Annotated in this window: 200 protein-coding genes, 5 tRNA genes, 3 rRNA genes, 1 other RNA gene and 5 pseudogenes (1 of these 214 cut by a window edge); 89 read left to right on the forward strand and 125 right to left on the reverse strand. The window is 71.0% G+C overall.

Annotation, left to right across the window (positions count from 1 at the left end; genetic code table 11):
• Positions 1-234, forward strand: partial view of an AIM24 family protein gene (locus GA0070608_RS10195; RefSeq protein WP_091625717.1) — the final stretch only. It extends 489 nt beyond the left edge of the window; 234 of the gene's 723 nt are visible here — the last part of the coding sequence; the start codon falls outside the window, past its left edge; its stop codon occupies positions 232-234.
• A gap of 221 nt (positions 235-455) precedes the next feature.
• Here the strand turns inward: GA0070608_RS10195 and pheA are convergent, their stop codons facing one another.
• The 5 genes from pheA to GA0070608_RS10220 all read right to left on the reverse strand — a co-directional run bounded on the left by pheA (position 456) and on the right by GA0070608_RS10220 (position 4011).
• On the reverse strand, positions 456-1409 hold the full coding sequence (gene pheA / locus GA0070608_RS10200; RefSeq protein ID WP_091625720.1) for a prephenate dehydratase: 954 nt from the start codon (positions 1407-1409) through the stop codon (positions 456-458).
• A 9-nt stretch (positions 1410-1418) separates the two neighbouring features.
• Positions 1419-2105, reverse strand: a complete 687-nt coding sequence (locus GA0070608_RS10205) for a hypothetical protein (RefSeq protein ID WP_411970788.1) — start codon at positions 2103-2105, stop codon at positions 1419-1421.
• Positions 2106-2170: 65 nt separating this feature from the next.
• Positions 2171-2560, reverse strand: a complete 390-nt coding sequence (locus tag GA0070608_RS10210) for an ACT domain-containing protein (RefSeq protein WP_091625723.1) — start codon at positions 2558-2560, stop codon at positions 2171-2173.
• A 75-nt stretch (positions 2561-2635) separates the two neighbouring features.
• Positions 2636-3094 (reverse strand): hypothetical protein, encoded by a 459-nt coding sequence (locus GA0070608_RS10215; protein WP_091625726.1) that lies wholly within the window; start codon positions 3092-3094, stop codon positions 2636-2638.
• A gap of 176 nt (positions 3095-3270) precedes the next feature.
• On the reverse strand, positions 3271-4011 hold the full coding sequence (locus GA0070608_RS10220) for a hypothetical protein (protein WP_091625730.1): 741 nt from the start codon (positions 4009-4011) through the stop codon (positions 3271-3273).
• Positions 4012-4174: 163 nt separating this feature from the next.
• On the opposite strand from GA0070608_RS10220, the gene GA0070608_RS10225 reads away from it, so the two are divergent.
• Complete coding sequence (locus GA0070608_RS10225) at positions 4175-5404, forward strand: arginine deiminase (RefSeq protein ID WP_091625733.1); 1230 nt, start codon at positions 4175-4177, stop codon at positions 5402-5404.
• Positions 5405-5556: 152 nt separating this feature from the next.
• Here GA0070608_RS10225 and GA0070608_RS10230 read toward each other — a convergent pair whose 3' ends face one another.
• The 12 genes and pseudogenes from GA0070608_RS10230 to GA0070608_RS10285 all read right to left on the reverse strand — a co-directional run bounded on the left by GA0070608_RS10230 (position 5557) and on the right by GA0070608_RS10285 (position 17755).
• On the reverse strand, positions 5557-6441 hold the full coding sequence (locus tag GA0070608_RS10230; protein WP_091625738.1) for a DUF5926 family protein: 885 nt from the start codon (positions 6439-6441) through the stop codon (positions 5557-5559).
• 105 nt (positions 6442-6546) lie between these two features.
• Positions 6547-7035, reverse strand: a complete 489-nt coding sequence (locus tag GA0070608_RS10235; protein WP_091634798.1) for an ATP-binding protein — start codon at positions 7033-7035, stop codon at positions 6547-6549.
• A pseudogene (locus GA0070608_RS10240) lies at positions 7036-8490 on the reverse strand (sensor histidine kinase); the annotation flags it as partial. It abuts the gene before it with no gap.
• A 151-nt stretch (positions 8491-8641) separates the two neighbouring features.
• Positions 8642-9433, reverse strand: coding sequence for a glycerophosphodiester phosphodiesterase (locus GA0070608_RS10245; protein WP_091625741.1), 792 nt, complete (start codon positions 9431-9433; stop codon positions 8642-8644).
• A gap of 10 nt (positions 9434-9443) precedes the next feature.
• Positions 9444-9779 (reverse strand): rhodanese-like domain-containing protein, encoded by a 336-nt coding sequence (locus GA0070608_RS10250; protein WP_091625744.1) that lies wholly within the window; start codon positions 9777-9779, stop codon positions 9444-9446.
• 53 nt (positions 9780-9832) lie between these two features.
• Positions 9833-10870, reverse strand: coding sequence for an LCP family protein (locus tag GA0070608_RS10255; protein ID WP_091625747.1), 1038 nt, complete (start codon positions 10868-10870; stop codon positions 9833-9835).
• A gap of 155 nt (positions 10871-11025) precedes the next feature.
• Positions 11026-12237, reverse strand: coding sequence for an LCP family protein (locus tag GA0070608_RS10260; RefSeq protein ID WP_091625751.1), 1212 nt, complete (start codon positions 12235-12237; stop codon positions 11026-11028).
• A 232-nt stretch (positions 12238-12469) separates the two neighbouring features.
• Positions 12470-13705 carry an LCP family protein gene (locus GA0070608_RS10265; protein WP_091625755.1) on the reverse strand — a complete coding sequence of 412 codons (1236 nt, stop codon included), beginning with the start codon at positions 13703-13705 and terminating at the stop codon, positions 12470-12472.
• 77 nt (positions 13706-13782) lie between these two features.
• Positions 13783-14760: a UDP-glucuronic acid decarboxylase family protein gene (locus tag GA0070608_RS10270; protein ID WP_091625760.1), complete on the reverse strand. Its 978-nt coding sequence runs from the start codon at positions 14758-14760 to the stop codon at positions 13783-13785.
• A 103-nt stretch (positions 14761-14863) separates the two neighbouring features.
• Complete coding sequence (locus GA0070608_RS10275) at positions 14864-16537, reverse strand: solute symporter family protein (protein WP_091625764.1); 1674 nt, start codon at positions 16535-16537, stop codon at positions 14864-14866.
• Positions 16515-16886, reverse strand: coding sequence for a DUF485 domain-containing protein (locus GA0070608_RS10280; protein ID WP_091625769.1), 372 nt, complete (start codon positions 16884-16886; stop codon positions 16515-16517). The genes GA0070608_RS10275 and GA0070608_RS10280 overlap by 23 nt, the downstream gene beginning before the upstream one ends.
• Positions 16887-17047: 161 nt before the next feature.
• Positions 17048-17755, reverse strand: a complete 708-nt coding sequence (locus GA0070608_RS10285) for a flavin reductase family protein (protein WP_141719618.1) — start codon at positions 17753-17755, stop codon at positions 17048-17050.
• Between the two features lie 470 nt (positions 17756-18225).
• Between GA0070608_RS10285 and GA0070608_RS10290 the strand changes: the two genes are divergently transcribed.
• Together GA0070608_RS10290 and GA0070608_RS10295 are read left to right on the forward strand one after the other, a co-directional pair.
• Positions 18226-19011 (forward strand): helix-turn-helix domain-containing protein, encoded by a 786-nt coding sequence (locus GA0070608_RS10290; protein ID WP_091625779.1) that lies wholly within the window; start codon positions 18226-18228, stop codon positions 19009-19011.
• Entirely contained in the window at positions 19008-19205 is a 198-nt protein-coding gene (locus GA0070608_RS10295) for a DUF397 domain-containing protein (RefSeq protein ID WP_091625783.1), read from the forward strand. Before GA0070608_RS10290 ends, GA0070608_RS10295 begins: the two co-directional genes overlap by 4 nt.
• Positions 19206-19263: 58 nt before the next feature.
• Here GA0070608_RS10295 and GA0070608_RS10300 read toward each other — a convergent pair whose 3' ends face one another.
• The 10 genes from GA0070608_RS10300 to GA0070608_RS10345 form a co-directional block, all read right to left on the reverse strand.
• A complete protein-coding gene (locus GA0070608_RS10300; protein ID WP_091625786.1) occupies positions 19264-19758 on the reverse strand; it encodes an SRPBCC family protein in 495 nt (164 codons plus the stop codon).
• A 53-nt stretch (positions 19759-19811) separates the two neighbouring features.
• Positions 19812-21512 (reverse strand): ABC transporter permease, encoded by a 1701-nt coding sequence (locus GA0070608_RS10305; RefSeq protein ID WP_091625789.1) that lies wholly within the window; start codon positions 21510-21512, stop codon positions 19812-19814.
• Positions 21497-22261 (reverse strand): ABC transporter ATP-binding protein, encoded by a 765-nt coding sequence (locus GA0070608_RS10310; protein ID WP_091625793.1) that lies wholly within the window; start codon positions 22259-22261, stop codon positions 21497-21499. Before GA0070608_RS10310 ends, GA0070608_RS10305 begins: the two co-directional genes overlap by 16 nt.
• Before the next feature lie 102 nt (positions 22262-22363).
• Positions 22364-24004: a sodium/solute symporter gene (locus GA0070608_RS10315; RefSeq protein ID WP_091625797.1), complete on the reverse strand. Its 1641-nt coding sequence runs from the start codon at positions 24002-24004 to the stop codon at positions 22364-22366.
• A gap of 1 nt (position 24005) precedes the next feature.
• On the reverse strand, positions 24006-24455 hold the full coding sequence (locus GA0070608_RS10320; RefSeq protein ID WP_245715756.1) for a DUF485 domain-containing protein: 450 nt from the start codon (positions 24453-24455) through the stop codon (positions 24006-24008).
• Positions 24456-24628: 173 nt separating this feature from the next.
• Positions 24629-25279 carry a DUF5701 family protein gene (locus GA0070608_RS10325; RefSeq protein ID WP_245715757.1) on the reverse strand — a complete coding sequence of 217 codons (651 nt, stop codon included), beginning with the start codon at positions 25277-25279 and terminating at the stop codon, positions 24629-24631.
• Positions 25280-25758: 479 nt separating this feature from the next.
• Positions 25759-26520 carry a LytR/AlgR family response regulator transcription factor gene (locus tag GA0070608_RS10330; protein WP_091634809.1) on the reverse strand — a complete coding sequence of 254 codons (762 nt, stop codon included), beginning with the start codon at positions 26518-26520 and terminating at the stop codon, positions 25759-25761.
• An 80-nt stretch (positions 26521-26600) separates the two neighbouring features.
• Positions 26601-27851 carry a sensor histidine kinase gene (locus tag GA0070608_RS10335; RefSeq protein WP_091625800.1) on the reverse strand — a complete coding sequence of 417 codons (1251 nt, stop codon included), beginning with the start codon at positions 27849-27851 and terminating at the stop codon, positions 26601-26603.
• Between the two features lie 38 nt (positions 27852-27889).
• Positions 27890-29458 (reverse strand): sugar transferase, encoded by a 1569-nt coding sequence (locus GA0070608_RS10340; RefSeq protein ID WP_176733950.1) that lies wholly within the window; start codon positions 29456-29458, stop codon positions 27890-27892.
• Positions 29459-29723: 265 nt separating this feature from the next.
• On the reverse strand, positions 29724-30584 hold the full coding sequence (locus GA0070608_RS10345) for an Fpg/Nei family DNA glycosylase (RefSeq protein WP_091625808.1): 861 nt from the start codon (positions 30582-30584) through the stop codon (positions 29724-29726).
• A gap of 24 nt (positions 30585-30608) precedes the next feature.
• On the opposite strand from GA0070608_RS10345, the gene GA0070608_RS10350 reads away from it, so the two are divergent.
• Positions 30609-31877 carry a glycosyltransferase gene (locus GA0070608_RS10350; RefSeq protein WP_091625811.1) on the forward strand — a complete coding sequence of 423 codons (1269 nt, stop codon included), beginning with the start codon at positions 30609-30611 and terminating at the stop codon, positions 31875-31877.
• 773 nt (positions 31878-32650) lie between these two features.
• Here GA0070608_RS10350 and GA0070608_RS10355 read toward each other — a convergent pair.
• The 8 genes from GA0070608_RS10355 to GA0070608_RS10395 all read right to left on the reverse strand — a co-directional run bounded on the left by GA0070608_RS10355 (position 32651) and on the right by GA0070608_RS10395 (position 43183).
• Positions 32651-36064 (reverse strand): DEAD/DEAH box helicase family protein, encoded by a 3414-nt coding sequence (locus GA0070608_RS10355; protein ID WP_091625814.1) that lies wholly within the window; start codon positions 36062-36064, stop codon positions 32651-32653.
• A 45-nt stretch (positions 36065-36109) separates the two neighbouring features.
• Positions 36110-37297, reverse strand: a complete 1188-nt coding sequence (locus GA0070608_RS10360; RefSeq protein WP_091625819.1) for a restriction endonuclease subunit S — start codon at positions 37295-37297, stop codon at positions 36110-36112.
• Entirely contained in the window at positions 37294-38814 is a 1521-nt protein-coding gene (locus tag GA0070608_RS10365; RefSeq protein WP_091625823.1) for a type I restriction-modification system subunit M, read from the reverse strand. The genes GA0070608_RS10360 and GA0070608_RS10365 overlap by 4 nt, the downstream gene beginning before the upstream one ends.
• Before the next feature lie 564 nt (positions 38815-39378).
• Positions 39379-40101, reverse strand: coding sequence for a CDP-alcohol phosphatidyltransferase family protein (locus GA0070608_RS10375; protein WP_091625831.1), 723 nt, complete (start codon positions 40099-40101; stop codon positions 39379-39381).
• Positions 40076-41143: an iron-containing alcohol dehydrogenase family protein gene (locus GA0070608_RS10380; protein ID WP_091625834.1), complete on the reverse strand. Its 1068-nt coding sequence runs from the start codon at positions 41141-41143 to the stop codon at positions 40076-40078. Before GA0070608_RS10380 ends, GA0070608_RS10375 begins: the two co-directional genes overlap by 26 nt.
• The gene (locus tag GA0070608_RS10385) at positions 41131-41862 is read right to left on the reverse strand and encodes a phosphocholine cytidylyltransferase family protein (protein ID WP_091625837.1); all 732 of its coding nucleotides are present in this window, start codon (positions 41860-41862) and stop codon (positions 41131-41133) included. The genes GA0070608_RS10380 and GA0070608_RS10385 overlap by 13 nt, the downstream gene beginning before the upstream one ends.
• 104 nt (positions 41863-41966) lie before the next feature.
• Positions 41967-42737, reverse strand: coding sequence for a hypothetical protein (locus tag GA0070608_RS10390; protein WP_091625839.1), 771 nt, complete (start codon positions 42735-42737; stop codon positions 41967-41969).
• Complete coding sequence (locus GA0070608_RS10395; protein ID WP_176733677.1) at positions 42734-43183, reverse strand: NUDIX domain-containing protein; 450 nt, start codon at positions 43181-43183, stop codon at positions 42734-42736. Before GA0070608_RS10395 ends, GA0070608_RS10390 begins: the two co-directional genes overlap by 4 nt.
• Before the next feature lie 115 nt (positions 43184-43298).
• Here GA0070608_RS10395 and GA0070608_RS10400 point away from each other — a divergent pair, with 115 nt between their 5' ends.
• The 4 genes from GA0070608_RS10400 (at position 43299) to corA (ending at position 46991) form a co-directional block, all read left to right on the forward strand.
• Positions 43299-43691, forward strand: coding sequence for a CBS domain-containing protein (locus GA0070608_RS10400; RefSeq protein ID WP_091625842.1), 393 nt, complete (start codon positions 43299-43301; stop codon positions 43689-43691).
• A 93-nt stretch (positions 43692-43784) separates the two neighbouring features.
• Positions 43785-44243, forward strand: coding sequence for an ester cyclase (locus GA0070608_RS10405; protein WP_091625844.1), 459 nt, complete (start codon positions 43785-43787; stop codon positions 44241-44243).
• Between the two features lie 106 nt (positions 44244-44349).
• Entirely contained in the window at positions 44350-45444 is a 1095-nt protein-coding gene (locus GA0070608_RS10410) for an aminotransferase-like domain-containing protein (protein WP_091625847.1), read from the forward strand.
• A gap of 398 nt (positions 45445-45842) precedes the next feature.
• Positions 45843-46991 carry a magnesium/cobalt transporter CorA gene (corA, locus tag GA0070608_RS10415; RefSeq protein WP_091625850.1) on the forward strand — a complete coding sequence of 383 codons (1149 nt, stop codon included), beginning with the start codon at positions 45843-45845 and terminating at the stop codon, positions 46989-46991.
• Positions 46992-47443: 452 nt separating this feature from the next.
• Here corA and GA0070608_RS10420 read toward each other — a convergent pair whose 3' ends face one another.
• The gene (locus GA0070608_RS10420) at positions 47444-48346 is read right to left on the reverse strand and encodes a hypothetical protein (RefSeq protein ID WP_091625853.1); all 903 of its coding nucleotides are present in this window, start codon (positions 48344-48346) and stop codon (positions 47444-47446) included.
• Between the two features lie 84 nt (positions 48347-48430).
• On the opposite strand from GA0070608_RS10420, the gene GA0070608_RS10425 reads away from it, so the two are divergent.
• Together GA0070608_RS10425 and GA0070608_RS10430 are read left to right on the forward strand one after the other, a co-directional pair.
• A complete protein-coding gene (locus GA0070608_RS10425; protein ID WP_091625856.1) occupies positions 48431-48961 on the forward strand; it encodes a peptidylprolyl isomerase in 531 nt (176 codons plus the stop codon).
• 94 nt (positions 48962-49055) lie between these two features.
• Complete coding sequence (locus GA0070608_RS10430; RefSeq protein WP_091634818.1) at positions 49056-49970, forward strand: rhomboid family intramembrane serine protease; 915 nt, start codon at positions 49056-49058, stop codon at positions 49968-49970.
• A 61-nt stretch (positions 49971-50031) separates the two neighbouring features.
• On the opposite strand, the gene GA0070608_RS10435 is transcribed toward GA0070608_RS10430, so the two are convergent.
• Positions 50032-50460, reverse strand: a complete 429-nt coding sequence (locus tag GA0070608_RS10435; protein WP_091625860.1) for a PH domain-containing protein — start codon at positions 50458-50460, stop codon at positions 50032-50034.
• Between the two features lie 88 nt (positions 50461-50548).
• Here GA0070608_RS10435 and GA0070608_RS10440 point away from each other — a divergent pair, with 88 nt between their 5' ends.
• The 3 genes from GA0070608_RS10440 to GA0070608_RS10450 all read left to right on the forward strand — a co-directional run bounded on the left by GA0070608_RS10440 (position 50549) and on the right by GA0070608_RS10450 (position 53417).
• Positions 50549-51721, forward strand: a complete 1173-nt coding sequence (locus tag GA0070608_RS10440; RefSeq protein WP_091625865.1) for a thiolase family protein — start codon at positions 50549-50551, stop codon at positions 51719-51721.
• A 54-nt stretch (positions 51722-51775) separates the two neighbouring features.
• Entirely contained in the window at positions 51776-52792 is a 1017-nt protein-coding gene (locus GA0070608_RS10445) for an aminoglycoside phosphotransferase family protein (RefSeq protein WP_091625870.1), read from the forward strand.
• 112 nt (positions 52793-52904) lie between these two features.
• Positions 52905-53417 carry a hypothetical protein gene (locus GA0070608_RS10450; protein WP_091625873.1) on the forward strand — a complete coding sequence of 171 codons (513 nt, stop codon included), beginning with the start codon at positions 52905-52907 and terminating at the stop codon, positions 53415-53417.
• A gap of 113 nt (positions 53418-53530) precedes the next feature.
• Here GA0070608_RS10450 and GA0070608_RS10455 read toward each other — a convergent pair whose 3' ends face one another.
• Together GA0070608_RS10455 and GA0070608_RS10460 are read right to left on the reverse strand one after the other, a co-directional pair.
• On the reverse strand, positions 53531-55129 hold the full coding sequence (locus GA0070608_RS10455) for a ricin-type beta-trefoil lectin domain protein (protein WP_091625876.1): 1599 nt from the start codon (positions 55127-55129) through the stop codon (positions 53531-53533).
• 180 nt (positions 55130-55309) lie between these two features.
• Positions 55310-57541 carry a hypothetical protein gene (locus GA0070608_RS10460; RefSeq protein WP_245715758.1) on the reverse strand — a complete coding sequence of 744 codons (2232 nt, stop codon included), beginning with the start codon at positions 57539-57541 and terminating at the stop codon, positions 55310-55312.
• A 103-nt stretch (positions 57542-57644) separates the two neighbouring features.
• Here GA0070608_RS10460 and GA0070608_RS10465 point away from each other — a divergent pair, with 103 nt between their 5' ends.
• Positions 57645-58352 carry a glycosyltransferase family 2 protein gene (locus tag GA0070608_RS10465; RefSeq protein WP_091625882.1) on the forward strand — a complete coding sequence of 236 codons (708 nt, stop codon included), beginning with the start codon at positions 57645-57647 and terminating at the stop codon, positions 58350-58352.
• Between the two features lie 76 nt (positions 58353-58428).
• Here the strand turns inward: GA0070608_RS10465 and GA0070608_RS10470 are convergent, their stop codons facing one another.
• Positions 58429-59331, reverse strand: a complete 903-nt coding sequence (locus GA0070608_RS10470) for a transketolase family protein (protein ID WP_091634821.1) — start codon at positions 59329-59331, stop codon at positions 58429-58431.
• Positions 59332-59333: 2 nt separating this feature from the next.
• Positions 59334-60101, reverse strand: coding sequence for a transketolase (locus tag GA0070608_RS10475; RefSeq protein WP_091625885.1), 768 nt, complete (start codon positions 60099-60101; stop codon positions 59334-59336).
• 46 nt (positions 60102-60147) lie between these two features.
• Here GA0070608_RS10475 and soxR point away from each other — a divergent pair, with 46 nt between their 5' ends.
• Positions 60148-60612: a redox-sensitive transcriptional activator SoxR gene (soxR, locus tag GA0070608_RS10480; protein WP_091625888.1), complete on the forward strand. Its 465-nt coding sequence runs from the start codon at positions 60148-60150 to the stop codon at positions 60610-60612.
• Positions 60613-60666: 54 nt separating this feature from the next.
• Here the strand turns inward: soxR and GA0070608_RS10485 are convergent, their stop codons facing one another.
• Both GA0070608_RS10485 and GA0070608_RS10490 read right to left on the reverse strand, forming a co-directional pair.
• The gene (locus tag GA0070608_RS10485; RefSeq protein WP_091625892.1) at positions 60667-61644 is read right to left on the reverse strand and encodes an NAD(P)H-quinone oxidoreductase; all 978 of its coding nucleotides are present in this window, start codon (positions 61642-61644) and stop codon (positions 60667-60669) included.
• A gap of 9 nt (positions 61645-61653) precedes the next feature.
• Positions 61654-62193, reverse strand: coding sequence for an AAA family ATPase (locus tag GA0070608_RS10490; RefSeq protein WP_245715759.1), 540 nt, complete (start codon positions 62191-62193; stop codon positions 61654-61656).
• A gap of 96 nt (positions 62194-62289) precedes the next feature.
• Between GA0070608_RS10490 and GA0070608_RS10495 the strand changes: the two genes are divergently transcribed.
• The 3 genes and pseudogenes from GA0070608_RS10495 to GA0070608_RS10505 all read left to right on the forward strand — a co-directional run.
• Positions 62290-62376, forward strand: a tRNA-Ser gene (locus GA0070608_RS10495).
• 197 nt (positions 62377-62573) lie between these two features.
• Positions 62574-63096: pseudogene (locus GA0070608_RS10500) on the forward strand (GntR family transcriptional regulator); the annotation flags it as partial.
• Positions 63093-63765 (forward strand): annotated as a pseudogene (locus GA0070608_RS10505) (HAD family hydrolase); the annotation flags it as partial. The pseudogenes GA0070608_RS10500 and GA0070608_RS10505, both read left to right, overlap by 4 nt.
• A gap of 124 nt (positions 63766-63889) precedes the next feature.
• On the opposite strand, the gene GA0070608_RS10510 reads toward GA0070608_RS10505, so the two are convergent.
• On the reverse strand, positions 63890-64879 hold the full coding sequence (locus GA0070608_RS10510) for a toll/interleukin-1 receptor domain-containing protein (protein ID WP_176733678.1): 990 nt from the start codon (positions 64877-64879) through the stop codon (positions 63890-63892).
• A 179-nt stretch (positions 64880-65058) separates the two neighbouring features.
• On the opposite strand from GA0070608_RS10510, the gene GA0070608_RS10515 reads away from it, so the two are divergent.
• Positions 65059-65631 carry a hypothetical protein gene (locus GA0070608_RS10515; RefSeq protein WP_218107508.1) on the forward strand — a complete coding sequence of 191 codons (573 nt, stop codon included), beginning with the start codon at positions 65059-65061 and terminating at the stop codon, positions 65629-65631.
• 649 nt (positions 65632-66280) lie between these two features.
• Here GA0070608_RS10515 and GA0070608_RS10520 read toward each other — a convergent pair.
• Both GA0070608_RS10520 and GA0070608_RS10525 read right to left on the reverse strand, forming a co-directional pair.
• On the reverse strand, positions 66281-66799 hold the full coding sequence (locus GA0070608_RS10520; RefSeq protein ID WP_141719435.1) for a hypothetical protein: 519 nt from the start codon (positions 66797-66799) through the stop codon (positions 66281-66283).
• A gap of 59 nt (positions 66800-66858) precedes the next feature.
• Positions 66859-67662 (reverse strand): cyclase family protein, encoded by an 804-nt coding sequence (locus GA0070608_RS10525; RefSeq protein ID WP_091625903.1) that lies wholly within the window; start codon positions 67660-67662, stop codon positions 66859-66861.
• A gap of 351 nt (positions 67663-68013) precedes the next feature.
• On the opposite strand from GA0070608_RS10525, the gene GA0070608_RS10530 reads away from it, so the two are divergent.
• Together GA0070608_RS10530 and GA0070608_RS10535 are read left to right on the forward strand one after the other, a co-directional pair.
• Positions 68014-69378: a circularly permuted type 2 ATP-grasp protein gene (locus GA0070608_RS10530; protein WP_141719436.1), complete on the forward strand. Its 1365-nt coding sequence runs from the start codon at positions 68014-68016 to the stop codon at positions 69376-69378.
• A 17-nt stretch (positions 69379-69395) separates the two neighbouring features.
• A complete protein-coding gene (locus GA0070608_RS10535) occupies positions 69396-70223 on the forward strand; it encodes a PhzF family phenazine biosynthesis protein (protein WP_091625910.1) in 828 nt (275 codons plus the stop codon).
• On the opposite strand, the gene GA0070608_RS10540 is transcribed toward GA0070608_RS10535, so the two are convergent.
• The 7 genes from GA0070608_RS10540 to GA0070608_RS10570 all read right to left on the reverse strand — a co-directional run bounded on the left by GA0070608_RS10540 (position 70213) and on the right by GA0070608_RS10570 (position 78845).
• The gene (locus GA0070608_RS10540; protein WP_245715760.1) at positions 70213-71442 is read right to left on the reverse strand and encodes an MFS transporter; all 1230 of its coding nucleotides are present in this window, start codon (positions 71440-71442) and stop codon (positions 70213-70215) included. The two genes, GA0070608_RS10535 and GA0070608_RS10540, sit on opposite strands and share 11 nt — an antisense overlap.
• A gap of 92 nt (positions 71443-71534) precedes the next feature.
• Positions 71535-72905: a hypothetical protein gene (locus tag GA0070608_RS10545; RefSeq protein WP_091625918.1), complete on the reverse strand. Its 1371-nt coding sequence runs from the start codon at positions 72903-72905 to the stop codon at positions 71535-71537.
• A gap of 75 nt (positions 72906-72980) precedes the next feature.
• Positions 72981-74246 carry a hypothetical protein gene (locus GA0070608_RS10550; RefSeq protein ID WP_091625921.1) on the reverse strand — a complete coding sequence of 422 codons (1266 nt, stop codon included), beginning with the start codon at positions 74244-74246 and terminating at the stop codon, positions 72981-72983.
• Between the two features lie 8 nt (positions 74247-74254).
• Entirely contained in the window at positions 74255-75100 is an 846-nt protein-coding gene (locus GA0070608_RS10555) for an aspartyl/asparaginyl beta-hydroxylase domain-containing protein (RefSeq protein ID WP_091625925.1), read from the reverse strand.
• Between the two features lie 68 nt (positions 75101-75168).
• The gene (locus tag GA0070608_RS10560; RefSeq protein ID WP_141719437.1) at positions 75169-76296 is read right to left on the reverse strand and encodes a DUF6421 family protein; all 1128 of its coding nucleotides are present in this window, start codon (positions 76294-76296) and stop codon (positions 75169-75171) included.
• 92 nt (positions 76297-76388) lie between these two features.
• Positions 76389-77189, reverse strand: a complete 801-nt coding sequence (locus GA0070608_RS10565) for a DUF6202 family protein (RefSeq protein ID WP_091625934.1) — start codon at positions 77187-77189, stop codon at positions 76389-76391.
• A gap of 225 nt (positions 77190-77414) precedes the next feature.
• Positions 77415-78845, reverse strand: coding sequence for an FAD-dependent oxidoreductase (locus tag GA0070608_RS10570; protein WP_091625939.1), 1431 nt, complete (start codon positions 78843-78845; stop codon positions 77415-77417).
• Between the two features lie 345 nt (positions 78846-79190).
• On the opposite strand from GA0070608_RS10570, the gene GA0070608_RS10575 reads away from it, so the two are divergent.
• The 3 genes from GA0070608_RS10575 (at position 79191) to GA0070608_RS10585 (ending at position 82579) form a co-directional block, all read left to right on the forward strand.
• The gene (locus GA0070608_RS10575) at positions 79191-80591 is read left to right on the forward strand and encodes an FAD-binding oxidoreductase (protein ID WP_091625941.1); all 1401 of its coding nucleotides are present in this window, start codon (positions 79191-79193) and stop codon (positions 80589-80591) included.
• 40 nt (positions 80592-80631) lie between these two features.
• Positions 80632-81873, forward strand: a complete 1242-nt coding sequence (locus GA0070608_RS10580; RefSeq protein WP_218107509.1) for an ATP-grasp domain-containing protein — start codon at positions 80632-80634, stop codon at positions 81871-81873.
• Positions 81874-82045: 172 nt separating this feature from the next.
• Entirely contained in the window at positions 82046-82579 is a 534-nt protein-coding gene (locus GA0070608_RS10585) for a YbhB/YbcL family Raf kinase inhibitor-like protein (protein ID WP_091625944.1), read from the forward strand.
• A 203-nt stretch (positions 82580-82782) separates the two neighbouring features.
• Here the strand turns inward: GA0070608_RS10585 and GA0070608_RS10590 are convergent, their stop codons facing one another.
• A complete protein-coding gene (locus GA0070608_RS10590) occupies positions 82783-83493 on the reverse strand; it encodes a class I SAM-dependent methyltransferase (RefSeq protein WP_091625948.1) in 711 nt (236 codons plus the stop codon).
• Positions 83494-83707: 214 nt separating this feature from the next.
• Here GA0070608_RS10590 and GA0070608_RS10595 point away from each other — a divergent pair, with 214 nt between their 5' ends.
• Entirely contained in the window at positions 83708-85528 is a 1821-nt protein-coding gene (locus GA0070608_RS10595; RefSeq protein WP_245715761.1) for a DUF6311 domain-containing protein, read from the forward strand.
• 23 nt (positions 85529-85551) lie between these two features.
• On the opposite strand, the gene GA0070608_RS10600 is transcribed toward GA0070608_RS10595, so the two are convergent.
• A complete protein-coding gene (locus GA0070608_RS10600; protein WP_091625958.1) occupies positions 85552-86334 on the reverse strand; it encodes an IucA/IucC family C-terminal-domain containing protein in 783 nt (260 codons plus the stop codon).
• Between the two features lie 300 nt (positions 86335-86634).
• Here GA0070608_RS10600 and GA0070608_RS10605 point away from each other — a divergent pair, with 300 nt between their 5' ends.
• Positions 86635-88152: a peptide deformylase gene (locus tag GA0070608_RS10605; protein ID WP_091625963.1), complete on the forward strand. Its 1518-nt coding sequence runs from the start codon at positions 86635-86637 to the stop codon at positions 88150-88152.
• A gap of 177 nt (positions 88153-88329) precedes the next feature.
• Here the strand turns inward: GA0070608_RS10605 and GA0070608_RS10610 are convergent, their stop codons facing one another.
• A complete protein-coding gene (locus GA0070608_RS10610) occupies positions 88330-89448 on the reverse strand; it encodes a globin domain-containing protein (protein WP_091625966.1) in 1119 nt (372 codons plus the stop codon).
• Between the two features lie 230 nt (positions 89449-89678).
• Here GA0070608_RS10610 and GA0070608_RS10615 point away from each other — a divergent pair, with 230 nt between their 5' ends.
• A complete protein-coding gene (locus GA0070608_RS10615; protein ID WP_091625971.1) occupies positions 89679-90449 on the forward strand; it encodes a CPBP family intramembrane glutamic endopeptidase in 771 nt (256 codons plus the stop codon).
• Between the two features lie 183 nt (positions 90450-90632).
• On the opposite strand, the gene GA0070608_RS10620 is transcribed toward GA0070608_RS10615, so the two are convergent.
• Positions 90633-91355, reverse strand: coding sequence for a hypothetical protein (locus GA0070608_RS10620; RefSeq protein WP_245715762.1), 723 nt, complete (start codon positions 91353-91355; stop codon positions 90633-90635).
• 852 nt (positions 91356-92207) lie between these two features.
• On the opposite strand from GA0070608_RS10620, the gene GA0070608_RS10625 reads away from it, so the two are divergent.
• From GA0070608_RS10625 to GA0070608_RS10635, 3 genes are all read left to right on the forward strand, one after another.
• Positions 92208-92298, forward strand: a tRNA-Ser gene (locus GA0070608_RS10625).
• Between the two features lie 36 nt (positions 92299-92334).
• Positions 92335-92407 (forward strand) — tRNA-Arg (locus GA0070608_RS10630).
• A gap of 116 nt (positions 92408-92523) precedes the next feature.
• A complete protein-coding gene (locus tag GA0070608_RS10635; RefSeq protein WP_091625978.1) occupies positions 92524-93339 on the forward strand; it encodes an aldo/keto reductase in 816 nt (271 codons plus the stop codon).
• Positions 93340-93672: 333 nt separating this feature from the next.
• On the opposite strand, the gene GA0070608_RS10640 is transcribed toward GA0070608_RS10635, so the two are convergent.
• On the reverse strand, positions 93673-94923 hold the full coding sequence (locus GA0070608_RS10640; protein ID WP_091625982.1) for a S8 family peptidase: 1251 nt from the start codon (positions 94921-94923) through the stop codon (positions 93673-93675).
• Between the two features lie 394 nt (positions 94924-95317).
• On the opposite strand from GA0070608_RS10640, the gene GA0070608_RS32565 reads away from it, so the two are divergent.
• From GA0070608_RS32565 to GA0070608_RS10675, 9 genes are all read left to right on the forward strand, one after another.
• Complete coding sequence (locus GA0070608_RS32565) at positions 95318-95899, forward strand: hypothetical protein (RefSeq protein WP_176733681.1); 582 nt, start codon at positions 95318-95320, stop codon at positions 95897-95899.
• A 1327-nt stretch (positions 95900-97226) separates the two neighbouring features.
• Positions 97227-100562: a non-ribosomal peptide synthetase gene (locus tag GA0070608_RS10645; protein ID WP_176733682.1), complete on the forward strand. Its 3336-nt coding sequence runs from the start codon at positions 97227-97229 to the stop codon at positions 100560-100562.
• A gap of 411 nt (positions 100563-100973) precedes the next feature.
• A complete protein-coding gene (locus GA0070608_RS10650; RefSeq protein WP_091625989.1) occupies positions 100974-101456 on the forward strand; it encodes a cobalamin-dependent protein in 483 nt (160 codons plus the stop codon).
• Entirely contained in the window at positions 101446-102858 is a 1413-nt protein-coding gene (locus GA0070608_RS10655) for a methylaspartate mutase (protein WP_091625994.1), read from the forward strand. The genes GA0070608_RS10650 and GA0070608_RS10655 overlap by 11 nt, the downstream gene beginning before the upstream one ends.
• A complete protein-coding gene (locus GA0070608_RS10660; RefSeq protein WP_091625998.1) occupies positions 102848-104371 on the forward strand; it encodes an AMP-binding protein in 1524 nt (507 codons plus the stop codon). The genes GA0070608_RS10655 and GA0070608_RS10660 overlap by 11 nt, the downstream gene beginning before the upstream one ends.
• A gap of 277 nt (positions 104372-104648) precedes the next feature.
• Positions 104649-104900 (forward strand): phosphopantetheine-binding protein, encoded by a 252-nt coding sequence (locus tag GA0070608_RS10665; RefSeq protein ID WP_176733683.1) that lies wholly within the window; start codon positions 104649-104651, stop codon positions 104898-104900.
• 115 nt (positions 104901-105015) lie between these two features.
• Positions 105016-105150, forward strand: coding sequence for a hypothetical protein (locus GA0070608_RS33960; protein WP_281186075.1), 135 nt, complete (start codon positions 105016-105018; stop codon positions 105148-105150).
• A gap of 256 nt (positions 105151-105406) precedes the next feature.
• Positions 105407-105628 (forward strand): hypothetical protein, encoded by a 222-nt coding sequence (locus GA0070608_RS10670; RefSeq protein WP_141719438.1) that lies wholly within the window; start codon positions 105407-105409, stop codon positions 105626-105628.
• A gap of 75 nt (positions 105629-105703) precedes the next feature.
• On the forward strand, positions 105704-107101 hold the full coding sequence (locus tag GA0070608_RS10675) for a hypothetical protein (RefSeq protein ID WP_141719439.1): 1398 nt from the start codon (positions 105704-105706) through the stop codon (positions 107099-107101).
• A 205-nt stretch (positions 107102-107306) separates the two neighbouring features.
• Here the strand turns inward: GA0070608_RS10675 and GA0070608_RS10680 are convergent, their stop codons facing one another.
• From GA0070608_RS10680 to GA0070608_RS10705, 6 genes are all read right to left on the reverse strand, one after another.
• Positions 107307-108065: a hypothetical protein gene (locus tag GA0070608_RS10680; RefSeq protein ID WP_091626010.1), complete on the reverse strand. Its 759-nt coding sequence runs from the start codon at positions 108063-108065 to the stop codon at positions 107307-107309.
• Positions 108066-108079: 14 nt separating this feature from the next.
• Positions 108080-109123 carry a hypothetical protein gene (locus GA0070608_RS10685; RefSeq protein WP_141719440.1) on the reverse strand — a complete coding sequence of 348 codons (1044 nt, stop codon included), beginning with the start codon at positions 109121-109123 and terminating at the stop codon, positions 108080-108082.
• Between the two features lie 261 nt (positions 109124-109384).
• A complete protein-coding gene (gene katG / locus GA0070608_RS10690) occupies positions 109385-111661 on the reverse strand; it encodes a catalase/peroxidase HPI (protein ID WP_091626018.1) in 2277 nt (758 codons plus the stop codon).
• Positions 111662-111684: 23 nt separating this feature from the next.
• Positions 111685-112113 (reverse strand): Fur family transcriptional regulator, encoded by a 429-nt coding sequence (locus GA0070608_RS10695; RefSeq protein ID WP_091626025.1) that lies wholly within the window; start codon positions 112111-112113, stop codon positions 111685-111687.
• Between the two features lie 181 nt (positions 112114-112294).
• The gene (locus GA0070608_RS10700) at positions 112295-113014 is read right to left on the reverse strand and encodes a SanA/YdcF family protein (RefSeq protein WP_091626032.1); all 720 of its coding nucleotides are present in this window, start codon (positions 113012-113014) and stop codon (positions 112295-112297) included.
• Between the two features lie 46 nt (positions 113015-113060).
• A complete protein-coding gene (locus tag GA0070608_RS10705) occupies positions 113061-115694 on the reverse strand; it encodes a CHAT domain-containing protein (protein ID WP_091626035.1) in 2634 nt (877 codons plus the stop codon).
• A gap of 193 nt (positions 115695-115887) precedes the next feature.
• On the opposite strand from GA0070608_RS10705, the gene GA0070608_RS10710 reads away from it, so the two are divergent.
• The 3 genes from GA0070608_RS10710 to GA0070608_RS10720 are packed head-to-tail and all read left to right on the forward strand — an operon-like array spanning position 115888 to position 118307.
• The gene (locus GA0070608_RS10710) at positions 115888-117198 is read left to right on the forward strand and encodes a S8 family peptidase (protein WP_245715763.1); all 1311 of its coding nucleotides are present in this window, start codon (positions 115888-115890) and stop codon (positions 117196-117198) included.
• 31 nt (positions 117199-117229) lie between these two features.
• On the forward strand, positions 117230-117868 hold the full coding sequence (locus GA0070608_RS10715) for an RNA polymerase sigma factor (RefSeq protein ID WP_091626038.1): 639 nt from the start codon (positions 117230-117232) through the stop codon (positions 117866-117868).
• Positions 117843-118307 (forward strand): hypothetical protein, encoded by a 465-nt coding sequence (locus GA0070608_RS10720; RefSeq protein WP_091634837.1) that lies wholly within the window; start codon positions 117843-117845, stop codon positions 118305-118307. Before GA0070608_RS10715 ends, GA0070608_RS10720 begins: the two co-directional genes overlap by 26 nt.
• A gap of 163 nt (positions 118308-118470) precedes the next feature.
• Here the strand turns inward: GA0070608_RS10720 and GA0070608_RS10725 are convergent, their stop codons facing one another.
• The 5 genes from GA0070608_RS10725 to GA0070608_RS10745 form a co-directional block, all read right to left on the reverse strand.
• Positions 118471-119523: a hypothetical protein gene (locus tag GA0070608_RS10725; RefSeq protein WP_141719441.1), complete on the reverse strand. Its 1053-nt coding sequence runs from the start codon at positions 119521-119523 to the stop codon at positions 118471-118473.
• 136 nt (positions 119524-119659) lie between these two features.
• Positions 119660-120280 carry a class I SAM-dependent methyltransferase gene (locus tag GA0070608_RS10730; RefSeq protein ID WP_091626047.1) on the reverse strand — a complete coding sequence of 207 codons (621 nt, stop codon included), beginning with the start codon at positions 120278-120280 and terminating at the stop codon, positions 119660-119662.
• A gap of 80 nt (positions 120281-120360) precedes the next feature.
• Positions 120361-121311 carry a M56 family metallopeptidase gene (locus tag GA0070608_RS10735; RefSeq protein WP_091626050.1) on the reverse strand — a complete coding sequence of 317 codons (951 nt, stop codon included), beginning with the start codon at positions 121309-121311 and terminating at the stop codon, positions 120361-120363.
• Complete coding sequence (locus GA0070608_RS10740; RefSeq protein WP_091626054.1) at positions 121308-121700, reverse strand: BlaI/MecI/CopY family transcriptional regulator; 393 nt, start codon at positions 121698-121700, stop codon at positions 121308-121310. Before GA0070608_RS10740 ends, GA0070608_RS10735 begins: the two co-directional genes overlap by 4 nt.
• Positions 121697-122161: a hypothetical protein gene (locus tag GA0070608_RS10745; RefSeq protein WP_176733684.1), complete on the reverse strand. Its 465-nt coding sequence runs from the start codon at positions 122159-122161 to the stop codon at positions 121697-121699. The genes GA0070608_RS10740 and GA0070608_RS10745 overlap by 4 nt, the downstream gene beginning before the upstream one ends.
• Positions 122162-122248: 87 nt before the next feature.
• Here GA0070608_RS10745 and GA0070608_RS10750 point away from each other — a divergent pair, with 87 nt between their 5' ends.
• A complete protein-coding gene (locus GA0070608_RS10750) occupies positions 122249-123010 on the forward strand; it encodes a DsbA family protein (protein WP_091626063.1) in 762 nt (253 codons plus the stop codon).
• Positions 123007-123873, forward strand: a complete 867-nt coding sequence (locus GA0070608_RS10755) for a cytochrome c biogenesis CcdA family protein (RefSeq protein ID WP_091626067.1) — start codon at positions 123007-123009, stop codon at positions 123871-123873. Before GA0070608_RS10750 ends, GA0070608_RS10755 begins: the two co-directional genes overlap by 4 nt.
• A 45-nt stretch (positions 123874-123918) precedes the next feature.
• On the opposite strand, the gene GA0070608_RS10760 is transcribed toward GA0070608_RS10755, so the two are convergent.
• The 7 genes from GA0070608_RS10760 to GA0070608_RS10790 form a co-directional block, all read right to left on the reverse strand.
• Positions 123919-124809, reverse strand: a complete 891-nt coding sequence (locus GA0070608_RS10760; protein WP_091626071.1) for a sulfite exporter TauE/SafE family protein — start codon at positions 124807-124809, stop codon at positions 123919-123921.
• On the reverse strand, positions 124806-125408 hold the full coding sequence (locus tag GA0070608_RS10765; protein WP_091626076.1) for a rhodanese-like domain-containing protein: 603 nt from the start codon (positions 125406-125408) through the stop codon (positions 124806-124808). The genes GA0070608_RS10760 and GA0070608_RS10765 overlap by 4 nt, the downstream gene beginning before the upstream one ends.
• A gap of 119 nt (positions 125409-125527) precedes the next feature.
• Positions 125528-126928 (reverse strand): MBL fold metallo-hydrolase, encoded by a 1401-nt coding sequence (locus tag GA0070608_RS10770; RefSeq protein WP_091626079.1) that lies wholly within the window; start codon positions 126926-126928, stop codon positions 125528-125530.
• 140 nt (positions 126929-127068) lie between these two features.
• Positions 127069-127338, reverse strand: coding sequence for a metal-sensitive transcriptional regulator (locus GA0070608_RS10775; RefSeq protein ID WP_091626082.1), 270 nt, complete (start codon positions 127336-127338; stop codon positions 127069-127071).
• 162 nt (positions 127339-127500) lie between these two features.
• A complete protein-coding gene (locus GA0070608_RS10780) occupies positions 127501-128421 on the reverse strand; it encodes a M56 family metallopeptidase (protein ID WP_091626085.1) in 921 nt (306 codons plus the stop codon).
• Entirely contained in the window at positions 128418-128777 is a 360-nt protein-coding gene (locus tag GA0070608_RS10785) for a BlaI/MecI/CopY family transcriptional regulator (protein WP_091626090.1), read from the reverse strand. Before GA0070608_RS10785 ends, GA0070608_RS10780 begins: the two co-directional genes overlap by 4 nt.
• A 156-nt stretch (positions 128778-128933) precedes the next feature.
• Positions 128934-129866 carry a F510_1955 family glycosylhydrolase gene (locus GA0070608_RS10790; RefSeq protein ID WP_342672653.1) on the reverse strand — a complete coding sequence of 311 codons (933 nt, stop codon included), beginning with the start codon at positions 129864-129866 and terminating at the stop codon, positions 128934-128936.
• A gap of 246 nt (positions 129867-130112) precedes the next feature.
• Here GA0070608_RS10790 and GA0070608_RS10795 point away from each other — a divergent pair, with 246 nt between their 5' ends.
• Together GA0070608_RS10795 and GA0070608_RS10800 are read left to right on the forward strand one after the other, a co-directional pair.
• Positions 130113-130709, forward strand: a complete 597-nt coding sequence (locus GA0070608_RS10795) for an RNA polymerase sigma factor (protein WP_091626100.1) — start codon at positions 130113-130115, stop codon at positions 130707-130709.
• Entirely contained in the window at positions 130706-131545 is an 840-nt protein-coding gene (locus GA0070608_RS10800; RefSeq protein WP_091626103.1) for a hypothetical protein, read from the forward strand. Before GA0070608_RS10795 ends, GA0070608_RS10800 begins: the two co-directional genes overlap by 4 nt.
• A 145-nt stretch (positions 131546-131690) precedes the next feature.
• Here GA0070608_RS10800 and GA0070608_RS10805 read toward each other — a convergent pair whose 3' ends face one another.
• The 4 genes from GA0070608_RS10805 to GA0070608_RS10820 all read right to left on the reverse strand — a co-directional run bounded on the left by GA0070608_RS10805 (position 131691) and on the right by GA0070608_RS10820 (position 135692).
• Complete coding sequence (locus tag GA0070608_RS10805) at positions 131691-131963, reverse strand: GlsB/YeaQ/YmgE family stress response membrane protein (RefSeq protein ID WP_091634840.1); 273 nt, start codon at positions 131961-131963, stop codon at positions 131691-131693.
• A 165-nt stretch (positions 131964-132128) separates the two neighbouring features.
• Entirely contained in the window at positions 132129-132353 is a 225-nt protein-coding gene (locus GA0070608_RS10810) for a hypothetical protein (protein ID WP_091626107.1), read from the reverse strand.
• A 101-nt stretch (positions 132354-132454) separates the two neighbouring features.
• Positions 132455-133474 (reverse strand): sporulation protein, encoded by a 1020-nt coding sequence (locus tag GA0070608_RS10815; RefSeq protein WP_091626112.1) that lies wholly within the window; start codon positions 133472-133474, stop codon positions 132455-132457.
• Between the two features lie 349 nt (positions 133475-133823).
• Complete coding sequence (locus GA0070608_RS10820; RefSeq protein WP_091626116.1) at positions 133824-135692, reverse strand: ABC transporter ATP-binding protein; 1869 nt, start codon at positions 135690-135692, stop codon at positions 133824-133826.
• A 199-nt stretch (positions 135693-135891) separates the two neighbouring features.
• On the opposite strand from GA0070608_RS10820, the gene GA0070608_RS10825 reads away from it, so the two are divergent.
• From GA0070608_RS10825 to GA0070608_RS10835, 3 genes are all read left to right on the forward strand, one after another.
• Positions 135892-136386: a pyridoxamine 5'-phosphate oxidase family protein gene (locus GA0070608_RS10825; protein ID WP_176733685.1), complete on the forward strand. Its 495-nt coding sequence runs from the start codon at positions 135892-135894 to the stop codon at positions 136384-136386.
• 151 nt (positions 136387-136537) lie between these two features.
• Positions 136538-137305: an RluA family pseudouridine synthase gene (locus GA0070608_RS10830; protein WP_176733686.1), complete on the forward strand. Its 768-nt coding sequence runs from the start codon at positions 136538-136540 to the stop codon at positions 137303-137305.
• Positions 137306-137589: 284 nt separating this feature from the next.
• The gene (locus GA0070608_RS10835) at positions 137590-138540 is read left to right on the forward strand and encodes an alpha/beta fold hydrolase (protein WP_091626127.1); all 951 of its coding nucleotides are present in this window, start codon (positions 137590-137592) and stop codon (positions 138538-138540) included.
• Here the strand turns inward: GA0070608_RS10835 and fxsT are convergent.
• The 11 genes from fxsT to GA0070608_RS10885 all read right to left on the reverse strand — a co-directional run bounded on the left by fxsT (position 138534) and on the right by GA0070608_RS10885 (position 150881).
• Positions 138534-142436: an FxSxx-COOH system tetratricopeptide repeat protein gene (gene fxsT / locus GA0070608_RS10840; RefSeq protein ID WP_091626131.1), complete on the reverse strand. Its 3903-nt coding sequence runs from the start codon at positions 142434-142436 to the stop codon at positions 138534-138536. The two genes, GA0070608_RS10835 and fxsT, sit on opposite strands and share 7 nt — an antisense overlap.
• Positions 142433-143644: a TIR-like protein FxsC gene (locus tag GA0070608_RS10845; RefSeq protein WP_176733687.1), complete on the reverse strand. Its 1212-nt coding sequence runs from the start codon at positions 143642-143644 to the stop codon at positions 142433-142435. The genes fxsT and GA0070608_RS10845 overlap by 4 nt, the downstream gene beginning before the upstream one ends.
• Complete coding sequence (locus GA0070608_RS10850) at positions 143631-144308, reverse strand: TIR-like protein FxsC (protein WP_091626135.1); 678 nt, start codon at positions 144306-144308, stop codon at positions 143631-143633. The genes GA0070608_RS10845 and GA0070608_RS10850 overlap by 14 nt, the downstream gene beginning before the upstream one ends.
• Before the next feature lie 77 nt (positions 144309-144385).
• Entirely contained in the window at positions 144386-145183 is a 798-nt protein-coding gene (locus GA0070608_RS10855) for an AAC(3) family N-acetyltransferase (protein ID WP_411970823.1), read from the reverse strand.
• A complete protein-coding gene (locus tag GA0070608_RS10860) occupies positions 145180-147525 on the reverse strand; it encodes an FxsB family cyclophane-forming radical SAM/SPASM peptide maturase (RefSeq protein ID WP_091626139.1) in 2346 nt (781 codons plus the stop codon). The genes GA0070608_RS10855 and GA0070608_RS10860 overlap by 4 nt, the downstream gene beginning before the upstream one ends.
• The gene (locus GA0070608_RS32570) at positions 147497-147670 is read right to left on the reverse strand and encodes a hypothetical protein (protein ID WP_176733688.1); all 174 of its coding nucleotides are present in this window, start codon (positions 147668-147670) and stop codon (positions 147497-147499) included. Before GA0070608_RS32570 ends, GA0070608_RS10860 begins: the two co-directional genes overlap by 29 nt.
• A 98-nt stretch (positions 147671-147768) precedes the next feature.
• Positions 147769-148671 (reverse strand): DUF4231 domain-containing protein, encoded by a 903-nt coding sequence (locus GA0070608_RS10865; protein WP_245715766.1) that lies wholly within the window; start codon positions 148669-148671, stop codon positions 147769-147771.
• Positions 148672-148740: 69 nt separating this feature from the next.
• Positions 148741-149190 carry a SitI3 family protein gene (locus GA0070608_RS10870; protein WP_091626142.1) on the reverse strand — a complete coding sequence of 150 codons (450 nt, stop codon included), beginning with the start codon at positions 149188-149190 and terminating at the stop codon, positions 148741-148743.
• A gap of 14 nt (positions 149191-149204) precedes the next feature.
• Positions 149205-149588: a CdiA C-terminal domain-containing protein gene (locus GA0070608_RS10875; RefSeq protein ID WP_176733951.1), complete on the reverse strand. Its 384-nt coding sequence runs from the start codon at positions 149586-149588 to the stop codon at positions 149205-149207.
• A gap of 215 nt (positions 149589-149803) precedes the next feature.
• On the reverse strand, positions 149804-150331 hold the full coding sequence (locus GA0070608_RS10880; RefSeq protein WP_091626146.1) for a DUF6244 family protein: 528 nt from the start codon (positions 150329-150331) through the stop codon (positions 149804-149806).
• Between the two features lie 100 nt (positions 150332-150431).
• Entirely contained in the window at positions 150432-150881 is a 450-nt protein-coding gene (locus GA0070608_RS10885) for a PRC-barrel domain-containing protein (RefSeq protein WP_091626149.1), read from the reverse strand.
• A gap of 324 nt (positions 150882-151205) precedes the next feature.
• On the opposite strand from GA0070608_RS10885, the gene GA0070608_RS10890 reads away from it, so the two are divergent.
• The 5 genes from GA0070608_RS10890 (at position 151206) to GA0070608_RS10910 (ending at position 158267) form a co-directional block, all read left to right on the forward strand.
• Positions 151206-151469 carry an SCO4848 family membrane protein gene (locus GA0070608_RS10890; protein ID WP_091626152.1) on the forward strand — a complete coding sequence of 88 codons (264 nt, stop codon included), beginning with the start codon at positions 151206-151208 and terminating at the stop codon, positions 151467-151469.
• Positions 151470-152221: 752 nt separating this feature from the next.
• A 16S ribosomal RNA gene (locus GA0070608_RS10895) occupies positions 152222-153737 on the forward strand.
• A 374-nt stretch (positions 153738-154111) separates the two neighbouring features.
• Positions 154112-157223, forward strand: a 23S ribosomal RNA gene (locus GA0070608_RS10900).
• An 89-nt stretch (positions 157224-157312) separates the two neighbouring features.
• A 5S ribosomal RNA gene (gene rrf, locus GA0070608_RS10905) occupies positions 157313-157429 on the forward strand.
• The 16S, 23S and 5S rRNA genes sit together here, the layout of an rRNA operon.
• A gap of 151 nt (positions 157430-157580) precedes the next feature.
• Positions 157581-158267: an N-acetyltransferase gene (locus GA0070608_RS10910; protein ID WP_091626155.1), complete on the forward strand. Its 687-nt coding sequence runs from the start codon at positions 157581-157583 to the stop codon at positions 158265-158267.
• 228 nt (positions 158268-158495) lie between these two features.
• On the opposite strand, the gene GA0070608_RS10915 is transcribed toward GA0070608_RS10910, so the two are convergent.
• Entirely contained in the window at positions 158496-160301 is a 1806-nt protein-coding gene (locus tag GA0070608_RS10915; RefSeq protein ID WP_091634855.1) for a VanW family protein, read from the reverse strand.
• A gap of 179 nt (positions 160302-160480) precedes the next feature.
• Between GA0070608_RS10915 and nudC the strand changes: the two genes are divergently transcribed.
• The gene (gene nudC / locus GA0070608_RS10920) at positions 160481-161401 is read left to right on the forward strand and encodes an NAD(+) diphosphatase (RefSeq protein ID WP_091626158.1); all 921 of its coding nucleotides are present in this window, start codon (positions 160481-160483) and stop codon (positions 161399-161401) included.
• A 103-nt stretch (positions 161402-161504) separates the two neighbouring features.
• Here nudC and GA0070608_RS10925 read toward each other — a convergent pair whose 3' ends face one another.
• Both GA0070608_RS10925 and GA0070608_RS10930 read right to left on the reverse strand, forming a co-directional pair.
• On the reverse strand, positions 161505-162791 hold the full coding sequence (locus GA0070608_RS10925; protein WP_091634858.1) for a polysaccharide biosynthesis protein: 1287 nt from the start codon (positions 162789-162791) through the stop codon (positions 161505-161507).
• 32 nt (positions 162792-162823) lie between these two features.
• Entirely contained in the window at positions 162824-164797 is a 1974-nt protein-coding gene (locus tag GA0070608_RS10930; RefSeq protein WP_245715767.1) for a hypothetical protein, read from the reverse strand.
• Between the two features lie 137 nt (positions 164798-164934).
• Here GA0070608_RS10930 and GA0070608_RS10935 point away from each other — a divergent pair, with 137 nt between their 5' ends.
• Positions 164935-166653 carry an MmpA family trehalose lipid delivery protein gene (locus GA0070608_RS10935; protein WP_141719442.1) on the forward strand — a complete coding sequence of 573 codons (1719 nt, stop codon included), beginning with the start codon at positions 164935-164937 and terminating at the stop codon, positions 166651-166653.
• Positions 166650-166814 (forward strand): hypothetical protein, encoded by a 165-nt coding sequence (locus GA0070608_RS32575; protein WP_157747273.1) that lies wholly within the window; start codon positions 166650-166652, stop codon positions 166812-166814. Before GA0070608_RS10935 ends, GA0070608_RS32575 begins: the two co-directional genes overlap by 4 nt.
• Before the next feature lie 54 nt (positions 166815-166868).
• Here GA0070608_RS32575 and GA0070608_RS10940 read toward each other — a convergent pair whose 3' ends face one another.
• Positions 166869-168026, reverse strand: coding sequence for a glycosyltransferase family 4 protein (locus tag GA0070608_RS10940; protein WP_091626166.1), 1158 nt, complete (start codon positions 168024-168026; stop codon positions 166869-166871).
• A 251-nt stretch (positions 168027-168277) separates the two neighbouring features.
• On the opposite strand from GA0070608_RS10940, the gene GA0070608_RS31965 reads away from it, so the two are divergent.
• The 4 genes from GA0070608_RS31965 to pgfA all read left to right on the forward strand — a co-directional run bounded on the left by GA0070608_RS31965 (position 168278) and on the right by pgfA (position 176196).
• Positions 168278-169939: a substrate-binding and VWA domain-containing protein gene (locus GA0070608_RS31965; protein ID WP_176733689.1), complete on the forward strand. Its 1662-nt coding sequence runs from the start codon at positions 168278-168280 to the stop codon at positions 169937-169939.
• Positions 169936-174228 carry an alpha-(1->3)-arabinofuranosyltransferase gene (locus tag GA0070608_RS10960; RefSeq protein WP_245715768.1) on the forward strand — a complete coding sequence of 1431 codons (4293 nt, stop codon included), beginning with the start codon at positions 169936-169938 and terminating at the stop codon, positions 174226-174228. The genes GA0070608_RS31965 and GA0070608_RS10960 overlap by 4 nt, the downstream gene beginning before the upstream one ends.
• Entirely contained in the window at positions 174228-175052 is an 825-nt protein-coding gene (locus GA0070608_RS10965; RefSeq protein WP_091626173.1) for a class I SAM-dependent methyltransferase, read from the forward strand. The genes GA0070608_RS10960 and GA0070608_RS10965 overlap by 1 nt, the downstream gene beginning before the upstream one ends.
• A gap of 67 nt (positions 175053-175119) precedes the next feature.
• Entirely contained in the window at positions 175120-176196 is a 1077-nt protein-coding gene (gene pgfA, locus GA0070608_RS10970; protein ID WP_091626177.1) for a cell envelope lipid trafficking protein PgfA, read from the forward strand.
• Between the two features lie 116 nt (positions 176197-176312).
• Here the strand turns inward: pgfA and GA0070608_RS10975 are convergent, their stop codons facing one another.
• Positions 176313-177983, reverse strand: a complete 1671-nt coding sequence (locus GA0070608_RS10975; RefSeq protein ID WP_091626181.1) for a DUF885 domain-containing protein — start codon at positions 177981-177983, stop codon at positions 176313-176315.
• 167 nt (positions 177984-178150) lie between these two features.
• Between GA0070608_RS10975 and GA0070608_RS10980 the strand changes: the two genes are divergently transcribed.
• The gene (locus GA0070608_RS10980) at positions 178151-179227 is read left to right on the forward strand and encodes a DMT family transporter (RefSeq protein ID WP_091626185.1); all 1077 of its coding nucleotides are present in this window, start codon (positions 178151-178153) and stop codon (positions 179225-179227) included.
• Positions 179228-179377: 150 nt separating this feature from the next.
• Here the strand turns inward: GA0070608_RS10980 and GA0070608_RS10985 are convergent, their stop codons facing one another.
• The 3 genes from GA0070608_RS10985 to GA0070608_RS10995 form a co-directional block, all read right to left on the reverse strand.
• A complete protein-coding gene (locus GA0070608_RS10985) occupies positions 179378-180454 on the reverse strand; it encodes a PHP domain-containing protein (protein WP_091626190.1) in 1077 nt (358 codons plus the stop codon).
• 64 nt (positions 180455-180518) lie between these two features.
• Positions 180519-183443 carry a glycosyl hydrolase gene (locus tag GA0070608_RS10990; protein ID WP_176733690.1) on the reverse strand — a complete coding sequence of 975 codons (2925 nt, stop codon included), beginning with the start codon at positions 183441-183443 and terminating at the stop codon, positions 180519-180521.
• Between the two features lie 172 nt (positions 183444-183615).
• Entirely contained in the window at positions 183616-184377 is a 762-nt protein-coding gene (locus tag GA0070608_RS10995) for a M23 family metallopeptidase (RefSeq protein ID WP_091626193.1), read from the reverse strand.
• 61 nt (positions 184378-184438) lie between these two features.
• Here GA0070608_RS10995 and GA0070608_RS11000 point away from each other — a divergent pair, with 61 nt between their 5' ends.
• From GA0070608_RS11000 to GA0070608_RS11010, 4 genes are all read left to right on the forward strand, one after another.
• Positions 184439-184831: a hypothetical protein gene (locus GA0070608_RS11000; protein WP_091626197.1), complete on the forward strand. Its 393-nt coding sequence runs from the start codon at positions 184439-184441 to the stop codon at positions 184829-184831.
• Between the two features lie 100 nt (positions 184832-184931).
• Positions 184932-185099 (forward strand): hypothetical protein, encoded by a 168-nt coding sequence (locus GA0070608_RS32580; protein ID WP_176733691.1) that lies wholly within the window; start codon positions 184932-184934, stop codon positions 185097-185099.
• A gap of 122 nt (positions 185100-185221) precedes the next feature.
• Positions 185222-185749 (forward strand): tRNA adenosine deaminase-associated protein, encoded by a 528-nt coding sequence (locus tag GA0070608_RS11005; protein ID WP_091626199.1) that lies wholly within the window; start codon positions 185222-185224, stop codon positions 185747-185749.
• A 184-nt stretch (positions 185750-185933) separates the two neighbouring features.
• Positions 185934-186428, forward strand: coding sequence for a nucleoside deaminase (locus GA0070608_RS11010; RefSeq protein WP_176733952.1), 495 nt, complete (start codon positions 185934-185936; stop codon positions 186426-186428).
• A gap of 82 nt (positions 186429-186510) precedes the next feature.
• Here GA0070608_RS11010 and GA0070608_RS11015 read toward each other — a convergent pair whose 3' ends face one another.
• From GA0070608_RS11015 to deoD, 3 genes are all read right to left on the reverse strand, one after another.
• Positions 186511-186978 carry an acyl-CoA thioesterase gene (locus tag GA0070608_RS11015; RefSeq protein ID WP_091626205.1) on the reverse strand — a complete coding sequence of 156 codons (468 nt, stop codon included), beginning with the start codon at positions 186976-186978 and terminating at the stop codon, positions 186511-186513.
• Positions 186975-187613 carry a TetR/AcrR family transcriptional regulator gene (locus tag GA0070608_RS11020; protein WP_091626209.1) on the reverse strand — a complete coding sequence of 213 codons (639 nt, stop codon included), beginning with the start codon at positions 187611-187613 and terminating at the stop codon, positions 186975-186977. Before GA0070608_RS11020 ends, GA0070608_RS11015 begins: the two co-directional genes overlap by 4 nt.
• A gap of 119 nt (positions 187614-187732) precedes the next feature.
• Positions 187733-188440 carry a purine-nucleoside phosphorylase gene (gene deoD / locus GA0070608_RS11025; RefSeq protein WP_091626213.1) on the reverse strand — a complete coding sequence of 236 codons (708 nt, stop codon included), beginning with the start codon at positions 188438-188440 and terminating at the stop codon, positions 187733-187735.
• Between the two features lie 75 nt (positions 188441-188515).
• Between deoD and GA0070608_RS11030 the strand changes: the two genes are divergently transcribed.
• Positions 188516-188602, forward strand: a tRNA-Ser gene (locus GA0070608_RS11030).
• Positions 188603-188735: 133 nt separating this feature from the next.
• Here the strand turns inward: GA0070608_RS11030 and GA0070608_RS11035 are convergent.
• The 6 genes from GA0070608_RS11035 to GA0070608_RS11060 all read right to left on the reverse strand — a co-directional run bounded on the left by GA0070608_RS11035 (position 188736) and on the right by GA0070608_RS11060 (position 194510).
• Positions 188736-189287, reverse strand: a complete 552-nt coding sequence (locus GA0070608_RS11035) for a DUF5872 domain-containing protein (RefSeq protein WP_091626217.1) — start codon at positions 189285-189287, stop codon at positions 188736-188738.
• 158 nt (positions 189288-189445) lie between these two features.
• Complete coding sequence (locus tag GA0070608_RS11040) at positions 189446-191647, reverse strand: hypothetical protein (protein ID WP_141719444.1); 2202 nt, start codon at positions 191645-191647, stop codon at positions 189446-189448.
• Positions 191648-192119: 472 nt separating this feature from the next.
• Entirely contained in the window at positions 192120-192614 is a 495-nt protein-coding gene (locus GA0070608_RS11045; RefSeq protein ID WP_091626227.1) for a hypothetical protein, read from the reverse strand.
• Between the two features lie 32 nt (positions 192615-192646).
• On the reverse strand, positions 192647-193261 hold the full coding sequence (locus tag GA0070608_RS11050) for a hypothetical protein (protein ID WP_091626231.1): 615 nt from the start codon (positions 193259-193261) through the stop codon (positions 192647-192649).
• Positions 193262-193560: 299 nt separating this feature from the next.
• Positions 193561-193752, reverse strand: a complete 192-nt coding sequence (locus GA0070608_RS11055; RefSeq protein WP_091626234.1) for a DUF397 domain-containing protein — start codon at positions 193750-193752, stop codon at positions 193561-193563.
• Positions 193743-194510 carry a DUF5753 domain-containing protein gene (locus tag GA0070608_RS11060; RefSeq protein WP_091626239.1) on the reverse strand — a complete coding sequence of 256 codons (768 nt, stop codon included), beginning with the start codon at positions 194508-194510 and terminating at the stop codon, positions 193743-193745. Before GA0070608_RS11060 ends, GA0070608_RS11055 begins: the two co-directional genes overlap by 10 nt.
• A gap of 236 nt (positions 194511-194746) precedes the next feature.
• On the opposite strand from GA0070608_RS11060, the gene GA0070608_RS11070 reads away from it, so the two are divergent.
• A complete protein-coding gene (locus GA0070608_RS11070) occupies positions 194747-195232 on the forward strand; it encodes a hypothetical protein (RefSeq protein WP_141719445.1) in 486 nt (161 codons plus the stop codon).
• A complete protein-coding gene (locus GA0070608_RS11075; RefSeq protein ID WP_091626250.1) occupies positions 195229-195477 on the forward strand; it encodes a flavin reductase in 249 nt (82 codons plus the stop codon). Before GA0070608_RS11070 ends, GA0070608_RS11075 begins: the two co-directional genes overlap by 4 nt.
• A gap of 86 nt (positions 195478-195563) precedes the next feature.
• On the opposite strand, the gene GA0070608_RS11080 is transcribed toward GA0070608_RS11075, so the two are convergent.
• A complete protein-coding gene (locus GA0070608_RS11080) occupies positions 195564-196355 on the reverse strand; it encodes a sulfite exporter TauE/SafE family protein (protein ID WP_245715769.1) in 792 nt (263 codons plus the stop codon).
• Between the two features lie 183 nt (positions 196356-196538).
• The gene (locus GA0070608_RS11085) at positions 196539-196958 is read right to left on the reverse strand and encodes a hypothetical protein (protein ID WP_091626254.1); all 420 of its coding nucleotides are present in this window, start codon (positions 196956-196958) and stop codon (positions 196539-196541) included.
• Positions 196959-197362: 404 nt separating this feature from the next.
• Between GA0070608_RS11085 and GA0070608_RS11090 the strand changes: the two genes are divergently transcribed.
• A complete protein-coding gene (locus tag GA0070608_RS11090; protein ID WP_176733692.1) occupies positions 197363-198484 on the forward strand; it encodes a pentapeptide repeat-containing protein in 1122 nt (373 codons plus the stop codon).
• Between the two features lie 98 nt (positions 198485-198582).
• On the opposite strand, the gene GA0070608_RS11095 is transcribed toward GA0070608_RS11090, so the two are convergent.
• Positions 198583-198667, reverse strand: a tRNA-Ser gene (locus tag GA0070608_RS11095).
• A gap of 82 nt (positions 198668-198749) precedes the next feature.
• On the opposite strand from GA0070608_RS11095, the gene ffs reads away from it, so the two are divergent.
• The 9 genes from ffs (at position 198750) to GA0070608_RS11140 (ending at position 209233) form a co-directional block, all read left to right on the forward strand.
• Positions 198750-198839: signal recognition particle sRNA small type (gene ffs / locus GA0070608_RS11100), an RNA gene on the forward strand.
• A 107-nt stretch (positions 198840-198946) separates the two neighbouring features.
• Complete coding sequence (locus GA0070608_RS11105) at positions 198947-201640, forward strand: DNA polymerase III subunit gamma and tau (RefSeq protein WP_091626262.1); 2694 nt, start codon at positions 198947-198949, stop codon at positions 201638-201640.
• Between the two features lie 352 nt (positions 201641-201992).
• On the forward strand, positions 201993-202301 hold the full coding sequence (locus GA0070608_RS11110) for a YbaB/EbfC family nucleoid-associated protein (protein ID WP_218107639.1): 309 nt from the start codon (positions 201993-201995) through the stop codon (positions 202299-202301).
• A 7-nt stretch (positions 202302-202308) separates the two neighbouring features.
• A complete protein-coding gene (gene recR / locus GA0070608_RS11115) occupies positions 202309-202902 on the forward strand; it encodes a recombination mediator RecR (protein WP_091626270.1) in 594 nt (197 codons plus the stop codon).
• A 320-nt stretch (positions 202903-203222) separates the two neighbouring features.
• The gene (locus GA0070608_RS11120) at positions 203223-204887 is read left to right on the forward strand and encodes an ABC transporter substrate-binding protein (RefSeq protein ID WP_091626273.1); all 1665 of its coding nucleotides are present in this window, start codon (positions 203223-203225) and stop codon (positions 204885-204887) included.
• Between the two features lie 77 nt (positions 204888-204964).
• Positions 204965-205969 (forward strand): ABC transporter permease, encoded by a 1005-nt coding sequence (locus tag GA0070608_RS11125; protein ID WP_091626276.1) that lies wholly within the window; start codon positions 204965-204967, stop codon positions 205967-205969.
• Entirely contained in the window at positions 205966-206922 is a 957-nt protein-coding gene (locus tag GA0070608_RS11130; protein WP_091626279.1) for an ABC transporter permease, read from the forward strand. The genes GA0070608_RS11125 and GA0070608_RS11130 overlap by 4 nt, the downstream gene beginning before the upstream one ends.
• 65 nt (positions 206923-206987) lie before the next feature.
• The gene (locus GA0070608_RS11135; protein WP_091626283.1) at positions 206988-208133 is read left to right on the forward strand and encodes an ABC transporter ATP-binding protein; all 1146 of its coding nucleotides are present in this window, start codon (positions 206988-206990) and stop codon (positions 208131-208133) included.
• Positions 208130-209233, forward strand: coding sequence for an ABC transporter ATP-binding protein (locus GA0070608_RS11140; RefSeq protein ID WP_091626288.1), 1104 nt, complete (start codon positions 208130-208132; stop codon positions 209231-209233). Before GA0070608_RS11135 ends, GA0070608_RS11140 begins: the two co-directional genes overlap by 4 nt.
• Before the next feature lie 120 nt (positions 209234-209353).
• Here GA0070608_RS11140 and GA0070608_RS11145 read toward each other — a convergent pair whose 3' ends face one another.
• Positions 209354-209809, reverse strand: coding sequence for a hypothetical protein (locus GA0070608_RS11145; protein ID WP_091626293.1), 456 nt, complete (start codon positions 209807-209809; stop codon positions 209354-209356).
• Positions 209806-210423, reverse strand: a complete 618-nt coding sequence (locus tag GA0070608_RS11150; RefSeq protein WP_176733953.1) for an HNH endonuclease family protein — start codon at positions 210421-210423, stop codon at positions 209806-209808. Before GA0070608_RS11150 ends, GA0070608_RS11145 begins: the two co-directional genes overlap by 4 nt.
• A gap of 139 nt (positions 210424-210562) precedes the next feature.
• Between GA0070608_RS11150 and GA0070608_RS11155 the strand changes: the two genes are divergently transcribed.
• A complete protein-coding gene (locus tag GA0070608_RS11155; protein ID WP_091626300.1) occupies positions 210563-212017 on the forward strand; it encodes an MFS transporter in 1455 nt (484 codons plus the stop codon).
• Positions 212018-212040: 23 nt separating this feature from the next.
• Here GA0070608_RS11155 and leuA read toward each other — a convergent pair whose 3' ends face one another.
• From leuA to GA0070608_RS11170, 3 genes are all read right to left on the reverse strand, one after another.
• Positions 212041-213792, reverse strand: a complete 1752-nt coding sequence (gene leuA / locus GA0070608_RS11160; RefSeq protein WP_091626303.1) for a 2-isopropylmalate synthase — start codon at positions 213790-213792, stop codon at positions 212041-212043.
• 238 nt (positions 213793-214030) lie between these two features.
• Positions 214031-214582 carry a nitroreductase family protein gene (locus GA0070608_RS11165; RefSeq protein ID WP_091626306.1) on the reverse strand — a complete coding sequence of 184 codons (552 nt, stop codon included), beginning with the start codon at positions 214580-214582 and terminating at the stop codon, positions 214031-214033.
• An 85-nt stretch (positions 214583-214667) separates the two neighbouring features.
• The gene (locus tag GA0070608_RS11170; RefSeq protein WP_245715770.1) at positions 214668-215504 is read right to left on the reverse strand and encodes a hypothetical protein; all 837 of its coding nucleotides are present in this window, start codon (positions 215502-215504) and stop codon (positions 214668-214670) included.
• A 222-nt stretch (positions 215505-215726) separates the two neighbouring features.
• Between GA0070608_RS11170 and GA0070608_RS11175 the strand changes: the two genes are divergently transcribed.
• The gene (locus GA0070608_RS11175) at positions 215727-216992 is read left to right on the forward strand and encodes an aspartate kinase (RefSeq protein ID WP_091626316.1); all 1266 of its coding nucleotides are present in this window, start codon (positions 215727-215729) and stop codon (positions 216990-216992) included.
• 5 nt (positions 216993-216997) lie between these two features.
• Positions 216998-218059: an aspartate-semialdehyde dehydrogenase gene (locus GA0070608_RS11180; RefSeq protein WP_091626319.1), complete on the forward strand. Its 1062-nt coding sequence runs from the start codon at positions 216998-217000 to the stop codon at positions 218057-218059.
• Between the two features lie 467 nt (positions 218060-218526).
• Here the strand turns inward: GA0070608_RS11180 and GA0070608_RS11185 are convergent, their stop codons facing one another.
• Positions 218527-219948, reverse strand: a complete 1422-nt coding sequence (locus GA0070608_RS11185; protein WP_091626322.1) for a GGDEF domain-containing protein — start codon at positions 219946-219948, stop codon at positions 218527-218529.
• 215 nt (positions 219949-220163) lie between these two features.
• Here GA0070608_RS11185 and GA0070608_RS11190 point away from each other — a divergent pair, with 215 nt between their 5' ends.
• On the forward strand, positions 220164-220943 hold the full coding sequence (locus tag GA0070608_RS11190) for a phosphodiesterase (protein WP_091626326.1): 780 nt from the start codon (positions 220164-220166) through the stop codon (positions 220941-220943).
• Between the two features lie 23 nt (positions 220944-220966).
• Positions 220967-221599, forward strand: a complete 633-nt coding sequence (locus GA0070608_RS11195; RefSeq protein ID WP_245715771.1) for a histone deacetylase — start codon at positions 220967-220969, stop codon at positions 221597-221599.
• 37 nt (positions 221600-221636) lie between these two features.
• On the opposite strand, the gene GA0070608_RS11200 is transcribed toward GA0070608_RS11195, so the two are convergent.
• Together GA0070608_RS11200 and GA0070608_RS11205 are read right to left on the reverse strand one after the other, a co-directional pair.
• Positions 221637-222263: a hypothetical protein gene (locus GA0070608_RS11200; RefSeq protein ID WP_091626331.1), complete on the reverse strand. Its 627-nt coding sequence runs from the start codon at positions 222261-222263 to the stop codon at positions 221637-221639.
• Positions 222264-222371: 108 nt separating this feature from the next.
• The gene (locus GA0070608_RS11205; protein ID WP_091626335.1) at positions 222372-223655 is read right to left on the reverse strand and encodes an MFS transporter; all 1284 of its coding nucleotides are present in this window, start codon (positions 223653-223655) and stop codon (positions 222372-222374) included.
• 133 nt (positions 223656-223788) lie between these two features.
• Between GA0070608_RS11205 and GA0070608_RS11210 the strand changes: the two genes are divergently transcribed.
• Both GA0070608_RS11210 and GA0070608_RS11215 read left to right on the forward strand, forming a co-directional pair.
• Positions 223789-224262, forward strand: coding sequence for a hypothetical protein (locus GA0070608_RS11210; protein ID WP_091626339.1), 474 nt, complete (start codon positions 223789-223791; stop codon positions 224260-224262).
• A gap of 293 nt (positions 224263-224555) precedes the next feature.
• Positions 224556-225824, forward strand: a complete 1269-nt coding sequence (locus GA0070608_RS11215; protein ID WP_091626344.1) for a cytochrome P450 — start codon at positions 224556-224558, stop codon at positions 225822-225824.
• Between the two features lie 33 nt (positions 225825-225857).
• Here GA0070608_RS11215 and GA0070608_RS11220 read toward each other — a convergent pair whose 3' ends face one another.
• Complete coding sequence (locus GA0070608_RS11220) at positions 225858-226244, reverse strand: LysR family transcriptional regulator (protein ID WP_091626347.1); 387 nt, start codon at positions 226242-226244, stop codon at positions 225858-225860.
• 200 nt (positions 226245-226444) lie between these two features.
• Here GA0070608_RS11220 and GA0070608_RS11225 point away from each other — a divergent pair, with 200 nt between their 5' ends.
• Together GA0070608_RS11225 and GA0070608_RS11230 are read left to right on the forward strand one after the other, a co-directional pair.
• Positions 226445-226651 carry a hypothetical protein gene (locus GA0070608_RS11225; RefSeq protein WP_091626350.1) on the forward strand — a complete coding sequence of 69 codons (207 nt, stop codon included), beginning with the start codon at positions 226445-226447 and terminating at the stop codon, positions 226649-226651.
• Between the two features lie 205 nt (positions 226652-226856).
• The gene (locus GA0070608_RS11230; RefSeq protein ID WP_091626353.1) at positions 226857-227135 is read left to right on the forward strand and encodes a hypothetical protein; all 279 of its coding nucleotides are present in this window, start codon (positions 226857-226859) and stop codon (positions 227133-227135) included.
• Positions 227136-227178: 43 nt separating this feature from the next.
• Here the strand turns inward: GA0070608_RS11230 and GA0070608_RS11235 are convergent.
• From GA0070608_RS11235 to GA0070608_RS11250, 5 genes and pseudogenes are all read right to left on the reverse strand, one after another.
• Positions 227179-227328: pseudogene (locus GA0070608_RS11235) on the reverse strand (helix-turn-helix domain-containing protein); the annotation flags it as partial.
• Positions 227315-227479: a hypothetical protein gene (locus GA0070608_RS32585; RefSeq protein ID WP_176733693.1), complete on the reverse strand. Its 165-nt coding sequence runs from the start codon at positions 227477-227479 to the stop codon at positions 227315-227317. The gene GA0070608_RS32585 and the pseudogene GA0070608_RS11235, both read right to left, overlap by 14 nt.
• A 192-nt stretch (positions 227480-227671) precedes the next feature.
• Positions 227672-228838, reverse strand: a complete 1167-nt coding sequence (locus GA0070608_RS11240) for a helix-turn-helix domain-containing protein (protein WP_141719446.1) — start codon at positions 228836-228838, stop codon at positions 227672-227674.
• 274 nt (positions 228839-229112) lie between these two features.
• The gene (locus tag GA0070608_RS11245; RefSeq protein ID WP_141719447.1) at positions 229113-229361 is read right to left on the reverse strand and encodes a hypothetical protein; all 249 of its coding nucleotides are present in this window, start codon (positions 229359-229361) and stop codon (positions 229113-229115) included.
• An 18-nt stretch (positions 229362-229379) separates the two neighbouring features.
• A pseudogene (locus GA0070608_RS11250) lies at positions 229380-230031 on the reverse strand (transposase).
• Positions 230032-230686 lie beyond the last annotated feature (655 nt).

The following is a 230686-nucleotide window of genomic DNA, read 5'->3' on the forward strand; positions in this document are numbered from 1 at the left end:
ACCTATGTCGACCCGCAGGCGGCGGTCTGCTGGTCGGCCAGCCTCCAGACCGGCTACCACCGCGCCGAGCAGCTCGGCCTCGGCACGCTGCTCGGCCGCCGCACCGGCGAGTCGTTCACGATGAGCTTCGCCGGCCAGGGCTTCGTCGTCGTCCAGCCGTCCGAGGAGCCGCCCATCATGGGCAGCGGCACCCAGGAGCAGCAGGGCGGCCTCCTCGGCGGCCTGCTCAGCTGACCCGCGCTACCCGCACCACCGGCACTATCCGCACCGTCCGCATCGTCCGCGCCGCCCCGCCCCGCGCCGCCCGGCCCGCCGGATCCGGCTCCGGTCGGGGCGGTGTCGTTTCGGGCATGCCGGTTCGGGCCGTGCCGTTCCGAGGTGGCGCCGCTCCGAAGGGTGGTGTCGTTCCGGGGGCGGTGTCGTTCCGAAGGGTGGTGCCGTTCCGGGCGGTGCCGTCAGGTGAGGTCGCCGGTGCGGAGGCGGGCCAGCCAGGCGGCGGCGTCGGCGTAGTCGGCGTCCGAGAGCCCGGGCGGGGCCGGGATCGGGCGGTCGCCCATCCCCGGAAGCCGGTGCCGGGGGTACGAGCCCAGGAAACGCACGTCGGCGCAGACCCGGCGTAGACCCTGCAACGCCTCGCCGAGCCGTACGTCCGCCACGTGCCCGGCGCAGTCGAGGAAGAAGACGTACCGGCCGAGCGTCTCCCCGGTCGGGCGGGACTCGATCCGGCTCATGTTGACCCCACGCACCGCCAACTCCATCAGCACCGACAGCAGCGCGCCCACCCGGTCGTGCGCGATATAGATCGCCAGCGACGTCACGTCGTCGCCGGTCGGCGGCGGGGGCGGCCCGGGGCGGGACACCAGCGCGAAGCGGGTCACCGCGTCCGAGTGGTCGGCGATCTTGTCGGCGAGCACGTCGAGCCGGTGCCGGCCGGCACCGATCGGGGCGCAGATCGCCGCGTCGTACTCGCCGGTGGCAGCTCCGGCGGCAGCCGCGCCGTTGGAGAGCACGTCGACCACGACCGCGTCGGGCAGGTGCGCGCGCAACCAGCCCCGGCACTGGTTGGACGCCTGTGGGTGGGCGGCGACACCGCGTATCCGCGGGAGCGTCGTGCCGGGCCGCGCGGCCAGCACGAACTCGACCGGCAGGACCACCTCGCGGGTGATCACCAGGGGCTCGCCCTCGGCGAGTTCGTCCAGGGTCACCCCGATCGCGCCGCCGATCGAGTTTTCCAGCGGTACCAGGGCCGCGTCCGCCTCCCCGGCCCGTACGCTCTCCAGCGCCTCGGGCACGCTGCGGGCCGACGTGCGGCTGCCCCGCTCGGCGGCGGGGATGCTGTTCAACGCCTGCTCGGCGAAGGTGCCCTCCGGTCCGAGGAAGACGAAGCGCGTCGGCGGTGTTCCCGGCATGGCGACAGCCTACGCAACCGGTACGTCGAGGCCCCCGGTGTCGCAGACGCGCGTCCGGATGCCGGGCGGTCCGGCGGCGCGAACCTCGGCGGTGCAGACGTCGGTGCCGGCGGTGACCAGCCGAGGGGCTCCCGGCCGGCCCTCGGTGACCACCTGGAGGGTCTCGTGCCCGGTCACGTCGAGCACCGTGTAGTGCCAGTCGCCGGCGCAGAGCGGCCCGGTACGCACCCGGACCCGGACGCCGGTCGGGAGCACCCCGCCCCGGCCCCGCACCAGGTCGACGATCCGTGCCCCGGAGGGGCCGTCCGGGCAGGGGACCGCGACCAGGCCGGGGTCGACCGTGGGAGTGGGCAGGCCGGTGTCGGGCAGGCCGGTGTCGGGCGGGGGCGTCGGTGCGGCGCTGGGCGTGCCGGGGGCGGCGGTGCGGGTCGGGGCGGCGGTCGGGGCGGGACGTCGCAGCTCCGGTGGGGTGCCGCAGCCGGCCAGGGGCAGCGCGCCCAGCAGCACGACGACCGCGAGCCGTCGGGCGTACGACGGTGTGGCCGGCCGGGCCGGGCCGGTGATCGGCCGGTGCGGGCCCGGCGGCGGGTCGGTCCGGGCGCGCGACCGACCCACTCCGGGCTCGGCGGGGCCGGGCGGTCGGGCGGGGGCGTCGTGGCGCGAGGGGGTGGGCGGCACGGCCGATCCTCGGTACATCGGGAAGCGTCACTGCGGCCGGGAGGCCGAGCTAATCCTAGGAGCAACCAGCGGCCAGGTGAAGATCAGCCGACGACGCGATGGCCGGCGCGCTCCAGCGCGGCGGTCGCCTCGCGGAGCCGTACGGCGGGAACCAGCAGGTAGTCGGTGTCGTACGTGGAGAAGGCGACCACGCTGACCCGGGCCGCGGCGAGCGGGTCCACCAGCGCGGCGAGGGTGCCGCTGACCGCCAGGTCGAGCGGCCCGACGACCCGCAGACACCGCCAGGCGGTCTCGGCGACGGCCTGCTCGGGAGCCCGGTCGGCGGGGCAGATCAACGAGATCCCGTCGGCCGTCCAACTCACCGTGACCACGTCGCCGTCGCTCAGCCCACCCGACAAATCGGGCGGCAGGGCGGAGTCGGCGGCCAGGCGGCACACGGCGTACTCCCCCGGCAGCAGAGCGATATCGAGCATGAGGGCACCTTACGGCCTCGGTACGGGCCCGCCCCAGTTTCGCCGCGTGCGGCGAACGCCACATCCCGCCGCTGGTCAGACCGGGGAGAAGAACGTAAGCGAGCCGACGACCGTCGTGCCGGTGAACACCGGGGTGGAGATCGCGTCGACGGTCGAGTCCGGCGAGTCGGCCGACGCACCCTGGACCCGGAGCAGCCCGCGGGCGAGACGCCCGGAGGAGAGGGCCAGCAGCGGCGGGATCTTGTCGATCTCGGGATCGGTCAGCTCGCAGCGGTTGGCGGTGAAGTCGAGCAGCCGCAGCCCGCCGTCGAGCAGCGGCAATCCGACCAGGTCCTCCGGGTCGCCGAGGCAGAGCAGGTCGCAGCCGGTGGCGGAGACGGCGACCACCCTGGTCACGGCGTCGATCAGCAAACATGGCTCGTCGGCGTGGAAGACGGTCGACGACCACCGGGTGAGATTGTCGGACTCCTGCTCTGTCGATGTTCCCGCCACCGGCACGAACACGTCAGAGAGCGAGAGTTCGACGTGGGCCACCGCGCCTCCTATGTACACCTACGGTCCGTCCACGCTAGCCGGTCGTCGTGGGTGACGCCGACCGCGCGGCTCACCGGACCGCCGGCGGGTGAGGGAGCGCCCTGACCGGACGGGCCGGCGACGGCGCGACCGACGGGCGCCGAACGGCGCCCGGGTGCGTGGCGTCGCCGGTGACGTTACCGCCGGTTGGCCGGCTTGTCAGTGGCCGTTCGGCCGCCCTCGTACCACCGGTAGTCGGCGGCCGGACGGTACACGCCGTTCATCCAGGTCTCCGGGTGCTGAGCGACCCGGGAGAGTTTCTCGGCGGTGGCCGGACTGATCCGGCTGCCCCCGGCGACGAGAAGGCGGTCCAACTCGCGGTGGGTGGCCATCAGGCAGTCCTTCGGCAGGCCGTAGACGCTGATGACGCCGGAGCCGACGAAGGTCAGCACCGGCGTCACCGGGATCGGCAGCCCCACCGCGTCGGAGAGGGCCTTGCTGGCGCGCTTGGCGTCACGGCGGGCCTCGGCCACATAGGGCGGCCGCTTGCCGTTGATCTGGACCACGTCGCCGGCCACCAGCACCCGGGCCCGGCCGTGGTCGGCGATGGTGACCGCGAAGAGCCCGCTCGGCCCGATGGCGAGGAAGCCCGCACGGTCGTCCCGTTCGTGGTCGAGCAGGAGGTCGGAGGCGTCCGTGCGGGGCCACTCGACGACGTGCCACGCGGGCCCGAGATGGTCGAGTCGGCCGAGCGCCCGTGCACCGGCCGCCTCCAGCCGCCGCGCGCCCCGTTCGGCCCTGCGGCGTCGGGCCCACTCCAACGGGGACGGACGGACGGGTGTGAGCACCCCCGGCGGCTCCACGCGGGGGTGTGGCACCGCTGCGGGCGGCAGTGCCCGGGCGGACGGTACGGCTCGACGAGCGGGAAAGACAGTCATCGCGACCTCCGGCAAAAGGTCCCTCGAAGTTATGTCCTCACTACCCTACGTCGCCAGTCCCCCGTGTCGGCAAGTTGGAACGCCGGAGTGAGTGCGGATGAATGCCATATTCATCCACCCCTGTTTTATCGGATGCCGCCAAACCCTGCCCTACGCTGCGAGGGTGACCCACTACGTGGACAGCGAAGTCGGTCGGCTCGGAACGGTGCTGCTGCACCGCCCCGGCCCTGAGCTCGCTCGGCTCACCCCCCGCAACAACGACTCGCTCCTCTTCGACGCCATCCCCTGGGTCGGACGCGCCCAGGAGGAGCACGACGCCTTCGCCGCCGCCCTACGGGAGCGCGGGGTCGAGGTGCTGCACCTCGCCACCCTCCTCGCCGAGACGCTCGCCGCCGACGAGGCGCGGGCCGAGCTCACCGAGGAGGTGCTCCGCTCGCCCAGGCTCGGCGACTCGCTGCGCGCCCGGGTCGCCGACCACCTCGCGTACCTCGACCCCGTCGCGCTCGCCGACGTGCTCATCGCCGGGCTGGCCCACGAGGAGCTGAGGGTCAGCAGGGAGCGGCCGGGCGGCCTCGTCTACACCCTGATGGACCGGCACGACTTCGTCATCGACCCGTTGCCCAACCTGCTGTTCACCCGGGACTCCTCGTTCTGGGTCGGGGACCGGGTCGGGGTGACCAGCCTGGCGATGCCGGCGCGGCGGCGGGAGACCACGCTGACCGACGCCATCTACCGGCACCACCCACGCTTCGCCGGCACCGAGTTCGTCTACCATCCCGGCCTGGAGCACCTGGAGGGCGGCGACGTGCTGCTCCTCGCACCCGGGGTGCTGGCCGTCGGGGTGGGCGAGCGGACCACCCCGGCCGGCGCGGAACGCCTCGCCCGGCAGGTCTTCGCCGCCGGGCTCGCACACACCATCCTCGTCGTCCCGATCGCCCAGGAACGGGCGACCATGCACCTGGACACCGTCTGCACGATGGTGGACGTCGACGCCGTGCTGATGTACCCGAACATCGCAAACACGCTGTCGGCGTACACGGTCATCGCCGGGGCGGACGGTGCGGGCCCGCGCGTCGACGGCCCGGCGCCCTTCCTGCGGGCCGCCGCCGACGCGATGGACCTCGACCAGCTCCGGGTGATCGACACCGGCCTGGACCCGGTCACCGCCGAACGCGAGCAGTGGGACGACGGCAACAACACGCTGGCCCTCGCGCCCCGGCTCTGCGTGGGCTACGAGCGCAACACGGAGACCAACGCGCAGCTGGAGCGGGCCGGCATCGAGGTCATTCCGATCGCCGGCTCGGAGTTGGGCTCGGGCCGGGGCGGACCGCGCTGCATGTCCTGCCCCCTCGTCCGCCAGCCGCTGGGCGGGGAAGGAAGGGACCCTTCCTGACCCGATCGGTATAGGAAGGGCCCCTTCCCAACATCGCAGGCGCCACATGAGGCATCGCAGGCGCTGCGCGAGGCATCGCAGGCGCCACGTGAGACAGCGCAGGCGTCCGCGTGAGGCGGGCGAGGGGTGAAAGGGTGCGTGGGGGGTCCGGCTCAGCGCAGGGCGAGCTGGCGGCCGAGCAGGCCGTGGCGGGCCCGCCGGCCGGCGGCGTCCAGCGGGGCGGGCTCGGCGAGCGCCTCGGCGTACCGCTTGGCGAAGTCGGCGACCGGCTGCTCCCAGTCGGCGGCCGGGACGGCGTCCGGCAGGTCCCACACCGGCACCAGCCGGCCGTGCGCCCGGAACATGCCCGCGAACCGGGTGTTCTCGCCGAGGACCAGCGTGCCGGCCACGCTCAGCCGGGCCAGCGCGTCCAGCGCGGCGTCCTCGTCGTCGGGCAGCACCCAGCGCACGTGGGCCTTCTCCGGCACCTGGCACCAGTAGGCGGCCCGGGCGGCGGCGAGCCGTACGGTCGGGTAGATCGCGGCGTTCGCCCGTTCCAGGGACGCCTGCACGTTCGGGTCGTCGCCGGCCCCCGGGTCGAGCCAGAACTCGAAACCGTCGTGCATGCTGATCTCCAGCGGGCCGTCGGCCAGGACGTCCTGCAACCGGGGGCCGGGGCCGGGCAGCGGCGGCACGGGCACCGGGCGGCCCGGCTCGGCCCGCAGCGCGCAGAGCAGCGCCTCGGCCAGGTCCCGGGAGACGTCGCCCGACTGGAGGTGACGCTGGAGCCCGATGAGGACCCGCCCGTCCGGCTTGGTCATGGCCGGGGTGGCCATCGGCAGCACGGTGGCGAGGGTGACCTGCCGGTCGCCGAACTCCTCGGCCAGGGCGGGGGCGAGCCGCAGCGGCGCGGAGGCGGCCGGCACCAGTTCCCGCAGGGCGATCCATTCCGGTTCGTCGGCCAGCCCCTCGAACGGTCGGGGCACGAAGATGTCCCGCACCTTCTCCCGCTTGGGGGTGGCTTCGGCGGCCCGTTGGCTCTTTCGACGCTTGCTCACGGCGACACAGCCTAGAGGCCCCGGCCGCCCGGCGGGGGCAGGACCCGCCCTCGCGGTCGAGGCGGACCGGGAAGCCGGGCGGGTTGGCATCGGGGCGATGCGCGGTCAGCCGGCGACGGCCAGGTCCGGCCGGGTGACCTCCGCCGGGTCGAACTCGGCCCACACGCTCTGGCCCAGGCCGTCCCGCTCGACGCCCCACCGGTCGGCCAGCCCCGAGATGATGTGCAGCCCCCGGCCGTCGACGGCGTCGGTGTCGGCGACCCGGATCGCCGGGCCCGCGGCGGCGCCGCCGTCGGTCACCCGGAGCTGCACCTGCTGGCCGCCGGCCGAGTCGCGTAGCCGCCAGGCCACCCGGACCACTCCGCCGGGCAGCGGGTCGGCGTGCCGGACCGCGTTGCCGACCAGTTCGGCCAGGACCGCGACGAGATCGGCCAGGAGCGGCGGGGGTACGACGTCGGTCAGCTCGTCGGCGAGCCGTCGCCGCGCCAGCCGTGCTCCAGCGGCGTGGTGGGGAACCACCACACACCATGCCCGATCGGCAGCTCCCGTCGACACCTTCGCCCCTTCACGCCCCCATTGCCCGTCGCCGGTCATCCCGCGGGGCAGCCGCACCTCTGCGACCGTACCGCCACCGGCCCTCGGTCGTAGGGATACCCATCCTTTCTGCTGTTCAACGATCCGGCGGACGAGATAGAGGCCGAGTCCGGCGCCGGGATAGCGGCGACGGTCGCCCGACTCGCCCTGCCAGAACCGGTCGAAGGCCCGCTCCACGTGCTCCGGCCGGATGCCGATGCCCCGGTCGCCGACCTGGAAGGAGACCGTCGACCCGTTCGCCTCGGCGGTGATCTCGATGGGTGAGTCCGGCGCGGAGTACTTGCCGGCGTTCGTGCACAGCTCGGTGAGTATGGTGGCCAGGCTCAGCCGGTGGCCGAGCGCCTTGGGCAGGTCGGCGGGGATCCGGAGGACGAGCCGCTGCCGCAGCTCCGCCGGGAGGTCGGCCGCCGCCGTACGCAGTGCGTCGCCGAGGTCGTACGGGGCGGGGGGCTCGTCGCCCGGCCCCGCCTCGGTGGCGGAGGAGAGCAGCCGGTCCACCAGCCGGGCCAGCTCGTTGGCGCGCTGCCCGATCACCCGGGCGGCCTGCCGCCGATCGGTCTCGGTCAGCGACTCCCAGTGGTCGGTGAGGGTGTCCGCGTAGCCCTTGATCACGGTCACCGGCGTACGCAGTTCGTGGCTGGTCACCGCGACGAAGAGATCCCGGTCGTGGTCACGGCGCTGCTGGTCGGTGATGTCCCGGAAGGTGACCACCCGCAGGCCGCCCGGGCCGGGCAGCTCACCGGATGTGATCTTGAGCCAACGGCCGTCCGGCAACCGGTGGTCGTGCACCTGCCCGGGTGGGGGCAGCGGGAAGGGCAGCGGCCGGTTGAGCGCCTGGGCCGTCGAACGGCCGGTGACCTGGGCGGCGGCCGGGTTCCAGAGCCGGACGTGATCGTCCCGGTCGACCACGGCCAGGCCGTCCGCCAGCGCCGCCACCACCGGGCCGTCACCGTGCACGGGCAGCCCGGTCTGGTCGCCGTACATGTGGGCGATACAGGAGGCCACGTAGGCCACGACGGCGTGCTGCCCGACGTCCGGCGGGTCGTCGGAGTCGGGATAGAGCGCATGCATGCTGCCGACCGTCAGCCCACCGATCTCCGCGCGGGAGACCACCATCCGGAGCAGGCCCCGCTCGGCGAGCTCACCGGCGAGCCGGCCGGTGAGGCCGTCCGTTCTGACCTGGCGCACGCGGGCGCCGGAGAGCAGGCAGACGGTGGTGGGGTCGTCGGCCGGCACGGGGCGGCCGACAGCCCACTCGGCGGCGCCGGTCGCGGCGATCACCCGGCCGCCGGTCGGTGTGAACTCGACGAATGCCGTGCCCGCCGCGCCGAGCGCCGATCGGGCCACCCGGAGCAGGTGGGTGAGCACCGGAAGGCCGGTGTCGCCAGAGTTGATCATTTCGATCACCGTGGTGTGGCCGGCGATGAGAGCGGAGAGGTCGGTGCGCTCCGGCATGCTCCGAGTGTGCCCCGCCGGCCGGTTTCGGGACACCCCTGCCCGACCGGGTCCGGGTCGCAGGCTGGTGCCGTCTCCGCGACCGGGTCCGGGTCGCAGGCTGGTGCCGTCTCCGCGACCGGCCTCCGGGCGTCGGTCGACGTGACCCTGGTCACCGGCCCAGGCGGGCCAGCGCGTGCGCCGGCCGGTCGGTGATGATGCCGTCCACCCCGGCGGCCAGGACGAGGTCCAGGTCGGCCGGCTTGTTGACGGTCCACACGTAGACCTGGTTGCCCGCCGCCCGCAGCGCGGTCACCAGCTGCGGACGGTTCCGCACCAGGGCGACGCCGGGCCCGGCGATCGGGGTGCCGAACGGCAGCCGGCCCCGCGGCAGCCAGCGCGGCAGCACGTCCAGCAGCAGCACCGTGGGCAGCGCGGGGGCCAGCTCCCGGATCCGGCGTACGGCCAGCGGGGAGAACGACATGACGGTGACCCGTACCGGATCGTCCGGTTCCGGTTCGGCCAGGCCGTACCGGCGCAGCAGCGCGACCAGCCGGCGTTCGACGTTCCCGCCGTGGCGGGAGGGGTGCTTGGTCTCCACCAGCAGCCGCACCGGCCGGCCGGCGGCCAGCACCGCGTCCAGCAGCCGCTCCAGGGTGAGCAGCCGGGTGTGCGACTCGTCCAGGACCTCGGTCCCGTCGGCGGGTACGCAGCCGGGGTGCCAGGAGCCGAAGTCCAGCGCTTCCAGCTCCGCGAGAGTGCGCGTGCTGACCAGGCCGTTGCCGTTGCTGGTCCGGTCGAGCCGGCGGTCGTGCACGCAGACCAGGTGCCCGTCCCGGGTCAGCCGGACGTCGCACTCCAGCCCGTCCGCGCCCTCGTCGAGGGCCCGCAGGTAGGCCGCGAGGGTGTGTTCGGGCAGGTCGTGGGAGGAGCCTCGGTGCGCGAAGACCAGGGGGTCGCCCATCGCATCCGTCCTAGAGGACCCGGCCGGGCTGTCCGTCCTCGCCGACCACCGGTCGCCCGGTGGCGGCCCACTCGCCCATCCCGCCCTCGACGTTGCGCACCTGGTCCCAGCCGTTGCGCATCAGATAGGTGACGACCTGTGCGGAGCGCCCGCCGGAGCGGCAGATGACGGCGACGTCGCGGTCGGCCGGCACCTCGGCGATCCGGGCCGGCAGTTCCATCATCGGCAGGTGGTGCGCGCCGGGGGCGTGGCCGGCGTTCCACTCGTCGTCCTCTCGGACGTCGAGCAGGTACGCGTCGTCGGCGATCTCGGGCACGGTCACGGTGGGAACCTGGGATCCGAACACGGACCAAGCCTAGATGCTCGCCCGGGCGGCCGGTGGCGGGCCGGGCCCCGGCGTCACAGCCGGGTGACCCAGCGGGGGTTGGCCCGCGCCCAGTCCGGCAGGCGGGTGCCGCGTACCGCCTCGAACAGGCCGTTCCCGGCGTTGTCGAGGACCACGTACGACACCTGGTCGATGGTCTGGGGGTGGGAGGGCACCTGCACGCCGCGCAGCGCGTCGGCCGGCAGGTCGCGCAGCGCGAGGACCAGGTCCTCCAGCGGTACGCCGTTGGTGTCCACGGTCAGCGAGCCGCCGACGGCGCGGATCACCTGGTCCAGTTTGACCGGGTTGGTCCGCAGCGACGTCTCGCTGGTGCGTTCCAGCACGGCCCGGAGCAGTTGCTGCTGGTGGGTTTGCCGGTCGTAGTCGCCGCCCGGCAGGTCGTAGCGCTGGCGGACGTAGTCCAGCGCCTGGCCGCCGTCCATCTGCTGGCAGCCGACAGGGAAGACCCGGTCGGTGTGGATCGAGCGGACCTCGGTGTCGACGCACATGCGTACCCCGCCGAGCAGGTCGATGACCTTGCGGAAGCCGGAGAAGTCGATCAGGGCCGCGCCGTCGAAGCGGATGCCGGTCAACCGGGACAGGGTGGCCGAGAGCAGTCGGGTGCCCGGCTGGCCGCCGCCGCCGTGCTCGTACGCCGCGTTGATCTTGTCCTGGCCGCCGCCGTAGCCGTTGCCGGCGGGGATGGCGACGAGCAGGTCCCGGGGTACGGAGACCAGGTACGCCTCGCGCCCGCCGGCGGGGACGTGCACGATGAGGATGGTGTCCGACCGCCGGTCGGCCGCGCTGCCGCTCTGCCACCGGTCGGTCCCCACCAGCAGGTAGTTGAGCGGCCCGTCGGGGTCGGTGCGCTTCTGGCGGGCGGTGGGGTCGAGCAGTTGCTCGCGGACGACGGTGCGCTCGTACCGGTTGCTCAGCACCTCCAGGCCGACCACGGCGAGCCCGGCCAGCAGGACCAGGGTCAGGCCGAGGCCGAGCAGCAGCCGGGGCCAGCGGACGCGGCGTGGCCGGGCGGTCCGGGCGTCGGCCCCGGACCGGCCCCGACCGTCGTCCACCGATCTGGACGTGACGCCTCCCCACGACCCGTACGTGAATCCTTCTCACGTCAGGCTACGAGTTGGCCCAGCGACCGGGGCGGCTTCGCCGGAATCGCCCGGCCGCCGCGCCGACTCCGCCTCGCCAGGCCGAGCCGGCCCGGCGAGACCAAGTGTTACTCCCGGCTGGAAACCACCTCGGGGTTGGCGAAGACGAACTCGGCCAGCTTGTCCTGTTTCACCGCGCGGAACATGTCCAGGGTCTGCGAACTCAGCGTCTCCCGGGTGCCGTCGCTGTGGAAGGTGCCGCCATTCGTCTTCAGCATCACCAGGTCGTTGCCGGTCACCCCGCGCATGGTGAAGACGAAGTCGGCGACGGGCACGCCGCCGGTGTCCAGGGTGAACGCCTCGCCGGCCGCGTCCATCACCTTGTTCATCTTGAGCGGGTTGGTCAGCGTCCCGTCCTGGGTGGCCTTCTTCGCCATCGCCTTGATGAGCTGCTGCTGGTTCTGCTGCCGGTCGTAGTCGCCGTTCTTGAGGCTCTTGCGCTGCCGGGAGTAGTCCAGCGCCGCCCAGCCCTCCATCTCGCGGCAGCCCTTCTTGTGCACCACGGGCGTTCTCTGCTTGCCGGTCTTCTTCGCGTCCGCGTTCCACATCGGCTTGCCGTCGACGTACGACATGTGCATCGACTCGACGTCCTGCTTTACGCAGATGCGCACCGAGCCGAGGGTGTCGATGACTCTCTTGAAGCCACCGAAGTTGATGATCGCGGCGCCGTCGAAGCTGATCCCGGTCATCTTCTTGATCGTCTGGGCCATCGACTGGGCGCCGCCCTCCCAGCCGCCGCCGTTGCGGGCGCCGACCTGGAACGCTGCGTTGATCTTGTCGGTGCCGCCCTCCCAGCCGGTCTTCTTGAAGGCCGGGATGTGCGCCTCGGTGTCCCGGGGGATCGAGATCAGGTACGCCTGGTCATGCGTCGCCGGGATGTGCAGCACGATGATGCTGTCCGCGCGGATGTCGTCAGGCGAGGACTTCTCGCGGGCGTCCACACCGAGCAGCAGCATGTCGATCGGGCCGTCCAGGCTGTTGCCGCCCTCGGCGTCCGACTTGCCCGCGTCACCGAGCAGGTTGCGCTGGGCGATGTTGCCGGTGGCCTGGTCGATCAGCACCTTGCTGCCGACGACGGCGGCGCCACTGGTCACCATCAGCACGGCACCGAGGATCAGGGTGATCCGGGCCCAGAGGGGGTCCTTGCGCCGAGACCGCTTCTTCGCGGACTTACCGGACTTTCCGCCCTTCACCGGCTGCTTGGGGATGCTCGTGGAGGCCCGGACCGGGCCGCGGGGGGACTCGGCCGCCGGAGGGCGACGGCTGGTCTGGACCGGCATGCGTGCTCCAGCTCGCGTTTTCATGGGGGCGGGATCACTTTACGGACGCATTCCCGTCCTGGCGAGGTCGTCCGGCCGCCAAATGCGGTTCGTCCGGCCGTCACCCAGGGAAACTGACCGAACGGCCAAATCGATGCGGCCGGTCGGCGGTTGGCTCACAGGAAGCGGCCGGCCGACCCTCCGAACCGTGACGACGTCTGTCGATCACGAGAGGGCCGGCCGGCGGGGCGGGTCAGTTTCCGGTGCCGTCCTTCTTCTGGTTGGCCGCGACCCAGGCGGTCATGGTGTCGGCCGACATCGCCTTGTACATGGTCAGCGCCTTCTCCTTGTCCGACACCACCACCGACTCGCCGTTGATGGTCTGGCTGCCGACGTGCGGGCTGGTCACGAAGGTGAGGTTCTCGCCGCGCAGGTTGCGGAACTGGACCCCCATGTCGACCAGCGAGAAACTCTTGTCGACGGTGACCGCGGCGGTGACCGACTTGAGGAAGTCGTTCAACTTCTTCGGATTGGTCAGCGTGCCCGTGCTCGCTGCCTTGTCCATCAGGGCGCGGAGGAACTCCTGCTGGTGCCGCATCCGGGCGAAGTCACCGTCCGGGAACTGCTTGCGCTGCCGGATCCAGTCCAGCGCCTCGGCGCCGTCCATGTGGTTGGTGCCCTTGGTGAACGTGCGGTACGGCTTGTGGATCGAGGTGACGGTCCGCTCGACCTTCAGGTCGACGCCGCCGAGGGCGTCGGTGACCTGCTTGAAGCCGGCGAAGTCGATCGCCATCACGTGGTCGAGCCGTACGTCGGTGAAGCACTCCACCGTCCGGACGGCCAGCGGTAGCCCGCCGAAGGCGAAGGCCGCGTTGATTTTCCCCCGTTGCCCGGAGCCGCAGTCGGCGTTGGCGGCCTCCGGGATCGGCACGTAGAGGTCGCGGGGGATGGAGACCAGGTAGGCCCGCTGGTGGTCGGACGGAATGTGCATCACGATGATCGTGTCGGCCCGCCACTTGCTGGACTTGTCGACCGGGGCGTCCGGGTCCCGGGAGTCGCTGCCGACCAGCAGGATGTTCAGCGCGCCGTCCACCGCCTTGGCCGGGCGGCCCCCGGTGATCTCCGAGAACGGGTCGGTGCGGGCCAGGTCCTCGTTGAGGCCGCGGGCGTAGAACCAGGCGCCCGCCCCGCCGAGCAGTGCGAGCACCAGCACGGCTACACCGGCCACCAGGGCGATCCGGCCCCACCGGGGGCGTACGCCGCGCCTGCCCGGCCGGTCCGGTCCGCCCGGGCCTCCCGGCCCCCTGGGGCCGCCGGGCCCGGTGGGGCCACCCGGGCCGCCGGCCCGTGGCTCGTCCGGTGACGGGGACCAGTGGGCCTCGGCCGGCCGGGTACGGCCGGAGTCCCGGCCGGGGCCGGGCACCGAGGCACGCCCGGCGCTGCGGTGCAGGTGCGGGAGGGGAACTCCGGCGGGCATGGTCGCTGACATGTAACTCAGGGTACGTACGTGCGGCCACCACCGCCCTCAAGCGCCGCCGACGTCTGCGGCGGCGGACGGGGGGTGGGCTACACCATCCGCTCGCGGAAGTATTCGATCGTGCGTCGGAGACCATCCTCGGGCGTCACGGCCGGCTCGTATCCGAGCAGCTCGCGGGCGAGGGTGAGGTCCGGGCGGCGCATCTCCGGATCGTCGGCGCTGCGGGTGATGTACGTCACCTCGGAGCTGCTGCCGGTGAGTGACACGATCGTCTCGGCCAGTTGCCGCATGCTCATCTCGTGCTCGGTGCCACAGTTGATCGGCCCCGTCTCGCGGGAGTCGAGCAGCAGCAGGATGCCGTGCACCAGGTCGGACACGTAGCAGATCGAGCGGGTCTGGTTTCCGGTGCCGTGCACGGTGATCGGCTCGCCGCGTAGCGCCTGGGAGATGAAGGTCGGGATGGCCCGGCCGTCGTCCGGACGCATCCGCGGGCCGTACGTGTTGAAGATCCGGACGATGGCCGTGTCCAGCCCGTGGCTGCGGTGGTAGGCCATGGTGGCCGCCTCGGCGAACCGCTTCGCCTCGTCGTAGACGCTGCGGATGCCGATCGGGTTGACGTTGCCCCAGTACGACTCGCGCTGCGGGTGCTCCTTCGGATCCCCGTACGCCTCGGAGGTGGAGGCCATCAGGAACCGGGCGCTGTCCGCGACCGCGCGGTCCAGCAGGTGCAGGGTGGCCACCGAGCCGACCCGGAGGATCTCCACCGGCAGCTTCTCGAAGTCGGTCGGGCTCGCTGGCGAGGCCATGTGCAGGATGGCGTCGAACCGCTCGACCATCGCCGGGTGTTGGGTCGGCAGGCCGTCGGAGATGTCGGCCTCGACCAGGGTGAACCTCGGCTCGTCCAGCAAATGGGCGACGTTTTCCTTCGACCCGGTGATGAAGTTGTCGAGCGCGACCACCGTGCAGCCGCGGGCGATCAGGGCGTCCACCAGGTGTGACGGTACGAAGCCGGCGCCGCCCGTGACGAGGATGCGGTGACCGGGTCCGAAGCGGGCATCAGCGTTCATGCCGGTCAGCCTACCCACTGCCCCGAGGCGTCTTGTCGTAAGGAAGGACCCCTTGTCTCCGCCAGGCGATAAGACGGTTCCAAGGGGCCCTTCCTTACACCCGTCAGTGGGCGCCGGCGCCGGTGATGGCTCGCACCTCCAGCTCCGCGTACTTCTCCTCGTCGTGCTCCTTGGAGATCACGGTGCCGATCCAGCCGCACAGGAAACCGAACGGGATGGACAGGATGCCCGGATTGGACAGCGGGAACCACTGCCAGTCGTGGTCGGGGAACATCGAGGTGGCCGCCCCGGAGACCACCGGCGAGAAGAACACCAGCAGTACGGCGGAGATCAGGCCGCCATAGATGGCCCACACCGCGCCCGAGGTGTTGAACCGCCGCCAGAAGAGGCTGTAGAGGATCGCCGGCAGGTTGCCGGAGGCGGCGACCGCGAAGGCCAGCGCCACCAGGAAGGCCACGTTCAGGTTCTGCGCGTAGATCGACAGCACGATCGAGACCGCGCCGATCACCAGGGCGGAGACCCGGGCGACCCGCACCTCCTGCCGCTCGGACGCCGTCCCGTCCTTGATCACGTTGGCGTAGAAGTCGTGCGCCAGGCTGGACGAGGAGGCCAGGGTCAGGCCCGCCACCACGGCCAGGATCGTGGCGAAGGCGACCGCCGCGATGATCGCGAGCAGGGCGGCCCCGCCGAGATCGCCGCCGAGGAAGTCGATGCCGAGCGCCTCGGCGAGCTGCGGCGCGGCCGTGTTGCCCGCCTTGTCCTGCGCGGTGATCGCCTCGCTGCCGACCAGTGCCGCGGCGCCGAAACCGAGGGCCAGGGTGAGCAGGTAGAAGGTGCCGATGATGCCGATCGCCCAGAGCACGCTCTTGCGGGCCGTCTTCGCCGTCGGCACGGTGTAGAAGCGGATCAGGATGTGCGGCAGGCCGGCGGTGCCGAGCACCAGCGCGATGCCGAGCGAGAGCAGGTCCATCTTGTTGTAGAAGGTCTGTGTCGCGTTGCCCGCCACCTCGACGCCGTAGCGCAGCCCGGGTTCGAGGAAGGCGCTGCCCTTGCCGGAGGAGGATGCGGCGGCACCGAGCAGCTCCGACAGGTTGAAGTTGTACTTCGCCAGCACCAGCACCGTCATGATCGTCGCGCCGCCCATCAGCAGGAACGCCTTGACGATCTGCACGTAGGTGGTGCCCTTCATGCCGCCCACGGTGACGTAGATGATCATCAGGGCGCCGACCATGATGATGGTGGCCACCTTGGCGGTGTCGGCGTCCATGCCGAGGAACGTCGTGCCCGGCTTGATGCCGAGCAGCAGCGCGACCAGCGCGCCCGCGCCGACCATCTGCGCCAGCAGGTAGAAGATCGACACCGTGATGGTGGAGACGGCGGCGGCCGTCCGCACCGGGCGCTGGCGCATCCGGAAGGCCAGTACGTCGGCCATCGTGTACCGGCCGGAGTTGCGCAGCAGCTCCGCGACCAGCAGCAGCGCCACCAGCCAGGCGACCAGGAAGCCGATCGAGTAGAGGAAGCCGTCGTAGCCGTAGAGGGCGATCATGCCGGCGATGCCCAGGAACGAGGCGGCCGACATGTAGTCGCCGCCGATGGCCATGCCGTTCTGGAAGCCGGAGAAGGACCGGCCGCCGGCGTAGAAGTCGGTGGCGGTCTTGGTCTGCCGGCTGGCCCAGATGGTGATGGCCAGGGTCACCGCCACGAAGACCAGGAAGAGCGTGATGGTGAGGTTGCGGGCGGTGGTGTTGCCAGCCTCAGCCGCGAGGACCGTGTTCATGGCCCACCTCCCCGATTTCGGCGCGGATCCGGTCGGCGATCGGGTCGATCTTCCGGTCGGCGAACCGGGAGTAGAGCCAGGCGATGAGGAAGGTGGAGACGAACTGGAGCAGGCCGAAGACGAGGGCGACGTTGATGTTGCTGCCGAAGAGCTTCGTGCCCATGAAGTCCCGCGCGTACGCGGACAGGATCACGTAGAGCGCGTACCACAGGAAGAACGCGATGGTCATCGGGAAGATGAAGCCGCGCAGAGTGCGCCGTAACCCGGCGAACTCGTCCGAACGTTGTACGGCGACGTACCGGTCCGCCGCCGAGGCGGCGGGCGTGGACGCGGGTGTGTCCGTGGACATTTGTGGATCACCACCTTCACAGGCGTGGGGAGTTTCGCGCACGGTAGAAAGCGCGATCCCCGCCGGGGAAGGGCGAGATCGACGTCGGTCGGCGGCTGCGCCGAACGGCATGTTCACTGCGCCGAGTGACCCAGCTCACTCCGTTTAGCGGTAGCCGGTCGTCAGGTCAGCTCGCGGTACCGGCCCCGGTAGTGCAGCAGCGGGTCCGTCTCGCCGGCCAGCTCGACAGCCTCGATGGTGGCCTCGACCAGCAGGCCCCAGCCGTACTCGCGGGCGGTGTCGAGCCGGCACCCCGCCCAGCCGCCAGCGTCGGCCGGCACCGGGCCGTAGGGGGTGTCGGTCCATGCCCCAACCGCGAACAGGCCGCCCGGGGACGGGAAGAGCCCCGCGAACCGGTCGGCGAGCTGTCGGTGCGACGGGTTCAGCGGGGTCACCGCGAACCGGCCGGCGGAATCGACCGCCGCCCACAGGTCGGACTCCGGGTCGACCAGGCCGAGCAGCCGGTCCGGCTCGCCCTCCGCGACCAGCGTGGACGACACCGTCAGGCCAGCCGGCTCGGGCGCCGTCCAGAGCGTCACCGGCGACGCCAGCCGACCTCGCAGCCGGCGTACGGGCGAGCGCTGCCCGGCGGGCACGGCGAACGGGTCGGTGTGGTGGATCTCGGCGCCCGGCTCTTGATTCACGTGAAACATTCTGCCCCCCGCCCCACCTCGCCGGGCATGGACCGCATCGTGGCAGGCCAGGCTTCCGGCCCCACCCCGCTCGTCACCAGGCCCCCGGGCGCGGGCCCAGCCGAGGAAGCGGCCGTGCAGGCCGGCTGGCGGGGCGTGCCCGTTGAGCTGGGCGAGCTGGCCGGCCGCCTCGGCCATCAACGTGCCGAGGTAGATCAGCAGGGACGGGCGGTCCGTCCGGTACTCCGTCAGCAGCGCGAGGCGGGCCGGCTGGCACGGCCAGTGTGCGCCGCAGGCTCGGCACCGCCAGAGTGGCCGCATCGGCGCGTGCGGAACGAACCGGCTCACGGACGCGCCCCCGCACGCCGAGCGACACCGTCGCGCGGGATCTTGGACGATTTCGGCCCCTCCAGGGGCCGCTTCTTTCCAAGATCTTCCCAGTGGGTCGGGCCGGGATGGGGGCGGGACGGGTCGGGCATGGGGCCTCCTCGGTGGGGGCCGCCCCGGCCGGGGGATTGACCGGGCGGCCCGACGCAGGACCGGCCGCCGGGTCGTCGCCTCCACCGGCCGGGCCGCGTGCCTTCCACCCTGGACTTGCCGGCCCGGACACGGGAGGATGCCAGCGGTTACTACGGAGCGCGTTCGCGTACTTACCGGATGGGTGAGTGATGAACTTCGACATGTGGATCCGGGCGCTCAAGGCCGCCCGTGCCGGTGCCGACGTCTCCCAGGAGGGCCTGGCCACGCTGGTCAAGTGGAGCCCGTCGCTGATCGCCGCCATCGAGACCGGCCGACGCCGCCCGACGATGGAGTTCGCCGTCGCCGCCGACGAGGCGCTGCACACCGGCGGCCTCCTCGCCGAGCTGCTCAAGGAGGCCGACCGGGAACGCGGTCCCTCCTGGTTCGTCCCCTGGCGGGGCTACGAGCAGGAGGCGACCCGGCTCCGCGCCTTCGAGCCCTGTCTGGTGCCGGGCCTGCTCCAGACCGAGGAGTACGCGCGGGCCGTCATCTCCGCAGGTGGGTTGCATCCGTCGGCGACCGTGGACGAGTTGGTCGCGATCCGGCTGGAGCGCCAGGAACTGCTGCACCGGGCGGATCCACCGCAGATCGTCTTCCTGCTCGACGAGACGGCGGTGCGCCGCCCGGTCGGCGGCCCGGCCGTGCTCGACGCGCAGCTCGGGCGGCTCCTGGAGGTTGCCGAACTACCGCACGTCCGGCTGCACGTCGTCCCGCTCAGCGTCGGCCAGCACGTCGGCCTCGGTGGCGGCTTCGTGCTGGTCGAGCTGGCGGACGGCGAGCGGGCGGTCTACCTGGAGAACGCCGCCCGGGGACACGTGATGAACGACCCCGAGACGGTCGGCCTGATCGACCGAAAGTGGGATAACGTGCTCGGCGAAGCGCTGTCCACGAGCGCCTCGCTGGATCTGATCCGGAAGCTGAAGGTGACGCCATGACCGCTGCCGAGCCCCGTTGGCGCACGTCGACCCGATCGACCGACTCCGGCGGCAACTGCGTGGAGGTGGCCGACAACCTGCCCGGGGCCGTGCTGGTGCGCGACAGCAAGGACCGCTCCGGCCCGACCCTCACGTTCAGCCCCGACGGCTGGCGGTCGTTCGTCGGCGTGCTCCGGTCCACCCGAGCCGGCTGAGCGCCCTGCACCATCGCGCCCGCTGCCGGTCTGGCCGGGTGGGCGTACCCCCGGGTGGTCAGTCGTCGTCGGCGAGTGACCGGCGGGCGGCGGCCAGCACCTCCGGGTCCGTGCAACCAGCGGCGTACCCGGCGATCCGGCGGCGGATGTCGCGGCCGAGCAGCCAGGATCCGATCCGGTCCGCAACCGGGCGGAGGAACGCGGGCCGGCACCGGAAGCTGTACCGCCAGGTGGCGATCGCGTGGCCGGGCTCCGGTGCGGGCGCGAACCGCCAGCCGCCCGCGAACATCTCGAAGAACCACGGCCCGCGCACCATCTTCATCCCGACGTGGCTCGGCGGCGCCCAGGAGACATACTCGCTCACCATCGCCAGGCCGTGCCGGGACCGGGTGAAGGTCCGCACCCCCTTGCCGGGCCGGGTCGCCCCGTCGGTGAAGTGCTGTTCCCGGACGAACGGGTCCCACCGGTAGCGCACGGGTGCGGTGGTCTGGGAGACCGCGAAGGCCAGCTCGGGCGGGACCGGCACGGTGACCACCGCTTCGACGACGGGCATCGGGCCATTGTGCCGCCGACCGGCAACGACAGCCACCGGGCAGCGGCCCGCTGTCAGCGGCGCGGGGTGACCGTGGCGAGCAGCTCCGGCATCCGGCGGTCCAGCACGTCGCCGGCCAGGTACGCGCCCAGCAGGGCCGCCCCCAGCCCGTACGCCGCACCGACCGGCAGGGCCAGCCAGAGCCAGACCCCGCCGAGCAGCCCGGCGGCCAGCACCATCGGCACCGCCGCCACCATCGTGGCGAGCATCGCCAGCACGGTGAGGAAACTCTTCGCCACCCCGGCACCGCTGTTCAACGCGAACGGGTTGCTCGTCTCCGGCAGCGAGTACGCCCCGAGCACCGAGACGAAGCAGTTCACCGCCAGCCCCGCGCCGTAGGTGGCGAACAGGGTGCCCGCCATCAGCCCGATCCAACCGGGTTCGCCGAGGACCACCGCGGCGACCACGGAGATCACCGCCAGGATCGGCACGATGTAGATCGAGAACGCGGCCATCCGGGCGCGCAACTCCTGCTGGCCGGGCACGCCCGCGACCACGTTGGCCGCGTACGCACTGCCGTCGAAGCCGAACTGGTTGGCCAGGGTGACGGCGGCGAGCAGACCGACGAAGAGCATCGACAGGCTGGCCAGCAGCGGGGACGAGTCGGGACTGGCCGTGAACCCCTGCTCGCTGTCGATGGTGAAACCCGAGCCGCCCAGGTTGACCATGACCGGTACGAAGAGACCGACGACCGCCACGGTGATCAGGTTGGCCCGGCGTCGAGCGTCCCGCCACCAGTAGCGGGCCTCCCTGGCGACGAGGGCGCCGAACCGGTCCCGCCGGGCCCAGCCGACAGCCCTCGGGAAGAGTTGGGCGACCGCTCCGCCCGTCACACCCCGTTGGGCGCGGGCCGGACCGGAGCTGGCCGCGCCCACCATCGCGGATTCGAGCGAGCGGGACCACCAGGTCAGCAGCGCGACGATCGTCGCCGCCGTGATCAGCAGCTTCACCGGCGCGGCCCAGAGACGACCCTCGGCCACGTCGATCCCGGCCGTCCAGGGAGCGCCGAACGGGGTCCAGCCGACCACCTCGGCCACCCCGTCGAGCCGGTCCCAGTCGGCGTCGCCGAGGGCTGCGACGCCCAGCAGCTGCAACGGCCCGAGCAGCGCGGCGAGTACGGCGAGCAGCACGGCGGCCAGGTCGCGGACCCGACGGGACCGCAGCGCGGTGGCGAAGGCGCTGGTGACCGCCCGGGCCGCCGCGACGCAGAGCAGCAGCCCGGCGACCACCCCGACGGCGGCGACCACGGCGGCGAACCAGCCGCCCATCGCCCCGGCGGTGACCACCAGACCGGAGAGGGCCAGCAGCACCGCGATCGTGGGGACGCTGACGAGAGCGGCGGCGAAGAGCCCGGTGACGAGCGTGCGGCGGGGCAGCGGCAGCAGCGCGAACCGGGCCGGGTCCAGCGTCTCGTCCACCCCGAAGAAGACCAGCGGCAGCAGCAGCCAGCCGAGCACCGTCAGGCCACCACCGAAGGCGGCGACCATCAGCGCGTAGCGGCTCCCGTCGACCAGGCCGGGCGCGGCGAAGAGGAAGAAGCCGGTGCCGGCGAACCAGAGCCCGGCCACGGCACCGCCCACGAAGAGGGCGACCCGCCAGCCCTGGCCCCGGAAGTTGTTGCCCATCACCCGCAGCTTGAGGCGGACGAAGTGCCGGGCCGAGACCCGCCGGGCGGGCGGGGCGGAGACGGCCGGTCCGCTCACCGCGACAGCCACGCCAACTCCTCGCCGGTCGCCGTACGGCCGCCGACGACCTCGACGAAGACCTGCTCCAACGAGCGGCCACCGCGTACCTCGTCGATGGGGCCGACCCGCTTGATGGTGCCCGCCGCCAGGATCGCCACGTGTGAGCAGATCCGCTCGACGACCTCCATGACGTGGCTGGAGAAGACGACCGTCCCGCCGCCGGTCACGTACCGGTGCAGGATGTCCCGGATCAGCGCGGCCGAGACCGGGTCGACCGCCTCGAAGGGCTCGTCCAGCACGAGTAGCCGGGGGCCGTGCAGCAGTGCGCACGCCAGGCCGATCTTCTTCTTCATGCCCGCCGAGTAGTCCACCACCAGGGTCCGGCCGGCATCGCCGAGCGCGAGCACGTCCAGCAGCTCCGCAGCCCGCTGGTCGACCACCGTCGGGTCCATCCCCCGCAGCAGGCCGTGGTACCCGAGCAGCTCGGCGCCGGTGAGCCGGTCGAAGAGCCGTACGCCGTCAGGCATCACACCGAGCAGCTGCTTCGCCCGCACCGGGTCGGCCCAGACGTCGTGCCCGAGCACCGAGGCACTGCCTGCGTCCGGCCGGAGCAGCCCGACCGCCATCGACAGGGTGGTGGTCTTTCCCGCGCCGTTCGGGCCGAGCAGGCCGTAGAAGGAACCGGCCGGGACGTCGAGGTCGACACCGGCCACCGCGACCTTGCCGTCGAACTGTTTCGCCAGGCCACGCAGGGAGAGCGCCGGATGCTCAGCAGTCATGCGTCGACCGTATCCGGCCGGCGCCCGGCATCGCTCCGGCCGCAGGATGATCCCCGGTCATCCCCGAGGCGTACCCACCGGCGCCTGCTCAACGGCCCTTCCTTACAGCCGTAGGGCCTCCGGGGCGTGTAGGCGGAGCATGGTGGCACCGACGTCGGCCGGCGCCCGGCGGCGGGTCGCCACGGAGACCGCCACCATCACGGTGAAGGCGAGCGGCACCGTCCAGGCGGCCGGCTGCGCGGTGAGCGTGGCCGGCCAGCCGGACAGCGGCGGGCCGAGCACCGTGACCAGCACCGCCCCGACCGCGGCGCCGCCGCCGACCAGGATCCCGGCGGCGGCGCCAAGGTCGGTCAGGCCGCGCCACCAGATGCCGAGCACCAGCAGCGGGCAGAAGCTGGACGCGGCGACCGCGAAGGCCAGCCCGACGACCTGCGACACGTCCAGTCCGGCGAGGTTGAGCGCGAGGACCGTCGGCGCGGCCCCGGCGATCACCGTGGCGAGCCGGAAGCCGCGTACCGAGCCCCGCCCCAGCACGTCCGTCGAGATCACCCCCGCGACGCTGGTCAGCAGCCCGGACGAGGTGGAGAGGAAGGCCGCGAACGCGCCTGCCGCGACCAGTGCGGCGAGCAGCCGGCCGGTGGTGCCGTCGCCGAGGGCGGCGCCGGGCAGCAGCACCACCACCGCGTCGGTCTGCCCGGTGACCAGCAGTTGCGGGGTGTAGATCCGGCCGAGCACCCCGTAGATGGTGGGCAGCAGGTAGAACGCTCCGACCAGGGCGAGCACCACCAGCGTGGTGCGGCGGGCGGCGGCGCCGTCGGGGTTGGTGTAGAAGCGGACCAGCACGTGCGGCAATCCCATGGTGCCGAGAAACGTCGCCAGGATCAGCGAGTAGGTGGCGAACAGGCCCCGGTCGTCGTCCCCGGCGGTGCTGGGCAGCAGCCAGTCGGCCGCGTCGGTGGCGACCCCGGACACCTCCGGCACCGGTTCGCCGGCCGCGAAGGACAGCTCGTCGCCGGGGCGTACCTCCCGGATCTGGCCGTCGGGGAGGGTGAGGGTCGCGCGGTGCTCGACCACGACGGTGGTCGCGGTCCGGAACGTCGGCCCGTCGGGCGGGGTCACCGCCGGCCGGGCGTCGGCCTGCCACTGCAACGCCAGGAAGATCGCCGGTACGGCCAGCGCGGTCAGCTTCAGCCAGTACTGGAAGGCCTGCACGAAGGTGATCGCGCGCATGCCGCCGAGCGCGACGTTCGCGGTGACCACCACGGCCACCAACAGGGCCCCCAACGGGTACGGCGAGCCGGTCACCGTGGCCAGCGTCAGCCCCGCCCCCTGGAGTTGCGGCACCAGATAGAGCCAGCCGATGAAGATCACGAAGATGGTGGCCAGGGTGCGCAGCCGGCGTGACCCGAGCCGCAGCTCGCAGAAGTCCGGCAGGGTGAACGCGCCGGAGCGGCGCAGCGGCGCGGCCACGAACAGCAGCAGGGCGAGATAGCCGGCGGCGAAGCCGACGGGATACCAGAGCACGTCGACGCCGTACTTGAGGATCAGCCCGGCGACCCCGAGGAAGCTCGCCGCCGACAGGTACTCCCCGCCGATCGCGGCGGCGTTCCAGGTCGGGCTGATCGCCCGCGAGGCGACCAGGAAGTCGGAGGTGGTCCGCGCCAGCCGCAGCCCGTAGAAGCCGATGGCGACGGTGACCAGGGTGACCGCCACGATCGCCGGGACGACGAAGCCGTTGCCCATCTCAGCGCTCCGGCCGCTGGACCAGGTCGGTGAAGTCCTGCTCGTTGCGTTCGGCCAGCCGCACGTACGCCCAGCCGACCGCGATCAGGAACGGGAACGACGCCACCCCGAGCAGCAGCCAGGGCAGGTTGACGCCGAGCACGGTGACCCGGCCGACGGCGGGCGCGACGGCAAAGAGCCACGGTAGTCCGCCGAGCCCGATCGCCACCACCAGGGAGAGCCGCAGGGCCAGCGCGAACTGGGCGCGGACCAGCCCTCGGACGAGGGCGTCGCCGACCCGGGTCTGCTCGGCCAGCTCGGCGCGGGTGCGTTCCGCCCGGTCCGCCCGGTCCTCCCGGCGGGACACCTCGGCCAGCACGATCCGGGTCCTGGGCTGGGCGACCGGAGCCTGCCCCGGCACCCCGGGCCGGCTCGACCGGGGCGCCGGGACGGGATCGTCGGCAGCGGCCATTCCGGCAGTCTCGCCCGATCGCCGCGATTGTCAAGGGCAGCGGTCGGCGTCGCCCCCGTCGCGGGGCGGCTCGGGGAAAGCTGTCCACACCGGGCTGTGCACAACCTGTGGAAAACGCCCCGCCCCTGTGGATAACTCGGTGGAACCGCTGCGTGGCAACCCCGCCGTGCCGCTCACCCCAGGCCGATGCGCTCCGGGCGGGCGGAGGCGGAGCCGAGCCAGGTGTGCGGGTTGCCGTACCAGCACCAGCCGAGCTTCGGAGCGTTCTGGCTGATCCAGATCGCCGGCACCCGCTTGTCGCCGCAGCGGGAGCCGACCAGCGAGAAGCACTTGTTCTTCGCCAGCGCCTCCGGGTGCAGGGTGACGAAAGCGAGCCCCTCGTCGATGGTGAGCGGCAGCCGGCCCTGGCCGGTGATCACCTCCATCGCGGCGGCGGGGGCCAGGTTCACGGTCTCCTCGCCCCGGTCGACGTCGAAGAGCAGGTACGCCGGGCCGGCCGGCACCTCCAGCTCCTTGATCGGGTCGAACTTCGGCAGGTCGCCCTCGGCGTAGTGCCGGTCGACGATGCCCGGCTTCCGCTTGCCGGCCAGGGTGGTCAGGGCGACGCGCTCCTCCACCGGCACCAGGTCGCGGGTGATCACCAGCAGGAACGGCACCCGTCCCTCGGTCGGGGCGGGCAGGTCCGCCGACCCGGCGACGGCCGCCGCGCGCAGCGGGGCGACCAGGTCACGGAAGGCGTTCTCGGTCAGCTCGGCGAGGGCCGGGTAGCCCAGCTCCACCAGCCGGTCGAGCTGGCGGTCGAATTCGGTCGCGGCGTCGAACAAGGCGGCCTCCTCTTTGTCGTACGGAGTACCGTACAGCGTACGCCCCGACGGGCCTATTCCCGTCGAGGGATTGATTCTGGGACCTGATCGAACTGGACCTGATCGAACTGGACCGGAACGGAGCGGGACCGGAGCAGGTGCGCTGTCGAGCTGCCCCATCTATGGGACCGGGGAGACACCAGGGGTCGGTCTCACAGGCGGGGCAGCTCGACAGCGACCGGTGGTGAGCGCCGCCGGTTCCATGGGATGGGCCGGGCTCGACGCCGCGCCGCCGCTTCCCTGCTCTGTTCCGGACGAACGCAGAACAGCGACCGGTGGTGAGTATCCGCCGGTCCCATGGATGGGGCAGCTCGACAGTGGCCGGGTGACGATGTCCGGGGAGCGCGGTGGGGCCCCGCCGATGAGCCGCGTGAGCGGTGGGACGCCTGAGCCCCATGAGGGGTGTGAGCCGCAGTGGTGCCGCAGCGGCGTCGGGTCGGTCAGCGGCTCCAGTCCTGCTTCGCCGCGCGGACCAGCTTGTCCTTCAGCTCGCGGGTGTGCCGACGGCTCACCGGCAGCTCTGCCGAGTCGATCACCACGACGTAACCTGAGTTGACCAGCCGCAGCTCGGCGATCAGCTTGAGCTGTACCAGGTACGACCGGTGGATCCGGACGAACCCGGCGTCCGCCCAACGCTCCGCGAGGGTCGCCAGGGACACCCGGACCAGGTGCGAGCCGTCGGCGGTGTGCAGGCGGGCGTAGTCGCCCTGTGCCTCCACCCAACGTACCGCCGAGCGGGGCAGCATCCGGGTGGTGCCGGCCAGCTCGATCGGGATGGTCGGATCCTCCTCCGTCCAGGCCAGCGCTGCCGGGTGCGACGGCACCACCCGCGAGCCGATCACCCGGCGCAGCGACTCGGCGAGGCGCTCGGCGCGTACCGGCTTGCGGACGTAGTCGGTGGCGCCCAGGTCGAACGCGTCCACCGCCCCGTCGTCGTACGCGGTGACGAAGACGATCGCCGGTGGCCGGGCGAACCGGCGCAGCACCCGGGCCAGCTCCATGCCGTCCAGCCCGGGCATCCGGATGTCGAGGAAGACCACGTCCACGTCGCCGTCGCGGAGCACCCGCAGCGCCTCCGTCGCGTCGCCCGCCGTGTGCAGCCGGGCCACCCGGGGATCGGCCCGCAGGTGGTACGCCAGCTCGTCCAGTGCCGGCGGCTCGTCGTCGACCGCCAGCACCCGCAAAAACCCGGTCGCGCTCACCGCGCCGATCCGCTCGGCCCGGTCGCCGCGCTCGGCCCGGTCGGCCCGGTCGGCCCGGTCGGCCCGGTCGGCCCGGTCGGTCACGAGCCGGCCCGTACGCCGGGATGGAACTTCGGCACCCGCATGCTCACCTTCGTGCCCGAGCCGAGACCCGTCTCGACGACGAGGCCGAAGCCGTCCCCGAAGACCGACCGGAGCCGCTCGTCGACGTTGGAGAGCCCGACGTGCTGGCCCGGGTCGTCTCCGACGCCGGCCAGCGCAGCGTCGCCCGGGTCCCCGGCGGCGCCGGCCAGCTCGGCGATGCCGGCGGTCAGCGTGGTCGGATCCATCCCCACTCCGTCGTCCTCCACGGTGATGTGGCATTCGGTGCCCGCGTCCCGGGCCTCGATGCTCACCATGCCCGTGCCCGGCTTGCGGGACAACCCGTGCCGGACGGCGTTCTCCACCAGCGGTTGCAGGCAGAGGAAGGGCAGCGTCACGGGCAGCACCTCGGGGGCGATCTGGAGGCGTACCTGGAGCCGGTCGCCGAACCGGGCCCGCTCGATGGTCAGGTAGCGGTCGATCGAGCGCAGCTCCTCGGCCAACGTGGTGAACTCGCCGTGCGCCCGGAACGAGTACCGGGTGAACTCGGCGAACTCCAGGATCAGCTCCCGGGCCCGGTCCGGGTCGGTGCGGACGAACGAGCCGATCGCGGTCAGCGCGTTGTAGATGAAGTGTGGGCTGATCTGCGCACGCAGGGCGCGTACCTCGGCGCGGGCCAGCCGCTCCCGGGACGAGTCCAGCTCGGCCAGGGCGAGCTGGTTGCCGGCCCAGTGTGCCGTCTCCAGGGTGGCCTGCACCAGGCCGGGTGCCGGCTGGCCGTCGGCGACCGCGACCAGCGCGCCGACCCGGCGCCCGTCGGCACCGGTCAACGGGGCGACGACCGCGCCGCGCACCGGGCAGTCCACCCGGTCGCAGTGCAGCTCCGGGTCGCCGAGCACGGTCGACCGGCCCGCCGCCACGGCCCGCCGGGCCGCCGCGACCAGTTGCACGTGGTGGTGCCCGCCCCGCCCGTCCAGGGCGAGCAGCCCCTCCTCGTCCGTGAGAGCCAGCCCGGCCGCCCCCACCAGCGCCCGCAGATGACGTACGGCCTTCGCCGCGTTCGCGGCGTTCAGTCCCGCGCGCAGCGGCTCGGCGGCCAGCCCGGCGGTGTGCAGCACCTCGTACGTGGCCCGCTGGGTGGCCGTGGCGATGCCCCGCCGGGCGCGCAGCCGGAGCACCGCGAACAGGGCCGCGCCCAGCGCGGCGGCCAGCGAGACGACGCCGAAGACGCCCGAGAGGTTGCCACCCACGCAGCGATCCTGGCCCCTGTCGGCCCGCACGCCAAGGGTCAGTACGCGCCTTTGCGGGCGAGCACCACCCCGACGGTGCGCCACAGGATGCTCAGGTCGTACGCCAGCGACCAGTTGTCGACGTAGTAGAGGTCGAGCCGTACCGCCTCGTCCCAGGACAGGTCGGAGCGGCCGGAGACCTGCCACAGCCCGGTCATGCCCGGCCGGACCAGCAGCCGGCGGCGGACGTCGCCGAGGAAGTCGCCGTCGTCGGCGGGCAGCGGACGGGGCCCGACCAGCGACATCTCGCCCTTCAACACGTTGATCAACTGCGGCAACTCGTCGAGCGAGGAGGCCCGCAGAAAGCGGCCCACCGGGAAGACCCGGGGGTCCTCCTTCATCTTGAACAGCATGCCGTCGTTCTCGTTCCGGTCGACGAGGCTCGCCAGCCGGTCCTCCGCGTCCACGTACATGGTGCGGAACTTCCAGACCCGGAAGGTGCGGCCCTCGTGGCCCACCCGGGGCTGGCGGAAGAAGACCGGGCCGGGGTCGGAGACCCGGATCGCGATCGCGATGGCCAGGAAGACCGGGGCCAGCATCAGCAGGCCTAGGCCGGCGGCCACCCGGTCCATCAGGTTCTTGGCCAGCAGCGCCGGCCCGGAGAGGGTCGGTTCCTCGACGTGCAGCAGCGGCAGGCCCTCGATCGGCCGGATGTGCACCCGGGGCCCGGCGATGTCGGTCAGCTGCGGGGCGACGACCAGGTCGACGCCGGAGCCCTCCAACTGCCAGGCCAGCCGGCGCAGCTCGCCCGGTTCCGCGCTGGCCGAGCCGCAGACCGCGATCGTGTCGCCGCCCACCTCCCGGATCAGGGCGAGGATGTCGCGGCCCGCGTACACCGGGACCGGGGTCTCCATGCCCTTGGCGGCGGCGTAGCCGTCGGTGATGTGGATGGCGACCGGCACCAGCCCGGCGGACGGGTTGCGGGTGACCGCGGTGTAGACCTCCAGGCACTCCGGCAGGGTGCCGACCAGCACCATCCGGTGACTGGCCTGGCCGATGTTGCGCCGGACCACGTGCAGCACGAAGCGGCAGAGGATCCGGTTCAGCAGGATCAGCAGCAACGCCGCCAACAGGGCGGTGCCGACCGTGTAGCGGGACAGGTCGGTCTTGGTGGCGAAGGCGAGGAAGGAGACCGTCGCGGTGACGGCGACGGCGGCCCGGATCACCCGCTTGTACTCGTCGGGACCGAGGCCGAGGTAGCGTCGGTCGTACGAGCGGTTGGCCCAGAGACTGGCCACCCAGCCGAGTGGCAGCAGGGCGAACGCCACCGTGTGGAACCACGTCGGGTCCTGCTCGGCGTTGTAGAAGCCCGCCCGCGACTGGTCGAACGTCTCGATGGCGATCACGCTGGCGACCGCGGCGGCTGCGAAGTCGAGCAGCAGCAGAAGAGTGATGTAGGGGCGGTGCCAGCGCGACACGCGACGGCGGGCCCGCGCCCACGCGGACCGGGGTACGCCGTTGTGGGGCGACGCAGGCGGCTGGATCTCGAAGCTGTCGACGTGCCGCACGAGTTTGCTCCGGCCTGTGTTGGTTACCGGGCGCTGGAGGCCTGTCGTCACCTCATCCATGTCCTCCCGCATGACACGGGCCGCTCACTCGCCGTGAGGACCCGGGTCGCCCACCGTCCCAGTCTCCCACGCGGGCGCCGACCCGTGCGCTGACCCGAGGGACAACGCGCCGGTGTGCTGCCGCCGGGCGTCTGGCCGGCTCCGCTGCCTTTCAGAAGCCGGGGACCGAGCCACTATACCGATGGATGGCGGGCCCGGTGGAGCCGCAACTCAGACCTTCGGCGCGGGACGGCTGAATCCGTTCCGTAGCCGGCAGTACCGTTACTCACCGTACGAGTCGAGACAACCTTCGGTCAGCGAGCGGCTTCCCGCCGGTCTGACAGGTCGCGCAGTACTGGAGGCTGGAATCGGCGAACGAGACCTCGCGGACGGTGTCCCCACACACCGGGCAGGGCTGCCCCGTCCGGGCGTGCACCTTCAGCCCCGAGCGCTTCTCGCCCTTCAGCTCGGCCGCCTTCTGCCCCACCGACCGGGAGACGGCGTCGCCGAGCACCTGCCGGGTCGCCGTGTGCAGGGCCGCCAGTTGGTCGTCGGTCAGCCGGTCGGTGATCGCGAACGGCGACAGCTTCGCCGCGTGCAGGATCTCGTCGGAGTACGCGTTGCCGACGCCGGACAGCACCGTCTGGTCGGTGAGCACCCCCTTGACCTGGCCCCGGCGGCTGCGCATCCGCTCGGTGAAGGTGGCCAGGTCGGCGGCGAGCACGTCCGGGCCGAGCCGGGCCACCCCGGGCACCGCCTGCGGGTCGGTGACCAGGTATACGGCGAGGCTCTTCTGGGTGCCGGCCTCGGTCAGGTCGAAGCCGGAGCCGTCGTCGAGGCGTACCCGCAGCGCGACCGGACCCTTGCCGGGGCGCAGCGGGGCGGCGGACGAGAACGCCTCCCGGTAGTGCAGCCAGCCCGCCCGGGCCAGGTGGACCACCACGTGCAGGTCGCCGTCGAGCACCACGTCGAGGAACTTGCCGTGCCGGCGGGCATCCGTCACGGCCCGTCCGGCGGCGGCGGTCGGCGCCGGATCGTACGTCTTCAGGGCGCTGATCGCGGCGACCTCCAACCGGTCGACACGCCGGCCCACCGCGCGCTCACGCAGGTAACCCGCGAGCGCCTCAACCTCCGGTAGTTCGGGCACCAGCCAACGGTAGCCTTCTTTCCCGTGAGAATCGTGGTGGCGCACAACCGGTACCGGGAGGCTCAGCCCTCCGGCGAGAACACCATCGTCGACGTGGAGATGGCCCAGCTCACCGCGGCCGGCGTCGAGGTGCTGCCGTTCATCCGCAGCTCCGACGAGATCCCGACGATGCCGAAGTCGGCCAAGGCGCTGCTGCCGATCTCCCCGATCTGGGCGCCCCGCGCCCAGGAGGAGCTGAGCCGGCTGATCAGCGAGCACCGGCCGGACGTGCTGCACCTGCACAACCCGTACCCGCTGATCTCGCCGTGGATCGTGCGGACCGCGCACCGGCACGGCGTGCCGGTGGTGCAGACGGTGCACAACTACCGCCAGGTCTGTTCCTCCGGGCTCTACTTCCGGGACGGCATGATCTGCCAGGACTGCCGGGGCAGGGCCCTGGGGGTGCCGGCGATCGTGCACCGCTGCTACCGGGGCTCCCGGGCGCAGAGTGCCCTGATGGCGACCACGCTCGCCGTGCACCGGGGCACCTGGCGGTCGGTGGACCGGTTCATCGCGCTCACCTCGGCGGTCGCCGACCACCTGCGCGACTACGGCATCCCGGCGGAGCGGATCGTGGTCAAGCCCAACGGCATCCCCGATCCGGGGGCGCCCGCGCCGCTCGGCGACGGCTTCCTCTACATGGCCCGGCTCTCCCCGGAGAAGGGGCTGGCCCTGCTGCTGGACGCCTGGCGGCGACACCCGGACGGCGCGCTCGGCCCGCTGCGCATCGCCGGGGACGGCGAACTGCGCCCGCTGGCCGAGGCCGCCGCCGCCGAGCGCGCCGACGTGACCTACCTCGGCTCGCTGGACCGTGCCGGGGTACGCGCGGCGATCGAGGCCAGCACGGTGATCATCGCCGCCTCCACCTGGCACGACGTCCTGCCCACGGTGATCATCGAGGCGCTGTCCAGCGGCCGGCCGGTGCTCGGCACCGCCCTCGGCGGCATCCCGTACCTGCTCGGCGCGGACGCCCCGCGCGAACCCGCCGGCACCGGCCCGGCCGCCGTCGCCACTGCCGCGCCGGGGGAGGGCCGCGTCGCGCTGCCGCACGGTGTGCAGGAGGGCGAGGCGGGTTGGGTGGTGGCCCCGGAGCCGGCCGCCATGGCCGCCGCCCTGTCGGTGGCCCGGGCCGGCGCGGCGCGGCTGGCCCCGGCGGCGCGCGCCCGCTACGAGCGCACCTTCCACCCCGACGTGGTCACCCGCCAGTTGATCGACGTGTACGCGAGCGTCTCGGCCACCGCCCCGCCCCGCTAAGCCACCCCGCTTACGTGCTGTTCTGACCGTGCGTCGCGCTTTGGCCGCGTGCCGTGCCTTGATCGTGGGCCGTTCCTTGCTCGTTGTCCCGCCTTGCTCGTGGGTCGCCCTTGATCGTCTGCCGCTTACCCGGCGCGATCCGCGGGCGGGACCCGGGTGAGCGACAAAAGATCTTGGGGCGGTGATTACGGCCGGCCAATGCGGGCCGGGCCCAGGCCCAGTCGTCGCCGTTCGACAGCATGATCATGTGGTGGGCGTCGAACGCGTCTCCCAGCGCGGCGAACTTCGGTGACAGAGTGGACCGGCTCACCGCGGAATGGCTCCGCGCGGGGCAGTCGTTCACCGTGCCGGTGCTTGTCGAGGCGGGTATCCAACTCCTGACCGGAGCGGTACGTGGACTGCCCCTCATCGATTCCAGCATCCAGGGTCGACGAGGCAGTCCGCCTGCTCCTCAAGAAGCTGCCAGCCGATCAACACCGGTGACCGGCGAGCTGTGGTTCGCGCGCGAGGCCGACCGGGCCACGGCGACGTCCTCGCCCCGGGCCTCCTGCCCGCAGGCCGAGGCACCCGATGTTCGTTCATCTTCCGGGAACGCTGTTCCGCTCCACAGGATGGCGGGAGATCTTGGCAGGAAACGGCCCCTCCAGGGGCACTTTGCTACCAAGATCTCCCGCGCGGCCAGTCGAGGCGTCCCATCAACCATCCCAGGCCGGAGACCCCCACGACTTTGCCGGAACCTGCGTACCGGGAGTCCGGACCATCGCCCCGCCCCGCTAAGCCACCTCATTTGCAGGGGCGGCGGTGTCTCGGACGGAGTTGAGGATCGTGATCAGGCGGTCCAGATCGGCGGACGGGAAGATCGAGTCCGGGTCGGGCGCGATGTCGCTGAACGGGGATTCGTAGAGCCGTTCGGGTGCCATCACGCCGTTCCGGGTGAGGTGGGCGATGATCAGGTCGACGAAGCTGATCTGGTTCGCGGTGAGGGTGCGGCCGGCCAGGAATTCGCTGAACGCCGCGTTGGCCGCTTCCCGGTCGAGTCCGACCAGCGAGCGGATGAAGAGCCCGAGCCCGCCGGACGACTGGCGGGCCCGGTCGATGTCCTCGGTGCCGCCACCGCTGGCTGCGAGCATTCGTTCCAACTCGTCGAGGTCGGTGGGGGAAAGCTGCTTGTTGCGGCGTAGCTTCTGCAACGCCAGGTGGTCCTCGTGGGCATGCAGGTACACCCGGGCCTTGGCGCGGAACCGCTCGAAGTCCGTCCCGGTCCTGATGTCGTTCAGCCAGACGACCGAGATCTCACCCAACTCGTCGCTGATGTCGGTGTAGACGATGGCCCGCTTGGACCGCTCGATCAACCTGGCCAGCCCGCGCAGGCGGCGACGCATCAGTTCCAGCATCGGCAGGGTTACGTCCTGCCACCAGTCGTCGCCGGCAACGTCGTCGAGGAGTTGCTGCTGCTCGCGGACCGCCGGGATGCTGGTCTGTTCCAGCAGCGTCGAGGCGACCTCCTGCACCTGGCGGCGCAGCCGGTCGTAGGCGGGTACGACCTGGAACTGGCCGAGCTGTAGGCGCAGCACCATCAGGTCGAACCGCTTGGCCGCCTCGTCCTCGTCCTGCACTTTGGTGGGCAGGCCGGCGAGGTTGCCGCCGATCTCGGCCACCGCTTCGGGGGTGAGTCGGTGCCAGCGCGCGAAGTCGACGTAGTACTCCACCAACTTCCGCTTGGGGCGTACGACGAAGTTGTCGAGGTGGATGCTCTCGACCCGGCCGTGGAGGTTGCGGGCCAGGTCCCAGCGCAGGCCCGCCTCGCTCTGCGTCCCGTCGACCTCCGACTCGGGGCCGGCTCCGGTGGGGAGACGCTGGTCGAGGCGGCAGATCAGTTCGAGCTGGGCCTTGAACAGCCGCTCGGTCAGCGACTCTCCCAGCTTCCCCTCCGCCGGCTCGGGGTTCTCGTTGAAGTACTCGAAGTTCTGGCAGAAGTCGAAGACGTGGAAGTCCTTCTTGTGCTGCCCGGGGCCGTAGAGGTCCGGGCAGAGCCGGGTGCCCCGGCCGATCATCTGGAGGAACTTCGACTTGGACCGGACGACCTTGAAGAAGACCAGGTTGACGACCTCGGGCACGTCGATGCCGGTGTCGAGCATGTCCACCGAGATGGCGATGTGCGGGGCCTTCTCCTGCTGCGAGAACGCGTCGATGAGACTCTGTGCGTACTTCGTCCGGTGTGTGATCACCCGGGCGAGGTGGCCATGGTGCATCGGGTACGCGAGGTCGAACCGCTCCTGGATGAAGTTCGCGTGGGCCTCGTTCTTGGCGAAGATGATCGTCTTACCGATCCGGTCACCACCGGCCACGTGGTGGCCGAGGGTCATCAAGGTCTCCAGGACCTTGTCCACCGTGGGGCCGTTGAACAGTGACTTGTTGATCTCGGCCGCGTCGACGCTGTCCGGCGGCCCGTCGTCGCCCCAGTCGAGCGAGTCCCAGTGGTCCTTCTCCTCCTCGCTGAGGTCGTCGTAGCGGATACCGTCGCGCATGATCTTCAGCGGTACGGAGACCGCACGCGGCGGGACGAGGTATTTACCTTCGATCGCCTCGTCGAGGTCGAACTGGTCGGTGGGTACGCCGTCTTCGAGGTTGAACAGGCTGTAGGTGTTGCGGTCGATCTCGTTGCGCGGGGTCGCGGTGAGCCCGACCAGCAGACTGTCGAACCAGGAGAAGATCGCCCGGTACTTCTGGTACACCGACCGGTGCGCCTCGTCGATGATGACCAGGTCGAAGTAGCCGGGCCCGAAGCGCCGCCCGCCGCTCGTGGTCTCGTTGACCAGGCCCATCATGGTCGGGTACGTCGAGACGTACACCCGGCCCTCGGTGTCCTTCTCGGTGACCAGGTTGACCGTGGCCGCCTCGGGCAGGTGTGCCTTGAACGCGTTGACCGCCTGGTTGACCAGCGCGTTACGGTCGGCGAGGAAGAGCACCCGCTTGACCCAGTTGGCCCGCATCAGCAGGTCGACCAGGGCGATCACGGTACGGGTCTTGCCGGCGCCGGTGGCCATCACCACGAGCGCCTGCCGCTGCCGGTCCCGCTCGAACGCCTCGGCGATCTTCCGGATCGCCCGGGTCTGGTAGGGCCGCCCGACGATCTCCTGCTTGATCTGTACGCCTGCGAGCGACTCGCGGCTGACCCGCCGCTTGATCAGGAGCTGAAGCTCGTCCTTGGTGTAGAAGCCCTGCACCGGCCGGGGCGGGTAGGCGAGATCGTCCCAGAGCCAGGTGTCGTAGCCGTTGGTGTAGAAGATGACCGGCCGCTGGCCGTACCGCTGCTCCAGGCAGTCGGCGTAGAGCTTGGCCTGCTGCTTGCCGATGGTGGCGTCCCGCCGGGCGCGCTTGGCCTCGACCACCGCGAGCGGCTTGCCGTCGTCACCCCACAGGACGTAGTCGACGAACCCGGTGCCCGTGGTGTTGGGCATGCCGGTGACCTCGAACTCGCGGTCCTCCTTGCGGTCGAGCCGCCAGCCGGCCTCGGCCAGCATCAGGTCGATGTAGAGGTCGCGGGTCTGCGCCTCGTCGTAGTCGTGGTCGTCGGGGCGGGCCAGGTTGGCGGCCTTCGCGGCGGCGATCTCGGCGCGCAGCTTTGCCAACTCGGCGTCGAGGGTGGCGGACCGCTCTCGTTCGGCGGCCAGCGCCGCGTCCCGGGCGGCGAGCCTGTCGGCGAGCGCCTTCAGCTCGGCCTGGGTCTGCTGCCGCGCCTCGGAAGGGTCCGCCGGGGGAATCAGACCCGGGTCGAAGGCGAGGGCGCTCGCCGGAACCTGCGCCCTTTCGCGGGTGTAGTGCCGGGCGATCCAGTACGTGACGTGGAACAACTCACGGATGACCGGCACCGATTCCTTGTCCGTCACCAGCGTCCGCTCGTGCACGGCCCGGTTGCCCTGTTTGCGGATGACGTTCATCTTTGTCTGGAGGCCGGTGCCCACCAGGTTGCGCAGCGTCGGCTCGTGGATCTTCGCGGAGAGGTCATTCTTGTACGGCTTGGCGAGTGTCGCGTCGGCGTCGAAGAGCCAGCCGAGCGCGAGTTCCAGAGTGCGCCGAGCGTAGAAACAAGAGCCCCGCGGGTCGGCGACGGCAAGTCGCTCGGCCCGCCGGGCCTCGTCAAGCAGCTCGGGCCACTCAGCCCGCAGGAACGCGAAGTTGCTCATCGGAACGTCTACCCCCCACAGTGGACAGCCCTAGAGCATCTCACATCAGAGCAACCCCCGGAAGGCCCGATCCTGCAACGACGCAAAGAGTGCGTCCAGCTCCGCCAGGCCGGAAGAGTGGTTGGCACGAAGTGCGTCAACAGCCGCAATCCGGGCCGTGAACCGGTCTTGCAGTTCCAGCGGCGGCGAAAAGAACGAGATGCCTCCCAATCCCTGTTGGTTGACCTTGTAAGTGCCGTTGGTGGTACGCGCCGAGGATTCGATCTGCCGCCGGACGGCAGTCGACCGCCAGACGTGCTCCAAGAAGACGGGGCGCACCAGTTCGGTTCTGACCCGCGCGGCGATAATCGTGTCCGGGAAGGCGGTGTCCGGCATCGCTACCGAAGGAAAAAAGCCGCGACCGACAAGGCCGAGGTTGCCGTTGCCCCGGCACATCAGAAAATCGGACGTGTGCACGACCTGGGCAGTTGAATGCGGTGCGAGGAATGCTGCCGACTTCCTTGCCGTGGGGTCAAACCGTCGTCCCGTGATGCTGGACAGAGTGAGCACATGCCCTTCGACCTCGCCACGAGTGGCAGGGGAAATGCCGTTCCGAAGAGGCATGGCCAACACGTCCGTAAGACTGATCAACGGCCAGCCCTGCGGATTCGTATCCGGCGAACCGAACAGGTCAAGGAAGAATCCCAAGGCCAGGTCGTCGAGGTGGGCGAGGGCTTCGCGGCGCTTGGCGCGCAGCTCATCAGCCCGATCCAGCACCCCCGCAATCCTCCGCTGTTCCTCGATCGGAGGCAGCGGAATCCTCATTTCCTTTAGCTTCTCAACTGGAAAGTTGTCGGCCGTGGTGGCTCGGACCCAGCTCAGGATAAGGCTAGAGTGCGCCTTGATGGTTCGAGCCAGATAATCGGGGGCGACCTCGCTACCACAAAGCATGGCCTTCATGTCTTGATTGATGGCGACGGGAACGCGGCTCACACCTACAGGAAGGGTGTGCTTCAGCACGCCAGAGCGGACGACGACGAGCACGGATCCGGCCGGAACGAGGCGAGCAGCGCTTCCGGAAAGGCCGGCATCGGTGATGTTGACCTGCGCCCGTTCGATGCTCCAGGATTTCATGTCCTTCGGGGTAACCCAAGGAATGTCGCCACCGTAGTAGTCGGGGTTGTTCCGAGTGGGGGTTCCGCCACCGACGAACTTCACCAAGTCCGCCAGGCGAGCGGTTCTGATTTGGCTCATCCGAGCATCGTCTTAAGATCGGCGATGCCCTGCTGGATCTCGGATTCCAACCTCTCCAGTTCAGTCAAGACGTCGAGAGGCGAGCGATGCTCGATTTCCTCGCGGACGACTTCCTTGTAGCGGTTGAGGCTGAGGTCGTAGCCCTGCTCGACGATGTCGGCCTTGGGCACGCAGAAGCTCTGCTCGGTCCGCGACCGCTGCAACTCGTCGCCGTTCCGGCGGGACCACCGCGCCAGGGCGTCCGGCAGGTTGTTCTTCGCGTGCTCGTCCTCGGCCAGCGCTACGTCAGTGACCGGCCCGAGCTTCTCGGCAGGCAGCAGCGGCGTCCGCTTGTCGTCCAGGCTCCAACCGTCAGCAGCCACGTCGTAGAACCAGACGTTGTCGGTCCCGCCACTGTTGGTCTTGGTGAAGAACAGGACCGCTGTGGAGACGCCCGAGTAGGGCTTGAAGGTGCCGCTGGGCAGCTTCACCACCGCGTCGAGCTTTTGGTTCTCGACCAGCATCCGGCGCAGCTCCTTGTGCGCCTTGCTTGACCCGAAGAGCACGCCGTCCGGCACGATCACGGCCGCCCGTCCGCCGGGCTTGAGGAGCCGGAGGAAGAGGGCGAGGAACAGCAGCTCGGTCTTCTTGGTCTTGACGATCCGCTGGAGGTCCTTGGACGTGCTCTCGTAGTCGAGGCTGCCGGCGAACGGCGGGTTGGCGAGGATCAGGGAGTACTTCTCGGAATCCTCGCCGCTGACGTTCTCGGCCAGCGAGTCGCGGTACCGGATGTCCGGGCTCTCCACGCCGTGCAGCAGCATGTTCATGCTGCCGATCCGCAGCATGGTGCCGTCGAAGTCGAAGCCGTGGAACATGCTCTCGTGGAAGTGCTCCCGCTGCTTCGCGTCGAGCAGCGCGTCCGGATGGGTGCGCCGGACGTACTCTCCGGCCTCTACGAGGAAGCCCGCGGTGCCGCAGGCCGGGTCGCAGATCTCGTCGGTCGGCGTCGGGGCCGTCATCTTGACCATCAGTTGGATGATGTGCCGTGACGTTCGGAACTGCCCATTGTGGCCAGCGGTAGCGATCTTGCCGAGCATGTACTCGTAGAGATCGCCCTTGGTGTCCCGGTCCTCCATCGGGATCTTGTCGAGCATGTCGACCACGCGGCCGAGCAGCCCTGGGCTGGGGATGGTGAACCGGGCGTCCCTCATGTGGTGCGAGTACGTTGACCCGTCGCTACCGAGCGTCTGAAGGTACGGGAAGACCTGATGGGTGACGATCTTGAACATGGTCTCCGGGTCCCGGTCCTTGAACTGGGACCATCGGAGTTCTTGCTGGTCCGGCCGAAACCGTAGCGTGACCGGGGCGTTCGGGAAGCGCTCCGCCTTCTTCTGTTCCCGCGTCTCCATCTCGTCCAGCCGCTTGATGAAGAGCAGGTAGGTGATCTGCTCGATCACCTCCAGCGGGTTCGAGATGCCGCCCGACCAGAACGCATCCCAGACGCGGTCGATCTTGCTTTTCAGTTCACCGGTTATCACGTGCCTCGTCCCCATGGCGTTGCTTCAGGCTTGGCCCCACAGGCTAGCCCTTGTTGTGATGGATCAGCGCAGGCTTCCCCGGGGCACGTGAGACGCCTTGGCCGCCAGTTCGTCGGTACGTCGGCTGGTCGAGCACCCGGATGAGGCGGAACGTGATTGGCGTGACGAACTGGATGCTGGCGGCTCGGGTGAGGTGCAGGAGGTCGCCGGCCCGGAGCCCGGCTACCGCCCCCGGTACCGATGCCATGCCGTGATCCGGATTCGCGCGACGTGAACGTCCGGACACCAGCCGCTGGCTGTGCAGTGCGGGCAGCGGTGATGCCGGTGGTATTCCAGGACGTACCAGGCTTGCTGCCGAATCCTTCCATCTTCCGGGATGCAGTTCTGCCCTCGGGGATAGTCGTAGATCTTGGTACGAAGCAGCCCATATAGGGGCATTTTGGTACCAAGATCGCCCGCGCGGTCAGTCGTGGCCCGGTGTGCGGCGGACATGCCGATCAAGCGGTAGCACAGACGGGGCAGCTCGACAGGGGCCAAAGAGGTGCAGGCCGGCCCGGCTACACCTCAGCGCAGCGAGGCGCGGGCGGAGAAGGCGATGCTGGCGAGCAGGAAGCCGCCGTTGACGATCGTGAACGCCACGATCACCCAGAAGACGAGGGCGGGGGCGAAGGCCAGCACCAGACCGGCCACGAAGATCACCGCGCCGTAGTCGCGGACCAGCTTCGCCAGGCGTACGGGCAGCGAGGTCGAGGTGACCATGCTGGCCGCGTTCGGGCCGGCCTGCATCACCGACGTCACCAGGTTGACCATCCAGGTGCCGGCGAAGACCGCGACGAGCCAGGACGGCGTCTCCGGGCGCTGCGCCACGGCGGTGGCGGAGAGCGCGGCGACCAGGGCGATCTGGGCCGCCACGTCGCAGAGCACGTCGATCCGGGCACCGGCGGCGCTGCCCTGCCCGGTGACCCGGGCAAGCTGACCGTCGGCGCAGTCCAGGGCGTACGCCACCTGCCAGCCGACCAGCGCGAGCAGCCCGACCGCCCAGGCCGGCACGTCGCCGGCCGCGACCCGCCCGGCGAGTGCGACCACGGTGACCGAGGTGGCGAGGCCGAGCACCAGGTTGGCGAGGGTCAGCGCGGTCGGGCGCAGCCCGAGGCGCTGGGCGACGAGCGCGAAGACCGCGCCCAGCCACTGGCTGATCGATTCGCTGAACAGGCCGCCGCCCCGGTTCACCCGGTGGAAGTCGGCGACGGTGGGGCGGGGCTCAGCCAAGGTGGTCGCGGATTGCACCGGCGTAGTCTGCCAGCCGCTTGCGCGTCTCGGTAGGCGACAGCGCAAGGTGTTCGAGGATGGTGTAGCGGTCCGGTCGGGTCCGGGGTGCGAACTGCACGGCCTCGACGAACTGCTCGTCGGTCAGCCGCAGGTCGGCCGGCGTGGTGGCGAGACCGTGGCGGTGCAGGCAGCGGGCGAGTTGGCCGAACCGGTCGGAGTCGCCCCGCAGGAAGGTGCAGAAGAGGGCGCCGAGCCCGGCCTGTTCGCCGTGCGAGGTCAGCCCCGGGTGGAAGTGCTCGATGGCGTGCGAGATCTCGTGGTCCCCGCCGCTCGCCGGGCGGCTCGACCCGCAGATCGACATGGAGATGCCACCGAGGATCAGCGCCTCGGCCAACGTGGTGAGGAACGCGTCGTCGGTGATCTTGCCGGGGTGGTTGATCAGTGCCTCGGCGCCGGTGCGGGCCAGGGTCACCGCCAGCCCGTCGATCGGTTCGCCGCGTACCTCGTGGGCCAGCTCCCAGTCCGCGCAGGCGCTGAGGTTGCTGACGGCGTCGCCGATTCCTGCCTGGGTCTGCCGGTCCGGGCCGTTCTCCACGAAGTCCAGGTCCACCAGCACCGCGATCGGGATGTGCACCCCGTAGGAGCCCTTGCCCCCCTCGTGGATCAGCGAGGCCACCGGGGAGGCGATGCCGTCGTTGGCCAGGCTGGTCGCCACGGTCACCATCGGCAGGCCGTACCGGGTGGCAGCGTACTTGGCGGTGTCGATGGTCTTGCCGCCGCCGATCCCGACCACGGCGTCGTAGGAACGCGACCGCAGCCGGTCGCCGAGGTCGTTCGCCGCGTCGATGGTGCCGCCGACGACCGTGAAGACGTCGGCCGCGCCGAGCGACGGGCGGCACAGCTCGACGATCCGCTCGCCCTGCCCGGGGCCGACCACCACGGCCACGTCCCCGCCGGCCGAGATCCGCCGGTCGGCCAGCAGCGGCCCGAGGTCGGCCACCGCGCCCCGCCGGACCTCGATCACGAGCGGGGTGTTGACCGTACGGGCTAGTAGCGGCACGCGATCTCCCGCGCCCGGGCCAGGTCGGCGTGGTTGTCGACCTCGACCCAGAGCACGTCGCCGATCGGCGCCGCCCGAACCTCGCCACCCCGGTCGGAGAACTCCTGGTAGCCGTCCTCGTAGTAGAGGTTCGGGTCGCGCCGCCAGGTCGCCTCCAGGGCGTCGGCGAGGGCGTCGGCCACCTGCGGCTCGATCAGCGTCGCGCCGATGTACTCCCCGTAGGCGTCGCCCGGGTCCATGATCTTGGTGATCCGGGTGAGCTGGCCGGCGGCGTCGAAGGTGGTCTTCATCTCCTCCTCGGCCAGCGGCTTGATGGTGTCGACGGCGAGCAGGATGCCCGGGCCACGCTCGGCCAGCAGGGTCTTCTCCACGCTCACCGGGTGCACGGTGTCGCCGTTGACCAGCAGCACGCCCCGGGCGAAGTGTTCCCGGGCCAGCCAGAGGGAGTAGGCGTTGTTCCACTCCTCGGCCTTGTCGTTGTGCACCAGGGTGATCGTGACGCCGTACTTCTTCTCCAACTCCGCCTGGCGGGAGACGACCGCGTCGGCGGCGTAGCCGACCACGATCACGATGTCGGTGAGCCCCACCTCGGCCAGGTTGCGCAGCGAGATGTCCAGGATGGTGGTGTCACCGTCCACCGGCACCAGCGCCTTGGGCAGGGTGTCGGTGTACGGGCGCAGCCGACGCCCCGCTCCGGCTGCGAGCACCATCCCGATCATTGCGGCGTTCTCCCTCGTGCGACTCCCGGTCATCGCTGGAGGATAGCGCCGTGCGCCGGCACCGCTGTGGTCAACCATGCCAAGCGGGCCAGCGGGGGCACGGGTCAGCCGGGCAGCGCCGCCAGGTCCGCCAGCACCGTCAGCCGCTTCTCGGCGGTCAGCACGGCGTACGGGCCGGCGGCCCGCCGATCGGTCTCCAGGTCGATGGCGAGCTGTTCCGGGCCGGGCGGCAGGGCGGCGGCACTCGCGGCGCTGTGCCCGGCGGCACTCGACGCGGCGGCGTGCGCGTCGGCCCGGTGGTGGCGCATCGTGCCGAGCCGGTTCAGCAGCAGCACGCCGGGCGGGGTGCCGTCCGGCTCGTACGGCGGCGCCATCGCGGCGAACGCCGCACCGGCGTCGGCGCCCTCCTCGTCGGTGAGCACCAGCGCGTACGCGAGCACCCGGCCGAACGCCTCCACCAGCCGCAGCACCCGGTCGTCGTGCCCCGCCCAGAGTTCCTCGGTCACCTCCGCGTGCACCTGCCAGATTTCGGCGAGGAAGGCCAGCCCGCGCTCGGTGGCGGAGAGTTCGCCCTCGGGGCTGCGGTGGATCGTCCCGTACGCCACCTGCTTGTCCAGGGCCCGCCGCCGGTCGACCGGATCCCGGTAGCGGGTGACGGCCTCGAATCCGGCCTCGTCGACCGTCCCGCCCGGCGCAGCGAGGCGGGTGCGGAACTCCAGCAGGAAGCCGGTGGCGGCCGGCCCGCCGTACCGCTGGCTCAGCTCGGCGCCGCCGCCGTCGCGGCCGGCGAGCATGCCGGCGACGAACGCCCGGTCGACCGCCGGGGCGACCAGGCCGGCGAACCGGTGCGGCGCCAGCTCGACGGTGTCGTTCACAGCCCGATCGAGCGCAGGGCGGCGAATCCTTCGGCCGCGATCCGCCGGATGAGGCCGTCGTTGACGTCGCGGTGCTCGTCGAGCAGGTCGAGCCCGTCGGCGGCGAGCCACCGGAACTCGGTGTGCCTGCCCACCTCCAGCACCGGCCGGGCCAGGTCGCCGTCCACCCGGACCAGCCAGTCGCGCTCGATCCGGGCCAGGCCGTCGTCGGCGACGTAGCGGTAGTCCCCGACGTGGCCGAGTACGTGCGACACCGTCCAGCCGGTCTCCTCGGTCACCTCCCGGCGCAGGGCGTCCATCCAGTCCTCGCCCGGCTCCAGATGGCCGCCGACGATGTCCCAGCAGTTGGGAAAGATGCGCCGGTGGGCGGACCGTCGCTGGACGAAGATTCGACCGTCGTCATCGACGATCAGCGCGCCGGCGCAGCGCAGAGGCTCGGTGGACACGCCACGACAGTAGCGAGCGGTCAGCCGTTTCGGCGACGCCCGGTCTTGTCCGGGGCCCCGCGCGGGCGCACCATGTCCCCTACCGGGTGCCACCGTCCCACAGGGGTGATGCGTGATGCAGGTTCGGGAAGCGATGTCCAGCGAGGTTCTCGTGGTCGGTCCGGAGCACACGCTCCGTCAGGCGGCCCGGATGATGTCGGCCCGTGGTGTCGGGTCGGCGGTCGTGATCGACCCGGATTCCGAGGGGGTCGGCATCATGACCGAACGCGATGTGCTGAAGGCCATCGGGGCCGACCTGGACTGCGACGTCGAGCGGACGTCCGCCCACCTCACGTGGGACGTGGTCTACGCCGGGCCGGAGTGGACGGTGGAGGAGGCGGCCGTGGCCATGGCCCGGGGCGGCTTCCGGCACCTGGTGGTGCTCGACGGGCGCGAGGTGGCCGGGGTGATCTCCGTACGGGACATCATGCGGGTCTGGGCGGCCAGCCGGCTGGCCGAGGCGAGCTGAGCGGCGGCTCCGTCGCAGGTGTGGGTGGGCCGATCGACGGGTAGATGTCCCGGTGCGGGCGCGGACGGGCCGCGATCCGCGACGGAGGTCCTCATGCCTGGCGCGGATCGGCTGGTCGAGCAGCAGTACGCGATGCTCCTGCGGCGGGACGTGGCCCGGCTGCCGGACCTCTACGCGACCGACGCCTTCTACTCCATGCCGGGCGTCACGGTGCGCCCGATCGAGTTGCCCGCCCTGCTGCGTACCTGGACCGGGGCCTTCCCGGACCTGGTCGTCGACCCGATCGGGTCGGTGCAGACGGCCGGTGGCGCGGCCGTCGAGCAGCGGCTGACCGGCACCCACACCGGGGTGCTGCACACGCCGTTCGGCACCGTCGCGCCGACCGGCCGGGTGGTGAGCTGGGACGTGGTGGACGTCGTCCGGGTCCGTCGGGGCCGGATCGCGGCCTGGCGTTCCTACTTCGACTGGGGGCAGCTGATCGCGGCACTCGGCCTGCACGTGGACGGGCTTTCCCGGGAAGCGCAGCACGACCCGCTCGGCCTTCCGGTCTGATCTGCCGCCGACCGGCCGACGCGGGTCACCCGTCCCGGTGGCTCAGGATGCGGACATCGCCGTGCCGTCCGCGCGTACCCCGTCGCCTTCCGTACGCTGAACAGCCATGACCGCCGAGCAGTTGATCTCCTTCGCCCGTGGCGCTCCCTCGCTGGACATCGTCGATGTCGAGGGGCTCAAGGCCGCCGCCGTCCGCGCGTTCGACGCCGACCCCGCCGGGGTGACGGCGTACGGCACCTCCGTCGGCTACCTTCCGCTGCGGAAGTGGATCGCCGAGAAGCACGGGGTCGCCGCCGACCAGGTGCTTATCACCAACGGTTCGTTGCAGGCGGACGCGTTCCTCTTCGACCACCTGGTCCGCCCCGGCGACGCGGTGGTGGTGGAGCGCCCGACGTACGACCGGACGCTGCTCAACCTCCAGCGGATGGGCAGCGAGCTGCACGGCGTCACCATCCAGCCGGACGGGCTCGACACCGCCGAGCTGCGCAAGCTGCTGGAGTCGGGGGTGCGTCCCCGGCTGGCGCACGTCATTCCGAACTACCAGAACCCGGCCGGTGTGACCCTCAGCCTGGAGAAGCGCCGCGAGCTGCTCGACCTCGCCGCCGAGTACGAGTTCACGATCTTCGAGGACGACCCGTACGCCGACATCCGGTTCCGGGGCGAGGCGCTGCCGTCGATGCTCTCGATGGACACCCGCAATGTGGTGGTGCACGCCTCCAGCTTCACCAAGACGGTCTGCCCCGGCGTGCGGGTCGGCTACCTGGTGGGTCCGGCGGACCTGATCGGCGACATCGCGAAGAAGGCGACCAGCCTCTACATCTCGCCGGGCATGGTCTCCCAGGCGATCGTGCACCAGTTCTGCGTCTCCGGCGAGATCCAGCGCTCCATCGAGACCGTGTGCGCCGCGCTCGGCGAGCGGGCCGGGGTGCTGGCCGAGTCGCTGCGCCGGCACATCCCGGAGGCCCGTTTTGTGGAGCCGGACGGCGGCTACTTCCTCTGGGTCGAGCTGCCCGAGGACGTGGAGGCGGACAGGCTAGCCCCGGCCGCCGCCGAGCGCGGGGTCGCCGTGGTCAAGGGCAGCGACTTCGTCGTCGACGGTGGGCGGCACGCCCTGCGGCTGGCGTACTCGGCGGTGACCGCGGACCGGATCGACGAGGGCGTGCGGCGCCTGGCGGAGGCCATGGCGGCCGTACGAGGCTGATTTCTGTCAGATTCCTGACAGTTAGACGATGGTGGCCGCCCCGGGTCTCCCGCCGGGGCGGCCGGCGGCCCACAATGCTGCGAGCGTCACTCACCACGTGTAGCGGGATCACCGCCGGCCCTGACCCGGCCGCGTCCGTCGCCAGCCCTGGCCGTGTCCGTAGCCAGCCCCGGCCGGGCCCGGCGACGAGCCCGGGCTGGCCCGACCGGCGGCACGTCGAGCGGCGCCGCCAGCACAACCCCCGCCCCCAGAAGGGCGCCGGGTGGGCCGTGTCGTCCCCTCACCCCCCTGATGCGACCCGGCCCGCCCGGCGCCTCCCTCCCGGCAGATCGTCACCGGCGGTGATCATCTGCGGCGGCGTACCGTCTACCCTCGGCAGCGCGTGGGGAGGGGGCGTGATGACGGACCGGGGGCAGCAGGGGCAGGCGACCTCGCCGAACGGCGGACGGGTGCTCAGGCCCCGGGACTGGGTGGCGCCGGTGCGGGCGATGACCCGCCGGCTCAACTCCGACAGTCCGCAGCGGGTTCCCACGCCGACCGGCCCGCAGCGCAGCGCGGTGGTCGACTGCGCCCTCTACGTGGATGGCCGGCGACAGTCCGGCGACTGGCGGTACGCCGAGGCGCTCGCCGCAGCCCGCCGCGAGGAGCACGGCTTCGTCTGGCTCGGCCTGCACGAGCCGGAACTGGACGAGATGACCGCCATCGCCGCCACCTACGGGCTGCACGAACTGGCCGTCGAGGACGCGGTCAAGGCGCAGCAGCGGCCCAAGCTGGAGCAGTTCGGCGAGGTCAGCTTCCTGGTGCTGCGGACCGCCCGCTACTGCGAGCACGCCGAGCTGACCGAGAACTCCGAGGTCGTCGAGACCGGCCAGGTGATGCTCTTCATCGGCCCGAACTTCCTGATCAGCGTCCGGCACGGAGACGCCTGCCGGCTGGCCCCCGTCCGGGCCAACCTGGAGACGAAGCAGGACCTGCTGCTCCAGGGGCCCTGGGCGGTGGCGTACGCGGTCACCGACCGGGTGGTGGACATCTACCTGGAGGTCGCCGACCGGCTGGAGGACGACCTCGACACGCTGGAGGCCGACGTCTTCGACCGCCAGTCCAGCGGCCGGATCCAGCGGATCTACCAGATGAAGCGGGAGCTGGTGGAGTTCAAGCGGGCGGTGATGCCGCTGCAACGCCCGCTGATGACGCTCACCGCCGAGATGAACCGGGACGTGCCCAAGGAGATCCGCCGCTATTTCCGGGACGTGCAGGACCACCTCAGCCGCACCGTCGAGCAGGTCAACTCCTACGACGACCTGCTCAACTCCATCCTCCAGGCGCGGCTGGCCCAGGTCACCGTCGACCAGAACAACGACATGCGCAAGATCGCCGCATGGGCCGCCATCGCCGCCGTCTGGACCGCCATCGCCGGCATCTACGGAATGAACTTCGAGGTCATGCCGGAGCTGCGCATGACGTACGGCTATCCGGTCGTGCTTGCCCTGATGCTCGCGATCTCGCTGGCGCTGTACCGCTGGTTCCGCCGCAACGGCTGGCTCTGACCGCCCCACCCCCCGCCTGCCCCGCGCCGCGCCGCCCCCCTGCCCCGCCCCCTGCCCCGCCCCCTGCCCCGCCCCCCTGCCCCGCCCCGCGCCCCGCCCCGTCCCCCGCGCCCGCGCCGCCCCGCGCCCCGCCGCCCCGCGCCCGCGATCTTGCACTTTGAGCCCCGATATAGGGGACTTATAGGGCATTGCGGGGGCAGAAAGTGCAAGATCGCGAGGGCTGGCGGGCCGGCGGGGCTGGCGGGGTTGGCGGGCCGGCGGGGCTGGCGGGCCGGCGGGCCGGCGGGGGCGCGGGGACGGCGCGCGGGAGCCCGGCGCGGGGACGGCGCGCGGGGGCCGGGCGCGGGGACGGCGGGGGCGAGCGCGGGACGAGACGGAGTGGGTGGGCAGGCGGAAGCGCCGGCGGGGCGGCGGGTGCCGCTTCGCCGGCGCTTTCCGGGGCTGAACGGGGGTCAGCGGCGGCCGTTTGTCCTGGTGGTGCCCTTGGTGAGTGCCTCGGTCAGGTCGACCGCCGGGCGGCCCGAGGTGTCCTTGGCGCCCTCGGCCATCGACGGGACCTTGTCCGTCGCGTGCACCGTCGGCTGCTTGCCGGGGGTGGAGGCGCTGCCGCCACCGGCCACCGTCGAACTGCCGGCACCCGTCGGGCCGCCGGCCACCGCCGAACTGCGGGCACCGGTCGAGCTGCCGGCCACCGCCGAACTGCCGGCCGCACCCGAACTGCCGGCACCCGTCGGGCCGCCGGCCACCGCCGAACCGCTCGGCATCGTCGAGGCGTCGGTCACCGGGGTACGGATCTCGATGCTGTCGACCTCGTCACGCATCGGCTCCAGCTTGCCGCGGGTCGGGTCGTACTCGGTCCACTCCTGCTGTTCCCGACGACGCCGCATCGCCATCGCGGCGACCCCGGCCACCGCGCCGGCCGCGAGCAGGCCCGTCATCATGGACCCGCCCCGGCGGGAGTTCTTCTTCCGGGAAGCCTTCATGTTCTTCGCCTTGACCTTCCTGGTGGCCGCGGCCTGCTTGGCTGCGACGGCCTTCCTGCCGGTGACCGCCTTGCCCGCCGCCTCGGCCTGCGCCTTGCGGACGGCCAGGGCCAGCGGCGCGAGTGCGGCGACCGTGGACGCGAGACCGCTGGACGCGCGGTCGCGTACCAGGACGGCGGTCGGCGCGACCGCGCCCCGGGCCGCCTGGACCCGCGGACCCACGGTGGCGCCGGCACCCTTCGCGGCGTACGTCGCAGCCTGCCTCAGGTGACCGAGGCCCTGGTTCAGCTCCACCTTGGCCAGCTGCCCCTGGGTCTTTCGCCGCCCGATTCCAAACACGGTCCCACCTCCTGGGAGTTGTTCCTTCGTCATCCTCCACCTTCGGATGCCTCCGCACTGCCAGATCGGGCACATGGGAGGATCCGCATGGAACTGACCAACGAGTGAGGAGTACCCGTGGCCGAGGCTGTCTACGCCACCCTGCACACCAACGCCGGCCCGATCCGGCTGGAACTCTTCGGCAACCACGCCCCGAAGACCGTGAAGAACTTCGTCGACCTGGCCGAGGGCAACCGCGAATACACCGACCCGCGTACGAACCAGCCGGGCAACGGTCCGTACTACGACGGCACCATCTCGCACCGGGTGATCAGCGGCTTCATGGTCCAGATGGGCGACCCGACCGGCACCGGTCGTGGTGGCCCGGGCTACAAGTTCGGTGACGAGTTCCACCCGGAGCTGCGTTTCGACCAGCCGTACCTGCTGGCGATGGCGAACGCCGGGCCGGGCACCAACGGTTCGCAGTTCTTCATCACGGTCTCGCCGACGCCGCACCTGAACAACCGGCACACCATCTTCGGGAAGGTAGCCGACGAGCAGTCCGCGAAGATCGTCGACGCGATCGCCAACACCCCGACCGGCCCGAACGACCGTCCGTTGCAGGACGTCGTCATCGAGCGGGTCGAGATCGAGCGGTCCGCTGCCTGAGTGCTCCGCGAGGTACCTTTGCCGACATGACTGAGCGCTCCGAGGGTCGGGACCGGTTGGTGGGCCGCGTGGCCGGTGACGGCGGGCGGGTGTGGTGAGCGAGTCCCCACCCACCGCCCCGGTCTGCTTCCGGCATCCCGGCCGGGAGACGTACGTCCGATGCACCCGCTGCGACCGGCCGATCTGTCCGGACTGCATGCGGGAGGCCTCGGTCGGGTTCCAGTGCCCGGAATGCGTGGCGGAGGGACGTCGTAGCGTACGGCCGGCGCGCACCGCCTTCGGTGGCGGTGCCGCCGGCCGGCAGGGCTACGTCACCAAGGCGCTGCTCGCGCTCAACGTGCTGATGATGCTGCTCTCCATCGCCTCCGACCGGGGCGGGGACGCGGCGGTCGGCGGCTCCGGCTTCGGCGGTCTGATGGGCGGCAGCACCCCGCTGACCGACTGGGGTTCGGTGCTCGGCGGCGCGATCTTCCCGGACGGCACGGTCGGCGGCATCGCCGAGGGCGAGTGGTACCGCCTGGTCACCGCGATGTTCCTGCACTATGGCGTGGTCCACCTGCTGCTGAACATGTGGGCGCTGTGGGTGCTCGGCCGGTCGCTGGAGGCCAGCCTCGGGCCGCTGCGGTTCGGGGCGCTCTACCTGGTCGCCGGGCTGGGCGGGAACGTCGCCGCCTACCTGTTCAGCGCGCAGAACCAGCTCACCGCCGGCGCCTCCACGTCGATCTTCGGCCTGTTCGCCGCGCTCCTGATCATCGAACGCAAGATGGGGCGGGACATCTCCCAGGTGCTCCCCGTCCTGGTGATCAACCTGGTCTTCACGTTCACCGTGCCGGGTATCTCGATTCCCGGTCACCTGGGCGGCCTGGTGGTCGGCGGGCTGCTGGCGCTCGTGTTCGCGTACGCCCCGCGGTCGCGGCGGACGCTGGTGCAGTTCGCGGGCGGGGCGTTGATCGTGATGGCGCTGCTCGGCCTGGCCCTGGTCCGCACCGCGGCCATCGTCGGCGGCTGACCGCCGGCCCGTCCCGGCCGGCCCGGCCGGGGTCTGCTCCGGCGCGGGCGTGCGGTCCGGCTCAGTGTGGACGGGCCTCGTGCAGGGCCTCGGCCACCTCGGCGGGATCCGCGCCGAGGTCGTGGCGGCCGAAGAGGTGCAGCGACTCGCCCGCGTCGATCTCCAGCATCTCGCCGGTCAGGCCCCGCCGCGTGTGGCGGTCCACGGTCACCTTCTCCACGGCCGACCAGGGCAGCCGCCGGTGCCCGGCGAAACCCTGGATGACGGTGATCCCGTCCGGGTCGACCGCCATCCGCACCGGCGCGACCAGGTCGCGGGTCGCCCAGCCGGCGAGCGCGGCGGCCATGAGCACGGCCAGCGCCAACCGGACCAGGTCACCCCCGTCGAGGAGCAGGGCCAGCGCGAGCAGCGCGACCGAGCCGGTCAGCTTGAGCGCCGGCAGGGCGGGCGGCACCCGCCACTGCCGGGCCGGGGCCGGGTGTGGACGCATCCGTTCAGCATGCCAGGGCGCCGGGGGAGGACGCCCGACCCGCTGACGACGTAGGATCGGGGCCAGCCCAAGTTACCGGGGAGTAGTCATGAGTGACGCAGTCATCGTCGGCGCGGTACGCACCCCGGTTGGGCGGCGCAAGGGCAGCCTGACCACCGTGCACCCGGTCGACCTCTCGGCGCACGTGCTGCGCGCCCTCGCCGAGCGCACCGGCATCGACCCGGCGCAGGTCGACGACGTGGTCTGGGGCTGCGTCTCCCAGGTCGGTGACCAGTCGTGGAACGTCGCCCGCAACGGCGTGCTCGCCGCCGGCTGGCCCGAGTCGGTGCCCGGCACCACGCTCGACCGGCAGTGCGGCTCCAGCCAGCAGGCCCTGCACTTCGCCGCCGCCACCGTCCTCTCCGGCCAGGCCGATCTGGTCGTGGCCGGCGGCGTCGAGTCGATGACCCGGGTCGCGATGGGCTCCAGCGTGGCCGGCGGATCACCCTTCAGTGACCAGCTGCGCGACCGCTACCGGGGCGTCGAGGGCTTCGCCGACGACGCGCCGCTGCCGTTCAACCAGGGCGTCGGGGCGGAGCTGATCGCCGAGCGCTGGCGCTTCTCCCGCGCACAGCTCGACGAGTTCGCCCTCGCCAGCCACGATAAGGCCGCCGCCGCGCAGGACGCCGGCGCCTTCGAAGCCGAGATCGCCCCGGTCGCCCTGGCCGACGGCGGCAAGTTCACTGCCGACGAGGGCATCCGGCGGGACACCTCGCTGGCGAAGCTCGGTGAGCTGGCCACCCCGTTCCGCCCCGACGGAGTGGTCACCGCCGGCTCCGCGTCGCAGATCTCCGACGGCGCGGCGGCGCTCGCCGTGACCACCAGCGAGTGGGCCAGCCGGCACGGCCTGCGCCCGCTGGCCCGGGTGCACACCGCAGTCGTCGCCGCCGACGACCCCGTCACCATGCTCACCGCGCCCATCCCGGCCACCGCGAAGGCGCTGCGCCGCGCGGGGCTGGGCATCGAGGAGATTGGGGTGTACGAGGTGAACGAGGCGTTCGCGCCGGTGCCGCTGGCCTGGCTGGCGGAGACCGAGGCGGACCCGGCGCGGCTCAACCCGCGCGGTGGCGCGATCGCCCTCGGCCACCCGCTCGGCGGCTCCGGCGCCCGGATCATGACCACCATGCTTGCCCACATGCGGGACAACGACATCCGATACGGCCTCCAGACGATGTGCGAGGGCGGCGGCATGGCCAACGCCACCATTGTCGAGCTGCTGTAGCAGGCGGAGGAAAATCTCTGGCCCGGTGGCGGGGTGGCGGCTAGGTTCCCGAGCGTGACTGACGCCGCCACGCCGCGCACCGACTGGGCCGACCCGCACTGGTCCGACCCGCACTGGTCCGACGCGGCCCTGGACTGGATCGGCGACCGGCTCGGTCAGCACGGCCGGCGGGTCGTCGGCCCGGTCGAACCCCGGGTCCGGCCCTGGTCGCTGGTGTGGCGGGTGCCCACCGACACCGGGGACGTCTGGTTCAAGGCGACCAATCCCGGCACCCGGCACGAGGCCGCACTGCTGGCCGCGCTGGCCCGGCTCGCCCCCGGCCGGGTGCTCGACCCGCTCGCCGTGGACGCCGACCGCGGCTGGTCCCTGCTGCCCGACGGCAGCCGGACGCTGCGCGAGGTGCTGGGCGGTGACCGGAGCCAGCTGACCCGCTGGGAGCGGGTCCTGCCGGAGTACGCCGACCTCCAGCGCGCGGTCGCGCCCGCAGCCGGCGAACTGCTCGCCCTCGGCGTGCCCGACCACCGGCCGGAGTTGCTGCCGGAGCTGTTCGAGGCGCTGCTGGACGACGAGGAGTCGCTGCTGTTCGGGGCGGAGGACGGGCTCACCGTCGAGGCGTACGAGCGGCTGCGCGCCCACCGGGCCGGGTTCGCCGAGGACTGCCGGCGGTTGGCCGGCTCGGGCGTCGCGCCGACCATCCAGCACGACGACCTGCACGACGGCAACGTCTTCGCGGCCGACGACCAGTACCGCTTCTTCGACTGGGGTGACGCCTCGGTGGCACATCCGTTCGGCACCCTGCTGGTGACGCTGAACTCGGTCGCGGACGCGTTCGGGCTGCCCGACGGCGACCCGGCGCTGGCTCGGCTGCGCGACGCCTACCTGGAGCCGTGGTCGGACGGGCACGACCTGGGAACGCTGCGCGAGGCGGCCCGCCTGGCGGTCCGCGTCACCCGGGTCAGCCGGGCACTCTCCTGGCGCCGAGCCCTCCAGACCCCGGACCCGACCCGGGCGGAGTACGCGTCCGCGGTGCCCGGCTGGTTGCAGGAACTGTTCGCACCGGATCCGGTCTGATCCGGCCCAGGCCGGCGGCGAAGTCGGACAGGCGGTGCGACGCGCCCGCGTGGAAGTTCCAGAATTCCGGCGTGACCCATGTCACCCCAGGTCGCGACTCGTTGGGCAGAGCATGGACGTCTTCTCCCGAACGTTCCTCCCGGCCGCCTCCGAGGCCGGGCTGGCGGTGCAGACCGTCACCCGGCACATGCCGGTGTTCCGCCGCTGCGTCGGTTCCGGCGACGCCACCGTCCTCGTCACCCGGTGCGCCCGGCCGGAGCGCCCGATGGCCGGTGAGTATCTCCTCCTGCTGACCCACCGACGGCTGGTCGTCACCCAGCAGACCCGCGTGCTGCACCGGCTGCGCCTGCACCTCAACACGGAGTTGCGGGAGCTCAGCAACGTCACCTGGAGCCCCGACCCGCGCCTGCACTCGGTCGAGCTGGCCGCCACCGCGATCGACGGGATCCGTGAGCGGTTCCTCGTCCGGACCCGCCACCCGAAGCAGGTGTGGCAGCTCGACGCGCTGCTGAACCACGCCTTCCGGACCCGGCTGCGGACACCCCGGGAGCGGATCGTCGCCACCATCGGCGAGGCGCCGGCGGTGGCGCGACCCGACATCTTCCGTACCGCCGTGGTGCGTTGACCGCTGTCCTGCCGACCCGAACCCGAACATCCGCCGCACCGCAGCTGCGCCGTCGCGGCGGCGCGAGCGGTACCGCCCGGGAGGGCGGCACCGCTCGCGCGGGAGGAGCGATCTCAGTAGACGCGGGAGCCGATGAAGTCGTCGTGCCCGTAGCCCACCGGGTTGGCGAAGTTGCGGGACTCGAAGGACCACTGCTGGCGGGTGCTGGTGGCGCAGGTCGCCAGGCGCAGCCGGGGGGTGCCCGACCCCGGGTTGTCGAACGCCAGGCAGAGGTTGCTGTTGCCGGCCGCCTTGATCTGGTTGCCGGCGAGGACGAACTTCTGGTTGGTGCCGCCGTGGCAGTTGTAGATGTTCACCGCCGTGCCGGCGCTCAGCGACCCGCCCGAGACGTCCAGGCAGCGGTCGTGGGAGAGCTCCGAGTGCAGCGACTGGCGGGTCGGGTCGTACCAGAAGCCCTGGTTGCGGCCACCGTGGCAGCCGTACGACTGCTGGGCCGTGTTGTTGCGTGAGTCGTAGCCCTTGCCGTCGACGCAGGTGCCGGTCGCGGCATTGCGCAGCTGCTTGAACTCGAACAGCCCGTTGTAGAGCATGCCGTTGCCGGTGCTGGCCGGGTCCACGCAGGTCGCCCGCTGCTGCCCGGAGTTCCAGAACTGGGTGACGCACTGGGCGAACATGCCGTGCCCCTGCTTGTTCGGGTGGAACGACTGCCGGGCCGCGTTCTCGTCCCAGATGCCGATCTCGATGTGCAGCCCGCGCACGGCGGTGCTGTCCGTGCACACCTCGCGACCGTGGAAGAGCCGGCTGGCGTCCAGGTAGCGGGTGCCCGTGTTGGCCGCCGCCGCCCGCAGCGCCGATTCGAACATCGGCACCGCCTTGTTCCGGGCGAACGCGGCGTCAGCCAGGTAGAGCAGGCAGCCGCCGGAGTACCAGCCGGGGAAGTTCGGGTTGTCCTCCACGTCCGGGCTGCCCGGGCTCGGGTACGACATCAGCACCAGCTCGTAGTCCGACCGCAGGTAGCCGGCGCCGGTCATGGTCTGCCGGATGTCGCCGAGCGTGTCCTCGACCGCCTGCCGGCTGCCGTCGGTGCGGACGGTCCACTGGTCGGTGTAGGTGGGGTAGCAGGCACCCTGGAGGAAGACCCGGCGGACGGCGCAGTCGGTGGCGACCGGGCCGAACTGGATCGTGCCGTCGCCGTTGGCGCCGACCACCACCCAGATCAGCTTGATGTGCGTGTTACGCGCCTTGATGGCCAGGTGGTCGCCCTGGTTCAGCTCGTTGTGCTGCGTCGGCCCGCCCCGGATCAGGTTCCACGGCGTCGCCCCGGAGCAGGCGATGTTGTATTTCTCGTCGGCGGTGATGCCGGTGCGGAACACCGCCTGGTCGTACGAGCGGTCGCACCAGTTGCCGGGCTGGTGGGTGCCGGGGATGTAGTTGCCCACCCCCTCGCCGGAGATCTCGCTGTCGCCCATGGTGATCAGCGCGGTGCGACGTTGCTCGATGGGACGGATGGTGGGCGCGCCGTAGAGCGCGGTGGCCTCGGTGGCGCGGATCGCCTCCAGGTTGGCGGCGAGCGGCTGGATGGCCGGACGGGCGGCCGCGGTGGCGGGGGAGGCTGTTGCGGCGAACATCGGCAGGACGAGAGCGGCGGCGGCGACGACGGTGAGCGCCCGTCGTCGGGTCGCGCGCTCGCGCCTGGCAGGAAAACCAAGCATCGACGGACTCCTTTCGGCTCGATCGCGGGACGTCGATCGAGTTACCAGAAGGTAGCGTCGGCTTCGAGATATGTGAATGCGTCTCGGAATCGTTGCGCACAGAGTGTAGAACCGGGCGAACCGGTCGAATCGCGCGACATGCGGGGTCAGCGAGAGGGACCGGCCGGGCTCCCCGGCGGGTCAGCCTGCCGGCGGGAGGGCGTAACCCGCGTAGCCCCGGAACTGCACGCGCCAGCCCCCCGGCACCAACGCGGTGCACGCCGGCCGACTGCCGGTGCAGACGATGGCGTCCACCGAGGCCGGATCGGCCGGCGGGCGCCCAGGCAGCACCGACTGGAGCGCCACCAGCTCCGGCGGGCGCCCGTCCGCGTCCCGCAGCAGCAGCCACCAGGGGTACTCCCAGTTGTCGTTCTGCTGCACCAGGCCGATCCGGCGGGCGTCCGTCGCGCGTACCGCGTCGGCCGCCCAGCGGAACTCCTCTGCCCACTGGGGACGCCGCAGGAACCGGGTGTCCCATTCCGAGGTGGTGAAGACCGAGCCCGCGCCGACCAGCCGGCGCGGGAAGCCGTACGACACCGCCAGCACCCCGGCCAGCGCGCAGGTGGCCAGCACGCTAACCGCGAGCCCGGCCGCCACCGGCCGCCGTCCTCCCGCGCCGCCGGCCCGCCGCCGAAACAGCGCGTCCAGCCAGAGCCCCGCCAGCGGTACGGCCAGCACCAGCGTGTAGAGCAGCAGGCGGTTGCCCCACGGCTGCCACTTGATCATGGCGGTGTGCAGCAGCACGGCCGCCACCACGACCACCGCGTACGCGCGCAGCGGCCCCGCCCGCGTCGGGCTGACCCGGCCCGGTCGGGCCAGCGCGACCGCCGCCCCGATCACCGCCAGCACCCCGGCCAGCGGAAAGGCCACCCGGTCCTCGTCCGGATACCAGGACGGCACCGGGAACCGTTCCTGCCCGAAGGTGATGGCCCGGTCCTGCGGGTCCACCCCGATCACCCCGGCGCCGCCGACGATCGCCCCGGCACCCGCCCGACGCAGCGGCGCGAGCGGCGTGTCGAACGCGGTGTGCACGATCCGCAGCGCGTTGACCAGCACCGAGGCCGGATCGTGCCGCTCCATCGGAACGGACTCGCGCAGCCGGGGCGGCCCCAGCGGATGCCCGAACTCGGCGGTCACCCGGGCCAGGAACGGCCCGACCACCACCCCGGCGACCAGCAGGATCAGCACCGACCCGGCGACCGTCCGGCGCACCTGCCGCCCCCGCCGGAAGCGACCGGGCCGGGACGCGTCGGGTGATTCGGTGCCCCGGCCGGGCGACCCGGCGTGCTCCGGCGCGGAGCCGGCCCGGGCCAGCCGGAGCTGGGCCAGCCCCCAGAGCAGCAGAAGTGGCCCGACCGCGACCAGGCCGTTGGTCTTGGTCAGCGCGGTCAGCCCGGTGGCCGCCCCCAGCGCCAGCATCGCCCCGACCCCGGCCCGCCGGCGCAGCCCGTCCAGCGCCAGGGTGGCCGCGCAGGCCACCCAGGCGGCGCAGACCAGGTCGGTCTGGGTGCTGGTCGCCTGGAGCGCCACCATCGGGGTGGTGGCGAGCACGAACGCGGTGAGCAACTGGGCCCGCCGCCCCCCGCCGAGCTGCGCGGTGATCCGGGTGGCCGCCAGCAGTACGCCGACGCCGGCCGCCCACTGCACCAGATTGTGCAGCGCGTCCCCGCCGGTGAACAGGCGCAGGTGCAGCAGCAGGTACTCGGCGCCGGGCGGGATGGTCACCTGCCGGTGAATGGCGGTGGGCCAGAACTCCAGGCTGCCGCTGGCCACCCACTGCTCGACCTTGGGCAGGTGGTAGGTCTGCGAGTCGAAGTTGTTCGGCTCGGCCAGCAGGGCGATCAGGAACTCGACCAGCAGCAGTCCACCGACCGTGCCGGCGAGCAGCCGCTCGCCCCGACCCGCCGTACGCCAGGCGTCGGCCAGCCGGGTCGGCCAGCCGGCTCGGCGCGGCTCGGCGTGCGGTGCGGCGGTGTCCGGCGAGGGCGGAGGGGCCGGCGGGCCGGCGGTCGGGCCGGTCGTCGCGCCGACCAGCGCGGGCTCCGGCGCGGCGACGACCTCGACCGCGACGACCTGGACCGTACGGCGCGCGGCATCCCGGCGGCGTCGCCAGCCGGCGGCGGCGCCCGCGCCCGCGAGGAGGGACAGCCAGGCCACGGCGAACGCCGGCAGGGTGAGCAGCCGCAGCGCTCCGAGCAGTTCCACCGTGAGCACCGCGAACGCGCCGGTGACCAGAGCCGCCCGGACCAGCGCGAGGCGCCGCCCCGCCACGGTCCCGGCCGGCCGGAGCGCGACGGCGAGCAGTCCGATCGCGGCGACCGGCGCCAGGGCTAGCAGGTGGCCGACTGCCGACATGGCGGCAGTAAACACCATGAACCTGAGGCTGCCGCGCCCGATGCCCGCATTGCTGAGCACCGCGTCGCTGGCAGCCAGGCTAGGCTAGGGCCGACATATCGCCGCCACCGTGGAGATTTCCGTGAAGCTCTCGATCCTCATGCCGGTCTACAACGAGGAAGAGCGCATCGCGGATGCCCTCAAGCAGGCGTTGGCGGTCGACTACCCGTGTGAGATCGAGCTGGTCGTGGTCGACGACGGCAGCCGGGACGGCACCGGTGAGATCCTCGGTCGGGCCGACGACGCGCGCCTGCGGGTCATCACCCACCAGCGCAACGCCGGCAAGGGCGCGGCCATCAAGACGGCGGTCGACAGCGCCGAGGGCGACTACATGGTCATCCTCGACGCCGACCTGGAGTACGACCCGCTGGACATCCCCAAGCTGCTCGACCCGGTGCTCGACGGGCGGGCCACGGTGGTCTACGGCAACCGCACCTTCGGCAGCCACAGCGCCTACAGCTTCTGGTACGTGATGGGCAACAAGGGCGTCACGATGGCGGCGAACGTCCTGTTCAATTCCTACATCGGCGACCTGGAGACCTGCTTCAAGCTGATGCCGGTCGCGCTCTACCGTTCGCTCGACGTCCGCTCGCGGGGCTTCGGCATGGAGGCCGAGGTCACCGGCAAGCTGCTGCGTCGCCGCATCCGCCCCTACGAGGTCCCGATCAGCTACCGCGCCCGGGGCCGCGAAGAGGGCAAGAAGATCACCTGGAAGGACGGCGTCGAGGCGCTCTGGATCCTCGGCCGCGAGCGCACCCGCCGCCGCCCCCTCGGCGCCCCGACCCGCTGACCACTCCCGCGCCGCCTGGCGGCGCGGCTTCTCGTGCCCGCCCCGGACGTCGGTGCCTTCGAATTGCGGGCACGACTCAACGGCCGGCCCCCAGCAGCGCCGAATCCAGGAATTCACCTACCGAGTGGCGCAGCCCGGCAGCGTCCAGCCCGTGCCAGCGGGTGTGGTCCTCGGCCGAGCCGTACCGGCGCAACTCGTCGCGTCCCACGCCGAGCGCCAGCAGCCGGTGCGGCCGGTCGGCCAGCGCCGCCGACACCACCCGGGCCGACGTCCCCGCCAGGTAGGGCTCGACCAGGATCACCGCGTCGCCGGCCAGCGCCCGCAGCCCCGCCGTGTCGAACGGCCGCGGCCGGTGGGTGTAGGCCACCGTCACCCCCAGGTCGGCCACCGCCGCCAGTGCCGCGTCCAGCACCGGACCCACCGCGACCAGCAGCGGCGCGCCCGGCCCCGCATCCCGGAGCACCCGCAGCGCGCCGTCGCCACCGTACGGCCGGGCGTTGTGCAGCGTGGACAGTCGCAGGTACGCCGAGCCGTCGGCGGCCACCGCGTCCCGCAGCAACGCCGGCACCTCGCCGGGGTGACCGGGAACGTGCACGGTCCAGCCGTGCAGCGTGTCGATCAACGAGACGTCGGCCGGGGACAGGTGGGTCCGGCCGGAGGCCGCCCGGTCGTACGACGCGCCGACACTGACCAGCACCGCGCCCACGCCCTGGTGGTCCAGGTCGATCTTGATCTGCTCGTACGCCCGCTCGACGAGGAACGGGGCGTAGCTGTGCACGATCGGCCGCAGCCCGGTCAGCGCGAGCCCGCCGGCCACACCCACCATCAGTTGTTCCCGGATCCCGACGTTGAGCACCCGGTCCGGGTGCCGGTACGCGGCCGGGGCGAACGCGGCGGCGGAGATGTCGGCCAGCACCAGGGCCGTACGCGGATCCTCCGCCAGCAGTGCGGTGGTGGTGTCGACGAATCGGTCCCGCACGGTCACTCCCCCTGGTCGACGGCCGCGACGACGACGTGCGGCCGGTGGTTGTCGTGCCCGGTCAGGGCGGTGTGCAGGGCGTCGTGGTCGTGCCCGTCGACGGTGGTGGCGGTCCAGCCGTTGACGGTGAACCGGGCCGCGACGCCGCCCGGCCAGCCGTACGTGGCGGAGCGGTTGTCGACCACGATCGCGGTCAGGCTGCCCAACCCGGTCGCCCCCGCGTACGCGATCGCCTCGTGGTTGGAGCCCTCGTCCAGTTCCGCGTCGCCGAGCAGCACGTGGACCCGGGGCGTCAGCAGGCCCTGGGCGCGCAGCCCGAGCGCGGTGCCCACGCCGAGCCCGAGCCCGTGGCCCAGCGAGCCGGAGCCGATCTCCACCCCGGGCACCAGCATCCGGTCGGGGTGGTCGCCGAGCCGGCTCTCGGGCCCGCCCTGGTCGTCCAGCCATTCGGCGGGGATGAACCCCTTCGCGGCGAGCACGGCGTAGTAGCCCTCGACGGCGTGCCCCTTGGAGAGCAGGAACCGGTCCCGCCGGGAGTCGTCGACGGTCTCCGGGGTGACCCGGAGAACCCGGTCGTAGAGCACCCAGAGCACGTCGACGGTGGAGCGGACTTTCGCGCTGAACTCACGGCCCGCCCGGATCCGCTCGTACAGCGGCGCGACGGGTCCCGGCAGCGGTGGGACGGTCGGGTCACGGGGTGGCGCGGCGGTCCGGTCACGGGGTGGCGCGGCGGTCGGGGCCGGGCCAGCGCTGGCGGTGGTCGTGGTCATGCCACTAGCCTGCAAGTTGAAGTCCACTTCAACTCAAGGCGACGTGATGCACGAATCTCTGACCATCGGCCAGCTTTCCACCCGCAGCGGCGTAGCGCCCTCGGCGTTGCGCTACTACGAGCGGCTTGGGCTGATCCGGGCGGAGCGGACGGGCGGCAACCAGCGCCGCTATGCCCGCACCGAGCTGCGCCGGGTGGCGTTCGTCCGGATCTCCCAGCAGGTCGGCATCTCGCTAGAGGAGATCCGGGAGGCGCTGGACTCCCTGCCGGCCTCACGCATGCCCAGCGCCGAGGACTGGGCGCGGCTCTCCGCGACCTGGCGGGAGCGGCTGAACGAGAAGATCCGGCTGATGACCAAGCTCCGCGACGACCTCGACGGCTGCATCGGCTGCGGCTGCCTGTCCCTGCAACGCTGCACCCTCTACAACCCCGGCGACTCGCTCGCCGGCGAGGGCCCCGGTGCCCGCCTGGTGCTCCCCCGCGAGGCTGCGGAACCGACGCCCACGCCCTGACCCGGCTGCCCGGCCGGGGTCCGGTCCCGGCCGTACTGCCGAGCGGCCCGCGCCTCAGCCGGTGGTGAGCAGCACCTTGCCGACATGGTCGTTCGACTCGACCAGCCGGTGCGCCCGCGCCGCCTCGGTCATCGGCAGCCGCCGGTCCACCACCGGCCGGACCGCCCCCGACTCGACCAGCGGCCACACCTGTTCGCGGACCCCACGGACGATCTCCGCCTTCTCGTCCAGCGGCCGGGACCGCAGCGCGGTCGCCGCGATCGTGCCCCGCTTGGCCAGCAGCGCCCCCAGATCCAGCTCGCCCTTCCGGCCGCCCTGCATGCCGATCACCACCAGCCGCCCGCCCGTGGCCAGCGCCGCCACGTTCCGGGCCAGGTAGGCAGCGCCCATGATGTCGAGGATGACGTCCGCGCCCCGACCGTCGGTGACCCGCCGGATCTCCTTGACGAAGTCCTGCTCCCGGTAGTCGATCGTGTGCGCCGCGCCCAGCTCACGCAGCCGCTCGTGCTTGCCGGACCGGGCGGTGACCGCCACGGTGGCACCGAGCGCGACCGCGAGCTGGATCGCGAAGGTGCCGATCCCGCTGCCGCCACCATGTAGCAGCAGCGTCTCGCCCCGGCCGAGCCGGGCCACCCGCACCACGTTCGACCAGACCGTGCAGGCCACCTCGGGCAGCGCCGCCGCGTCGACCAGGTCGACGCCGGCCGGCACCGGCAGCAGTTGCCCGGCCGGCACCGCCACCCGCTCCGCGTACCCGCCGCCAGCCAGCAGGGCACAGACCTCGCGGCCCAGCTCCCAGCCGGCCACGTCGGGGCCGATCGCGCTGATCACCCCGGAGCACTCCAGCCCGGGGTACGCGGGCACGCCCGGCGGCGGCGGGTAATGCCCCTGCCGTTGCAGCAGGTCGGCCCGGTTCACCGCGCTGGCCCGCACGTCGACGACCACCTCGCCCGGGCCGGGCTCGGGATCGGGCACCTCGCTCCAGACCAGTGCGTCAGGTCCGCCGGGCTCCGGGATAGTCATCGCGCGCATGTTCCGTGTCTACCCCACCCGCCCGTCGGTCCACGCCCGGGCCAGGATCTTGTCCACCGTCTGCGCCGGGGTCAGCGCCGAGGTGTCCAGCCAGAGCCCGATCCGGGGCGTCTGCGCCCGGAAGTCCGCGTCCAGGTCGGCGATTGGCCAGTCCCCGTACCCCTTCTTCTCCCGCGCGTCCTCGCGGGCGGCGACGGCCTCGGGGCTCGGCGCGAGCACCACGACCGCCAGCGGCCGGTGCCGGATCCGGTCGACCATCGCCGGCAGCTCCGCCCCGAGGACCACGTCCTGGAGCAGCACGGTGAAACCGGCGGCGGCATACCGGTCCGCCGCCGACGCGGCGAGGTCGTAGCGCAGCCGCAGTTGCCGCCAGGCCTCCGCCGACGGCTCGGTGGTCATCTCCTCCCGCCCGCTGACCACCATCCGCCGGAAGACGTCGCCGCGCAGGTGCACCGCGCGAGGCAGCCGCCGGGCCAGCGCCTCGGCCACAGTGGACTTTCCGGCGGCCATGATTCCGCTGATCAGCACCACCGACGGGAGCTTCCACACGCCGTCGATCATCTCAGCGCGGGTGCGGTGCCCGCTCGCCCGCAACGGAAGCGTGGCAGACTAGGCACGTCGCGCACCCCTTGGGCGCGCGGCCCGGGAGGGTTCGCCTAGTGGCCGATGGCGCTGGTCTTGAAAACCGGTAAGGCAGCGATGTCTTCGTGGGTTCGAATCCCACACCCTCCGCCCCGATGGGCAGCAACAACGCCCTCTGGCCAGCGCAAATGCTGATCAGGGGGTGTGTCTATGAGTTGTGAATCGGTCTCACTTCGTCTCGCTCGGGGCCGTCGCGTCTCACTGGTCGTGTCGTTTACGTGTCGGCGTCTCCCGGCTCGCTCTCGGCCGTGCCTGGCTCCTCGGTGCCCAACGCTCCCTCGATCCGCGAGACGCTGCGAGACGCGCTCGCCGAAGCACTCGACAAGGTGCGCGTCGGCCGGCTCGCGCCGGAGACGATCGCCGTGCGAGTCCTGATCTCCGACATGACCGTGCCGATGGCATTGCCGTCGCGGGCCGAGACGCAAGCTGACGACCCCGCCGTACGCGAACGCGGAGCGGATCACCCGTCGGGCGGCGGACGGCATCATCGATCAGGTCACCGAGCTGGGCGACCTCGGCCTAATCCGGTCGGCCACGGTTGAGGTGCGAATGCACCGGGCGTCCCCGCTGTTCAAGCTCTACATCCTGAACGGCGAAGAGGTCTTCTACGGCTTCTATCCGGTGGTGGAGCGCACCGTTTCGATCAAGGGTGAGCCCATGGCGATCTACGACCTGATGGGCAAAGACGTGCCGCTGTTTCACTACGCGGTGACCGATGACGACGCTTCGCAGGGCACACAGTTCGTGGAGGCGTCTCGCCAGTGGTTCGACTCGGTGTGGTCGGCCATCGCCTATCGGTACGCCGGATGAGCGCCGACCTCGGCCGGCTGCTCACCGGGGTCGGCGCGGTGCTGCTCGATTTCGACGGACCGGTGTGCAGCATCTTCGCTGGCTATCCGGCGCCCGAGCTGGTCGACGTGCTCCGGCGGCACGGGGTCGACGTGCCGCCGGACCTCGCTAGCGAGCCGGACCCACTTAAAGGTGCTCCGTCGTACGGGCGCGGCCGGCAACCAGGACGTAACGCGGGCGATAGAGGACGCGCTCTGCGCGGCCGAGCGCCGGGCCGTCGAGACTGCCGAAGCAACGCTGTATGGCCGTGAGGTCATTGCGGCGATTCGGCAGGCCGGAATGTCGGTAGCGATGGTCAGCAATAACTCGGCCGGTGCGGTAAGTGCCTACCTGACGGCGCACCGGCTCGCCGCATACGTATCGCCGGTGGTCGGTCGAGCGTACGCCGACCCGACACGCATGAAACCCAATCCAAAACCGATCCTGCAAGCCGCGCGTGCCGTCGGTGAGCAGCCGAGCCGGTGCGTTCTGGCCGGCAACTCGCTTTCGGACATCGATGGAGCGCGTGCCGCCGGAGTGCGGGTGATTGGCTATGCGAATCGGCCGGCCAAGGCCGAGCCGTTCCGGGCCGCCGGGGCGGACGTGGTGATTACGAGCATGGGCGAAATGGCGAGGATGCTGATCGAGCGTATAGATGGCCGAGATGCGCCGCGACCAGCGCATGCGATTTCGGCGTGGCTGGTGGGATGTCTTCCCACCAGCCACCGACCCAGGCAGTCCTGCCGGCTATGGCAGGCATTCGGGAAGGTAATCCTCAGTTCTGGCTCGGACTTGGGTCTATGGCAGAATCGAGCCTCAGCTTCATCAGCGAAGCAAATCGAATTACGACCCACATCTGGTGGCCATTGTCAAACAAAATGCGCGCTTGCTGATCCTTGCCCTCCCCTTCAACGGAAACTACTCTGCCTGTTCCAAAGTCTGGATGGCGTACCCTGTTGCCGACATCTAACGCAAGCTCCGCATCCAAGCGGCGGCTCGCCGTTACTCGATCGCGGTCCTTCTCTGAATTGGCAAGGAGCTCGCTCTCCTCGTTACGAAGGTGTTCTAGCCGGCCGGCCGTATGGCTGAGTAACTCAACCGTACCCATCAAGCCGGATAGGCGATCTACTGATTCTTCAAGCGTCTTTGCTGTGCGGTAAAGAAGTCGCAAATCGTGTCGCGGCAGCACTCCTGCGGAATCGCCTTCTCGCTCAAGACTTCGGACGCGTGTCACCAACTCTGCCAGCATGTCATCCGGGCTACGACGAGGCCCCTCGACTCTTTTATGCTGGGTGGTTGCTAGGCGTACTTGCTCCTCTAGTCCTGGCCACATTGCTTCGAATAGTCGGTCGATATCTTCGCGAGGCTTGGGGGCGTCCGACATCTCCCGTAACTCGTGGACGAGTCGCCGCATGCCCTCCTTGTCTAATTTGCGGGACTGGAATGATTGAAGCGGCGAAATAATTTCGGCCGGTTCGAGATCAATGCACAAGGGCACCACGCGCGCCACTTTTAGCCGCTTGGCCAACGCTCCGGATTCGAACATTAGCCACGGAGCGGATTGATTGGAACGTGTTACGCATACCAGGCCAAAGTCGGCACTTTCCAGATTTGTGGCAAGCGTGTCGTTCCATCTGGTTCCGCTTTCGATCTCGGCGTCAGAAAGCCAAGGCCGAACATGCTGAACCACGACGCCCAGCCAACCGTGCAATGCGGACGCGATAGAGCGGCTCGGCTCGCCGCTCCACGAGATGAAGACCTTCAACAACCCCTCCCTTACACCGGATGTCGTACCTACCCGAGCACCTGTACGAACGGTGCATTCCGCACGAATCGCTCGCGCGGCTCGACCGCGTCGTACGCGATTCATACAATGCCGCTTGTTCCTTGCCCGCGCTGCCCCTCGGACGTGACTCCGGGATGTAAATGCGGCAGGCTAAGCCGGTGACCGCTGCCATCATCGCCGCTAGTGCGAGCATTGTCGTGGCCGTACTGGCCTTCGTTCTGAACCAGTATGGGCAGGCGCGGCAGGAGCGGCGACAGGCTCGCTTGGCGCGAATCAGCAGCCAGCTCCGCGATCTCTACGGACCACTGAACGCCATGGTGGACGCGAACGAGCGAATCTGGGAGGCATTGCGCGACAGCCATCTGCCCAAGGCGGCCGAACGAGGCCCGGATGACAGCACTGCCAGCTGGCGCCGATGGCGGGACGAGGCGCTACAACCGGCCAACCGTCGAATGCGTGACCTCATCTTTGCGTACGCCGACTTGGTGGTTGAGGCCGAGGTCCCGGAGCCGCTGCGGGATTTCTGCGCCCATGTGGCCGCCCTGGAAATCGTCCGTGCCGCAGAGTCCGAGGAGGGTGCTCGCCAACGCGCGCTCATCGATCATCCCGGCGACGCCTACGTCTCCTACGTCCGCCGCACCTTTGCCGCGCTCAAGCATGAACAAGCGCAGCTCCTACGCCGGTCCCGTGTCCGGCCCCGCACGAGGGCGGGCAGGCTCCGGCCTGAGTAGGCTGTGTGTCGTATTCGTGTCGCGGGCTGGCGCTGACCTCGTCTACCGGGAGGCCAGCGGCACGAGCGTCACGGTCTTGAAAACCGGTAAGGCAGCGATGTCTTCGTGGGTTCGAATCCCACACCCTCCGCTTTCTTTGATCTATGTTTACGCAGCTCAGCCCCGGTTTTTGGGCCCGGCGCTGATCGCTGTTGGGGGGCTTGTGCCTCGTCATGCAGCCTTGACCGGGTGATCCGCGTCCGTGCGGCGGTGGTGGTCGTCGAGCCGGCCTGCGGGTGAAAGGGTCTACGACGCTGTCGAGCTGAGTCGTCTGCGACATCAGCCGGTATCCGGGGCCACTGTGTCGGACCAGACGGCCCTGAATCGTCTGCGACATCAGCTCGACAGGTCCGTGCGGAGTTCCTCCGCCGGCCGGCACCGTGGCGGATCCTGGAGCTCATCGCGAATCTCGGATCTCGGTCGGGGGCATGACGAGCCCGCTGTCCTATGTGCCGTCCTATCGGCAGTTGGCGGACCTGCTCGCCGCCCAGACAGAAGAGGGCAAGCTAGCTCCTGGCCAGGGGACGTTCGTGGCCGAGCGGCCTGACGTAGCCCCGCAGTAGAGCTTCCGCCTGTTCGCTCGGCCCGCGTACGTGTGCCGCAGGTGTCGTCAGCAGCGGAGGTAGGTGCCGCACAGCGGCGGCGCGTCGACGTGGCAGACCTTCCAGCCGCCGCCGAGGCCGCCCTCCTCCGTCGTCTGGAAGCGCCATCGGTGAGTGGCGCCGGTGAAGGTGATGCTTCCCGTGGGGTCGACCTCCGTGAACCGGAGGTCCACCATCGCGGAGACCGTGCCGTCCGAGTCGGTCTGCCAGTTGGTGGCCTCGACCCGCACTCCGAACGTGACCTGCGAATCGACCTGTTTGCGCAGGTCGCGGACCTGCCGGAACAACTCGTCCCGATTGTCGCCGCACAGGCACCGGTTGATGTCGGGGTTCTCGTCCGGCTGGAAGACCGCCAGGAGGTACGCCTCGGCCGCCGCAGCGGGCGTCTTCTCGCCTCGCCCCGCCTCGATCGCCCCCATCACCGCCTGCCTGACCGGCGCGCCTATGCAAACCACCGCGAAGGCGACGGCAGCGGCGATCGTCGCCCGGCGACGCCACTGCCGAGCGGTGAGAGGCATCTCGATCATCGGGCGAGACTACGCGCCTGAGCGACGACGGGCGGGGGCGCGAGGCAGCCGGGCACGGGTCACACGACGGCCAACGGGCGTACGGGCGAGCCCGTGCCGCCGACGATCGGCAGCGGGGCGAGAACGAACAGGAACTCGCTGACGCCGTCCTCCGCCAGCGAGTCCAGCCGCAGGTGCTCGACGATGTAGATGCCCGCCTCCACCAGCAGCAGACGGTGGACCGGTAGCACCCGGAGCCCGGCGCCGGGGGGAATCTGCTCGTAGGCGGTGGTGTCCGCGCCGGTCAGGGCGACCCCGTGGTCCGCGAGCCATCCCGCGCCGGAGGGGTCGACGCCGGGCACCCCCGTGTCGAGACCCAGGTAGGCCGCTGGATCCGACCAGTGCCGGGCCCAGCCGGTACGCACCAGCGCCACGTCACCCTCGGCCAGCCGCACACCCGTACGCCGCAGGCATCGTTCGAGGTCGTCGGCGGTCACGCCGTACCCGCCGGGAAGCACGTCGACTTCTTGGGCCGCGGCGACGTCCAACAGCACCCCCCGCCGGACGAGCGGCGGAATCGTCTCGGCGCCGTGTACGCGGAACCGGCCACCCGACTGCGCCTCGGCGGCGTCGTGGCCACCGTGCAGCAGCCCGTCCTGGGAGATGTGTGACAGCGCGTCGACGTGGGTCCCGACGTGCCCGCCGGTGACGATCAGCTCGCCGGCCGACGAGCCCCCGTCGGCGCGCATGACGTCGCCGTGCCGGCGGAGCAGGGCCAGGCGGAAACCCGGGTGGTTCGGCGCGCAGGGCATCCCCTCCTCGAACGGCTGGCTGAGGTCGTGGATGGTGACGCCCGCGGCGACGGCGTCCAGGAGTGCGGTCATGGCGGTGATCCTGCCTCTGCGGCGACGACGGAGGCGTACCGGGCCGATTCCCCGGGTGCGGGTCTTGCGGACGATTCGCCGGTAATGGCTCCGTCGCGAATCCGTGCCGGCACCGGAGCGCGCAAGGAAAGCGCGATTGCGGCGGCCGATGTCGTCGCCGTCGCGTGTGAAGCGGGACCAGCCGACGGCCGGTCACTGTACTCGGCGACCCCGGACCGGTCGACCCCTGAAATGTTCGACACTTACCGTGTCCGCAATCAATACCGCGAGTTCGCCCCTGCCCGCCAAGCCGCTCGTGCCGTACACTCGCATCCGATTCAATGACGAGGCGGGCGAAGGGTGCGGTTCACGGTGCGACACGACAATTCGGACTGCAATTTCGCGGAATTGAACGCGCCGCTGGTGGCGGCATTGCAGAGTGAGCCGGCGCGGTCCGCGCTCGTCGCGGCCGCGCCGTCGGTGCGGCGTTTCATGGACGATCTCGGCGCCACCCGGATGCGGATCATTCCCTATCCGCTCGTCATCGACCGGGACGAGTTCGACCGGATGGCCGAGGCGGCCCGCGCCATGCTGGAGGCGCAGACGGTGGTGATCCGCGAGTTCCTCCGGTCGGGGCCGCCCGAACGGCTGTTGACGGAATTCGGCCTGCCCGCCGAGATTGCGCCCTTCGTCAATTGGGAACAATTGGAGTCCGTCGAGCAGGTCTTCGCCCGCGTCGACGTGCTGCCGACCCCGTCCGGATATCAATTCTGCGAATTCAACGTCGACTCGTCGATTTCGGGATTCGAGTTCCACGACTGCTATCAGGTGATGGGTGAGGCGGTCGGCATTCCGTGGCTCGCCGGTACGCCCCGGCCTGAGGAACAGATCGCGGACGTCGTCACCGGGGCTTTCCACCAGGGCGGGTTCGACCGGGTGGTGGTGTGTGACTGGTCGAGCCGCATCGGAGTGGGCTACTTCGGCTTCGAGTTGTTGACCGAGACGCTGCGCCGGCGACTGCCCGACGTGCCGGTCGACCTGATCTACCACGCCGACTATCCGCAGCGGTGGCTCGAGCCGTCGGCCGGCAAACGCACCCTGGTCTATCGCGGCTTCATGCACGAGGACATGGACGACGACTACGACTTCATCACCCGGCTGGTCGGCAGCGGCGCCTCCGTGATCAACCTCTTCGAGGCCGAGATCCGTACGCACAAGCGCTGGATGGCGATGTTCTGGGAGGAGCGCTTCGCCAGCCTGCTGCCCGCCGACGTGCGCGACATGGTCAGCCGCTACCTGCCCCACACCGTCTCGGTGACCCCGGAGAACCGCGACCGCCTGCTGGCCGACCGTGCCGAGTACGTGTTCAAGTTCGGGCACTCGTCCGGTGGGCACGACGTAATGCTCGGGGCCGACCACGACGCGGACACGATCGCCGCCCGGCTGGCCGAGCGCGGCCCCGACGGCTGGCTCGCCCAGCGCCGCGTGCCGCTCGCCGAGTGCCGGTTCGCCCCCGAGGTCGGCGCCGAGCCGGTGCCCCACCACGTCGTGCTCGGGCTCTACGTGCTCGGCGGCGAGTGTTCCGGCATGAACATCCGCGCCGACCGGGGCTCGGCCGTGGTCAACATCCACCAGTCGGCGGCCAGCGGCTGGGCCATCCCGATGGACGCCGACGAACGGCGGCGGCTGATCGAGCGCGTGCAGGCGATCGGGCCGGCGGCCCGCGAACGACACTGACACCAGTTGGAGGCACGATGGAGATTCCCCTTTACCAGGTCGACGCGTTCACCGACCGGGTGTTCTTCGGCAATCCGGCCGCGGTCTGCCCCCTGGACGAGTGGCTCAGCGACGAGGTGATGCAGGCGATCGGCCTGGAGAACAACCTCGCGGAGACCGCGTTCATCATCGACCAGGGCGACAGCTTCGCGCTGCGCTGGTTCACGCCGTCGATGGAGGTCGACCTCTGCGGGCACGCCACGCTCGCCGCGGCCCACGTGGTGCTGCACCACCTGCGGCCCGAATGGAACGAGGTCACCTTCCACTCCCGCACCGGTCCCCTCGTGGTCAGCCGTACCCCCGAGGGACAGTTCGTGATGTCCTTCCCCGCGCTGCCGCGCGAGCGGGTCGACCCGCCGGAGGCCCTGCTCGCCGGGCTGTCGATCGCGCCCACCGCGGTCTACGGGGGAATGGACTACATGGCGGTCTACGACAACGAGGAGGACCTGCGCGCGGTCGAACCCGACCAGCGGATGCTCGGGACCCTGGACCGGCGTGCGGTGGTCGTCACGGCCCCCGGGATCTCCTCCGACTTCGTCTCCCGTTTCTTCGGCCCCAAGCAGTCGATCCCGGAGGACCCGTTCACCGGGTCGGCCCACTGCATGCTGGTCCCCTACTGGGCGGAGGTGCTGGGCAGGACCGAGCTGACCTCCCGGCAGTTCTCTCCCCGGCTCGGCAAGCCGCACACCATCCACGCCAACTGCGAGCTGCGCGGCGACCGGGTCATCCTGGGCGGGTCGACGCGCCAGTACCTCGCCGGCGTCATCACGCTGGACGACGAGGAAGTCGCTCGACTCAGTCGCTGAGCTGTCGTGCCTCCGGCCGTGCCCCGTCGCCCGCCGCCCCTTCGGGCGGCGGCTCCGGGGCCGGCTCGGGCTCGACGTCCAGGTCGACCACCCGACGCAGCGGCGAGAAGTACAGCGGGACGATGGAGACAAGTTCGCCGGCGACCGCGAGCGCGAGGGTCTGGCGGACGCCGATGACGTTCGCGACCAGCCCGGCGGCCGACGCGCCCAACGGGATCACGCCCCAGACCAGGAACCGCATCGTCGCGCTCAACCGAGCCTGCATGCCCGGCGCGCACAGCGCCTGCCGGACCGACAGTTGCAGGATGTTGGAGACGACGATGCATCCCGAGGCGATGCCGTAGCCGATGCTGGCGACGATCAGCCAGGTACCGCTGCGCGCGAAGGGCAGCGGAATCGAGGCGATCCCCGCCAGCACGCACGCGCCGAGGACGGTCGGCCCGACGCCGAAGCGCCGGGACAGCCGGACCGCCGAGAGGGCGCCGAGGGTCGCGCCGGCACCGGCGCCGGAGAAGATGATCCCGATGTACGCCGACGGCAGCCGCAGTACCGACGCCAGCAGCAGCAGGAACATGGTGGTGGTCGCGATGTTGCAGAAGTTGTACGTCGAGCTGCGAATGGCCATCACCCGGAACATCGGCACCCGCAGCACGTACCTGATGCCGTCGCGTACGTCTCTGACCAGCGTGGTGGTGCGTGCCGGCGGGGCCGCCGCCGCTCCGGTCACCCGGATCCGGCTGAGCAGCAGCGTGGCGATGCCGAAGCAGACGGCCGCAGCGCCGAGGACGTACGACGACGTGGCCAGCGCCAACAGGAAGCCGGCGATGGCCGGGCCGGTGATCTCCGCCAGCGAGAGGGTGAACTCCACCCGCGAGTTGGCGCCGGGCAGCAGCTGCCGGTCGACGATCCGCGGCAGGATGCTCTGGTAGGAGATCCCCAGGAAGACCGTGCAGAGGCTCGCCGCGAACATCAACGCGTACAGCGGTTGGATGGAGAGGCCGCCGGTCAGCGCCAGTGCCGCGATGGTCCCGAACACGGCCGTACGGCCCAGGCTGGCGAACACCAGGACCCGCTCGACGCGCCGGCGGTCGATCCACGCCCCCGCCGGCAGCCCGAGGAGCAGGAAGCCCAGGAACTCGCAGGTCACCAGGAACCCGACCTGCGCCGGTGTGGCGTTCAGGGTCTTCACGGCGAACAGCGGGATGACGACCGTCGCCACCTCGTACCCGAACTGGCTGGTGGTCTCTGCCGACCACAGCAGGCGGAAGTTCTTCTTCAGGGCGATCTCCTACCCGTGACCGGCGGCGATGTTCAGGCCCCCGGGTGCAGCAGCACCGGTGCCAGCAGGACGTTCGAGATGCCACGGACCACAGCCCCCGGCACGGTGGTCAGGCGGCAGGAGAAGCCGGTGAACCCACCGGGCCCGTAGTGCATCCCCCATACCGCGTACCAGTCCCGTTCCGTCACGCCGTCCGTGTCGAAGCCCGGCTCCACCCGCTGGACGACTCTCCGTTGCAGGATGTGGCGACCGTTCTCGGCCGCGGAGGCGAGCGCCGCCCGCCACGTCCCGTCGTCGACCGTCCAGCCGGCCACCGTGCCCTCGCCGCGGGCCAGGGTGGTGGGCTTCAGGATGGTGCTCGCCCGGTCGCGGACGAAACCGGTCAGGTCGGTGGCCGCGTCGACGTGGGTGGTCTCGGGAAGGACCCGCCGCAACGCGGCACGTTCGCCGTCGGTCAGCGCGTCCTGCACCTCGGGGAGCCACACCAGGGCGAGGCACGCCTTGCTGTTGTACATGTCGTGCACCGGCGAGGTGGCCATCGGCGGCATGGCGGAGCCTGGTGCCGGATGCAGCCGCTGCCAGGCCAGTACCGGATCCGGCTCCTCCGCCAGTTCCGTCAGGTTGAACAACCGCAGCAGGTGGGTCACCCCGGCGACGTGGTCGGCGACGCTGCCGTCCGGCTCGTGCAGGTCCGCGACCTCCGCCAGGCGGGTCCGCAGCGGACGATCGGAGTACGCCTCCAGGCACTCGCCCAGGGGACGCCAGTCGCCAGCCCACTCCGCGAGCGCACCGGTCGCTTCGACCATGAGCACCTCCGCCTGCCCGGTCGGCTGCGGCGCCTCGGCGTGGTGCCCCGTGTGCGTGGTCTCCACCGTGCGCAGCAGGTCGAGCAGGGCGGTGATGGGGTCGAGGTGTCGCAGTCTGTGCCGCTCGGCGAAGGGCCGGAAGGCCGGTTCCTCCATGACCGCGGGGAGCCAGGCAGTGCGTTCGGCACCGCCGACGGCGGGGCTCAGGCCCAGCTCCAGGACCTTGAACCCGGTTCCGTCGTGGATCAGGTCGGCGCGGCCGTACGGCACCAGGGCGGGCAGGTCGGTTCCTGCCAACAGCGGGCGCAGCACCTCCGGCACGTCGGTCAGCGCGCCGAACGCGGCCGTGCTGCCACCCGCGAGCAGGTGGGGCAACCGTCCCACGACGTCGAGCAGCACCGTGAAGTCGGCGTAGAACGACGTGAGCTCCCGCTCGTCGACGAACATCACCCGGTGGAAGCTCTGTGCCTCGATGTCGGGCCCCAGCACCCGGGCGGCGGTGCTGGCCGGCAGATCCGGTGGCAGCTCACCGTCCCGTACCGCCCGCAGGTAGTCCGTTGCCGGATCCTGCGACGCCGACCGTTCCGGCGCGCTCATGCGGCTGACTTCCGCGTGGCGGCCCGCCGGCGGAAGCGTGCGGTGCCGCCGTCGGGCAGCCGTGGTGTGCGCTGGTCAGGCCGACAAGAACAAGGCACCCTCTGCCTCCAGTTCACGTAGTTGGCGGTAGTCGCCCGTGATGGTCTCCGGGCTCTCGTGGACCAGGAAGACCAGGCCCGGGGTCGTGTACGAGTTGACGGTGACCTGTAACGGGTCGCCGGCCTCGAGGTAGGTGTCGACGGCGTGGAAGGACGGCAGCCCGCGGAGCAGGCGAAGGTCGTAACCGGCGAGGGTCCCCGACTGGCGGGACAGCAACTGCACCATGGCGGCGTGTCGGCGGAGAACGGGACGCCAGTCCTCGCGGACCCGGGCGGCGAAGCGGTCCGGAGCCACGATCGTCTCGGCCACCAACTGCACCGCGTTGGTGCCCGTCGCCTCGGTCAGTTGCGAGATGTCGATCGAGCCCATGAACCGGGCGCCGGTCTCGACGAGCACCGGCTGACCGGCGACCATCATGACCTCCGTGTGTGCCGTGCCCTCGCGGATGTCCAGGGCGTCGAGCACGGTCCCGACGAAGCCGTGCAACTGGTCGAAGACGGCATCGCGCGGATCGACGAGCCGCTCCAGGTCGTAGAGCGCCGTACCACCCTCGTGGCGCTTCTTCGTGTGCCAGATGTCCGAGACGATGTATCCGCCCCCGGCCGACACGGTGTTGACGGCGTACTCGTCACCTGCCATGAACGGCTGGACGAGGAGTTCCTCGATCGCGGAGCCGAACACGTCGGGTGCGCCCAGCCAGCCCTTGAACGCGGCGTCGAGGTCCGCCTCGGAGCGGCATCGCAGGAAGCCGAAGCTGCCGGAACTCGATCGGGGCTTGACGACGGCGTCGCCCAGCCAACCGTGCGTGCGCAGCCACTCCGCCGCCTCGTCGCGGGAGGAGGCGCTCAGGTGCGGGATGACGGCGACGCCCCTGGCCGCCGCGGCACGTGCCATGTGGTGCTTGTCGCGGCGGCACCGGGTCGTCGCCGGATCGTTGCCGGGCACGCCAAGCGCTTTGGCCAGCTGGTCACCCAGCTCGACACCGGTCTCGGCGCCGGCCACCACGCGGCGTGGGCGCAGGCCCGCCCGGTCGAGCCGGTCGACGATGGCGTCGACGTCGCCGTCGTGCAGGTAGCTGTCGAGATAGGCGTGCTCGACGCCGGTGCGCAGGAGGAACTGCGGCAGGTCCGGGTCGCTCTGCACGTGCACCGCGCCGAGGCCGTAGCCGGCGAGGGCCGGCGCGAGCGCGTTCGCCGTCGAGTATCCGTCCACGACGACACAGACTTCACTGGCGTGTCGCATGATCCGCCTCAGGACTCTCGTCGCAGCAGGAAGTACGCCCGCATCGGCGGGATCATGTCGAGCTGCGCGGCGACGGGCGAGTGCCGAGCCGCCCCCTCCAGCAGGTCGAAGACCTCGTCCGGGGTGATGTCCCGGGTGAACAGCATCTTGATGGCGATCTTCAGGAAGTCCCGGTAGTTGGTGGCGTCCATGAGCACCCCGGCGCGCTCGAACGCGGCGAGTTCCTCCCGGTCGACCGGCTGCCGCGCGACCTGGTGCGTGCTCGGGATGCTCGGCGACTGGACCTCGCCGGTGAAGCAGGCGGCGAGCGAGTCGGCCTGGAAGTCGAGCACCAGGTGGGTGCGGTCCTTCGTCCACCCGGAGACCGCGCTGTGGGCCTGGGTGGCGTCGAGGAACCAGATCTCACCGACGTTCATGTGGTAGAGCGTCGTGTTGTGCGAGCTGACGCAGGACTCGTGGGTTTCCAGGGGGAGGTGGATGCGGATCAGGTTCGTGTCGAGTTCGAGGTAGTCCCGGTGCGGCACGAGCGCGCTGCCGGGGGTGAGCCGGGCGAGCCGGCCGTACTTCAGGCGGGACAGGTCGAAGAGCTCACCCACCAGATGCCGCACGTACGGCAGACGCTGGCCCAGGTCGGTGACGACGGCCGGGCCCTCGTAGGGGTCGAGTCCCGCGTCGAGGCCGCGACCCGTGCCGTTCCACACCGCGCCACTCTTCCACGCGCCGCAGACGAACTCGCTGTACTTGTCCGTGTAGGGGAACGTCGCCATGGTGTCGAGGTCCGTGGCGAGGCTGTCGGCGTCGATGCCGCAGGTGCCGAGGATGCCGGTGTCGATCGAGTTCGTAACGGTGGTCATGTCGGTACTCTCCAGCGGGAATGGGGGCGCGGAGCCGCACGTCGTCGGGAGGGGCCGGCCGGCGTGGCTCACACGCCGAGTCGCTCCTTGAGTTCGGCGAAGAAGGGCACGTGGAGGAACTCGCGCTTTTCGGCGTCGTACCTGGTGTACCGGCGGGTGAAATCGATCAGTCCCGCGCGGGCGGTCTCGACCCCCTCGGTCAGGACGACGTCCTCCAGTTCGGTGATCTCGCCGACGAGCGCGGTCAGCGCCTCGGGCAGGGTCGGCAGCAGCCGGATCCGCCCCTCGTCCATCGTCAGGCCCCCCTGCTCGCGCAGGTAGTTGAAGAGCAGTTGCGACGCGATGGCGTCGTAGTTCGGCTTCGGGATTCCCTCGACCGAGTAACGCAGCAGCCGCTCGGCCAGGACGAACTCGAAGGTCAGCGCGGCGAGCTCACGATCGATGTCCGTGTCGTTGAGGCAGACCAGCATCGACTTGACGTCGACCCGCATCTCCTCCAGGCCAGCCAGGGGCTTGTAGCTCTTCGCGGCCAGGAACTGCGGGATCGGCATGCTGCCCGTGCGGTGGTGGAACTCGTGCAGCCGCACCCAGGAACCGGCGGCCCGTTCGACGCCGGCGTCGCCGACACTGGACAGCAGCGGGAACGAGTCCTGGACCATGGCGGCGTCGATGAGCCGGCGGGTGAGGCGGTGCCGGGCGACGAACTTGTCGATGAAATAGAAGATGAGGTCGTTCGGTTCCTGGCTGCCGTCGATGTGGTTCTCTGGAAAGAGCGCCACGACGACCCGACTGTCGAAACCCACGCTGTGCCGGACCAGGTTGACCGGCATCGTCGGGCTCGGGTAGCGGTTCATCAGCACGGGATCGGACGGGATGGTCTCGTACTCCAGGTAGTCCAGACCAAGCGTCGGAAAGTACGCGGCCGAGAACACGGACAGGACCGTGTTGTCAGCCCGCGAGTTGATGTGCCGCTTCGTGGCCGCGAGCTGCGGCGTGTCGGTTGCGCCGGCCAGATCCTCGACGAGTGCCCTCGCCGCGGGCTGGGCGCCGAGCAACGCCGAGTCGGCGATCCAACCGGCCAGCCGGCGCAGTGCCTCCGGCGATCCGGGCTCGGCTTCCCGCTGGTAGCGGGTACGCAGCTCGTTCACTTCCTTGACGACAGCGTCTACTTCCACTGCGGGGAGGGACGACCCCATGGCAGCTCCTTTCTTCGGAACCGGATGACTCCGGCGGTCGCCACCGCGAGCTTCGGGCGTCGGGATGGCGGCGTCAGGGTCGATCTCGGTCGCTACGACAGGTCTCGGGCGAAGTCGTCCAGCAGGTCCGCCCACGCCGGGACGTACGACTCCGCGAGCTCGACGAAGTGCCGCGCCTCGGACGGGGTCGAGATCAGGTGGCTCATGCCGGCCTCGTCGTCGCTGACGGACGCGGCGTGCCCCGTCTCCGCCCTGATGTGCGAGTCGATCCAGGCGTAGTCGTGCTGCTCGGGAAGGACCTGGCTACCGTTGACGGTGACCTTGCCGTACAGGCGCCGGAAGGCGACCGCGATGTCGAGAGCGATCGTCTCCACGACCCGGAGTTGGACCGCACCGCCCAACTCCTCGGCTGCCATGGAATCCATGACGTCGAGGATTCGACCCAGCGCGGGGGACTCGGCTGGCGCGTCGGCGCTGCCCAGAGCAGACCGTAACGGCGCGCAGATCGTGTCCGCCCACCACAGGTAGTGGATACCGTCCACACCCTCCGGTGCGACCTCCGCGAACGCCGCCGCCCGGTTGTCCAGGTCGTCGCCGATGACCCGGTACGCCATTTGATACGCTCCGAGCACGTCCCGACTCACTGTGTAGTCGCGAGCCAGGCGTCGCCCGTGCGCACCGAGGCTGGAGATGGTGGTGAACATGAAAGACTGAGTGGTCCGCTGCCACTTCTCCGCGATCCGCAACGCACCCGCGGGGCTCACCGAGGTGGCCTCCTTCGCGCCCGCGAAGAACCGGTTGTTGCGTCGGGTGAGGCCGGCCTCGTCGATCAGTCGATCGACGGTGGCGTCGGCCTGTAGACGGAGGTCGGTCAGGTCAAGTGTGGTGGTCATCGTGCCCTCCTCGCTTTTAGGGACCGGGCGGTGCGCTCCCTGAAGCCCGCCAGGACAGGCCTATGTCGACGGCAGCCATCGAGTCGACGCGGGCCTATGATCATCGAATACCGTGTATCGCGCAACGGGAAGACAGGTGAACCCCTGTGCTTCCCCTAAGCGGGTGGCAGCCCCTCGTGCGGTGCCTCACGGGACGGGAAGTCCCGCAACCAAGCGTGACCAGCGTCAACTCGACGCGAGCGACGGTACGGTGTGGGACAGACCGCTGCCCGGCTCACCGGCGTCCACGAACGGCGCCGCCAGTGCCTCCGGCACCCCCATGTTCCGCGCGAAGATCCGGAGCCGGCGCCGCCAGGCGGACACATCGGATGGTGGCGCGATCGGCACGGTGCCACGGGCGACCAGCTCGGCGTACTCGTCGCGATCCGCGTTGCCGGTGGCGATCGAGTGTCGGAGGGCCGCCTCCAGGTCACGCTGTGCGTTGACGACGCACATCGTCCACTTGAGTAGGACGGTCGCGGTGCAACCAGGTGCGACGTCGAGCACCCCGGCGTTGCGGCGGAGTCGCGACGAGTCGGTGGTGTTGACCGCCACCTTGAGGTGGGCGGACACCACCTCCGCGCCCCGCACCTCCGGATACCACTGAGTGAGCTGGCGGAGCGCCAGTTGGGCGCGTTCCGTCGCCTCGGGGTGGCCGTTGCGCAGGAAGTGACGGAAGTCGTCGGGCAGCGCGTAGGTCGTGGGGTCGACGCGACGCACCGCGATGTGGGCCGCCGGCGGGTAGTAGACGAGCGCGGTGTCCCGACTGAAGGGACTCAACATGCCGCCGTACTCGTCCTCGAGCTTCAGGCACGTGTAGTTCCTCGTGGTGCGGTCGGGCAGGTCCACGAAGAGGATCTGGCGCAACGCCATGTAGATGGGTGGCAACGCGAGCGACGGGTTGAGCCGACGAGCCATCGCCGGGGTCTCGGTGGCGGCACAGAGAGCGACCTGGTCGCCGACGACCGTCTTCCGCACGCCGTCCTCGACGTACTCCACCTGGTAGGTGCCGTCGGATCGGCGGCTGACGTCGGTCACGTCGGCACCACCGCGTACCTCGACCCCGCACCGGCGCAGCTCCTGGTCGAGAAGCGCGGTGACGACAACCGGGTTGATACCCCGTTGCGGAGTGACGAAGGCGGCACCGACGTCGGAGATCCCGTCCGGTGCGGGGATCTCGCGGCAGACCTGGTCCGGCGCACCGAACAACGCGTTGGCCGGGTCCTCGGCGCAGCGCTGCGCGTAACGGTCCTGGATGACCCGCATGTTGTCCCGGCACTGGCCGAGGATGTCGGTGCCGCTGTCCTGCATGGCCCTGGAGGCGATGACCCGGCTGTAGTCCTTGCCACCGAAGACGAGGTCGGGGAAGAAGCGTTCGTTGACCAGACGCCCGTCGAAGCAGTCCCGGGCGCTCTGCGGATCGAACGGATACTCGGCACCGCTGTGGTTCTCGCTGACGATGTTGCTGGCCCCCGTGCAGATCGGGTGGGCCTCGGGCGAGCGGGCCTCGGCCCGCTCCAGCAGAAGGACCCGGTATCCCGCGCGTCTGCGCATGATCGCGGCCAGGCAGCCCGCGATACCTCCGCCGATCACGATGTGCAGCTCGGTTCGCTTCACTCTGTAAATCCCTCTGTCATGGGCAACGATCCTCCGCCGCAACACGAGCTGAACCAGGTCTCGGTTTCAACACCGCGCCCGGCCGGACAGTGCGTAGGAGTCCTGCGGCGGATCTTGGGGTGGGAGAGCGGTGACATGGCAGGCCGGGAACGTCGGCTGGAGGAGGGTGCCCTCGTTGGCGGTAGACGGTAACAAACTTCGATCAGCCTCGGAAGGATCTTCCGGTACGGCTGTCGATCGAACGGCCGGGCCTGCTCACACCGCTCTCACCAGCACCGCTGCCGGGTCTGCGGCGGCAACTTTCGCCGCCTTGAGCGGGTGACATCGATCTGTACCCTCTCTGCCATGGCTGGTTCCCCCCTCGTAAACGACCTGCGGGCCGCGCTCGGCGACGACGCCGTACTGACCGACCCCGACCTGCTCCGGTTGCACCGCAAGGACGAGGCCGATCTTTGCGAGGCTGGCACGCCGCTGGTGGTCACCCGTCCACGTAGCACGGCCGATGTGGTCGAGGTGGTGACGATCGCCGGGCGGTACGGGGTGCCGGTGGTGCCGCAGGGGGCGCGTACGGGGTTGGCGGGCGCGGCGAACGCGGTCGACGGTGCGGTGGTGGTCAGCATGGTCGCGATGGACGCGGTGCTGGAGATCGATCCGGTGAGCCGCATCGCGGTGGTGCAGCCGGGTGTGGTGAATGCGGCGTTGTCGGCGGAGGTGGCGAAACAGGGGTTGTGGTATCCGCCGGATCCGGGATCGTGGGAGATGTCGACGATTGGTGGGAACGTGTCTACCAACGCGGGCGGGATGTGCTGCGTCAAGTACGGCGTGACCACGGAGTACGTGTTGGGTCTGGAGGTGGTGCTCGCCTCGGGTGAGGTGTTGCGTACCGGTCGGCGTACGGCCAAGGGGGTGGCGGGGTATGACCTCACCCGGCTCTTCGTGGGTTCCGAGGGCACCCTTGGCGTGATCACGGAGGTGACGGTGGCGCTGCGGCCCGCTCCGGCGGAGTCGCTGACCATGGTGGCGGTCTTCCCCACCACCGCAGCCGCCGGTCGGGCGGTCGCCCGGATCGCTGAAGATGGGCTCACCCCCAGCCTGCTGGAACTGATCGACCGCACGTACCTGCGGGCGATCGAGGCGTACCGGCCGATGGGCCTGCGTACCGACGTCGAGGCGCTGCTGCTGGCGTCGGCGGACACCGGGTCCCAGGCCGCCGGGGACCTGGCGCGGCTCGCCGAGCTGTGCGAAGCGGCCGGCGCCGAAGAGATCTACGCGGCCACCGACGCCGTGGAAGCGGCGGCCCTGTTGCAGGCCCGCCGACTGGGACATGCGGCGATGGAGAAGTTCGCCAGGGAGTCATTCCCCGGTGGCAACGGTGGGATGGTGATCGACGACGTGGCGGTGCCCCGGGGAGCGTTGGCGGCGTTGCTCGACGGGGTCGCCCGGATCGCGGTGGAGTGTGACGTGACGATCGGCGTGGTCGGTCATGCCGGGGACGGCAACATGCACCCGAACATCGTGGTGGACCGGGCCGACCCGGCGAGCCTCGAACGCGGCCGGCGCGCGTTCGACGAAATCATTCGCCTCGGCCTGGAGCTGGGCGGCACCTGCACCGGCGAGCACGGCGTGGGCCTGCTCAAGCGGGACTGGCTGGCCCGCGAGATCGGCCCGGTGAGCCTACGGGTGCACCAGGCGATCAAGGCCGCCCTGGACCCGGCTGGCCTGTTCAACCCCGGCAAGGTCTTCTGATGTCCGCCGCCCTGCCTGCGGAACAGAGGTGGAGGAGAACGTGCCGACCGTAGCCATCGTCGACGGATACTCCGCAGGCAGCTCGCTGAGCCGAGCGTTGGCCGAGCGAGGTGTGACCTGCGTCCACGTACGCAGCGGCGAGACCGCCGGCGACTACTACCAGAAGACGTTCCGCCCGGGTGACTACGCGGTCGATCTCGGCTTCGTCGCCGACGAGGACCGCCTCGTCGACCGGCTGCGGGCGCTCGGCGTCGACCGGGTCGTCGCGGGCACCGAGCCGGGGGTGATCCTCGCCGACACGCTCAACCATCTGCTCGGTACGCCCGGCAACGACATTGCCACGGTCACCGCACGGCGCGACAAGTCGGAGATGGCGGCGACCGTGGCCGCCGCCGGCCTCGCCGTGCCCGCCGGCCGGTGCTTCGAGTCGGTGGACCAGGCGGTCGCCTGGTACGCGGCCAGCATGTCCGGCCCGGCCGTCGTCAAGCCCGTGGACAGCGCAGGCACCGACAACGTGCGGTTCTGCGAGAGCCTCGACGAGGTGCGCCTCGCCTGCGCGACGGTCCTGGCCTCGTCCAACCTGTACGGCGTCCCCAATCGACGCGTGCTGGTCCAGGAGCGGCTCGTCGGTACCGAGTTCTACGTCAACACGGTCTCGCACGCGGGGACGCACCGGGTCGCCGAGATCTGGCGGTACACGAAACGGCCAGGTCCGGGCGGCGGTCCCATCTACGACTACGAGGAGCCGGTCGACCGGGGCTCGGCCCTGGCCCGGCAGCTCCGCGAGTTCGTGTTCGCGGTGCTCGACGCGCTCGGTATCCGGTCCTCGGCCGCACACACCGAACTCATGCTCACCGATCGGGGACCGGTGTTGATCGAGGCCGGGGCCCGCCTCGGCGGAGCGACCCTGCCCGACGTCGTGGCGAAGTTCTGCGGCGTGTCGCAGACCTTTCTGCAGGCCCAGCACCTCGTCGATCCGGCGTCGCTCGACCAGTTCGACGACCGTACGCCGGGCTGGGCAGCCGCCGTCCGGAACGTGTCGCTGATCAACCCGGCCCCGGTCGCCGCGCAGGCGGGGGACTGGTGCTCCCGGCTGTCGGAGCTGCCGGCGGCCGTGGCGATCGCCGCGAGCTGCTCCCCCGGGGCCGAACTGCCGCAGACCGTCGACCTGTTCAGCTCGCCCGGCTTCCTCTATCTCGCCGGGGAGGACCCGTCCGAGGTCGAGCGGAGTTATCAGCTGTTGCGCCGATGGGAACAGCACGGCCTGTACGGGAGCGGCTGACCTGTCGCGGCAGATCGACACGGGCCCGGTGCCGTCGGTCGACACAGCCTCCGGCCGGTCCGGGGGATCCGTGGTGGCCGGGACGGGACGACTGGCGCTTCCGGTTCGATCGCGGGCGCCGACGGGGTAAGAAGGGTCGGAGGAACAACCGCTCACCGGAAGGACCGCCCCGATGACCCTGGAACGACCGATCGCCCCGGACCCGTACGAGCTGCTGCCGACCGTTGCGTCGTTCACGCTGACCAGTGACGACGTGCAGAACGGCGAGCCGATGGACGCCGCGTACGCCCACGGCAGCGTCGGGGGCGACAACGTCTCGCCGCAGCTCGCCTGGTCCGGCTTCCCGGCCGAGACCAAGGGCTTCGTGGTGACGTGCTTCGACCCGGACGCGCCGACGGGCAGCGGGTTCTGGCACTGGGTCCTGGTCAACCTGCCGGCCGACGTGACGCGGCTGCCGCGCGACGTGGCCGGGGAGGACCTCGGCGGCGCCTTCACGGTCCGCAACGACTACGGCGAGCAGGGTTACGGCGGGGCCGCGCCGCCGGCCGGCGACCGCCCGCACCGCTACGTATTCGCGGTGCACGCCCTGGACGTGGCGGCCCTGGACGTCACCCCCGACGCCACCCCCGCCCAGGTTGGCTTCAACCTGGCCTTCCACACCCTGGCCCGCGCCGTGACCCGCCCCACCTACCAGGTCAAGGACTGACCGCTCCGGCCTCCCCGCACCGGCCCTCCCACCCCTCCCCGCACCACCCCTCCCCCGCACCACCCTCCGCGATCTTGCACTTGCCGCCCCGACGAAAGCCGCGAAAGCCGCAGAACGAGGGCCAAAAGTGCAAGATCGCGGGGTACGGGGTGCGGGGTGCGGGGGCCGTGGGGAGGGGGAAGGGGGTGGGGATGGGGGTGGGGTCAGGAGGGGACTCGGGCTACGGCGAAGACGGACTGGCCGAAGGGGGGGAGGATGCGCTGTTCCGCTGCCTTGGTGGCGGGGAGCACGAGGGTGTCGTAGACCTTGACCATGGGGCCCTCCTTCGGCATCAGCCGGAAGACCTTGGTCGCCATGAAATAGCCGATCAGGCCGAGCGCGTTCGCGTAGTGGATCTTCTCCACCGTGAGGCCGGCGTCGGTCATCGCGGCGCCCAGGGTCTTCTTCGTGTAGCGGCGTACGTGGCCGGTGGCGATGTCCGCCGGGCCCATCGCGAACTGGAACGCCGGCACGATGATGATGATGTTGCCGCCGGGCCGGACCAGCTCGCGCATGCTCTGTAGCGCGCCCACGTGGTCCTCGATGTGCTCGAGCACGTTGTACGACACGGCGGCGCTGTAGTCGCCCCGCTCCGAGTGCGGCAGCAGCATCTGCCGGACCTCGATGCGGGGCTGGTCGGCCAGCCGTTCCTTCAGCAGGACGAGGCGGTCGGGGTCGGCCTCGGTGGCGGTGAACCGGGGCAGCCGCTCCGCCCATTCCAGTGCGTAGTCGCCGAGCCCGCTGCCGATCTCGATCGGGTTGTCACCGAGGTACGGCAGGGCCAGTTCGACGAACCAGCGACGGTGGTTGACCGCCGTCGCGAGGCCCTCCAGGACCTCGGACTGCACGCGCTGATCCCCAGTGATTTCTGCCATGCGTCGATTCCTCACGATATGAAACTCGACCTGCGCCTGGACCGACAGAGTGAATCATCCGCGCTGGGGGCAGAAGAATCGGGGCACCGTGGGTGGCCGAAATGCGGTCGGGGGTGGGCAACATGATCGGCGGTCGGCGAACCCGGCACATGGTACGCCAGTACCCCGAAACATGTCACGGCGGCGCCTTAGCCTGACTACTCTACGAATCGTCATGACTACTGCTGAATCGGGCCTTCCCGGCGGTGAGCCCGGGCCCGGGGCGTCGGCGGACGGGCCCGACCGGGGCGTACGGCCCTGGAAGGGGTGGTGGACGGACGTCGCCGCGGTGGCGAGTTTCGCCGTGCTGGGTTTCTGGGTGACCGCGCGGCTCTGGCTGCGCCCGTCGCACGGCATCCGGGACAACCGTACGGACCAGTCGCAGTTCGAGTGGATGATGGCGCACGGCGCGCGTGTGCTGACCGATTTTGTTGATCCATTCACCTCGGACCGGATGAACGTGCCGGAGAGCGTCAATCTCATGGCAAATACGTCCGTATTATCCGTATCTCTGCCAATGACGCCCGTCACCCTCCTTCTCGGCACCCGCGCGTCGTTTCTGCTCTTTCTCACCCTGGGCATGATCGCCACGGCGACGGCCTGGTACTTCCTGCTGTCCCGGGTGGTCGTCGGCGCTCGTGGGCCGGCCTGGCTCGGCGCCGCGTTCTGCGCGTACGCCCCGGCGATGGTCTCGCACGCCAACGCGCATCCCAACATCGTCTCGCAGTACGTGGTGCCTCTGATCATCTGGCGCACCCTGCGGCTGGCCGAGCCTGGGCGCTGGCTGCGCAACGGGCTGCTGCTCGCCCTGGTCGTCGTCTGGCAGGCCTTCCTCAACCTCGAGGTGCTGCTGATGACCGCCATCGGGCTGGGCGTGGTGGTCGGGGCGCTCGCGCTGGGCCGCCCCGAGCTGCGCCGGCGGGTCCGGCCGTTCCTCGCCGGCCTGGCGGTGGCCGCCGCGGTGACACTGGTGCTGCTCGCCTACCCGCTCTACGTCCAGTTCTTCGGGCCGGGGGCCTACAACGGGCTGTCCAGGCTGATCCGGGGCTACTCGACCGACCTCGCGTCGTTCGTGGCGTACTCGCGGGAGTCCCTGGCCGGCGACGCCCGCAGCGCACAGGGGCTGGCGAAGAACCCCACCGAGGAGAACGCCTTCTTCGGCTGGCCGCTGGTGGTGCTCGTCGTCGCCCTGGTCTGGTGGCTGCGCCGGCACGTCGTGGTACGCGGCCTGGCCGTCCTCGCCCTGCTCTTCGGTCTGCTCTCTCTCGGGCGGGAGGTGCAGCTCAACGGCAGGGGTACCGGGATACCGGGCCCGTGGGCGGCGCTGGAGAACCTGCCTCTGCTGCACTCGGTGGTGCCGACCCGTTGGGCGCTGGCGATCACCCCGATCGTCGGGGTGCTGCTCGCGTACGGCGCGGAGCACGTGCGCGCCCTGGCCGCCCGGCACCCCCGGGCACGCCCGCAGATCCACTTCGCCACCGCCACGGTGCTGGCCATGGCCCTGCTGCCGATCCTGCCGACCCCGCTGCCCACCACCCGGCTGGACCCTGTGCCCGGCTTCGTCACCTCGGGCGCCTGGCGGCCTTACACGGAGGGCGGGCGGAGCATCGTGACCCTGCCACTGCCCGACACCCACTACGCCGATCCGCTGCGCTGGTCGGCGCGGACCGGGCTGGACATGCCCATCGCCCGCGGCTACTTCCTCGGGCCGGACACCCGCCCCGGCGGGGACCGGGTCGCACTGTTCTCCGCGCCGCCCCGCCCGACCAGCGAGTTCTTCGCCGAAATCCGGCGGACCGGGGCGGTGCCGCCGATCACCCCGCAGGCGCGCGTCGACGCGGTCGGGGACCTGCGGTACTGGCGGGCGGGCGCGGTCGTGCTCGGGCCGCACCGGCAGGCCGACGCGCTGCGCCGGGGCATGACCGAGCTGACCGGCATCCGCCCCACGTACACCGGAGGGGTCTGGCTCTGGGACGTCCGCCCGCTCACCGACTGACGCGACCGGCGCGGCGGCCGGGGTCAGGGCTGGCGGACGCAGCAGCCCTGGCAGATCTTGGGCTTGGGGAGGGTGAAGGCGAGGCAGCAGGTGCGCCGCTGCACGGTCGGCTCGCCGTTCGGGCCCGGAACCAGCTCCACCAGGTCGGCGAGGTCGAGCACGCCGAGCAGCGTCTCGATCGTCTCGACCGAAGAGCCGGGCAGGCCGTCGGTGGCCCGGAGGATGCCGTGCGCGATGCCGGAGGCCACGGACCCGAGGAGGGTGCGTGTGCCGATCCGGACCTCGGCCTGGATCGCGGCGACCATCGGGGCCAGGTGGGCGTCGAGCAGCGAGGCGCGGAGCGCCCGGAGCAGCTCCGCCTCGTCCGCGACGACCCGCACGTCGGGCCGCCCGGCGAGCGCCAGCGGGTCGCTCGGCAGCACCGCGACCGTGGTCGAGCGGCGCAGGCCCATGGTGAGCAGCGGGCGGGGGTCCTCGAAGTGGATCAGGACGTCGGCCGGGTCGAGCAGCGGCACCCGCCGGGCGGAGGCCCAACCGAGCACCACGGGCAACGCCGTCCAGTAGCTGTACGACTTCCAGGCCAGCGCGGCGCACGCGTGCGGGGTGCCGCCCAGGCGGGTGCTGGCCGAACGCAGGAGCTCCGGCAGCCGGGTACCGTCGACGAGGGTGGTCGCCGGGCTCCAACCGAACTCGTCGGGCACCAGCAGGCCGGGTGCGAGGCCGGGCACGTCGTCGGTGCCGAACATCGCGCGCAGCGCGGCGGTGACCGGGGCCAGCGGCGCGGCGGCGATCTCCCGCTTCGGCATCACCGCTGTCACTCGACTCACCCCCGCCCGATGTCGCCGTCGGCGGGCTGCCGCCCGTCGTTGAGCTAAGGCTAGCCTAACCACAGGTCGCGGAGTAAGGGAAGCCTCGCCTCGGTCGGATCCGGAGGTGCGGGTCACTCCGGCCAGGTGCTGTGCGGTACCCGGTGGCCGGAGCGCGAAACGGCCGGTCCAGTATCGACAATCATCGCTGTCTGTCAAGATTCGTGTCGGCAAGGTGCCAGTTCCGTGTGTGCGTCGCCACAGAACGTGAAACTGATACTCCCGGCCACGAGGAAGCTGATGACGACCTCACCGCTCGATCGGGCTGCCGACTCCTTCGCCGCCGAGATCGCCCGGCACCGCACCGGGCGGGGGCTGTCCAAGAAACAGCTCGCCACCCAGATGGGGTTCGACCCGTCGTACGTCAGCCACGTCGAGGGGCGGCGGCACCGACCCACCGAAGACTTCGCCCGCCGGGCCGAGGCCGTACTGGAGGCCAGCGGCGCGATCTGGCAGCGCTTCAAGGAGTACGACGAACTGCGCCACGCCCGGGCCGAACGGGCGCACCGGGACCCACCCGTGCCCGGGCAGTGGATGCCGCCCGGCACCGGCCTCATCGTCGAGCGGGAACTCGCCACCCTCACCTACCTGGACGACGCGTACCGCTGCGTCATCCGGCGTGAGCTCTACAACGCCGGCACCGAGCCGGTCACCCGCTACCTGGTGCGGGTCGCCGTCGACCGCTACCCCAACGACCCGGGGCGCTCCAACCTGCACCACCGGGAACACCCGCTCACCTTCGCCGAGCTGCGGCTGCGGGCGTACCGGGAGGACGGGATCGAGCGGGAGGCGATGCACTGGCGAGCCAAGCACGACCGGGACGCCTTCAAGGAGCTGTGGCTGCTCTTCGAGAACGCCGACCGGCGCTTCCCCCTCTACCCCGGAGACCGGGCCACCATTGAGTACGCATACTGCGTCGGGCACGACAAGTGGGGCCCCTGGTTCCAGCGGGCGGTCCGGCTGCCCACCCGGCAGATGGCCGTACGCCTGGACCTCCCGGCGGCGCTCGACCCGCAGGTCTGGGGCGCGGAAACCTCGCTCTCGGCGGAGGAGGGCCCGCTGCGCACACCGGTGACCAGGCAGGAGGACGCCGACCGGTTGATCTTCGACTGGTCGACCGACGACCCGCCGCTCAACGCGCGGTACCGGTTGCAGTGGCGGTTCCGCGGCCGGCCGGACGCCGAGCCGGAGGAAACCGGGCGGGCCCGGCCCAGCGACCGGATGCGCGGCATCGGCATCGTGCAGCGCGACGCCGACCTGCTCCGCCAGCCGGCGCGCCCGTTCGACCTGCCCCGCGAGAAGCAGGAAGCCCGGGAGGTGGCCGACCGCCTCGCGGCGACCCTGGTCCGCCTCGACGAACTCCATCCGTTCCGCAAGGGCGTCGGCATCGCCGCCCCGCAACTCGGCCTCGGCCGGGCGGTGGCGGTTGTCCGGCCCCCCGACCGGTCCGCCGACCCTGTCGTGCTGCTCAACCCCCGGGTGGTCGACGCCTCCCCCGACAGCGACGAACAGTACGAGGGATGCCTTTCCTTCTTCGACCACCGTGGCCTGGTGCCCCGGCCGCTCCGGCTCGACGTGGAGCACGCCCGGTACGACGGCAGCCGGATCATCACCTCGTTCGAGTTCGGCATGGCCCGGCTCGTCGCCCACGAGATAGACCACCTGGAGGGGCGGCTCTACGTCGACCGGATGACACCGGGAGTGCCGCTGGTCCCCGTCGAGGAATACCGCGAGACCGGCCGCCCCTGGCGTTACTGACCTTCGCGCACCGGCACCCGATTTCGCTTCCGGGCGGCACGACCACGTCCGCACGGGTGGGAAGGACGGCCGGGCGGACGTGGTCGTGCGGGGCGGTGCCGGTCCGCCCGTTGGGGGACCGGGGCGCGTGCCCCAGGGGGCAGAGGCACGCGCCCCGGTATGGGGGGAGGAAAGCTTCTAGAGGTTGCCGAAGGTGTCGTAGCGGGTGTTCTCCGGCGGAACGCCGTCCTCGGCGAGGACCCGGAGGGTGGCCCGGACCATGCGGGCGGAACCCGAGACGTAACAGTCGTGCGCCGTCCACGGGCCGTACCGGCTGACCACGTCGGGGACGTCACCCAGCTCGCCGTCGAAGTCGGGATCCTCGCTGCACGCCGGAGTGACCGACAGCCACGGGTGCGCGGCCACCAGTTCCTGGAGCCCGGCCAGGCCGTACAGGTCGGCCGCCGTACGGGCACCGTAGAAGACGTGCACCCAGCGGGTCCGGTTGTGGCTCGCCAACTCCTCCACGAGCGCCTTGACCGGAGCCAGCCCGACGCCACCCGCCACGCAGAGGATGTCCCGCTCGGAGGAGCGGTCCAGCGTCATCGACCCCATCGGCGCCGCCACTCGGAGCAGGTCGCCGGGCTTCACCCGGCGGATCAGCGCACCGGAGAGCCAGCCGGCGCCCTTGGGCGTACGGACGTGGAACTCCAGCAGGTTGTCGTCGTTCGGGGCGTTCGCCACCGAGTAGGTGCGCCACACCCGGGGAAGGTGGCGGGGCGCCTCCACGCTCACGTACTGGCCGGCCTTCCACGACAGCGGATGCTGCAACGCCCGACAGGTCAGCACCGCCGTGTCCGGGCCGTACCGCTCGTGCGCCAGCACCTCCGCGTGCCAGAACGGCGGATTGCCGTCGGCCGCCGCGCCGGCCAGCATCCTCTCCGAGATCGCCGCGTACGCGTCCCGCCACGCCTGGTCGTACTCCAGGTTCCAGCCGTCGCCGGCGATGCTGCGCAGCGCGTCGAGCAGCGCGACGCCCATGGTCTCGTAGTGCGTCGCCTCGACGTGGTACTTCCGGTGGTCGCGGCCCAGCGAACGCAGGTACTCGTCGAAGCTCTCCGGGTCGCCGACGACCTGCGCGGCGGTGACGATCGCCTCCAGGATCCGATCGCCCTGCCCGGTCATCTCCACCGGGAAGAGCTTCCGCAGCTCGGGGTCGAGGAGGAAGAGCCGGGCATAGAAGTGACCGCTCAGCCGCTTCCGGTGCTCCTCGACCAGGGTCCAGCTCTCCTTCAGCAGCCTTGCGAAGTCGTCCACGGCGTGCTCCTTCTCCTGACGGCGGATCGGGCGCCCATAGAATGTCCACGGAGAGTGTCGGCCGGTCGCACAGAATGTGCGATCGGCTCGTGAGGTTCGTTCGGGCGGGGCGGCAGTTGCCCAGCGCCGGGATCCTGGTGGTGCCGCAGTGCCGCAGTGCCGCCGATCCCGGTGGTGCCGCAGTGCCGTGCCGCCGACCGGCGAGCGCGCGCGTCGGGCAGAGTGGTGCGGTGACCGTTGAGCTGGAACGCCCGGCGACCCGCCGGATGCTCGGCACCGAGACGCTGCTCGTGCTCGGCCTCTCGCTCGGCCAGTCCGCCGTCTACGCGATGGTGTCGATCATCGCGAAGCTGACCGCCGACGGGCCGCTGTCGAAGCAGACCGCCGCACTCAACACCTCGGCGTCACCCCGGCCGTGGCTGGACCTGACATACCAGCTGCTCGGGATCGTCTTCGCGCTGCTGCCGGTGCTGCTCGCCGTACACCTGCTGGCGCGGGACCCCGGCGACCCGGCACGGACGCTCGGCCTGGACGCCCGGCGGCCCGGCCAGGACCTGGCCCGCGGCGCCGGCCTGGCCGCGCTGATCGGCCTGCCCGGGCTGGCGCTGTTCTGGGCGGCGGCCCAGCTCGGCGTCAACGCCACGCTGGTGCCGGCCGCGCTGCCCGAGGTCTGGTGGACGGTGCCGGTGCTGATCCTCGCCGCAGTGCAGAACTCGGTGCTGGAGGAGGTGATCGTGGTCGGCTACCTGGTCACCCGGCTGCGCCAACTCCGGTGGCGGATCGTCGCGATCGTCGCGACCAGCGCCCTGCTACGCGGCTCCTACCACCTCTATCAGGGCTTCGGCGCCTTCCTCGGCAACGTGGTGATGGGCGTCCTGTTCAGCCTCTTCTACCTGCGCACCCGCCGGGTCATGCCGCTGGTCGTCGCGCACACGCTGCTCGACATCGTCGCCTTCGTCGGCTACGCCCTGCTGCCGAAGGAATGGTTCGACTGGCTGTGAGGCGCCGCTCTGCCCTTGCGCCCCCTTCGCCGGCCCCCGTCTTTGCCGGCCCTCTCCGCCGGCCCCTCTTTCGCGCCGGCCCCTCTTTCGCCGGTAGATCTTGGTAGGAAACCGCCCCTCCGGGGGCACTTTCGTACCAAGATCTCCAGCCGTCGCCGCGGTTCCGCAGCCGTCGTGTTCCGCTCAGCCGGTCGGCGGTCGCCGGTAGGCGGTGATCGCGCGGGCGGCGAGCCGCTCGGCCGCCGCCGCGTCGCCGGCCGCCGCCGCGAGCAGCGCCAGGCCCGGCAGCAGCCGGGACGCCAGCCGCAGCGCCAACCAGCCGCCCGCCTGGGCGACCAGCGGCGCCGCCAGCCGCCACGCGGCCTCCGCCGCCCGGGGCCAGCCCGCCGCGCCGGGTTCGTCTGCCGACCGCGCTGCCGCCAACGCGACCCGCGCGCTCTCGGCGTCCGGGTGCACGCGGGTCAGCACCAGCAACTCCACCGCCCGCTCCGGATCGGCCGGGTCCCGGCCGTACGCCGCCGCCAGGTGCAGCACCAGGTTGGCCTGCGCCCACAACACCGCAGCCAGCTCAGCCACCGGCGCGAAGAGCCCCGCCAGCGCGGCGGTCGCCCCGCCCGCCCCAGCCTGCCGGACGAACCGCCGGGTCGCGAGCCGCGCCAACCCGTCGGCACCCGCGTCGGGGTACGCGTCGCGGAGCCGCTGCGCCCAGTCGCGGGCGCGCGGCCCGACCGCCTCGACGGCGGCCAGGGCCAGCAGCTCCGGCGCGAAGGCGGGATGCTCGAGCACCCGCGCGGCAGCCACCCGAAGGACCGTTTCCGGCGTACGCCCCAGTGGGGCGCTCGCCACCACGGCGTCGGTGTCGGCGGCCGGGGCCGGTGCTGGGCTCGGGGCCGGGACCTCGGTCACGGCTGAGACTTCGGTCTGCGGGGCCTCGGTCGGGGTCGGGGCCTCGGTCGGGGTTGAGGCCTCGGTCGGGGCCGGGGCGAGCGTCGTCGGGGCAGTCTTCTTCGCGGGTGTCGATCTCCGGGCGGGCGCGGTCTTTGCCTCGGACGTGGCATTTCGGGCGGGTTCGGACCCTGCGGCTGGTGTGGCCTTCTTCGCGGCAGCCTTCTTCCCGGGTGCCTTCCTGGCGGCAGGCGTCTTCCGCCCGGGCGCGGCGTTCCCGCCGGAGGACTTCGGGCTCGCGGCTGACTGGCCCACAGCGGTGTCTGTGGCGGAGGCCGGTTGCTTCGCAGCGGTGTCTGTGGCGGACGTCAGTTGGTCTGCGGTCGAGGCTGGTAGGTCGCCGCTGGTGTGCGGGACGTCACTCTTGCTTATTTCCTTCGCTGAATCGGGAAGCTCCCGTGGCGCAGGCTCGGCCGAGCGGTCGGCCTGGCGGGGCAGCGGCGAATCGGCCGAAGGCGGTTGGAAGAGCACGGCGGGCGCTGGCTTCGCCCGCCGGGGGCGCTTCCCGGAATCCTCCGGGCCGGCCGGCCCGGGTGGTGCGGGAGGCGGGCTGAAGGCTGCCTTCGGGGAGCGTCGACGCGCTCCCTCAGCAGGCTCTCGGCGGGTCGGCTCGCGCGGCGGCTGCTCCTGCATATCGATGGAGCGTAGTCCCGATCACGCCCCCGCACAGCGGAGAAAGGCGAGACCGGGACGAAGCCCCGGCCAGGTGAGGGCACCTCGCCACGTCAGGCGGAGGGACGGACAGGGAAGTCGCTTTGCTCCTGATGGGTGGGGCCCTGTATCCTCGGGCGCGGTGGTCTGCAGGGCCACCAGGGAGACTTCGCCTAGTCTGGTCTATGGCGCCGCACTGCTAATGCGGTTGGGGTCTTAAAGCCCCTCCCGGGTTCGAATCCCGGAGTCTCCGCGCGAAAGCCGGGTGTGTAGACTGGCTGAGCACCGGGCGCCCGTAGCTCAATGGATAGAGCATCTGACTACGGATCAGAAGGTTAGGGGTTCGAGTCCCTTCGGGCGCACCTCCAGAAATGGCCTCCCACCTGCGGTGGGAGGCCATTTCGCTCTCCCGGGAAGGCCGGGCAGGGATCACCAGACCTTCCGGCTGCTCACGGATTGCTCACGGGGCCTTCCGCTTGTGCGCGACGGCGCAGCCGGCGAACCGGATCGCGACCCCGTCACCGTGATCCAGACGGTTGTCGACGCTGGTATCCGCATGATCGACACCGCCGATGCGTACGGCAACGAGGAGCTTGTCGGCCGCGCCATCCGCTCCCGGCGTGACCACGTGATGTTGGCCAGCAAGTTCGGCCTCCGGCCGCGCCCGGACACACCTCAAGGCTTCGATGTCCGAGCCGACCCCGCATACGTGCGACACGCCTGCGACGCCAGCCTGAAGCGGCTGGGCATCGGAGTCATCGACCTGTACTACCTGCACCACCGCAGCGACACGGTCCCCATCGAGGAGACCGTCGGTGCCATGGCGGAACTGATCACCGACGGAAAAGTGCGCGCGCTCGGACTCTCGAACGTCAGCGCCGAGGATCTGCACCGCGTCCAGGCCGTGCACCCGATCGCAGCGCTGCAGGAACGGTGGTCGCTGACCGATCGCGGCGTCGAGGACGGCCCACTGTCCGCCGCAGCCAGGCATCACGTGGCCATCGTGGCGCACTCACCGACATCCCATGGCCTACTCCACCAGGAGCCGCATGACGGCGGCGCGACCGCGCACCCGCAAGCGATCCTGGCACGCATCGCCCGGCAACTCCGCGCCACGCCTGGGCAAGTCGCGCTGGCCTGGGTTCACCACCGCGAGCCCATCCATGGACTCAGAGTCATCCCGCTTCCCGGAACCACACGGATCAGCCACGCCCGAGCGAACATCGCAGCCGCCGATCTCGAACTGCCCGAAGAAGCGCTGCAACAGCTCGACACCATGCATGCCAGGCGGTGACACGCGCACCCAGGCGATCATTGGCGGTGACGGTCGAGTGATCCACGCATCTGGCTTCCGGCAGCGCACCATGTCGTCGGCGTGGGGGAAGGTTCGAATCCTGCCGGGCACTTCGAAGATCAGCCACCCTTCCTGGTCGGTCGGAGGCCCGTCTTGTTCGGAGGTCCTCCTCAGCCCGCTGTTCGCCGCCGGTCGGGGACCGATCAAGGATTGATCTTGGTTCGTGGAGCGAGAAGTCGGTCGGGGCGACCCGGACCGGCCCTGCGCGGCCTGCTCGCTCCGTTTCCGATGGCGAGCGGCTGACCGCGTGGGCCGGCCGGTGACAGGGCCAGGTCAGAGCGCCGGGGACAGGTGCAGGAGACGGTTGGGCGAGCCGGCCCCCGGGTTGATCACGACCGGGCTGGCGACGCTGAACAGGTAGCTGGCCACCTGGGCCGGTGTCCAGGTCGGGTTGTTGCTGAGCACCCGAGCGGCGACGCCGGCGACGAGCGGCGCGGCGTGTGAGGTGCCGCTGATCGTCTGGGTCGCGGTGATCGAGTTCCACCAGGCCGACGTGATGCGCTCGCCGGGAGCGAAGATGTCCAGGCAGGGACCGAAGTTGGACCAGCTTGCCCGGTTGTCGTTCGTCAACGTCGCGCCTACGGTCAGCGCGGTCGGCACCGACGCGGGTGAGACGGTGCAGGCGCTCACGTTCGAGTTGCCGGCCGGAACCGTTACCGTGATGCCGTCGGCGACCGCGTTCGTCACTGCGGTGTTGAGCGCGACGGTGGGGCTGGTCAGCACGCCGATGTTCGCCACGGCCGGCTGCCCGGCGAGGTGGTTGGCGATCATCCAGTTGATCCCGTTGATCAACATCGACAGCGTGCTCGGCAGGGCGCAGTCGAACACCTTGACCGCGACCAGCACAACGTTCTTGGCCGCCCCGTAGGTCGTCCCGCCGACGGTGCCGGCGACGTGGGTGCCGTGCCCGCTGCAGTCGTTGGCCGGGAGCACGCCGTCGACGGCGTCGTAGCCGTACACCGCCTGGCCGCCGAAGTCGACATGGCTGATCTGGATCCCGCTGTCCACGATGTACGCCCGGACGCCGGTCCCGACACTGGTGAAGTTGTAGGTACCACTGAGTCCCAGGGATGCGTCGATCCGGTCGAGGTTCCACGGCGCGTTCGTCTGGGTGGTGGCCAAGCTGGTCAAACGGTCCTGCTCCACGACCGCTACCGCCGGGTCGGCGGCCAGCCGGCGGGCCACCAACTCGGAGGTCCGCACGGAGAAGCCGTTCAGCGCGTCGTGCCAGACCTGGTCCGGGCGGAAGCCGTACCGGTCGGCGAGGCGGGACACGCCAGCCTGCCGATCGCCGACCGTACCGCCGCTGTCCTTGAGGGTGACCACGTAGCTGCCGGGAACGGGGGTGGCGTTGCCGGTGCCGAGGATCTCGCCGGTCGTCCCGGACGGCGGTTCGGTAGCGGGTGTCGCAGTGGCCGGTCCGGCAGCCACGGTGAGGAGCATGACCGTGGTGGCGAGCGTGGCCATGGCGGCCGTTCCGGCTCGACGCTCGCGGGCGAAGATCGTGTGGCGGTGGAGTCCCATCTCCCAGCCTCCCTCTGTTCCGGCCATTCCGGCGGGCGTACGACGCGCCGATTGAATGGTCCGAACGGTTTTGCTGGATCGTACAGCCGATATGTGGCCGGATTCCATCGTGAAATTCATCAATTCAATCGATGGGAGTCTTTTTGGGCATGGAGTGAGAAGAGTTCTGGCCCGGTGTATCAGGGCTGCTTCCGGGGCCTCGACTGCGGCTGCTGCTGCCTGCGGGGGCCGCAAGGGGGCGCCGGGCAGTACTCCGGCACGTTGGTAAGGTCGCAACTGCCAGATCGGGTGAGTGTCCACGCGGTGACCGACACCGCCTCGCGTCCTCTCGATTGGCGGCTGTTCCTGCCGACCTCGCGGGACGAGCAAGGCGTCGACGAGGCCGACTGCCCCGATGTGGCCGTTCGTCGGGCTCGCGCTCATCCCGGTGGTTGTCGTGTGCCTGACGGCCGCAGCCCTGGGCGACGGCGCCCTCGGCGCGAGCCTCGCTCGAAATGCCATGTTCTTCGTCGGTGCAGCGCTGCTACTGCTCAGCACGTTCGGACAATCAGCAACGGTCGCGGTGCCGATCGCTTATTTCTTCATCGTCAGCCTGCTGGGAGGCAGCCCGGGTGGGTCCGCCGAATGGTGGGCGGTGGTCCGTGGACCGGCCGATCCGGCATCGGTGATCGCTGCCGTATTCCTGCTGATCTTCGCGTCGGCGATCTTCCGTCTCCGTGCCCGACAGGCAGCCGCGCTGCTTTCCTGTCTGACTGCGACCGTACCTTCCAACCCGGGATCGGCCGGGCCCCAAGGCCGACCCTGGGGCCTGAAAAGCATCCGCCCATGCCGCGATCCGCGCGTCACTCGCGGCCAGCCGGCCCGGTTGGGGGTACGTCCAATGACGGCGCACCCAGCCGACAGCGCCAGGCCAGCAGCGTGGCCGGGGTGGCGGGGCAAGGCACCTCGCACCGCCCGCGGCCGCTCGGAATGCTGATCACTCCGGCGGGTGGGTCTTATAGTAGGAAAGAGTGATCAAGGTGGTCAATGAGGTCGTGTCGTCGTCCACCATCGCCCTCCGACCTATGGGCGAGATCGAGGGTGTTGCTTTGATCCACTAGCTGTGCGTAGGATCCCCCTCCGGGAGGGCGATACATAGCACGGGGGCATCCTACTGTTAGTAATTGCGCAGTCAAGTATCTGCGAGGGTGGACCTTGCCGAATGTGGGCTGTGGATGGGTGCAGTATCGAATAACGCGCACCTTTGGTGGAGTCATTCATGCCTTTATCCATCTTCAGGCAGCAAGGGCCGAACGGTGCGCCGCGAGATGTGTCGCCGCTCGAACCCTTACGTAACGACATCGTTGAATCGCTGTCTGCGCGCCTCGCGCCGGGGCAGACGCACGTTTCGACGTTCCACCTCTGGCCGTCCGCGGAATGCCCGGTGGGGTGTGGCCACTGCAACTACGCGTTGCCGATGTCGCTAACCAGGGTGACCAGGTGCAGCGTCGGTGGTGACCCCGCGCCGCTCGTGCCCTCGCCGCCGCTAGGCCATCCTGACGGCGACCGCCTCGAACCAGGCGGTCAGCATGGTGGTCTCAGTTGGTGCCTACAGACTCGACTGGCTTGTAGAGCGGCCTGCGGGCGCATGCATTCACTCTCTCCTCGCGGCTCACGTCCTCGCTCTTGCCTGCTCTCCGTTATCCCTCCTTCTGCGACGGAGGAGCGAACGCAATCCCATCTCTGCCACAGGAGCGGCCGTGACTGAGCAATTGTCTGAGTTAGCCGATTGGACCTCAGGAGACGAACCGCTCCTTGAACTACCTACCGACCGACCGCGTACCCACGCTTGCGGCAGCCGTAGGGTGGACGAGCCATTCGCCATCACCGGGACCATGGCCGAGCAGGTTGACGTATTGGCGGAGCGGATCGGGACCGACGGGTGTGTGGTGCTCCAGACCGCGTGGCGTCTCCTGCTGCACCGCTATAGCGGGCAGCGACGATTCGTCATGGGTGTGACGTGTGTGCCCGTCGGGTCAGCCAGAGCGGACCATCACATTACGGAGCCAGGCGCCGTCGTCGAGTGTGGTGATCCTGGACTACTAGGGTTCGACGCATTGGCGAGAGCAGGCGGCTCCGATCTCATGTGCCTCCCCGGTAAGCCGGCAGAGCATCCGGGCGACGGCGAACGCCGATCCGAACCTCGAATCCAGACGGTACGCGCGGCGTTTGCCTGGTATGGCCAGGGGACAGCGGTCCACAGCGGGCCATCGGAGTCTCCCGTCACCGATGGGAGCACCTCCAAAGCGGAAATCGCACTGACGATGACTGCGACCTCCGCCGGTCTCGATGGTCAGCTCAGCTACGATCCTGACTTGTTTGACCGCGACACCGCTCGTCGCATGATCGCTCACCTGATGGCTCTCCTGGGCAGCGCATACGCCGATCCGCACACTCCTGCTCGGCTTCTCAGCATCCTGACAACCGACGAGGCCACGAGGGTCACCCGGCAGTGGGGACGGGGCAGGGCAGTCAGCATTCCAGATCTGTGCCTTCACGAACTGTTCGAGGAACAGGCAGATCGGGTGCCCGACACCGTCGCAATCTCGTGTGGCGACTCCACGCTCACCTATGGTGATCTGGAGCGACAGGCCAACCAGTTGGCTCGGCTACTCCATCAGCACGGGATCGGGCCGGAGTGCCGGGTGGGCGTTCTCATGAAGCGGGGTCCGGGGGTCATCGTCGCGATCCTGGCGATCCTCAAGGCTGGCGCAGCCTACGTACCGCAGGACCGCGATCAGCCCGTAGAACGGACGACAGCCGCTTTTGCGGCCGCCGGTGTCAGCCTGACCATCGCGGATGCCGGCACCGCTGATATTTTGGCGCCAACCGGTCTCCCCGTTTTGGACGTCGACCAGCATGTCACCGAGCTGCGGACACAACCGACCGACCGGCCGGAGTCCCCCGCCACCCCGAGCAATCTGGCGTACGTAATCTTCACCTCCGGCTCCACCGGCACGCCGAAAGGCTCAATGATCGAGCACCGCAGTGCGGTGAACTACCTACTGTGGGCTGATTCCGTGCTACCCACGGGCCATCGGCAGGGCACCCTGGTTCATACACGTTTGAGCTTCGACTTCACAGTGCCGTGCATTTTCCTTCCCCTCATGAGGGGCACGGAGATGGTGCTGATGCCCGACGGTGCGAGGATCGACGAGGTAGTCGACGTGCTCACCAGCGACGCCGATTTCGATTTTGTCCGGCTTACCCCATCGCACCTCGAAGTGCTCGACGGGCATCTCCGGCTACGGGGCGGAAGACTGGCCACCAAGACGCTGTTCGTCGGCGGTGAACCGCTGCGCCTGGAGGTCGTCAGGTCCCTTGCGGCCCGGGTAGCGGGATTGACGGTGCTGAGCCAATACGGCGCCACGGAGGTTACCGTAGGCGGTTGCTGCGTGGATGCGACCGCCGTTACTGCCGAAGGCGGTCGAGGGACCACCCCCCTGGGGCGCCCCAACCCCAACATCGAGGTCTACGTGCTCGATGAGAATCTTCTACCGGTCCCGTATGGGGTCGTCGGCGAAATCGTGTTCGGTGGTTCTGGGGTGGGCCGCGGCTACGTCGGGTCACCGGGTCTCACGGCTGAGCGTTTTGTGCCTGACCACCTTGGCGGCCGCTCTGGTGCCCGCCTGTACCGGACGGGGGATCTCGGACGATACCGAGCAGACGGCACGCTGGAGATCGTCGGGCGCCGGGACCGTCAGGTAAAGGTAAACGGGCATCGGATTGAGCTTGCTGAGGTGGAGAATGTCCTGCATACCCACCCCGGGGTAGAGCGGGCCATCGCAGGCGTCGTCGGTCGGCCAGATGGGCAGCGACGCCTGGTGGCCTACGTGCAGCCTCGCCCATCGTCGGAACCGGTCACTGCTCGACACCTCCAAGAGATGTGTGCCGCTGCGCTGCCGTCGTACATGGTCCCGGCCAACATCATCATTGTGGAGAAGATACAACTTACTCCCAACGGCAAGATCGACGTGCAGGCAGTTTCTGATCACGCCGACCGGATTAGCGACAAACCGTCTCTTCTCAGTCCTGACGAGCAGCGGATTGCGCGGGCGTGGCAGACGGTACTCGGGGTTGACGTGGTGAGGTCCGAAGACGACTTCTTCGGACTTGGTGGCGATTCCCTCGCGGCGATGCGTGTGGTCCATCTTCTCGAATCAGTGGAGCGTGTTCGGATCGGGTTGGGTGATGTCTTTGCCCATCCCACCCTGTCAGCACTGGCGGCAATGGCGAACAAGATGGAGAGTCTCGCCCCGATTGCCGTTGCCGCCGAAAATCTGGCGGGCCAGTCAGCGGGCACTCTATCCCCGACCCAACGCGGTCAGTGGCTCCTACATCAGGTGTACCCCGAGTTACCGATATACAACGTCCCCTTGGCGTATGAGCTCACGGGGCAGATCGACGTAGCTGCGCTGAACCAGGCGTTGAACCTCCTGGTAAGCCGGCACGAGGTGTTGCGCACGTCCTTCCCGGAGAGTGGTGGCGTCCCCACCCTTCGGGTGCATCCTCACGTTAGTGTCGCTCTCGGCGAGGTTGATGCGACGGGAAACGACCCGACGGTCCTAGAGGCGCAGATGCATCTCGTGGCGCGAACACCTTTCGACCTCGAGCTCGCACCCCTGCTACGCGGCAGCTTGGTTCGACTTTCTCCCGACCGGCATGTTCTTCTTCTCTGTCTGCACCACATCATCTGTGACGACTGGTCAATCGGTGTCATCACCAACGAGTTGAGCGAGCTCTACGACAGCATCGTGGGATCGCGGCCGGCACGCCTGCCAACGCTGAACGTCGTGTACTCCGAGTTTGCGGCGTGGTACCAGCAGTGGCTAAGCGGGGAACGGCTCGAGCGGCAGCTGGACTACTGGCGCTCAGCCCTCGCCGGCTACGTCCCCTTCGAACTCCCTACCGACAAGTCGCGCCCAAACCACCGACCAGTAGGTGGCGACCGGGTCGAGGTCGATTTGCCCGGTCCCCTCGTGAGTCGGCTCCGCACAATCGCTGAAGATCATGGTTGCACGCTCTTCATGGCGCTTGCCGCAGCGTTTCAGGAACTGCTGGCAGGATATGCCGAACGGGACGATGTGGCGATAATCGTGCCAGTCGCGGGCCGCCACCACCCCGGTACGGAGTCTCTCGTAGGGCTTCTGATGAACACGATCATCCTACGTGTCAACACCAGCGGTGCTCCGACTTTCGCAGAGATGATGAAACGTGTGAGGCAGTCGGCGCTCGGCGCGTTTAGCAACTCGGACATTCCTTTCGTACGGCTTGTGCAAGAGCTCAATCCTCCCCGCGACCGAAGCCGCCAGCCCTTCGCTCAGATCGCCTTCGCGCTTCAATCAGTCACTCCTTCCCCCGTAAGTTTCGCAGGCATGGATGTCCAACAGGTGCCCATCCACAACGAAACTGCCAAGCTTGATCTGATGGTCGAGGTGATCCCCGCTTCGCCGACACGCTGGTCGTTGCGCGCCGAATACGCTACCGAGATATTCGACCGCGATTCGATACAGGAACTGGTTCTCCGCTTCCGTCAGCTACTCACCGTCGGAGCAGACGATCCGAAAGCGCAACTCTCGGCCGCACAACTGGTTGAATAGCATCATCCCTCGTAGGCAGCCCTCTGGCTTAGGTCTGCGGGTTGGAGCCGTTTCTTCCTCTCTCCACAATTCCCGGTGACCTTCCCCATCCACTGCGCTACCGCCCGGCCCCGACTTCTTCACTTTATGCAAGCGACTCGGTCCAGATGAGTGAGACGCGAGACACCGTCAGCACAAACAACGCCTCGTTGCTACTTGCGGGGGATTTCAGGCATAGATACCATCGATGATGAATGCCGACGTCCCGCTTGCCGTACGTTCAAGAGCGGGGAAGCTGCATGACAACAGTTAATTCCGGTAGCCCTCTATCGCGAGCCAAGCTACCTCTGCGCACTGCCCAAAAGACCCAGTGGGGGAGATTGAATCACCGGACTCACCGGTCGACCCTCGATATGTAGAAATCGGTCAGGAATGAAAAACGAGTACTGCCCCGACAGGCGAACCGTCATCCTGTGCGTCGCGGCCAGCGACTCCCATGTCGTCGCAAACCACATCATAGCCTATTTGCTCAGATCGCATGGCTTTAACGTGGTGAACCTTGGAGCCTGCACGACAGTATCCGATATTTGCGATGCCCTCCTTCGGTGGCCAGAAGCGGAGGCGGTACTCGTCGGCAGCCTCAATGGACATGCCCGGCAGGATCTTGCCGACCTGCCTGAGGCGAAAGATCGCGGTGCGATCACCTGCCCGGTGATTGTTGGAGGGAACCTGTCGGTCGCCGTGGACAGCGACATCAGCAAAGATGCGGCCCTCTACGCGCTGGGGGTGGATTACATCCTTCGCGACCCGTCCATGATCCCGGCGGTACTCGATCGGCTCCGAGTGCAACGCGACGACGATCTGGCGGGCTCCCCGGCTTCGCCACGCATCGAGGAGCCAAGCAATGGATGCTGACGAGTTGCCATTGATTGCTGACTCGGTTGCCTTCGTCAAGGGATTGAAAAAGCCCACTGTTGCTGATGTTCTAAGGTCAGCGCAGGCCCAAGGCCTTGTGGCGATTCAGCCGCGATGTGGTGTCGGCGGTCATGAGCAGATGCGCGCCCTGTTGCTCGCCCTCGAAGAAGGCGCCCGCCCCGACATCCTGAGCCTGACAATCGACTCCTACACGCGGCTCAACCAGTTCGACATGGCGCTGTCAGCGTTGTGCAACGCCCCTGAAGAACTGAACGGCTACCCGCTGGTGACGCATGGGTGGCGGCGCGGGCGCGACCTGAACCAGGCGATTTCCGTCCCGCTTGAGGTACGTCATGGCTCTCCACTGCCGCGCCGGTTGTTCGAAACCGCAGTTGCGTCAGGAATAACGTCCTTCGAAGGCGGCGGAATTTCATACAACTTGCCATACTGCAAAGACGTGCCGCTCGTGGACTCGTTGAATGCGTATGCGGAGATAGATGCCAGGTGTGGGGAACTGGCTCAAGCGGGTGTGGTCGTTGACCGGGAGTTGTTCGGCAGCCTCACCGGCGTCCTTGTGCCACCGTCGGTGAGTCTCGCAATCAGCGTACTGGAAGCGGTTATGGCCGCTCATGCCGGAGTGGCTTGCATATCGATTGCATACCCGCAATCCGGAAACATGGTGCAGGATGTAGCTGCGTTACGCGCGATTCGGTCTCTTGCAGTTCGCTATCTGCCGCCGTCAGTCGACGTCTATCCAGTGCTCCATGAGTTTATGGGAGTCTTTCCGAAGAGTCGTGCTCGTGCTGAACAACTCATCTTCGCTGGCGCCCTGACCGCAAGGTTGGGCGGTGCCGCGAAGGTGGTCACAAAGACAATCCAGGAAGGATATGGCATCCCAGACGCCTCGGCGAACATTCACGGGATGCGACTGGCGCGGGTCGCGAACGCCCCTTTCATCCATTCCATCCGGCTCGATGAGTCCGCCCTGGATGAAGAGCAGTACTGGATCGAACGCGAGGTGGATGAAATCGTTGGGCCACTGCTCGAGGCCATCGACCTTCCGCTGGCGATCTCCTCGGCATTCGAAGATGGCTCTTTGGATGTTCCGTTCAGCGCAAGCAGGCACGCGAGGTCAAGCGTTATGCCGTGTCGTGATCGTGCCGGCGCAGTACGTTACCTGGATGCGGGAGGACTTCCGTTCTCCGAAGATGTCAGACGTCGAAACCGTAGCTTGCTCGAGGATCGGTGGCTCACGGCCGATGATCATGAACGAATGCAACTGCTGATGGCGGACATCAACTACTTCCTTGAGCCACCAGGAGAGCAAGAGTTCGACTTTGTGCCGGCTGTGGTCGAGTCGGCAACTCAGGGATCTGATCCGGAGGAAACGTATGTTGCATGACTGGTTCATCCGGAGCGTTGAGAAGTATCCAGACGAACCGGCGCTGATCGCCGACGGCCGGCAGTTGAGCTACGCCGAGATGGACGAGGTCTCATGCAGTATCGGCCATCGCCTGCTCGCCGAGGGCGTCGCCCGGCCGCGAGTCGGCTTGCTCGCCACGCGGACCGTCGAGACCTACGCGGCCTACATCGCCGGCCTGCGGATCGGCGGTGTCGTCGTGCCGCTCGATCCTTCTCATCCCGCAGATCGCCTGGCCATGATCGCCCGTTCGGCCGGCCTGGATTTCATCGTCGCCGACGACACGGCGGACGCCGCACTCCTGGACGTACTCCCGGCTCGTGTCGTGTCCATCGGGTCGTCTGCGGCATCAGATGCCGCTGCCGGATCGGCGTTGCGAGACAACTCACCTGACTGGGCGGGCAAGCCTGACGACCTGGCCTATCTGCTGTTCACCTCAGGCTCGACTGGCCGGCCCAAGGGCGTGCCGATCAGGCACGGCAACGTAGACCCGTTCATCGAGTTCAACGTCGCCCGCTACGGGATGGGACCAGGCTGCCGGCACTCGCAGATGTTCAGCCTGACGTTCGACCTGTCGGTCTTCGACATGTTCGTCACCTGGGGCTCCGGAGCCGCTTTGGTGATACCGTCGGCCGACGACGTTTACGATCCAATCGCGTTCGTCAACAAGAACCGGTTGACGCACTGGTTCTGCGTGCCCTCTCTGGTCTCCATGGCCTCCCGAGCACGGCTGCTGTCTCCGGGATGCATGCCGTCGCTGCGCTGGAGCCTGTTCTGCGGGGAGCAGCTCACGCTCAACCAAGCGCAGGCATGGGCCGAGGCGGCGCCGAACAGCGCCTTGGAAAATCTCTACGGACCGACCGAGCTCACGGTGGCGATGACGTCCTATCGCTTGCCGAAGGAACGCAGCGCCTGGCCGGCGACCTCCAACGGGACCGTGCCGATCGGCGCGGTGTACCCGCATCTGGACTTTCAGATCGATCCGGAGTTCGGCGAGCTCCAGGTGCGGGGCTCCCAACGGTTCCACGGCTATCACGACGCCAAAGACAATGAGGGAAGGTTCATCGAACCCGCACTTCCTCGACCCGGGTCCGATCGCCACGAACCAGGGCCTGAGGCGTGGTACCGCACCGGCGATCGAATCGTCCTCGAAAATGGTGTCCTCGTTCACCTGGGCCGCCTGGACCACCAGGTAAAGATCCGCGGCTACCGGATTGAGATGCCGGAGACAGAGAGCGCCCTACGAATGTGGGGAGGCGTCGATGACGCGGTCGTCCACGCAGTCGCGCATCTCGACGGGCAACTCGAACTCGCTGCCGCTTGCACCGGTGACGTTCCGTCAGTGAGTGAATTACGCAAACGACTTCGCCCGCATCTACCCGACTACATGATACCTACCCGCATCGCGAACCTGGCCGGCCTTCCGGTGAACGATCGCGGCAAGATCGACCGAACTGCCTGCGCGGAACTGCTGCAGAAGAAGTTCGCGCGCTGAGTCGGGGCGTCCGGAGCATGGGAGCGGGGAAGGCGATGACGCCAGCGGATAAGACGGCGTGCGTTTCTCTTTGAGCGATCGCCCAGGCCCGAGTGGCATCAGGACCCCGGCAAAGTAGTAATGGTGTCCAGCTTGGGCAGCTTGGGTGGAAGTGCCGCTGTTGGTGGCGGCACGAGAACGCCCTCGGTGGCCTAGTTTCAGCGGGGATCAGCCGATCAGATCCGAGTACCTTCCCTACTTCCTTCTGTTGGAGAACCCAATGCCCATGGACCGATTTGTGCGGACGTCGCTGGAAGAATCGATGTGCGACCTGTTTGCCGAGTGTCTCGACATCGAGACCGTTTCGGCGACGGACGATTTCTTCGACGTCGGTGGTCACTCATTGCTCGCCGCCGAGGTTGTGGCGAGGATCAGCACCGAGTTCAACGTCAACCTGAAGCTTCGTGACTTCTTCCGCAATCCGACTGTCGCGCATGTCTGTGAGCTCATCGCCGAACAGGACGGCGCCGTCCTGGGCGAGCGCGCGTGAGGACGCCCATCACTTCTTTGGACCCGCTCGGCTACGTGTTCTACGCGGATAGGCACGGTGGGGCCTTTCGGCGATCCGGCTCACCGGGTCGATCTCCAGCACCGCGTTCATCGCCATGGTGCTCAGCACCGTCGCGACGGTCATACTGCAGTGGACGCTGTGCGTCATCAACGCCAAGCGGGACCTCGAGGTCGCTGCGTGGCACTCGATCGCCACCGGCAACGCCGACCCGCCGAGTTCGACGGGATGACCAGTCGGGGCACCGCGCCGATTCCGCCAGCCCGGCCCGGTCGATCCCGCCGCCCGGCATCGCCGGCTCCGGGCGCACGCGATCGGCATAGGGCTGCCGGAGCGTCTGGCGACACCGTCCGAGGGCTCCCGGGGTTGCCCGGACCCGTGCCGGACTCGGTCGTGCCGGTGACGGCTGCGAGCTGATAGCAACCCACCGTGGGAATCCCGGGACCTGCAACTGTCCCGTTGCGGAAGACGCAAATATGGATGATCATATGCTTCGAGCACTCAGCCGACCTGTGGCGATGGTGCAGATGTTGTCGCCGCACTCCGTCGACACCTACCTTCAGGCAGGCGACCCCCTGCAGGTCACTGTCAACTCCTACACGACACCCGGCCTGGTCCTCCTGGCCCACGAGGATCCCGGCACGATCCTGGTCGACTACCGCTTGCTGCGCCAGTTGGAGGCAGACCATGCCCTGTTCCTGTCAGCCTGAACGGCCGACGCCGACCCGGTTCTGCCGCGCCACGCCACGGCACCGTGGCGTCGCGACTGGGGCAGGGGGCACATGGTGAACTCCCGCAGCCTGGTTGTCCTCCCCGATCCGGCCGCGGACTATCTGCGGGCGGTCGGGGCCGGGGAGTTGCCGGCCGACCTGCCAGCCGGTCACGCCGTCACGGTGCTGGGGCCAGAACTCGCGGCGAAGAGCTTCCAGCGCCCGATGTTCGTCCCGGAGCGTGAGATCGCTGCGTTCTACGCCGACTTCGAGGTGCTGCTCGATGTCGTCGGCAGGCTGCCCGATCTACTCGCGGGCGGCAGCCTGGCCGCGTTCGGCGCGCTGACCGACGCGCCGGCGGCGATCCGCCCGATGCTCGTCGACACCGACCTACCACGCCTCGTCCGGTACGGCCGCGCCGACCTGATGCACGACGGCACCGGCTTCAAGGTGATCGAGCTGGGCCTGTCCACCGCGGTCGGCGGGGTCCGGCGGGCACCTCTGGGTGCCGCGATCCTGGCCGACCCACGATTCAGCCACTTCGCCGAGCGACACGGACTACGTCACCTCGATTCCGTCACCGGTTTGGTCGACCTGTTGGACGCGGCGGCGCCGGAGCATTACACCGGAACGCCTGGCGACCTCAGGGAGGTGCTGATGGTCGAAGCGACCGGGGCACTCGCGGAGTGGGCCGCCGCGTGGCAGCCGCTGGCCGAGCGAATCGAGACGCGCCCCTTCCGGACTCGGCTGGCAGAGATCGCCGACCTGTCGAAACCCGATGGGCCCATCGCCGACGGTGTCGCCGGAGTCAGCGCGATCCTGCGGCTGTTCAGCCTGGAGGAACTCGCCGCGGAGCCGGACCCGATGGTCGCCTGGCGGCGGCTGCACCCGTCGGCGGACAGCACCATGCCGCCGGTGGTCACCGTACCGGCGCATGACGTGTTCAACAGCAAGTCCTGCCTTGCCCTGGTGCAGCTGCCCGCAGTGCAGGACGCGCTGACCGAGGCTGAACGTGCCGCGTTGCGCCGCATCCTGACCCAGACGACCCGCATCGACGCCCCGTACGATCTGACCGGCCTGATCCGCGATCGGTCCGACAGCATCCTCAAACCGACCACGCTGGCCCGTGGTGAGGGCACGGTGGCCGGCTGGACGGTCGACGACACGACCTGGCGCGAGGCGCTCACCACGGCGGCCAGGGACGGCCGGTACATCGTGCAGCGGCGGGTCGTGCCCCGGGTCGAGCCGGGTTGCGGCGAGCAGGGCAGCACGGTGCGTGACTGGCACGCGGTGTGGGGGCTGCACTACGGGCCGGCCGGGCTCACCGGTCTTACCTCCCGACTGGTCGGGGAACCGAGCACCGTCATCCGCGGCACCACCGAACGAGGTGTCTTGCTCGCGCCGGTGTTCCTCAGCTCCGGCGCTCATTCGTCGAGCGATGATCGCCATGGGACGGCCACCGCGGAACGCTAACTTTCGCTATCTCTGGGCCGCGCAGACGATCAATCGTTTCGGTTACGACGTCGCGACGGTCGTCATCCCGTTGTTCGCCGTGCAGACCCTGCGTGCGACACCTGGGCACGAGCCGACCGTTGACGCCAATGCCGCATAGTTAGACCGGGTGGCAATCCGGGTCTGATCGTGTTGCTGATGCTGGATCGTGGTTGGTTCGGAGTTGTCAGTCGCCCTGATGGACTGAGTACGTCACACCGCCCGCGCCGATGTACACGTCGACGTACTGTTCGCCGGCGCAGGCCGGCACCCGGGCCCCCGCGAGCCGTACCTGGTCGGGGCCGGGGTCGGCCGCCCGCATCTGGGCGGCGGCGATGACCCGCCCGAACTCCTCGTACGCGACATTCTCGTCCTCGCAGCCCCCGACCACATAGAGCTCGACTGGTCCGTTGCTCGCGTCCTGGCTGACCGCGGCCAGGCTCGTCAGTAGCTGGTTGATGGCGTCTTTGGCCTCCTGGAGGCTGCCCATCTCATTGGCGCTCAGGTGGCTGCAACCGACCCGCCAGCGACCGCCGCCGACGGGCGCGCGGGCCAGCACGGCGACGCATGGGCTGACCCCACCAGTGCCGGCGAGAGCAGTCGCGCCGATGGCGGCGGTCGGCCCGGTTCCCATGTCGGCCTCGGCTTCCGCGTGCAGCGCGTCGGTGTCCCCAGCGGCGATCCGGCCGTTGTGCGGTAGTGCGTCTACGGCGCGCGCGAGCGCGCGCCGGTGGATCGCATCGAACCCCGCCTGGTTGTCGTCGTCCAACTGGTATTCGTCGCCGGTAGGGCCGGCGCTCGGGCTGGTCTGCGCGCTCTGGGCCGGGACCACCCGGAAGATCTCGCAGTCGAACGGATGGATGAGCTCGTCGTTCTCGACCTCGTCCGGGTCGGTCAGCCACATCCACGATGTGGTGGCGAAGCGGTTGTTCGTCTCCTGGAGCATGAGGTGAAGGCCCTTCAGATGTCAGATTTGGGGTAGACGCGTCGCCTGGCGCCCGGTGCCGAGTCCGTCTTGACCATCGGGGCCTGGGCGAAGATCGGCGGTGGCGCGACGGCCGTCAAGGGCCCTGGGATGCCCAACGCCTCTACCACCCGGATCCGCTCGGCCGGTATCGCTTCCGTGGTCTGGAAGTTGTTCGGGTCGCCGCTGTTGTCCCGGCGCCACTGGTCGCTGCCGTCGACGGCCTTCTTCGGCATGTCGAAGGTGAGGACGAGCCCGCCCTCGTCGGCGACGTCGCGCAGGGTCGGCTCGTTGCGCTTCGTCCCCATGGCCCATTCGGTGTGCTGCCGGGCATAGGACAGCGCCACGTCGAAGTCGAGGGTGGCGGTGTTCCAGCCCTGGTCCTTGCTCTCCCTGGCGATGTCGTGTCTCTCCCAGCGCTTGCAGCCGATGGCGCTGCCGGCTTTGCTCGGCGTCAGGCCCGTGACTTGGATGCCGTCGCCGTAGAAGTTGCACCGGTTGGTGCCGTGGTAGAACCGGTACACATCCGCGGGCGGCGGGTTCTGTGGCGGGTTCGCCAACCGCCACAGCCGTTGCTGCTGCCCGTTGTACGTCTGAAGTGCCTCCACGTCGCTCGTGTTCACGCCGAGGTGTTCGAATGCCGTGGCCAACCGGTACAGGATCAGCTTGTCGGCGACGGTGGCGAGCCCTGGCGTGGCGTACTTCGGGGACAGGACGATGGTGTTGGTGGCCGGCAGGTGGTCGCTGCCGACGGGCCTGTCGAGAAGTGCCACGGTCAGCGGCGTGCCATAGGCGGTGTTGAGGGCCCTCAACACATCGGCGACCACCTGCTCGGCCGCGGACCACTGCGCCAGACGCGCGGTCAGTGCCTGATGCGGGTGCGGGGCTGGTGGTTGGGCCGGTGCCGGGCCATCGGTGGTGTCCCGTGGCGGGCGGATCGGCTCGTCGCGGTAGACCGGCACAGGCGTGGGGACAAAGGGCTGGACGGGTACCAGTGGAGGCCCCGAGGTCTGCGCGGGGAATGGCTCGTTCGGCTGCATTCCGTGACGCTATGCATTGCGGTCGCGAAGCGTTAGCGGCGAGTCAACAAACAGACGCGAGGAGACGTTCAGCAACCGAGCGGCTGTGACCGTACGGCCCGGCCCCGCTCCTGCTCAGGGCGGGACGGCGCGGGACGGGTCGCCGGGCGGCCCGTCCCGCGTACGTCGATCTGGAACTGCGGTCTTCCAGACCGGATCCGATGGCGGACGAGCCCCGGTCGATCGCTGGTGGATCGACCGGGACTCGTCGTTGAAGCCGGGTCAGGCGAGGTCGAACCGGTCGAGCTCCATGACCTTGGTCCAGGCTGCGACGAAGTCGGCCACGAACCTGTCGCGCGCGTCCTGGCTGGCGTAGACCTCCGCGACGGCCCGGAGTTGGGAGTTGGAGCCGAAGATGAGGTCGACCGCGGTGGCGGTCCACTTCACCTCATCGGTGGCCAGGTCCCGGATCTCGTACACGTGCTCGTCGGACTCCGACACCTTCCACCGGGTGCCCGGGGAGAGCAGGTTGGCGAAGAAGTCGTTGGTGAGCACGCCGGGCCGGTCGGTGAGGACGCCGTGCTGCGTACCGCCGAAGTTGGCCCCGAGGGAGCGCAGGCCGCCGATGAGGACGGTCATCTCGGGCGCGGTCAGGTTGAGCATGTAGGCACGGTCGAGGAGCAGCACCTCCGGCTGGGTCTTCTCGCCGGGACGAAGGTAGTTGCGGAACCCGTCGGCGCGCGGCTCGAGGACCCGGAAGGACTCGACGTCGGTCTGCTCCCGAGTGGCGTCGGTGCGGCCCGGGTGGAACGGCACGGTCACCTCGACGCCGGCATCGCGCGCCGCCTGCTCGACGGCGGCCGAGCCGGCCAGCACGATCAGGTCCGCGAGCGAGATCTTCGCGCCGCCGGCCTCGTTGAACTCCCGCCGTACGCCCTCGAGGGTCTCCAGGACCGTGGCGAGCTGCTCGGGCTGGTTGACCTCCCAGCTGCGCTGCGGCTCGAGACGGATCCGCGCGCCGTTGGCGCCGCCGCGCTTGTCGGTGGACCGGTAGCTGGCGGCCGAGGCCCAGGCGGTGGAGACCAGCTGGGCGGTCGGGATGCCGGAGTTCAGGACCGTCGCCTTGAGGGCGGCGACGTCCGCGTCACCCACGAGCTCGTGGTCGACGGCCGGCACCGGGTCCTGCCACAGCTGGGCCTCCGGGACCCACGGCCCGAGGAAACGGCTGATCGGACCCATGTCGCGGTGCAGCAGCTTGTACCAGGCCTTGGCGAACGCCAGCGCGAACTCGTCGGGGTTCTCCAGGAATCGGCGTGAGATCTTCTCGTACGCCGGGTCGACGCGCAGCGACAGGTCGGTCGTGAGCATCGTCGGCTTGTGCTTCTTCGACGGGTCGTGGGCGTCCGGGATGATCGCCTCGGCGTCCTTGGCGACCCACTGCTTCGCGCCGCCGGGGCTCGTGGCGAGCTCCCATTCGTAGCCGAAGAGGATCTCGAAGAAGCGGTTGCTCCACTGCGTCGGCACGTCGGTCCACGTCACCTCGAGACCGCTGGTGATCGTGTCCCCGCCCTTGCCGCTGCCGTGGGTGCTAAGCCAGCCCAGGCCCTGCGCCTCCAGCGGGGCGGCCTCGGGCTCGGGGCCCACGTGGTCGTCGGCGATGCCGGCGCCGTGGGTCTTGCCGAAGGTGTGGCCACCGGCGATGAGGGCGACGGTCTCCTCGTCGTTCATCGCCATCCGGGCGAAGGTCTCGCGGATGAAGTGTGCCGCCGCGGCCGGGTCCGCGTTGCCGCGGGGGCCCTCCGGGTTGACGTAGATGAGACCCATCTCGGTCGCCCCGACGCCGGCCGACATCTCCTTCTCGGTGACGTAGCGCTCGTCGCCGAGCCAGGCGTCCTCCGGGCCCCAGAAGATCTCCTCGGGCTCCCAGACGTCCTCCCGGCCGAAGCTGAAGCCGAAGGTCTTGAAGCCCATCGACTCCAGGGCGACGTTGCCGGCGAGCACGAGCAGGTCGGCCCACGAGATCTGCTGGCCGTACTTCTGCTTGACCGGCCACAGCAGCCGGCGGGCCTTGTCGAGGTTGGCGTTGTCCGGCCAGCTGTTGAGCGGGGCGAACCGCTGACCACCGTCGCCGGCGCCGCCGCGACCGTCCTGTATGCGGTAGGTGCCAGCGGCGTGCCAGCTCATCCGGATCATCAGGCCGCCGTAGTGCCCGAAGTCGGCCGGCCACCAGTCCTGCGAGGTGGTGAGAACCTTGACGATGTCCTGCTTGAGGGCATCGACGTCGAGCTTGGCGAACTCCCTGGCGTAGCTGAAGTCCGCTCCGAGCGGGTTGCCCTTGGACGAGTGGGCATGCAGCACCGAGAGGTCGATCTGGTTGGGCCACCAGTCCCGGTTGGTGTGCGGACGACCTCCGGTCTTCGGCGTCGGCGAGTCGATCGCCGGGTTCTCGCTCTCGCTGCCGTGCGCGGTCACGGAGTCGTGCGCGACGGGGCAGCCGGCCGCCGCCTTCTTGTCCACACCCTGCGCGCTGGAGGGTGCGTTGTCCTGAGCGTCGCTCATCTGCTTCCTTCCGAACTGGCGGATCACTGGGATGTGCGTTCGGTCGCACAGCCGGGGCAGGTGCCCCAGTAGACGACCTCCGCCTCGTCGACCACGAAGCCGTGGTCGTCGACGGCGGTGAGACAGGGAGCATGGCCGACGGCGCAGTCGACGTCGGCGATCGCGCCGCAGGAGCGGCACACGACATGGTGGTGGTTGTCCCCCACCCGGGACTCGTACCGGGCGGTCGCACCGGCAGGCTGGATGCGCCGCACCAGACCGGCGTCGGTCAGCGCCCGCAACACGTCGTACACCGCCTGGTGGGAGACGGTGGGCTGAGCCGCCCGTACCAGCGCGATCACCGTGTCGGTGTCGACGTGCGGATGGTCGCGCAGGGCTGCGAGCACCGCCAACCGGGGCCGGGTCACCCGCAACGAGACCGCTCGCAGCTGAGTCTCGAAGTCGGACGTCATCTGGTGAATATAGGGCACTCTTCTGGAATGAATCCAGTTTTCTTGAGATCCAACTCGCACTTCTTCGACGCGGACCTGGCCGTCGAGCTGGCAGGGTAGGGCCGGGCGGCCGGATCGCGGTCGACAGGCGATGGTGGGCGGCTGCACGGTGTCGGTGCCGTGCGACGTTCCGGCCCCGGCGTCACGCGCTGCCTAGTGCGTCCTGCACCCCGGTCTCGCGGCGGCCGAGGTGGACCGGGTCACGACCGGACAGGAGATCCACGGCGGCCTTCACGCAGGCGCCGTACTCGCGGGTGGAGCTGATCCGCCACGTCCTGTCGTACTGCCGGGCCGTCTCGTCGCCGACCCCGCTGGCATCCACGCCGAGCCGCCGGCACACAGTCACGGCGCGGGGCAGGTGAAAGGACTGGGTCACCACCGTCGCCCGGTCCACCCCGAAGACCCGCTTCGCGCGGGCGCACGAGTCGTACGTGTCGAAGCCCGCGTGGTCCAGCACCACCCTCTCCGCCGGCACGCCGTTGTCGACCAGCCAGCGCCGCATCGCGCCCGGCTCGTCGTAGTCCGGGTTCATGTTGTCGCCGGAGAGCAGGATCGCGCGCACCTTGCCGGCGGCGAGCAGCCGCTGGGCGATCTCCAGGCGGGCGGTGAGGAACGGCGAGGGGGTCCCGTCGGGATGGACCTTGGTGCCCAGCACCAGGGCGACCGGGGCCTCGGGGACGTCCTGTTCGGCGAAGATGTGCCCCTGCGCGCCGCTGCGGATCCACTGCACGCTGGCCACGGCGCCACCGGTCAGAAGCACCGCGCCGACGACGGCCGCGACGACGGCGCGGCGCAGCCAGCGCGTACGCCTGCCGCCGGCTGGGCGCGGCCTTCGGACCAGATTGGAGAATCGACCACGCATGGGGGCAAGTATCCCCGGGTGGACGTCGACCAGCCGGCCCACCCGCTCAGCCGGCGCCGAAGCAGACGAAGGCGGCAGCGGTGGCATGGGCGGCACCGCCACCACCGGCGGTGTCGAACGTGCGCTGGGCTTCGGCGAGCGCCACCGCCGGTGGAGCACCGGCGCGCATCCGCCGGTGCAGGTCCAGCATCAGCGCGGTGGTCAGGTCGCCCGGGACCGGCAACACGGTGGCGATCAGGCTGCGGGCACCGAGGGCCAGCAGCACGGCGGTGAAGCCCATCACCTCGTCGCCCGGCCGGACCCCGGAGAGGCCGGAGTCGCAGGCGGAGAGCACCACGCAGCCCGGTGGGCGGGTCAGCCGCTCCAACTCGTACGCGGTCAACGGCCCGTCGGCCAGCTCCAGCGTGGAGAAGAGGGGGTTGTCGGCGCGGAAGGTGCCGTGTGCGGCGATGTGTGCCAGCCCGGTCCCGTTCAGTGCGTCGGTGACCGCGTCGGCGGTGGCACCGCAACCGGTCAGCGGGCGGGAGCCGGGCAGGGCCGCGCCGAGCTGGCGTACCTCGGTCTCGGCGGCAGGCAGCCGGGGCCCGGCCACCAGCACCGGCGGGCCGGCCGGGACGATCCGACCGACGGCGCGCAGCCAGACCGTCGCCGAGGGCGCCACCGTCACCGGCCGGCCGGCGCAGGTCGGCAGGCCCGACCAGGGTACGGCGTGCAGCGCGCCGATCGGGACGATCACCAGTGGCCGGTCGCCCAGCAGCCGGCGTACCGGGTCGAAGAGCTGCTGGTCCAGCGCGGTGGTGGCGAACTCGACGCCGGCCCGGGCACTTGCCGAGTCGCCGGTGGTGACCAGCCGGCGCAGCCCGAACCGGTGCAGGCGGGCCCGACCCAGCGCCTCGTCGAGTGGGCCGAGGTCGTGCAGGCTGGTCCGGCCGTCGCGGACCAGCACCGCCCGCAGCCGTGGCCCGTGCGCCACCAGCTCCAGCAGCACGGCGTCACCGAGCGCGGTGGCGAGGGCGTGCACCGCGGGCGGTGCCACCAGGCCGCCACCGTCCACTGCCCGGGCTCCACCGTCCACTCCCCGGGCCAGTTCCCGGATGCGCTGTTCGAGCCGACCCTGGCTGCGCCGCAGCGCGTGCACCGGGTGGCCGGCGAGCAACGCGTCCTCCAGGGCGGTGCTGACCATCCGTAGCTCGGCCAGGGCGGTGGCCAGCTCGGGGTCCTGCGGCGGCTGCACCGCGCGCATCCGCAGGGCGTTCGCCCGCCAGCGCTCCGCCCAGGCCAGCACCTGGGCGGGCGTGCCGGTGCGGACGGCGATGTCCAGCCCTTCGGCGGCCAGTTCGTGCCCGTACGCCCCGCTGTGTGCCCGTAGTTCGGTGGCACCCAGGGAGGCCCGGTGGCCGTCGAGCACCGCCAGTCCCCGGCGCAGGGCCCGGGTCGCACCCCGCGGGTCACCGTCGAGCCGGCGGCGCAGGGCGAGCGCGTACCAGCCCTGGGCCCGGTGGGGTGCGGTGCCCCGGCGGTGCGCGCGGGCCGCCACCGCCAGCAGTTCGGCCGCCCGGGCGGGCCGGCCCAACGCCTCGGCCAGCCGGGCGGCCTCGATCCGGGTGGTCAGTGCCGGCGAGGGCCAGCCGGTGGCGTCGAGCTGATCCGCGGTTCGCACCATGGCGGTGAGCAGGGCCGCCGACCGGGTGCCCCGGGAAAACTCGGCGCGCAGCTCGACGTGCCGGGCGAAGGCGGCCCAGATGCGGCGGCCCTGGCGGCGGAAGCGGGCCCGGGCCGAGGCGGCGGCCCCGGTGGCGGTGTCCAGGTCACCGGCGAGCAGCGCCGCCCGGGCCCGGGCCAACAGCGCCTCGGCGAGATCCGAGGCCATGCCCCGCCGCCGTAGCTCCGTCACGGCGGAGGTGGCCACCTCGACCGCCTCGTCGACCAGCGGCACCGAGAGCAGCAGTTCGAACCGGTCCAACAGCAGCGCCGGCCGGGGCACCGACAGCCGGCGGTACTCGTCATCGACGGTGGCGAAGCCGCGCAGCGCGCCCGCGACGTCGCCGCGTTGGCCGGCGGCTATGCCGATGTTCCAGCGGGCGTCGGCGGCGGCCAGGTCGAGCCCGAGCCGACTGAAGATGGCCGCGGAGCGGAACAGGTCGTCGTCGGCGTCCCGGCTGGTGCCCCGGTGGGCGTTGAGCAGCCCGCGGTTGTTGCGCGCCCGCGCCTCCAGCAGCAGGTCGCCCTCGCGTTGGGCGATCTCCACCGCGATGTCGTAGTCCCGGACCGCCTCGTCGAACCGTCCCCGGTAGTGCAGCACGACGCCCCGTTGCATCCGGGCCCGGCCGGCGTCGGCGCCGGTCAGTCGGGGCAGTGCCAGGGTCACCGCGCGTAGCGCCGCAACGGTGCGTCCGGCGTTGGCCAGGACGTACCCGAGGCTCATCTGGGCCAGCGCCCGCACCCGGGGCGTACCGGCGATCCGCACCGCCCGGCGCAGGTGTCGCAGGGCACCCGGCAGGTCGTTGAGTTCCCGCAGGGCCAGCCCGATGGCGCGTTCGGCGGTGGACCGCTCGTCGGCGTCGGGGTGACCGGCGGCGAGGACCCGCCGGCCGATCGCGATCGCCTCGCGCGGGTAGCGCTGAACGGCGTCGAGTGCGGTCTGGGCCGTGACGGCACCGGAAACGGCGCTGTCGGCCATGCCAGGAAGAATCCCGCAATCGCGCTCCCCGGTCAATCGCGTCGTGTCGAGGTGTGTCAGGAATCAGTCGCCTGAGCGACTAACAATTGACATCGGACTATCCTTTGAAAGAATCGTCCGGTGCCTCGGATAGCGCTTCCGTAGCTGCCCCGGCCCGTCGCCGACCACGCATCTCCGACCGCCTGGAGGACCGGTGCCCGTTGACGACTCCTTCGCCTCCGGCCCGCCCGCCGGGTTGTCCCGCCGGCAGATCATGGCCTGGTCCGCCCTGGCCGCCGCGGCGACACCGTTCGGTCTCGCCGGGCGAGGCGGCCCGGCCGCCGCCGGCGAGTCGCCCGACGCGACCTACCAGCGGGTCTTTCTGGAGGCCCTGGCCGCCGACCCCAACCTGCGCCGGTACGCCGTCACCGGCCGGGAGTTCCTCTACCGGCCCCGGCAACTCCTGGTGGCCCGCCCGGACGTGCAGCGGGTCATGAGTCGGCTGCGCAGCTACGGCCATCCGGCCACCGAGGGTGTCGGCTTCGCCGGTGTCGCCCGGCTCGTCTTCGCTGCCGAGACCGACGTCCCGTCGGTGGTGACCAAGCTCCGCGACCCGCAGCAGTGGCCCGGGCAGCCGGCTCCCGTGGTCCAGCCGCACCACGTCCTGCTCGGCTTCGGCAACATCATGGGCAACCCTGGCGGTCCGCCCCGGGTCGCCGGTGCTCTGCCGGCGCCGGATCCGGCGCGCGCCGGTGAGGGCGCGGGAGTGACGGTGGGGATCTGTGACACCGGAATCTGGCGGCAGGCCGGTTCCTTCCACCCGCAGTGGCTGGCCGGCAGCTACCTTCCCGAGGCCGACGACGAGGACGCGGTCTACGTCGGTGCGGACGTGCTGGCGCTCCAGGGCGGCCACGGCACCTTCGTCGCCGGAGTGGTCCGGCAGGCCGCGCCGGGCGTACGTTTCGATCCCGAGGCCGCACTGAACGCCACCGGCGTCGGTGACGAGGAGATGCTGGTCGCCGCCCTTGGTCGGCTCGCGCCGCAGGCGTCGGTCATCAACCTCTCGCTGGGCTACTTCACCCAGGACGATCAACCTCCGCTGCCCCTGGTCAACGCGCTGGCCGGGCTGCCCGGCCGAGCTGTGGTGGCATCGGCGGGCAATGCCGGCAACAGCCGGCGGGCCTGGCCGGCCGCCCTGGACCGGGTCCTGGCGGTGGGCGCGGTGAGTGCCGGGTCCACCGGCCCGGTACCGGCGCCGTACAGCAGTTACGGGCCGTGGGTGGACGCCTGTGCCCTGGGCAGTCGGACCAGCACCTACGTCAGGGGCCGGCTCCAGTTGCCAGGCCAACCGACGCGGTACTTCGACGGCTTCGCCGCCTGGGTCGGCACCTCGTTCGCCACCGGCCACGTCGCCGGCCGGCTGGCCGCGCTGATGACCAGCGCCGGGCTCAGCGCCGAGGCAGCCCATGCCGCGCTGGTCGCCGGCCCTCGCTGGCATCCCCACTACGGCGTACTCGTCGCGTGAGGTCGGCGTCGGCGGGCAGGGGAGTGTCCCGATGAGCGAGCGCAGGGTGGTCGGGCTGGTCGCCGCCGCCTCCACCGGTGACGAACTGGCGTGGGGTGAGTTGGTCCGCCGCTACACCCCCCTGGTGCTCTCGGTGATCCGGTCCTACGGGCTCGACCAGGTCGACGCGGCGGACGTGAACCAGACCGTCTGGCTGCGTGTGGTGGAGCACCTGGGACGGCTGCGGGAGTCTGACGCCCTGCCCGCCTGGCTGATCACCACCACCCGACGGGAGTGTTACCGGCTGCTTCGCCTTGGCCGGCGGACCCAGCCGTTCGACCCGTACGACGACTCGGTCGACGGGCACGTCGGCGCCTTTCTGCTGGTGGATCCGGTCACCCCGGACGAGGACCTGCTGTCCGCCGAGCGGCAGCAGGCGCTGCGGGAGGCGTTCGCGCAGTTGCCGCCGCGCTGCCGGGAACTGCTCGCCCTGCTGATGACCGATCCGCCGTCCAGCTACCGCGAGATCGGTACGCGGCTGGGCATGCCGGTGGGCAGTGTCGGCCCGACCCAGGCCCGGTGCCTGCACAAGCTGCGGAACTGTCCGGCACTCGCCCCTTTCGTCAGGGCACACCCCGGTAACGACGGGAGCGGAGGTGACCGCGATGGAGCTGTGGCCGCCAGCCGCTGACGACGCACTGCTGGCCGAGTTGCGGGCCGCCCTGCGGGACCCGGGCCCGGTGCCCGAGGAATTCCTGGCCGCAGCCCTGGCCGCGTTCAGCTGGCGGACCGTCGACGCCGAGCTGGCGGTCGCCGCGCTGACCTTCGACTCGGCCTGTGACCTGGAGCCGGCCGGTCTCACCCGGTCCACCGGCTCGGCCCGCACGCTGACGTTCCGCACCGGTCCGGTCGTGGTCGAGATCGAGGTGACCCCGGCCGGCATCGTCGGACAGCTCGCACCGGCACGAGGTGGCCGGGTCACCGCCCGGACCCCCGCCGGCCGGTACGAGGAGGTGCCGGTGGACGCGGTCGGCTTCTTCTCGATGGGGTCACCGCCTGCCGGCCCGGTCCAGCTCTGCGCCCGCACCGCTGAGTACGCGGTGGCGACCGCCTGGGTCAGTCTGCGCTGAGCGGGACACCTGGCAGGCCGGGGCGGCTGGCCATCGACTACCGAGCAGTGCCGGGAGGGTGCACCGATCCGACCGGGCGGGGTGCCGGTGACACCGACCGGACAGACGGGAAACGGAGGTCGCGGCGTCGTCCGCGACCTCCGTCCACACCCCTTCAGGATGGCTACTTGCGCTGGTCCACCGTGATGTCGTACCGCACGCCGCCGAGGTCGGCCCGGGCGGCGCCGGTGGTGTCCGGGCCGATCTGGGTCACGTTGACGGCGATCTTCTCCCGGGTCGGCACAGCCGCCGTGAAGTTGAGCGAGAAGGCGATCCGCTCACCGGGATTCAGCTCGAGGTTGTCCAGACTGGCCTGGCCGATGTCGACGATCTCGACCTGGTTACGGCCTACCTCGCGGACACCCTTGCCGGCCTTGCCACCCTTGGCCCAGCGCTCGAACAGGTTCGGCCCGAGGTCGGCGACGAGCCGGCCACCGGCGGTCTGGAAGGGTGCCCCGGTCTGGCTGAACACCACGCTGCTGCGGGCCGCCCGGGTCAGCGTGTTGCCGATGGCGAACGGCCGGGTCTGCACCAGGCCGCCGGCGACCAGCGCCACCGAGTCGACGTTGCGCCAGGCGATGTTGTTGTTGTTCCGGGTGTTGACGCCGATGTCCGGTCCCTCGAAGGTCATCGGGTCGTTCGGGGAGACCCAACGGGCCAGCAGGCAGAAGTGACCCGGGCCGGGCACGTTGTCCCACGGGATGGTCACCGAGGTGACGCCCGGATAGACCGGCACCGCCATCCACCCGATCTGCGTCCACGCGCCCGGCCAGGCCGCCCCGCCACCGGGCGTGGTCCGGTAGACCTCGATCGCGCCCTCCTCCATGACGCTGTCGCCGTACGGGCCGGGGTTACGCAGCTTGACGAAGATGTAGTTCCGCTGACCGACGATCGGGTTCTGGCTGGTCGGGCACTCGACGGCGGTGGGGCAGACCTTGATGTCCGGGCTCTGCCAGAGCGGGTTGAGCGAGTGCGGCTGAAGCCCCACGTCGGTGGGCGTGTCCTGCATGTACACGTCGACTGCGGCGGCGTTGGTGGCGCCGCCCGCGCGGCTGTCCGCCGGGCCGGCCAGTGGTGCGGCACCGGCCGCGGTGACAGACAACAGCGTCGCCAGCGCCGCGCCGGTGAGCAGGGCGAGCGTCGAACGACGCGCTCTTCCTGCGAGTCTGGTAGACACATTTCCTCCCGATGATGGGGGATCGCCGTCTGCCCCGAGGTGGTGGCGTGGGCGGGTGGACATCATTACGGAGACCGATCGGCGGAGGTAAATACGTTTGCCGCCGCCGGGTGATGTCAGATGGCGGGAGTTGGCATCAAGCCGGCGAAAGCCGCGCACTGGGTCGGGTCGCGACCACCACGGTGTCCAACGCGTCGACTGTGCCGTCCGGGGTGCGTACCGGTCGATGGGCGGTCTCGGCCCGGCGGACCCGCAGGCCGGGAAGTTCGGCGACGACGACGTCGGGCGTCTGGAGGATGGCGGGATCCTGGGGGCCGCCGGTGCCGGCGGTGAGATTGGCCAGGTCGTGGCCGACCAGAACGAACGATCCACCGGGGCGTACGGCGGTGGCCGCCCGCCGCAGGACGGCCGCCAGGTCAGGTCGGGGCAGGTGCAGATAGGCGATGAGGACCAGGTCGTAGGCGCCGGCCTCGGGCTGGTGGGCGGTGACATCGGCGACCTGCCAGTCGACGTCGACGCCACGCTTTCGGGCGAGTTCCTGACCACGCCGTACCGCCGTGGCGGAGAAGTCGACGGCGGTGACCCGCCACCCGCGCTCGGCCAGCCAGACGGCGTTGCGACCTTCGCCAGCCGCCAGGTCGAGCGCTCGGCCCGGCGGCAGGTCGGCGGTCTCCGCCACGACGAACCGGTTCGGATCGGCGGTCCAGACCAGGTCAGGGGCGTTGGCATACCGGGCGTCCCAGTCGGCGCTGTCCACGAGCGAGATCCCTTCAGTGGTAGCTGGCGCCCCCCGGGCCATCATCCACGGGCTCTTTGGGTGGGCGGGGTGATTCGGGTTCAGTTGCCGGCGGGGGCGGCAGGTTGCGAACAGGTTGCCTTGTGCACGGCCATCCCGGCGGCGGTCCCCGTCGTGGCCACGGGGAACGCCAGCAGCAGGATGATCGCGGCGGCGCCGAGCAGGTGTCGTGCCGTCGATCTGGGTGGGGCGGGGGCGAGGAGCCGGCGCACCCGGTCGACGGAGGGCGCGCCGGCGCCGAGGGCGTGACCGGGGGTGTTGCCGGCGAGCCGGACGATGGCGGCCGCCACGGTGTGCCGGCCGTGGCGGGCGCCCGCCCGATCGTCGGCGAGGTGCTCGACGAGGCGCCGGACCTCGTCCTCGGCGGCGCGGGCCAGGGGCAGCCCGGGCAGGGCCCGGTGGAAGGCCGCCGCCACGGCCACGAGCAGGTGGTGACGACCGCGCAGGTGGGCGCGTTCGTGTCGCAGCACGGCGTCGAGCTGCTGCGGGGTGAGCGTGTCGAGCGCACCGCGGGTGACGACGACGTGCCCTGGTCTGCCGGGTAGGCAGTAGACCATCGGCGTGGCGTGCTCCACCAGGGTGCACCCGTCGGTGGGCCCTGGACTGGCCACCGGGGACAGGGCCGCCAGGTGTTGCCGGCGCCACCGTCGGGCCGCGCGGACGGTGGCGACCGCGCCGATCGTGAGGCGGGTGGCGAGTGCGGCGGTGGCGGCCAGAGCGAGCACGGCGAGGGTCTCGTCGGGAGCGCCGAGCCGGGTCAGTGCGCGGGCGCAGGCGCCGATGATGCCGTCGAGCCCGGCGGCGAGCGCGGCGGGCGGCACGGCAGCGAGCAGCCCGGCGCCCAGGACGGCTCCGGTCGCCGAAACCAGTGCGCCGAGCCAGAGGCCGATCGCGACGCGGGGGACGGCCCGACTCCAGGACCGGGCGGTGACGGCGCGTGGCACCGTGACGGCGACGGCGGTCGCCCAGGCGAGCAGGAGAAGACTGGTCACGCCGGCTCCTCCCGGTCGTGCAGGATGGCGCGCAGCAGGGCGGCCTCGTCGGGACTCATGGCGTCCACGAACCGGGCGAGCGCGGCGTGCTGGTCGGCGGCGGAGGACAGCGCGTCGGCCATCACCTGGCTGACGTGTTCTTCCCGGCCGACCCGAGGCCGGTACCGGTAGGCACGGCCGGCCAGGTCGCGCTCCGCCCAGCCCTTACGGTGCAGATTGTCCAGAACGGTCATCACCGTCGTGTAGGCCAGGCCCCTGCCGGTCAGGGAGTCGACCATCTGCCGGACGGTCAGCGGCTCGTCGGCCGCCCAGAGCCGGTTCATCACCTCGGATTCCAGGGGACCGAGGGAGCGTTCCGCGCCACGGTCACGACGCCCGGGCCTGATCACCGCTCGACCCTACCGCCCGCCACCGCGGGCAACGGGCACTGCCGTTCGCCGAGTATCCGGCGGCGCAGCGCCCAGCCGAGCAGCACGATCGAGACGATGGCGAGCAGCGGCTGGGCCGGCGCGAACCAGGTCATCGCGCCGCTCGTTCCGAGGGCGAGCAGCACCAGCTTGTTGCAGACCGGGCAGCCCACGGCCAGCAACGACAGCACGCCGCCGACCGTGCCCACCCGCCGCTCCGCCCGGGGGGACCGCGTCGCGTCTCCAGGCCTGACGTAGGTGGCCAGCAGCAGACCCGACAGCACCGCGGTGGCGATCAGGACCGGCCAGGCCCACCACGTCACCGGAACGCTGCGGCCGAACAGCGGGGTGTCGATCAGGTCGGTCGGCACGGCGATCAGCACTGTGGTGGCCGCGGCGCCGACCGCCGCAGCGAGCAGTCGGCGCGGGGTCCAGGTCCGCATGGTGGCCCTCCTCATCTTCGTACGAAGACGATAGTACTAGGCTCGATAGTACTAAGAGCAATAGTAGATGTGTCCCAGGGAGCTGTCATGAAGCCCTCCACCCGTTCCACCCCGCCTCGGCCCGCAAGCCGCCCGGGCGGGCCGCACGCGCTCCGGCGCACGGCCGGCTGGCTCGGTCCGGTGCTGGTCATCGCCGTGGTCGCGGTGCTGATCGTGCTCGGCCGGCCGCCCTCCGACAAAGGGTCCACCGCGTCCGGCGGGCAGGCGGCGGGCGCCGGAGAGGAACGGGAGAACCCGTTCGCGGGGCTGGCCCGGCGGACGCCGGGCGACCCGGTGGCGCTGGGTGAACCCGACGCGCCCGTGGTGATCATCGAGTACTCCGACTTCCAGTGCCCGTTCTGCGGGCGGCACGCCCGGCAGGTCAAGCCCCGGCTGATCCGCGAGTACGTCGACAAGGGCCTGGTCCGCATCGAGTGGCGGGATCTGCCGTACCTCGGGCCGGAGTCGCGCGACGCCGCGGCCGCCGCCCGCGCCGCTGGTGCACAGGGCAGATTCTGGGAGTTCCACGACGCGCTGTACGCCGGGGAACGGCGGGTCAACAGTGGTGCCCTGGACGACGAGGCGCTGCGCGCCGCCGCCCGCGAGTTGGGACTGGACCTGGCGCGATTCGACGCCGACCGGGCATCCGCTGTCACCACGGCCGCGATCGACCGGGACGGGCAGGAGGCCACTTCGATGGGGATCACGGGCACGCCGGCGTTCATCGTCGGCGGCACACCGATCATCGGGGCCCAGCCGTTCGAGGCGTTCAAGCAGACCATCGACAGGGAGCTGGAATTGGTGCGATGAGCGACGTCGGTTACCTGGCGGCCCTGCTCGGCGGGGTGCTCGCCCTGTTGAGCCCGTGCAGCGCGATGCTGTTGCCGGCGTTCTTCGCGTACGCCTTCGGCAGCCGGCGCCGGCTGGTGGCCCGCACCGGCGTCTTCTATCTCGGGCTCGCCGCGCTCCTGGTGCCTCTCGGCGTCGGTTCCTCCGCCGTCGCGGGCGTGTTCTTCCGCCACCGCGACACGCTCATCCTCGTCGCCGGCTGGGTGATCATCGGGTTGGGCGTCGTGCAGCTGGTGGGGCGTGGGTTCGCGTTCGGGCCGGCGCAACGCTGGCTCGGCCGGCTGACCGGTGACTCCGTTGCATCGGTGTTCGCCCTCGGGGCCGTCTACGGGGTCGCCGGTTTCTGCTCCGGGCCGATCCTCGGCGCGATCCTCACCATCGCCGCCACCTCCGGCCAGCCGGCCGCCGGCGGGGCGCTGCTCGCCGTCTACGCCCTCGGTATGACGGCGCCGCTGCTGCTGCTCGCCCTGGTGTGGGACCGATGGCGCATCGGACAGCGGCGCTGGCTGCGCGGCCGTCTCCTGGCTGTCGGCAGGTTTCGGGTGCACAGCACCTCCCTGGTCTCCGGACTGCTGTTCATCGCGCTCGGCGTGTTGTTCCTGGCCTTCGACGGCACCGCCGGGCTGTCCGGCGGCCTGGGGCTGACCGATGTCGAGGGCGCGGCACAGGAGTGGGTGACCGGCACGCTCGGTTCCGTGCCGGACGAGGCGGTACTGCTGCTCGTCGCCGCAGCCGCGCTCGCCGTCCTGGTTCGCCGCCGGTGGCGACGGGTCGTCCCGGACGAACCCGTCCCGGAGGAGACCTCGGCCCGATCCCGAACGTGAGGTGCCGGGGATCGGGATCCCCGGCAGGTCACGTTCGTACCGGTCTCAGCGGCGGTCGGTCGCCACCAGATCGCGGTCGGCCTGGCGGCGCCGCAGTCGGCCCCGCCAGGCGGTGAAACCGACGGCCACCGCCAGGGCCAGGCCGAGGGCGGACCACAGCAACGGACTGGTCCGCACCTGGTCGGGCAACTGCTGGGCGAGGACGAAGACGCCCATCACCACCACGAACCAGCCGAATACCTTACGCAACACGTCTTCGGGGATCCGGCCGGCGAGCCGGCCGCCGAGCAGGCTGCCGACGACGGCTGCGGCCGTCACCGCGGCGGCCAGGCCCCAGTCGATGCTGACGCTGGACAGGTAGCCGGCGAGGCCGGCGAAGGACTTCATCGCGATGACGACCAGCGAGGTGCCCACGGCGACCGGCATCGGCAGGCCGCCGAGCAGGGCCAGCGCCGGCACCACCAGGAAGCCGCCGCCGGCGCCGACCAGGCCGGTGACCAGGCCGACCACGACACCGTCGAGGAGGACCCGCGGGACCGGAAGCTCGTGCGCCGCGGGCCGTCCCGCCTTGGGACGCCGGCCGCGGATCATCGCGATGGCGGTGGCCAGCATCATCAGTGCGAAGCCGGTGAGCAGCACACCGGCCGGGACGAACTCGGCCAGCCGGCCTCCGGCGTACGCGCCGACCATGCCGGCCGCGCCGAAGACCAGTCCGGTACGCCAACGGATCCGCCCGGACCGCGCGTGCGGCAACACACCGACCGCGCTGGTGACGCCGACGACGAGCAGCGAGGTGGCGATGGCCTCCTTCGCGGGCAGGTCGGCCACGTAGACCAGCAGCGGCACGGCGAGGATCGAGCCGCCACCGCCGAGCAGGCCGAGGCTGATCCCGATCAGCACGGCCAGCCCGACGGTCAGTGCGAGGCTGCCGCTCATGCCCGCCGCCCGGTGACCGGCCCTTCACGCAGCTGGCCGACGACGCTGTCCAGGTCGCAACTGGCTCCCCGGTTGTAGGGGAGCTTGCCGAGCAGCATGCCCATCGCGCAGGTGTTGGTGACCGCGGCGAAGGTGAGGCCGGCGCCGATGAAGCCGGCGACCCACTTCAGCTGCGGCACGAACACCGAGCCGAGGACGCTGGCCAGGACGACGGACCCGGAGACCAGGCGGACCTGGCGCTCCAGGTCCCACCGGGGCCTGCCCTGGGCGATCGGGGCGTGGACGGCCTGCCAGGCCATGATGCCGCCGGTGAGGACCTTCAGGTTGGGCAGGCCGGCCCCGGCGAGGGCCTGTTCGGCCTGGACGGAGCGGGCCCCGGAGCGACAGATCAGCACGACGTCCTCGTCGAGGTGGCGGCGTAGCTCCTCGCGGTGCTCCCTGAGCAGGTCCAGCGGCACGTTGTAGGAGCCGGGGATGTGCGAGCTCTCGAACTCGCCGGGTGTGCGCACGTCGAGCAGGCGCGGGGCGCGGCCGGAGTCGATCAGCTCTCGCAGGGTTGCGGCGTCGATCGTGGCGGGGGTGGTCGGGGTCGTGGTCATGTCTCTCCTCAAGGGTGTCGGTGGTGAGGTGGGCGAGGCCGGAGATCTGCGCGGCCCCGCCGGGCGGAGCGCCGTCCGGCACCCCACCCGGGCCCGGCGGCGCCGGAGCGGACGGGTCCTCAGGGGGTGGCGGCCATCCGGACGCCCACCTGTTCGGCCCGGCCGAACATGTCGTCGATCAGGACGACGTCGCGGCCGGCGTTGGCCAGCAGGGACGCGGCGGCGGTGGCGCGGTAGCCGGAGCCGCAGTGCACCCACACCGGCCCGGCGGGCACGTCGCCGAGCCGCTTGGGCAGGTCGGGCAGCGGCACGTGCACCGCGCCGTCGATGTGGCCGGCCTTCCACTCGTTGGTCATCCGTACGTCGAGCACGACCTGCGGGTCGGGCAGGCCCTCGGGGGTGTTCCCGGCCTGCGCGGCCGCGAGGGCCGGGAAGTCGGCGACAGCCAGCTCACGCAGCTCCGCCGGACGGGTGGCCCACTGCTCGGGCGCTCCGGTGGCCTGGGCGGCCGGGCGGTCGATGCCGATGCGGACCAGCTCCCGCTGGGCGGCGGCGACCTGCTCCGGCGTCTCCGCCAGGAAGGTGATCGGCACCCCCCAGTCGATCAGCCAGCCGAGCCAGGTCGACATCGGGCCGTCCAGGCCGAGGCTGACGGTGCCGGCGAGGTGCGAGGCCGCGTACGCCTTGCGGTGGCGTAGGTCGACGACCCATTCCCCGGCGGCGATCCGCTCCCGCAGCTGCCCGGCCTCGGCGCGGGTCACGGGGCTGAGGTCGACCGGGGCGGGCCCGGCGGCGTTGGCCACACCCATGTGGGCGTAGTAGGCGGGGTAGGCGTCCAGCCCGGCCAGGGTCTCGGTGACGAACTGGTCGGCGGCCAGCCGCAGCGCCGGGTTGGCCGCCCGCTCCCGCCCGATCGTGGACTCCGGCGCGTCAGCCTGACTGGCCGAGCAGAAGCTGCCGAAGCCGTGGGTCGGCCACACCTCCGCGCCGTCGGGCAGCAGGTCGGCCAGCTTCCGCGCCGAGTCGTGCTGGTGGTGGGCGAGGGTGTGGGCATGCTGCTGGCCGAGCAGGTCGGTCCGGCCGGTCGTGCCGAACAGCAGCGACCCACCGGTGAACACCCCCGCCGGGGACCAGGCACCGTCGTCCGCCTCGTCCAGCACGTACGACAGGTGGTGGAACGTGTGTCCCGGGGTGCCCACCACCCGCAGCCGCAGCGAGTCCGACACCGGCACCAGGTCGCCGTCGGAGACCGCGATCCGGTCGAAGCCCACCTCGTCGGCCGCCGCGACCAGGTAGTTCGCGCCCGTGATCCGAGTCAGTTCCAGACCACCGGACACGTAGTCGTTGTGGATGTGCGTCTCCACCACATGGGTGATCCGCACGCCTTTCTCACCCGCGAGATACATGATCCGGTCGATGTCCCGTTGCGGGTCCACCACCACCGCCACCCGGCCGTCGGTCGCCAGGTAGCTGCGGTCACCCAGGGACGAGGTCGCGATGACCGATACCTGTACCGCCATCCGTCTGCTCCTTTCGCCAACCCACATACCCGGGGGGGTATGTGGGAAATAGTCGTCACCCTCGGTCGAACGCTCGAACACGCCTGTACCCGCCCCGGCTGCGGACATGCCGCCGGGGCACCGGTGTCAGCCCTGGCGGATCACGCCAGGGCCAGGAACAGCTTCTCCAGTTCCTCCTCGGTCATCTCCGGCTGCTCACCCCGATCGCGGGCGCCGGAGCAGTGCCGCATTCCAGAGGCGATGATCTTGTAGCCCGCCCGGTCGATCGCCTTCGACACCGCGGCGAGCTGGGTCAGCGCCTCGCGGCAGTCCTGGCCGGTCTCCATCATCTCGATCACCGCGTTGAGCTGCCCTCGGGCTCGCTTCAGGCGGGTCAGCGCCTCGCCGGTCATCTCGGGCCGCAACTTCATCTCATCTACCTCCGCTCCCACCGTAACACCTACCCCCGGGGGTATGCGCCGATCGGCTTCCGGCTGGTGCCATGACTGGGGCAACCATACCCCAGGGGGTATGCATTCCCGCTGGATGCGGGTCCGACCCCGCCTCGCGGCGGCACGAGGGCCGCACGAAGATCAGACGCAGCAGATGATGGCGCCGACGACACTGACCAGTCCCGGCGCGAACACCGCGGCCAGCGGAAGCGCGACCCGGGCAGACGTCCGGTAGCCCGGGGGCCCGGCCTGCAGGCGGTGCAGCCGTGTCGACACGTCCGTTCCGGCCATCGGCAGGGTGTGCGCGGGGTGCGGAGCACCGTCGAGGGCGATCAGCGCCGCGCGAACCGCGGGTGCGCCGCAGGCGCGTACGGCCGCCGCGTCGGCGGACAGTTCGACCAGGAGTCGGATGGCGCGCGGGGCGCGGCGGGTCAGCGGCACCCACGGTGCGGTCTTGGCCAGGACCTCGGCGAAGGCGACGATCAGATGGTGCCGGCCGCGCAGGTGGGCCCGCTCGTGACACAGCACTGCCGCGCGTTGGGCCGGGGGCAGCCGCAGGACACCGGCGCTGACGACGAGCAACCCCCGACGGCCGCCAACGCTGTAGGCCAGTGGCGTGCGGTGCGGAACCCGCAGCACCGGTTGCCGCTCCGGCGTGAGGGTTTCGCCGACCAGGGTCACCAGGTCCTGATGCGCCTGTCGGGACCTGCGCTGGGAACGCCACTGCCGAACAGCGACGACCAGACATCGCGCGACCAGTACGGCGACTGCCGCCACGCCGATCACGCCGACAACCTTGTCCTGCGCCGGCAGCCGGCCGTGGCGCACCGCGAGCCAGCAGTGGCGCGCGAGATGCTCTGCCCAGTTCTCGATGCGGCCGGCGGGCGCGAGCAGCAGCACCAGCCCGGCGACGAAGGTCAGCAGCACTGCGGCCAGGCTGCCCCACCAGGCGAGCAACACGGCGATCGGATCACGGACCCGGCCGGCGGCGCGTTCCAGCAGGGTCGGCGCCAGCCAGGCCACGGCGAGCGCACCGGCGATCAGGGGGAAGGCCGGGCTCATCGACGATCCGACCGCTCTTCGAGCACCTGCCGCAGCACCGCCAACTCCCGGTCAGAGGCCGAACGGGCGAAGTGCAGCAGCACCACGTCGGGTTGGAGACTGGTCTCCAGCATGCGCCGTAGGGTCCGGGCCACGAGTTCCTCCCGGCTGCCGGCAGGCCGGTAGTGGTAGGCCTTGCCGCTCTTGTCCCGCAGCACCCACTGCTTGCGGTGCAGGTTGTCCAGCACGGTCATGACGGTGGTGTAGGCCAGGGTGCGTCCTGCCAGCCTGTTCAGCACCTCACGCACCCGCAGGGGCTCGTCCGCCTGCCACAGCACGTCCATGACAGCGGCTTCCAACTCACCCAGGCCGTTCACCGTGGACCACCTCGACCACCTGCCGGTCGGTGCCGTTCGATGACACCCCGCCTCCACATCCACGTCACCCTACGCTGACGTCGGAGACCCGAACTCCCGCTGCCGGTTTCGGACGGTCGACAGGCTGCGGGCCTCCACCCGTGGCCTGTCCTGCGCCTAGCCCCGAACTTCTTCGGGGCTCCTGCCCCAGTTGGTGATGATCTCGGGCCAGTTGGGGCGCTTCGTTCGGTTGTTCCCCGTGTGGATGGTCGTCTGCATGGGCTGCCAGCTGACCCCGGCGTCGCCGCTGCGCAGTACCCGACCGTCGCGGGTGGCGAGGAAGATCAGATCACCGTGGGTGGTGAAGGCCGCGGGGGCGTCCGGAACCTTCCCGCCGGTCGCCGACCAGGCAGCTCCGCCGTCGACGGACAGCAGGACGCGGCCGTCGGCGGCAATCCCGTGCAGCCGGTTCTGGTCAGCCCACTCCAGCAGCAGGAGCGGTGGCCCGGCTGCTCCGGTCCAGGTTCTGCCGCCGTCGACGGAGCGTTGCAGGCCCTGCTCGGTGGTCGCGAGCAGGGTCGCGGGACGCCCAGGCTCGACCGCCAGGTCCAGCGCCTCGATCTTGGACCGCGCCTGCCAGGTGCGGAGGTCATTGGTGGCCAGCAGAGAGTTGGTCGTGGAGTCCAGGCCGTAGGTGAAGCCGGCGACGCTGCGCAGGGAATGGAAGTCGGCCTGCCCGGACAGGGAGACCGGTCGCCAGGTGAGTCCCGCGTCGGTGCTCTCGATCAGGCCCAGATTCGCAGGGCCGGCCTTCCCGGCCGCCGGGTGCCCCGAGGCAAGGAAGTGGTTCCGCCCGATCACGGTGAAGCCCATGGTGTCCTGCCGTCCCTCCCCGACCTGGACGGCCTCGCTGTCAGACACGCGAACGACGCCGTCGTGGGTCGCCACGTAGAGCTGCTCATCCGCGGGGTTGACAGCCATGGCGTGTACGTGGCTCAGGCGATCTGCCGACGAGGCGCCAGAGGTGGACGACTTCCCACGCCAGCCGACGCCTGCGATGACAGCGGTCGTGAGCAGGACCGAGGCCACCGCAATGCCTGTCCAGATCATTCGGTTCGATCGATTGGCGGGCACCCGGCCTCCTAGTGCGTGAACTCCCGGTTCCGGACACTGGCGCCGATGATACGCCACCTACTATGACTGCTTAGTAGGGCCTGGGCCGACCACGTGGCGCGGAGTCGGGCGTGTGAGCGGTTGACAGCCCTGGCTGTGCCGGGCGACAACGTCCTGCTCCGGTCCGTCGACCTGACCTGCGGCCGGTGAAACAGTAGGGGTCCTGCCGGACAGGTAGAGGGTGTGAGGAAACTGCAGCCGGATCGGGAGGGGCGCTTCCGGGCGCTGTACGCCGATGCCTATGTCGACGTGTTGCGCTTCGCCCAGCGCCGCGTACACCCAAGCCACGCCGAGGACGTCGTCGCCGATGCCTTCCTGGTGGCCTGGCGCCGCGCGGAGGAGGTGCCGAACAGATCCGACGACGCGCGGGCCTGGCTGTTCGGCATCGCCCGCCACTGCCTGCTCAACACCCAACGCGGTCTCGGACGGCAGGACGCCCTGGCGGTCCGGATCGCCGAGACCGCACCGACCACCCCGACCGACGGACCCGAGGACGAGGCGGTCGTGCACCGCCTGGATCTGGCCGCGGCCTGGAAACACCTGAGCGCCGGTGAGCAGGAGACGCTGTCACTGAGCGTCTTCGAGGACCTCACCTCTCCCCAGGCCGCCCGGGTTCTGGGCATCAGCGCCGCCTCCTACCGGCTGCGGCTGCTGCGCGCCCGCCGCGCCCTGCGCCGCCAACTCGATCGTGTCCAGCAACCGGGCTGCTCACCCGCTCCGGCATCCCGCACCTCAGCAGTGTCACCGTCGACTCCCACCCAGATGGAGACCCGTCCATGAACACGTACATCCCGGACTCCGCGAACTCCCGCCTCGATGCGGCCCTGCGGTCCCTCGACGCCGCCGGCACCCCGACCGCCGAGCAGCATCAGCGTGCCGCAACCACGCTGGAACGGATCGTTGCGACCGCACCTGCCGCGGACACCACCCACCCCGGCGCCTCAGCGCCGGTGCGACGCTCCCGGCGCCGTCTGCTGCTCATCCCGGTGGCTGCGGCCGCGCTGACGGCTGCTGTCGTCGTCCTGCCCGGCGGCGAAGACGGCGGACGGGCGTACGCGTCCTGGACCCCCGTGCCGACCGCTCTGACCGCCGCCGAGATCGACACCGTGGCACCGGCCTGCCGCAAGCGATTGCGCGGTGGCTCCCTGGACCTGGAGCGGGCCCGGCTCGTGCTGGCCGAGCGTCGCGGTGAGTACGTCGCCCTGCTGTACCGCACCGACGACCCCGACATTTCGGGATCCTGCCTGGCGCGCAACCCCCAGGGCGACGACGACGTCGACGACGTGGACGTCGGGATCGGTGGCAGCTCGGGGCCCGCGCTGCCGGCACCTGCCCGGGGCTTCACCCAGGGAGCCGTCGCCGACTACCGCGACGCATCGATCACCGACGGCGCAACCGGCGCTGACGTCGCCGGCGTGACCATCCACGCCGGCGGGCTGACCGTCCAGGCCTCGGTGAGCAACGGCCGCTACGTCGCCTGGTGGCCGGGCGCGGCCTTCGAACAGGACCGCGATCAGCCCAGCGGAGAGGATGGCGCCCGGTCGCTCATCAGCTACGACCTGACGCTGACCGACGGCACTGTCGTCCACGACGCCCAGCCCACCCTGCCGTCATGACGAACCGGCACTCCACGACAGCCGCCCACTGACACGGAGCACGGCAGTCCCGATGTCGGCCGGGTGCCCAACGGGTACCGGCGGATGCGGACAGCACGCCGCCGGCCCGCCCCGAGGGGCTGGCCGGCGGAAGGCGGTGCGACGGTCAGTGGATCCGGCGGCGGCCGTAGGCGCCAGCGGCGATCGCCACGCCGATCGCGGCGAAGACGACCTGGATGGCCAGTTCGATCCAGTCGATGCCAGCGGTGTCGTCGACACCGAGAGCGCCTGCGACGAGGGTGCCGAGGATCGCGGCGACCACGCCGATGAGCAGGGTCAGCCAGATCGGGATGGTCTGCTTGCCCGGCACGACCAATCGGCCCAGCGCGCCGATGATCAGGCCGATGATGATCGCGGTGAAGAAGCCGGTGACTTCCACGAGAGCCGTCCTTCCGGAGGAGTTGTCGTCGGATTCGATCATTGCCCTGCGGGGCAGGCACCGAAACCGCCGCCGTCTCATCCGCCCCCAGCCCTCTCAACGAGGACGGCAGGGCGCCCGGTGCGCCCGAGTGGATTCTCGGGACACCGGGCGCCCGGTGGAGTGCTACTTCGTGGTGCTGGCGAGGTCGACCAGGGCGCTGGCGGTACGGAAGTACGGGTTGCGCCCGAGGTCGCCGACGGTGGTGATGCCGAAGGCCTCCTTGAGCAGCTTGGCGTCGCCGTCGCTGACCCCGGCGAGGGCGGCCACGGGAGCGTCGACGATCTCGTTGAGGGCCTTGTCCTGGTAGGCCTTGTCGACCAGCTTGGTGAAGTCGGCGGTGACGGGCATGCACACTCCTTCAATGCTCCGATCGGATATTCCGACCGAATGCGGACGAACCTTGTGAATTAGATCATCAAACCGAACACAGCTCCACTTCGGACCGCGACTCAGCCCTCGTCCTCGTCCTCGTCCTCCCCGAAGGAGTCGAACACCTCGTCGGCGACCATGCCGCCGGCGAAGCCGAGCGCCGCGCCGCCGGCCACCCCGGCGGCGACGGCACCCATGCCGGGTCCGCGCCGCTCGTGGTGCTCCTCGTGATGCCCGCCGGAGTAGCCGGGCGGCGGGGCGTGGTCGACGGGCCTGCCGTAGCCGTATTCGGGCTGGCCGTAGCCGTGGCCGGTGTGCGGGCTCTGGTGGTGATCGATGGCCAGGCGGACCCAGGTGTCGACCTGGGCGGCCCAGTCCACGCGATCGGCGTCGGCATGGGCGGCATGATGGCGGCCGAAGGAGTCGTGGCCGCCGGTGAACAGGCCGCCGCGCTTGTCGAACTCCAGGACGACGTCGACGCCGTGTTCGCCGGCCACCAGGGTCAGCTCAACCTCGTTGGCCGCGTGGGCGTACTGCGGTGCGGCGTAGTATTCGATCTCCTGGTAGAACGGCAGCGTCTGGTGCAGCCCGGAGATGTGGCCGCGTTCGAGGTCGGCGCCCTTGAACTGGAAGCCGAGCTGGCCGAAGGCGTTCAGGATGCGCTCCTGCACGGGCAGCGGATGCACGTGCACCGGGTCGAGATCGCCCTTGTCGACCGCGCCGCGGATGGCCACCTCGGTGCGTAGGCCCATCGTCATGCCGTGCAGGTGCTGCCCGTGCAGATCGGTCACCGGGGTCTCCCACGGCATCTGCACCTGGAACGGCAGCGACAGGTGCTGTCCCTCCCGCAGGAGCAGGCCGCTGGCGACGCCGACGCGGTGGAACTCGACGAAGGCGTCGTACTCCTCCTCCGCGCCCTCCATCTCCACCCGGGTGACCAGGCCGACGGTGACGTGGTCGATCTCCACGTCGTGGCTGCCGCCGGTCAGGTTCACCTGCCCGGCCAGCATCAGCCCCGGGCGGGTGTTCGGATTGGACAGGACCGCATCGACGCTGGGGCCGCCCACCCGGAACGCACCCAGCATCTTCTTGAACACCATCAGTCTCCCTCGACGGCCACCGAACGCGCGACACCCCGAATCCGGTAGGAATCCCACGTGAAACCCTTGTGTCGCAACAAGATCGACGATGTCCATCGTGGACACCAGTCGAGCCGGGAAGCTACCAACGCAACCTGACAGGTAGCTGAGTGAGCTCGTTCAGTCACCGTCCGGTGGCGGCTATCCTCTCGGCCATGGGAGCTGTCAAGCCGTGGCACCTGTTCGTCCTGACGATCTGCTGCCTCCTGCCGACGGCGGCAGCGATCGTCGGCGGGATCATCGTCGCCCGCCGATCGCGCGACCGGCGCTGAGCGGCCCCGCACTCCCGGCGGGCGACGACGGGAGACCCTCAGGCTGGCACCGGCTGGTCGAACTGGGTGCGGTACAGCTCGGCGTACCGGCCGCCGCGGGCCAGCAGGTCGGGGTGCCGGCCGCGTTCCACGATCCGGCCGTGTTCCAGCACCAGGATCTGGTCGGCGGAGCGGATCGTGGACAGCCGGTGCGCGATGACCACGCTGGTCCGGCCGGTCAACGCCTCACCCAGCGCCGCCTGCACCGCCGCCTCGGACGTCGAGTCGAGGTGTGCGGTGGCCTCGTCGAGAATCACCACGCGTGGACGCGAGAGCAGCAGCCGGGCGATGGTGAGCCGCTGGCGTTCACCGCCGGAGAGCCGGTATCCCCGCTCACCCACGACCGTCTCCAGGCCGTCCGGCAGCGAGCGGATCATCTCGGCCAGCCGGGCCCGGCGCAGCACGTCCCACAGGTCGTCCTCGCCCGCGTCCGGCCGGGCGTACAGCAGGTTGGCGCGGATCGTGTCGTGCAGCAGGTGACCGTCCTGCGTGACCACCCCCAGGGCGTCCCGGACCGAGTCGCCGGTCAGTTCGCGGACGTCGTGACCGGAGAGCCGGACGGCGCCCTGCTCCACGTCGTACAGGCGGGGGAGCAGTTGGGCGATGGTCGACTTGCCCGCGCCCGACGAGCCGACCAGGGCGACCATCTGGCCCGGCTCGGCGCGGAACGAGACCCCGTGCAGCACCTCCTCGCCGCTGCGGGGGTCGAGCTTCGCCACGTCCTCCAGCGAGGCCAGTGAGACCTTCTCCGCCGACGGGTAGCCGAAACGGACGTCGTCGAACTCGACCGCCACCGGCCCGTCGGGCAGCGTCCGGGCGTCCGGCCTGTCCTCGATCATCGGCTTGAGGTCCAGGATCTCGAAGACCCGCTCGAAGCTGACCAGCGCGCTCATGATCTCCACCCGCGCGCTCGCGAGCGAGGTCAGCGGCGCGTACAGGCGGGACAGCAGCAGGGCGAGCGCGACGACCGCGCCGGCGTCGAGCTGCCCGCGGATGGCGTACACGCCGCCCAGGCCGTACACCAGGGCCAGCGCGAGGGAACCGACCACCGTGAGGGCCGTGATGAAGACGGTCTGCAACATGGCGGTACGGACGCCGATGTCGCGCACGCGCCGGGCGCGGACGGCGAACTCGGCGGACTCCTCCGCCGGCCGGCCGTAGAGCTTGACCAGGGTGGCACCGGGCGCGGAGAACTTCTCGGTCATCCGGGTGCTCATCGCCGCGTTGAGATCGGCGGCCTCCCGTTGGAACCGGGCCAGCTTCCGGCCCATCCGCCGGGCGGGCAGCACGAAGACGGGCAGCAGCACCAGCGCCAGCAGGGTGATCTGCCAGGAGAAGGTCAGCATCACCGCGAGCGTGAGGAGCAGCGTCACGGCGTTGCCGACCACGCCGGAGAGCGTGTCGCTGAACGCCTGCTGCGCCCCGATCACGTCGCTGTTGAGCCGCGAGACCAGGGCGCCGGTGCGGGTCCGGGTGAAGAACGCGACGGGCATCCGCTGCACGTGGTCGAAGACGGCGGTGCGCAGGTCGACGATCAGGCCCTCGCCGATCCGGGCCGAGTGGTAGCGGGTGAGCAGCCCCAGGCCGGCCTCGGCGAGCGCGATCAGGGCGATCGCCACGGCCAGCCGCACCACCGTCGACGTGTCGGTGCCGGACACGATGGCGTCGACCACCCGCCCGGCCAGCACCGGCGCGGCCACGGTCAGCACGGCGGCCACGACGCTGCCCGCCAGGAACCACGCGAGCAGGCGGCGGTGCGGGCGTGCGAAGCCGCCGATCCGTCTGAAGGTCGCCCTGGAGAAGGGCCGCTGGTCACGCTGATGCATCGCGTGGTGCAGAGACATCCACGCGGTGACTTCCATGCTCATACCCGTCAAACTAGAACCTGGAGGAAGGTTGAGGTCAAGAAAGCCGGGTCCGTTGTGGACGCGGAAAGCGTGCGCCGAATCGAGGGCAAGCCTTCCCGGCACTCGGCAGCTGCGGGGTCTGTCGCTCGCGGGCGCCGTCACCCTGGCATACTCTCCGTGCTGTCCCCGTCACGCTGTCGTCCATCGAAGGGGAGTCATGGTGGATCGTGAGCCGGTCGCGGAACCGTCCTTTGCCAGCGAAGGCGCCAAGCCGATGCCCTGGTCGCAGGCCCGCGAGCGGCTGGCGGAGGCGGGCGAGTTCTTCCTGTCCACCGTCCGGCCCGACGGCCGGCCGCACGCCGTGCCGTTGCTGGCCATGTGGCTCGACGGCGCCATGTACTTCTGCTCCAGCGAGTCCGCCCACAAGGTCGACAACCTCGTGGCCAACCCGCACTGCGTCCTCACCACCGGTAGCCCCGAGCTGGACCTCTCGATCGAGGGCACGGCAGCGCGGGTCGCCAACTCGGCGACGCTGAAGCGCGTCGCCGAGGCCTACGGGGAGAAGTACGGCTGGGAGGTGACCCCGGTCGACGGTGGGGTCGACGGCGACGGGATCGGCCCGTCGCCGTACATCGTCTTCGAGGTCACCCCGGCCAAGGTGATCGGCATGGACAAGGGATCCGGCTTCAGCGCCACCCGGTGGCGGTTCGACTGAGCACGTCGGCCGGGCGCAGTTGTCCGGTTGATATCCTTCGCCGTGCCGGCCCACCTGGCCGGCGCGACCCCCGCTCCGCGCGTCACCGATGTCCCGGGCGCGGCCGTCGGCGACCCGGAACAGCTCAGGACAGTCGAGAGCCGAGGCGATGATGACCACCTTCAGTTGGTCGGAACTTCGGCGCGAGCCCGTCCACGAGGACGACCACCTGCTCGTGCTCGACAAGCCGCCGGGCATCTCCGTGATGGGCGAGCGGCACGCCGATTCCCTCACCGACCTGGCCGCCGCCGCCGGGGAGCCGGTGCACTGGGTGCACCGTATCGACAAGGTCACCTCGGGGCTGCTGCTGCTGGCCAGGACGCCGTCGGCGCACGCGTCGCTGACCCGGCAGTTCGCCGACCGGGGTGCCGACAAGCGCTATCTGGCCTGGGTCGAGGGGGATCGGCTGCCCGAGCACGGCACCATCGACCTGCCGCTGCGGCCGGGACGCAAGGGCACCATCCGGATCGCGGGAGAGCGCGACGCCATCCACTACGACGCCGACCGTCGCCGCTTCGTGCTGCCGGAGTCGGCCGTCGACCGGTCCAAGCCCTCCTACGAGTCGCGTACCGACTTCGCGACGGCGCTGGTCAGCGGCGACCGTACGCTGCTGGTGCTCAAGCCGGTCACCGGTCGACGCCACCAGATCCGCGTCCACCTGGCGTGGCTCGGCTTCCCGATCGTCGGTGACCCGCTGTTCCACCGCGGGCAGGCGGACCAGCGGACGTACCTCCACTCGTGGGGCTGCGAGATCACCTGCGACTGGCGGGACGAGCCGCGGACCCGGTTCTGGGCCGCGCCCGGCGAGGAGTTCCTCGACGTCTTCGCCGACGGCCGGAAGCCCCGGCTCGACGACGCCCTCGATGCGCTGGCCGGCTGACCGGCCCGGACCGCCCCCGCCCGGACCGCCCTCGCCCGGAACGGCCGGACCCGGACGGTCCGGACCGCCACCGGCATCCCGGTCGAAGGGGCCGCCGGAAGTTCCAGCCGAGGTGGACCGTAGGTGTCGTTTCCGACAGATCCGGCCCCTTGTTCCCGCTCGGCATAGCGGCGCGGCGGGCCCGACCATTAGGCTCGATTGCTGAGTGGAGTCGCCAGACATCGCCTCCACTCGATGCCGGGTTGCGAGTATTGGCTGGTTGCGGCACCGAAGGGCAGGACGGAGTGACCCGATACGGCGAGCCAGGGGCCGACTTCGCCGAACGCGAGGACAGCAGACGCGTGGCGTACGAGGTGACCGGCGCGCCTGACGGCTTCCCCGTCTTCCTGCTTCACGGCACGCCCGGCAGCCGCCGTGGCCCGAAGCCCCGCGGCATCGTCCTCTACCGGATGGGCGTTCGGCTGATCGCCTACGACCGCCCCGGCTACGGCGACTCCGACCGCCGCGAGGATCGCGACGTGGCCGACGCCGCCCGCGACGTGGAGGCCATCGCCGACCATCTGGGCATCGAGAAGTTCGCCGTCGTCGGCCGCTCCGGCGGTGGCCCGCACGCCCTCGCCTGCGCGGCCGACACCGGCCTGCGCGGTCGGGTGACCCGGGTGGCGGTGCTGGTCAGTCTCGCCCCGTGGAACGCGATCGAGCTGGACTGGGTCAACGGCATGAACACCGGCAACGTTCGCGGGTTCGGGGTCGGAAGCCCCGACACCGCCGCTGTGGTCGAGGAGATCCGCCAGCGTGCCGAGCGGGCCGCCGCGGACCCGCGACTGCTCCTGGCGGACCTGAGGACGGAGATGAGCACGGCGGACCGCCGGGCGGTCAACGACCCGGCGCTGCGCCGGCTCATCACCGACACCTACGCGGAGGCGCTCCGCTCCGGCCCGTACGGGTGGATCGACGACGTGTTGGCGTTCCGCCGCCACTGGGCGTTCGACCTCGGGGCGATCGACACCTCGACGACGCCGGTCCGGCTGTGGCACGGCGCCGACGACAACTTTTCCCCGGTGAGCCACGGCCGCTGGCTGGCCGCGCAGATACCCGGTGCCGAGATGGAGGTCCGGCCCGGGGCGGCGCACTTCGACGCGGTCGAGGAACTGCCGCGCATCCTGCGCTGGCTCGTCGACCCTGACGCGGCGCTCAGCGCCGACCTGCTGATCGGCGCGCGGCCCGGTCAGTAGGGGTGCGGGTCGAGCACCCGGCGCACGTACCGCCCGTCGCGTAGCACCACCACGCTGGGGTGGTGCTGCCCGACCCGGTTGGCGAGCCGGTCGGCGATCCGCATCCGCCCGATGCTCACCCGGCCGCCGGACAACGCCTGGTGGGCGGTCTCCAGGTTGCCCCGGGCCCGCAGCGTGTCGGGGTGCTCGGGCCCGAGCACCCCCGTGAGCTGCTCCACCACGGCCAGCAGCCGGTCGCGCCCATGCTCCGGCTCCCCGGTGAGAATGGTGAAGACCGCGACGTTGTTGGCCGCTGCCATGGTGAACGGGTGCCGGTCGCCGAGCGCGGCGAGCATCGCCGCCGCCGTCGTCTCGGTGAGCGACCGGCTGGTGCTCGTGTCGCCGGCGTCCCACAGCGCCACGCCCAGGTTGATCCGGCAGACCAGCGAGTACGGGTGGTCGTGGCCGAACACCCGGGCGAACTGCTGCTCCACCTCGCCCAGCTCGGTCAGGGCCTGCGCGTTCTGCCCCTGCAACATCAGGTTGGCCGTCCGGCTGAGCCGGCTGAACAGGGTGTCCGGGTTGGCCGGCCCGAGGGTGGCCAGCAGCCGCTGATAGGTCTCGTCGAGCAGTTGGGCGGCCTCGGCGATGTCCCCGGTGCTGCGCAGCGACACTGCCAGGTTGGCCTGCGCGGTGAGCACGGCGCGGGAATGGTCGCCGAAGAGGTTCCGGTAGCCGGTCACCACCTCCCGCAACAGCGCCACGGAACCCTCGTAGTCGCCGGTCTCCCGCAGGTCGCGGGCGAGGTTGTTGGCCGACACCAGAGTGTTCGGGTGTTCCGGGCCGAGAACGACCCGCAGCCGGCGGTTGGTGGCCCCGTCGCCGTCGAGGGCCTTGTCGAACATTCCCATCAGCCGGTAGGCCGCAGCGAGGTTGTTCGCCGCGTTCAGAGTGCGGCGGTGGTCCTCGCCGAAGACCTCGACCGACGCGGCGTACGTCCGCAGGCTGCGCTCCAGAGCCTCCCGGTAGCGGCCCAGGGTGCACAGGTCTGCCCCGTAACCACCGGCGGTCATCAGCGTGTGCGGGTGGCTGTCGCCGATCAGCTCCTCCTGCTGTCGCAGGGTGTCCTCGTCCAGCCGGTGGGCCTCGTCGAAGCGCCCGAGGCTGCGCAGCACATTCGCCCAGTTGAACCGCAGGTGCAGCAGTTGCACGTGCAGCTTGCGGTGCTCCGGCCCGTCCGGCGGCAGCTTCGCCAGCAGCCCCGACCAGACGGCCTCGGTCTCCCGTGCGTACCGTTCGCCCTGCTCGTAGCCGCCGTTGACGTAGATGTAGCGGACCCGGTCGATGACCAGCTGCCGGACGTCGTCGTCCCGGCAGGAGATCGCGTCGGAGCCGTCGAGGTGCGGCCAGAGCATCCGGAACCGTTGCCGGTTCGCCGGGTCCTCCACCTCACCCGGTGGCCGCGACCCGGCGAGGATCTGGTGCACCTCGTGCTTGGCTGTGACCAGCTCGTCGTCGGACATCCGGGCGCGCAGGGCGGTCTGCAACAACCGATGCACCTGCACCCGTTGGGCGTGCGGGTCCAGCTTGATGAGCGCGAGCTTGTTCATCCGCTGCACCAGTGTCGCCGCGATGTCACGTTCGGACACCCGGTCGGCGACCCGCGCGGCCACCACCGGGTCGTGCGGGGCGATGACCCGTGCCACCTGGTCGCCGTAGAGCAGGTCGAGAGAGACCTCCGGGGCGAGCACCGACGCGAGCTGGAGGAGACGGTACGCCCCCGGTGAGCCCTCCCTCAGCCGCTGTAGCGGGAGGTCCCAGACCTCCGTCTCCAGGCCGGTGCGGCGCAGCCCGGCCAGGTATTCGTCGACCGGCGTACGGGTGTCGGCGAGCCACGCCCCGACCGTCGCGACGAAGATCGGCACGTTCTCCACGGCGTCGGCGACCCGCTCGGCCTCGGCCACGCTCATCAGATGCTCGCCCAGGCGGGCGCGTAGGTGCGCCACGCTCTCCGCCCGCTCGAACTCGTCGACGTCCACCGCCCGCGCCAGGTCGCCCCAGTCCGGGTTGCGGGTGGTGACCAGCACGTGTCCGTTGCCCTGCGGCAGGTAGGGCCGGACGTCCTCGTACAGGTCGGCGTTGTCGAAGATGAGCAACCAGTGCGGCGGCAGGCTGCCGTCGGCGCGGCGCTCGGTCTGGCTCAGCCGCTGCCGCAGGGCCCGGTTGGCCTCCGGGATCGTGGTCTGGGGCAGGCCCAACTCCTCGCTGAGCTCCACCATCCGCACGTCGACGAACTGCGGCGGGTCGGCGGCGACCCACCAGATGATGTCGTACGCGCCCCGGAACCGGTGGGCGTACTCGATGGCGAGCTGCGTCTTGCCGAGGCCGGGACCGCCCCGCAACGCGACAGGCGTCCCGCCGCCCGCGGCCCTAAGTTCCTCCCGGAGCCTGCGCAGCAGATCCTCGCGCCCGGTGAAGCGGGCGTTGCGGGCCGGCGCGTTGAAGACAGCGGCGCGTACCCCCGGGAAACGGGACGGGCGCAGACCGGCCGCCCCCACCGCCCGGCCGACCAGCTTCAGCAGGTGGGTCGCCGCGTCCTCAGCCGTGAGGTCGTGCACGGCCGTCCAACTGCCGACCGGAACGTCCGGCACGGGCGGGGTGTCGTCGACGTGAACGGCCAGCCAGGCCGGCGCGGCGCGGTCCTCGGGCTCGCGGCGGGCCCGCTGGGCCGCCAGGTAGGCCCGGGAGACCAGCCGGACCTCACGGAAGGCCGTGCCCGTCGGTTCGGGCGCCGGCTCGTCGAGTGGGGCGGTCACCCCCCGGATGTCCGCGGAGTTCAGCACGGCCTGCGCCCACTCCGCCCAGATCTGATCCTCGGGTACGTGCCGCAGCAGGATCAGTTCGTCCACGACCGTCGGCTTGCGTTCGAAACGCTGCACCGTCCGACGGCGCAACTGGTCGTCCATCCTGGGCAGGCCGGTGATGCTGCCGTTGGTGATGTGGCTGGTCAACGTCTCGTACGCGGACAGCAGGGTGGTGCGCCCGCCCGGCTCGTCGCCGAAGGTCGCCAACGTCTCCTCGTAGGCGTAGTACGCGCGGTAGGGCACCTCGACGGTGAGCCAGTAGGCCTGCCGCTCGCTGTCGGTCATGCCTCCCGGCAGGCCGGTGAACCGCTGCATGGCCAGTGACCGCCCGGCGTCCCGTTTGCCCTTCTCCCCGTCGTCGACCCGCATCGGCACGGGCAGCACCCGCCTCGCCCGACGCCCCTCGTAGTCCCGGACCCGGGCGGCCACCGCCGCGGCGCCGTCGATGCCCTGGTCGCTGAGGGTGAAGCAGTCGACCAGGACGTCGGGCAGGTGGATGGTGCAGATCTCGGCGACGTCGCTGATCCCGGTGCGGCTGTCGATCAGGGCGTAGTCGTAGTGCCGCTTCATGTCCTCGCGCAGCGCGTCGAAGAACTGCGCCCCGCCGAGCCGGTTGTAGAAGTTGTCCCAGTTGAGGCCGGTCACGCTGGTCGCGTAGTCGGGGTTGTGCCGGCCGGCCAGGAGCAGGTCGAGGCTGCCGCCGCCGGGGAACTCCCAACCCACCGAGAAGGCGTACCGGTGGACCCGCGCGTACTCCCGGTGCCAGTCTCCTGGGCGGGTGTCGGCATCGGCTTCCTCCCGCTGGCGGGCGTTCTCCCACTCGTAGTCCAGGATCAGGTCCATCACGCCGCCGGTGGTGGCGACCTGCTCCGGGTCGAGGAACGGGGCGTAGAACCGGTGCAGACCCGGGGACTCCAGGTCCCAGTCGGCGACGAGCACCCGCTGGCCGTTCGCGGCGAGGATCCAGGCGGTGTTGGCCAGCGCCATGGTGCGGCCCGTACCACCCTTGTAGGAGTAGAAGGTGACGACCTGGCCTTCGCGCGATGGCGTCATCGCTCGTCCTTCCCTCGCGTCGTGTCGAACGGCCGCACCGGCGGCAGGCCCGGGCCGGATCCCGGCGGGCTGTCGGACGGCCGGTAGGGCCGCAGGCTCGGCTTCGGGGTGGCCGGCCCGGCTGGCGGGTCCACCGGACCGTGCCGGAGGAACTGCTTGCGGGCCTCGGTCACCAGCAGCGGCGCGCAGCGCTCGAACTCGTCGATCGCACGTGCCGGCAGGACCCGGGGGAATCCGGCGTCCTGCAACGTACCGGCGATCGACTCGGGCGCCGACTCGCCACGCTCGTGCTCGGCGGCGATGACCAACGGGACGACCCAGCGGGGCAGGCCGTCGAGCGCGGCCCGGACGGCGTCGGCACCGGTCGCGGCGTCCACCAGCACGACGGTGGGGCTCTCCGGCGCCAGGGCGCGGGCCACCGCCAGGTCGACGACCCGGGTGGGCAGGCCGAGCCGCTCGGCGGTCGCGGCGACGTAGTCGGCCACCGCCAGCTCGTGCTGCCCGGCGTACGGCCGCCACCCCACGTGGTCGGTGAGGGCGGTGATCACCAGCGCCGGGCCACCTCCGTCGGTGACCGGATGGCTGGACAGCATCGCCGCCCGGGAACGGGTCAGCGGCTGCGTCTCGGTCACCGTGACGATCCGCTCCGCCAGCGCCGCGAGGATTCGCCGGTACTGCCGGTGGTAGGCGCTGAGCTTGCAGAGGGCGCGCAGGCCGTTGTCGGCGTAGTCGGCCCGGTCGTCGGCGTCCCGAACCAGGTCGAGGGCCCGGGTCGTCTCCGGCCGGTCGCCCCGGGACGGCAGCGGCAGCCACAGCACCGGCACCAGGTGCCGCTCGGCCTGCGTCGGGGCGAGCCGGGTGAGTCGGCTGCGGAACGACTCGCGTTCGCCCAGGGCCCACGCGTTGCGGAGGTAGTTTGGTGAGTGCAGCGGCACGAACACGTGCGCGAGACTGAGCGCGTCGGTGAGTGTCTGCCTGAGGTCGGCTCCCGGGCTGACCTGGCCGTCGAAGAAGCCGGCGTCGAGGTCGCCGCTCCTCGTGGCAGCGTGCCGGACGGCGGCGGCCAGGTCGTTGAAGAACCGGTTGACCCAGTAGTCGGTGTCGGGCCGGACACCGGCCGACAGCGGCACCGAGTGCGCGTAGCTGAGGAAGAAGTAGGTCTCCCGGCGAGGTGCGCCGCGGGCCGGGGCGGGGTCAGACCAGGTCATGTCCGCCCTCCTCGAACGTGGTGCGCAACTGCCGCACGTCGGTCGGGACCTGAGCCTGCACCCAGTGTGTCTGGTACGCCCGGGCGATGCGTTGCGCCAGCCGCCAGACCACCGCGTCGTAGGCGGCCTTGCCGGTCTCGCCGAGGCTCAGCAGACCGTAGATGCCCTCTTCGTGGTATTGCGGGGCGATCTCCGAGGGCAACCGGGTGGGGGTGAACATCTGCCGCCGCGACACGGCGGCCGGCAGCCTGCGACGTTCCACCACCGACCAGTTGACCGGAATCACCGGCGTCTCCCCCGCGGACGGCTCGGCACCCGGCCGGGTCAGGATCGGCCGGCGGGTGAACGTGTCCCACTCCCGTGCGCACCAGGCACTGTTGAGGTAGTGCGTGGAGACCAACGGGATGAAGACCTGGCAGTGGCCGGCGGCGAAGGCGAGATCGTCGGTCCACACCTGCCCGCCGTCGAGCATCCGGTCCATGAAGCCGGCCGTCCGCCCAGGGCCGAGGCCGAGCAGCTCGACGACGTGGTCGGACAGGTCGACGAAGAGCTGGAAGACCTTCTGGTTGGTGTCCCGTGGAGCCGCGACCTGGTTCTTCTTGTGGGCATAGCTGAGGAAGAACACGGGGGCACTCTCGTCCTCCCAGAACGCTTCCTCTGCCACCTACCGCTCCCGACCGGTGCAGCGAACTCCGGCCGCCCACAGTATCGACTGAGGTCAACCCTGCGCTGCCCCGTCCGTCACCGGCGGTGCTCATCCATCCACCCCCGGGCGAAGTCGACGGCCGTCCGGAGGCCCACGAGCCGGCAGTCGGCGCCGCCGACCCGCCCGGTCCGCACCGGCCCGGCGTTCGTCAGGGCCCCGCCGATCAGCGGGAAGTCGGTGTCGTGGAGGTCCGGGGCCTGGAAGTCGCGCCGGACCCGCCGCCCGTCGGCGTCACGTACGTAGCACCGGTACGCCCGGTCGGCCGGCGGCCGGCGCAGCCGGTACTCGGCCAGGTGGAAAGCCGTGCAGACGGACCAGTCGACGCCGAGCAGCAGCACCACGGCGTCGGTGGCGTAGAGCGCGCCGAGGGGCGAGCGTTCACCGAGATGGCAGTCGAGGTCGTGGACGGCGGTCAGCCGGGCCGCGTCGGGGCCGAGGGCGGCGAACGAGGTCTGCGGGTGCCGGCTCCGCGCCGCCCCCGGCTGCCGGCGTACGTGCTCGGCGAAGATCCCCATGCCCTCGGCGGGGCTGCGCCGCGGGTCGAACGGCGCAATGGCCGCCTCCGCCGCCGCGACCTCGGCGGCGGTCAGGCCGGCCGTCGCCACCCGGAAGGGCCGCGACGTGGTCGAGTTGCCGGCGGTCTGGGTCGGTACGACCACCGTGCCCGCCCCGCCCAGCACGTCGCGCAGGGCGGCCAGCAGCGCGGCGGGGCCGCCCGCCACCCGCCCGACCCGGGACAGGGCGCAGTGCACCAGCACGGTGGCCCCCGGCGACAGTCCCAGCGCGCGCAGGCCCACCGTCAGCGTGCCGTGCCGGAGCAGGCCGGCGGTCACTGCCACCCGTCCACCGTGGCGCGCATCCCCCGCACGAACCGCTCGCCGGCGGCGGTCAGGGCACCGAGGTCGAGCAGGGCGTCGAGGGCCCCGTCGGTCCAGTCCCGGTAGCGACGGAAGTGGCCGGCGGCGGCCGGGCCGGGGCGGTGCCGCCACACGTCGGCGACCCCCAGGCGGGCGTACACACCGTGCAGCACGCCCCCCACCGGGCGGGGGTCGTCCCGCCACGGCACGCCCAGCGTCCGGGTGTCGTCGCGGTCGAACAGGTCGCAGACGTCCAGCACCGCGCTGAGCTTGAGGTGCTGCACCTCGTGCACCAGCAGCACGGCGAGGGCGGCGTCGTCGGGTACGGCGGTGACGGCCACCGCGCCGAAGGCGGTGCCGGCGGCGGCGCTGCGCAACCGGCCGGTCGGCTCCGAGCGCAGCGGCACGACGGCCCGCAGCAGGGCGCGGACCCCCGCCGCGTAGCCGATGGCCTCGGCGTCGATCCGTCGCACCGCCTGCTCCACCTGCCGCGTCCACCGGAGGGCGGCCGTGCCGGACAGCCGCGGTTCGACCGGCAGGTCGTAGCAGTCCCGGTGCGGATCGGTGTCCTCCAGCAGCAGCCGCCCCCCGCCGATCCGGACCGGACGCACCGGCAGCCAGCCGTCCGGCCCGTCCTCCCGGGCCGGGTCGCGATTCCCGTCGGCGTCGGCGATCACCCGCCGGCCGGCGAGCCGGACCTCCCCGTCGTCGGTGACGAGCCGGACGACGCCCCGCTCGGCGCCGACGGCGAGCGCGCCGAGCGTCGGCAGGCTGATCACCCCGTCGCGCACCGGTACGGGCAGGTCGGCCCGGACCCGGGCGCGGACGGCGGCGGCAGCCGCCACGCACGCCAGGTAGGACAGTTCGGCCGCCCCGTTCCGGCACCGCCGGGCCCAGCGGCGCACGAACGGGTGGGCCAGCACGGCGCGGACGGCGTCGGGGTGCGTGTCGTCCAGGTGCACCAGCAGCCGCCACCCGTCGGCCGCGACCGGGTCGCCCACGGCCCGCTCGCTGAGCGCGACCAGCAGGGCACGCACCAACGCCAGGTGGACGTCGGCGAGTTGCTCCGCCGAGCCCGCCGTGCCCGGGCCGGTGGCGAGGTCGTCGAGGACGTGAGGGCTGAGCGAATCGGCCGGGCGGGCGGGCTCGTCGGCGGCGGGGGCCGTCGTCACCACCCGGACGAGCTTGAGCAGATCGGCGCAGTAGACGGACGGGTTGTCGAAGCCGTTGCCGGCGCGGTGCCGGTGGGCGTAGAGCCCGCCGCCGCAGTGCCCGACCACGGGACACGCACGGCAGGTCGCGCAGAGGCCGGCAAGACCGGTCTGCCGTACCGCGATCGCCGGATGCGCCGCGGCGTCGTCCACCCGGTGCCGGAAGACGTCCAGGCCGGTGGCGGCAGCGCCATCGAAGGCGGACTTGAGCGAGTCGACCTGTTCGAAGGTGCCGTCGGTCTCGACGACGACCAGGTCGGCCGGGCCGAGCCCGACCGCCTCGCTGCGGCTGCCGCGCCCGGACGCGGTGGAGAGCAGGGACTCCAGCAGGCGGATCGGCACCGGGCGCCCGTCCGCCAGCCAGCGTCGGTGGACGGCCAGCAGCCAGTCGGCGTACGGCGTGGCGAGGCCGGCGGGCCGGGCCGGCGGGCTGTCCCAGTTGGCGTGCGGCAGCAGGAAGTCGACGTGCGGCGGCTCCTCGGCCAGCAGCGCGTCGTACACCCGGATCGGGTCGTTGGCGAGGTCGACGGTGCAGAGGATGCCCGCGTAACTGGTGCGGTAGGCGGGGCTGCGCAGCAGCGCCAGCGCCCGCAGCACCTGGTGGTGGCTGCTCGCCCCGTTGGCGTGGCGGCGGTGCCGGTCGTTGGCGGCCCGGTCGCCGTCGAGCGAGATCCCCACCTTGACGTCGTGGGCGACCAGCACGTCGCACGTCGCCGGGGTGAGCAGCACACCGTTGGACTGCATCCGCAGGTCGAGCCGGGCCACCGGGTCGATGACGCGCCGCAGGGTGGCGGCGGTGGCGTCGAGCCGGGCGACGCCGGCGAGCAGAGGCTCACCGCCGTGCAGCACCACCCGTACGACGTCGAGCCGGTGGGCCGCCGCGTGCTCCGCGATCCGTTCCGCGACGGCCTGCACGGTGGCGGGGGCCATCATCCGGGGCTGGCGCCGCCAGGACTGGTCGGGGTGTTCGTAGACGTAGCAGTGGTCGCAGGCGAGGTCGCAGCGGCTGACCAGCTTGAGCACGTACTGTGTCAGCGGGGCGACCCGGCCGGTCGGCTGCCGGCCAGGCCCGGCCGGCTCAGATCGCCGAGTTGAAGGCCGCGACATCGACACGGGCCGGACGATCCTCCCTCCGGCTGGTCACGTGGGCGACGGACCGGGCCCGGTCGAGGGAGATCCGGCCGAGCGGGGCGCGCCGCAGGTCGTCCAGCGGCGGCGGAGTCGAATCGGGCTGGCGTACGGTGCGATCCACGTCGGTTCCCCCAGTTTGAGTCGGGAGTGGATGGACGGCCGTCCACAACGACGGTCAACGACGACTATCGACGATGCTATATGGCACAACCAGTGATGTCACGGCTGCGCTGCGCCATCCTGCTCGATCATCTTTGCCATCCACCCCTCGTTGGACAGCGAGATGATCCGCTCCGCCTCGGCGACGAAGGTGCCGTCGTCGGCCCAGCCCAGCCCCGCCTCCCGGGCCGTCCGCAGCCGGGCCAGCTGATCGGCGGTGCGGGCGTACTCGATCTGGTGGTGCTCGTACTGCTGGGCGGAGCCGTAGCCCACCAGTGCCGTGGTCACGGCCGCCGCGACACCGATCCAGGCGGTGAACCCGAAGTTGTCGCCGAGCACCCCGACGGTCGCGGAGACCAGGGCGGCGGCGACCGTGAGCCCCGTTGCCGCATACCGGAGCCGGCTCGCGGCGCGGGCCATCCGGCGGGCCGCCGGCAGGTAGTAGCCGTCGATCTGCCGCTGCACCCGTTCCGTCACGTACGTCGTGACGTCGGAGACGGCCGGCAGCGGTCGGGCCGCCGCCGACGCGTCCAGGGTGCGGCCGACCAGGTCGCCGGCGTCGTCCATGAGCGCGTCGAACCGGCTGAGCAGGACGGCGTTCCGGTCCGTGCCGCTGAACGGGGCGACCCCGGCGAGGTAGCGGTAGGTGTCCGCCTTCAGTGCCTCGGAGACCGAGCGGAGCCGGGTCCACGCGTGCACCGCGTCCCGGGAGGCCCACCGGGCCGCCAGCGGCACCAGGAGCAGCGCCGCCGCCGCGACGATCGCGAGCGCCCGGCCCGTGCCGGGGTGGGCCCGTCCGAGCTGGTTGGCGAGCGTGCCGCAGACGGCGGCGCCCACGGTGAGCGCGGCAGCGGTCAGGCGTGCCCGGGTGATCATGCGCTTGGCCTCGCCGGACGCTCGCGACCAGGCCGCCTGCCGCTGCCAGACCGTCGCGACCGCTGAGGGGATATCGAAGTCCGCCACGATCGGATGGTAGGACGGCCGCGCCCGCGCCACGGGGACCCGCCGGCCCGGCAGTTCGCGGTCGGCCGGTCAGCGGGGCAGGAAGCTGTCGTACGCCTCGTCGTACCAGTCGGCCTCGTTGTGCCGGCGGATCGTGCCGTCGACCCGGGTCAGCATCAGCCAGTTGTCGTTGAGCACCAGCGCCGCGTCCTCGGGCCGGTTGGCCAGCACCCGACCCACAGTCCGCAGCATGTGGGGCCTGCCCTTGTCGGTCAGCGTGTCCTTACGCATGTGGAAGTCGACGTCGACGTAGGTTTCGGGCTCCCATTCCCACGGTGCGCCACCGTCATCCTCGGCCCCGTAGTAGCCCTGGCTGCCGGCAACGATGCTGACGGCGTAGCCGCACTCCTCGTTCAGATAGACGTTGAGCATCCGGGCGCCGGAGAACGTCGTCGTTTCGGTCGCTTCGGGCCCGACCAGCGCCGCCAACTGCTCCAGCGGGATCTCGCCGGCGAGCGTCAGTCGATAGGTGATGGACATGTGTTCGGCCTTCCTCAGTCCCGCCGGACGATCTGGACGATCGTGCCGTTCCGTGTGACCGCCACCAGTTCCTTCAACGCCGGTACCGGCCAGTCGTCGAACTGCTTCTGAAGAGCGGCGAGGTCTCCACGCCAGTCCTTGAGGTTCAGCACCACGCGTTGGGTCTGGTGCCGCTCGACCTTCCTGGTCACCGCACTCCAGACGGACCGTGGTGGCACGGGAGTGGGAGCGTAGCAATCGAAGACATGCCCTTCGACCAGGTAATCAGGTGATCTGTCCGGATCGACGACATCGCTGGTGTTCAGCAGCGCATTCGCGATCTCCTGCTTCGTGGGGTTCTGGTGCACCCGGTAGCCCTTGTCGGCGACTTTGTCGGCGCACTCGTTCTCCAACTCCAGGCCGCGGCGTTCCCTCGGCCTCTCGTTGGCCGGGATCCGGGTGCGTGGTCCGGTCGGTGTGCCGCCGGGGGTGCCGGTGGCCGGCCTGGTCCAGGGCGTGGGGCCGTGGTCGGCGGTCTCTTCCGGCGCGGGAGCGGCGGGGGTCGGATCTCCGGTGGTGGTGGGGGCGGGATCTGTGGTGGTGGGGCTGGTCGGTGTGGTGCCGCCAGCCCTGGTCAGTTTCCCGCCGACCCCAGCTGCCGTGCCTCGGCGATTGCGGTTTCGACCGCCTGTCGGGCAGTGGTGGTGCGTGCGACGATCAGCGTCAGGACCTGCTTGATGTTCTCCAGGGACTGCAGCAGTGGCCCGGGTTGGCCGCCGTGCAGGACGGTGGTGACGAGTTGTCGGGTCTGGTCGAGCTGGGCGATGGTGGCGGCGGCGGTGTCGCGGATGCCGCCGATCGTGTTCTGTACGGGTGCCAGGCCGGCGATCGTCTCGTGCGGGCTGGCTTCCCGTGGAACGGCCATGGTCGTCTTCGTGGCCTCGCCGATGGTGGTCGCGAGGCTGCCCAGGCTGCCCCGGATGGCCGAGATGCCGTCGCGTACGCGGGTCAGGCCGGCGGCCACGGCGGCGAAGCCGGCGCCGAGGGCGCGCAGGGCCGTCTCCTGGGCCTGGTTGTCGGCGACGGACGCCAGGGCCTGTGCCCGGTCGACGCCGGTCGTCAGCGCACGCAGTTCCCCGGTGATCTTCTCGATGTGCGACACGCGGCCGACTTCCCCGATCGACGACAGTGAGGTACCCGAGACTGAAACCTAGCGGCAAGTGCTTGGGGCCACCAGAGAACGGGGCGGGCGGGGCCACCGCTCAGCTCTGCCGGTAGGTCTCCCGGTAGTAGTCGCCGATCTGGTCCCGGTAACCGGGCTGGCCGTACACGTCCGGGTCGAAGGCCGGTGACTTCTTGACCTGGTCGCGGGTGCGGTCCACGTGCACGGTGCGGTCCAGGTGGTCCACCCGCGTCACGGTGCCGGCCGGCAGCAGGACCCGGCGGCCGAAGATCCACGGACCGGTCTCCACCACCAGCCAGCGGGTGTCGGTGTCGTCGCTGGCCTCGTCGACCGAGCCGATCCGCCCGTCGGTGGCCTCCACCCGGTAGCCGACCAGGTCGAGCGGGGTGCCGGGGCCGGGTGCGTCCGGTCCGTCACCGTCGGACTCCGGCCGTTCGGGCGGGGCGGAGTCGGGGGCAGCCCCGGAGTACCCGCCAGCGAGGGCGGACGGGTCGCGCCAGGTCCATGGGTTGAAGGTCGACGGCTGCACGGGGCACCTCCGATGACGGTCTGCGCCGGTCCCGGAAGGCAGTGCCCAGCCCGCGTCCGCGAGAAACAACCGGCAACCGGGCGACCCCGCGATCGATGGCACCGGCACCTACGTCTGACTCTCGCTGGGACCCGCCTGTCTGTTGCGCTTCCAGCGGGGCACGGGCGACGACCGCAGGATGTACGAGGCGGAGCTGGCGCCGTGGTCGGCGTACGGGCGCCCGTCGGCGGCCCCTGACTCCTGCGGCGCCAGGTCCCCTGGCCTGCGCCTCGGGCGTCGGCCGGCCGACCGGGGCGTTCGATCGCGCTGGCATACTTGGCAGTCATGGTGCTGTCGCGCGGCTGGGCGCTCTTCCTCACCGGGGTCGGAATCTGGACCTGGGTGATCTGGCCGAGATTCGCGGTCGCCATCTGGAAGGACCCGCGATCCTGGTCCGCCGGAACAGTCGGGGAGTTTCCGGCCACCGGGTTCCTCTGGATCCACGCCCTGCTGATCGCGGCGTCCCTGGTCATCGGCTCCACCGTCGGTGTGCTCGGCGTCCGCGCCTGGCGGGCGGCCGGCAGGCGTGCCGGCCGCCCGACGTACTGACCAAGGCTGCGTGCCGGGCGGTGAGCATGCGGATCGCCGGCGCCCGTTCCGGGGCTCGGTGCGGGCGGTAGCCGTCGCACCGGCGCTGAGCAGGTGGGATAGCCAGGCGGGAATGATGTGACCGGGGACGCCACCGCCGGATTTGACGTTCAAACCCGCAGACGCGTAACTTTCTCTCTGCCGGCGCGGAACGGGGGCAAACAGGGCGAAAGTCCTGAGCCGTCACACCAAGCTGGCGCCGGGTCGGACAGGGGAAAACTCCTGGATGACACGGCCCCGGGCGGGGCTCACCGGATCTGCCGCGAGGCGGATTTGGCGCAGCGGAGCCGACCGGGTAACGTTCACGGCCGGCAGGGAACCGGGCGAGCTCGCGGGAAACCGCAGAGCGGCCGGTCTGCCAAATCCGATGATCAATCGCAACGGTTCGCCGCTGCGTGCGGTCGTCGGTGCCAACCCGCACGAAGCACGACAGACCGGGACAAACGGTTTGACACGGCGGAGACGGTGAGGTAACGTAGTAAAAGTGCCCGGCGCGAGAGCGGCGGGGATGCGAACGAGATGCCCCGGGTCGGGTGCTCCACGGTGTGGGGTTTCTGGGCGGTGTGTGGTTGTTCTTTGAGAACTCAACAGGGTGCTTGATAAGCCAGTGCCAAAATGATTTATACCCCGGGATTGGTCAGGCTTCGGTTTGGCTGGTCTTGGATTCCTTTGGCAACATTTGTTTGTTGCCGGGACAGTTTTTCAACAAGTTTTTGTTGGAGAGTTTGATCCTGGCTCAGGACGAACGCTGGCGGCGTGCTTAACACATGCAAGTCGAGCGGAAAGGCCCTTCGGGGTACTCGAGCGGCGAACGGGTGAGTAACACGTGAGCAACCTGCCCTAGGCTTTGGGATAACCCTCGGAAACGGGGGCTAATACCGAATATGACCTTATACCGCATGGTGTTTGGTGGAAAGTTTTTCGGCCTGGGATGGGCTCGCGGCCTATCAGCTTGTTGGTGGGGTGATGGCCTACCAAGGCGACGACGGGTAGCCGGCCTGAGAGGGCGACCGGCCACACTGGGACTGAGACACGGCCCAGACTCCTACGGGAGGCAGCAGTGGGGAATATTGCACAATGGGCGGAAGCCTGATGCAGCGACGCCGCGTGAGGGATGACGGCCTTCGGGTTGTAAACCTCTTTCAGCAGGGACGAAGCGTAAGTGACGGTACCTGCAGAAGAAGCACCGGCCAACTACGTGCCAGCAGCCGCGGTAAGACGTAGGGTGCGAGCGTTGTCCGGATTTATTGGGCGTAAAGAGCTCGTAGGCGGCTTGTCGCGTCGACTGTGAAAACCCGCAGCTCAACTGCGGGCCTGCAGTCGATACGGGCAGGCTAGAGTTCGGTAGGGGAGACTGGAATTCCTGGTGTAGCGGTGAAATGCGCAGATATCAGGAGGAACACCGGTGGCGAAGGCGGGTCTCTGGGCCGAAACTGACGCTGAGGAGCGAAAGCGTGGGGAGCGAACAGGATTAGATACCCTGGTAGTCCACGCTGTAAACGTTGGGCGCTAGGTGTGGGGGGCCTCTCCGGTTCCCTGTGCCGCAGCTAACGCATTAAGCGCCCCGCCTGGGGAGTACGGCCGCAAGGCTAAAACTCAAAGGAATTGACGGGGGCCCGCACAAGCGGCGGAGCATGCGGATTAATTCGATGCAACGCGAAGAACCTTACCTGGGTTTGACATGGCCGCAAAACTCGCAGAGATGTGAGGTCCTTCGGGGGCGGTCACAGGTGGTGCATGGCTGTCGTCAGCTCGTGTCGTGAGATGTTGGGTTAAGTCCCGCAACGAGCGCAACCCTCGTTCGATGTTGCCAGCGCGTTATGGCGGGGACTCATCGAAGACTGCCGGGGTCAACTCGGAGGAAGGTGGGGATGACGTCAAGTCATCATGCCCCTTATGTCCAGGGCTTCACGCATGCTACAATGGCCGGTACAATGGGCTGCGATACCGTGAGGTGGAGCGAATCCCAAAAAGCCGGTCTCAGTTCGGATCGGGGTCTGCAACTCGACCCCGTGAAGTCGGAGTCGCTAGTAATCGCAGATCAGCAACGCTGCGGTGAATACGTTCCCGGGCCTTGTACACACCGCCCGTCACGTCACGAAAGTCGGCAACACCCGAAGCCGGTGGCCCAACCCGTAAGGGAGGGAGCCGTCGAAGGTGGGGCTGGCGATTGGGACGAAGTCGTAACAAGGTAGCCGTACCGGAAGGTGCGGCTGGATCACCTCCTTTCTAAGGAGCACCTTCCGACGAAAGTCGGTAAGGAGCCCGCACTGCCCGCATGTGGTGGTGGGGTGCTCGATGGCGGAGACACTGGCGAGTTTTTCTTCGGCAACGGCCGGGGCAACCTAGTACAGCTGCCTTTTGGGGTGGTGGGAACGGATTGTTCTGGTGCGGCTGAGGGAGGATGTAGAGCACCCTGTTGGGTCCTGAAAGAACAACCGGTGGTTGTTTCTTTCGGAGCCGTTGGCGAGCGTGAGCTCGTCGGGCTGCCAGGCATGACCTGGCCTCGCATACCGATCACTGTGGTGGTGCTGGTGTGGGGTGGATCTGGTTGTGGGTTGGTCGTTTGTTGAGAATTGCACAGTGGACGCGAGCATCTTTGTGGTCAAGTTGTCAAGGGCGAACGGTGAATGCCTTGGCACCAGGAGCCGATGAAGGACGTGGGAGGCCGCGATAGGCCTGGGGGAGCTGTCAACCAAGCTGTGATCCCAGGGTGTCCGAATGGGGAAACCTGGCTGGAGTCATGTCCAGTCACCCACACCTGAACACATAGGGTGTGTGGAGGGAACGCGGGGAAGTGAAACATCTCAGTACCCGTAGGAAGAGAAAACAATTTAGTGATTCCGTGAGTAGTGGCGAGCGAAAGCGGATCGAGGCTAAACCGGCTGCGTGTGATACCTGTCAGGGGTTGCGTGGTCGGGGTTGTGGGACCCTGCTGAACGAGCTGACACTTGTTCGAGAAGTTACAAAGTTAGTGGCTAGTCGAACAGTCTGGAATGGCTGACCGTAGACGGTGAAAGTCCGGTAGGTGAAAGTTGCTGACCTTCTGTGGGTGTTCCCGAGTAGCGGCGGACCCCTGTAATCTGCCGTGAATCTGCCAGGACCACCTGGTAAGCCTAAATACTTCCTGGTGACCGATAGCGGACAAGTACCGTGAGGGAATGGTGAAAAGTACCCCGGGAGGGGAGTGAAATAGTACCTGAAACCGTTCGCCTACAATCCGTCGGAGCCTTGCGGGGTGACGGCGTGCCTTTTGAAGAATGAGCCTGCGAGTTAGTGGCATGTGGCGAGGTTAACCCGTGTGGGGGAGCCGTAGCGAAAGCGAGTCTGAATAGGGCGATTCAGTCGCGTGTCCTAGACCCGAAGCGGAGTGATCTAGCCATGGGCAGGCTGAAGCGCGGGTAAGACCGCGTGGAGGGCCGAACCCACCAACGTTGAAAAGTTGGGGGATGACCTGTGGTTAGGGGTGAAAGGCCAATCAAACTCCGTGATAGCTGGTTCTCCCCGAAATGCATTTAGGTGCAGCGTCGCGTGTTTCTTGCCGGAGGTAGAGCACTGGATGGTCTAGGGGGCCCACAAGCTTACCGAAATCAGCCAAACTCCGAATGCCGGTAAGTGAGAGCGCGGCAGTGAGACTGCGGGGGATAAGCTTCGTAGTCGAGAGGGAAACAGCCCAGATCACCAGCTAAGGCCCCTAAGCGTGTGCTAAGTGGAAAAGGATGTGGGGTCGCATAGACAACCAGGAGGTTGGCTTAGAAGCAGCCACCCTTTAAAGAGTGCGTAATAGCTCACTGGTCAAGTGGTTCCGCGCCGACAATGTAGCGGGGCTCAAGCACACCGCCGAAGCTGTGGCATTCACATTTTAACCTCGCTTGGACTTGATTCCTTGTGCAGGTGTGTGGATGGGTAGGGGAGCGTCGTGCCGCGAGTGAAGCAGCGGGGTGACCCAGTTGTGGACGCGGCACGAGTGAGAATGCAGGCATGAGTAGCGAAAGAAGGGTGAGAAACCCTTCCGCCGGATGACCAAGGGTTCCAGGGCCAGGCTAATCCGCCCTGGGTGAGTCGGGACCTAAGGCGAGGCCGAGAGGCGTAGTCGATGGACAACGGGTTGATATTCCCGTACCCGCGAAAGAGCGTCCCTGATGAATCTCGTTGTGCTAACCATCCGAACCGGCGGCGACCTTCGGGTCAATGTTTGGGGAGCGTGGGAACCTGGCGGGTAGTAGTCAAGCGATGGGGTGACGCAGGAAGGTAGCTGAGCCCGGCCGGTGGTTGTGCCGGGGTAAGCGTGTAGGCCGTACCATAGGCAAATCCGTGGTGCATGAAGGCTGAGACGTGATGCCGAGCCGATTCAGGTGAAGTCAGTGATCCTATGCTGCCGAGAAAAGCCTCTAGCGAGTTCTTAGCGGCCCGTACCCCAAACCGACACAGGTGGTCAGGTAGAGAATACCGAGGCGATCGGGCGAACTGTGGTTAAGGAACTCGGCAAATTGCCCCCGTAACTTAGGGAGAAGGGGGGCCGGAGACGTGAAGCCCCATGCGGGTGGAGCGTTGTATGGCCGCAGAGAGCAGGGGGAAGCGACTGTTTACTAAAAACACAGGTCCATGCGAAGAAGTAATTCGATGTATATGGACTGACGCCTGCCCGGTGCTGGAACGTTAAGGGGACCTGTTAGCTCTTCGGGGCGAAGCGGAGAACTTAAGCGCCAGTAAACGGCGGTGGTAACTATAACCATCCTAAGGTAGCGAAATTCCTTGTCGGGTAAGTTCCGACCTGCACGAATGGCGTAACGACTTCCCCACTGTCTCAACCACAGGCCCGGCGAAATTGCATTACGAGTAAAGATGCTCGTTACGCGCGGCAGGACGGAAAGACCCCGGGACCTTTACTATAGCTTGACATTGGTATTCGAATTAGCTTGTGTAGGATAGGTGGGAGCCGGTGAAGTCCATACGCCAGTATGGGTGGAGGCAATCTTGAAATACCACTCTGGTTGATTTGGGTATCTAACTTCGGACCGTTATCCGGTTCAGGGACAGTGTCTGGTGGGTAGTTTAACTGGGGCGGTTGCCTCCTAAAGGGTAACGGAGGCGCCCAAAGGTTCCCTCAGCCTGGTTGGCAATCAGGTGTTGAGTGCAAGTACACAAGGGAGCTTGACTGTGAGACTGACAGGTCGAGCAGGGACGAAAGTCGGGACTAGTGATCCGGCACTTGCGAGTGGAAGCGGTGTCGCTCAACGGATAAAAGGTACCCCGGGGATAACAGGCTGATCTTCCCCAAGAGTCCATATCGACGGGATGGTTTGGCACCTCGATGTCGGCTCGTCGCATCCTGGGGCTGTAGCAGGTCCCAAGGGTTGGGCTGTTCGCCCATTAAAGCGGTACGCGAGCTGGGTTTAGAACGTCGTGAGACAGTTCGGTCCCTATCCGCCGTGCGCGTAGGATACTTGAGAAGGGCTGTCCCTAGTACGAGAGGACCGGGACGGACGAACCTCTGGTGTGCCAGTTGTCCCGCCAGGGGCACGGCTGGTTAGCTACGTTCGGAAGGGATAACCGCTGAAAGCATCTAAGCGGGAAGCTTGCTTCAAGATGAGGTATCCCACCCCACTTTGTGGGGGTAAGGCCCCCAGCTAGACGACTGGGTTGATAGGCCGGAAATGTAAGCCCGGTAACGGGTTCAGTTGACCGGTACTAATAGGCCGAGGACTTGACTACTAAGCTGCTACGCGTCCACTGTGCAACTCTTGGCAAACGAACAACAAACCCACGCGTGTGTGTGGTGTTGTTTGATATGTCGATAGAGTTACGGCGGTCATGGCGGAGGGGAAACGCCCGGTAACATTCCGAACCCGGAAGCTAAGCCCTCCAGCGCCGATGGTACTGCACTCGGGAGGGTGTGGGAGAGTAGGACACCGCCGGACAACTTTTTCAGTTCAGGGTCACCCTTCGGGGTGGCCCTGAACTGCGTTACGGCACCCTTTTCCGCAGGCAGGGCGCGTGGCCCTAGTTGGGAGAGCGACCGTGCATACCGTCGTGGAGCCCCTGCGGGCTCGACCAAGACCGGGTGACCAGATGGAGCGGTTGTTCGCCGACGGTTGGCCCGCATTCATCACCGCCGACCGGGAGGCCAACCGTCACCTCGGCCGGGTGCGGGAGGTGTTCGCCGACCTGGAGCTGGTGCTGCTCGACGGCGACGATGAGCTCGTCGCGGCGGGATGGGGCGTGCCGATCTGCTGGGACGGCGATCCGGCGCACCTGCCCGAGGGCTACAGCGACTCCCTGCGTCTCGCGCTCACCGGCCACGACCATGACGACCATCCCGACACGCTGGTGGTGATGGCCGCCCAGGTCCGCCCGGACCTACGCGGCCAGGGCCTGGCCGGCGCGCTGCTCACGGCCCTGCGGTCGCTGGCCGACCAGCGTGGTTGGCGCCGTGTCATCGCCCCGGTGCGACCCACCCTCAAGGCCCGCTACCCCCTGACCTCGATCGAACGGTTCGCCACCTGGACCCGCGAGGACGGCGCCCCGCTCGATCCCTGGGTGCGTACCCACTGGCGACTCGGCGCCCGGCTGGTCGGCACGGCACCCCGGTCGCAGACGATGACCGGCACCGTCGCCGAGTGGCAGGAGTGGACCGGCATGGTCTTCCCCGACAGCGGCGACTACGTCATCCCCGACGGTCTCACCCCGTTGCGCGTCGACCGCGACCTGGACCAGGGCATCTACACCGAGCCCAACCTGTGGCTCCGACATCGATGAAGTAGGCGTGCAGGCGGGTCGGCGCCGCTGAGTGCCGACGTGCGCCACGAGACACCACCAGAGCGCGGGACTGCGGGGTCCGTGACGTCGGCGGTCAGGCGCGGTACGGGTGAGACGGGGCCCCGACCGGCATGGGTTCGGGCGCGGGGCGCGGTACGCGTACGACAGGAGGAAGCCCCGCCGGCGACGTGGCCGGCGGGGCTTTTCCAAGCGGGACTCAGGCGGCGGTCAGGACGGCTCGGGGCCGCAGATGAAGCGCGGCTCCGCGGAGTAGCGCCAGGAGAACTTCTCCCGCTTCACGACCTTGCCGTCCTTCTTGATGACTCGGAAGGCGTCCTGGGTGAAGCCCTGGCTGCCGCTGGCGGGGATGCAGGTCGGGCCGGGCTTCAGGTAGACCGTCTTCGGGTGGGTGATGCTGCGGCGCGGGCCGTACTCGGTCTTCACGCTGTCCCAGATCTTGGTGCTCCAGATCGACACCGTGATCGAATTCGACGTGTAGGAAGTGTCGATCAGGAGGCCGTGCTCGGTGTTGTTGCGGAACTTGAAGTCCAGGTCCGGCCAGAAGATGGTCGACTCGATGACCGCCGGGTACCGGCTGAACCAGTACGAGTGCGGTTTGTGCTCGACGTCCTCCAGCCCGGCGTAGTAGGTCGCGTTGAACAGCGTGGTGGTGAACTGCGAGGTGCCGCCGCCCACACCGGGGACCAGCTTGCCGTCGAGGATCACCGGCGCGTCCCGGTAGCCCTGGGCGTAGCCGCGCTCGCCGGTGTGCCCGTTGAGCGAGAACGTCTCGCCGGGCTGCACCACCGTGCCGTCCACGTCCTTCGCGATGGTGACGATGTTCTGGCTGCGCGGCGAGGAGAGCCCGCCGGTGAACCGGGTGGTGAAGGTGGAGACCCGCTCCGTGATGCCCAACCCGGACAGCTTTTCCGCCGTCAGCTCGGGCTCCGCCGGCTTCAGCTCGCCGGTGACCTTCCGGTCGTCCGCCTTCGGCAGGACGGCGAGCAGGTCGCGGCCGAGGGCCGCGCTGTCGAGCTGCTGCCCGGGCTTGCCGTCGACGATCTTCGGCTTGCCGCCGGAGATGGTCATCTGGGCGTCCTTCGGCGGCACCTCGACCGTGGCCAGGTCGTCGCCGAGCGCGGAACGCAACCGCTTGACGTCGACCTGCGGGGTTAGCTTGCCGGCCTTGTCGGCGGTGAACCGGAGGCTGCTCGCGATCGCCTTCGGCGGGATCCGCACCGAGCCCTTGCCGGTGGTCAGCGTGACCGGCGCGGCGACGGCCGGCTTCGCCAGCTCGGCCACCAGCCGGTCCACCTCCTCGGCGGTGGTCGCCGGGTGCGTCTCGACCAGAGGCACGGTCACCGGCTGGCCGCCGAGCCAGCCCTCCCGCATCACCTGCGCGGAACGCTCCGGATCCAGCGCGAAGCTCGGCTTCGGGTGCACTGCCTTCGGCGTGGTGCCCTTCCAGGTGATCGCCGGCATGGTCATCTTCCGGCCCTGGTCGCCGACGATCTTCTCGAGGGCGGCGTCGAGCCGCGCCGTGTCCACGGTCACCACCGGCTGCACCGCCCGGGACCCGACGAGCCGGTCGACCGCGTGCGCCTCGGCCTCGGTCGCCGCCGCCACGGTGGCGTCGACGTCGACCGTCAGGCCGACGGCGGTCGGGTCGATCGTGGCGGTCCGCTCGCCGACGCGTACCGACAGCGGGGCGGCGAGAGCGGTGGCGCGGCGGTCGAGCTCCGCCCGCAGCTCCCGGGCGGCGTCCGTGCGGCTCCGGCCGCCGAGCTCCGCGCCGAGCACCGTCGTCCCGCGCGGCACGTCACCGGCGTACGCGAAGGCGCTCACCCCCGCCACGGAGGCCAGCACCGCCGTGGCGACCCCGGAGGCCAGCAGCAGGCGGAACCGACGGGACCGTGGCCGGCCCGCCGGCGCGACCGGCTCCGGTTCGTCACCAGGCCAGGTCACCGCCGTGACCTGCACGGTCGGCCGGTCGTCGGCGGGTGGAGTCTTCTCGCCGTACAGCGTCACGGTCACCTCGATCGGACGTGCCAAAACGGGGGGAGCACGCCTCCGCCCGGAAGACACCTACGGTAACCGGCGTCCCGGCGGGGCGGCAGCCTGCGCCCCACCGTCGCGTCACGGCGTGTCGCCCGGCGTGTCGGGGGACACCGGGCGGTCGCCGGCCGGGACGGCGGGCATGGCACGGTAAGGACATGCGAGCGGACGAGGCGGTCCTGGCGTACGGGGGCGGTTGGCTGGACCGGGCGGGGGGCGTGCGTACCGACCCGGAACGGGTCGCCGTGCTGCTGGCCGACCCGGCGAGCACCCTGCTGCCGCTCTGGCGGGACCGCTGCCTGGTAGCCGGGGACGTGCCGGTGCGGCTGGCCGGGGACCCGGCGGCCAAGGCGCTCGCCGTCGCCGACGAGACCGTCTTCCTGGGCATGGACGAGGGCTCGGCCGTCTTCGCCGTGGACCTCTCCGGGCTGCCCGAGGCCGCCGCCGTCGAGGTCGCGGAGGCGAGCGCCGCTGTGGACGTCCGGGCGCTGGTCGGCCGGCTCGACCCGGCCGGGGCGGCTGTCCAGGCGTACGCCCGGGGGCTGCTGCACTGGCACCGGCAGCAGCGCTTCTGCGGCACGTGCGGGGCGTCGACCGTCGCCCGGGGCGGCGGACACGTCCGGTCGTGCGCGCGGGCGGACTGCGGCCGGCTCCTGTTCCCCCGGATCGAACCGGCGGTCATCGTGCTGATCGAGGCGCCCGGGGCCCCGGAGCGCTGTCTGCTGGCCCGGCACGCGGGGGCGCCCGAGGGGGCGTACTCGACGCTCGCCGGCTTCGTCGAGGTGGGTGAGAGCCTGGAGGACGCCGTCCGGCGGGAGATGGCCGAGGAGGCCGGGGTGACGTTGACCGACGTGGCGTACGTGGGGTCGCAGGCATGGCCGTTCCCGGCCGGCCTGATGGTCGGCTTCCGGGCCACCGCAGCGTCCGAGCAGGTGCGGGTGGACGGCGAGGAGTTGCTGGAGGCGCGCTGGTTCACCCGCGACGAGCTGCGCGAGCGGGCTGCCGCCGGCCGCCCCCTCGGCCGCCCCGACTCCATCGACCACCACCTCCTGCACTCCTGGCTTGCCGCCGGCCCCTGACCGTCCCCCCCCGCCATGTTTTGCGCGATCTTGCACTTGTTGCCCCGAAGTTTCGGACTTTCAGGGCATCTTGCGGGCGCATAGTGCAAGATCGGCGGACCGTTCAGAGGGTGCCGTCGGCGGACCTACGGGGCGGTGGTGTCGGGGGGCGGCTGGGGGCGGGGGCGCGGAAGGTCAGCCAGGCCATGACCGTGGCTGTCAGGACGGCGGTGGCGAGCGCGCAGACGAGGACGCCCTCGACCGTGCGCGGTGCGACGAGCAGAGCGGCCCCGGCAAGGCCGGCGGCGGCCACCCACAGCGGCGCGGCCGGCCACCGGGCACCCGTCGCCACCCGGTCGTTTACCAGCATGAACACCACCGCGTAGAGGGCGCCTACGGCGGCGAAGAGTGGTGCCGCACCGGCCAGGTGCAGGTAGCCCGCGCCACCGGCGAGGCGGAACGCCAGCTCGCCGGCGAGCGCGGAGGCGCCGACGAGGACCGTGCCGCAGGCCAGGATCAGCGCCAACGCGGCGAACCGGGCCCGCCGGTCGCCCTGGGCGAGCCGGGGCAGCACCAGCACGGTGACCACCTGGGGCGCCCAGAGCGCGCCCTTGGTGAGTACCGAGCCGACCGCGTACCCGCCGGAGGCGTCGCCGGGGAGCAGCTGCCGGGCGAGGATCAGGTCGGCGTACGAGATGGTGAGCATCGCCAGCGACGCGCCGCACGCCGTCATGACGTGCCGGGCGGTCAGCCGGCGGTCCACCGCGGCGGCCGGGGTGCCGGCGGCCGGGACCGGCGCGGCGGGGCGGCCCGGGCGGGCGAGACGGGCCAGCAGGGGCAGGACGGCCAGCCCGGTGAGCGTGGCGAGCAGCAGGCAGGCGACCGGCCCTCGGCCGAGGGCCAGCCCGAGGACGAGCCCGCCGTAGCGGCCGGCGGCGAGCACGGTCATCGCGGCGGCGAGGCGCAGGAACCGCTGGTCGCCCTGGAGCTCGCCGAGCCACCGGCCGGCCAGCACGGTGGCGAAGGTGGTCGCCGCGAGCAGCAGGGTCAGCGCCACCGGCAGCCGGAGCGCCGCGCTGAGCACCGGTGCGGCCAGCGCCGTGACCCCGGCGGTGAGCGCGGCGGTGCGCAGCGCCAACCGGGCGGTGCCGCCGGTGCCCCAGCGGGCACGGTGCGCGGCCACCGCGATCTGGAGGCCGAAGCCGGGCACCGCCGCGATCGCGGCGAGGGCGAGCACCGTGGCCAGCGCGCCCAACTCGGCGGCGGCCAGCCGGCGGGCCCCGAGGACCGGGACCAGGTAGGCCAGCGCGTTGGTCAGCATGGTGGCGACGGTGACGGCGGCACCCGCCGCGCCGATCCGGATGGCTCCGGTGCCCCGAGCCGGGCCGACCTCCCCACCGCCGGGCGGCACCGGCTCCGCGGCTGTCCGGGGCTCGTCGGCGGTCACTCGGGTTTCGGGGTCGGGTTGCCGATCGAGATCTCGTTCGTGCAGAGCGTCATGTCCGTGCCGGTCACGGTCAGCTCCACCGCGTCCCCGCCACCGCTGATCTCGAAGAACCGCTGGTTCAGCCCCTTCTTGACGGGGAAGGTGTGGCTGCCCTTGCCGAGCCGCAGCACGGCGGTCCCGTCGGCGGAACTGAGATAGCCGATGCGCACGATCCAGAACCAGTCGTCGCGGGGTGTTGCCAACGGCATCCGCACGGTCTGTCCTGCGGCGACCAGGTAGCCGCAGCCCTCCTGCGGGCCGGGCCTGATGCTGCTGCCCTGGATGGTCGCCACCTGGATCCGCCCCAGTCCGTCCAGCACGGACGCGTTCTCCGTCTCGTGCACGAACTCGGGTCGGGCGCCGACGGCGGCGAAGAACCGGGACTGGAGGTTGTACGGCCAGGAGAGGCTCGGCACCACGCCGTCCGGGACCGGGGTGTCGAAGAAGACCGTGCCGGGCGGGGCGCTGGCCAGCTCGATGCGGGCGGTGTCGAGATAGGAGCGGCCATACTTGAGCGCCCACTCGTCGCTGTAACGGGAGGTGGTCCACACCGTTCCGAACATGGCAACCACCACGAGCACGAGAAGGCCGGAGGTCACCACCTCCCGATACCTCTCGGGCACCGGGCCCAGCAGGTCCGGACGGGAGGGATCCGGACGGTGTTCCGCTCCGGGGCCGGTCGGCGCCTTGGTGCGGACGACGTCAGCGACCGCGCGGGGCGGGCGCGGGGAGCGGGACGCGGGGCGTGAGGAGCGGGACGCGGGGCGCGGGGCGGCGCCGGCCGGCGCCGGCCGGGCGATTCCCACCAGGGCGACACCGACGCAGATCGCGGCGACCACCACGACGTCGCTGACGTACCGGGGCACGCCGCCGGCGATGGCGCTGAAGACCGAGCCGAGGCGGGTGGCGCCGAGCAGCGCGGCGACGAGGATCAGGTAGCACCCCAGCAGCACCCAGGCCCGGCTGGCCGTACGGTCCCGCCGGATGGTCAACACGACCAGTGCGGCGAACACCGCCCAGGCGATCCAGCGTCCCAACTCGGGCGGCGCGACCACCGGCGCACCGTCCCCCGCGCCCAGCCAGCCCCAGGGACCACCCAGCAGTCCCGGCACGAGGGTCGAGCCGAACAACTCGGTGAGGAATGACAGGAGCTCTCCCGGCGACTCCGGGCGGCGCAGGGACGACTCGGAGCGGACGAGGTACACCGAGGCGAAGGCGCCGACCAACGCGGTCAGCGTCAGCCAGGAGGGCCACCATCGGCGCAGTGCGGTCAGCACCGCGCGCACCGGACCGCCGTCGGTGAAGAAGCAGACGGTGAACAGGAAGACCAGCGGTACGACCAGCAGGGTCTTCTCGAAGAACAGCAGGCCGAGCAGGACGGACAGCGCCAGCGACAGCAGATGCCGCTTCCGGCCGGTGCGGACGTACTTGAGCTGGGCACCGAGGGCGAGCACCATGGCCAGTTGCATGGGCAGCATGTTCGCCCCGACCGCCCACCAGGAGGTCGCCTCCAGGGTCAGCGGGCTGAACAGGAACATTCCCAGCGGAACGAGCATCAGGCGGCTCGGTCGCAGCAACGTGCGCAGCAGCCGGTAGAAGGCCACCGCGAGCACGGCCTGGCCGGCGGCCATCAGCAGCACGTACGGCCAGTAGGTGAGCCCGAAGGAATCGGTGATCAGCCAGGTCAGCAGGCGACCACCCGGCATGAAGTGGTTGTTGTACAGGGTGAGCAGGAAACCTGGCGTGAGGTCGGACTCGGTGGACTGCGTGATCAGCACGTAGTCGTCGGCGCCCAGATAGCCGCGCGAGGCGATCTGCGCACGCCACAGCACGCTCAACACGATCATTGCGATGGCGACGGACCGGGTCGGATCGCGCCTCAGTCCGCCGGCTCCGCCACGCGTCGTGTCCACCCCGTCTGTCGATGCCATGGCGGGAAGACTGCCACACCGCCGAGGGGTGCTCCCATCAGGTCAACGGATGGTTCGGGTGCCGCGCGGGGCCCGCGTACAGTGGCCGCCACCAGCGCGGCGGTCGTCGTGCCCGGACAGTGGTGAGGTCGAGCGGGATGCGCGAACGGCTGGTGCCGCACGGCGCGGCCGCCGCCGTGACGGCGGTGGTGCTCGCCCCGCTGGCCCTGCCCGGATACGTGCTCCGCTACGACATGGTCTTCGTGCCCCGGCAGGCGCTGAGCTGGGAGGCGATCGTCCCGGCCTCGGCGCTGCCCCGGGCCGTCCCGCAGGACGCGGTGGTCGCGCTGGCCAGTCAGGTGGTGCCCGGCTGGCTGCTGCAACGGCTGGTGCTGGTCGCGATCCTGTACCTCGCCGCGCTGGGCGCCGCCCGGCTGGTGCCGACCGACCGGGTCGCGGTCCGGGCGGTGGCCGCCGTCGGGTACGCCTGGACGCCGTACCTCGCCGAGCGGCTGCTCGTCGGGCAGTGGGGGCTGCTGGTCGCGTACGCCGCGCTGCCGTGGTTGGTGCGGGCGGCGCTCGACGTGCGGGCGGGCCGGCCCGGTGGGCTGCGCCGGCTGCTGCTCGCGGCGGCGGCGTCGGCGATCACGCCGACCGGTGGGGTACTCGCCCTGGTGGCGGTCGCGGTGCTGCTGCCCGGACGGTATCCGGCGGCCGTCCGGTCGACGTCGCTGGGCGTGGGGCTGACGCTGCTGCTCAACGCGCCGTGGCTGGTGGCCGGCCTCGCCAGCGGCGGTGCCGGCCGGTCCGATCCGGCCGGGGTGGCGGCGTTCGCGGCGCGCGCGGAGAACTGGGCCGGCCCGCTGGCGGCGCTCGCGGGCACCGGCGGGATCTGGAACGCGCAGACCACCCCCGCGTCCCGGGCGGTGGTGCTGGTGCCGTTGGCCACCGCGCTGCTGCTCGCCGTGGCCGGGTACGGCTTCCCGCTGCTGCGCCGGCGCTGGCCGCCGTCGGTCGCCGGCCGGTTCGGTCTGCTCGCCGCCGGTTCGTGGCTGGCGGCGGCGCTCGGGGTGCTGCCCGGCGGCGCGGACCTGCTCGGCTGGCTGGTCGCCACCGTGCCCGGCGCCGGCCTGGCCCGGGACGGCCAGAAGCTGCTGGTGCCGTACGCGCTGGCACTGGCGGTGGCCGGCGCGCTCGGCGCGGAGCGGCTCGCGCAGCGGCTCGCGGCCCGCTTCGACGCGACGACCGCCGGAGCGGTGCTGGTCGGCGCTGCGCTGCTGCCGGTGGCGCTCCTGCCCGACCTGGCCTTCGGCGGCGCCGGCCGGCTCCGGCCGGTGGCCTGGCCGGCGGACTGGGCGACGGTGGCCCGGCTGACCGCCGAGCGGCCCGGCGAGGTGATCTCGCTGCCGTTCCAGGAGTACCAGAGCTTCCCCTGGAACCACGGCCAGGTGGTGATCGACCCGGCGCCCCGCTATCTCGCCGTGCCGGTGCTCATCGACGACACACTGCGGGTGGGTGGGCTGGCGGTGGCCGGCGAGGACGCGCGTGCCGCGCGGGTGCGGGAGGTGCTCGCCGCCGGTGCGCCGCTGTCGACCACGGGCGCGCGGTGGGTGCTGGTGCAGCGGGCGGCCGGCCCGGCCCCGGCCCCGACGGCGCTGACCGGGCTGCGCAGCGTCCACGCGGGACCGGAGCTGACCCTCTACGAGAACCCCGACTGGTCGCCGCCGCCCGCACCGGCCCGGCCCGGGCCGGTGGGACTGGCCCACCTGTTGACCGGAACGGTGGTGATGGTGATCGTTCTTTCGGGCGCTGCGCGGGGACGCTACCGCGTGGTAGCGTCCCGGCACGCGAGTCCCGCGGAAGGAGAAGGTGGATGAGGAACCTGCCCGCGTTCGTCGCCGTCGGGGTACTCGGGGTCGTGCTCGGCCTGCTCGGGAGCGTCGGACTGGCGAATGCGCTCAGCCCGTCCGCCAAGGAGGCCGCCAACACCAAGGTGAGTGAGCAGGGGACCGAGGCTCCGCTGTACGGCACGCGCTGAACCACACGATGAAGGGCACCCGCCGAGGCGGGTGCCCTTCTCATCGTTCCCGGGTCACCTACGGGCGGCCACCCGCGTCACCAGGCGGGCGAAGCGCGCCCCGGTCGCCGTCCAGGTGAAACGGGACGCGTGGACCAGCGCGGCCTCGCCCATCGCCTTGCGCCGCACGTCGTCGGCCAGCAGTTCGCGGACGACGGCGGTGAACTCCGCCTCGTCGTCGACGAGCAGGCCGGTCTCGGTGTCGACCATCGCCTCGGCGACGCCGCCCGCATAGCGGAAGGCCACGGTCGGGGTGCTCCGGGCGGCGGCCTCCACGATGGTCAGTCCCCAGCCCTCCTTGAGCGAGGGGGTGAGCGCGATCCACGCCGACGAGAGCGCCGCGTGCTTCTCCTCCTCGCTGATGAAGCCGGTGAACCGGACATGGCCCGCGATGCCGAGCGATTCGGCCAGTTCCCGTAGCGGCTGCTCCCACCAGCCCTGGCCGGCCACCACCAGCTCCAGGTCGGGCAGTTCGGCGACCAGTTCGGCCACCGTGCGCAGGGCGATCTCCACCCGCTTGTGCGGCACCAGCCGGCCGAGCACCAGCAGCGACGGGTGCGGCGTGCGCGGCAGCGCCGGGCCGGTCACCGGAGGCGTCCCGTTGGGCACCACGTCGATCCGTTCCGCGTCCACCCCGAGGGCGGCCAGCTCCGTCCGGCTCGCCTCGGACACCGTCACGTAGCGGCAGCGGCGGTAGAGCCGGACCGCCAGCCACGACTCGATCCACCAGCCCAGCCGGGCCATCCGCGGGCCGAAGACCACCGGCCACTGCTCTCGATGCACGTGGTGCACCAGGGTGAGCACGGGGCGGCCGGCGTAGAGCGGGGCGAAGAACGGCACCCCGTTGCAGACGTCGACGACCACGTCAGGCCGGCCGGGACCGCGCCGGCTCAGCGGACCGAATCCGAGCCGGCCGGCCACGCAGGTCAGCGCCGCCCGGGCGTAGACCGTCATCCGGGAGCCGCGCCGCAGCACGCGTACGCCCTCGGGTGTGGTCTCGGCCGGGCCGCCGTTGGCATGCGCGGCGCAGAGCAGGGTGACCCGGTGGCCGGCGGCGACGAGTTGGGCGGCGATGCGCTCGATGTATACCTCGGAGCCGCCGCCCTCCGGGTTGGTCGTGTCACGCCAGTTGAGGAACAGGACGTGGCGCGAGAGGGTGTCGGAGTTGTCCACGCTGCTCCTACCGACGAGTAAGTGAGCACGATCGCGCCACCCTAGGGCGACGTGGGTCACATTCGCAATGGGCCGCTTCGGTGGCGACGGTCCGGCGACGGCTGGTCGTCAGGGGGTTTGCCGGCGACGGAAAACCTTGGCAGGGTGTGCAGCGCGACCGCGTACGGTGGCCGGCGTCACCCCGGCACCAGGCGGCGCGACCTGCGGCCGGACGCCCCCCGTTCCGGCGAATGACGAGGAGGTGGCCGGGCGTGCTGCGTGACGGTTCCGCAGCGGTGCGGCGCCTCTTCCGGCGGTCGCCGGTGGTGCTGCTCAGCGCCGCGCTCACGCTGCTGCTGGCCGGCTGGGCCGCGGTGGCGTACGTCCGGTCGGACCGTGGCGTCCCGGAGTGCCTGGATCGGGTCCGACTGCGGGTGGCCGCGGCCCCGGTGGTCGCGCCGGCCCTGGACCAGATCGTCCGGGCCAGTGTCGGCACCCAGCCCTGCGTCTCGATCGTGGTCCAGGCCCAGGAGTCCGCGGCGGTCGCGGCGGACGTGGCCAACGGCGTGGACGTCGCCGACGCCTGGGTGCCGGAGTCCACGTTCTGGCTGCGCCGGGCCCGCGCCGCCGGCGCGTTCGAGGTGCCGGCCCAGGGCACGTCGGTGGCGAGCACGCCGGTCGTGCTCGCGGCGACCGAGCCGGCGGCACGTCGGCTGGGTTGGCCGGCGAAGCCGCTGACCTGGCGGTCCCTGATCGGCCCGAAGGCCCGTGCCGAGGTGGGGCTGCCCGACCCGGCCGCCGACCCGGCCGGTGTCGGGGCGGTGCTCGGGGTGCGTGGCCTGGCCGCCGGGGAACGGGACCCCGCCGGGTCGGTCGCGGCGGTGCTGCGCCGGCTCGCCAACCGGACGTTCACCCCCAGCGACGGCCTGCCGGCCGGGTCGGGACTGCCGGGCAGGGCCGACGCCGTGGCGACCAGCGAGCAGGCCGTGCTCGGGCACAACGCGCTGGCCGGCGGCGACAAGCTGGTCGCCGCGTATCCGGAGGTCGCGGTCCCCGCGCTGGACCTGCCCTACGTGGTGCTGCCCGCCGCCCGTGGTCCGGTCCGGGACGCCGCCGCCGGATTCCTCACCAACCTGCTCACCGGGGCGGCCCGGGACGCGTTGAGCGGGCACGGTTTCCGCACCGCGGCCGGCTTCCCACCGGCGGTGCCCCGCGACGGACGGCTGTCGCCGGAGATACGCGAACCGGCGCCGCTGCCCGCCGAGGAGACCGTCACCGAGGCGCTGACCGGCTGGAGCGGCGTGCAGCGCAGCGCCCGCATCCTCACCGTGCTGGACATCTCCGGCTCGATGTCGGCCCAGGTGCCCGGCTCGGCCGAAACCCGGCTCAGTGCGACGCTCAAGGCGGCCCAGGAGGGCTCCGGCCTGCTGCTCGACAACAGTGAACTCGGGGTGTGGGTCTTCGCCACGAAGGTCGACGGCGACCGGGACCACCGGGAGATCCTGCCCGTCGCTCCGCTGGGTGGGACGCAGCGGGAGCGGCTGGCGGAACGGCTGGCCGCCGTCCGGGTGAAGCCCCGGGGCGGCACCGGCCTGTACGACACGACGCTGGCCGCGTACCGGGACGCCCGGCGGAACTGGACGCCCGGGCGGATCAATCTGGTGCTGATCATGACCGACGGGCGCGACGAGGACGAGGAGAGCATCGGCCGATCCAAGCTGCTGGCCGAGCTGACCGCGCTCCAGGACCCACGCCGGCCGCTGCCGATCGTCTTCATCGGGCTGGGCAGGGACGTCGACCCGGACGAACTGGAGACGATCGCCGAGGTCACCGGCGGGCAGGTGTTCCGCACCGAGCAGCCCAGCGGCATCCGGCAGATCTTCTTCTCCGCGCTCGCCGACCTGAGCTGCCTGCCCCCGGAGTGCCGGCGGTGACCCTGGTGCGCCGGGTCGCCCGGTCGGTCCGTGAGGCGCCGGGCACGGCCCTGTCACTGCTGCTGCTCACCGTGATCGCGTTCGTCCAGCGGCCCGGTCAGGTCACCTTCGACACCAAGCTCGACCTCGCCGCGAACCCGGTGCACTTCATGACCCGGGCGCTGCACCTGTGGAACCCGGAGGCCACTTCGGGGGAGTTGCAGAACCAGGCGTACGGCTACCTGTTCCCGATGGGGCCGTTCTTCGCCGGGGGCCAACTGCTGGGCGTACCGCCGTGGATCACCCAGCGGGCGTGGACCGCGCTGCTGCTGGCCGTCGCGTTCTACGGCCTGCTGCGGCTGGCCCGGGCGTTGGGCGTCGGCACCGAGCCGACCCGGTACGCGGCGGCGCTCGGCTACGCGCTGGCCCCCCGGATCCTCACCGAGATCGGTGCGCTCTCCTCCGAGACGCTCTCCGCCGCGATGCTGCCGTGGGTGCTGCTGCCGCTGGTCCTGGTGCGCCGGATCGGGTCCCCGCGAAAGGCCGCCGCGCTCTCCGCGCTGGCCGTGCTCGGCATGGGCGGGATCAACGCGGCGGTGGTGCTGCTCGCCCTGCTGCTGCCCGGGGTCTGGCTGCTCACCCGCCGGTGGGACCGCGAGCACCTACGGCTGGTGGGCTGGTGGTGCCTCTGCGTCGTCGGGGTCTGCCTCTGGTGGATCGTGCCGCTGCTGCTGCTCGGCGAGTACAGCCTGCCCTTCCTCGACTACATCGAGTCGTCCACCACCACGACGGCGGTGGCCTCGCTCTTCCAGGCGGTGCGCGGCACCAACCAGTGGGTCGCGTACATCGTGCAGGGCGACCCGTGGTGGCCGGCCGGCTGGCTGCTGATCGACAACCCGGTGCTGATGACGCTCACCGCGGTGGTGGCGCTGGTCGGCCTGGCCGGGCTGGCCGGCAACCTGCTGCCCGAGCGCCGGTTCCTGGTGCTGGGCTTCCTCACCGGGCTGACCCTGCTCACCATGGGCTACGTCGGCAGCCTGGACAGCCCGCTCTCGGCGCAGGTGCGGGACCTGCTGGACGGCCCGCTGGCGCCGTTCCGCAACGTGCACAAGCTGGACCCGGTGCTGCGGCTGCCGCTGATGCTCGGCTTCGCGCACGGCGTCGACGCGTGGGTCACCCGGCTGCACCGGGCCACCGCTCGGCGCCGGCCCGCCCTACGGTTGCGCCCGCTGGTGTTCGTACCGGTGCTGCTGCTGGTGCTGGGGGCCGCCGCGCCGGCCTGGCTGGGTCAGTTACGGCCCGCACCGGGCTGGTCGGACCTGCCGCCGCACTGGCGGGCGGCGGCGACGTGGCTGGCCGACCGGGACGCGTTGGCCCGCACCCTGATCGTGCCGGGCTCCGGTTTCGGCCAGTACGAGTGGGGGCGGTCCGTCGACGAGCCGCTCCAGGCCCTGGCCGGGGCGCCCTGGGCGGTGCGCCACCAGATCCCGCTGGGCTCGACCGGCAACACCCGGATGATGGACACCGTCGAGTCCGTCCTGTCCCACGGCCGAGGTTCGGCCGGTCTGGCCGACTTCCTGGCCCGGTCCGGGTTCCGGCACCTGTTGCTGCGCAACGACATCGACCGCACGCAGGTGGACGCGCCGCCGGTGGCGGTGCTGCGCCGGGCGCTCGCCGGGTCGCCGGGGATCGCGCGGGTGGCGACCTTCGGCAGCACCAGCACCTTCGGCCGTACGCCGGGCAGCCCGGTCGACGAGGCCGCCGGCCCGCTGCCGGCCGTCGAGGTGTACGAGGTGCAGCGCCCGGTGCCGGCCGCCTCGGCGGTGCTCGCCGCCGACGTGCCGACGGTCAGCGGCGGACCGGAGTCGCTGCTGCCGCTGTTGGAGCAGGGGCTGGTGGAGCGGGACCGGCCGGTGGTGCTGGCCGGCGACCGGGCCGGCTTCCGCGACGGCGGCGACGGGTCGTGGATCGTGACCGACGGGCTGCGTCGCCGGGAGCGTGACATCGGCCGGGTCCGGGACAATCTCAGCCAGACGTTGACCGCGGACGAGGCGGGACGGCAGGGTCGGGTCGCCCTGGACCTGCTGCCGTTCGCCGGCGACCAGCACCAGACGGTCGCCGCCTACCAGGGCGTACGCGAGGTGACCGCCTCCAGCGCGGTCAGCTTCGTGGACAACCTGTCCCCCGCCGACCCGTCGCACCTGCCCTTCGCGGCGGTCGACGGCGACGACCGCACCGCCTGGCGTTCCGCGCCGTTGGCCGGGCCGGTCGGCCAGTGGCTCGAGGTGGACCTGGACACCCCGCGCGAGGTGGCCCGTGTCACGCTCGCCTTCGTCGACGACCTCGGGGTGGGGTGGCCGGTGACCCGCTTCCGGCTCACCACGGACCGGGGCTCGGTGGACCACGAGGTCGCCCGCACGCTGGGCGCGCACGCGTACTACACGCTTCCCGGCTCCACCAGCCGGGTGCGGGTCACGGTGCTGGCGGTGGCCGGTGGGCACCTCGACGGCGGGGTGGGGATCCGCGAGCTCGCCATCCCCGACACCAGCCCGCGCCGGGCGCTGCGCACTCCCGCCGACCTGCCGGCCGGCTTCGTCGGCCCGGTCGCCTGGTCGTTCAGCCGGGGACCGGCCGACCGGCCCGCCTGTTTCCCGACCGCCGCCGCCGACTCCGGATCGGACGCCGGTCCGGCCACCGGTTCCGGCACCCGGCCCCCCGGCACGGTGATCCGGTGCGACCGGTTCCTGGCCCGGGTCGGCGAGGAGCCGCTCGGGGTGGACCGGCTGTTCCAGAGCCCGAACCCGGGGACGTTCCGGCTGGCCCTCACCGCCGTGCCCCGGCCGGGCGGGCAGTGGATGCTGTCCGGGGTGCCGGTCCGGGCCGGCGCGTCGTCCCACCTGGCCGGTGACCCGGCCGTGGCCGCGTACGCGGCGGTCGACGGCGACCCGGGGACGGCCTGGCTGGCCGACACCGGCGACCTGCGACCCACCCTGCGGCTGAGCTGGTCGGGGCCGCGCCGGATCGCCGAGCTGCGGCTGCGTCCTGCGGAACTGCCGGTCGGCTCGCTGCCGGAATCGGTCGAGGTACGCACCCAGGGCGCCAGCCGGGTGCTGCCGGTCGGCGCGGACGGCGTGGTCCGTTTCCCGGCGGTGCTGACGGACCGGATCGAGATCGTGGTGCGGGAGTCCGCCGCCCGGGTGGCCGACCGGCGGGGCAACGGCTGGACGGCGACCCCGGGCATCGCCGAGGTGCAGATCCCCGGGCTGGACGACCTGCTCCGCCCGATCGCCGGCACGACGCGCGTCGTGGAGCGGTGCGGCTCGGGGCCCGTCGTCGAGCTGGACGGGGTCCGCTACGACACGTCCGTCGCCGGCCCCCTCGCCGACGTGGTCGACGGTCGGCCGCTGCCGGTCACCGTCTGCGGTGCCACCGGCGCGGTGGTGGACCTTCCGGCCGGCGGGCACCGCCTGGTGACCTCGCCGTCGGCCGGCTTCGTCGTGCAGGACGCCACACTGCGTCCGGAGGCGGCCCTCGCCGCGCCCCGGCATCGCGAGGTGACCGTGCTCGACTGGAATCCGACGGACCGGCGGGTGCGGGTCGCCGCCGGTGGCGCGGCGCTGCTGGTGGTGCCGGAGAACGCGAACGCCGGCTGGACGGCGACGGTGGACGGTCGGCCGCTGGCCGCCACCCGCGTCGACGGCTGGCAGCAGGCGTGGGTGCTGCCCGCCGGTGGGGACGGCGAGGTCCGCCTGGTGTTCGCGCCGGACCGGACGTACCGGGGCGGGTTGGCGGCCGGGGCGGTGATGGCCCTCGGGGTGCTGCTGCTGGCGGTCCTGCCGGTGCGGCGACGGTTGGCCGCTGGTTCCGTGCCGCTCCCGGCGGGCGCGGTGCCGGCCGAGGGGCCCGCCTGGGTCGCCGGCGTCCTGCTGGTGGTGCTGCTCGCCGCGCTGGGCGGCGTGCTGCCGGTGGCCATCGTGCTGGCCGCGATGCTGCTGCGGCAGCTCGCCCGCCGGGCGCTTCCGGTGGTGGTGTTCGGCGCGCTGACCGTTGCCACGGTGACGGCGGTGATCGGGCGGTTGCAGGGCCACGGCCAGGAGTGGGCGTACGGCCCGTGGGTGCAGGGGGCGATGCTCGTCGCCGTCGGGGCGGTCGTCGCCGCGGTGCTTCCCGTGCCCGGGGTTCCGGCGACGGGTCCGGTGGTGCCCCGCGCGCGGACAGGTGGGACGGACCCGGATGATGTGACGCCGGGCACGCAGGATGGACGGCCGGCCGCAGCCACGGATCGGGACGAGGACGGGACGGTGGCGTGATGAGCGCAGCACACGACGGAGTCGGTGGGCCGGCAGCCCGTCGCCGGTTCGCCACGCTGGGCCGGTCGGTGGCCCTGTTCCAGGCGTTCCTGGTCGAGCAGACCGACCCGGACCGCTTCTACGGGCTGCTCGCCGACGACTCCGTACGCCAGGTGTCCGGCTACGTTCCGCTCGCCGGACGGACGGTGCTCGACGTCGGCGGCGGTCCCGGCTACTTCGCGGCGGCCTTCCGTGCCGCCGGGGCCCGCTACGTGGGGCTCGACCCCGACGTGGGCGACTTCTCGGCGGCCGGCGACTCGGTAGCCGGAATGCTGCGGGGCAGCGGTACCGCTCTGCCGGTTCGCTCCGGCGGCGTGGACGTCACGTTCTCGTCCAATGTGCTGGAGCACGTCTCGGAGCCCACCCGGATGCTCGACGAGATGGTCCGGGTGACCCGACCGGGCGGGGTGCTCTTCGTGTCGTTCACCCCGTGGTTGTCGCCGTGGGGTGGGCACGAGACCGCACCGTGGCACTACCTCGGCGGTGACCGGGCCCGACGGCGCTACCAGCGCCGCAACGGCCGGCCCCCGAAGAACCGGTTCCGGGAGACGCTCTTCCCGACCTCGATCGCCCAGACGCTGCGTTGGGCCCGGGGCAACGCCGAGGTCGAACTGCTGGACGCCCTGCCGCGTTACCACCCGTGGTGGGCCCGGTGGGTGATCCGTCTTCCCGGCATCCGGGAGGTGGTGGCGTGGAACTTCCTGCTCGTTCTGCGTCGGGCCGGTGCGGAACCGGACGGCGCGGCGGAAAAAACAGAGCTGACCGGGGGTCGCGTTGCTATGTGACTAAGTAGTAACCTCGCGGCCATCCCTCATCGACAGCGGCGAAACTTAGCTCCTCCAGGGAGGAAACATGAAGCACCGCGCCATAGGTGCCGTGCTGTTCGGCGGCGGCGCACTGCTCTTGGCGCTTGCCGCCGGGCTTGTGTTCGTGGTCAAGCCCGCGATGGCCAAGCTGCCCTACGATCTGGAAGCCTCGACCTCGGTCGCCGAGGCGAGGGGCGCGACCTTCCTCCAGATCACCAACGGCAGCATCGCGATCAACCGCGCCGACCTGAGGTCCACCGTCCGCGTCTCGCCCGACGCCAAGACGACCGGCAAGCTCTCCGGTGACCTCGACGGCAAGGCCGTCGTCTGGCAGGTCGGGCAGACCGTGGAGCGGACGGACTCCAAGGAGCTGGTCAGCGCGTACGGTGCCGCGCTGGCGCTCGACCGGGTCTCCGGTTCCGCGCTCGAATGGAACGGCCAGTACCTCGACGACACCGGCACGCAGGAGAAGGCGCAGTTCTCCGGCCAGATGTACAAGTTCCCGTTCGGCGCGGAGAAGAAGACCCACCAGATCTTCGACCGTGACCTGCGGGACGTCCGGCCGGCGGAGTTCAAGGGCACCGAGGACATCAAGGGCATCGAGTCCTACCGCTACGAGCAGGTGATCACCGACGAGCAGCTGAACCTGGCGGAGGGTCGGGTCAAGCTGCTGCTCGGCGCGCTGGCGCCGGGGGCGACCACCGGCAAGGTCGTCTACAGCAACACCCGGACCGTCTGGATCGACCCGGTGACCGGCTCGTTCCTCAATGTCCGCGAGGTGCAGCGCAAGACCCTGGTGCCGGACATCGGCGCTCCGGCCACGCTGCTGGACGCGGACTTCTCGTACACCGAGGAGACCGTCGCCGCCTCGGTGAAGCGGGCGGAGGACAGCCGGCAGGGACTGACCCTCCTCGGCGTGTACGTGCCGATCGGCCTCGTGCTGCTGGGCCTGGTGCTGGCGGCGGCCGGTCTGCTGGTGAGCCGGCGGGGCACGGCCCAGGCGGCCGGGGAACCGCGGCACCGGGCTGACGTGACCGCCGAGCAGCCGGCTGCCGCCGACCGCGGTGGCGACCCGTCGGTGCCGGGTCAGCGCCCGGCGCCGGGCCAGGTGGAGCAGCGCTGACCGTGCGCTGAGTGGTACGCGAAGGGGTGGGCCGGCCCGGCCCACCCCTTCGGTGCCTCCGCACTCCTCCACTCCGGTGCGGGGCCGGTGTCTCTCCGCCCCCGCACCGGCCAGCCTCAGAGTCGGGCGAGCGCCTTGCGCAGCGGGTCGAGGCCCAGCGAGCCCAGGTCGAGCGCCTGGCGGTGGAACTCCTTGAGGTCGAAGTCGGCGCCCTTGCGGGCCTTCGCCTCGTCGCGGGCCTGGAGCCAGATCCGCTCGCCCACCTTGTAGGAGGGGGCCTGCCCCGGCCAGCCGAGGTAGCGGTTCAACTCGAAGCGCAGGTTCTCGTCGGGCACCCGGCAGTGCGCCCGCATGAACTCCCAGCCCAGCTCCGGCGTCCAGCGTTCGCCGGGGTGGAAGCCGAACGGGTTGTCCTTCGGGATCTCCAGTTCCAGGTGCATGCCGATGTCGACGATCACCCGGGCGGCCCGGAACGCCTGGCCGTCCAGCATGCCGAGCTTGTCGCCCGGGTCCTCCAGGTAGCCCAGCTCGTCCATCAGCCGCTCCGAGTAGAGCGCCCAGCCCTCGCCGTGCCCGGAGACCCAGCAGAGCAGCCGCTGCCACCGGTTGAGCAGCTCGGCCCGTACGGCGGTCTGGGCGACCTGGAGGTGGTGGCCCGGCACGCCCTCGTGGAAGACGGTGGTCACCTCCCGCCAGGTGGAGAAGTCGGTGACACCCTGCGGCACCGCCCACCACATCCGCCCCGGGCGGGAGAAGTCCTCGCTGGGGCCGGTGTAGTAGATCGCGCCGTCGCTGGTCGGGGCGAGGCAGCACTCGATGCGGCGTACCTGCTCGGGGATGTCGAAGTGGGTGCCGTGCAGGTCGCCGATCGCCTTGTCGGCAAGCGCCTGCATCCAGTCCCGGAACGCCTCCTTGCCCTGGATCGTCCGGGCCGGGTCGGCGTCCAGCGCCGCGACCGCCTCGTCGATGGTCGCGCCGGGGCCGACGATCCGGCGGGCCACCGACCGCATGTCGGCCTCCAGCCGGGCCAGTTCCTCGAACCCCCAGGCGTACGTCTCGTCGAGGTCGATTCTGGCGCCGAGGAAGTACTGCGAGGCCAGCTCGTAGCGCTCGCGACCCGCGGCCTGCTTCTCCCTGCCGAGCGGGGCCAGCTCGGTGCGGAGGAACTGGCCGAACTCGGCCGTCGCCGCGGTCGCCGCCGCCGCGCCCCGACGCAGTTCGGCACCGAGGGTGCCGTCGGCGCCCAGCCGCTCGACCAGCCCGTGGAAGAAGTTGTCGCCGTCCGGGTCGACCCAGATGTCGCACTGCTTGGCGACCTCGACCAGCTGCACCCGGGCGCTGACGTGGCCGGCGGCGGCAGCCTCACGCAGCGTCGCCTTGTAGCCCTCCAGCGTGCCCGCGAAACGGTTGAGCCGGGCGGCCACGTTGGCCTTGTCGTCGTCGCCGTCGGTCGGCATCAGGTCGAAGACCATGCGGACCTCGTGCAGGCCGCTGGCGATCACGTTGACCTCGCTGCTCGACTCGCCGGCGTCGTAGCGGGCGAGGTCGAGGCCGAGCCGTTCCTGCATGGCCTCCTTGGCGGTCCGCTCCGCCTCGGACTCCGGTTCGGTCACGTCCAGGTCGGTAAGCGTCCGCCGGATCACCTCCGCCCGGGCCGCGTATCCGTCGGGTGACAGGTCATCGAGCTGGTCGTCGTAGCCGGTGATGCCGACGTAGGTGGCGCCGATCGGGCTCAGCGGCGCCCAATCAGCCACGTACCGGTTCGCGAGGTCATCGATTCGTCCCACCCTGCGACCCTACGTGACCGGGCACCCCGCCCGTCGACCGTGTCACCCGCGTTCAGGAAGCAGCTCGGCGGGATCCCGCCTCCAATGTGGGTCGGTTGCTGTGGCGGTCGACACGGCGCGGAGAAAGTCACGGGACTTCGTCGTACGGCTGCGGCAGAGTGTCAGGGGTGACAGCGGAACTCACTCCTGACCGGACGGCACTGCGGAGCTGGCTGCCCGGGTTCCTGGCGCTGGCCGCGATCTGGGGCTCCAGCTTCCTGTTCATCAAGATCGGCATCGGGGAGCTGCATCCGCTGCACCTCACCCTCTACCGGGTCGCCGCCGGCACGGTGACCCTGCTGCTGGTGCTGGCCGTGCTCCGCGACCGGCTGCCCACCGAGCCCCGGGTCTGGGCGCACCTGACCGTTGTCGCCGCGTTCGGCGTCGCCGTGCCGTTCACCCTCTTCGGCTACGGCGAGCAGCGCGTCGAGTCGATGCTCGCGGGCATCTGGAACGCCACCACCCCGCTCATCGTGCTGCCGCTGGCCGTGCTGGTCTTCCGCACCGAGCGGCTGACCGCGCGGAGGGCAACCGGGATGGCGTTGGGTTTCGCCGGTGTGCTGGTGGTGCTCGGGGTCTGGCAGGGGGTGGGCGGGGCGCACTTCACCGGGCAGCTCATGTGCCTGGGCGCGGCGGCCTGTTACGGCGTCGCCATCCCGTACCAGAAGAAGTTCATCGCGGGCAGCGCACACTCCGGGCTCTCGCTGTCGGCGGCGCAGTTGCTGATCGCGACCGCCCAGCTCGCGGTCGTCGCGCCACTGGTGGCCGGGGCGCCGCCGGCACCGACCGGCCTCTCGGTCGAGGTGCTCGCCAGCGTGCTCGTGCTCGGCGCGCTCGGCACCGGCCTCGCGTTCGTCATCAACCTGCGCAACATCCGGATCGCCGGGGCGAGCACCGCCTCCACCGTGACCTACCTGGTTCCGGTGTTCGCGGTGCTGATCGGCGCCCTGGCCCTCGACGAGCGGCTCACCTGGCACCAGCCGGTCGGCGCGCTGATCGTGCTCTTCGGCGTCGCCGTCTCACAGGGCCTGATCGGCCGCCGGCAAGCGCCCGCCGGCGTCATGGAGCCCCCCACGCCCGCCGGCGTCATGGAGCCCCCCACGGCCGATGTCGCTGTCGCTGCGCCGGCCGGTGTCGCCGAGCCGGCCGGCGTCGCCGCGCCGGCCGTTTCGTCCGCATTGTCCGTGCCGGCTGCCCGCTGCTGAGCGATTTCGGCCGTCGGCACGGCGACCACCGGCCTCCGTGCGACGCGGTCTCATGAACGGGGCAGCTCGACAGCGGCCGGGCCGCCATCACCCCCGTGGCCGGCGGGCTGCCGGCGAGGGCCCAGCCCACCAGGTCGAGCAGCCAGGACTTCAGCGGGTGGCGTGCTCGCGGGCCCAGTCGACCAGCCGGTCGGCGTCCCAGGCGTTGACCACCCGGTCGGCGGGCACCCCGCACAGGGCGGCGCGCTCGCAGCCGAACCGCTGCCAGTCGAGCTGGCCGGGTGCGTGCGCGTCGGTGTTGACGGCGAAGTGGCAGCCCGCCTCCATCGCCCGGCGGATCAGCCGCTTCGGCGGGTCCTGCCGCTCCGGCCGCGAGTTGATCTCGACGGCAACCCCCCGTTCGGCGCAGGCGGCGAAGACGGCGTCCGCGTCGAAGTCGCTCTCCGCCCGGGTACGCGGCCGGTGCGCCCGGTCGCCCGGCCCCTTCACCCCGGCCGGCCGGGACGACACCATCCGTCCCGTGCAGTGGCCGAGGATGTCCAGGTGCGGGTTCGCGATCGCGGTCAGCATCCGCCGGGTCATCTTCGCCCGCTCGTCGTTCAGGCCGCTGTGCACCGAGCCGACCACCACGTCGAGGCGGGCGAGCAACTCCTCGTCCTGGTCGAGCGACCCGTCGGCGAGGATGTCCACCTCGATGCCGGTGAGGATCCGGAAGCCTTCCGGCAGTGCCTCGTTGACCTTCGCCACATGGTCGAGCTGCTGGCGCAGCCGGTCGGCGGTCAGGCCCCGGGCCACCTTCAGCCGCGGCGAGTGGTCGGTCAGCACCAGGTATTCGTGGCCCAGTTCGACCGCCGCGAGGGCCATCTCCTCGATGGGCGAGCCGCCGTCGGACCAGTCGGAGTGGGTGTGGCAGTCGCCGCGCAGCGCGGTGCGTAACGCGGTGGCCGCCGCGTCCAGGTCGGTGCCCTCGGTGGCGAGCAGTCGGCGCAGGTAGACCGGCTCCTCACCGGTGAGCGACTCGGCGACGCAGCGGGCGGTGACGTCGCCGACCCCGGGCAGCTCGGTGAGCCTGCCGGTGCGGGCCCGCTCGGTGAGTTCCCTCGTCGGAAGCGCGGCCAGCGCTGTGGCCGCCGACCGGAACGCCCGGACCCGGTAGGTCGCCTCGTTCGCCCGCTCCAGGAGGAAGGCGATCCGGCGCAGGTCGGCGATGGGGTCCCGGGCGCTCATGCCATGGAAAATACGCCTCCGCGCCGCCGGTCGTCAGACGACCGGCGGCGCGCAGGCTCACGGATCAGGAGTGCGGCAGCTGCACCAGCGACCTGTCGCCGATGCCGAGGGTGCTCGGGTTGTTTCCGATCGCCGACCAGACCTCCACCTTCACGGTGCCGTTCGACAGGTTGCCGAGAGTGCCGGTGGCGGAGTGCAGACCGCTCTGCTGGGTGTAGCGCTCGTAGCCGGGGACCGGGTCGGTGGCGAAGTAGCGGTACGTCTCCACCCGATCCCAGCTGCCGTTGCCGGTCAGGTCGTAGGAGACCCGCATCTGCACGCCGTTGCCGACCGCGTTGCCGGCGTCGAGGAACAGGTCGAACGTGGTCTGCCCGCCGGCGTACGTCAGGTCCAGGCCTGTCGCGGTGAACACCTGCGGGTTGGTCGGCGTGCCGTCGCGGTTCGCGCCGCCCGCGCCGGCCACCGTGCTGGTCGCCGGGCCGCCGGCCGCGCCGAGCCCGCCGCCGGGCAGCAGGTACCGGGTGGGGAGGTCCGACGACGGCGGCGGGGTGGTGGGCGGTGGAGTCGTCGGTGGCGCGGTGGTGGGTGGGGCGGTCGTCGGCGGGGCCGTCGTGGGCGGCGGCGTGCCGGTGACCCCGCCGGTCGCGGTGCCGCCACTCCAGGTGTACGCCCCGCTGGTCGCCGTCTTCCCGGCGGGCACGGCGAGCCGGGTGCCGTCGGAGAAGGTGACCGTCAGCGGCGCGGCGGTGATGTTGCTCGCCACGTAGGTGCGGGCGCCGTTGCGCTGGAACACCGATGCCAGCGGGTGGTTGGCGGTGATCCCGGTCTGCACCAGCCCGAGGGCGGCGAGGTTGCGGACCCAGTGGAAGGTGTGTGCGCGGCTCTCGCCCTCCTCCGGGGTGTAGCCGGGGTTCGCGCGCAGCTTCGCCAGCGCCGCGTCCGGGTCCCCGAGCGCCAGGAACTGCCAGAGGATGTCCTGCCACACCGTCGGTTCACCGCCGTTGTTGCGCACCAGCTCCTGGTAGTTCGCCCGGTTGGAGGCCGGGTGCTGGCCGAGGTAGAGGTGCCCGCCGGTCACCGGGAGCATGTTGATGCCCTGGATCATCTCCGGGTCGGCGCTGAACCAGGTGGCGTACGCGCCGCCGTCACCCCAGACCATGCCGACCGTGGAGTGCCCGAACGCCGAGGGGTAGTTCTCGTTCGTCACGTCGAACCAGTACTCGTGGATCGCCGCGGCCTGTGTGGTGTGGATGAAGATGCCGGCGTCCCGCACGGCGGTGTTGCCGGTGGCCTGGCCCCACTGGATGAGGGCGTTGGCGAAGTTCATCCCCTCGGACGAGGACTCCTGGTTGTTGCCGGCGTTGAACGAGCCGTGCCCGGCGGCCCAGTCGTGCCCGGCGTAGATGTCGAAGTCGCGCAGGTACGGGAAGCGGTTGTCCGTGCGGTCGTAGTTGTTCGCGTCCCGGATCAGCAGGTCGATCATGCCGCCGTACTGGTCCTGCCGGGCCCAGGTCGGGTCGAACTTCGCCAGGGTCGCGGCGGCGGCGATGTAGTAGCCGTAGTGGAAGTGGTGGTCGTTGAGCTCCTGGTCGGAGCCGTAGGAGGCCGGGTAGCCGATCAGGGTTCCCCAGTTGCGGTCGTAGTGGAAGACGCCCTCGGTCTCCCCGGGCGTGGCGGTGAGCCAGTCGTTGAGCGTGCCGCGGATGGCGTTCAGCGCGGCGGTCCGGGTCTCGGCGTCGCCGACCTGGTCGGCGATCTCGACGATCCGGGCCGCCCGGCCCAGGCCCTTGCCCGTCCAGTAGGTGTCGCCGCCGCGCTGGTCCATCGGGTTGCCCCGGACCGCCGCCAGCTGGTTGCGCAGGGTGGTCAGGTCCGCCCCGGTGCCGGTGGCGACGGCGGGGACCTCCGGCAGCACCCCGTGGAACTTCATCGAGGTGCGGAACTGGTCCACGCCGGCGAGCACCTTCATCCGGCCGCGCGCCGACGGGTAGGTGAGCGTCAGCGGGGTGGAGCCGGTGAGCGACCGCCACTGGTGCGGGTAGAGGCTGACGACTGTCCGGTTCGCGGTGCCCTCCCGGGCCGTCGTGGTGACGGCGTACGTGGTGGTGACGGTGCTGGTCGCCTGGTCGTACGCGTACGAGACCCGGGTGCCGGTGACGTGGGCGTGGGCGTACCGGCCGTAGGTGGTGGCGAGTTCGGCGCGGGAGGTGGCGTCGGTGCTCGGCGTGCTGGGCAGCAGGGCGACCGAGAAGTAGCCCCTGCCGGCCAGGTTGGAGGTGATCCGTCCACCGTTGACGGACCAGGTGGCGCCGGTGGGCGCGTACGCCACGTAGTCGTGCCCCCGGACGGTGAAGCCGATGGTGGCGCCGTTGTTCGACCAGACCGTGGCGCTGCCGCCGGTGGCGTTGATCAGGGCGTCGCCGCCGCTGGTCCGGAAGTACGCGAACGGCAGGCCGTGGCCGATGGTGGCGCGCATGGTCCGGGCGCCGTCGTTCCAGTACGGGGTGACCGTCCAGTCGGTCCAGCCGTCGACCTTGACGACCGGGGCGGCGAGCGCGGCGACGCCGACCCGGATGTCTTCGGAGTACGTGTACTTGTACTCGCCGACGCCGGTCGGGGTGCCGCTGATGGTGGGCGTGGAGGTGGCCGAGAGGCCGAGACCGTCGCCGGACGGCTGGTAGGAGACCGGGTGGGCGTGCAGCGGTTCGCTGTAGGAGCAGTTGGTCCGCTTCCACAACAGCGACGACCACCAGTCGTTGGTGGGGATCGGCCCGGGGGGCGCGTCGGCGGTGGCGAACTGGCGGGGGTTGGTGGTCATGTCTCCGCAGCCGGTGGGCAGGGGGCCCACGCGGTCGGTGGTGTAGCTGCCGGCACCGACGGTGGCGGCCTGGGCGGGGGTGGTGGTGACGACGGCGAGGCCGCCGAGGGCGAGGGCCAGGGCGGAGGTGGCCGCCACGACCCAGGTGCGGCGTGTCGCGGGAGGTGTCACAGTGCCTCCGGTCGGGGAGCGCCGGTCGGGGACGGGCGCGGGCTGCGGGCGAATTGTGCGGAAAGTTGCCTCAGAGAGCGCTCTCTTGAAGCGGGACGCTAGCCCAACGCCGAGACTCCCGTCAATGTTTCCGCTCGATGAACCGCTGATGACGACAATCCGGAGCGGGTCGTCAGCCGGTTGCCGGCGCCTTCGGGCAGCCGTGCCGGCGGTGCCAGCCGGTCACCTCGGTGGCCGGTTCCTTGTTGCCCTTGCGCCGCCACGAGTTCAGGTACGGCGCCGGCCACACCACGCCCCGCCGGATCCACCAGCCGTCCCGCCCGGTGCACGCCGGAGAGATGCCGAAGTGCAGGTGGCAGACGTTGTTGGCGTTCCCCGTCCGGCCCACCTCGCCGAGCTGCTGCCCGCCGCGCACCCGTACCCCGGCGTCGATGCCGTCGGCGATCCGGCGCAGGTGCGAGCCGTAGTAGCGCACCCCGTCGTCGCCGAGCAACGACACCGACAGCCCTCCGTTGTGCGGCCCCCGCGGCCCGCGCTTGTCGAACCGGTCGACCCGGCTGACCTCTAGGACGACGCCGTCGGTCACCGCCACGACCGGTTCGCCACAGTCGGCGAAGATGTCCGTGCCCGGGTAGGCCGAGTGGGTCGGGTGGTAGGCGACGTTCGTCGCGCGTACCGGGAAGACGTGCGGCAGCCCGGCGCGCGTCGGCGCGGTCGACGGGCCGGTCGGAGCGGCGCCGGTCGGAGGCGGAACGCTGGTCGGGGTGGCGGCCGGCGACGCCGGCTGCCAGGCCGTCGCCGGCAGGCTCGGGCGAGGGCCGCCGGGCGTCGTCCCGGGCCGGGTCGTCGCGCAGCCGGCGGCCAGCACCGGCACGAGCAAGAGCAGGACCGGATACGCCGGACGCGCGCGGCGTCCGATCGTCGGCGAGGTCATCCGGGCATCCTGACAGAGTCGGTACGGTGGGACGAGTTCCACGGCAGAGGGGGAGGGGTCGATGACGACCGGACGGTACGCCTTCCCGCCCGACCCGGACACCGGGTTCCGGCCGCCGCCACACGCCCCCTCGGGGCTCTTCCCGTCCGGGCCACCCTCGCGGCCCACCTACCGCGAACCGCACCCGGTCACCGGCGCGGGTGTCGCGGCCGGTGCCGCCGTCGCGACCGCCTGGCTGGCGCTCTTCGGCCTGCTCGGCCGCAGTGTGTCCGGGTACGCCTGGTGGACGCTGCTGGCCGGCGGGCTGGCCTGGCTGGCCGCGCTGCTGCTGGTCCGTTCCGGCGACCGTGGGGTGGCCACCGGGGTTGCGATCGTCACCGCCGGCGGGTGGAGCATCGCCGCCGCCATCGTGGTGGTGCGCTGGGCGTCGAGCGGGGACTGGCCGCTCTGGTGAGTGCCGCGCGGGCCCGGGCCGTGGCTGCGCTGCGTCGCGGGCCGGCTGCGCAGCGAATCCCGTCTTGACGTGGCCGTCTGAACTCGGCACGCTCGCTGGTATGGCCTGGACCACTCCGCGGCTCGATCCCGAGCGCAGCCGCCGTCGCCAGCAGCTCCTCGCCGAGTTGGCGGGTGCCCGGGCGGTACGCCAGCGCGAACGGCCACAACGGGCGCGCAGCGAGCGGCTGCGGGAGCTGATCGCCACCCGCCGCCGGGTCGCCGGCTGACCACCGGCAGACTTTCCCCAGGATTGACCGGCCCTTCGGGGCGTTGACCGGTCGCCTGCCGACCCGACCGGCTAACGTGCACGCGTAACGGGTCGGCCTACCGAGGCTTTTTTGGGGGAACCGTGTCGTACTTCGCTGCGGCCGTCGTGCGTGACGACAGCGGTTGGACGGCCGCAGAGGTGAACCTGCGGGGCGCCACCGACATCGAGGACGTCGCCGACCGGCTGCGCGACGTCGACCAGGACGCCGACCTGTCGCTACTCTTCGTCGAGGCGGACGACGCGTACCTGGTCATCATGCGTTTGGACGAGGGGGAGGACCTGCGGGTCTTCGGCTCCGACTCGGCCTACGCGGAGGAGTCCCGGCTGGGCGCACTGCTGGTCGGGGACCTGAAGACCTCGGTGACCGGGCTGGACGACCCCGAGGAGCCGCGCCCGTCCGGCCGTGGCGACGAGGACACCGAGCAGCCCGCCGTCGACCCGGAGGCCGACCCGGTCGGTGAGGCCGACCTCTTGGCCGACCTGGGTATCTCCGCGCAGAAGCTGCTCAACCTCAGCGCGCGGGAGGGCATGATGCCGGCCGACGTCACCGCCGAGTTGTGTCAGGTGCTCGGCTGCGTTGACGAGGTCGAGGAGTTGCGTGAGGTCTGAGCCGTCCGGGCCGGGCCGGGCGGGGGCGGGCGGCGTCGAGCCGGCCGACGCCACCGATCCGGCCCTCGGCACCGTACGCCCCGGGCAGCCGACCCCGGGTTCGGCCGGCCGGGTCGGGCCCGGCGCCGACGAGGGGCTGGCCGACCCGGCCGGGGCCGGCCGGCGGCAGCGGCACGAACTGTGGATGCGCCGGGCCCTGACGGTCGCCGTCACCGGCCCGGACCTCCCCGGCGACGCGGACCGTCCCCGTCCTTCCGGCGCGGACCTCCGACCCGGCGGCGCGGGCCCCGACGCCTCCGACGACGTCCCGGTCGGCGCCGTGCTCTACGGGCCGGACGGCGCCGAGGTGGCGATCGGACGCAACGAGCGGGAGCTGACCGGCGACCCGACCGCGCACGCCGAGGTGCTGGCGTTGCGCCGGGCCGCCGGACGGCTGGGCCGCTGGCGGCTCGACGGCTGCACGCTGGTGGTCACCCTGGAACCCTGCACGATGTGCGCGGGCGCGCTGGTGCTGGCCCGCGTCTCCACCGTGGTCTTCGGCGCCTGGGAGCCCAAGACCGGGGCGGCCGGCTCGCTGTGGGACGTGCTGCGCGACCGCCGCCTCAACCACCGGCCGGAGGTGTACGGCGGCGTCCTGGAGCCGGAGAGCGCCGCACTGCTACGCGCCTTCTTCCGCTGACCGCAGCCGCCAGCCCGCCGCCCGGCCCGGCAGCCCGGCGTCCTCCCACAGCCGGCCCGCTGGCGGCCGACGGTGCCCGCGCTCAGGCGTTGGTCGGGGCAGGTCGGAGCAGGGTCGCGGCCACCGCGCGGGCGGTGTCGGTCCACGGGGCGGGGCGCAGGGTCGCCGGGTCGACCCGGACGATCGCCCGTTCACCCGTCGCGTGCACCGTGCCGCCGTCCACCGACTGGAACCGGTACGCGTACCGGGCGCTGCTGGTGCCGAAGTGGTCGAGCCAGAAGTGCACCGCCACGGGCCCGGTGCCGGTGATCGGGGCCTGGTAGGTGATGGTGAACTCGCGTACGGCGTGGAACACGTCCGGTGCGCTGTGTCGCCCGCCCTGGAAGGAGACGCCGTGGTCGGCCCAGTAGCCCGTCAGGGCTCGTTCGAGCAGCACCGCGTACCGGGAGTTGTGCAGGAGGCCGAACGCGTCGAGGTCGTCGAAGTGCACCGCGACGTGTGCGACGTGACCGAACTCGACGGTGGGCTGGTCGACGATGGCGTGGCTCATGAGATGCCTTCCGGTAGCAGGGTCGGATCGGGGCACAGCGCCCGAAGGCGGTTCAGCAGGCCCTGGCGGGCGTGCCGGTAGGCGGTGTCGGGGTCCAGCAGCCGGGAACGCATCGCGGCGGCGATCCCGAGCGCGTCGATCTCGTACGCCAACTGCGCGACGTCCACGTCGGCGGGCAGTTCGCCGGCGGCGACCGCCTCCCGGACGAGGCGTTCGATGAACGCGGTCCACTGGCCGAACACCTCGGCGAGCCGGTCCCGGACCGGGCCGGGCCGCGCGTTGTACTCGAAGTCGGCGCTGGCGAAGAAGCAGCCGCCGGGAAGCACCCGGGCGGCGAAGAAGTCGATCCGGGCCTGGTGCAGCGCCCAGAGCCGCCGGACGCCCCGGGGGGCGTGCAGGGCCGGTTGGATGATCAGCTCCTGTTGCTGCTGCACCGCCCGGTCGACCGTGGCGAGTTGGAGCGCCTCCTTGGACCCCCAGTGCGCGAAGAGGCCGGACTTGCTGACCCCGAGCGCGTCGGCGAGCTGGGCGAGGGAGAGCCCGTGCAGGCCCACCTCGGTGGCGAGGACCACGGCGGCGTCCAGCGCCGCGGTGCGGGTCCGGTCGCCCCGCGCGACCCGTCCGTCGACTGTCATGGGGCCAGGCTAGTCAAAAAGCACGACCGTTCGTATTGATTTGTGGAGTGACGGTGGTCACCGAAACGCGACGCCGCCCGCCATCGTGGGATGACGGGCGGCGTCGAAGCCGACGAGGGTCAGGCGATGATCGTGTCCAGGGCGATCTCGACCATCTGGCCGAAGGTCTGCTCACGCTCCTCGGAGGTGGTCTTCTCGCCGGTCTTGATGTGGTCGCTCACGGTCAGCACGGTCAGGGCGCGGGCCTTGAACCGGGCGGCGATCGTGTAGAGCGCCGCCGACTCCATCTCCACCGCCAGCACGCCGTAGTCGGCGAGGCTGTCGTAGAGGTCCGGGCGGTCGGTGTAGAAGGCGTCCGCCGCCAGGACCGGCCCGACCCGCATCGTGATGCCGCGCCGCTCGGCCACCTCCACCGACGTACGCAGCAGCCCGAAGTCGGCCACCGGGGCGTAGTCGATCAGCCCGTCGAACCGCATCCGGTTCATGTTCGAGTCGGTGGACGAGCCGATCGCGGCGATCACGTCGCGCAGCCGGAGATCCTCGGACAGGGCCCCGCAGGAGCCGACCCGGATCAGCGACTTAACGCCGTACTCGTTGATCAGCTCGTGGGCGTAGATGGAGGCGGAGGGCATGCCCATGCCGGAACCCTGGACGGAGACCTCGACACCGTTCCAGCGGCCGGTGAAGCCCAGCATGCCCCGGACCGTCGAGTAGCACTGAGCGCCCTCGAGGTAGGTCTCCGCGATCCACTTGGCCCGCAGCGGGTCGCCCGGCATCAGGACCCGTTCGGCGATCTCTCCCGGCTTCGCGCCGATGTGCGTACTCATGGCAAGGATCCTGCCAGGCCGACCCCGGCGATACCGGTTCGGCGTCCCAACCCGGGGTCATGTACCCTTCTCGGCGGTGGCGTGTCCGAGTGGCCTAAGGAGCACGCCTCGAAAGCGTGTGAGGGTTAACGCCCTCCGAGGGTTCAAATCCCTCCGCCACCGCTCGTGAACAGCGAAAACGCCCGGTCGATCCGCGAGGATCGACCGGGCGTTCCGTTTGTGGACGGATGGTCAGGCCCGCCCGATCCCGATCCGCGCAGGCCGGGCTGTGCGAATCCGTCCGCTCGGACGTTGGTCAGCGTCGGTCGAGTTCCGACTCCAGACGCTGGATGAGCGTCTTGCGGGCCTTGCCGTCGCGCTCGCGGCGCAGTGCCGTCTTCAGTTGGCCCGTGTCGAGGTCGCGGACAAGCTTGGCCGCCTCGGCGACCGGCAACTCCGACAGCCGTTCGGCTGCCGTGGCGTTGCGGCGTGCGCGGCTGGCCGGCCCGGTGTTGGCGACGTACTGCTTGCCGGACCTCGACTCCTTCCGTTTCTTGGCGTCGGTCGCGCGCCGCTGCTCGGGGGAGAGCTGCTCCCAGGCCTGTTCGGGCAGGTAGCGGCTCGTCTCGTCACCGTGACGCGCCCGGGTGTCGCCCTCCCTGGTCTGCCAGTGCTCGCCGCCCCAGCGTTGCAGGGACTTCTGCCGTTCGTCCTTCGGGCCCTGGTAGCCGCCGCCGCGCCTGGCGTACTCCTGGGTGAGCAGCTGCGACTTGCGCGCCGACCACTGCCCCGGTCTGCCGCCCTTGTCGGAGGCCTTGATCTCTTCCTTGACCTGCTCCCTGAGTTCGGGCTTGGTGTACCGCGCCATGCCCGGCGGTTACCCGGCACTTCAGGGCCCATGCGTAGGATCCGGCGGCCCGAACGGGCGCCCGACGGAAACGCCCGGTCCATCCTGGCGGATCGACCGGGCGTTCTGTGCTGGCCTGAAGCTGACGGGCCGCCCACCTGGCCGGCCCGTCAGCCGCATCACGTGGCCGGCGTGGTCCCGTCGCGGTGGGTGAGCCGGTACGTGGCGTCGACCCCGTCCGCCTCCAACAGCACCGTCACCGGGCCCGCCGGCAGGGTGCAGGTGATCGTCCGGTCGACGGAGTAGCCGGTCGGGCCGCAGTACCGCACGCCGGTGGCGTCGAGGACCGACAGCCGGGCGTCACCGGTGCCCGAGGTCCGGGTCCAGGTGAAGGACTCCCGGGCCGCGTGCTGGTCGGCGGGGATGGAGAAGCAGGCCGCGAACGAGCTAGCTCCCGTCGTCACCTCGACCCCCGTGGCGTCCCGGGGCAGCACCGGGCAGGCTGGCGGGCCGTCGACCCGCGCGAAGCCCACCGCGTACGCGCCGGTAGGGGCCTCGCTGGGGGCGTTGAGCACGGCCGAGAACGGCGCGGTGCCGGTCAGCTCGCAGCTGTACTGGCGCAGGCTGTAGATGTCGCAGACGTACGCGCCGGTGGCGTCGACCACGGTGATCTCCGGGTTGGCCGCGCCGGTCGCGTCACCGGCCTGCACCCGCACCACCCGGGCACCGGCCGGGCTGGGCAGTTGCAGGCAGTCGTACTGCCCGGCGGCGGCGAACGTGCCCTGGTGCGGGGCCTGTCCGTGGGCGGCGTCGGAAACCGGCGTGCAGCCCGAGGGTGCCTTGGGCAGCAGGGCAACGGCGTACTCGACGTCGTTGTCGATCACCTTGGTGGTGACGTTGCCGGCCAACACCATCGTGTAGCGGCCGGGCGCGGGGAACACGCAGTGGACGTCCCCGCAGACCCGCAGCCCGGCGGCGTCGTACACCTTGGCGTACTCGGGCTGGTTGTCCGCGTAGACCGCCTGGACGAGGTAAGCGCCCGCCGCCGGGATATCCAGCGTCCGGCAGCGGATGCCGCCGAGGGCGCCGGCCGGCGCCGCGCCGTAGCTGCCCGGCGTGACCGTCGGGCAGCCGACCGCCGCCGACAGCCGGCGGACCTGGAGCTTGTACGTCAGGTCCGTGCTGTCGGTTTCCCAGTACCGCAGAAAGCTCACCATGCGGTACGTGCCGGTGGCGGGCAGCACGCAGCCGTCCTCCTCCGACCACTCGGTGCACAGCGGAGTGCCCGCCTGGTCGACCAGCCACATCGACAGCTCGTTGTAGACGGTCGGTGCCCCGTATGCGGTGACCCGGTCGCCCGCCTCGCCCTGGAACGGCTGGCAGTTGGTCTGCACGCCCGAGGTCTGGTGCACCAGGAGAGCCGGCTGGTCCCAGGTCGTCGCGGTCGCCCCGGCGCACCCGGCGTTACTGTGCAGCGCCGTCACCGCCACCTGGTAGGTGATCGCCTCGCCCATGGTGTGGCGGTTGTGCACCAGCAGGGTGTAGGAACCCGGCCCGGGCAGGGAGCAGTGCCGGGAGTTCGTGTACTCGTCGCAGATCCGCTGGCCCGCGGCGTCGTACATCGTCCAGTCGAGGTGCTGGTTTTGGTGCTGGTTGAAGCGGACCACGACCGCGCCTGCGGTGGCGGTCGTCAGTGCGTGGCAGGTGATTTCGTCGTACTGGACGGTCGCGGACCCGACGGCGGCACCCGGGTTACCGAAGCCGGCCAGCGGCACGGCCGGGCAGCCGACCGGGTTCGAGATTCGGGGCATCTTGAGCGTGTAACTGCTCTCCGCCCCGTAGAACTCCCCAAGGAGGAGCCGGTACGGTCCCGGCTGGCTCAGCGTGCACTGGCGGGTGTCGCCCACCGGGCAGACCGGCTGGTGGGCGCCGTCCAGGATTCGCCCTCGGACGTCACCGTTGCCCCCGGGGTCCGCGACGTGCAGCACGGTGCCGGTGGGCTGGGTGAACGAGAAGCAGCGCGCCGCCAGGCCTGCCGGCAGGGTGCCGGTGTGGCCGGTCGAGGTGAAGGAGAAGAAGGTCGCCGGGAGCCTGACGCACATCGACGGCCGCCGGGTCGACTCGATCGAGAGTCGGTAGCTGCCGACGCCCGAGCCGTGGTACAGCGACGCGGTGATCGTGTAGGTGCCGGCGGCACCGAGTTGGCACTCGCTGGCGTAGGTGGAGAGGTAGCAGACGTATGCGCCGTCCGGGCCGTGCACCTGGGCGCTGACGTTCTCGCCGGACACCTGGGTCAGCCGGCCGATCAGCACGTCCGAGTCCAGTTTGGAGACGACACTCCAAACGTTTTCCTCCTCGTCGGAGACCGATGGACAGGTCACGATCCGGCCGAAGGCCAGGCTGCCGCCGCAGTCGCCGGCCCCGGTGGCCGACGGTCCGGGGCGGCCCCCCGGCCGCGCGGACTTGCTCGCGGTAGGTGGAGTGGACGCCTTCCGGGCCGGTGTCTTCGGAGATGCCTCCGGGCCTGGGGCCTTCGGCGGGGCAGGCGACTCGGCGACGGCTGGCGTCCCGCCGGCCGTGGGCGGCGTGGCGGCTGACGGGCTCGGCGTGGTCGCGGACGGGCTCGCGGCCGGCGCTGGCGCCGCCGAGGCCGCGCCCGGTCCGATCAGGACGGTGGCGGCCATGGCGGCGACCGTCGCGGCGATCAGGGAGAAGCGTCTTCCGGTAGGACTTTCTGGGCGTACGGGCAGGGCTGCTCTCACATCGACTCCCCCGTGTGGCGCCGCGCGATCTGCGCGGCGCGCTGATAATTTCACGGTGGTCGATCGCCGGACAGTCATTTTGTAGACCGTTTCAGCAGGGGCTGTGGCCCTCGTGGAAGAGGCGCTGGGCCCAGTCGGCGTACCCGGCGATGATCTTCTTCACGGCCCGCCCGTCGTGCAGGAAGAGGTACGCCCGGTCGCCCTGCCGGGCGAGCAGCCCATCGAGCCGGTACGTCCCCTGCGGAGCGTCCAGCTCGCGGAGGGCCGGGTAGCGGGCACGGACCTCCTCGACCGGCATGCCGGCGGTGACGCCCTGCGGGGTGCGCGTCGCCTCGCCGAGCCAGAGCAGCACCAACCGGTCGTCGACGAAGATCGGGCTGGTCGTGTCGTATCCGGCGAGCGTCGGGCCGCAGGCGTCGACGTCGGAGCGCAGGATGCCCCGCCGGGTCAGCTCGTCCTCGGTGTCGCCGAACTCGACGTCGCGCAGGCCGTTGAGATCGACCACCTGAACGACCCCGACGGGCCGGTCGCCCAGTTCGGGCGACGGCGGGTGCGCGCCGCTGCCCGAAACCCAGGCAGCCGTCATCAGCGCCGCGATAAAAGCAAATTGTCGTAATTTCATGGAATCCCCCAGTCCCCAACGGGACTGGGGCGTTCAGGTTGCTGCCCGCCGGCAGATTGCCGGTTTTCCCATTCCTCGGCCAGCTCGTCCCAGTAGTCGGCGCTCAGTCGACGGCGTCCGTGCGTCAACCATCCCTCGGTGCTCCGCTCGACGTGCAGGCCCAGCTCGGCGAAGAGGTCGATCCACGCGCCGGACTCCGCGCCGAGCCGGGTGAGCGCCGCGTTGACCGGCCACTGGGCACGCGGCCCTTCGAAGAGGCGGTCGAACCCCGGCCCCCAGCTCACCCCGCCGCCGAGCCACACCAGCGCCGACTGGTAGCCGGCCCCGCCGAAGAACTCCGCCTCCAGGTACGCCACCGGACCCGACCGCGACCAGCGCGCGAGGACGTCGGTGAGTGCCGCCGAGAGCACCAGGTGGAACGGCTCCTCCCGGGACCGTTCCGCCACGGAGAAGTCAGGCGGCGTGCCGGTCAGTTCCTCTACCAGTTGCGGGGTGACCGGCAGCAGCCCGAAGTCCTGACGCAACTCGCCGAGGACCGCGTGGTCGAGGTCGGCGGTCTGCTCGCGAAGCAGCTCGGCGTCCGCGACGACCGCGCTGAGCTGGTAACCCATCCAATCCCCCCGCTATCCACACCCTGTGGATAGAACATGTGTACGACGGTGACCCTCGCCCTGCCCTGCCCCCGCCCGTCCCCGTCCCCGTCCCCGTCCCCGTCCCCGTCCCCGTCCCCGTCCCCCGCACCGTACCCGCCCTCCTCCGCCGTTTCTGCCCCGCGATCTTGCACTTTCAGCCCTCTTTTTGGGCGCAATGCGGTTTTTGCCTGGGCGCAAACTGCAAGATCGCGGGCGCGGGCGCGGGCGCGGGCGCGAGGGAGAGGGCGGGGGTGGGGGTGGGGGTGGGGCTTGCCTGGTCAGGGGCGTTTGGCGACCTCGTTGACGAACGCGCGCCACGCCGCCGGTGCGAAGGCGAGCGCCGGGCCGGCCGGGTCCTTCGAGTCCCGCACCGCGACGAAGCCGGGCAGGTTGTCGGCGACCTCGACGCAGTTGCCGCCGTTGCCGCTGCTGCGGGTGCTCTTGCGCCACCGCGCGCCATTCAGCTCCATGACTCCGCCATTTCCGTGATGAGATCGACAGACTGCCAGTGCGACAGCGCCTCGCCGCGCACGTTTTCCCACGCAGCCATCATGGCGGCGATGTCGCCCGGGTCGCTAACCACTTGTCCCTGGAGTTGGTTGTCGAGATAGCCGGCGACCCGGTGGTCGCGGCTGCCGGCGAGCACGAACGGCCCGTTCAGGCCGGCGTACGCCCCGACCGTCGACGGCACGACGTGCACCCGGACGTGCGGCTCGGCGCACGCCGCGACCAGGGCCCGGAGCTGCTCGGACATGGTGTCCCGGCCGCCGACCGGCCGGCGCAGCACCGCCTCGTCGATGACCGCCGTGAACTGCGGCGGCTCGTCCTGCCGGAGGATGCCCTGACGGGCCAGCCGGGACGCCAGGTGCCGCTCGACATCACCCCGGGGGAACAGGCCGCCACCGGTCAGCACGGCCCGCCCGTACGCCTCGGTCTGGAGCAGAACGGGCAACACCACCGACTCATACGACCGCAGCGACACCGCCTCGCGCTCGATCTCCTGCCAGGGACGGAACCAGATCGGGTCACGACGTCTCGAAGTGTCCGGCCAGATGTCCGACACGTCCCGGCGGAGGGCTTCCGCCGCCGCCAGCCGGTGCCGGGCGTGCGGTATGCGGTCCTCGGTCAACCAGCGCCCGACCGTCTTGGGGTCGACGCTGACGGTCTCGGCGAGGGATTCGATCGTGTACCCGGTGTCGCTGAGCGCCACCCGAAGCGCGTCGTTCACGGGCCCTCCCATCGGACGTCCCAAATATCTGGGCACCATAGCCCTACGGGCTGTATCTGTCTGCTCACTACCGGCATGTTGGGGTGACGAAGACGGCGCGGCCGGTGGAGGCGAAGGAGCCCGGCGGTCGGCGTCAGTCGTGGGGCCGCCCCGGCGGGGAGGGCGGGGCGGCCCCCTCCAACCCTTTTCGTCCTCGCCAGGACGAGTCCTGCCGAGCCGCCAAGGAGGTACCGCCCATGCGAACCCGCCGCGACCCAGCCCCGAGCAGCGAGCCGTCCCCCGCCCCTCCGGACGACCACGACGATCCGCCCGCCGAGCCCGCCGAGCCCGCCGAGCCCGCCGAGCCCGCCGAGCCCGCCGAGCCCGCCGAGCCCGCCCGGCGGCGGCCGATGACCTGGGCCGTCGGTACGACCATCCGCGTCCCCGACGACTCCTACCGCTTCGGCGAGGGCCCACTGACGCTGCGGATCACCGAGGTGCTGGGCGTCGGCCCGTTCGAGGGTCGACTGTGGGCCGAGGTGCGCGGCCACCAGGTGAACGCCGACGGCACCCTCCGCCCGCGCGAGCGCTTCGCCTCGATCCGCGTCGACCGGGCCCGGGTGGTCCCCACCGTTGCGGGCCAGGTCGGTGGGGTCTCCACCGGTGCGGGGCAGGTCGCGGCGGTCTCCACCGGCGCAGGCCAGGTCGGTGCGGCGGGGTCGGTCGGGCCGGGGGCGCGGTGAGTCGCCGACGTGAGCATGTCCCGACCCGACCCACGTGGCGCTGCCGGGCGTGCGGCATCGCCTGGCCCTGCTCAGCGGCGAAGCTGCGGCTGCTCGGTGAGTACCGCCACGACCGGGCCGCACTCACCGTCTACCTGGCGACCCTCCAGACCGAGGCCGCCGAACAACTCGTCGCGCTCGACTCCGGTGTGAGCCTGACCCACCTGGCCGACCGGTTCCTCTCCTGGGCCCGCCCGCGCGGCTGACGACGCGCCGTGGCCCGCCCGCGCGGCTGACGACGCGCCACGGGCCGGTGGTCCCTCCGTGCCCGTGCCGCCGCCCGTCGTAGCGCTCAGAGCAGCAGGTTGACCAGGGCGGCAAGCCCGACGACCACGATCGTGGCGCGTAGGACCACCGGAGGCAGCCGGCGTCCCCACCGGCCGCCGATCAGGCCGCCCACCACGGAACCCGCCGCGATCAGCAGCGCCGGCTGCCACGCCACCGTTCCCACGGCGACGAACAGGGCCGCCGCGACCCCGTTCACCAGGCCGGCGAGCACGTTCTTCACCCCGTTGACCCAGCGCAGGTCGGTGGAGAGCAACACGCCGAGCAGCCCCAGCAGCAGCACTCCCTGTGCGGCGCCGAAGTACCCGCCGTACACCCCGGTGCCGAACACGCCGAGCAGCAGCAGCGGCCCGACGTGCCGGACCGCCCCGCCACCGGCGGACGGCGGGCCCGCGCCGTCCGGGACCGGCCGGCGGCGGGCCAACGCCCGCGCCAGTCGCGGCTGCACCACCACGAGCACCAGCGCGAGGACGATCAGCACCGGCACGATGGCCCGGAACGCGCCGGGGGGCAGGAGCAGCAGCAGTACGCCGCCGGTGACCCCGCCAAGCACGGCGGCCACGCCCAGACGTGCCAGCAGGCCGCCGTGCCCGGCCAGATCCCTGCGATAGGCGTACGCCGCGGAAAATGATCCCGGCACCAGCCCGACGGTGTTGGACACGTTCGCCACCACCGGTGGGAAGCCGAGGGAGAGCAGGACCGGGAAGGTCACCAGCGTGCCCGAACCCACCACCGCGTTGATGGCGCCCGCCGCGACCCCGGCGGCCAGCACGGCCAGCGCTTCAGGGGCATTCAGCATTACGTTCACTTTGTCTGCGCTCTCCCCGGGCAGGTCGTCGCCCGCAGGTCGCCGCCGCCCGGTTGTCTCGCTGTCGGATGCGGCTGTCAGCGTAGGGCGTGGGTCCTGCCGGTTGATCGACGTGCGGCAGGGATCACGCCGCGCCCAGCCGCTTGATCGACGCGGTGGGGATCACGCCGCGCCTCACCTCCGCAGTGGGCGCGGTCGCCAGGGCCCGGCGTGGCGGCGGCGTAACCAACGGGGCAGCCGGTGCCGAGGAACGAATGAGCCGATGTCGCCCGCCGCGTTGTCGGCGTAACCGCGTAGTTGATAGCCACCGAGCACGGTGCGATCGTGCAGCGCAATCCGGAGCAGAGCCAGCGACTCGTCGTCGATCTCCCGGTGCAGGCGTCCGAAGTGGCCCAGCGACTGCAACGCGTTCGCCCTGGTCTGGGGGTCCCGCGACCGGAGCCCGCGTTTGATCCGGGGAAGGACGACGGCAGCCGGGTGGGACTCGTCCAGCACCAGCCAGAGGAGTGCCGGCCCAGCGCCCGGCTCCGCACGGTCCAGGGATGCGTCGACGTTTTCCGGGCAGTCGCATTCGTCGAACTCCGGGCCGGTCACGTGCCGGACATCGCGATCGGCTGTGTCCAGAGCAGCCAGCGGGGGATCTTGTCCAAGCGGACCACTCCTTCCAGCCTTGCCCGTTGAGAGCGATGTCGGCCACCGGTGGTTCGTCGATGAGACATTGGCATGTGCCGGGCAGCACAACCGCGGCCCGTCGTGGCGCCTGGTGCGGAGCTGACGCCAGGACGCAGCCCTCATGGGACATTGGCGAGCGGCCATGGCTGACCGGTCTCTGATTGTTGCTCGGCACCCTGTCTAATACGAATATGCCGACGGTTCGTGATCGATTCGCTGCTGCACGTGCGGGTTGGATGTCGGGCAGGTCTGTTCGAGTACCCGGCGCTGCGCCACGTTGGCGGACTTCCGCCCTGCGGGCGCGTGGTTCCCGCGCCGGTGGCCCGGTGCCGGTGGTGCAGCCGGAGCGGCAGTCCCGTGTGCAGGTCGTGTTCCAGGGGGTCACCGCGCTGACGGCGGTCGCCGCGTTGTTGTTCACCGCCCAGTCCCTGGTCTACACGGCTGACGCGACCCGGGCGACCCGTGCCCAGATCGATCTCGCCGCCCGGGGCCAGATCGCCGACCGATTCAACCGGGCCATCGACCAGCTCGGTCAGACCGGTCTGGACAAGCTCAGCGTCCGACTCGGCGGCATCTACTCCCTCGAACGCATCATGCGCGACTCGCCCGAGGACGAACCCACCGTCATCGCGGTCCTGAGCGCCTTCCTCCGTACCAACGCACGCAGGAAGGCCGAGCCGGTCAGGTCAGCCGACCCGCTCAAGTCACCGAAACCCCCACCGGCAGCGCCGGAAGACGTGCGCGCGGCCTTTGCCGTGCTCGCCCGACGGCCACACCCCGAACACGAGCAGAACCGTCGCCTCGACCTCGCCGGTACCCAACTGTCCCTACCCGAGATCTCCCTACCCCACGCGAGCCTGCGCGATGCGAACCTGCGCGACGCGGACCTCAGTTTTTCGGACCTGACCAATGCGGACCTGAGCAGCGCAGATCTGGTCGGCATCTATCTGAACGGGGCGAACCTGAGCGGGGCGAATCTGGCCGGCTCGTACATGTCGTACGCGAAGTTGAGTGTCGCGATCCTGGATGGCGCAAACCTGACCAACACGACCCTGGGCTTCGCGTACCTGGGCGGCGCGGATCTGGGCGGCGCGGACCTGAGGGACGCGGATCTGAGCGGTGCGGACCTGGGCGACGCGGACCTCAGCAACGCGAACCTGACCGGCGCGGATCTGAGGGGCGCAGACCTGAACGAGGCGAACCTGACCGCCGCGAACCTGACCGGCGCCCGCTTGGACGACGCGGACCTGATCAACACGAATCTGACCGGTACGCACCTGACCGGCGCGGATCTGAGTGGCGCGGATCTCGACGGCGCGGATCTGAGCGGCGTGACGGGGCTGACCAGTGAGGCTGTTCGGTGCAGCCGGGTGGGTGAGCGGACCCGGTTGCCAACCGGCGTGACGCGGCCTTCGGATGTGCCGGTGAGCAAGAGGCCGTTCTGCTGACAGGAGCGCGCCGTGGTCCAGCGGGGAGAGTGACCGCAGAGACGACTCAGGGCCGGTCCCCGGTGGGCCGACCCTGTCGTTCGTGCTGCTCAAGCGAGCGGAGGATACGAGATTCGAACTCGTGAGGGTGTAAACCCAACACGCTTTCCAAGCGTGCGCCCTAGGCCTCTAGGCGAATCCTCCGCAGACGAGGATACAGGTCCCCGGCGGGTGGGCCACCCCACCACCCCCTGAAGATCGACGCGGCGTCGGGTAGGGTTGGCGGTACCTCCCGTGCGGCGGTATCTCGTGAACCTCCCCAGGGCCGGAAGGCAGCAAGGATAAGCGAGCTCTGCCGGGTGCACGGGAGGCCTTTTTGTCTCCGGGTCCCGGTAACGTCCCTGCGGGTCAGGTCACGGGGTGGTGGGTGGTCACCCGCGCCTGACCGGCGCAGAATGGCTCGGTCGAGAGGAGGCGGGACGAGTGGCACTGGCGCTCTACCGCAAGTACCGGCCGCGTACCTTCGCCGAGGTCATCGGGCAGGAGCACGTCACCGAGCCGTTGTCGCAGGCGCTGCGCAGTGGGCGGCTCAACCACGCCTACCTCTTCTCCGGCCCACGTGGCTGCGGCAAGACCTCCAGCGCCCGGATTCTGGCTCGCTCGCTCAACTGTGAGCAGGGCCCCACCCCGGAGCCGTGCGGGCAGTGCTCGTCGTGCCGCGAGCTGGCCACTGACGGCGGCTCGATCGACGTGCTGGAGATCGACGCGGCCAGCCACGGCGGCGTCGACGACGCCCGGGAGCTGCGCGAGAAGGCGATCTTCGCGCCGGCCAAGAGCCGTTTCAAGATCTACGTCATCGACGAGGCGCACATGGTCTCGTCGGCCGGCTTCAACGCCCTGCTCAAGCTGGTCGAGGAGCCGCCGGAGTACGTCAAGTTCATCTTCGCGACCACCGAGCCGGAGAAGGTCCTCGGCACGATCAAGTCGCGGACCCACCACTACCCGTTCCGGCTGATCCCGCCGAAGGTGCTCCGGCCCTACCTGGAGCAGCTCTGCGAGGCCGAGGGCGTCGCCGTCGAGCAGGCGGTCTTCCCGCTGGTGGTGCGCGCCGGCGGCGGCAGCGCCCGGGACAGCCTCTCCGTGCTCGACCAGCTCATCGCCGGGGCCGGCCCGGAGGGGGTCACCTACTCCCGGGCCGCCGCCCTGCTCGGCGTCACCGACGCCGCCCTGATCGACGAGATGTGCGACGCGCTGGCCGCCGGGGACGGTGCGTCGGCGTACGCGACCGTCGACCGGGTCGCCGAGGCCGGGCACGACGCGCGCCGGTTCGCCTCCGACCTGCTGGAGCGGCTGCGCGACCTGATCGTCCTCCAGCAGGTGCCGGACGCCGCCGCCAAGGGCCTGATCGACGGTCCCACCGACCAGATCGAGCGGATGGCCGCCCAGGCCCAGCGGCTCGGCCCGGCGACGCTGTCCCGCTGCGCCGACATCGTGCACAACGGCCTGGTGGAGATGCGCGGCACCACCGCGCCCCGGCTGCTGCTGGAGCTGATCTGCGCCCGGATGCTGCTGCCCGGTGCCGACGACACCACCGGCGGCCTGCTCCAGCGCCTCGAACGCATGGAACGCCGGCTCACTCTCGCCGGCACCGACGCGCCGCCGGCCGCCGCCGGCCCCGCGCCGGTCACCTCCCGTTCTCCGGTACGCCCCGACCCCACCCCCGCCACCCCCCAGGCGTACGCCTCCGGCGTCCCAGCCGCCTCACCCGAGGTCGCGAACGCGGGTGCGTCGGGCGGTACGTCGCAGGGCGCTGGCGCGGCTGCCCCGACGGGACCCTCGGGTGCCGCCCCGGGCGGCCCGACGCCGACTGCTTCGGTGTCTCCGGTCGGGTCTGGTGACGCCCCGGTGTCTCCGGCTGGGCCGGGCAACGCCCCGGTGTCTCCGGCCGCGTCCGAGCCGGCTGCGGGTGCGCCCCGCCGGGTGGTGCCGCCGTCGGCGGTGATGCCCGACCCGGCCACCCCGGCCCCGCCTCGCCCCGGCGCGGCGGCCACCGGTGCGCTGGACGCGGTCGCGGTGCGCCGGGTCTGGCCCGAGGTGGTCGGCAAGGTCAACCGGAGCAACAAGCGGATCGCGGCGCTGATGCGCGACGCGGTGGTCCGCGACCTCGACGGCGACACGCTCGTGGTGACGGTGAAGTCGTCAGTGCTGGCCAAGATGATGTCCGACCACGCCCAGGTGCTCACCGACGCGCTCTACGAGGAGCTTGGCGGGCGCTGGCAGATCCGCTGCGAGGTGGCCGGCGAACGGGGTGGCGCGTCGCTCGGTGGCTCCTCCCGGTCCGCCGCCCCGGCCCGTCCGACATCCCCGCCGCCCGGGGCTCCCGTCCCTCAGCCGCCGGTCGGCCCGACCGGTGACGTCCCGACCGGTGACAGCCATGGCGGTGGCGTCCCGAGCGGTGGGCAGCCCAGCGGTGGTTCGAGTAACGGCGGGGTAGCTGGCGGGGCCGGTGCTGCTGCCGCGCGTGCCGGTACTGAGAGCTGGCCTGAGCCGGCCCGGCCCGGTGCCGCCGCCGACAATGACGAGGGCTGGCCCGAGCCCGCCCGCCCGGGTGGTGCCGCGACCGGTGCCGGCGGCGAAGACGACTGGCCGGAACCGGCCCGACCGGGCGGCGTGTCGACCACCGGGGCATCAGACAGCGGCACGTTGACCACCGTTACGCCAACCGCTGCCGGGTCGACCGCCAGGTCGGCGGGCGCCGCCACGGCGTCGGCAACGGCCGCGCCTGCCGTACCGAAGCCGGCCGGTCCCTCGGCGGTGCCGCAGCAGGCCGCGCCCGCCGGCCCTCCGGTGAGCAGCGCCATCGCGGCGGCACGGGCGGCTGCGGCGGGACGTGGTCCGCGTACCGGCCAGGCGGCCCGGAAGACCGCGGACGCCGACTGGGCGGGTGAGCCGCCGTACGACCCGGACTTCGACGGCCCGGTGCGCGGCGGTGGGGGACGCCCGGGGGAGGCCCGGCCGGCGGCGGCCCCGAACCTGGAGGGCTTCGACCCCGGCGACGAGCCGCTGGACGAGGTGCTCGACGAGCGGACCGCGCGGGAATCCAGCGAGGAACAGGCGGTACGGCTGCTCCGCGAGGTGTTCGGCGCCGAGAAGATCGACGAGGTGGACGCCCGGTAGGGCGTCGACCGATCGGCGGGCCGCAGCCGGTGTGCCGCTGACCGGGCGTGGTGAGCGCGGCAGATCTTGGCGGGAAACGGCCCCTCCAGGGGCCCTTCCGTCCCAAGATCTCCGGCGGGCTTCCCTGGCGCGGCGCGGGGACACATGGTCGTGTGATTTGACGGTCACATGATCGCCGCGGCCTGTTCCGGGAACCACCACCTCCGTCCGGACGACTTCGTGAGGGGCCGCCCGGACCGCCGCGTGGGAAGCACCGGGCGGGGCGAGGCTGCTCACAGCGGATAGGCTGAGCGGCGGTTGAGCAGACGAGTGCGAGAAGGAGCCATCCGTGCGCCCAGGTGGACAGCCGAACATGCAGCAGATGCTGAAGCAGGCGCAGAAGATGCAGCAGCAGATGGCCAAGGCGCAGACCGAGCTCGCCGAGGCGGAGCTGACCGGCACCGCCGGCGGTGGTCTGGTCACCGCGACCGTCGCCGGCACCGGCGAGCTGAAGTCGATCAAGATCGACCCGAAGGCGGTCGACCCGGAGGACATCGAGACTCTGGAGGATCTGGTCGTCGCGGCCATGCACAACGCCGCCGAGGCGGTGCGGGAGCTGACCGAGAAGAAGATGGGTCCGGTCACCGGCGGCATGGGCGGCCTCGGCCTGCCCGGTTTCTGAGCGGCAGATGTACGAAGGTGCCATCCAGGACCTGATCGACGAGCTGGGCCGGCTGCCGGGTGTGGGCCCGAAGAGCGCCCAGCGGATCGCCTTCCACGTCCTGTCCGCCGACCCGGCCGACATCAACCGGCTGGCCGGCGCGTTGCGTAAGGTCAAGGAGTTGGTGCGGTTCTGCACCAGTTGCTACAACGTGGCCGAGTCCGAACAGTGCCGGATCTGCCGCGACCCGCGCCGCACCGACGAGGTGCTCTGCGTGGTCGAGGAGCCGAAGGACGTGGTCGCGGTTGAGCGGACCGGTGAGTTCCGGGGCCGCTACCACGTGCTCGGCGGGGCGATCAATCCGCTGGAGGGGATCGGGCCGGACAATCTGCGCATCCGCGAGCTGATGACCCGGCTCAGCGGCGGCACGGTGCGGGAGCTGATCCTGGCGACGGACCCGAACACCGAGGGCGAGGCGACCGCGACGTACCTGGCGCTGATGGTCAAGCCGATGGGCATCGCGGTGACCCGGTTGGCGAGCGGCCTGCCGGTTGGCGGGGACCTGGAGTACGCCGACGAGATCACCCTCGGCCGGGCCTTCGAGGGCCGCCGCGCCGTCTGAGTCACCGCCATGGCCGGCACCGGAATCCGGTGCCGGCCATTGTCGTACGGGGCGTCTGCGCGTCCACTGTGGGTTCTGACATGTGGTCGATTCTCGCGACGATCGATGTAACAGATTCGCATCGACCAAACCGGGGCATAGTGCCCCTTTGGCGGCGGTCTGGAACGGCCTCCGAGGCGGGGCGCATCGGTTAAGACACGATCCGGTACCAACCGGTTCCTCGATGGTTTCCCGCCGGTCCGAACGAGGGCTAAGGTCACGGCGATCGGTGACCCCTGTCACCACGATTGTCCGTACCCCCAAGGACGAGGTGAAGCACCATGCGTGCAACCAGGCCGAAGGTCGCCATCGCGGCCGTCGCGGTCGCGGCCCTCGCGGTAGCAGGCTGCGCCGAGAGCAACCGCGACGACAGTTCCAGCGGTAGCAAGAAGGACACCCTCGTCTTCGGCGTAGCCGGAGACCCGAAGGTGCTCGACCCGAGCTTCGCCAGCGACGGTGAGTCGCTGCGCGTGGCGCGTCAGGTCTTCGAGACGCTGGTCCGTCCGGAGGAGGGTGGCACCAAGGTCACCCCCGGCCTGGCCGAGTCCTGGACCCCGGACGCCGCGGGCACCACGTGGACCTTCAAGCTCCGCTCCGGCGTGAAGTTCCACGACGGCACCGAGTTCAACGCCGAGGCGGTCTGCAAGAACTTCGACCGCTGGTACAACGCCAAGGGCCTCATGCAGAGCCCGGACGTGACCCCGTACTGGCAGGACGTCATGGGCGGCTTCGCCAAGAACGAGAGCGCGGACCTGCCGCCGAGCCTCTTCAAGTCCTGCACCGCCAAGGACGCCACGACCGTCGACCTGGCCTTCACCCGGGTCTCCAGCAAGGTCCCGGCCGCGCTGATGCTGCCGTCGTTCTCCATGCACAGCCCCACGGCGCTCGAGAAGTACGACGCGAGCAACGTCGGCGGCACCGCCGAGGACATCAAGTACCCGGCCTACGCCACGGCGCACCCGACCGGCACCGGCCCGTTCAAGTTCAAGTCCTGGGACGTTGCCAACAAGACGCTCACCATCGAGCGCAACGAGGACTACGCCGGCAACAAGGCCAAGCTGAAGACCCTCATCTACAAGACCATCTCGGACGAGAACGCGCGCAAGCAGGCGCTGCGCTCCGGCGACATCCAGGGGTACGACCTGGTCGGCCCGGCCGACGTCGAGCCGCTGAAGGGCGAGGGCTTCAACGTCCTGACCCGTCCGGCGTTCAACATCCTCTACCTGGCCATGAACCAGAAGGGGAACCCGAAGCTCGCCGACGTGAAGGTCCGCCAGGCCATCGCGCACGCGCTGAACCGGCAGGCCCTGGTCGACTCGAAGCTGCCCCCGGGCGCCAAGGTCGCCGAGAACTTCATGCCGGACACCGTCGAGGGCTGGAACGGCGACGTCACCAAGTACGGCTACGACGTGGCGAAGGCCAAGTCGCTGCTGGCCGAGGCCGGCGCGACGAACCTGACCCTGCGGTTCCACTACCCGACCGAGGTCACCCGGCCGTACATGCCGAACCCGAAGGACATCTTCGAGCTGCTCTCGGCGGACCTCAAGGCGGTCGGCATCACCGTCCAGGCCATCCCGCTCAAGTGGAGCCCGGACTACCTGAACGCCACCACCTCCGGCAACAAGCACGACCTGCACTTCCTCGGCTGGACCGGTGACTACGGCGACGGCTACAACTTCATCGGCACCATGTTCGACCGGCCGAAGGACGAGTGGGGCTTCACCAACCCGGCCCTGTTCGACCAGTTCAAGGACGCGGACAGCACCGCCGACGTGGCGGCCCGGACCGAGAAGTACAAGGCCCTGAACAAGGCCATCATGGACTTCCTGCCCGGTGTCCCGGTGTCGCACTCGCCGCCGGCGATCGTGTTCGGCAAGGACGTGACCGGGGTCAAGGCGAGCCCGCTCACCGACGAGCGGTTCTCCACCGCCGAGTTCAAGTCCTGATCTGACGCAAGGACCGCGGGCGGGCGCTGTTTCGACAGCGTCCGCCCGCGACCCTCCGTACCCCTTTCGAGGCCGCCGTGTTCCGGTTCATCGTCAGACGCCTGCTTCAGCTGATACCAACGCTGTTCGGGCTCTCCCTCCTGCTCTTCATCTGGCTCCGCCGACTGCCGGGCGGTCCCGAGACCGCCATCCTCGGTGAGCGTGGGACGCCCGAGATGCGCGCCGCGATCCGGCGCAACATGGGCCTCGACGAGCCGATCCTGGTGCAGTACGGCCGGTTCGTGCGGCGGCTGATCCGCCTCGACCTCGGCACGTCGACCTCCACCAAGCGCACCGTCGTCACCGAGTTCGTCGAACGGTTCCCCGGCACGGTGGAGCTCTCCATCACGGCGATGCTGATCGCGGTCGGCGTCGGCATCCCGCTGGGCTACCTGGCGGCCCGGCGTCGCGGCCGGATGTTCGACCATCTCTCGGTCGGCGGCTCACTGATCGGCATCTGCATCCCGGTCTTCTTCCTCGCGTACGTGCTCAAGGCGATCTTCGCTGAGAATCTCGGCTGGTTCCCGGCGAGCGGCCGGCAGGACCCGACGCTCGGGGCAACGCGGGTCACCAACTTCTTCGTGCTGGACGGCCTGATGACCCGGGAGTGGGACGCCGCCGCCGACGCGTTCTGGCACCTGGTGCTGCCGGGCGTGGCACTGGCCAGCATCCCGCTGGCGATCATCGTCCGGATCACCCGGGCCAGCGTGCTGGAGGTCCTCAACGAGGACTTCGTACGCACCGCCGAGGCGAAGGGCCTGACCGAGCGCACGGTCCGGGGCCGGCACGTGCTGCGCAACTCCATGCTGCCGGTCGTCACCTCGATCGGCCTGCTCACCGGCGGCCTGCTCTCCGGCGCGGTGCTGACCGAGACCGTCTTCGCCTTCGGCGGAATCGGAGCCTTCATCTACGAGGCGATCAGCCAGCGTGACTATCCGGTCCTGATGGGCTTCATCCTGATCATCGCGGTGGTGTACGTGCTGGTGAACCTCCTGGTCGACCTCTCCTACAGCCTGATCGACCCGAGGGTGAGGGTCCGATGACGATCACCACCGGCAAGAAGAAGGAAAAGATCGACCGGCTCGCCGAACTGGCGGCCCGGGAGGACGAGCGCGGCGTCAGCCTCTGGAAGGAGGCGTTCCGCCGGCTGCGGCGTAACCCGGCGGCGATCGTCGGCGCGGTGATCCTGAGCCTGTTCCTGCTGGTCGCCATCCTCGGGCCGTTCTTCGTCCCGCACGCCCCGGACGCCCAGCTCTGGAAGGGCGAGATCCGCCTCGGCGACTTCCCCGGCTTCCGGGCGGAGAACTGGTTCGGCGTCGACCACATCGGGCGCGACGAGTTCAGTCGCATGATCGTCGGTGCCCGACAGACCCTGCTGGTCGGCGTGGTCTCCACGCTGATCGGTCTTGCTGTCGGCTCGCTGATCGGCGGGGTCGCGGGAGCCGCTGCCGGCCTCGGCGGCCGGTGGGGCCGGGCGGTCGACAACGTGCTGATGCGTTTCGTCGACATGCTGCTGGCCATGCCGAGCCTGCTGCTGGCGATCAGCATCGCCGCCCTGCTCGGTGCCGGCCTGACCACCGTCATGATCGCCGTCGGCGTGGTGTCGGTGCCGGTCTTCGCCCGGCTGCTGCGCGGCTCGATGATCTCCCAGGCCAACAGCGACTATGTCCTGGCCGCCGTCTCGCTGGGCGTGAAGAAGCCGAAGATCGCGTTGACCCACGTGGTGCCGAACTCGCTGGCCCCGGTCATCGTGCAGGCCACCCTCACCCTGGCCACCGCGATCATCGAGGCCGCGGCGCTCTCCTTCCTCGGCCTCGGCAACAACGACGCCTCCATCCCCGAGTGGGGTGTGATGCTCGCCGACGCGCAGCAGTACCTGGACTCCGCGCCCCGGCTGGCGATCCTGCCCGCCCTCGCCATCATCGTCACCGCGCTGGGCTTCACCCTGCTCGGCGAGGCGATGCGCGAGGCACTCGACCCGAAGCTGCGGAAGTAGGCCGGCATGTGTGCAGCGCGAGTAGTGAGCGTGCGAGCCCCGCAGTCGCGAAGGGAAGGTCGGTAATGGCACTGCTCGATGTGGACGACCTCTCCGTCACGTTCGCCCGGCGCGGTCAGCGCACCGTGCACGCCGTCGACGGGGTTTCCTTTTCCGTCGACGCGGGCGAGGTCGTCGGCCTGGTCGGTGAGTCCGGCTGCGGCAAGAGCGTCACCTCGCTGGCGATCATGGGCCTGCTGCCGAAGCAGCCGGGCCTGCGTGTCGGTGGCAAGGCGGTCTTCGACGGCACGGACCTGCTCCAGCTCGACGACCGGTCCCGGCGGGACATCCGCGGCCGGGACGTCGCGATGATCTTCCAGGATCCGCTCTCCTCGCTGAACCCGGTGATCCCGATCGGGTTGCAGGTCACCGAGGTGCTCACCCGGCACCGGGGGATGAAGGGCGCGGCGGCGGAGAAGGAGGCGGCGGCGCTGCTCGACCGGGTCGGCATCCCCGACCCGAAGCGACGGCTGAAGGAGTACCCGCACCAGCTCTCCGGCGGCATGCGCCAGCGCGCCCTGATCGCGATGGCGGTGGCCTGCAAGCCCCGGCTGCTGATCGCCGACGAGCCGACCACGGCGCTGGACGTCACCATCCAGGCGCAGATCCTGGAACTGCTCAAGGAACTGGTCCGGGACTCCGGCACGGCCCTGGTGATGATCACCCACGACCTGGGCGTGGTCGCCGGCCTCTGCGACACCATCAACGTGCTCTACGGCGGCCGGGTGGTGGAGACGGCCCGCCGTCGCCCGCTGTTCCGCGAGCCCCGGCACCCGTACACCGTGGGGCTGCTCGGCTCGGTGCCGCGCCTGGACGCCGTGCGTGGCGAACGGCTGAAGCCGATTCCCGGCTCGGTCCGCGACCTGCTGCCCTGGTCGGACGGCTGCGCCTTCGCGCCGCGCTGCACCCGGCGGGTCGACGAGTGCGTGGGAGAGCCACCCGCGCTGGTGCTCGCCCACGACGGTCGCAGCTACCGTTGCGTCAACCCGGCGCCGCTGCCTGGCGCCGTGCCCCCGCAGGCCGTCGACCCCACCGCCCCGGCGGCGGAGGTCCCGGCCGTAACCGCCCAGGCCAGCACCGCTCAGGCCAGCACCGCCGAGGCGGCGGACGCCCCGGCGGCGGAGGCAGCCGCGGGTCCGGTGCCCGCCCCGCGCGAGGAGGAGAAGCCGTGACCGAGAGCGACATCCTCGTCGAGGTCCGCGACCTGAAGGTGCACTTCCCGATCCGGCGGGGGCTGATCCTCGACCGGACGATCGGCCATGTGAAGGCCGTCGACGGCGTGGACCTGAACATCGTCCGCGGCAAGACGTACGGCCTGGTCGGCGAGTCCGGTTGTGGCAAGTCGACGCTGGGCCGGGCGCTGCTCCAGCTCACTCCGCCCACCGGCGGAGAGGTCAGGTTCGACGGCGTCGAGCTGACGAAGCTGTCGGCGGGCAAGCTGCGGGCGACGCGCCGCCGGATGCAGATGATCTTCCAGGATCCGATGTCGAGCCTGGACCCCCGGCAGAACGTCGAATCGATCCTCACCGAGGGGTTGCAGGCCCACGGCATCGGTGGCAACCGGGACGAGCGGCGGCGGATCATCGGCGAGACCCTGGACAAGGTCGGCCTGCCCCGCTGGGCGCTCTCCCGCTACCCGCACGAGTTCTCCGGCGGCCAGCGGCAGCGCATCGGCATCGCCCGGGCGCTGGTGCTCGGGCCCGACCTGATCGTCGCCGACGAACCGGTCTCGGCGCTCGACGTGTCGATCCAGGCCCAGGTGGTGAACCTGCTCGACGATCTCCAGGACACCCTCGGCCTGACCTACCTGGTGATCGCGCACGACCTCGCGGTGGTGCGGCACATCGCCGACACCGTCGGCGTGATGTACCTGGGCGCGCTGGTCGAGGAGGCGCCAGGCGACCAGCTCTACACCGAGCCGCTGCACCCGTACACCCGGGCGTTGATGTCGGCGGTGCCGGTGCCGGACCCGGACGTGGAGGACCGCCGGGAGCGCATCCTGCTCGCCGGTGACCTGCCCTCGCCAGCCAACCCGCCGTCGGGCTGCCGGTTCCACACCCGCTGCCCGTGGGCGCAGCCGACCCGCTGCGCCGACGAGCGTCCCGCGCTGCGGGAGATCGGCGGCAGCCGGGTCGCCTGCCACTTCGCCGAGCGGATCGCCAGCGGGGAACTGCGCCCGCACAAGGTCGACGTGCAGCTCACCCGCCCACTCGGCGAGGGCGACGAGCCGCACACCGTCTCCGCCCCCAGCGAGCCCGGCTCGTACGTCTGATCCGCGTCGCGGACGCGGCCCTCGTCGACGGGGGCCGCGTCCGGGCGGCCGGCGCGCGGCAGATGAGGGCGCCGGCCTTCGCGGCGGTGCGGGCCGGCGGCCTTCGCGGCGGTGCGGGCGTCAGCCCTCGGGGCGGTGCAGCAGGGCGACGGCGATGCCGTGCACCGCGTCCAACCCGGCCGCGTCGGCCAGCGCGACCCTGCCGCCGGTGACCGTGTACCACTCGTCGGCGTCCTTGTACTGCACCGTCAGCGTCAGCTGGCCGTCGGCGAAGCCGGTGCGCAGGGTCAGCTCGCCGGTGACCACACCGACCTCGTCGGTCATCACCCCGCCCGGGCCGGGCACGATGTCGGCCCTGCGCTCCCGCGCGGCGGTCGACGTGCCCCCGGCGTCGGCGGCCATGCCCGCCCCCGGCACCCCGGTGGTCGTGCCGGCCGCGCCGTCCGCCGTCATACCGGCCGTGGTCGGTCCGGTCGGCGCGCTGCCGGTGGCCGCCGCCTCGTCCTGCCCGGTGGCATCCGGTGTCTGCTCCGGGGCGGGGGTCGCCCCGGCCCCGGTCACGGCTTGCTCGCTCATCTGCAACCCTCCAGCATGTCGGTCAGGGCGGCCTTCTCGGCGGTGGTCACCGTGAGCCGCCAGTGGTGCTTGACCGTCACCCAGTTCTCGGCGTACTGGCACCAGTACGACCGGTTCGCCGGCTTCCACTGGGACGGATCCTGGTCACCCTTTGCCCGGTTGGAGGACGCGGAAACCGCGAAGAGCTGCGGCCGGTCCAGGTCGTTGGCGAACTCGCCGCGCTTCGCGTCGTCCCACTCGTCGGCACCCGAGCGCCAGGCGTTCGCCAGCGGCACCATGTGGTCGATGTCCACGTCGGAGGGGTCGGTGAGGGCCCGGCCGTCGTAGACGCTCTCCCAGCGGCCGTCGACCACGTTGCAACCGGAGAGGCGGATGTCCTCCCCGTCGCGTTTCAGCACGGTGTCACGTACGTCGCAGTTCTTGCCGGTGTCCCGCCAGTGCGGGAAGTGATTCCGGCTGTAGCCCTTCATCGACCCGGCGGTGGCCACGGTCAGCTGGGTCAGCTTCTGCCCGGCGCTGCCGCCACCACCGCTGCTCGGCGGGGTCTCCGGCTCGTCGGCGGCGACGCAACCGGCCGCGCCGAACGCCAGCGCCGCGGCGAGCGCGGCCGTCATCGCGGCGAGCGGTCCTGATCTGGTACGCACAGACGACACCTCTCCAGCTTGCGGGCTCCCGGCGATCCCGCACAGTACCCGGGCGTGGTTTCGGCGTTTCGTGGCATCTCTCATATCGTGCGGGGGCAGATTGGACGCCATGACCGAAACCACGCCCGCGCTCCGGCTCGGCACCGCCCACGGGCGGGGCACCCTGCTAGCGGCCGTCCTCGCTTCCGGCATGGTCTTCCTGGACACCACCGTGGTCAACGTGGCGCTGCCCCGCCTCGGTGCGGAGCTCGACGCCACCGTCGCCGGTCTTCAGTGGACGATCAACGGCTACCTGCTGATGCTCGCCGCCTTCGTCCTGCTCGGCGGCGCGCTCGGCGACCGCTTCGGGCGGCGACGGGTGTTCCTGATCGGGGTGGTCTGGTTCACCGTCGCGTCGCTGCTCTGCGGCCTGGCCCAGAGCACCGAGTGGCTGATCGCGGCCCGCTTCCTCCAGGGCGCCGGGGGCGCGCTGCTCACCCCGGGCTCGCTGTCGGTGCTCCAGGCCAGCTTCCATCCGGACGACCGGGGCCGTGCCATCGGCGCGTGGGCGGGGCTGTCCGGCGTCTCCACCGCGCTCGGCCCGTTCCTCGGCGGCTGGCTGATCGACGCGCTCTCCTGGCGGTGGATCTTCTTCCTCAACCTGCCGCTGGCCGTGCTGGTGGTACTGGCGGCACTGCGCTGGGTGCCGGAGAGCCGGGACGAGGCCGCGTCCCGCACCGGGGGGCCGGGGCATCGTCGCCGCCGGTTCGACGTGGCCGGCGCGCTGCTCGGCGCGCTTGCCCTGGCCGGCGTCACGTACGCGCTGATCGACGCCCCCGTCCGGGGCTTCGACTCGGTGCCGGTGCTCGCCGCCGTGCTGGCGGGCGTGGCCGGCGCGGTCGCCTTCGTGCTGGTCGAGCGGCGCCGCGGGGACACCGCGATGCTGCCCACCGGCCTGTTCCGCAGCCGGCTCTTCTCCGTGTTGAACCTCTTCACCGTGCTCGTCTACGCGGCGCTCGGCGGGTTCACCTTCTTCTTCGCCGTCTACCTGCAGAACGTGGTCGGCTGGTCGGCGCTGCTCACCGGGGTCGCGCTGCTGCCGATGACGGTGCTGCTGCTGGTCGGCTCGGCCCGGGCCGGCGCGCTGTCGGCGCGGATCGGGCCGCGGCTGCCGCTGACCGTCGGGCCGGTGGTCGCCGCCGCCGGGCTGGTGCTGCTACGGGGCGTCGGCACCGACGCGTCGTACTGGCGGGACGTGCTGCCGGGGGTGACGCTGTTCGGGATCGGGCTGACGTTGCTGGTGGCGCCGCTGACCGCGTCCGTGCTGGCCGCCGTCGACGACCGGTTCGCCGGCGTGGCGAGCGGCTTCAACAACGCCGCGTCCCGGGCGGGCGGCCTGCTGGCGGTGGCCGCGCTCCCGCTGCTCGTCGGGCTCTCCGGCGCCGGCTACGCGCAGCCGGCGGAGCTGACCGGCGCGTACCGGGGCGCGATGCTCTGGTGCGCCGGCCTGCTGCTGGCCGGGGCGGCGATGGCTGCCCTGCTCATCCACCGCCCCCCGAAGCGTCAGGAAGGGCACCCTGGCTGAGCAGGGTGCCCTTTACCTGTCAGTCAGGCGCGGGCGCGGTTGACGGCGCTCGTCACGGCCTTCACGGAGGCGGTGACGATGTTGGCGTCGGTGCCGACGCCCCAGACCGTACGACCGTCGACCTCGCACTCCACGTAGGCGGCGGCCTGCGCGTCCCCACCCGAGGAGAGCGCGTGCTCGTGGTAGTCGAGCACCCGTACCGCCACGCCCACCGACTGGAGCGCGTTGACGTACGCGTCGATCGGGCCGTTGCCGACCGCGGTCAGCGAGCGGGGCTCCCCGGCCAGGCCGACGCGGGCCTCGATCTCGACCTTGCCCTCGGCGGTGCCGATGGCGTACCCGTCCAGGGTGAGTGCCGGGTCGACCTGGTGGTCGAGCAGGTAGTGCCCGGCGAAGATCTCCCACATGGTGCCCGGGTCGACCTCGCCGCCGTCGTGGTCGGTCACCTGCTGGACCACGCCGGAGAACTCGATCTGGAGCCGGCGCGGCAGGTCGAGCTGGTGTTCGCTCTTCATGATGTACGCGACGCCGCCCTTGCCGGACTGCGAGTTGACCCGGATGACCGCCTCGTAGGTGCGGCCCAGGTCCTTCGGGTCGATCGGCAGGTAGGGCACCGCCCAGGTGTGCTGGTCGATCGGCACGCCGGCCGCCGCCGCGTCCTTGGCGAGCGCGTCGAAGCCCTTCTTGATCGCGTCCTGGTGCGAGCCGGAGAAGGCGGTGTAGACGAGGTCGCCCGCGTACGGGTGGCGCTCGTGCACCGGCAGTTGGTTGCAGTACTCGACGGCTCGCCGCACCTCGTCGATGTTCGAGAAGTCGATCATCGGGTCGACGCCCTGGGAGAAGAGGTTCAGCCCCAGCGTCACCAGGTCCACGTTGCCGGTGCGCTCGCCGTTGCCGAACAGGCAGCCCTCGACCCGGTCCGCGCCGGCCAGCAGCCCCAGCTCGGCGGCGGCGACGCCGGTGCCCCGGTCGTTGTGCGGGTGCAGGCTCAGCACCAGGCTGTCCCGCCGGGGCAGGTGCCGGTGCATCCACTCGATCGAGTCGGCGTAGACGTTCGGCATGGCCATCTCGACGGTGGCCGGCAGGTTGATGATCAGCTTGTGGTCCGGGGTCGGGTCGACCGCCTCGATGACCTTGGCGCAGACCTCCAGCGCGTACTCCAGCTCGGTGCCCGTGTAGGACTCGGGCGAGTACTCGTAGTGGATGTCCGTGTCCGGGGTGTGGATCTCCGCGTACTTGCGGCAGAGCCGCGCGCCCTGGGTGGCGATGTCGGCGATGCCGTCGCGGTCCAGCCCGAAGACCACCCGACGTTGGAGGGTGGAGGTCGAGTTGTAGAAGTGCACGATCGCCCGCCGCGCGCCGCGCAGCGACTCGAAGGTCCGGTCGATCAGGTGCTCCCGGCACTGGGTGAGCACCTGGATCGTGACGTCCTCGGGGATCAGGTCCTGCTCGATGAGCTGCCGTACGAAGTCGTAGTCGGTCTGGCTGGCCGAGGGGAAGCCGACCTCGATCTCCTTGTAGCCCATCTGCACCAGCAGCTGGAACATCCGGCGCTTGCGCTCCGGCGACATCGGGTCGATCAGCGCCTGGTTGCCGTCGCGCAGGTCCACCGCGCACCAGCGCGGCGCGGCCTCGACGTGCCGGGTCGGCCAGGTGCGGTCGGGCAGGTCGATCCGGAACTGCTGCTGGTACGGCTGGTAGCGGTGGTACGGCATCCGGCTGGGGCGCTGCCGGGCGATCGGGTCGGTCTCAGCGTCGGTGACGGGTTGAGCCATGACGGAGTGCTCCCTGGAACATGTGGCGTCAGCAATCGGAAGGTGTCGGCCTGGTGCCGGGCGACGGTGCCCTGGGCGGTTGCCGATGGGAAGTTCGGATGTGCTGGACGGCGCGGTTCGACTCCGCGACGAGGTGCCGGCCTTCAGGCCTCGTCGCGGCAGCGAAGGAGGAGGTACGCCTGCCACATGACCAGGCAACCCTACGTGGTGGGCCGGGGTGCGGGAAGGTCGGTCCGGACTATGAGACGGATCTCGCAACCTGGCTGGTCAGCAGTAGTTCGGCCGGGGGGAGGCGGCGGCGCAGGCCGGCCTCCGAGCGGAGCAGGTCGGCGGGGAGGCTGAGCGGGTCGCCGAGTTGCCCGACGGCCGCCACCACGTGCGGCCGTACGTCCACCGGCAGGTCGAGGTCGGCGGCCAGGCCGGCGCGGTCGAGGTCGCGCAGCTGGCGTACGTACAGGCCGAGCGCCGTGGCCTGCACGGTGAGGTGGGCGACCGCCTGACCCAGGTCGTACGCGTGTCCGACCGGCCCGGCGCGGTGGGCGCAGAGCAGCAGGGCGGAGGCGCGCTGCGCCCACCGCTGGTCGGGTTCCGGCAGGTTGACCAGGATCCGCTTGAACGTCTCGTCGTCGCGGTGCCCGAGCGCGAACCGCCACGGCTGGGCGTTGTCGGCCGAGGGTGCCCAGCGGGCCGCCTCCAGCAGCGCGGACGCGTCCTCCCGGGACAGCTCCGCCACCGGGTCGAAGGACCGGGGGCTCCAGCGGAAGGCGAGCAGCGGGGTGAGGTTGGCCATAGGAGGAGTGTCCCGTAAGGGCGATTAGGCTCTTAAGGGCAGGATGTCCGAATGTGGCGAACGGCACCCGTAACGTCACCCATGGTCAGAGCGTTCCCGCGCTCGGGCTCGTGGCCGGCTCCGCGGTCGGCTCCGGCGACGCCGTGCCGAGCGGCTCGGCGTCGACCACCGGCCCCGCCAACTGCACGGTGGCCGGGGCCGGCGCGGGCGTCCCGGCGATGATCAGCGTGCCGAAGGCGGTACGCACCGCCGTGGGCGTGCCGTCCGGGCCGTAGCAGTAGATCCCCACGTCCAGGGGCGCGTTGATGGACGCCGAGGTGGTCTCGACCGAGTAGCAGGCGCCGGAGGCGCCCGGTGGCGGCTGGGCGGGCGACACGGCGAGCGGGGCCCGCCGGTCGGTCAGCACGCCGAGCCAGTCGGTGAACGGGTGCTGCACCCGGGGGTCGAGCCGGCGGGGCACGGCCTCGTCGGGGTCGCCGAGGCGTACGCAGGTCGCCGGCTCGGGCCGGGCGGCGGACGGCAGGGCGCACTGGAACAGCCCGTCGGCGGTGACGGCGAACGAGACGTCGACCGTGCCGCCGAGCGCGCCGCCCGGCACGTCGACCCGCCAGCTGCCGTCGTTCGCGCTGGTCACCAGGATCGTCCGGTCCGGGGACCCGGGGGTGCGCAGCGTGTAGCTGGCGACCAGGTGCCGGTCCTGCGCGGCGGCGGCCAGCGCGGCCAGCTCGTCGCGCGCCGCGTCCATCCCCGCCGGTGCCGGTGTCGCGGTCGGCGTGGGTCGGGTGGCCGGCTGGTCGGCGGTGCAGGCGGCGAGGAGCGCCGGCAGGGCGAACGCGAGCGGACCGGCGAGGCGGCGGACCGGACGCACCGGAGTGCGCTCGGGATTCGCGGCGGGGCCGGCCGGGTGTGGATGGGCGTGCACCGGGCCATTCTGCGGCCCGGAGACGACGCGCGGGGGCCCCGCCGCGCGCGGCGTCCCGGCGTGTCGCGCACCACCCTGGCCGGGCGGCCGGGCCGGATCGTGGGATCACCCGACCCGGCCGGACCGGCCGACCGATACCCTGGATGCGTCTGACACGCGCCGCCGGCCCCGATCCGGCGGCGTCGGCACGCTCAGGGTCGTCGCTGGAGGGAGCGCACCGTCGTGGCACTCGTGGTGCAGAAGTACGGCGGATCCTCCGTCGCCAACGCGGAGCGGATCAAGCGGGTGGCCGAGCGCATCGTCGCCGCCCGCAAGGCCGGCGACGACGTCGTCGTGGTGGTCTCCGCCATGGGGGACTCGACCGACGAACTGCTCGACCTGGCCAACCAGGTCAGCCCGCTGCCGCCGGGCCGCGAGCTGGACATGCTGCTCACCGCGGGGGAGCGGATCTCCATGGCGCTGCTCGCCATGGCCATCCACAACCTGGGGTACGAGGCCCGCTCGTTCACCGGCTCGCAGGCCGGTGTGATCACCACGTCGGTGCACGGCCGGGCGCGGATCATCGACGTCACGCCGGGCCGGCTCAAGGGCGCGCTCGACGAGGGCGCGGTGGTCATCGTCGCCGGTTTCCAGGGTGTCTCGCAGGACACCAAGGACGTCACGACGCTGGGGCGGGGCGGCTCCGACACCACTGCCGTGGCGCTCGCCGCAGCGCTGCACGCCGACGTCTGCGAGATCTACACCGATGTCGACGGCGTCTTCACCGCCGACCCGCGTATCGTTCCGAACGCACGGCACATCACCCAGATCACCTACGAGGAGATGCTGGAGCTGGCCGCCTGCGGCGCCAAGATCCTGCACCTGCGCAGCGTGGAGTACGCCCGCCGGGCGGGCTTGCCGATCCACGTCCGTTCGTCATACTCGACCAACACCGGCACGATGGTCACCGGATCGATGGAGGACCTTCCTGTGGAGCAAGCACTGATCACCGGGGTCGCCCACGACCGCAGCGAAGCCAAGATCACGATCGTCGGGGTGCCCGACGAGCCGGGCGCCGCCGCGCGGATCTTCGACACCGTGGCCGGCGCCGAGATCAACCTCGACATGATCGTGCAGAACGTCTCCACCGAGGGCACCGGACGCACGGACATCTCCTTCACGCTGCCCAAGGCCGACGGACCCACGGCCATGACCGCCCTCAGCAAGATCCAGGAGTCGGTCAAGTTCAAGGGCCTGCTCTACGACGACCACGTCGGCAAGGTTTCGCTGATCGGGGCCGGCATGCGCTCGCACCCCGGCGTCGCGGCCGGCTTCTTCGCCGCCCTCGGCGCGGCCGGGGTGAACATCGAGATGATCTCCACCTCGGAGATCCGGGTCTCCGTGGTCTGCCGCGACACCGACCTGGACGCCGCCGTGCGCGCCATCCACGAGGCCTTCGACCTCGGCGGCGACACCGAGGCCGTCGTCTACGGCGGGACGGGACGGTAGCGACCGTGGCGCCGCTGCCCACCCTGGCCGTGGTCGGCGCGACCGGTGCCGTCGGCACGGTGATGTGCGAGCTGCTCAGCGGCCGGAAGAACGTCTGGGGCGAGATCCGGCTGCTCGCCTCCGAACGCTCGGTCGGGCGGCGGCTGCGCTGCCGGGGCGAGGAGTTGACCGTCCAGGCGCTGACCCCGGAGGCGTTCGACGGCGTCGACGTGGCGATGTTCGACGTCCCGGACGAGGTCTCCGCGCGGTGGGCGCCGATCGCGGTCGGTCGCGGGGCCGTCGCGGTGGACAACTCCGGTGCCTTCCGGATGGACCGCGACGTCCCGCTGGTGGTGCCGGAGATCAACCCCGAGCAGGTACGCAACCGCCCGAAGGGCATCATCGCCAACGCCAACTGCACCACCCTCGCGATGATCATCGCCATCGCCCCGCTGCACCGCGAGTACGGGCTGCGCGAACTGGTGCTCGCCTCCTACCAGGCAGCCTCCGGTGCCGGCCAGAACGGCGTGGACACCCTGCACGCCCAGCTCACCAAGATCGCGGGGGACCGGGTGCTCGGCACCCGCCCCGGCGACGTACGCCAGGCGGTCGGCGACGAGGTGGGCCCGTTCCCCGCGCCGCTGGCGCTCAACGTGGTGCCCTGGGCCGGCTCCCTGGTCGACGCGGGATGGTCGTCCGAGGAGATGAAGCTGCGCAACGAGTCGCGCAAGATCCTCGGGCTGCCCGACCTGAAGGTCTCCGCCACCTGCGTACGGGTGCCGGTGGTGACCGGCCACTCCGTCGCGGTGCACGCGGTCTTCGCCACCGAGGTGGACGCCGAGGGCGCCCGCGAGGTGCTGCGGAACGCGCCCGGGGTGATCCTGGTCGACGATCCCGCCGCCGGCGAGTTCCCGATGCCCATCGACGCGGTCGGCACCGACCCCTCCTGGGTGGGCCGGATCCGCCGCGCCGTCGACGACCCCCGCGCCCTGGACTTCTTCGTCACCGGCGACAACCTTCGCAAGGGCGCCGCCCTCAACACGGCCCAGATAGCCGAACTCCTCGCCAAGGAACAAACCCCCCGCTAAACCCTCCCCACCCTCGCTCCTCCCCCTCTCGCTGCGCGCCTGTGCTGCGTGCCCTGCGCCCGTGCTGCGTGCCCTGCGCCCGTTCCCGTGCCCTGCGCCCGTTCCCGTGCCCCCGTGCCCCGTGCCCCGCACGTGCGCCTGCGATCTTGCACTTTCTGCCCCGTCAAAGCGGGGCAAAGTGCGCATATCAGGGGCCGAAACTGCAAGATCGCGGGGCGCGGTGCGGGCAGGGCAGGGTGCGGGGCGGGCAGGGCAGGGTGCGGTGCGGGCAGGGCAGGGCGGGGCGCGGTGCGGGCAGGGCAGGGTGCGGGGCGGGCAGGGCAGGGCAGGGCGCGGTGCGGGCAGGGCAGGGCGGGGCGCGGTGCGGGCAGGGCAGGGTGCGGGAGGCGAGTGTGGGGCGCGGGGTGTGGGGTGCAGGGGCGCGGGTGCGGGTGCGGGGTGGGGGCCGGGGTGGCGTGGGTGGGGTGTCAGGCGGGGGCTAGGCGGACGCCGTCGCGGCCGTGTTGTTTTACCGCGTAGAGCGCCTGGTCGGCGCGGCGTAGCGTGGCCTCGGGGGACTCGCTGGGGCGGGGGAGGGCCACCCCGACGCTGATCGTGCGGCCGATCTGCCTTGCCGCCTCGGCCAGGCGCTCGGCGATCCGGACCGCCTCTTCGGGGCGGCTCACCTCGATCACCGCCACGAACTCGTCGCCGCCGACCCGGTAGAGCTCGTCGCCGTGGCGCAGCGCCGCCTCCAGGGCTCGGGCCAGCCGGACCAGCACGCGGTCGCCGGCCTGGTGGCCGTACGTGTCGTTGACGGTCTTGAAGCCGTCCACGTCGACCGCCAGCAGGGCGGTACGCCCCGGGGTGGCTGCCGCGATCCGTTGACCGAACGGTCCCGTGTGCCGTAGGCCGGTCAGCGGGTCCGAGTTGGCCTGCTCGCGGAGCCGGGCCAGGGTGCGCAGCCGGTCCAGGCAGCTCCAGGCCTGGCCGGCGAGCAACTCCAGCAGGTTGACGGTGGTCGGGTCGGGGCGCAGCAGTCGTTCGTCGGCGACCAGCAGCACCCCGCCATTGTCGGGCGGGCCGACCGGCACTGCGACGAGGGTGCGTACCCCGGCCCGGGTCAGCGGTCGGTGGTCGGGGATCGGCGGGTGTCCCGCCTCGCCGAGTGTGTAGCCCACGCCGTGACGGTGGGCCCGGTTGACCAGGCGGTCCAGCGCGGCCGGGCCCGCCTCGGTCAGTTCCGCCCGGACGCGGGCCTCCAGTTCGTCCGGGGTGGCCGGCGGTGTGCCCAGGCGGGGCCCGTCCGGACCGGTGAGCACCAGCACCGCCGCGGAGAGGGTGGAAACGTCCCGGGCCGCGGCGATCGCGGCGGCGAACAGGTCCCACTCCGTCGACGCGGAGCTCAGCGCGGCGGCGTGCCGGAGGAGTTTCTCGCTGCGGCTCTCCTCCGGTGGTCCGCCGAGCGCCACGATCCGGGCGCCGAGCCGGGCTGCCAGCCGCTCGGCGGTGTCGCGCCACGGGGCCAGGTCGGTCGGGCCGCACCACTGGAGGTCCAGCACGCCGATGGGTCGACCCGCCGGGTCCAGCACCGGTACGCACACCTCGGTGGTGACGTCGGGGCGTACCGGGATGTAGTCGGGGTCGTCGGCGACGTCGGGTACGACGGCGGTCTCGCCGGAGGCGTACACCCGGCCAACGATCCCGGTCTTCGGCGGCACGGTGGAGAAGACCTGCCAGGAGCCGGTGGCGGCGACGCAGCGGAGCCGGTCGTGGACCTGGAGCAGGACGGAGATGGTGGCCGGCGCGTGCCGGGCGAGCGTGGCGACGGTCCACTGGCAGGCCTCGACGACAGTCGACGCCATGGGGAGGCGGACCGTGACGTCACGGATGACTCGCTCGTGATCCACTCGGCACGTCGTTCCAGGTAGGGAGGGCTGCGACCGGCGGGCGGGCCCGCGATCAAGAGTACTCAGCGGGGCGTCGGAGTGCCTGTGCGCAAGATCATCCATTCCTTCGTACACATGTGCTATCCACAGGCTGTGGACAGGGCCTGTGGGTTCGGCGGGCCGCACGCCGGGGCTCGCGGCGATAGCGTGGGGGTCCCGGTCGAGTGGAGGCACCGATGCTCATCGCCCAGCTCAGTGATCCGCATCTGACCACCGGCGTGCTCGCCGCCGAGCCGGCCGCCGGCCTGCACCGCGCCCTCGGTCGGGTGCTGGCGCTGAACCCCCGGCCCGACTGCGTGGTCATCACCGGCGACTTGGTCGACCGTGGCCGCCCCGACGAGTACGCGACGCTGCGCGAGATCATCGGTCGGTTCCCGCTGCCGGTGCACCTGGTCGCCGGCAACCACGACGACCGGGAGTCGCTGCTGGACGCGTTCGGCGGCACGCTGTGGCTCGGCGGCGGTTTCTCGGCGTTTTACCACGTGGACCATCCGGAGGCGACGGTCGTGGTGCTGGATTCCCTGATGCCGGGCAGCAGCGCCGGCTGTCTCGGCGAGGACCAGCTCGGCTGGCTGGACGGGGTGCTGGCCGGCCGGCCCGAGGTCCCGGCGGTGGTCTGCCTGCACCACCCGCCGGCACCGGTCGGCATTCCGGCCGTCGACGACCTTCGGCTCACCGACGGCGACCAGCTCGCCGAGGTGGTCGCCCGGCATCCGCACGTCGTCCGGGTGATCGCCGGGCACGTCCACCGCGCGGTCACGGTGACCTTCGCCGGCACGGTGCTCACCACCGCGCCGAGCACCTGGCGGCAGAGTTCGCTCACCACCAGCGCAGACGAGCAGATCGGCTGGGTCGCCGAGCCGACCGGCTTCCTGCTGCACCAGGTCGCCGGGAACGGCTGTGCCACGCACCTGGTGCAGGTCAGCCACGCCGCCGGCATGACCTGCGGATTCTGACCGCGCACGGGGACCCGCCGGCCGTGCCGGGCGAGGTCTGGTATGTCGCGTACGGGTCGAACATGCACGCCGCCAGGCTCGGCTTCTACCTGGCCGGGGGCTGCCCGCCCGGCGGACTGCGGACGTACCCGGGCTGCCGCGATCCGCGACCCCCGAGGCGTACGGTGCCGGTGTCGCTGCCCGGCGGCGTCTACTTCGCCGGCGAGTCCCGGGCGTGGACCGGCGGGATGGCGTTCTACGACCCGGCCCTTCCCGGCGAGGCGGCGGCCCGGGCCTACCTGCTCGACGTCGGGCAGTTCGCCGACGTGGCCGCCCAGGAGATGTACCGGGAGCCCGGCGCCGATCTCGGCCTGATCGCCGAGGCAGTCGACACCGGGAGGGCCACCCTCGGCCCCGGCCGGTACGAGACCCTCCTCTGCCCCGGCCGGCTCGACGGGCTCCCGCTGCTGACCTTCACCGCTCCGTGGGCGGCGTCCGAGGTGCGGTGGCGCGCTCCTGCCCCGGCCTACCTCCGCATGATCGCCCGTGGCCTGCGCGAGTCGCACGGCTGGGACACCGGCCGGATCGCCGCCTATCTGGGCGACCGGCCGGGGGTGGCCGGCGGATGGGAACGGCACGCGCTGGAGCCGCTGGTGCGTCAGGCCGTTGCGGGCTGAGCCACGCCGCGACCGCGTCCGCGCTGCCGGACCGTGGTCAGATCACCGTCGGCGTCCGGGACCCGCCGCCGTCGGGCCGGGCCGGCTCGTCCGTCCTGCGGCGGGCCGAGCCGCGGAATCGTGCCCAGCGGGCGCGGACCATCTCACCGAGACGGTTCGACCAGGCGCCGAGCAGGATCAGGAGCATGACCGCGCCGACGGCCCAGGCCAGCTTGTCGCCGGTCCCCCGGATGCCGGGGAGCGTGACCGCCAGGGCGAGGGCGGAGATCCCCGGGAAGATCACCCCCATGGCGAGCGCCTGGGCCACGTGGCCGTCATGCTTGCGCTGCCAGTAGAAGGCCTCCCAGCCGAAGAGGTCGGGCTCGTCGGTGTAGCGGGCGATGGTGGGCCGCAACACCTGATCGAGGTACTGCCCGGCGATGCGGATGTCACGGTACTGGGAGACGACGCTCAGCCCCAGGGCGGTGCTGAGCACCGGCAGGAGCAGGAACATCCGGATGTCCGCCTTCTCCGAGAGGACGAAACCGGCGACCGCCGCCACCGCGGTCAGGTTCACCCCGACGAGGGCCTGGTTGTGGTTGGCCTTCCGTTCGATCGTTGCCCGGATCGCCGCCGCGTCCGCCAGGGCTGCCTCCAGGGCCCGCCCCTTCTGCTCCTCAGACAACCTGCCTCCTCCGGCGCGTCACTCACTCCGGTCTATCAGTGGCCGTCAACAGCGTCATCGGTCGCCGAGGCGCCAGCCCACCGACAGAGCCGCCGCTGCCGCGACAGCTCAGGCTTTGGCGGGGGCCGGTTCGGCGGCCGGCGGGATGGCCGGCTCGCGGCCGTCCTGAGCCGGGGTGAGCAGCCGGCGCAGGGAGAGCCCGACGAGCGAGGCCACCAGGCAACCGCTGACGACCGTCACGACCCAGATCTGGCCGTTGGCCGCCCCCATCAGCGGACCCGCCGTGACCGGGCCGATCACCCCGCTGATGCCGAAGATCATCGAGCTCATGGCGTTGTACCGGCCGCGCAGCGCGTCCGTGGCGAGCGCGTTCGTCAGCGCCGGCATCACCGGAGACAGCAGCGTCTCGCCGAAGCCGAAGATCGCCGAGCAGGCCACCACACAGAGGGCGGCGACCAGCGCGTTGCCCGGGCCGACCACGCCCCCGGCGCCCAGGACCAGCCAGGCGAGGGCGAACACCCCGCCGACGACCGCCAGCCCTCCCGTGCGGCTGCGCCCCTCCATCCGCCGCAGGACCAGCAGTTGCGACAGCACGATCATCACCGTGTTGCCGGCCAGCGCCCAGGCGACCACGCGCGGCGTCACCTCGGCCACCCGGATGGCGTACGCCGTGAAGCCCACCTCGATCTGCGCGTAACCGCAGGTGGTCAGGACCAGGCCGAAGATGACCAGCCGCCGGAACGGGCGGTCCCGCAGCACGGTGAGGTAGCCGCCGGCCGACGTCCGTTCCCCGGCCGGCCCGGCAGTGAGCCGGTGGCCCACGTGCGGCAGGGTCAGCAGGATCAGCGCGGGCATCAGATAGCTGATCGCGTCGAGCACGTAGATCGTCTGGAAGGTGACCGCGCGGGCGGTGTCGACGATCGCGCCGGAGGTCAGGCCGCCGACGCCGATGCCGAGGTTGAGCAGGGCGAAGTTCAGCCCGAAGACCCGCTGCCGCTCGTCGGCGTCGGTGAGCGAGGCGAGGATCGTGTTCTGCCCGGGCCAGATGACGGAGCTGCCCATCGCGACCAGCGTCATCACCCCGAACGCCGAGGCGGTCGAGTCGACCAGCGCCAGCGACCCGGTGCCGACCGCCTCGATCAGCAGGCCCGACAGCAGGATCCGGCGCGCGCCGAACCGGTCGATGAGCGCGCCGCCGATCGGCGACAGCGCCAGGGTGACCACGCCGTACCAGCCGATCACCAGGCCGGCGCGGGCGTCGGTGAGGCCCCGGACGTCGGTCAGGTAGATGAACAGGAACGGCAGGGTGAGACCGCGCCCGATCGCCGACAGCAGCGTGCCGATGAGCATCCGCCGGGCTTCCGGACGGCGGGGCAGGGCGCGACTGAGCATCCCCCGATTCTGTGCTCTGGGTGTGACACAGCGCGAGGGTTTTTCGTCCCCGAGTTTCACACCTGCCCCGTGTCCGGGGTCACACCCGGAGCGCGTCGGCGAGGCGTCGTACTCCTCTGCGATCCTGGTCGGGATGACCACCACCTGGCGACACCTGCCCGCACCGGCCCGCGAGATCGCCACCGCCGCCACCGACGCGGTCGCCGCCGCGCGCGAGCACGCACCCGAGGCGTACGACGGCGCGGTTGCCCGGCTCGCCGCGGCCGAACGGTCCGGCCTGGTGCTCGGTGCGGTGGTCCGCCTGCTGCTGGAGGAGACCCACCCGGACGGCCTGGACGGCGACGACGTCCGTCAGGTGCTCGAAGGCTGCGTCCGCGGCGCCGCGCCGTGGCGGCCCGACGTCGACCCGCACGTGGTGCTCGTCCTGCTGGCGGGCGCCCTCGGCGTCTACGACCCGGACGGCGACGAGTCGCCACCCGACCCGCCCGCCGTGGCGCGGCACGCACCACTGCTCGTCGCCGACCTGCTCGCCGCCACCGGCCGACCTCTCGACGGCTACCTGACCGCCGCGTTCACCGAGATCGCGCGCACCGAGCGACAGGACTGACCGGCGAACTGAGCGGATCTTCCGCCGACGGGAACGATAAGAATTAGTGATTGGCCGAATTCAGAGAGTGTTTCCTAGGCTTCTCTGCGTAAGCCCGGGCAGTTGGAGTCGACACGGCCGGTGACCCGGCGCGGCGCGGGTCGCCGGCTCTTCGCTCTCGGGAGATCGTGGTGATCGTCAGGAGACGGGCCGGATGCCGCGGCACGTCTGTCCACTATGGAGTCGAAGCCCGGGGTTCGACGAGTTCCACGCCGGCATGACCCCGCTTGAGACGCGAGTGAAGGGACCCTCTCATGACCGCCGAACAGACCGCACCCGACCCGGTGTTCGACACCTTCTTCGACGACCCGCACGGCAAGTACCGCGAACTGCACGCCAGCGGATGCCCGGTCCGCAAGGTGGTCACCCCGCAGGGCATTCCGGCGTGGTTCGTCACCGAGCACGACGCGGTACGCCAGGGCCTGCGCGACCCCCGACTCTCCCGGAAGCTGGACAACGCCGGCCCGGGCTACCAGCGCGCGGCTGGCCCGACGCAGTTCCTCGCCAAGTCGGTCGTCACGGAGGACCCGCCGGAGCACACCCGGCTGCGCCGGGCCCTCAACCAGGCCTTCGCGCCGCGGTCCATCAAACGGCTGGAGCCCCGGATCGTCGCGCTCACCGACGAACTGATCGACCACGTCGCCAAGAAGCTCGCCGAGACGGGCCAGGCCGACCTGATGGCCGACCTGGCCCTGCCCCTGCCGCTCATCGTCATCGCGGAAATGCTCGGGGTGCCGGTGGAGCGGCGGGCGGACTTCCAGCGCTGGGGCGACGGCATGCTCGCCCTCGACCCGAAGGTGCAGAAGGAATCGGGCGCGGCAATGATCGGCTTCCTCGGCGAGCTGGTCGAGGCCAAGACCAGCAACCCGGGCGACGACATGCTGTCGTACTGGGTGACGGCCCGCGACCAGGAGGGGAAGCCGTACGACGCGCAGGAGATCCTGAGCCTGACCACGGTGATGCTGGTCGGTGGGTACGACACCTCGGTCGGCATGATCGCCGGCACGCTGCTCGCCCTGCTCGCCGACCGGGAGCGCTTCGCCGACGTCTTCGAGGACCCGGACCGGCTGCCCAGCGTGATGGAGGAGTTCCTTCGCCTGTACGGCACGGTGCACACCGGCGTGCGTCGGTTCGCGACCGAGGACTTCGAACTGGCCGGGCAGGACATCGCCAAGGGCGACGCGGTCCTGCTCTCCATCGGTGCGGCCAACCGGGACCCGAACCGCTACCCGAACCCCGACGAGGTGGCCGAGGAGCGGCTCGGCAACCGCAACCACCTGGCGTTCGGGTTGGGGCCGCACATCTGCCCCGGCAACGAACTGGCCCGCCTCGAGATCGAGATCGCGGTCCGGGCGGTGCTGACCCGACTGCCCCGCCTGCGACTGGCGGTGTCCCCGTCCGACGGGGAGAAGACTCCGCACTCGCTGCGGCACGCGGTCCCGTACCGGCGGGCGTACTTCATCCGGGTGCCGCTGGCGGTGCCCGTGGAACTGGACACCGAGCCGGAGCCGACCGCCTCCTGACGACCGTCCGCCCTGGCGCCGGCCACGCCGGCGTCACGGGCGGGACGTCAGCGGCAGCAGCAGGTCGTACGGCTCGTCCGGCCGGGGCCCACACGTGGTGCACAGTCGGCGGCTCTCCGCCCGCGAGGCGCGCTGCCGTGCGGCGAGAGTCGTCTCGTCCATCAGTTGCAGGGCGGCGCGGGCTCCCCGCAGGAAGACCCGCCCGGCGGGGGTGAGGGAGACGCCCCGGTTGCCCCGGAGCAGCAGTACGGTGTCCACGTCCTTTTCCAACCGGGCGATCTGCTGACTCAGGGCCGGCTGGGTGATGTGCAGGAGTTTGGCGGCCCGGCCGAAATGCAGCTCTTCGGCAAGGCGCACGAACGACCGTAATCGAGTCATGCCCAGATCGGCCGTCGAGGTGGCGCACCCGCATGGCGGCATCGTTCCTCGCCTCCGCTTTCGCTTCTTCGAGAGGTCGTCGGACAGGGCGGCAGCTGGCACCTGTTCGTCCTATCGCGACGGGGTCAGCGCGGGAGGAATGAGCCCCCCATGTGCCGGGAACTGCTGGCACTCGACGTCGCCCGACCGCTCCGGGACGTGGCGGTCCCGGATCCTGGTGGACATGTCGTACGGTCTATGGAATGACGGCTGTGGTGGTGTCGATCGCAGTGCTCGTGGTGCTGTTGATCGCGGCGTTCCTCCTCGTCGGCTGGCGAGACCGGAAGCGGCTCTCCTCGCACGAGGATTCGGCTGCGGCGCGCGGTGCGGCGTCTGCCCGGGAGCGATACGCGGCCGAGCGCCATGGTGCGCAGGGTGAGGTGTGGCGGAGCGGTCAAATCCCTCAATAGCACGAGAGCCCGGGGCCGCCCTCTCGACGACGGGGCTCCTTGACTCGGTTGGAGACCTCGGCCCTTCGCTTGTCAATTCCAGCGGCTTCGTTTGGCGAGGGCCGTCCGCGTCCGCGATCTCGGACGGTTGTCCGTGCCCGGTGGCTTTCCTGTCGTGGCCAGTTGCTGTCACCGCTGCCAGCCACCCGGGTGAGAGAGTGAGCGCGTGGGGCTGGACAAGGAGACCGCCGCGCGGCTCGCCGAGGCACGCCTGACGGAATGGCGACGCAGCGGCTATGACGAGTGGCGCGCGATGCTCGACGACAAGGAGGTTCGCCTGGTCGTCGGCGAGGACGGCAAGCGATACAGCGTGGTCAGCTACGCCGTTGATGACGGCGAGGGTCGGATCCGCCTGTGGGTCGCCGTGGACGACGGCGGCTTGTCGGCGTCAACACCGCTGGTTCGAGACGAAATCATGGGTCCGGACGGCACCTTCGTCACGTGACCTCTTCCCGAACTGCCGGCGAGGCGGTTGGCTCGGGTGTCGTCCTTTCCAGGGACCGGACGCCGCGCTCGACCTTGTCGACCCAGCTCTTGGACTTGCCGATCCGGTCGGCGAACACCTGCTGCGACAACTTGCGCCGCCGCCGCCAGTACGCCACCCGCCGGCCGACCGGCAACAGGTCACTGCTGTCCATGACGCCACCGCCGGTCGGTCACGGCCCGGGTGGTCTCCTCGGCGGGTATCCGTTCCTCCTCGGCCAGCGCCAGGATCCGTCGTTTGGCGGCTTCCCGTTCCGCCTGCTGGATCTGCTCGCCTCTGCCCTCGACCGGACCGGTGTCGCCCATCTCCGCCTCCGCTGGTAGGGGCGCGACGGTGTGCTCGTGGAAGGACCGACATTTGCCGCGCCCGGCTCCGAGCGGGTCGCGGCTCCGTTACTGGGTCTGTTCGCGCCGATCCCGCTCTCGATCACAGCATTGAGCGATCGGCCGGTTACACAAAGGGATTGGGTGTTCGCTGGCCGGGTCGGCTGTCCGCTGTCAGCCGACGGGCCGGTACGCCCTGTACACCTCGCGCAGCACCGACGCCTCTCCCGCGTCGGTCTGCTCGACCCGCCGGACCACCTCACGCGCTCGCCACCAGTTCGACGACGCCACCCGCCCGGAACGGATCGCCTCAGCGGCGACCGTGCTGGCCTCGTCAGGCTGGCCGGCGGCCACCAACGCCAAGGCCAGGTCAAGGCGGGCAGAAGCGGACCGTCGTGGCCGGTCACCCCCGTCACCGCGCGGGTCCAACTCCGCCAACGCAACCCGGGCCACCTGCCCGGCAGCCGGGTCACCCGCCCACGACAGCGTCGTCGCCGTGTATGCCAGCGCCTTCGTCGGGTCGTACCGGTAATGATGCTCGGCCCGCTCCGGCACGGGCAGGTTCGCGGTCAGCCGTTCCAGGCGGTCCAGCGCGTCACGGGTCCGCCGCACGTCACCCACCCGCGCCCACCCCCGCGCCTCCTGGGCCGTCGCCTGGATGTGCGCAGAGCTTCCCCGAGGTGCCACCCGCTGGGCCTGCTGAGACAGGTCGATCGCCTGTCGGTGCTCACCCTGGGTGAGTCGGTCCCACGCATGGGTCTCCAGGCACCACGCCTGAATCTCCGTATGCTCCGCATGTTCGGCAAGCTTGGCAGCGGCGACCAGGTGCGCGCCGGCGGCGGAACGCTGCTGAAGGTCGATGTGCACCGTCGCACGCAGCACGGTCAACCAGCCACCGGCAACGATCAGACGCCGCCGCTGTGCCAGAGTCCCCCGACCGTCCAGCAGGCGGCCCACATACGCCAAGTGCTTCCACACCATCGGAAGCAGGTCCACCGGCCGGGTGGTCGCGTACGCGCTGGCGAGGTCGTCAACGCTCGCCTCGATTCGGGTGAGCGTCTCGGCGCTCACGTCGCTGGCACGCACCCGAGCAAGCAGATCGTCGGCTTCATCGTCATGGTCGACACGCTGACCAACGAGCCGCGCGAGTGCACCGCCAGCCTGAAGAACGTCATCAAGATGCCGGGCCGTCTCGGGCGTCGGAGCCTTGGCACAGGTCTCCAGATCATGCAGGTGACTCTTTCCCCGGTGCGCGAGCTGCCCGAGCGCCCGCAGAGACAGACCCCGGTCGGCACGCAGAGCCCGTAACCGAGCCCCGAAACGCGGATCGACGTACGACACAACGACGCTCCCAGGGCAGGAAGGAGGAGGCCAGCTCTCGTCAGCGGCAACCACTACCGACGGTACAACTCGGGTCGATAGAACGTAATGGCTGCCACTGCGGACTTAGCAGGGCACATCCTCCGGCGAGGACTGGAATCCAGCAGGGAGAATGCGGACTCACGTTGTCGACCGGTGCTGAACCGCACCGGCCAGCATCCTCGTTTAGTACTCCAGCAGGAGATCGCTCGGTGGTCTGGTTGCAGGCGCCGTGGTCTCGCGGTTTCAAGCGAGATTAGTGCGGGTCGTGGGGTTGATCGGGTAGTGGCCAGAGGACGTGGTACGCGTCTTCGGTGCCTGGAGCGCATCGTCGGCTGATGTCGATGAACACCGGGCCATACGGCGATTCGACACACCAATGCTCGAACTGGTCCAACTCTTGGGCCGCGTAGCGTGTGAGCAGCCTGGCGAGTTGGTGAATCTCCGCGTCGGTCAGGCGATCTGGGGTGGCGTCCTCGGCGGCCATCTCTTCATCATGCTGCATCAGATGATGGTGGGCCCGTCAGGGTTCGGCGAGGGCCTGCCGGGCGTAGTGACTGCTTCTGGCGCTTGCTTGATGCCGTCGTCGGTAGATGGACCAGGTGATGACGTCGGCGACGCGTCGGACAGGATCGATGACCAGGGCGTGGAACAGGCGGCGGAGTTCGTTGACGGTGATCGCGATCAGGTCGTCGGGGCTTACGCTGCTGGCCGCGGTGGCTGCGGCGAGGAATGCGTGAGCGGCGATGACCAGGGTGGTCCAGCGGTGACAGGCTTTCCAGCGGCGGTGTTGATGCTGATCCAGGCCGAGACCGGTCTTGGCGGCCTGGAACGATTCTTCAATGCTCCAGCGCCCGGGCGGTCGCGGAGTACTGCCGCTGCACGCCGACGGTGTGGGTGCCTTTCTTCAGATCGCCCGTCTCGTCGACCAGCAACACCCCGTCCGGGTGCCCGAGATGGACCGCCACGAAGTCCCGCACGTCGGCACGGACAAGCGCGTCGTCCCAGCTGGCTCGGCCGATTAGATCCTGCATCCCACCGGGGCCGTCATCGCCGGCGTGCGCAGCGATCGTCCAGCAGTTCTTGACCGGCAACGGAGCAAGGAGACCAGCGACGAAATTGCGGACCCGGCGTCGTGGTTCGGGCCGGGCGAAGCGTGCCTCGATCGTTTCCATCAGCTCGTTGAACAGCTCAGACACGCTGAGCGTCTGCTCTGTAGGCGGCAGCCACCGCCGCATCTTGGGTCCACACAACCACGAGACTCAGCGGTGGCTGCTTGCTGACCACGGACAAAACCACACCGTCATAGCAGGCCAGAACGGATCTCCTGCTGGAGTATTAGGAGTATCCCTCGTTCCTTAGCATCAAAGACCAACCTCAACCGAAGGTTGCGCTGCCTTCTCGCTGCCTCATCGGCCTGGTGCCAAGGCGAAAAAAGCGGCTGGCCTCGGCACTGACGGGGCGGTAGGGCGATCGTGCTTGTGGCAGCAGAGCTGTCCTGGAATCCCGATTGGGTCAGAACGATACTCGGACTAGAAGATAGGCGACCACTCTTCGCCTGCTGTCGGGCGCGACCACAAAGTAGCCAGAACGCGTCCTTTAGGGGCAATCTCCGCAGCGTTTCATCGGAGAAAGCTATTGAGGCTACTAGGGTCAATCGTCGACCTTCGCTGAAGCTATCCACTGGCACCCTCCCTGCATGTGGGTCGGCGCTTCCGCTGTTTGGATGCCGGTGCCGGTGCAAGTCGTTGTTCACTCGTCGAACTATGTTGGCAACAGCTCCCGAGCTGCGCCATCTCGATGCTCCTATGGATGTCAGGCCGCTGCCTG

The organism is Micromonospora peucetia (genome assembly GCF_900091625.1).
Taxonomy (GTDB): domain Bacteria; phylum Actinomycetota; class Actinomycetes; order Mycobacteriales; family Micromonosporaceae; genus Micromonospora; species Micromonospora peucetia.

Bases quoted from the DNA above. Each gene is read 5' to 3' on its own strand.
- GA0070608_RS10565 (WP_091625934.1), bottom strand. From the start codon at position 77,189: ATGACCACCACACTTGACCTGACCGACCTCCGTCTACAGGCCGACGCC.
- GA0070608_RS10205 (WP_411970788.1), bottom strand. From the start codon at position 2,105: ATGTACCGAGGATCGGCCGTGCCGCCCACCCCCTCGCGCCACGACGCC.
- GA0070608_RS10485 (WP_091625892.1), bottom strand. From the start codon at position 61,644: ATGCGCGCGATGACTATCCCGGAGCCCGGCGGACCTGACGCACTGGTC.
- GA0070608_RS10585 (WP_091625944.1), top strand. From the start codon at position 82,046: ATGACCCTGGAACGACCGATCGCCCCGGACCCGTACGAGCTGCTGCCG.
- GA0070608_RS10930 (WP_245715767.1), bottom strand. From the start codon at position 164,797: ATGGCATCGACAGACGGGGTGGACACGACGCGTGGCGGAGCCGGCGGA.
- GA0070608_RS11210 (WP_091626339.1), top strand. From the start codon at position 223,789: ATGACCACCACCTGGCGACACCTGCCCGCACCGGCCCGCGAGATCGCC.
- GA0070608_RS11190 (WP_091626326.1), top strand. From the start codon at position 220,164: ATGCTCATCGCCCAGCTCAGTGATCCGCATCTGACCACCGGCGTGCTC.
- GA0070608_RS10790 (WP_342672653.1), bottom strand. From the start codon at position 129,866: ATGATCTGGACAGGCATTGCGGTGGCCTCGGTCCTGCTCACGACCGCT.
- GA0070608_RS10410 (WP_091625847.1), top strand. From the start codon at position 44,350: ATGACCGCCGAGCAGTTGATCTCCTTCGCCCGTGGCGCTCCCTCGCTG.
- GA0070608_RS10715 (WP_091626038.1), top strand. From the start codon at position 117,230: ATGAGCGAGCGCAGGGTGGTCGGGCTGGTCGCCGCCGCCTCCACCGGT.
- GA0070608_RS10695 (WP_091626025.1), bottom strand. From the start codon at position 112,113: ATGACGTCCGACTTCGAGACTCAGCTGCGAGCGGTCTCGTTGCGGGTG.
- fxsT (WP_091626131.1), bottom strand. From the start codon at position 142,436: ATGACGCCATCGCGCGAAGGCCAGGTCGTCACCTTCTACTCCTACAAG.
- GA0070608_RS10385 (WP_091625837.1), bottom strand. From the start codon at position 41,862: ATGATCGGGATGGTGCTCGCAGCCGGAGCGGGGCGTCGGCTGCGCCCG.
- GA0070608_RS10275 (WP_091625764.1), bottom strand. From the start codon at position 16,537: ATGAACACGGTCCTCGCGGCTGAGGCTGGCAACACCACCGCCCGCAAC.
- GA0070608_RS10210 (WP_091625723.1), bottom strand. From the start codon at position 2,560: ATGCTCGATATCGCTCTGCTGCCGGGGGAGTACGCCGTGTGCCGCCTG.
- GA0070608_RS10440 (WP_091625865.1), top strand. From the start codon at position 50,549: ATGAGTGACGCAGTCATCGTCGGCGCGGTACGCACCCCGGTTGGGCGG.
- GA0070608_RS10935 (WP_141719442.1), top strand. From the start codon at position 164,935: ATGCGCGAACGGCTGGTGCCGCACGGCGCGGCCGCCGCCGTGACGGCG.
- GA0070608_RS32580 (WP_176733691.1), top strand. From the start codon at position 184,932: ATGGCCTGGACCACTCCGCGGCTCGATCCCGAGCGCAGCCGCCGTCGC.
- GA0070608_RS10845 (WP_176733687.1), bottom strand. From the start codon at position 143,644: ATGACCTGGTCTGACCCCGCCCCGGCCCGCGGCGCACCTCGCCGGGAG.
- deoD (WP_091626213.1), bottom strand. From the start codon at position 188,440: ATGAGTACGCACATCGGCGCGAAGCCGGGAGAGATCGCCGAACGGGTC.
- GA0070608_RS32575 (WP_157747273.1), top strand. From the start codon at position 166,650: ATGAGGAACCTGCCCGCGTTCGTCGCCGTCGGGGTACTCGGGGTCGTG.
- GA0070608_RS10280 (WP_091625769.1), bottom strand. From the start codon at position 16,886: ATGTCCACGGACACACCCGCGTCCACGCCCGCCGCCTCGGCGGCGGAC.
- GA0070608_RS11010 (WP_176733952.1), top strand. From the start codon at position 185,934: ATGCGCCGGGCCCTGACGGTCGCCGTCACCGGCCCGGACCTCCCCGGC.
- GA0070608_RS10755 (WP_091626067.1), top strand. From the start codon at position 123,007: ATGAGCGACGTCGGTTACCTGGCGGCCCTGCTCGGCGGGGTGCTCGCC.
- GA0070608_RS10320 (WP_245715756.1), bottom strand. From the start codon at position 24,455: ATGGCCGCTGCCGACGATCCCGTCCCGGCGCCCCGGTCGAGCCGGCCC.
- leuA (WP_091626303.1), bottom strand. From the start codon at position 213,792: ATGGCTCAACCCGTCACCGACGCTGAGACCGACCCGATCGCCCGGCAG.
- GA0070608_RS10600 (WP_091625958.1), bottom strand. From the start codon at position 86,334: ATGCCGAAGCGGGAGATCGCCGCCGCGCCGCTGGCCCCGGTCACCGCC.
- GA0070608_RS10655 (WP_091625994.1), top strand. From the start codon at position 101,446: ATGGATGCTGACGAGTTGCCATTGATTGCTGACTCGGTTGCCTTCGTC.
- GA0070608_RS10590 (WP_091625948.1), bottom strand. From the start codon at position 83,493: ATGGCAGAAATCACTGGGGATCAGCGCGTGCAGTCCGAGGTCCTGGAG.
- GA0070608_RS11145 (WP_091626293.1), bottom strand. From the start codon at position 209,809: ATGAGCGAGCAAGCCGTGACCGGGGCCGGGGCGACCCCCGCCCCGGAG.
- GA0070608_RS11035 (WP_091626217.1), bottom strand. From the start codon at position 189,287: ATGGCGCGGTACACCAAGCCCGAACTCAGGGAGCAGGTCAAGGAAGAG.
- GA0070608_RS10535 (WP_091625910.1), top strand. From the start codon at position 69,396: ATGGAGATTCCCCTTTACCAGGTCGACGCGTTCACCGACCGGGTGTTC.
- GA0070608_RS11245 (WP_141719447.1), bottom strand. From the start codon at position 229,361: ATGCAGCATGATGAAGAGATGGCCGCCGAGGACGCCACCCCAGATCGC.
- GA0070608_RS10455 (WP_091625876.1), bottom strand. From the start codon at position 55,129: ATGCTTGGTTTTCCTGCCAGGCGCGAGCGCGCGACCCGACGACGGGCG.
- GA0070608_RS10575 (WP_091625941.1), top strand. From the start codon at position 79,191: ATGGCTGGTTCCCCCCTCGTAAACGACCTGCGGGCCGCGCTCGGCGAC.
- GA0070608_RS10595 (WP_245715761.1), top strand. From the start codon at position 83,708: ATGACTACTGCTGAATCGGGCCTTCCCGGCGGTGAGCCCGGGCCCGGG.
- GA0070608_RS10520 (WP_141719435.1), bottom strand. From the start codon at position 66,799: ATGATCGAGATGCCTCTCACCGCTCGGCAGTGGCGTCGCCGGGCGACG.
- GA0070608_RS10545 (WP_091625918.1), bottom strand. From the start codon at position 72,905: ATGAGCGCGCCGGAACGGTCGGCGTCGCAGGATCCGGCAACGGACTAC.
- GA0070608_RS10640 (WP_091625982.1), bottom strand. From the start codon at position 94,923: ATGGGACTCCACCGCCACACGATCTTCGCCCGCGAGCGTCGAGCCGGA.
- GA0070608_RS10745 (WP_176733684.1), bottom strand. From the start codon at position 122,161: ATGCGGACCTGGACCCCGCGCCGACTGCTCGCTGCGGCGGTCGGCGCC.
- GA0070608_RS10265 (WP_091625755.1), bottom strand. From the start codon at position 13,705: ATGTCAGCGACCATGCCCGCCGGAGTTCCCCTCCCGCACCTGCACCGC.
- GA0070608_RS10245 (WP_091625741.1), bottom strand. From the start codon at position 9,433: ATGGGCGACCCCCTGGTCTTCGCGCACCGAGGCTCCTCCCACGACCTG.
- GA0070608_RS10820 (WP_091626116.1), bottom strand. From the start codon at position 135,692: ATGAGCATGGAAGTCACCGCGTGGATGTCTCTGCACCACGCGATGCAT.
- GA0070608_RS10260 (WP_091625751.1), bottom strand. From the start codon at position 12,237: ATGCCGGTCCAGACCAGCCGTCGCCCTCCGGCGGCCGAGTCCCCCCGC.
- GA0070608_RS11155 (WP_091626300.1), top strand. From the start codon at position 210,563: ATGACCGAAACCACGCCCGCGCTCCGGCTCGGCACCGCCCACGGGCGG.
- GA0070608_RS11220 (WP_091626347.1), bottom strand. From the start codon at position 226,244: ATGCCGCCATGCGGGTGCGCCACCTCGACGGCCGATCTGGGCATGACT.
- GA0070608_RS10315 (WP_091625797.1), bottom strand. From the start codon at position 24,004: ATGGGCAACGGCTTCGTCGTCCCGGCGATCGTGGCGGTCACCCTGGTC.
- GA0070608_RS10405 (WP_091625844.1), top strand. From the start codon at position 43,785: ATGCCTGGCGCGGATCGGCTGGTCGAGCAGCAGTACGCGATGCTCCTG.
- GA0070608_RS10645 (WP_176733682.1), top strand. From the start codon at position 97,227: ATGACTGCGACCTCCGCCGGTCTCGATGGTCAGCTCAGCTACGATCCT.
- GA0070608_RS10700 (WP_091626032.1), bottom strand. From the start codon at position 113,014: ATGCGTGGTCGATTCTCCAATCTGGTCCGAAGGCCGCGCCCAGCCGGC.
- GA0070608_RS11055 (WP_091626234.1), bottom strand. From the start codon at position 193,752: ATGGAGCTGAATGGCGCGCGGTGGCGCAAGAGCACCCGCAGCAGCGGC.
- GA0070608_RS11015 (WP_091626205.1), bottom strand. From the start codon at position 186,978: ATGAGCCACGCCATCGTCGACCAGCCCACCGTCGAGTTCGGTCACGTC.
- GA0070608_RS10555 (WP_091625925.1), bottom strand. From the start codon at position 75,100: ATGACCACCGTTACGAACTCGATCGACACCGGCATCCTCGGCACCTGC.
- GA0070608_RS11110 (WP_218107639.1), top strand. From the start codon at position 201,993: ATGCAGCAGATGCTGAAGCAGGCGCAGAAGATGCAGCAGCAGATGGCC.
- GA0070608_RS10775 (WP_091626082.1), bottom strand. From the start codon at position 127,338: ATGAAGTTGCGGCCCGAGATGACCGGCGAGGCGCTGACCCGCCTGAAG.
- corA (WP_091625850.1), top strand. From the start codon at position 45,843: ATGACGGACCGGGGGCAGCAGGGGCAGGCGACCTCGCCGAACGGCGGA.
- pgfA (WP_091626177.1), top strand. From the start codon at position 175,120: ATGAAGCACCGCGCCATAGGTGCCGTGCTGTTCGGCGGCGGCGCACTG.
- GA0070608_RS32565 (WP_176733681.1), top strand. From the start codon at position 95,318: ATGTGGCCGTTCGTCGGGCTCGCGCTCATCCCGGTGGTTGTCGTGTGC.
- GA0070608_RS11000 (WP_091626197.1), top strand. From the start codon at position 184,439: ATGACGACCGGACGGTACGCCTTCCCGCCCGACCCGGACACCGGGTTC.
- GA0070608_RS10400 (WP_091625842.1), top strand. From the start codon at position 43,299: ATGCAGGTTCGGGAAGCGATGTCCAGCGAGGTTCTCGTGGTCGGTCCG.
- GA0070608_RS10460 (WP_245715758.1), bottom strand. From the start codon at position 57,541: ATGGTGTTTACTGCCGCCATGTCGGCAGTCGGCCACCTGCTAGCCCTG.
- GA0070608_RS10800 (WP_091626103.1), top strand. From the start codon at position 130,706: ATGAACACGTACATCCCGGACTCCGCGAACTCCCGCCTCGATGCGGCC.
- GA0070608_RS10340 (WP_176733950.1), bottom strand. From the start codon at position 29,458: ATGGATGAGGTGACGACAGGCCTCCAGCGCCCGGTAACCAACACAGGC.
- GA0070608_RS11225 (WP_091626350.1), top strand. From the start codon at position 226,445: ATGACGGCTGTGGTGGTGTCGATCGCAGTGCTCGTGGTGCTGTTGATC.
- GA0070608_RS10550 (WP_091625921.1), bottom strand. From the start codon at position 74,246: ATGCGACACGCCAGTGAAGTCTGTGTCGTCGTGGACGGATACTCGACG.
- GA0070608_RS10650 (WP_091625989.1), top strand. From the start codon at position 100,974: ATGAAAAACGAGTACTGCCCCGACAGGCGAACCGTCATCCTGTGCGTC.
- GA0070608_RS10995 (WP_091626193.1), bottom strand. From the start codon at position 184,377: ATGACCTCGCCGACGATCGGACGCCGCGCGCGTCCGGCGTATCCGGTC.
- GA0070608_RS10985 (WP_091626190.1), bottom strand. From the start codon at position 180,454: ATGAGCGCCCGGGACCCCATCGCCGACCTGCGCCGGATCGCCTTCCTC.
- GA0070608_RS11080 (WP_245715769.1), bottom strand. From the start codon at position 196,355: ATGCTGAATGCCCCTGAAGCGCTGGCCGTGCTGGCCGCCGGGGTCGCG.
- nudC (WP_091626158.1), top strand. From the start codon at position 160,481: ATGCGAGCGGACGAGGCGGTCCTGGCGTACGGGGGCGGTTGGCTGGAC.
- GA0070608_RS10355 (WP_091625814.1), bottom strand. From the start codon at position 36,064: ATGAGCAACTTCGCGTTCCTGCGGGCTGAGTGGCCCGAGCTGCTTGAC.
- GA0070608_RS11050 (WP_091626231.1), bottom strand. From the start codon at position 193,261: ATGGGTTACCAGCTCAGCGCGGTCGTCGCGGACGCCGAGCTGCTTCGC.
- pheA (WP_091625720.1), bottom strand. From the start codon at position 1,409: ATGCCGGGAACACCGCCGACGCGCTTCGTCTTCCTCGGACCGGAGGGC.
- GA0070608_RS10810 (WP_091626107.1), bottom strand. From the start codon at position 132,353: ATGCCCGTCACCGCCGACTTCACCAAGCTGGTCGACAAGGCCTACCAG.
- GA0070608_RS10660 (WP_091625998.1), top strand. From the start codon at position 102,848: ATGTTGCATGACTGGTTCATCCGGAGCGTTGAGAAGTATCCAGACGAA.
- GA0070608_RS10720 (WP_091634837.1), top strand. From the start codon at position 117,843: ATGGAGCTGTGGCCGCCAGCCGCTGACGACGCACTGCTGGCCGAGTTG.
- recR (WP_091626270.1), top strand. From the start codon at position 202,309: ATGTACGAAGGTGCCATCCAGGACCTGATCGACGAGCTGGGCCGGCTG.
- GA0070608_RS10760 (WP_091626071.1), bottom strand. From the start codon at position 124,809: ATGAGCGGCAGCCTCGCACTGACCGTCGGGCTGGCCGTGCTGATCGGG.
- GA0070608_RS10815 (WP_091626112.1), bottom strand. From the start codon at position 133,474: ATGGTGTTCAAGAAGATGCTGGGTGCGTTCCGGGTGGGCGGCCCCAGC.
- GA0070608_RS10750 (WP_091626063.1), top strand. From the start codon at position 122,249: ATGAAGCCCTCCACCCGTTCCACCCCGCCTCGGCCCGCAAGCCGCCCG.
- GA0070608_RS10295 (WP_091625783.1), top strand. From the start codon at position 19,008: ATGACCGCTGCCGAGCCCCGTTGGCGCACGTCGACCCGATCGACCGAC.
- GA0070608_RS11135 (WP_091626283.1), top strand. From the start codon at position 206,988: ATGGCACTGCTCGATGTGGACGACCTCTCCGTCACGTTCGCCCGGCGC.
- GA0070608_RS11045 (WP_091626227.1), bottom strand. From the start codon at position 192,614: ATGACGGCTGCCTGGGTTTCGGGCAGCGGCGCGCACCCGCCGTCGCCC.
- GA0070608_RS10870 (WP_091626142.1), bottom strand. From the start codon at position 149,190: ATGTCCATCACCTATCGACTGACGCTCGCCGGCGAGATCCCGCTGGAG.
- GA0070608_RS33960 (WP_281186075.1), top strand. From the start codon at position 105,016: ATGGTGCTCAGCACCGTCGCGACGGTCATACTGCAGTGGACGCTGTGC.
- GA0070608_RS10685 (WP_141719440.1), bottom strand. From the start codon at position 109,123: ATGCAGCCGAACGAGCCATTCCCCGCGCAGACCTCGGGGCCTCCACTG.
- GA0070608_RS32585 (WP_176733693.1), bottom strand. From the start codon at position 227,479: ATGGGCGACACCGGTCCGGTCGAGGGCAGAGGCGAGCAGATCCAGCAG.
- GA0070608_RS10705 (WP_091626035.1), bottom strand. From the start codon at position 115,694: ATGGCCGACAGCGCCGTTTCCGGTGCCGTCACGGCCCAGACCGCACTC.
- GA0070608_RS10670 (WP_141719438.1), top strand. From the start codon at position 105,407: ATGCTTCGAGCACTCAGCCGACCTGTGGCGATGGTGCAGATGTTGTCG.
- GA0070608_RS10890 (WP_091626152.1), top strand. From the start codon at position 151,206: ATGGTGCTGTCGCGCGGCTGGGCGCTCTTCCTCACCGGGGTCGGAATC.
- GA0070608_RS10420 (WP_091625853.1), bottom strand. From the start codon at position 48,346: ATGACGAAGGAACAACTCCCAGGAGGTGGGACCGTGTTTGGAATCGGG.
- GA0070608_RS10910 (WP_091626155.1), top strand. From the start codon at position 157,581: ATGGAGCGGTTGTTCGCCGACGGTTGGCCCGCATTCATCACCGCCGAC.
- GA0070608_RS10770 (WP_091626079.1), bottom strand. From the start codon at position 126,928: ATGGCGGTACAGGTATCGGTCATCGCGACCTCGTCCCTGGGTGACCGC.
- GA0070608_RS10605 (WP_091625963.1), top strand. From the start codon at position 86,635: ATGACGACCTCACCGCTCGATCGGGCTGCCGACTCCTTCGCCGCCGAG.
- GA0070608_RS10780 (WP_091626085.1), bottom strand. From the start codon at position 128,421: ATGAGCCCGGCCTTCCCCCTGATCGCCGGTGCGCTCGCCGTGGCCTGG.
- GA0070608_RS11130 (WP_091626279.1), top strand. From the start codon at position 205,966: ATGACGATCACCACCGGCAAGAAGAAGGAAAAGATCGACCGGCTCGCC.
- GA0070608_RS10235 (WP_091634798.1), bottom strand. From the start codon at position 7,035: ATGACCGGCGACGGGCAATGGGGGCGTGAAGGGGCGAAGGTGTCGACG.
- katG (WP_091626018.1), bottom strand. From the start codon at position 111,661: ATGAGCGACGCTCAGGACAACGCACCCTCCAGCGCGCAGGGTGTGGAC.
- GA0070608_RS10475 (WP_091625885.1), bottom strand. From the start codon at position 60,101: ATGACCACGACCACCGCCAGCGCTGGCCCGGCCCCGACCGCCGCGCCA.
- GA0070608_RS10830 (WP_176733686.1), top strand. From the start codon at position 136,538: ATGACCACCTTCAGTTGGTCGGAACTTCGGCGCGAGCCCGTCCACGAG.
- soxR (WP_091625888.1), top strand. From the start codon at position 60,148: ATGCACGAATCTCTGACCATCGGCCAGCTTTCCACCCGCAGCGGCGTA.
- GA0070608_RS10765 (WP_091626076.1), bottom strand. From the start codon at position 125,408: ATGACCACGACCCCGACCACCCCCGCCACGATCGACGCCGCAACCCTG.
- GA0070608_RS11165 (WP_091626306.1), bottom strand. From the start codon at position 214,582: ATGGCCAACCTCACCCCGCTGCTCGCCTTCCGCTGGAGCCCCCGGTCC.
- GA0070608_RS10270 (WP_091625760.1), bottom strand. From the start codon at position 14,760: ATGAACGCTGATGCCCGCTTCGGACCCGGTCACCGCATCCTCGTCACG.
- GA0070608_RS10300 (WP_091625786.1), bottom strand. From the start codon at position 19,758: ATGCCCGTCGTCGAAGCGGTGGTCACCGTGCCGGTCCCGCCCGAGCTG.
- GA0070608_RS11070 (WP_141719445.1), top strand. From the start codon at position 194,747: ATGCGAACCCGCCGCGACCCAGCCCCGAGCAGCGAGCCGTCCCCCGCC.
- GA0070608_RS10310 (WP_091625793.1), bottom strand. From the start codon at position 22,261: ATGACTGCTGAGCATCCGGCGCTCTCCCTGCGTGGCCTGGCGAAACAG.
- GA0070608_RS10525 (WP_091625903.1), bottom strand. From the start codon at position 67,662: ATGACCGCACTCCTGGACGCCGTCGCCGCGGGCGTCACCATCCACGAC.
- GA0070608_RS10285 (WP_141719618.1), bottom strand. From the start codon at position 17,755: ATGGCCGAGGCGGCCGGCCAGCTCGCCCAGCTCAACGGGCACGCCCCG.
- GA0070608_RS11120 (WP_091626273.1), top strand. From the start codon at position 203,223: ATGCGTGCAACCAGGCCGAAGGTCGCCATCGCGGCCGTCGCGGTCGCG.
- GA0070608_RS10290 (WP_091625779.1), top strand. From the start codon at position 18,226: ATGAACTTCGACATGTGGATCCGGGCGCTCAAGGCCGCCCGTGCCGGT.
- GA0070608_RS10680 (WP_091626010.1), bottom strand. From the start codon at position 108,065: ATGCTCCAGGAGACGAACAACCGCTTCGCCACCACATCGTGGATGTGG.
- GA0070608_RS10435 (WP_091625860.1), bottom strand. From the start codon at position 50,460: ATGCGTCCACACCCGGCCCCGGCCCGGCAGTGGCGGGTGCCGCCCGCC.
- GA0070608_RS11205 (WP_091626335.1), bottom strand. From the start codon at position 223,655: ATGCTCAGTCGCGCCCTGCCCCGCCGTCCGGAAGCCCGGCGGATGCTC.
- GA0070608_RS11150 (WP_176733953.1), bottom strand. From the start codon at position 210,423: ATGACGGCCGCGCTCGCCGCGGCGCTGGCGTTCGGCGCGGCCGGTTGC.
- GA0070608_RS11020 (WP_091626209.1), bottom strand. From the start codon at position 187,613: ATGACAGTCGACGGACGGGTCGCGCGGGGCGACCGGACCCGCACCGCG.
- GA0070608_RS10450 (WP_091625873.1), top strand. From the start codon at position 52,905: ATGGACGTCTTCTCCCGAACGTTCCTCCCGGCCGCCTCCGAGGCCGGG.
- GA0070608_RS10220 (WP_091625730.1), bottom strand. From the start codon at position 4,011: ATGACTGTCTTTCCCGCTCGTCGAGCCGTACCGTCCGCCCGGGCACTG.
- GA0070608_RS10860 (WP_091626139.1), bottom strand. From the start codon at position 147,525: ATGTCGCGGCCTTCAACTCGGCGATCTGAGCCGGCCGGGCCTGGCCGG.
- GA0070608_RS10560 (WP_141719437.1), bottom strand. From the start codon at position 76,296: ATGGGGTCGTCCCTCCCCGCAGTGGAAGTAGACGCTGTCGTCAAGGAA.
- GA0070608_RS11215 (WP_091626344.1), top strand. From the start codon at position 224,556: ATGACCGCCGAACAGACCGCACCCGACCCGGTGTTCGACACCTTCTTC.
- GA0070608_RS10360 (WP_091625819.1), bottom strand. From the start codon at position 37,297: ATGAGCCAAATCAGAACCGCTCGCCTGGCGGACTTGGTGAAGTTCGTC.
- GA0070608_RS10965 (WP_091626173.1), top strand. From the start codon at position 174,228: ATGAGCGCAGCACACGACGGAGTCGGTGGGCCGGCAGCCCGTCGCCGG.